Annotated in this window: 148 protein-coding genes, 3 tRNA genes and 1 pseudogene (1 of these 152 only partly in view); 110 read left to right on the top strand and 42 right to left on the bottom strand. The window is 61.1% G+C overall.

Annotation, left to right across the window (positions count from 1 at the left end; translation table 11 throughout):
- Positions 1-132: 132 nt before the first annotated feature.
- Together DW796_RS01005 and DW796_RS01000 are read right to left on the bottom strand one after the other, a co-directional pair.
- The gene (locus DW796_RS01005; RefSeq protein WP_118093991.1) at positions 133-1,644 is read right to left on the bottom strand and encodes a nucleoside hydrolase-like domain-containing protein; all 1,512 of its coding nucleotides are present in this window, start codon (positions 1,642-1,644) and stop codon (positions 133-135) included.
- A gap of 262 nt (positions 1,645-1,906) precedes the next feature.
- On the bottom strand, positions 1,907-3,244 hold the full coding sequence (locus DW796_RS01000; RefSeq protein WP_117766220.1) for a prolyl oligopeptidase family serine peptidase: 1,338 nt from the start codon (positions 3,242-3,244) through the stop codon (positions 1,907-1,909).
- A 490-nt stretch (positions 3,245-3,734) separates the two neighbouring features.
- On the opposite strand from DW796_RS01000, the gene DW796_RS00995 reads away from it, so the two are divergent.
- Together DW796_RS00995 and DW796_RS00990 are read left to right on the top strand one after the other, a co-directional pair.
- Positions 3,735-5,162: a PTS transporter subunit EIIC gene (locus DW796_RS00995; RefSeq protein WP_117797334.1), complete on the top strand. Its 1,428-nt coding sequence runs from the start codon at positions 3,735-3,737 to the stop codon at positions 5,160-5,162.
- 210 nt (positions 5,163-5,372) lie between these two features.
- Complete coding sequence (locus DW796_RS00990; protein ID WP_117797390.1) at positions 5,373-6,686, top strand: DUF4038 domain-containing protein; 1,314 nt, start codon at positions 5,373-5,375, stop codon at positions 6,684-6,686.
- Between the two features lie 189 nt (positions 6,687-6,875).
- Here the strand turns inward: DW796_RS00990 and mgtA are convergent, their stop codons facing one another.
- Positions 6,876-9,644 carry a magnesium-translocating P-type ATPase gene (gene mgtA / locus DW796_RS00985; protein ID WP_118093990.1) on the bottom strand — a complete coding sequence of 923 codons (2,769 nt, stop codon included), beginning with the start codon at positions 9,642-9,644 and terminating at the stop codon, positions 6,876-6,878.
- A 435-nt stretch (positions 9,645-10,079) separates the two neighbouring features.
- On the opposite strand from mgtA, the gene pyrE reads away from it, so the two are divergent.
- On the top strand, positions 10,080-10,760 hold the full coding sequence (gene pyrE, locus DW796_RS00980; RefSeq protein ID WP_117839940.1) for an orotate phosphoribosyltransferase: 681 nt from the start codon (positions 10,080-10,082) through the stop codon (positions 10,758-10,760).
- A 374-nt stretch (positions 10,761-11,134) separates the two neighbouring features.
- On the top strand, positions 11,135-11,755 hold the full coding sequence (locus DW796_RS00975) for a helix-turn-helix domain-containing protein (protein WP_117839941.1): 621 nt from the start codon (positions 11,135-11,137) through the stop codon (positions 11,753-11,755).
- Positions 11,756-11,899: 144 nt separating this feature from the next.
- On the opposite strand, the gene DW796_RS00970 is transcribed toward DW796_RS00975, so the two are convergent.
- Both DW796_RS00970 and DW796_RS00965 read right to left on the bottom strand, forming a co-directional pair.
- The gene (locus tag DW796_RS00970) at positions 11,900-12,754 is read right to left on the bottom strand and encodes a MurR/RpiR family transcriptional regulator (protein WP_117839942.1); all 855 of its coding nucleotides are present in this window, start codon (positions 12,752-12,754) and stop codon (positions 11,900-11,902) included.
- A gap of 166 nt (positions 12,755-12,920) precedes the next feature.
- A complete protein-coding gene (locus DW796_RS00965) occupies positions 12,921-15,512 on the bottom strand; it encodes a glycosyl hydrolase (RefSeq protein WP_118093989.1) in 2,592 nt (863 codons plus the stop codon).
- A 114-nt stretch (positions 15,513-15,626) separates the two neighbouring features.
- Here DW796_RS00965 and DW796_RS00960 point away from each other — a divergent pair, with 114 nt between their 5' ends.
- The 4 genes from DW796_RS00960 (at position 15,627) to DW796_RS00945 (ending at position 19,699) form a co-directional block, all read left to right on the top strand.
- Positions 15,627-16,619: a helix-turn-helix domain-containing protein gene (locus DW796_RS00960; protein ID WP_117817495.1), complete on the top strand. Its 993-nt coding sequence runs from the start codon at positions 15,627-15,629 to the stop codon at positions 16,617-16,619.
- A 170-nt stretch (positions 16,620-16,789) separates the two neighbouring features.
- Positions 16,790-18,229, top strand: a complete 1,440-nt coding sequence (locus DW796_RS00955) for a glycoside hydrolase family 1 protein (RefSeq protein ID WP_118093988.1) — start codon at positions 16,790-16,792, stop codon at positions 18,227-18,229.
- A 140-nt stretch (positions 18,230-18,369) separates the two neighbouring features.
- Positions 18,370-18,906 (top strand): PTS glucose transporter subunit IIA, encoded by a 537-nt coding sequence (locus DW796_RS00950; RefSeq protein ID WP_118093987.1) that lies wholly within the window; start codon positions 18,370-18,372, stop codon positions 18,904-18,906.
- A gap of 235 nt (positions 18,907-19,141) precedes the next feature.
- Entirely contained in the window at positions 19,142-19,699 is a 558-nt protein-coding gene (locus tag DW796_RS00945) for a hypothetical protein (RefSeq protein ID WP_117757704.1), read from the top strand.
- Between the two features lie 491 nt (positions 19,700-20,190).
- Here the strand turns inward: DW796_RS00945 and DW796_RS00940 are convergent, their stop codons facing one another.
- The 8 genes from DW796_RS00940 to trxA all read right to left on the bottom strand — a co-directional run bounded on the left by DW796_RS00940 (position 20,191) and on the right by trxA (position 27,516).
- Positions 20,191-20,859, bottom strand: coding sequence for an HAD family hydrolase (locus DW796_RS00940; protein ID WP_118093986.1), 669 nt, complete (start codon positions 20,857-20,859; stop codon positions 20,191-20,193).
- Positions 20,860-20,964: 105 nt separating this feature from the next.
- Positions 20,965-21,999: a hydrogenase expression/formation protein HypE gene (gene hypE / locus DW796_RS00935; protein WP_118093985.1), complete on the bottom strand. Its 1,035-nt coding sequence runs from the start codon at positions 21,997-21,999 to the stop codon at positions 20,965-20,967.
- Positions 22,000-22,210: 211 nt separating this feature from the next.
- Positions 22,211-23,326, bottom strand: a complete 1,116-nt coding sequence (gene hypD / locus DW796_RS00930) for a hydrogenase formation protein HypD (RefSeq protein WP_118093984.1) — start codon at positions 23,324-23,326, stop codon at positions 22,211-22,213.
- Entirely contained in the window at positions 23,326-23,586 is a 261-nt protein-coding gene (locus DW796_RS00925) for a HypC/HybG/HupF family hydrogenase formation chaperone (RefSeq protein WP_117757708.1), read from the bottom strand. The genes hypD and DW796_RS00925 overlap by 1 nt, the downstream gene beginning before the upstream one ends.
- 131 nt (positions 23,587-23,717) lie before the next feature.
- Entirely contained in the window at positions 23,718-26,171 is a 2,454-nt protein-coding gene (gene hypF / locus DW796_RS00920; RefSeq protein ID WP_118093983.1) for a carbamoyltransferase HypF, read from the bottom strand.
- A gap of 58 nt (positions 26,172-26,229) precedes the next feature.
- Complete coding sequence (gene nikR / locus DW796_RS00915) at positions 26,230-26,724, bottom strand: nickel-responsive transcriptional regulator NikR (protein ID WP_118093982.1); 495 nt, start codon at positions 26,722-26,724, stop codon at positions 26,230-26,232.
- Between the two features lies 1 nt (position 26,725).
- The gene (locus DW796_RS00910) at positions 26,726-26,974 is read right to left on the bottom strand and encodes a hypothetical protein (protein WP_006235225.1); all 249 of its coding nucleotides are present in this window, start codon (positions 26,972-26,974) and stop codon (positions 26,726-26,728) included.
- Positions 26,975-27,195: 221 nt separating this feature from the next.
- Positions 27,196-27,516 carry a thioredoxin gene (gene trxA / locus DW796_RS00905; protein WP_117776407.1) on the bottom strand — a complete coding sequence of 107 codons (321 nt, stop codon included), beginning with the start codon at positions 27,514-27,516 and terminating at the stop codon, positions 27,196-27,198.
- Positions 27,517-27,652: 136 nt separating this feature from the next.
- On the opposite strand from trxA, the gene DW796_RS00900 reads away from it, so the two are divergent.
- Positions 27,653-28,228 carry a hypothetical protein gene (locus tag DW796_RS00900; protein WP_117790318.1) on the top strand — a complete coding sequence of 192 codons (576 nt, stop codon included), beginning with the start codon at positions 27,653-27,655 and terminating at the stop codon, positions 28,226-28,228.
- A gap of 18 nt (positions 28,229-28,246) precedes the next feature.
- On the opposite strand, the gene DW796_RS00895 is transcribed toward DW796_RS00900, so the two are convergent.
- Positions 28,247-28,774 (bottom strand): GHKL domain-containing protein, encoded by a 528-nt coding sequence (locus tag DW796_RS00895; protein WP_117776393.1) that lies wholly within the window; start codon positions 28,772-28,774, stop codon positions 28,247-28,249.
- A 187-nt stretch (positions 28,775-28,961) separates the two neighbouring features.
- On the opposite strand from DW796_RS00895, the gene DW796_RS00890 reads away from it, so the two are divergent.
- The 7 genes and pseudogenes from DW796_RS00890 (at position 28,962) to DW796_RS00865 (ending at position 36,192) form a co-directional block, all read left to right on the top strand.
- Positions 28,962-30,068, top strand: a complete 1,107-nt coding sequence (locus tag DW796_RS00890; protein WP_233539627.1) for a hypothetical protein — start codon at positions 28,962-28,964, stop codon at positions 30,066-30,068.
- Positions 30,069-30,150: 82 nt separating this feature from the next.
- Positions 30,151-30,378, top strand: a pseudogene (locus tag DW796_RS10580) (transposase); the annotation flags it as partial.
- Positions 30,279-31,331 (top strand): IS3 family transposase, encoded by a 1,053-nt coding sequence (locus DW796_RS00885; protein WP_158567660.1) that lies wholly within the window; start codon positions 30,279-30,281, stop codon positions 31,329-31,331. The pseudogene DW796_RS10580 and the gene DW796_RS00885, both read left to right, overlap by 100 nt.
- A 994-nt stretch (positions 31,332-32,325) precedes the next feature.
- Complete coding sequence (gene nadA, locus DW796_RS00875; RefSeq protein WP_118093979.1) at positions 32,326-33,351, top strand: quinolinate synthase NadA; 1,026 nt, start codon at positions 32,326-32,328, stop codon at positions 33,349-33,351.
- A 28-nt stretch (positions 33,352-33,379) separates the two neighbouring features.
- Complete coding sequence (locus DW796_RS10510; protein ID WP_199579816.1) at positions 33,380-34,783, top strand: FAD-binding protein; 1,404 nt, start codon at positions 33,380-33,382, stop codon at positions 34,781-34,783.
- Positions 34,784-34,786: 3 nt separating this feature from the next.
- Positions 34,787-35,647 carry a carboxylating nicotinate-nucleotide diphosphorylase gene (nadC, locus tag DW796_RS10505; RefSeq protein ID WP_117839956.1) on the top strand — a complete coding sequence of 287 codons (861 nt, stop codon included), beginning with the start codon at positions 34,787-34,789 and terminating at the stop codon, positions 35,645-35,647.
- Positions 35,647-36,192, top strand: coding sequence for a transcription repressor NadR (locus DW796_RS00865; protein WP_117800607.1), 546 nt, complete (start codon positions 35,647-35,649; stop codon positions 36,190-36,192). The genes nadC and DW796_RS00865 overlap by 1 nt, the downstream gene beginning before the upstream one ends.
- Before the next feature lie 204 nt (positions 36,193-36,396).
- On the opposite strand, the gene DW796_RS00860 is transcribed toward DW796_RS00865, so the two are convergent.
- Positions 36,397-36,582 (bottom strand): DUF362 domain-containing protein, encoded by a 186-nt coding sequence (locus DW796_RS00860; RefSeq protein WP_006235216.1) that lies wholly within the window; start codon positions 36,580-36,582, stop codon positions 36,397-36,399.
- Between the two features lie 658 nt (positions 36,583-37,240).
- On the opposite strand from DW796_RS00860, the gene dnaK reads away from it, so the two are divergent.
- The 5 genes from dnaK (at position 37,241) to DW796_RS00835 (ending at position 44,286) form a co-directional block, all read left to right on the top strand.
- A complete protein-coding gene (gene dnaK, locus DW796_RS00855; protein WP_117770263.1) occupies positions 37,241-39,133 on the top strand; it encodes a molecular chaperone DnaK in 1,893 nt (630 codons plus the stop codon).
- 2 nt (positions 39,134-39,135) lie between these two features.
- Positions 39,136-39,978, top strand: coding sequence for a nucleotide exchange factor GrpE (locus DW796_RS00850; protein WP_118093978.1), 843 nt, complete (start codon positions 39,136-39,138; stop codon positions 39,976-39,978).
- Positions 39,979-40,085: 107 nt separating this feature from the next.
- Entirely contained in the window at positions 40,086-41,051 is a 966-nt protein-coding gene (locus DW796_RS00845) for a DnaJ C-terminal domain-containing protein (protein ID WP_118093977.1), read from the top strand.
- Between the two features lie 72 nt (positions 41,052-41,123).
- A complete protein-coding gene (locus DW796_RS00840; RefSeq protein ID WP_118093976.1) occupies positions 41,124-41,540 on the top strand; it encodes a heat shock protein transcriptional repressor HspR in 417 nt (138 codons plus the stop codon).
- A 445-nt stretch (positions 41,541-41,985) separates the two neighbouring features.
- Complete coding sequence (locus tag DW796_RS00835; RefSeq protein ID WP_118093975.1) at positions 41,986-44,286, top strand: hydratase; 2,301 nt, start codon at positions 41,986-41,988, stop codon at positions 44,284-44,286.
- A gap of 211 nt (positions 44,287-44,497) precedes the next feature.
- Here DW796_RS00835 and DW796_RS00830 read toward each other — a convergent pair whose 3' ends face one another.
- The gene (locus DW796_RS00830; RefSeq protein WP_118093974.1) at positions 44,498-45,145 is read right to left on the bottom strand and encodes a hypothetical protein; all 648 of its coding nucleotides are present in this window, start codon (positions 45,143-45,145) and stop codon (positions 44,498-44,500) included.
- An 846-nt stretch (positions 45,146-45,991) separates the two neighbouring features.
- On the opposite strand from DW796_RS00830, the gene clpB reads away from it, so the two are divergent.
- The 3 genes from clpB to DW796_RS00815 all read left to right on the top strand — a co-directional run bounded on the left by clpB (position 45,992) and on the right by DW796_RS00815 (position 50,499).
- Positions 45,992-48,619, top strand: a complete 2,628-nt coding sequence (clpB, locus tag DW796_RS00825; RefSeq protein WP_118093973.1) for an ATP-dependent chaperone ClpB — start codon at positions 45,992-45,994, stop codon at positions 48,617-48,619.
- Positions 48,620-48,753: 134 nt separating this feature from the next.
- Positions 48,754-48,939, top strand: coding sequence for a hypothetical protein (locus DW796_RS00820; RefSeq protein ID WP_229057829.1), 186 nt, complete (start codon positions 48,754-48,756; stop codon positions 48,937-48,939).
- A 207-nt stretch (positions 48,940-49,146) separates the two neighbouring features.
- Entirely contained in the window at positions 49,147-50,499 is a 1,353-nt protein-coding gene (locus DW796_RS00815; RefSeq protein WP_118093971.1) for an ATP-binding protein, read from the top strand.
- Between the two features lie 73 nt (positions 50,500-50,572).
- Here the strand turns inward: DW796_RS00815 and DW796_RS00810 are convergent, their stop codons facing one another.
- The 3 genes from DW796_RS00810 to DW796_RS00800 all read right to left on the bottom strand — a co-directional run bounded on the left by DW796_RS00810 (position 50,573) and on the right by DW796_RS00800 (position 54,020).
- Positions 50,573-52,054 carry a hypothetical protein gene (locus DW796_RS00810; RefSeq protein WP_117848330.1) on the bottom strand — a complete coding sequence of 494 codons (1,482 nt, stop codon included), beginning with the start codon at positions 52,052-52,054 and terminating at the stop codon, positions 50,573-50,575.
- 232 nt (positions 52,055-52,286) lie between these two features.
- Positions 52,287-53,294: a DUF5692 family protein gene (locus DW796_RS00805; RefSeq protein WP_118093970.1), complete on the bottom strand. Its 1,008-nt coding sequence runs from the start codon at positions 53,292-53,294 to the stop codon at positions 52,287-52,289.
- A gap of 63 nt (positions 53,295-53,357) precedes the next feature.
- Positions 53,358-54,020: a TetR/AcrR family transcriptional regulator gene (locus tag DW796_RS00800; RefSeq protein ID WP_118093969.1), complete on the bottom strand. Its 663-nt coding sequence runs from the start codon at positions 54,018-54,020 to the stop codon at positions 53,358-53,360.
- A gap of 190 nt (positions 54,021-54,210) precedes the next feature.
- Between DW796_RS00800 and DW796_RS00795 the strand changes: the two genes are divergently transcribed.
- From DW796_RS00795 to DW796_RS00765, 7 genes are all read left to right on the top strand, one after another.
- Positions 54,211-56,988, top strand: coding sequence for an FAD-dependent oxidoreductase (locus DW796_RS00795; RefSeq protein WP_187362342.1), 2,778 nt, complete (start codon positions 54,211-54,213; stop codon positions 56,986-56,988).
- Positions 56,989-57,178: 190 nt separating this feature from the next.
- Positions 57,179-57,607 carry a hydrogenase maturation nickel metallochaperone HypA gene (locus DW796_RS00790; protein ID WP_118093968.1) on the top strand — a complete coding sequence of 143 codons (429 nt, stop codon included), beginning with the start codon at positions 57,179-57,181 and terminating at the stop codon, positions 57,605-57,607.
- A gap of 374 nt (positions 57,608-57,981) precedes the next feature.
- The gene (locus DW796_RS00785) at positions 57,982-58,971 is read left to right on the top strand and encodes a PTS sugar transporter subunit IIB (protein ID WP_089573275.1); all 990 of its coding nucleotides are present in this window, start codon (positions 57,982-57,984) and stop codon (positions 58,969-58,971) included.
- 18 nt (positions 58,972-58,989) lie between these two features.
- Positions 58,990-59,808 (top strand): PTS mannose/fructose/sorbose transporter subunit IIC, encoded by an 819-nt coding sequence (locus DW796_RS00780; RefSeq protein ID WP_117564943.1) that lies wholly within the window; start codon positions 58,990-58,992, stop codon positions 59,806-59,808.
- Between the two features lie 16 nt (positions 59,809-59,824).
- Positions 59,825-60,745, top strand: a complete 921-nt coding sequence (locus DW796_RS00775; RefSeq protein WP_117564942.1) for a PTS system mannose/fructose/sorbose family transporter subunit IID — start codon at positions 59,825-59,827, stop codon at positions 60,743-60,745.
- A gap of 120 nt (positions 60,746-60,865) precedes the next feature.
- Positions 60,866-61,264 (top strand): DUF956 family protein, encoded by a 399-nt coding sequence (locus tag DW796_RS00770; RefSeq protein WP_117564941.1) that lies wholly within the window; start codon positions 60,866-60,868, stop codon positions 61,262-61,264.
- 304 nt (positions 61,265-61,568) lie between these two features.
- Positions 61,569-61,644 (top strand) — tRNA-Arg (locus DW796_RS00765).
- Positions 61,645-61,929: 285 nt separating this feature from the next.
- Here DW796_RS00765 and pknB read toward each other — a convergent pair.
- From pknB to DW796_RS00735, 6 genes are all read right to left on the bottom strand, one after another.
- Positions 61,930-63,891, bottom strand: a complete 1,962-nt coding sequence (pknB, locus tag DW796_RS00760; protein ID WP_118093967.1) for a Stk1 family PASTA domain-containing Ser/Thr kinase — start codon at positions 63,889-63,891, stop codon at positions 61,930-61,932.
- A 132-nt stretch (positions 63,892-64,023) separates the two neighbouring features.
- Positions 64,024-66,894: an FtsW/RodA/SpoVE family cell cycle protein gene (locus DW796_RS00755; RefSeq protein WP_117820982.1), complete on the bottom strand. Its 2,871-nt coding sequence runs from the start codon at positions 66,892-66,894 to the stop codon at positions 64,024-64,026.
- Between the two features lie 16 nt (positions 66,895-66,910).
- Positions 66,911-68,710, bottom strand: coding sequence for a Stp1/IreP family PP2C-type Ser/Thr phosphatase (locus DW796_RS00750; RefSeq protein WP_118093966.1), 1,800 nt, complete (start codon positions 68,708-68,710; stop codon positions 66,911-66,913).
- Entirely contained in the window at positions 68,707-69,123 is a 417-nt protein-coding gene (locus DW796_RS00745) for an FHA domain-containing protein (protein WP_006235180.1), read from the bottom strand. Before DW796_RS00745 ends, DW796_RS00750 begins: the two co-directional genes overlap by 4 nt.
- A gap of 6 nt (positions 69,124-69,129) precedes the next feature.
- Entirely contained in the window at positions 69,130-70,143 is a 1,014-nt protein-coding gene (locus DW796_RS00740; RefSeq protein ID WP_118093965.1) for an FhaA domain-containing protein, read from the bottom strand.
- Positions 70,140-71,993 (bottom strand): serine/threonine-protein kinase, encoded by a 1,854-nt coding sequence (locus tag DW796_RS00735; protein WP_118093964.1) that lies wholly within the window; start codon positions 71,991-71,993, stop codon positions 70,140-70,142. The genes DW796_RS00740 and DW796_RS00735 overlap by 4 nt, the downstream gene beginning before the upstream one ends.
- A 439-nt stretch (positions 71,994-72,432) precedes the next feature.
- On the opposite strand from DW796_RS00735, the gene DW796_RS00730 reads away from it, so the two are divergent.
- From DW796_RS00730 to DW796_RS00710, 6 genes are all read left to right on the top strand, one after another.
- A complete protein-coding gene (locus tag DW796_RS00730; RefSeq protein WP_158567659.1) occupies positions 72,433-74,568 on the top strand; it encodes a LuxR C-terminal-related transcriptional regulator in 2,136 nt (711 codons plus the stop codon).
- 109 nt (positions 74,569-74,677) lie between these two features.
- Positions 74,678-75,190, top strand: coding sequence for a hypothetical protein (locus DW796_RS10355; RefSeq protein WP_124785772.1), 513 nt, complete (start codon positions 74,678-74,680; stop codon positions 75,188-75,190).
- A 54-nt stretch (positions 75,191-75,244) separates the two neighbouring features.
- The gene (locus DW796_RS00725) at positions 75,245-76,126 is read left to right on the top strand and encodes a hypothetical protein (RefSeq protein WP_089573265.1); all 882 of its coding nucleotides are present in this window, start codon (positions 75,245-75,247) and stop codon (positions 76,124-76,126) included.
- A gap of 38 nt (positions 76,127-76,164) precedes the next feature.
- The gene (locus DW796_RS00720; protein WP_147326479.1) at positions 76,165-76,962 is read left to right on the top strand and encodes a hypothetical protein; all 798 of its coding nucleotides are present in this window, start codon (positions 76,165-76,167) and stop codon (positions 76,960-76,962) included.
- Positions 76,959-77,603, top strand: coding sequence for an ATP-binding cassette domain-containing protein (locus DW796_RS00715; protein WP_089573263.1), 645 nt, complete (start codon positions 76,959-76,961; stop codon positions 77,601-77,603). The genes DW796_RS00720 and DW796_RS00715 overlap by 4 nt, the downstream gene beginning before the upstream one ends.
- Before the next feature lie 5 nt (positions 77,604-77,608).
- Positions 77,609-78,268 carry a DUF5028 domain-containing protein gene (locus DW796_RS00710; RefSeq protein WP_117584193.1) on the top strand — a complete coding sequence of 220 codons (660 nt, stop codon included), beginning with the start codon at positions 77,609-77,611 and terminating at the stop codon, positions 78,266-78,268.
- Between the two features lie 105 nt (positions 78,269-78,373).
- On the opposite strand, the gene DW796_RS00705 is transcribed toward DW796_RS00710, so the two are convergent.
- The gene (locus DW796_RS00705; RefSeq protein WP_089573261.1) at positions 78,374-79,090 is read right to left on the bottom strand and encodes a hypothetical protein; all 717 of its coding nucleotides are present in this window, start codon (positions 79,088-79,090) and stop codon (positions 78,374-78,376) included.
- A 116-nt stretch (positions 79,091-79,206) separates the two neighbouring features.
- Between DW796_RS00705 and dnaX the strand changes: the two genes are divergently transcribed.
- Positions 79,207-81,630: a DNA polymerase III subunit gamma/tau gene (gene dnaX, locus DW796_RS00700; RefSeq protein ID WP_158567658.1), complete on the top strand. Its 2,424-nt coding sequence runs from the start codon at positions 79,207-79,209 to the stop codon at positions 81,628-81,630.
- Positions 81,631-81,651: 21 nt separating this feature from the next.
- Here the strand turns inward: dnaX and DW796_RS00695 are convergent, their stop codons facing one another.
- A complete protein-coding gene (locus DW796_RS00695) occupies positions 81,652-82,125 on the bottom strand; it encodes a hypothetical protein (protein ID WP_117648547.1) in 474 nt (157 codons plus the stop codon).
- Between the two features lie 349 nt (positions 82,126-82,474).
- Here DW796_RS00695 and DW796_RS00690 point away from each other — a divergent pair, with 349 nt between their 5' ends.
- The 6 genes from DW796_RS00690 to nifJ all read left to right on the top strand — a co-directional run bounded on the left by DW796_RS00690 (position 82,475) and on the right by nifJ (position 91,281).
- Positions 82,475-82,795, top strand: a complete 321-nt coding sequence (locus tag DW796_RS00690; RefSeq protein WP_006235174.1) for a YbaB/EbfC family nucleoid-associated protein — start codon at positions 82,475-82,477, stop codon at positions 82,793-82,795.
- A gap of 13 nt (positions 82,796-82,808) precedes the next feature.
- On the top strand, positions 82,809-83,405 hold the full coding sequence (recR, locus tag DW796_RS00685) for a recombination mediator RecR (protein ID WP_089573257.1): 597 nt from the start codon (positions 82,809-82,811) through the stop codon (positions 83,403-83,405).
- Positions 83,406-83,650: 245 nt separating this feature from the next.
- Entirely contained in the window at positions 83,651-84,556 is a 906-nt protein-coding gene (locus DW796_RS00680) for a hypothetical protein (RefSeq protein ID WP_117564927.1), read from the top strand.
- Positions 84,553-86,397, top strand: a complete 1,845-nt coding sequence (locus DW796_RS00675) for a hypothetical protein (protein ID WP_117736772.1) — start codon at positions 84,553-84,555, stop codon at positions 86,395-86,397. Before DW796_RS00680 ends, DW796_RS00675 begins: the two co-directional genes overlap by 4 nt.
- A gap of 3 nt (positions 86,398-86,400) precedes the next feature.
- The gene (locus tag DW796_RS00670; protein WP_117584186.1) at positions 86,401-87,339 is read left to right on the top strand and encodes an FHA domain-containing protein; all 939 of its coding nucleotides are present in this window, start codon (positions 86,401-86,403) and stop codon (positions 87,337-87,339) included.
- 402 nt (positions 87,340-87,741) lie between these two features.
- Positions 87,742-91,281, top strand: a complete 3,540-nt coding sequence (gene nifJ / locus DW796_RS00665) for a pyruvate:ferredoxin (flavodoxin) oxidoreductase (protein WP_118093961.1) — start codon at positions 87,742-87,744, stop codon at positions 91,279-91,281.
- Between the two features lie 435 nt (positions 91,282-91,716).
- Here the strand turns inward: nifJ and DW796_RS00660 are convergent, their stop codons facing one another.
- Both DW796_RS00660 and DW796_RS00655 read right to left on the bottom strand, forming a co-directional pair.
- The gene (locus DW796_RS00660) at positions 91,717-93,078 is read right to left on the bottom strand and encodes an ATP-binding protein (protein WP_118093960.1); all 1,362 of its coding nucleotides are present in this window, start codon (positions 93,076-93,078) and stop codon (positions 91,717-91,719) included.
- A gap of 107 nt (positions 93,079-93,185) precedes the next feature.
- On the bottom strand, positions 93,186-93,434 hold the full coding sequence (locus tag DW796_RS00655; protein ID WP_147349619.1) for a hypothetical protein: 249 nt from the start codon (positions 93,432-93,434) through the stop codon (positions 93,186-93,188).
- Positions 93,435-93,770: 336 nt separating this feature from the next.
- Here DW796_RS00655 and arcC point away from each other — a divergent pair, with 336 nt between their 5' ends.
- Positions 93,771-94,733: a carbamate kinase gene (arcC, locus tag DW796_RS00650; protein ID WP_006235166.1), complete on the top strand. Its 963-nt coding sequence runs from the start codon at positions 93,771-93,773 to the stop codon at positions 94,731-94,733.
- Positions 94,734-94,921: 188 nt separating this feature from the next.
- On the opposite strand, the gene DW796_RS00645 is transcribed toward arcC, so the two are convergent.
- Complete coding sequence (locus tag DW796_RS00645) at positions 94,922-95,596, bottom strand: C39 family peptidase (protein ID WP_233539625.1); 675 nt, start codon at positions 95,594-95,596, stop codon at positions 94,922-94,924.
- 680 nt (positions 95,597-96,276) lie between these two features.
- Here DW796_RS00645 and DW796_RS00640 point away from each other — a divergent pair.
- The 24 genes from DW796_RS00640 (at position 96,277) to DW796_RS00525 (ending at position 123,451) form a co-directional block, all read left to right on the top strand.
- Positions 96,277-97,728 carry an APC family permease gene (locus tag DW796_RS00640; RefSeq protein WP_118093959.1) on the top strand — a complete coding sequence of 484 codons (1,452 nt, stop codon included), beginning with the start codon at positions 96,277-96,279 and terminating at the stop codon, positions 97,726-97,728.
- Between the two features lie 131 nt (positions 97,729-97,859).
- A complete protein-coding gene (locus tag DW796_RS00635) occupies positions 97,860-99,137 on the top strand; it encodes an amidohydrolase family protein (protein WP_117634436.1) in 1,278 nt (425 codons plus the stop codon).
- Positions 99,138-99,254: 117 nt separating this feature from the next.
- Positions 99,255-100,640, top strand: a complete 1,386-nt coding sequence (locus tag DW796_RS00630) for a sensor histidine kinase (protein WP_233506749.1) — start codon at positions 99,255-99,257, stop codon at positions 100,638-100,640.
- Between the two features lie 41 nt (positions 100,641-100,681).
- A complete protein-coding gene (locus DW796_RS00625) occupies positions 100,682-101,416 on the top strand; it encodes a LytTR family DNA-binding domain-containing protein (RefSeq protein WP_118093958.1) in 735 nt (244 codons plus the stop codon).
- Positions 101,417-101,508: 92 nt separating this feature from the next.
- Complete coding sequence (locus DW796_RS00620) at positions 101,509-102,453, top strand: zinc dependent phospholipase C family protein (RefSeq protein ID WP_117584174.1); 945 nt, start codon at positions 101,509-101,511, stop codon at positions 102,451-102,453.
- Positions 102,454-102,554: 101 nt separating this feature from the next.
- A complete protein-coding gene (locus tag DW796_RS00615; protein WP_117584173.1) occupies positions 102,555-103,814 on the top strand; it encodes an MFS transporter in 1,260 nt (419 codons plus the stop codon).
- 171 nt (positions 103,815-103,985) lie between these two features.
- Positions 103,986-105,173: a glycosyltransferase gene (locus DW796_RS00610; RefSeq protein WP_055285281.1), complete on the top strand. Its 1,188-nt coding sequence runs from the start codon at positions 103,986-103,988 to the stop codon at positions 105,171-105,173.
- A complete protein-coding gene (locus DW796_RS00605) occupies positions 105,170-106,513 on the top strand; it encodes a histidine kinase (protein ID WP_118093957.1) in 1,344 nt (447 codons plus the stop codon). The genes DW796_RS00610 and DW796_RS00605 overlap by 4 nt, the downstream gene beginning before the upstream one ends.
- Before the next feature lie 72 nt (positions 106,514-106,585).
- Positions 106,586-107,302: a LytTR family DNA-binding domain-containing protein gene (locus DW796_RS00600; RefSeq protein ID WP_006235156.1), complete on the top strand. Its 717-nt coding sequence runs from the start codon at positions 106,586-106,588 to the stop codon at positions 107,300-107,302.
- A gap of 95 nt (positions 107,303-107,397) precedes the next feature.
- Positions 107,398-107,865 (top strand): YfcE family phosphodiesterase, encoded by a 468-nt coding sequence (locus DW796_RS00595; protein ID WP_118093956.1) that lies wholly within the window; start codon positions 107,398-107,400, stop codon positions 107,863-107,865.
- Positions 107,866-108,274: 409 nt separating this feature from the next.
- Positions 108,275-108,352, top strand: a tRNA-Asp gene (locus tag DW796_RS00590).
- A gap of 359 nt (positions 108,353-108,711) precedes the next feature.
- Positions 108,712-109,197: an Rrf2 family transcriptional regulator gene (locus DW796_RS00585; RefSeq protein ID WP_117564951.1), complete on the top strand. Its 486-nt coding sequence runs from the start codon at positions 108,712-108,714 to the stop codon at positions 109,195-109,197.
- A gap of 21 nt (positions 109,198-109,218) precedes the next feature.
- Entirely contained in the window at positions 109,219-110,124 is a 906-nt protein-coding gene (locus tag DW796_RS00580) for an adenine glycosylase (RefSeq protein WP_117564952.1), read from the top strand.
- 114 nt (positions 110,125-110,238) lie between these two features.
- The gene (gene rbr, locus DW796_RS00575) at positions 110,239-110,778 is read left to right on the top strand and encodes a rubrerythrin (protein WP_118093955.1); all 540 of its coding nucleotides are present in this window, start codon (positions 110,239-110,241) and stop codon (positions 110,776-110,778) included.
- A gap of 451 nt (positions 110,779-111,229) precedes the next feature.
- Positions 111,230-111,664 (top strand): hypothetical protein, encoded by a 435-nt coding sequence (locus tag DW796_RS00570; RefSeq protein ID WP_118093954.1) that lies wholly within the window; start codon positions 111,230-111,232, stop codon positions 111,662-111,664.
- Between the two features lie 123 nt (positions 111,665-111,787).
- Complete coding sequence (locus DW796_RS00565) at positions 111,788-112,318, top strand: DUF6036 family nucleotidyltransferase (RefSeq protein ID WP_118093953.1); 531 nt, start codon at positions 111,788-111,790, stop codon at positions 112,316-112,318.
- Positions 112,315-112,878: a transcriptional regulator gene (locus DW796_RS00560; protein WP_117629046.1), complete on the top strand. Its 564-nt coding sequence runs from the start codon at positions 112,315-112,317 to the stop codon at positions 112,876-112,878. The genes DW796_RS00565 and DW796_RS00560 overlap by 4 nt, the downstream gene beginning before the upstream one ends.
- Positions 112,879-112,929: 51 nt before the next feature.
- Positions 112,930-114,285, top strand: coding sequence for a DNA recombination protein RmuC (locus DW796_RS00555; protein WP_118093952.1), 1,356 nt, complete (start codon positions 112,930-112,932; stop codon positions 114,283-114,285).
- 125 nt (positions 114,286-114,410) lie between these two features.
- Positions 114,411-116,213, top strand: coding sequence for an ABC transporter ATP-binding protein (locus DW796_RS00550; protein ID WP_118093951.1), 1,803 nt, complete (start codon positions 114,411-114,413; stop codon positions 116,211-116,213).
- A gap of 63 nt (positions 116,214-116,276) precedes the next feature.
- On the top strand, positions 116,277-116,942 hold the full coding sequence (gene nth, locus DW796_RS00545) for an endonuclease III (protein WP_118093950.1): 666 nt from the start codon (positions 116,277-116,279) through the stop codon (positions 116,940-116,942).
- A gap of 120 nt (positions 116,943-117,062) precedes the next feature.
- Complete coding sequence (mfd, locus tag DW796_RS00540) at positions 117,063-120,695, top strand: transcription-repair coupling factor (protein ID WP_118093949.1); 3,633 nt, start codon at positions 117,063-117,065, stop codon at positions 120,693-120,695.
- A 153-nt stretch (positions 120,696-120,848) separates the two neighbouring features.
- A complete protein-coding gene (locus DW796_RS00535; protein WP_118093948.1) occupies positions 120,849-121,712 on the top strand; it encodes a phosphatase PAP2 family protein in 864 nt (287 codons plus the stop codon).
- A 45-nt stretch (positions 121,713-121,757) separates the two neighbouring features.
- Entirely contained in the window at positions 121,758-122,783 is a 1,026-nt protein-coding gene (locus tag DW796_RS00530) for a low specificity L-threonine aldolase (protein WP_118093947.1), read from the top strand.
- Between the two features lie 77 nt (positions 122,784-122,860).
- The gene (locus tag DW796_RS00525; protein ID WP_118093946.1) at positions 122,861-123,451 is read left to right on the top strand and encodes a GNAT family N-acetyltransferase; all 591 of its coding nucleotides are present in this window, start codon (positions 122,861-122,863) and stop codon (positions 123,449-123,451) included.
- A gap of 21 nt (positions 123,452-123,472) precedes the next feature.
- On the opposite strand, the gene DW796_RS00520 is transcribed toward DW796_RS00525, so the two are convergent.
- On the bottom strand, positions 123,473-124,195 hold the full coding sequence (locus DW796_RS00520; protein ID WP_117770296.1) for a GntR family transcriptional regulator: 723 nt from the start codon (positions 124,193-124,195) through the stop codon (positions 123,473-123,475).
- A 205-nt stretch (positions 124,196-124,400) separates the two neighbouring features.
- On the opposite strand from DW796_RS00520, the gene DW796_RS00515 reads away from it, so the two are divergent.
- The 12 genes from DW796_RS00515 to DW796_RS00460 all read left to right on the top strand — a co-directional run bounded on the left by DW796_RS00515 (position 124,401) and on the right by DW796_RS00460 (position 137,889).
- Positions 124,401-125,393 carry an SIS domain-containing protein gene (locus DW796_RS00515; protein ID WP_118093945.1) on the top strand — a complete coding sequence of 331 codons (993 nt, stop codon included), beginning with the start codon at positions 124,401-124,403 and terminating at the stop codon, positions 125,391-125,393.
- A 293-nt stretch (positions 125,394-125,686) separates the two neighbouring features.
- The gene (locus DW796_RS00510; protein ID WP_118093944.1) at positions 125,687-126,769 is read left to right on the top strand and encodes a DMT family transporter; all 1,083 of its coding nucleotides are present in this window, start codon (positions 125,687-125,689) and stop codon (positions 126,767-126,769) included.
- Positions 126,770-126,952: 183 nt separating this feature from the next.
- Positions 126,953-127,876: a PTS mannose/fructose/sorbose transporter subunit IIAB gene (locus DW796_RS00505; RefSeq protein WP_118093943.1), complete on the top strand. Its 924-nt coding sequence runs from the start codon at positions 126,953-126,955 to the stop codon at positions 127,874-127,876.
- Between the two features lie 36 nt (positions 127,877-127,912).
- Positions 127,913-128,707: a PTS sugar transporter subunit IIC gene (locus tag DW796_RS00500; RefSeq protein WP_006235136.1), complete on the top strand. Its 795-nt coding sequence runs from the start codon at positions 127,913-127,915 to the stop codon at positions 128,705-128,707.
- A 13-nt stretch (positions 128,708-128,720) separates the two neighbouring features.
- Positions 128,721-129,554 (top strand): PTS system mannose/fructose/sorbose family transporter subunit IID, encoded by an 834-nt coding sequence (locus DW796_RS00495; RefSeq protein WP_117855153.1) that lies wholly within the window; start codon positions 128,721-128,723, stop codon positions 129,552-129,554.
- 198 nt (positions 129,555-129,752) lie between these two features.
- Positions 129,753-130,736 carry an SIS domain-containing protein gene (locus DW796_RS00490; RefSeq protein WP_229077274.1) on the top strand — a complete coding sequence of 328 codons (984 nt, stop codon included), beginning with the start codon at positions 129,753-129,755 and terminating at the stop codon, positions 130,734-130,736.
- A gap of 161 nt (positions 130,737-130,897) precedes the next feature.
- Complete coding sequence (locus tag DW796_RS00485; RefSeq protein WP_158567657.1) at positions 130,898-131,527, top strand: HAD family phosphatase; 630 nt, start codon at positions 130,898-130,900, stop codon at positions 131,525-131,527.
- Between the two features lie 355 nt (positions 131,528-131,882).
- Entirely contained in the window at positions 131,883-132,890 is a 1,008-nt protein-coding gene (locus DW796_RS00480) for a YitT family protein (protein ID WP_118093941.1), read from the top strand.
- Positions 132,891-132,994: 104 nt separating this feature from the next.
- Complete coding sequence (locus tag DW796_RS00475; protein ID WP_117637428.1) at positions 132,995-133,714, top strand: GntR family transcriptional regulator; 720 nt, start codon at positions 132,995-132,997, stop codon at positions 133,712-133,714.
- A gap of 330 nt (positions 133,715-134,044) precedes the next feature.
- Positions 134,045-136,018 carry an ATP-dependent DNA helicase RecQ gene (locus tag DW796_RS00470; protein ID WP_118093940.1) on the top strand — a complete coding sequence of 658 codons (1,974 nt, stop codon included), beginning with the start codon at positions 134,045-134,047 and terminating at the stop codon, positions 136,016-136,018.
- A gap of 2 nt (positions 136,019-136,020) precedes the next feature.
- Positions 136,021-136,776, top strand: a complete 756-nt coding sequence (locus DW796_RS00465; protein WP_118093939.1) for a GntR family transcriptional regulator — start codon at positions 136,021-136,023, stop codon at positions 136,774-136,776.
- Positions 136,777-136,920: 144 nt separating this feature from the next.
- Complete coding sequence (locus DW796_RS00460; RefSeq protein WP_118093938.1) at positions 136,921-137,889, top strand: SIS domain-containing protein; 969 nt, start codon at positions 136,921-136,923, stop codon at positions 137,887-137,889.
- 133 nt (positions 137,890-138,022) lie between these two features.
- On the opposite strand, the gene DW796_RS00455 is transcribed toward DW796_RS00460, so the two are convergent.
- The gene (locus tag DW796_RS00455; RefSeq protein WP_118093937.1) at positions 138,023-139,000 is read right to left on the bottom strand and encodes an L-lactate dehydrogenase; all 978 of its coding nucleotides are present in this window, start codon (positions 138,998-139,000) and stop codon (positions 138,023-138,025) included.
- Positions 139,001-139,211: 211 nt separating this feature from the next.
- On the opposite strand from DW796_RS00455, the gene metA reads away from it, so the two are divergent.
- Both metA and DW796_RS00445 read left to right on the top strand, forming a co-directional pair.
- Positions 139,212-140,138 carry a homoserine O-succinyltransferase gene (metA, locus tag DW796_RS00450; RefSeq protein ID WP_118093936.1) on the top strand — a complete coding sequence of 309 codons (927 nt, stop codon included), beginning with the start codon at positions 139,212-139,214 and terminating at the stop codon, positions 140,136-140,138.
- A 455-nt stretch (positions 140,139-140,593) separates the two neighbouring features.
- Positions 140,594-141,556, top strand: a complete 963-nt coding sequence (locus DW796_RS00445) for a hypothetical protein (protein ID WP_147350999.1) — start codon at positions 140,594-140,596, stop codon at positions 141,554-141,556.
- A 220-nt stretch (positions 141,557-141,776) separates the two neighbouring features.
- Here the strand turns inward: DW796_RS00445 and DW796_RS00440 are convergent, their stop codons facing one another.
- From DW796_RS00440 to DW796_RS00425, 4 genes are all read right to left on the bottom strand, one after another.
- On the bottom strand, positions 141,777-142,373 hold the full coding sequence (locus DW796_RS00440; RefSeq protein WP_118093934.1) for a 5-formyltetrahydrofolate cyclo-ligase: 597 nt from the start codon (positions 142,371-142,373) through the stop codon (positions 141,777-141,779).
- Positions 142,374-142,494: 121 nt separating this feature from the next.
- The gene (locus DW796_RS00435; protein WP_022094981.1) at positions 142,495-142,824 is read right to left on the bottom strand and encodes a type II toxin-antitoxin system HicB family antitoxin; all 330 of its coding nucleotides are present in this window, start codon (positions 142,822-142,824) and stop codon (positions 142,495-142,497) included.
- On the bottom strand, positions 142,817-143,080 hold the full coding sequence (locus tag DW796_RS10775) for a type II toxin-antitoxin system HicA family toxin (RefSeq protein WP_118093933.1): 264 nt from the start codon (positions 143,078-143,080) through the stop codon (positions 142,817-142,819). Before DW796_RS10775 ends, DW796_RS00435 begins: the two co-directional genes overlap by 8 nt.
- 315 nt (positions 143,081-143,395) lie before the next feature.
- Positions 143,396-146,443 carry an insulinase family protein gene (locus DW796_RS00425; RefSeq protein WP_118093932.1) on the bottom strand — a complete coding sequence of 1,016 codons (3,048 nt, stop codon included), beginning with the start codon at positions 146,441-146,443 and terminating at the stop codon, positions 143,396-143,398.
- A 569-nt stretch (positions 146,444-147,012) separates the two neighbouring features.
- Here DW796_RS00425 and DW796_RS00420 point away from each other — a divergent pair.
- Positions 147,013-148,479, top strand: coding sequence for an ATP-binding protein (locus tag DW796_RS00420; RefSeq protein WP_117763549.1), 1,467 nt, complete (start codon positions 147,013-147,015; stop codon positions 148,477-148,479).
- A gap of 100 nt (positions 148,480-148,579) precedes the next feature.
- On the opposite strand, the gene DW796_RS00415 is transcribed toward DW796_RS00420, so the two are convergent.
- Complete coding sequence (locus DW796_RS00415; protein WP_117735452.1) at positions 148,580-149,002, bottom strand: hypothetical protein; 423 nt, start codon at positions 149,000-149,002, stop codon at positions 148,580-148,582.
- Positions 149,003-149,286: 284 nt separating this feature from the next.
- Between DW796_RS00415 and DW796_RS00410 the strand changes: the two genes are divergently transcribed.
- Entirely contained in the window at positions 149,287-150,369 is a 1,083-nt protein-coding gene (locus DW796_RS00410) for an HNH endonuclease (RefSeq protein ID WP_117763551.1), read from the top strand.
- Positions 150,370-150,814: 445 nt separating this feature from the next.
- Here the strand turns inward: DW796_RS00410 and DW796_RS00400 are convergent, their stop codons facing one another.
- Positions 150,815-151,501, bottom strand: a complete 687-nt coding sequence (locus DW796_RS00400; protein ID WP_118093930.1) for a DUF5710 domain-containing protein — start codon at positions 151,499-151,501, stop codon at positions 150,815-150,817.
- A 402-nt stretch (positions 151,502-151,903) separates the two neighbouring features.
- A tRNA-Val gene (locus DW796_RS00395) sits at positions 151,904-151,978 on the bottom strand.
- A gap of 259 nt (positions 151,979-152,237) precedes the next feature.
- Here DW796_RS00395 and DW796_RS00390 point away from each other — a divergent pair.
- The 7 genes from DW796_RS00390 to glmM all read left to right on the top strand — a co-directional run bounded on the left by DW796_RS00390 (position 152,238) and on the right by glmM (position 161,834).
- Entirely contained in the window at positions 152,238-152,972 is a 735-nt protein-coding gene (locus DW796_RS00390) for a response regulator transcription factor (protein ID WP_117799312.1), read from the top strand.
- Positions 152,957-154,756, top strand: a complete 1,800-nt coding sequence (locus DW796_RS00385) for a HAMP domain-containing sensor histidine kinase (protein ID WP_233539624.1) — start codon at positions 152,957-152,959, stop codon at positions 154,754-154,756. Before DW796_RS00390 ends, DW796_RS00385 begins: the two co-directional genes overlap by 16 nt.
- Positions 154,757-154,938: 182 nt before the next feature.
- Positions 154,939-155,844: a TVP38/TMEM64 family protein gene (locus DW796_RS00380; RefSeq protein WP_233539623.1), complete on the top strand. Its 906-nt coding sequence runs from the start codon at positions 154,939-154,941 to the stop codon at positions 155,842-155,844.
- Between the two features lie 384 nt (positions 155,845-156,228).
- Positions 156,229-156,501 carry a hypothetical protein gene (locus DW796_RS00375; protein WP_187362341.1) on the top strand — a complete coding sequence of 91 codons (273 nt, stop codon included), beginning with the start codon at positions 156,229-156,231 and terminating at the stop codon, positions 156,499-156,501.
- 433 nt (positions 156,502-156,934) lie between these two features.
- A complete protein-coding gene (locus DW796_RS00370; protein ID WP_187362340.1) occupies positions 156,935-157,957 on the top strand; it encodes a DMT family transporter in 1,023 nt (340 codons plus the stop codon).
- Between the two features lie 149 nt (positions 157,958-158,106).
- Entirely contained in the window at positions 158,107-160,419 is a 2,313-nt protein-coding gene (locus DW796_RS00365) for a DUF4012 domain-containing protein (protein WP_118093929.1), read from the top strand.
- Between the two features lie 83 nt (positions 160,420-160,502).
- Positions 160,503-161,834, top strand: coding sequence for a phosphoglucosamine mutase (glmM, locus tag DW796_RS00360; protein WP_117637400.1), 1,332 nt, complete (start codon positions 160,503-160,505; stop codon positions 161,832-161,834).
- 205 nt (positions 161,835-162,039) lie between these two features.
- Here the strand turns inward: glmM and DW796_RS00355 are convergent, their stop codons facing one another.
- A complete protein-coding gene (locus DW796_RS00355) occupies positions 162,040-163,614 on the bottom strand; it encodes a carboxypeptidase M32 (protein WP_118093928.1) in 1,575 nt (524 codons plus the stop codon).
- A 504-nt stretch (positions 163,615-164,118) separates the two neighbouring features.
- On the opposite strand from DW796_RS00355, the gene pheS reads away from it, so the two are divergent.
- The 6 genes from pheS (at position 164,119) to DW796_RS00325 (ending at position 171,778) form a co-directional block, all read left to right on the top strand.
- Positions 164,119-165,195: a phenylalanine--tRNA ligase subunit alpha gene (gene pheS, locus DW796_RS00350; RefSeq protein WP_055250566.1), complete on the top strand. Its 1,077-nt coding sequence runs from the start codon at positions 164,119-164,121 to the stop codon at positions 165,193-165,195.
- 162 nt (positions 165,196-165,357) lie between these two features.
- Entirely contained in the window at positions 165,358-167,811 is a 2,454-nt protein-coding gene (gene pheT / locus DW796_RS00345; protein WP_117716608.1) for a phenylalanine--tRNA ligase subunit beta, read from the top strand.
- A 325-nt stretch (positions 167,812-168,136) separates the two neighbouring features.
- The gene (gene cbiM / locus DW796_RS00340) at positions 168,137-169,222 is read left to right on the top strand and encodes a cobalt transporter CbiM (RefSeq protein WP_118093927.1); all 1,086 of its coding nucleotides are present in this window, start codon (positions 168,137-168,139) and stop codon (positions 169,220-169,222) included.
- Positions 169,200-170,036, top strand: a complete 837-nt coding sequence (locus tag DW796_RS00335) for an energy-coupling factor transporter transmembrane protein EcfT (protein WP_118093926.1) — start codon at positions 169,200-169,202, stop codon at positions 170,034-170,036. The genes cbiM and DW796_RS00335 overlap by 23 nt, the downstream gene beginning before the upstream one ends.
- Before the next feature lie 44 nt (positions 170,037-170,080).
- Positions 170,081-170,851: an energy-coupling factor ABC transporter ATP-binding protein gene (locus DW796_RS00330; RefSeq protein ID WP_233539622.1), complete on the top strand. Its 771-nt coding sequence runs from the start codon at positions 170,081-170,083 to the stop codon at positions 170,849-170,851.
- Between the two features lie 78 nt (positions 170,852-170,929).
- On the top strand, positions 170,930-171,778 hold the full coding sequence (locus DW796_RS00325; RefSeq protein WP_118093924.1) for a hypothetical protein: 849 nt from the start codon (positions 170,930-170,932) through the stop codon (positions 171,776-171,778).
- Here DW796_RS00325 and DW796_RS00320 read toward each other — a convergent pair.
- Both DW796_RS00320 and pyk read right to left on the bottom strand, forming a co-directional pair.
- Entirely contained in the window at positions 171,775-172,848 is a 1,074-nt protein-coding gene (locus tag DW796_RS00320; protein ID WP_147350998.1) for a hypothetical protein, read from the bottom strand. The two genes, DW796_RS00325 and DW796_RS00320, sit on opposite strands and share 4 nt — an antisense overlap.
- A 421-nt stretch (positions 172,849-173,269) precedes the next feature.
- Positions 173,270-174,730 (bottom strand): pyruvate kinase, encoded by a 1,461-nt coding sequence (gene pyk / locus DW796_RS00315; protein ID WP_089572705.1) that lies wholly within the window; start codon positions 174,728-174,730, stop codon positions 173,270-173,272.
- 441 nt (positions 174,731-175,171) lie between these two features.
- On the opposite strand from pyk, the gene DW796_RS00310 reads away from it, so the two are divergent.
- The 12 genes from DW796_RS00310 to DW796_RS00255 form a co-directional block, all read left to right on the top strand.
- Positions 175,172-177,853 (top strand): cation-translocating P-type ATPase, encoded by a 2,682-nt coding sequence (locus tag DW796_RS00310; RefSeq protein WP_118093922.1) that lies wholly within the window; start codon positions 175,172-175,174, stop codon positions 177,851-177,853.
- Between the two features lie 469 nt (positions 177,854-178,322).
- Positions 178,323-179,276, top strand: a complete 954-nt coding sequence (rsgA, locus tag DW796_RS00305; RefSeq protein WP_187361889.1) for a ribosome small subunit-dependent GTPase A — start codon at positions 178,323-178,325, stop codon at positions 179,274-179,276.
- Positions 179,277-179,527: 251 nt separating this feature from the next.
- Positions 179,528-180,187: a Flp pilus assembly protein CpaB gene (gene cpaB / locus DW796_RS00300; RefSeq protein ID WP_233539621.1), complete on the top strand. Its 660-nt coding sequence runs from the start codon at positions 179,528-179,530 to the stop codon at positions 180,185-180,187.
- Positions 180,187-181,836: a P-loop NTPase gene (locus DW796_RS00295; RefSeq protein WP_118093920.1), complete on the top strand. Its 1,650-nt coding sequence runs from the start codon at positions 180,187-180,189 to the stop codon at positions 181,834-181,836. Before cpaB ends, DW796_RS00295 begins: the two co-directional genes overlap by 1 nt.
- On the top strand, positions 181,833-183,161 hold the full coding sequence (locus DW796_RS00290) for a CpaF family protein (protein ID WP_118093919.1): 1,329 nt from the start codon (positions 181,833-181,835) through the stop codon (positions 183,159-183,161). The genes DW796_RS00295 and DW796_RS00290 overlap by 4 nt, the downstream gene beginning before the upstream one ends.
- Positions 183,134-184,060 (top strand): type II secretion system F family protein, encoded by a 927-nt coding sequence (locus DW796_RS00285; RefSeq protein ID WP_117563706.1) that lies wholly within the window; start codon positions 183,134-183,136, stop codon positions 184,058-184,060. Before DW796_RS00290 ends, DW796_RS00285 begins: the two co-directional genes overlap by 28 nt.
- Positions 184,057-184,698: a type II secretion system F family protein gene (locus DW796_RS00280; protein WP_055250542.1), complete on the top strand. Its 642-nt coding sequence runs from the start codon at positions 184,057-184,059 to the stop codon at positions 184,696-184,698. The genes DW796_RS00285 and DW796_RS00280 overlap by 4 nt, the downstream gene beginning before the upstream one ends.
- 10 nt (positions 184,699-184,708) lie before the next feature.
- Positions 184,709-184,942, top strand: a complete 234-nt coding sequence (locus tag DW796_RS00275; RefSeq protein WP_089572694.1) for a hypothetical protein — start codon at positions 184,709-184,711, stop codon at positions 184,940-184,942.
- Positions 184,906-185,469, top strand: a complete 564-nt coding sequence (locus tag DW796_RS00270) for a hypothetical protein (protein ID WP_147350997.1) — start codon at positions 184,906-184,908, stop codon at positions 185,467-185,469. Before DW796_RS00275 ends, DW796_RS00270 begins: the two co-directional genes overlap by 37 nt.
- A 1-nt stretch (position 185,470) precedes the next feature.
- A complete protein-coding gene (locus DW796_RS00265; protein WP_118093917.1) occupies positions 185,471-185,689 on the top strand; it encodes a hypothetical protein in 219 nt (72 codons plus the stop codon).
- Positions 185,625-186,161 (top strand): TadE/TadG family type IV pilus assembly protein, encoded by a 537-nt coding sequence (locus tag DW796_RS00260; RefSeq protein WP_118093916.1) that lies wholly within the window; start codon positions 185,625-185,627, stop codon positions 186,159-186,161. Before DW796_RS00265 ends, DW796_RS00260 begins: the two co-directional genes overlap by 65 nt.
- A 64-nt stretch (positions 186,162-186,225) precedes the next feature.
- Positions 186,226-187,736, top strand: partial view of a hypothetical protein gene (locus DW796_RS00255; RefSeq protein ID WP_118093915.1) — the 5' portion only. It continues 550 nt past the right edge of the window; the window shows 1,511 of its 2,061 coding nt (coding positions 1-1,511); it begins with the start codon at positions 186,226-186,228; its stop codon lies beyond the right edge, outside the window.

Genomic DNA, 187,736 nt, shown 5'->3' with positions numbered 1-187,736 from the left:
GGGCGGAGGCGGGGCATGCCCCGCCTCTTACACCACATCTCTGCACGCTACCTCTCGTCATTTGGGTGTCCAAAAATCCCCGCTCGTTTGGCGCCTGGGGACACTCTTTGTCGAATGTGGGCGTCGCCCTTGCTATGCCACAGTCACGGCGACCTGGGCGTAGCGGGTGCAGGGGCGCTCGGCGCGCGTCTGCACGGTAAGGGTGAGCACAAGGCGGTCGCCGGGCCGCGCGTCGGCGGGCACGATGAAAGCGGTGTCTACCGTGCATTCTTGCCACAGCGACAGATCCTGGGCGCCTGCATAGCTCGACGGGTCCACGGCGACATCCCAATGCACATCGAAGCCCTTGCCGTCGGGGTCGACGATGGTCGCTGTAAGGTCGACGCGCTCGCCGGCTGTGGCGCTGCGGTCGGCCGTGACCTCGACAACATGTGCCGGATGCGAGCAGGCTGCCGGATCATGGGCACACCATTGCGCGCGGGCGGCAAAGTCTTCCTGATAGGCACGCAGGTAGGGATTGAGATTGTCGTCTGCGGGCGTGCCGATGGAGGCAAAACCGGCGGGCGCGTTCGCATCGGGATGCCCATCAAAAAACATGCGGCCCAGCAGCGTATCGAAGTCGCGGTCGTCGATACCGCGCAGGCCAAACGGAAGCAGCGGAATATAGGTCATGCTGTCGCCTTCGGCCATAAAGTCGCCGCGCTCAAACTGCACCGCGGGCCTGCCTTCTAGGCCCCAATCCAGACGGGCATGCTTGCCAAACTGAAAGCGCTCGGGCTCGTTTTCGTAGACCTTACCATCGCCATAGAGCATATAGCGTGCCATGAGGGGTCCGTTGCCCTGCGTGAGATTCCGCTCAGGCCAAGGAGCCTTAAACAGCGGCAGCGTATCGGGCTGAGCTGTTTTGGCGTCGAAATAGTTGCCATACATATAGGGCGTACGCCAAAAGATGAGCTCGGGAAAGAGCTCGCGTCCATGGTCGAGCCACGAGTTGTCCTGCCCCACGCCATCGGCAACGCCCATCACGCGCACCTTCTGATAGACCCGCTGCCGTACGGCGGGCCACTCGGGCGTGGCGCGATAGCGCTCGGCAATACTCATGAGGGCGCGAACGATCGTATTCATACCACCCCAGCTGAGCAACCATAACGTACGCGGATCATCATCCAGAATCGCCTGCGCAATTACGCGAGACCCCTCAGTTTCCTCAGTCACATCACCCTCAAAGGCAACATTTCCCACAAAGGTGCGCTCGATCATCTGGGCGGGCGTGGGAAACGGCGGCTCACCGGCAGCGGCCGCATTTGCTTGCAACTGCGGCCAAGCCTGGGCATATTCATTACTCCAGAGACTCTCAATCCAATGCTCGGGAAACGGCCGATACTCACGAAGCTCGCCGGCTAGCGGATCGGGCTCATGAGGCACAACAGCCCACTCATAAGAGCGCCGCCCTTTGGTCCGCCAATGCGAATTCACCTCGCCGAGCGTATGAACCCCATCCCCAAGAAAGTGATACTGCGAAGCCGTATACACCACAGCCTGAACATCAAGCAAGTTGAGATACAGAGCCAAATGAACAAGCGAGTTCATATCATCGACTTCCATATCAGTGGTAACAATCACCCGAGTCAACTTCTGGGACATAGGAACAGCTCCAATCAAAATCAATTCAGCCAGTTACGCGCAAGGCAAGACGGGACCCATGCCCCCATCGCCACCGACCCGGCGGCCCGCTAGAAGCGGCCGGCCAGGGTCACAGCAACGTCAACGCAGCGGAGACCGGGGTTTAGTCTTGCAAACATTCCGCAGGGGGCATGGGCAGGCGCAGCGCGAAGCGCAAAGCGCCAGCCCATGCATGCCCGAGGACGTTTGCAAGACTAAACCCCGGTCCCCGCGATGGGAGGGCTTAGCGGTCGACCCTGGCCGACCACTCCCAGCAGCCCACCGGCTCGCCGTCGATGAGTACGTTGCCCCCGTCGAAGTCTTGATAACACAGGTCGTTGAATTGGTGGATCCACACGCCGTGGTTGAACGTCTTCTTGGCCGAGCCGTCGGCCTCGCGATACACGCCGGTCAGGTCCTCGACATGGCTAAAGTAGGTGAGATGCACGTTGGCGCCGGCATCGCGCAGGCGCGCGAACAGCGGCAGCACGGTCTGCTGCGGGCACACGAGCTCGTCGCCCTTGGAGTGCGTAAACCACAGCGGCGTCTTGGCGAGCGCGGCTACGTCCTCGTCCGTGGCGTTGTACCACGGGGCGCAGCAGGGAAGGCCCGCGGCGAAGAAATCGGGGTAGTCGGCGCACAGGCGCAGGGTCATAAAGCCGCCGTTGGAAAGACCGGCGACCACGATGCGGTCGGTGTCGATGCGGTCGGCATGCTCGGCGACAAACTCATCGATAAGTGCCTTGAGCACGGGGGAGTAGATGCTCTGGTTGGAGTGACCAAGCTGCTCGACGCCGTTGTCCATCCAAAACGTGGGCGACTGCGGCACGAGCACCCAGGCAAAGCCGCCAAAGTAGCGCTGGATCTGCGCCTGGCTGATGGCCGTCACGCGGTTGCCGATATAGGCGCGCGTGGCGCCTTCGCCCTGCGTGGCGCCCTTGCCCTCGCCGGCGCCGTGCAGATACACCACGAGCGGTGCCTTTTGGGGCACGGCCGTGGCCTCGGGCGCAAAGGGGTTGAAGCATGCCGAGTCCTCGGCCTTAAAGCTGGGCTCAAAGAAGCCGTATTCGAGCGCGATACCGTCGACGGCGGTCTTTTGCGTGTCGTTGCTCCAGCCTTTGAGCGCAGGGCAGATATCGCCACGGCAGGTGTCGAAGACCAGGCCGCAGGTGGGATCGTCGCCGTCGTTGCCGGGAAGAGCCGCGAGCTGCGTGATGCGCAGCTGGTCATCGAGCATGCGCGAGCCCATGACGCCGCCTTCGATGGTCTTGGTCAGGCGCTGCTCGGCGACCTCGAGCGCCACATGGGTGCCCACGGCGAGCTTACGTCCGTTTTCGTCGCACGGATATGCGGCGAGAACGTCGATGTAACCCACGGAGGGCGCGGCATGGTCGGCGCCGCGCTCCTTGCGCATCAGAACTTCGCCCGAGCGTTCGTGACGCTCTACATATATATGGAAGGTGTTCGCGTCGATGTCGTTGGCGCGCACGGTGCAGGGCAGGTCGAGTACGACCTTGCTGATCCAGGGGCCAAAGTCGCCCAAGGTGGTGACGGTTGCGTAGGTACACAATTTGAGTTCCATGAGCTGCCTCCCTTGCGCCGCTAGTGGGAAACAAAAGCGGCAATACAATCTAAACATGTTTAGTTTAATCCAGAATTGCAGAACAAGCTGATAAACTCGGTAAACGGCAAAATTTAACACGCCATGAACTACTAAACATATGTTTACTAGCTTCTAGCAGGGCTTCTGTTGATGAGTTAACAGGTCATAGAGGTGTTTATCAAAATAAAAGCCCACGTAAAGAGCCATTTATCAATAGACAGTCAAAGAGACTATCTCCCGCCATTGGAATACGTTCACCCCCGATTTCCTACCGTTCGCCGGACTCTGCACGGTAAAATTGCCACAAATGAGGCGCTCCGTGTAAACTAAAGCCCGTAAACGTTCAGTAAACACTTTGTTTACGACAGCGTATCCAAGGGTCCGGCAACCGTAAGGGGTTATAGTCGCCGGGCCAAAGGCGTGCCTAAGCCCAAGGGGGCTGGCACACGAAGATATGGGGAGGGGTCCCATGGCAGTAGATAACAAGCAGATTGCCACCGATGTCCTCGAGCTCGTGGGCGGCGCGGAGAATGTTTCCGTTGCCACCAACTGCATGACGCGCCTGCGTCTGACGCTCAAGGATAACAACAAGGTCGACGTGGAGAAGATCAAGAAGGTCAAGGGTGTTCTGGGTTGCCAGTTCGCCGGCGCCCAGCTCCAGGTCATCATCGGCCAGAACGTGCCCAAGGTGCTCGCCGAGTTCGTCGCCATCTCCGGCGTCAAACAGGGCGAGGCGGTCAACGAGAACCTCGACGCTCCCAAGGAGAAGTTCGAGCTCAAGAACCTGCCTAACATCATCCTCGACTATCTGTCGGGCTCCATGACCCAGCTCATCCCGCTGCTCATGGCCGGTGGTCTGTTCCGTACCATCGCGGCCGTCCTCGGCCCCACCATGCTCGGTGTGCTCTCGGCCGACGACCCGACCTATACGTTCCTCTACACCACGCTGTACGAGGCCACGTTCACCTTTATCCCCATCTACCTGGGTTATGCCGCCGCTAAGAAGCTCGGCGCCAGCCCGGTGCTCGGCATGCTGCTCGGTGGCGCCCTCATGGCTCCTTCCGTGGTGAGCGTCGCCACCCAGGAGGGCGGCGGAATCATCTCCGTCTACGGCATCCAGATCGCCGCTGCCAACTACCAGCAGTCCGTCCTGCCGATCATCCTTTCGGTGCCCGTCCTGTACTTCATCGAGAAGTTCTTTAAGAAGGTTATGCCCGACGTGCTGTCCACGGTCTTCACGCCGTTCTGCACCATGATCGTCACGATCCCCATTGCCTTCATCGTCCTCGCTCCGATCGGCAACGAGATCGGTACGCTGATCGCCAACGCCCTCTTCGGCCTTGCTGACCTTGGCGGCATCGGCATCCTGATCGTCATGGCCATCCTCGGCGCCTTCTGGCAGCTCTTCGTGGTCTGCGGCATGCACATGCCCGTCATCCTGCTCGCCCAGGTTCAGATCATCGCTGCCGGTTACGATCCCTTCGTCTTCGTTTCCACCAACTGCGCTATGGCCGCTGTCTGGGGCTGCGCCTTCGGTGCCTTCCTCAAGATGAAGAACCCCGACGAGAAGTCTCTCGCCATCGGTTACGTCATCTCCGCCATCGCCGGCGGCGTCACCGAGCCCGCGCTCTTCGGCATCCTCATGCGCTTCCGTCGCACCATGTTTGGCATGTTCATCGGCGGTGCTATCGGCGCTGTGTTCTCCGGCCTCATGGGTGTTACCTACTACCTCGCAGGCGGTGCCTCCAACTTCCTGGTCTTCACCAACTACCTGCAGGGTGGCCAGATGAACACCGTCTGGGCTATCGTTGGTATGGCAATCTCCTTTGTCATCGCCGCTGCCGTCGTCTTTGCCTGCGGCTTCTCCAAGGAGGAACTCGCCGAGATGGAGGCCTAAGGCCAAACCATTCGGTTGCATATGACCTCACCTACACGACAGGGCCCCGTCAGGCGCAAGCCCGGCGGGGCCCTTCTTGCAAGGTAGACTGATGGGGGGCGGGTGAGATTCGCCCGCGAGGGTTTGCCAAGCGGCGGGGGCTTTCGCGCGGGGTTACCGCGAAAGTTTCCGGCGGTTCGCAAATCCTTTATCGAACGAAAGGACATGCAGATGAGTTTGGGAACGCTGACCGTCAACGGTCGCCAGGATGGCTTTTTGTGCGAGGGCAAACCGTTCTTTTGGTTTGCCGATACGTGCTGGAGCGCGTTTACGAGCATTGCCGAGGCCGATTGGGACTACTATCTGACCCGTCGCGCCGAGCAGGGCATGAACGTGCTGCAGATCAACACGCTGCCGCAGTGGGATCGCTGCTGCCCCGATCTGGGCATTTGGCCCTATGCCAGCGAGGATGGCGTGCATTTTGATTGGTCCCGACCCAACCAAGCGTACTGGGATCGTGCCGCCGCCATGTGTCGCGCTGCCGTCGAGCACGGCATTCGTCCGGCACTCGTGCTTATGTGGTGCAACTACGTGCCCGGTACCTGGGGCGCCAAGATTGCCGAGCATTGCGGTGCCGAGGTTATGCCGCGCGAGGAGGTCCGTGCCCACGTTGCCCGCGTCGTCGAGAACCTGGGTGAGTTCGACCCCGTTTACGTGGTGACGGGCGATACCGACTTTACCAGCGACGAGGCGATCGCCTATTACGAGGATGCCCTCGACGAAGTCGTCAATCGCGCGCCCGAGGCGTTGCGCACCATGCATATCAACCGCGGCAACCGCACCATCCCGGCACGGTACCTGGACCGCTTGGACTTCTACATGTTCCAGCCCGGCCACAACTACGAGGGCCAGCCCGAGGCTTGGCACTTGCCGCAGGACTTTATCGCCAACTATCCCAAAAAGCCGATGGTCAACTCTGAGCCTTGTTACGAGCAGATGGGTGCGTCGCGCAATGTGTACTGGCGCTTCACCGCGCAGGACTGCCGCGCGAGTGTGTGGTCGTCGATCCTTGCCGGCGCCAGCGCGGGTGTGACCTATGGCGCGCACGGTGTTTGGAACTGGCAGACTAGCAAGAGCCAGGGCTCGGTGCTGGGCGAGGGCTTCGATATGCCGTTCCGCTGGCAGGAGTGTCTGCAGTTTGCGGGCGTTTGGGACTTTGGCGCGATCGAGCATGTGCTTGCCGGCCTGGGTGCTACGGCTGGCGACGACGCACTTGCCGTGGTTCCGGCGCAGGAGCTCCTCGATGACGCGCGCGAGGCCATTCGTGTGGCGCGCGTTGGCGATCGCGTCGTCACGTACCTGCCGCGCACCACGGCGCTCAAGTTTAAGCTCGACGGCGCGCGTGGCTGGACGGCGACGGTTCTCGACATGGAAGACAAGCGCGTCGCCAAGCTGCCCGTTCGCGACAACGGTGACGGCACCGTGCGCGTGGCTCAGCATCCCTTTGAGCACGACGCCCTGGTGATCCTGACCCCTGGGCGCTAACGGCTCTTCTCCAACATTTACAACCCAGTCCCTTTCATAAGGCTGCGACGGAATGGTTCCTGCATGACGGCTTTAAGCTGTCAAGGGGAGCCATTCCGCCGCACTCATTGGGGACGTACTTAAATGAGTGGTTTAACTTGAGACGGGACTTTTTGACCGCCTGATGGGTCGCGCGCCACAATTCGGGCGCTACAGTAGCTCGCCGTGGCGGGCAATGTGGCGGCGCTTTGCCAGCTGGGTGAGCGCGATGTAGGCGGTGACGATGCCGATGAGCAGCGCGAAGAAGCTCGGCGGCAGCGGCATGAGGCCCAGCGCATCGGCGACGGGGCTTGCCGGCAGCCAGGTGACGAGCGCCAGGCCCAGCACGGTGAGGGCGCACAGCGCGGGCGCGGCGTGGTCGCGCGCGCTCGGCAGGCGCGGGGAGCGCAGCATGTGGATTACGAGTGTCTGCGACCACATGGACTCGACAAACCAGCCGCTCTGGAAGAGTGCTGCAAAGGCCGTCATGCCTGCGACGTTGCCCGCGGCGGCAAGCTCGGACCAGCTTGCGCCCACGGCGGCGGGGCATACCACAAAGAAGAGGACGACGAAGGTCGCGATGTCAAACAGCGAGCTCACGGGACCCAACTCGAGCATGAAGCCCTTGATGGACGCGGCGTCCCAGGCGCGCGGGCGGGCGGTCCAGGCGTCGTCGACGGTGTCCCACGGCAGCGCGATGCACACGATCTCGTAGACCAGCGACAGCAGCACCAGCTGCAGCGCGCTCATGGGCAAAAACGGCAAGAACAGGCTCGCGACGGTCACGGATAGCACGTTGCCAAAGTTGGAGCTCACCGTGGTCTTGAGGTACTTGAGCAGGTTGCCGTAGGTGCGACGGCCTTCGATGGCGCCGCGCTCGAGCACGCCCAGATCCTTCTGGAGCAAGATGATATCGGCGGATTCCTTGGCGATGTCGACGGCGGAATCGACCGAGATACCGCAGTCGCTCGCGCGCATGGCGGCGGCGTCGTTGATGCCGTCGCCCATAAAGCCCACGGTGTGACCGAGCAGCTCGCGCATGACGCGCACCAGGCGCGCCTTCTGCAGCGGCGAGAGTTTGGCAAAGAGATGAGTTTTCTCAGCGCGCTCGGCAAGCTCGGCGTCGTCGAGCGCATCGATCTCGGAGCCCAGCAAGACGTTACTCGCGTCGATGCCGATCTGCTCGCAGACGGTGGCGGCCACGCGGTCGTTGTCGCCGGTTAAGACCTTGACCGCCACGCCCTTGGCCTCGAGGGTGGCGACGGCGCCGGCGGCACTTGCCTTGGGCGGATCGAGGAAGGCCAAAAAGCCCATCAGCACCATGTCGCACTCGTCGGCGATGCCAAACTCACCCACGCAGCGCGGATTGGTCTTTTGCGCCACGGCGATCACGCGCAGGCCCTCGGCATTGAGTTCGGCGACTTGCTTGCGAATCTGGGCGAGCTTATTTTCGCTGAGCGGCTGGGCGACACAGTCAACCTCGACAAAGGAGCAAATCTCGAGCATTTCCTCGGCAGCTCCCTTGGTAACCATCTGGGTTTTGCCCTGGGCGTCGGCGACGACTACGCTCAGGCGACGGCGTGAGAAATCGAAGGGCACCTCGTCGACCTTGGTATAGCGGTCGCGCAGGCTCTGGCCCAGCGTGGAGTCGGGCGCGACAGTCGAGGGCGTCACGTCGGCACGGTCGATGACGGCCAGGTCGATAAGGTTTTTGAGGCCGGTCTGGAAGAAGCTGTTCAAAAACGCATGGCGCAGCACGCGTGCGTCCTCGTTGCCGTCGGTGTTGAGGTAGCGCTCGAGCACGATGCGGTCTTCGGTGAGGGTGCCGGTCTTGTCACAGCACAGGACATCCATGGCACCGAGGTTTTGGATCGCCGGCAGCTCCTTGACGATAACCTGGCGGCGGGCGAGGTCCTTGGCGCCCTGCGACAGGCTCGTGGTCACGATGACGGGAAGCATCTGCGGCGTGATGCCCACGGCCACGCTCGTGGCGAACAGCAGCGCGTCGATGACGTTGCCCTTGGTGGCGGCGTTGATGGCAAAGACGGCCGGCGCCATAACGAGCATAAGGCGTACGAGCAGCATGGAGACGCTCGAGACGCCGCGGTCAAACGCGCTCTTCTCGCCGCGCCCGTTGAGCATCTTGGCGATGCCGCCCAGGTAGGTGTCCGAGCCGGTGGCAACGACAAGTGCTATAGCGGTGCCGTTTTGCACGGAGGTGCCGGTAAAGACGATGTTTTTGCAGGCAGAGAGCGGCATCGCGGAGCTGCCGGCACCCTCGGCGACGGTGATGGCAGCGGTCTTTTCGACGGCCTCGCTCTCGCCGGTGAGTGCGGACTCGATCACAAACAGGTCGCGCGCGGTGATGATGCGGGCATCGGCCGGCACCATATCGCCGGCAGAGAGACGGATTACATCGCCGGGGACGAGATCGTCAAAGGGAATCTCGATACGCTCGCCGTCGCGCAGGGCACAGCAGGTGTTGGAGACCAGGCCCTTGAGGGCCTCGGCCGCATTGCCGCTGCGAGCCTCCTGGATAAACTTCATGCTGCCCGATACCAGCAGCATGATGCCGATGACGATGACCGTGGAGGGATCGCGCTGGGGCTCGGGTACGGCGAGCACGTCGATGTAGAGCGAGACCAGCGCGAGCGCGGCGAGGATGCCGGCGAAGGGATCGATGAACGCGTCGGCGATGCGGCGCACAAGCGTCTTGGTCGGCGCCTCGATGGTGTTGGGGCCGACGGCGTTCAGGCGCTCGGCGGCATGCTCGGCAGTGAGTCCGTCGGCCGTGGCGTCGAGCAGCACGAGGGCGTCCTCGGCGCTATGGGTGGCGGCGAATATGATGTTCTTGGACATGCCGGCGCGAGCGGCGGGGCGCGCCGTGCGGCGGCGCTTGGAGATGGCTTCGAGTACCGTGGCGGTTTTGAGCATCAGCATAGGGTCCTCCTTGTTGAAGGGAGTTAGCGTACGTGTCGTATTTGCTTCAAAAAACCTAGATGTCGCTCACGTCATGCTTTCAAACCACCACAAAGGGACAGGCACCTTTGTGGTGGTTTTGACGATCGGTTAGTGGCGCTTATGCGTGCGCGGAATCCTCGCGGCGTGCCGAGGGCGACATGCAGGTTTTTCGACTATGGCTGCCTTCCATGGCACACCCCCTTAAGGCCGGGCGCGGCGCGCTTTGGGTATCTCGTACCCGTTTTAATCCGCCCGTATTTTTGATGAGGGGGTTTGCCGTGTCAACCCCTTTGTTTGGAAAACCATTGCCCCTGACAAAGCCTTTACAGAATGCTGAGGCCCCAAAGCGCGCCCGCAACGCGCCTTGCCTGCGCTAAACTGGAAGACACGTACGCGATTACGAGAGGAGCCCGCATGGAGGCTTACAAGCAAGAGTTCATCAAGTTTATGGTCGAGTCCGATGTTCTTAAGTTCGGCAGCTTTACGCTCAAGAGCGGCCGTCAGTCCCCGTTCTTTATGAACGCCGGCGCTTACGTGACGGGCTATCAGCTCAAGAAGCTGGGCGAGTATTACGCCCAGGCCATTCACGATAACTTTGGCGACGACTTCGACGTGCTGTTTGGACCGGCCTACAAGGGCATTCCGCTGGCCGTCGTGACCGCCATTGCCTACCACGAGCTGTACGGCAAGGAGGTCAAGTACTGCTGTGACCGCAAGGAGGCCAAGGACCACGGTGCCGACAAGGGCAACCTTTTGGGCTATGAGCCCCAGGACGGCGACCGCGTGATTATGGTCGAGGATGTCACCACCTCCGGCAAGTCCATCGACGAGACCTACCCCAAGGTCAAGGCTGCTGCCGATGTCGAGATCAAGGGCCTTATCGTTTCCCTCAACCGCATGGAGGTCGGCAAGGGTGGCGTGACCACCGCGCAGAAGGAGATCGAGGCCAAGTACGGTTTCCCCGTCGCGAGCATCGTCTCCATGGCCGAGGTCGTCGAGACCCTCTACAACCACGAGATCGACGGCAAGGTCGTCATCGATGACGAGCTCAAGGCCGCTATCGACGCCTACTACGAGCAGTACGGAGTTAAGTAGGTTACGGCGTTTTACCAAACGCCGTAACCGGCCGACGCTGCGCGGGCCGCATTTGGACAATCTGACGTTCAACTTCAAGGGCGCGACCAGAAGGTCAGCGCCCTTTCGTTTCACGTCACCTTGTCTCAAATGCGGCCCGCTCGCTGTCGTTGCCAAGACATCGGCACTCCCGTTGCTGGCGATGCGGCATCTGGGGACACTCCTGATGTAGTCATTGGGGACGTTCTTAAATGACTACTTAGGATGAGCGTCCAAAATCCGCGCTCGTTCGATTGGCGCATGTCTACGCAGCGTAGGTTGTCGAGCCTGGCCTTCAAATGGATACTGACTGTCGAACCGGTTCACTCCATTTCTTCAATTTGATTGGACAGCCCATGAACCAGACACGGCAAACCAATGCCTCCCATACTTTTTTGGCAGCGCATGCCATTAAGCAGCTGCGCGAAGAGCGCGGCCTCACCCAGCGCGCCCTGGCGGAAAGCCTTGGTGTGACCGATAAAGCCGTCAGCAAGTGGGAATCCGGCCGCGGCCTTCCCGACATTTCCCTCGTTGAGCCTTTGGCCCAGAGACTCGGCATAAGCGTGGCTGAGCTTTTGGCTGGTGACATTCGGGCCAACGCCAACCGTGCAGGCAATATGCTCAAAGGCGTCTTTTACGTTTGCCCTATCTGCGGAAACGTTGTGCACGCGCTCGGAGAAGGCAGCTTTAGCTGCTGTGGCTCCACGATGTTTCCCCAGGAGGCCGAAGAGCCGGACGCGGACCACGCCTTTTCCATCGAGCGCATCGAGGACGATTGGTACGTCACGCTCGATCATCCCATGACCAAGGATCACTACATTAGCTTTGTGGCATATGCGACTATGGACGGCGTCTGCTTTAAGAAGCTCTATCCAGAGCAATCGGTGCAGCCGCGCTTCCATATTACCGGGCGCGGCAGGATATATCTTTACTGCAACCAACACGGGCTCTTTACGTCGCTGACGCCTCGCAAATAACGGCTGTCTATCCGCCCTCCTTATGCGTTTCCCAGGGGACCCAAAATGAGCGTGGATAATCTCCCGGTTTTGGCCTGTGTGCGGGCTCAAAGTGGGAGATTATCCACGCTCGTTATCTGAGTGTCCAAAAATCCACGCTCGTCGTTACTTGAGCCCGGGCAGGCGGGTGTAGGGAAACGACCGCTCGAGGAACTCGGAACAGCGGGCGTAATCTTTGGCAAAGTAGCTGCTGTAGAGCGAATCGAGCACGTATTGCACGGCGATGTGGCTGGCGAACTGCGTGATGCGGTGCGTCATACTCTCGTGGTCGCTCACCATGAGATAGGCGGCAAAGCCGGGGTGAATGCGGGCGCAGTACGGTGTGCCGATGACGATGACCGGGACGCGTCGACTGCTGAGGATCGGCAAGATCTCCCTGAGGTTGGGGGCAAGGCCGCTGTAGGAGATGACAATCGCCACATGGTCGGGGCCCGAGGCGAGCGCCGTACGCACCTGCGCCTCGACGCTGCCGTAGCACGTCGCGCTTTTACCGGCGGAAAGCAAGCGATCGCGGAACATTCCCGCTGGATACAGGTTATGCGAGCCCGTGTAGATGTCCACGGTGTCGGCGCGCATGACGAGCTTGGCGGCGTAGTCGAGCTGTGCGGGGTCGAGCAGTTCCTGCGTTTCGGCCAAGGTGGTCTGGTAGAGCCCCTCCATGCGCTCCATTACCTGTGCGGGGGTGGAGGTGGCATCGAAGGGAAAGTTGATGTCCACGTCGCGCCGATTGCCCGCCTCGGTCGCCTGGCGGATGAGCTCGACCTTGAGGTCTTTGAATCCCTCGAGGCCGAGCTTTTTGCAAAAGCGGTGCACGCTCGCGACCGAAACGTTGGCGCACGCGGCAAATTCCTTAATGGAAAGCCCGCGCACATCCTCGCCCATGGCGAGGGCCGTTTGCCCAAGTTGTTGCTCGGTGGGGGTGAGGCTTTTGCCCTGCGTGATCTTTCGCCTGATATCCATATGGCTCCTATGCGTTTGCGTCGCGATAAACCAATCATAACGATAAATAAAACGTTCGGCTTGGCTGGGAGTTTTGGTCCGCCGGTCTATGAACGACGGACCGCTCGACGCCGTGCGGGCTCAACATGGGGGCACTGTCCTTGTTGGGCCGTTTGCGCCCGGGGCGTTACCCGAGCACACGTACGGGCCCCAAGAGGCCGCTGGGCTCGGAGGGCTCGGTCATGCCGAATATGTCGGGGACGGCGTGATCGAGGGTGTTGATGATGTCGATCGTAAGCGCGTGCTCACCGGCCAAAAGCGCGCCGACCTCAAAGCGGTAAGGCGGACAGATACGGGTGCCGAGGGATTTGCCGTCGAGGGCGACGGTTGCGGTCTCAAAGACCTCGCCAAGGTCGATGACGGTGCTGGTGACCGCTTCGCCCAGGACAAAGGAGGCCTGGTAGCGGAATGTGCCGGCCTTGCCGGGGAACTCGGCCGAGGAAAGGTCGTGCAGGTCTGCAAGCTCAACAGGCTCGCCAAAGGCATCGGTGCCAGGGGCAGAGAAGGCAACCGCCCAGGGCCCGTCGATGCATGCGGCTTCGTCTCCAACGGTTGCCGCGCCGGCGGAACCTGTAGCCCCAAGGACCACGATGCAGCTCTCGTAGGGAGCCAACTCGAGCGTGCCGTCAAAGGCGGCGGGCTCGGTGCCGTTGAGCAGGTCGAGGCGCGCGCCTGCAACGGGTGTGCCGTCGGCAAGCGCAACCTGAGTGGAGATACCCTGCTTGGGATGCTCGTTGACGAGCATCAGATAGCTCTCGCCCGCCCGCTCGTAGCGCAGTGCGCGCAGCCAGGGCTGGGGCTCGGCGCAAACCACGGTCTGCATGCCGGTATTGGCAAGTGTGCCTGCGAGCCCGGTGGTCGCCAGGAGTTTGATGCCGGCGAGCGCGGTTGCATCCAGGGAGGCAAAGCCCTCGCGACCTGCAGTGTCACCGTCGTAGCGCTTGTTCGGCAACTCATCCAGCGCGTACACGGCAACACCTGCGGCTGCGGCACGCGCGGCAAAGTCGAGCACGGCTTCGCCGACAAACTCGGCTCCGGGCATCACCAGGCAGCGGTATGCCTGGCCGTTCACGCTAAAGCCGCTACCGTCTGCGGCAATTTCAACGGCATAGCGCCCTGCGTCCTCAAATGCCTCTGCCGGCACGATGTCAAAGTCGACCTGCGCGCGCATAAGCTCGGAGGCGGCATGCTGCATAAAGTTCGCCTCGCCTGCCCACTCGGCGTCCGCATGGTAGAGAAGCGCCACCGGGGTCGTTGCGCGCCCGCCGCTCAGCAGGCTCGCCGTACGGTTCATGTAGCTCATAAGCTGCCCAAAGTGTGCAAACTGGGGGTTTTGGCCATGCGCATAGAAATGCGGCGGGCAGTCCCAGTCGGGGAAGGCGGCCATGCTAAAGGCATGCGGCACAAACCAATTGACGCCGCGCACCAAAAAATGATCGGCGATCCACTTCATCTCGCGTAGGCCTTCGTGCCATCCAAATGCGCCAAAGACCTCGGCCATGCAGCGCCCCTGCTTTTTGGGGTCGAGGTGTGCTGCCGAGGAGCCCAGCTTGGGCAGCACGTAGTTATAGAACTCGAGGTCCCACACGCCGCGTCCGTAGCTGTGAAGGCCGCGGTCCATGCCGGGTACCAGCTGGTTGATCACGATGTCGACGCCCGCCATGTCCTGACCGCCCACGGCGCGGAAGTAGTGCCCGGCGCCCACGCCCAGGCGCGCGTGGCAGTCCTTGTCCTCGATAACGTGGCCGATGTACTGCACGCCGCGCGCGCGGCACCAGTCTCCGAGCTGGTCGCAGAAGCACTCCTTATAGAGGGTGCTCGCGATGTCCATATAGACGTGGCGTACGTGCGCGCCGGCCGGCTCGCGGTCCCACAGGTGCGGGAGCTCGGCCAGGTAGCGCTCGCCCAGTGCCGCGCGCAGGCGACGCTCAAGCTCGGCCGACCAGGGTAGGGGCGCGGTGGCCTTGCCGATGAGCGTGTCCGAGATGCCATCGGGGCCCGTGGTGCCCTTCTCGTTGGCAAATCCGGGCTCATCGGAGAAAAAGCCCAAGATGGTCTTGCCAAACTCATCGCCCAGATGCTCAAAATGCGGCTCGTAGACAGCATCGATGAGCTGCGCCACCGAGGCGCGGTCGACCATATTGATGTAGTCCTCGTTGTAGGAGGTCTTGCCGCTCGTGAACATCACGCATGCCTGCGTGAGGCCCGCAGGTGCATCGAAGACCAGGCGGCTGGGGTTGCCGTCTGCATCGTCGATTACTCGGTAAGCGACGTCGACGGGGCTGCCGTCCTGCATAAATGTCACGCCGTAGAAGCGCTCCGTTTTGTCGAGCATGTTGGCGAGCGCGATGCTCGCGGCGGACGTGGGGCCCACGATGTCGAACGTGCGGTGCGTGAGCACGATCTTGCGGAGCTCGGGCACGGCCTCCTTGACGGCGCCGTTGGCAAAGCCCGTGGGGAAGTGCGCGTCGTCCAAGATCCAGAGCTTAAGGCCCAGCTGCCTGCACTCGTCAATGACAAAGCGCAAGTCGCGCCACCAGCCCTCGCCGCAAAAATCGGGGTGTGGGCGGCTTTCGAGACAGACCTCGTGGATGTCGGCGCCGGCGATCTTTTCCAGATACTCGGCAATGGTCTTATGGCTCTCGCCCTTCATCCACAAAAACGGAAGCACGTGGTTGTCGTATGTGCCCTCGAGCACCTGCTGATAGTACGCGGTCATGGATCCTCCTTGGCTCGATCGATCTGCTGCATAGCACAGATTATGGACGCGTCGGCGCGTTCTGCTAATATCTGAATCACGACGAACTATGACCAAATCAACGATTGGCAAGCCATGGAGATCGACGAGCTCGAGCGTAGGCTCAACGAACTGAGCGCCAGTGAGATCGCTTATAAAGACGGCATGGCATTTGATTGGTCGATTATGACCGAGCATGTCGAAATCGACGGATGCCCAGTGCGCAAGATTGGCCAGCCAGGGTTTGCCTATGCCCAGCCCGGCATGCCGCGTGGCCTGACGATAAGGAAAAACTCGCGCTTTAATGCAGTTCCCGAGCACGTGCATGATTACGTGGAGCTGAGCTATGTGTATCGCGGACGCTGCCCGCAGACGGTGGCGGGGGAGAGGCTCGAGCTGGGCCGCAACGAGGTGCTTTTGCTCGACGCCCTCTGCCCGCATGCCGTGGCGGCGCTTGGTGAGGACGACATCATGCTGAGCATGACCGTTTCACGCTCTTTTTTGCGCCGGAGTCTCGAGTCGAGCCTCTCGCGCGAGAGCGCGGTCTCGCGGTTTTTGTTCAACGCGCTCAACAGCGAGACGGACCATCGGGGCCATGTCCGTTTTCATTGCGGCGAGAGCCGTCGGATTCGGCGCTACATGCAGGAGATGCTCTGCGAGCTGTACGACCCGAGCCCCAACGGTCCCGAGATCGTCTTGCGTCTGTTTCAGCTGTTTTTGGCCGAGCTCATGGATTGCTACGAGCGCGAGCTGGTGCGCGGCGCGGCGGACGGCGCAGCGGGGCCCACTGCCCTGGTGACGGGAATGCTTGGCTATATCGATCGCGAATTCGCTGCATGCTCCCTCGAGGGGATGGCGGCGGAGTTTGGCTTGAGCCCTAATTATGCGACGGCGCTCCTCAAGCGGCATGTGGGCAAGACCTTTAGGCAGCTTGTGCAGGAGCGACGCCTGGTACGTGCGGCCGAGCTTCTGCGCGGCGGCGCCACGGCCGGGGCGGCTGCGCATGCGGTGGGCTATGAAAACATGAGCTTCTTCTACCGTAAGTTTCACGACAAGTATGGCTGCACCCCCGCGGCATACCGCCGGTAAGCGCGGGGCGGATTGTCTTCGCTCCTTCGGTGTCAAAAAGTTTCAGCTGCAGCGCTGTTGCAGCGCGCGTCTGCGAAAAGAAGTGTCCAAATCGGCGCCTTCGCCCTGGCCTGGAGCGACTCGGCGGCATACTCGTTTCATCAGCAACACGCATGAGCGAGGAGGCACTTATGGGATTCCCCGAGGGTTTCTTTTGGGGCGGCGCTACGGCCGCAAACCAGTTTGAGGGCGCATGGAACGTTGACGGCCGCGGCCCTTCCGTCGACGACCACTTCCTGGGCGGCAGCTACAAGGAGCCGCGTCAGATTACGATCGACATCGACCCCGACCGCTTCTATCCCAATCATGACGGTATCGACTTCTACCATCACTACGAGGAGGACATCGCGCTGTTCGCCGAGATGGGCTTTACCATGTTCCGCATGTCCATCTCTTGGAGCCGTATCTTCCCCAACGGCGACGACGCCGAGCCCAACGAGGCCGGCCTCGCCTTCTACGATCGCGTTTTCGACTGCCTGCGTGCTCACAATATCGAGCCGCTCGTGACCCTGTCGCACTACGAGATGCCCTATCATCTGGTCGAGAAATACAACGGCTGGGCGAGCCGCGAGCTCATCGGCTTCTTTGAGAAGTACTGCCAGACCGTCTTCGACCGTTACCAGGACAAGGTCAAGTTCTGGCTCACCTTCAACGAGATCAACTGCGGCACCCAGGACATGGGCAACCTCTTTGAGACCAGCATGATCCAGGGCTTTGAGGGTCCGGCTTCGGCGGTCCACGCCACGCCGCAGGCCCGTATGCAGGCCCTGCATCACCAGTTCGTGGCCAGCGGTCGCGTCGTGCGCTACGCCCACGAGCACTACCCGCAGTTCAAGATGGGCAACATGGACTGCTTCGTCCTCTCCTATGCCGCCACGTGCGATCCGGCCGACGTGTTCGCCACGCAGCAGGAGATGAATACCATGAACTGGTACTGCTCCGACGTGCAGGTGCGCGGCAAGTATCCGTTCTATGCCAAGCGTTTCTGGGCCGAGAATGACGTCGAGCTCGTGATGGAGGACGGCGATCTGCAGGATATCGCCGACGGCAAGGTCGATTTCTACACCTTTAGCTACTACATGTCCGGAACCGTGGGCACCCACAAGGACCACGAGATGACCGAGGGCAACATGACCTTTGGCGGCAAGAACCCCTATCTGGAGTCCACCGACTGGGGCTGGCAGATCGATCCGCTGGGCCTGCGCATCGCCCTCAACGAGATTTACGCCCGCTACGAGATTCCGCTGATGGTGGTCGAGAACGGCATGGGCGCCTACGATGAGGTCGAGGAGGACGGCTCCATCCACGATCCGTATCGTATCGCCTACTTGCGCAGCCACATCAAGGCCATGGGCGAGGCCATTGCCGACGGCGTCGACCTGATCGCCTATACCTGGTGGGGCCCCATCGACCTGGTTTCTGCCGGCACCGGCGAGATGCGCAAGCGCTACGGTTTCATTCACGTCGATAAGTACGACGACGGCACCGGTACCTACGAGCGCCGCCGCAAGGACAGCTTCTACGCCTACCAGAAGATCATCAAGTCCAACGGTGCCGAGGGCCTGGATTAATCGACAATATGAGTGCCACCGGGGAAAAGCGTTGGGATGGGCTCGCGATTCGAGTCCCCACCTTAGCATTTGAACCATTTGGCACTATAATCACCATAGGCATGCGCATAACGTTGCGCTTAATCAAGAGGAGAAAACGTATGGGTCTGTTTGACATGTTCAAGAAGAAGGCTGAGCCCGCGGCTGCCGCTGCTCCGTCCTCCATCTCTGCTTCTGCCGGCGCCGACGTGCTGTGCTCGCCCGTCAAGGGCAAGGTCATCAAGATGGCCGACGTGCCCGATCCCGTCTTTGGCGGCGAGGTTCTGGGCAAGGGCTGCGCCGTGTGGCCCGAGGACGATCTGGTCTACGCTCCCTGCGACGGCAAGGTGACCGTCACCATGGGTCACGCCGTGGGCCTGCAGTCCGATAGCGGCATCGAGGTTCTGGTGCACGTTGGCGTCGATACCGTCAACATGAACGGCGATGGCTTCGAGGGCTTCGTCAAGGCCGACGACGTCGTGAAGGCTGGCCAGCCCATGCTCAAGATTGACCGCGCCAAGATCGCTGCCGCCGGTTACAAGGACTGCGTCGTCGTGGCTGTGTCCAACACCGCCGAGTTCGCCGACGTCGAGCTCGCCGTCGAGGCTGACTCCGCTGTCTCCGCTGGCGATGCCATCGTCAAGGTCGTCCGCAAGTAGTCTGCGGCAACATAAGGGTGTTTTGGGGTGGTCGGGTTATCCGGCCGCCCTTTTTTATTGCAATGCGGCGGAACGTTTTATTGCGCGTTGGGCGGACCGGTAAACCGTTCGGACGTTAAATCGAGCCGACTGCGCCTTTGCTTTGCCGGGGGTGTTCGTTATCGGCTAGTATGGCCTTATTGTTACGACGCGCACCGCGTCGGGAAGCGCGGTGCCGCTTGTTGGGAGGAATGTCATGAAGAAGAAGCTGCTGCTTGCGCCCCTGATGGCTGTTCTGGTCGCGTGCGTGGTTGTGCTTTCCGGCTGCGGAGGTCCTTCGGTTGAGGAGCTCATCACCGAGGATCTTACGACGCAGTTTGACGAGGTCAAGAACGGCGGCGACGACTTCCTCGCCGGCCTGGAAGAGGCCTCGGGCGACGAGTTCGAGCAGCTGGGCATCGATCCCAAGGAGTACGCCAAGAGCTATCTCGAGGGTTTTGACTACAAGATCGGCGATGTGACGGTCGACGAGGACAAGGGCACCGCGACTGCCGATGTCACCATTACCTGCAAGTCCATGAACAAGATCGTTGAAGATTTCGCCACCCAGTATCAGGAGAAGATCGCGGCGCTCGATACGATGCCTTCCGAGGACGACCTGTACAAGATGGCCGGCCAGGTCATGGTCGACGTGACCAAGGCCGCTAAGACCAAGGACACCAAGGTTACCTTCAAGTACACCGCCAATGACGATGGCGAGTGGTCTGCTGACGATTCCGCAACCACCGAGATGATGAATGCGATGATGAGCTAGGGGAGTTACGCGGTAGTTCGTTACGGCGTTTTACCAAACGCCGTAACTGCCCGACGCTGCGCGGGCACCAGAGCGACAACTTGTCATTCAAAGAGGACGGCATGACCAGAAGGTCTATACCGTCCTCTTTTCATGCCAATTTGTTCGCACTGGTGCCCGCTCGCTGCCCGTCCTCTACCTGCGGCGTTGCCATGGTAGTCATTGAGGCGGCACTTGGGGACGTTCCTTTTCTGCCGGCAGTTGGGGACACTCCTTGCGCCAGCGTTGCATCGAATGCTCGGGAAAATACGAGCCGGTATTTGGCCGAATAGCGGGTCACGGTTTCCGGATGGCGTGGGTTGCGGAAAGTGCGACCCGGAATATTGCTCTGAAACGGGATGCCGTTTCCCCGACAAGGCTCAACCGGAAAGCGCATCCCATTCTGAGGCGGCAAAACGGGATGCGCTTTCCGCGCGACAGAATCTATCCAGCCGTGTTGAGCGACAGCCCCGCTACTCGCCCAGAATCAGCGCCGAGAGCTCGTCTTGGGTGTCCACCACGTAGTCGGCGCCGGCGGACTCCAGCTCTGCGCGGCCGCGGAAGCCCCAGCTGACACCGGCGCTCTTGAGGCCGGCATTGTGACCGGTCAGGACGTCGACATTGGAATCGCCCACATAGAGTGTGGTTGCCGGGTCGGCGCCTAGCTCTTTCATCACATGCAGCGTAACAGGCGCCTCGGGCTTGGGAGGAAGCGCATCGACGCGGCCCTGCACCAGCGCAAAGCGCTCGGAACCAAAGTATTTCTCGATAAGCGGAGCGGCCGAAACATGGTCCTTGTTGGTGAGCACGGCAAGCTGCACGCCCGCGGTGCGCAGGCGGTCGAGCATCTCGATCGTGCCGGCGTACGGTGCGGTGTGGTCCTCCTTGTGCTCGCCGTAGTAAGCCCTAAACTCGGCAAGCGTCTGCTCAAACATACGGCCGTCGCCCGCATACTCGGCAGGCATAAAGCGCTCGACCAGCTTGAGCATGCCGTTTCCCACCTTGTAGCGGTACTCGTCTACGGCAAACGTGGGCCAGCCGTGCGTCTCGCAGGTATGGTTGCCGGCGGCCGCCAGGTCCTCGAGCGTGTTGAGGATGGTGCCATCCAGATCAAAGATCACATGGGAAAAAGCTGCTGCCATGGGTGCTCCTGCCGCTTGAGTTGTAAAACGCACCCCATGATACTTGGCATGCGTGCCGGGCATGTTTGGAATCTGAATATCTTTAATAGCCCTGAGCCTTTGTCGTTAGCAAATCCTCGGCAGCTGCTCTCCTACGAGCATGTCGAGGATGCGGGTCGAGCCCCAGCCGGTGCGCACGCGCACGGCGGGGCGGGCGTCCTCGGCAAGCGGCAGCACGCGACCGATAATAGCGGCATTCTCGCCGTAGCGCGCGGCGCGCATGGCTGCCAGCGCGGCATCGGCCTGCTCGGCCGGCACCACGGCAACCATCTTGCCCTCGTTTGCTACCTGCAGCACGTCATAGCCGAGCATCTCGCAGGCTGCCTGCACGTCGGGGCGCACAGGCACGGCATCCTCGTCGACCTCCATGGCAACGCCGCTGGCCTGGGCAAACTCATTGAGCGTGGACGCCAGGCCGCCGCGCGTGGGGTCGCGGAAGCAGCGTGTTTCGGGTGCTGCGGCAAGCACATCGGCAATCAGGTGGTTGAGCGGCGCGGCATCGCTTTCGATGGTGCTCGAAAACGCCAAGCCCTCGCGTTGGCTCATGATGGCGATACCGTGGTCGCCCAGCGTACCCGATACCAGAATGACATCGCCGGGCTGGCAGTTGGCGCCGCTGAGCGCTACGCCCACGGGCACTTCGCCCACGCCGGCGGTATTGATGTAGACGCCGTCGGCCCCGCCGCGCTCGACCACTTTGGTGTCGCCGGTGATGATCGCCACGCCCGCCTCGTGCGCCGTCTCGGCCATCGTTTGCACAATCTGGCGGAGCTTATCCATGGGATAGCCCTCTTCGAGGATAAAGCCGCACGATAGGTAGCGTACGTTGGCGCCCGAGGTCGCGACGTCGTTGACGGTTCCGCATACAGCGAGGCGGCCGATGTTGCCCCCGGGGAAGAACTGCGGCGAGACTACAAAGCTGTCGGTCGACATGGCGATGCGCCCGCTCGTGGGCAGCGCGGCGACGCCGGCATCGTTGCCCTCGAGCAGCTCGGGCGACCCAAAGGCATCCAAAAAGACCTCATCGATGATGCGTTTCATCATCTGACCGCCAGAGCCGTGGCCCAACAGGACAGTGCTATCGGTGGCAGTACGGGACATATCGAAAACTCCAATCGTGGGGGGTCGGCAATAGCTGAGTGTGGCAGAATCGATGTTAAGTAAAAGTCAGCGAGCGCCATTCAGGCGAAGTGAGTTGCCTTGAAAGAGGAGGCTGCTGGGCTTTTGCCCGCAGCCGACGATTGAAAGGCAAATCGCTCGCCTGAATGGCGCGCAGCGTCGACCGGTCCGCCGTTCGTTAGAACGGCGGAACCTAACAGCCTCGGTAGCGGAAATATGCTGCACAGCTGCCCTCGGAACTCACCATGCAGGGGCCGATGGGATGCTCGGGTGTACAAGCGCGGCCGAACAGAGGGCAGTCGCTCGGCGTAATGGCCCCGCGCAGCACGTCGCCGCAGCGGCACCCACGCGGCTCGACCGTCGCCTCAACGGGCACGTCAAAGCGGGCGCCGGCATCAAAGCGCGCGAATTCGGGTCGGATGGAAAGACCCGAAGCCGCAATCGGCCCCAGCCCGCGCCACGTGGTGTCGCATGGCTCAAACACCTGCTCGACCAGCTGGCGCGCTACGGGATTGCCGTCTGCATTGACGCCACGGCGGTAGGCGTTGTCGATTGCGGGCCTGTGCTCGACAATCATCTGGACCAGCATGCAGATGCCCTGCAAGATATCGACCGGCTCAAACCCGGTGACTACGCCGGGGGTCTCGAACTCATCGACCAAAAACCCAAAGGGTGCCAGGCCTGTGATGGTAGCGACGTGACCAGGCAGGATAAAGCCGTCGATGGCGGTCTCGGGGTCGTTGGAGATCGCACGCAGAGCCGGCGGCGTGGTCTTGTGAGCACAGTAGACCGAGAAGTTCTGGAGCCCGCGCGCGTCGGCCTCCAGGATAGCGGCGGCAATGGTGGGCGTTGTGGTCTCAAAGCCGACGCCCATAAAGATGACCGGGCGTTCGGGATTTTGCTCGGCAATGTCGAGTGCGTCGAGCGGAGAGTAGACGATGCGGATGTCGCGCCCCGCCGCCTTTTGCGCGGCAAGCGAGGTGGACGATCCGGGCACGCGCATCATGTCGCCAAAGGTGGTGATGATGGCGCCGTCCATGTTGGAAAGCGCGATTGCGTGATCGATGTCGCGGTTGGCGGTGACGCAAACGGGGCACCCCGGGCCGCTTGGCAGTTTGAGCCCCGTCGGCATAATGGAGCGAAAGCCATAGCGGCCAATGCTCACGGTATGCGTACCGCAGACTTCCATAAGGTTGATGCTGCGGTTGCCGACAAGCTCATGAATACGATCGATGAGCTCGCGGGCCAGCTTGGGGTCGCGAAATGCCGAAAAGTCGATACCGGAGCGAACCGGCTGCGCCGCCGCCACTAGTATGCCTCGGCTGGGTTGGTGGCGAGTTGGTCCTCTTTGGCCAGCTCGGTCATGGTATTGACGAGCTCGAGTGTCTCTTGGGCTTCCTGCTCGTCGACAATCTGAATGCCAAAGCCGGCGTGCACGAGAATATAGTCGCCTACCTGTGCCGTCGGCACGAGGCGCAGCGAAACGGGGCGCTCGATGCCCATCATGTCGACGGTCGCCTTAAGGTCGTCGTCGCGTTTGACCACTTTACCGGGAACGGCAAGGCACATAATGTTCCCCTTTTATACGTTTTGCGCTGGATAGGCGCCTAATTACCCATCAGTTGATGGTAGCGCTCGCGGGAGTCACGAGCAAACGCGTTACACCTGTGAGACGGCGGCGCGCAGGCTGGCAAAACAGCCTATCGCAACGCCGTCTGCGCGAGGCGAGCGCGAGCGATGGCGGCCTGACCGTAGGCGATGCAGCCGTCGTTGGCGGGTACAGCGTGGGGGACCAAGACGGCAAGACCGGCGTCTTTGAGTTCGTGGGTAAGGAGCTGAAGCAAAAGCCGGTTCATGAACACACCGCCCGAGAGCGCGACGGTATCGAGGCCTTCGCGCGCGCAGATTTCGCGTGCGATTCGTGCCGAAGAGCGCACGATGGCGATATGGAAGTCGAGCGCGAGCCTGTCGGCCGGCGCGCCTGCCTCGATTCCATTCAGAAGAGCTTCGATGAGCGGTTGGGGGTCCAAGATGGGGGAGTCGTCGGCAGACGTGAATACGCCCGTATGATTGCCGTCGAGACGAACGGTCTTACCGTCGAGCGCGCGCCAGGCGGCGGCTTCGAGTTCTATGGCGGGTTCGCCTTCGTAGGTTGCCTTGTCGCAGATGCCCAGAATCGCTGCCGCGGCATCAAAGAGACGACCCATGCTGCTGGTACGCGGGCTGTTGATGCCGCGCTCGATCATGGTGGCTGTCACGCTGCGTGTTTGCTCGTCGAGGGTGCCCAATAGCCCCGCGGCACCCGGATGCTCGAGCAGGCCGAGCTCGCTCAGCAGGGCAAAGGCATTGCGCCGGGCATCGCGCACGGATGTGGCTCCGCCTGGCAGCGCCCAGGTGCGCAGGTGCGCGGCGCGTTCAAAATCGGCAAGGCCGGCGATAAGAAACTCACCGCCCCATATGGTGCCGTCGGTGCCGGCACCCGTACCATCGAAGGCAATACCGAGGACGCGTGCATCAGGCGCAATCCGGCCAGCGACAATCGCCTCTGCCATTACGCTCGCGATGTGCGCATGATGATGCTGGATTTCGATTAGCGGCAGGCTGTGCTCCCGTGCCCGCTCACGCGCCCACTGGCTCGATAGATAGTTGGGATGCATGTCGCATGCCAGGGCGGCAGGCGTCAGGTCAAAGAGGTTTTCTAGACGTGCGCGGGCGGCGCTCCAGGCATCGAAGGTCGCGCCGTTTTCGACATCGCCGATATGCTGCGACACAAAACAGGCCACATGGCCGTCGGCGTCCTCGCGCGTGAGCGCGATCGTGGCTTTTTGCTGCGGCCCGCAGGCGAGCACGCAGGGTGCAGTGCCGTCGAGCGCCGGCAGCGACAACGGTTGCGGCGCATATCCGCGTGCGCGACGCACAGGCATGACGGTGCCGTCGACCACACGTACCACGGAGTCGTCGTAGCGTGAGAGAATCGCACGGTCGTTGCCAAGTAGCGCGTCGGCGATGCCGGCGGCAACAAGATGTTCCCATGCAAGGGCATCGTCGGTCTCGATAGGTTCCTCGCTCAGGTTTCCGCTGGTCATGACCAGCGCGTGCATGCCATGCGACGAGGCAGCTGCAAGCAGCAGATGCTGAAGCGGTGTATAGGGGAGCATGACGCCGAGATCGGGTAGATCGTGCGCGACGGATGGCGCGAGTGTAAGGCCGTCGGGGGAATCTCCCTCGCCAACAACACGGCGGCGCAGCAGCACAATGGGGCGGATGCTGCCGGCCAGCAAGTCGCGCTCGGCATCATCGACATGGCACAGGCGTTCAGTATCGGCAAGGCTGCGCACCATAACGGCAAGCGGCTTGTTGCTGCGGCGCTTGCGACGGCGCAGCTCGACCACCGCCTGCTCATTGGCGGCGTTGCAGGCCAGATGGAATCCGCCCAGCCCCTTGATGGCGACAATACCGCCGCTGGCCAGCAGCTCGACACAGCGGTCAATAATGGCATCGCTGGTTTCGCGCGTGCTGCCGACGGCCGGCATCGCCCCCGAGCCCTCGAGCTCCATGTCGCCCGCCGCCTCGCGCCAGGTAATATGTGGCCCGCAGTCAAAGCAGGCATCGGGCTGCGCATGAAAGCGCCGGTCAAGCGGGTCGCCATACTCTGCAGCGCACTCGGGGCACATAGGAAAGCAATCCATCGACGTGGCCGCTCGGTCATAAGGCAGCGACCGGATGATGGTAAAGCGCGGCCCGCAGTTGGTGCAGTTGATAAAGGGGTAGTGATAGCGACGGTCGGCGGGGTCGAACAGTTCGCGCAGGCAGTCGTCACAGGTGGCGATATCGGGGGAGACGAGCGTCGTGTGCACGGTCTGATCCTGTGACGCTACAATACGAAAGACCTGCTCATCGTCGGCATCCCAAGCGTCGGGCTCCAGGTCTGCAACAGCGACATGCTCAACGCGGGCTGCGGCCGGCGCGTGCTCCGACAGCGCGGTGACAAATTCGTCGAGCGCCTCGCTCAAAGCATGCGCCTCGATGTGTACGCCATCGCCCGCGTTGAGCACCCAGCCGCAGATGCCATGCGCCATAGCCTCGCGATACACAAATGGCCGCATGCCAACGCCCTGCACAATGCCCGTCACATGAATATGCACATGCCGCATGCGATCCTCCTTCGTTGAAACCTGTCCCTTTATGGCAGGTGCGCTGCGGGAAATCCCGCTACAGCCCCAGGCTCTGCTTGGTGGCGGCGCAGGTGAGTTCGCCGTGCTTAACGCCGCGCAGGCCCAGCAGGCGGTCGGCCAGCTCGTAGACACGCTCGCCGCGACCCTTGAGCGCCAGAATCTCCAGGCAGTTGTGGTGGTCCAGATGCACGTGCATGGTCGAGACGATCTCGTCGGTGTAGTCGTGCTGCACCTCGTCCAGACGGCGCGTCAGATCGCCGGTATGGTGGTCATAGATCATGGTGAGCGAACCGATGACCTGCTCGTCGGGCGTGCGCATCTGCTCCTTGGCGATCGAGGCGCGAATCAGATCGCGTACGGCCTCGGATCGGTTAGCCACGTCACCGCGGCGCGCGATCTGCTCGTCAAAGCGGCGCAGCAGGTCGTCGGGCGCGGTGACCGAAAAGCGGACCAGCTCGGAGCTGGAGCCGCTGTAGCGGCAGCTTGCATCGTCGTCCGCACCGTGATTGTGCGCGTGCTCGTGCTCGGCCACGTTACACCAGTTTCACAGAGCCGACGGAGTTGTGGTCGGCCTCGATGGCCTCCTCGTAGCCCTCGAGCGCATCGTGCGCCTCGTGGAGTGCCGCCATGGCGGCCTCGAGCTTGGCGCCAATGCGCTCCATGTCAAAGTTCTCGGTCGCATGCAGCAGCTGATGGCTCCACTCGTGAGCGAGCTCAATGGTGTCGTCGACCTGCTTGACGCTCATGGCAAGCTGGCTCATGTTCATTCCGACGTCATGCATGGGGAGTCTCCTTTTGTACGGGGCGATATGGTGGTTCAGATTCTACTACGCCCGCCTTGAGCGCCGCCGCATAAGAAAACGGGTGCGAGTCCGTCTGACCCGCACCCGTTCACTGGGGGCTGTTTGTATCTACCATACTATCCGTGGTCGCATACCTTGCGTTTGGCACTCCGGCGAGCGGTGCGAAACCGCTCATGGACGGCAGATGGGTAACAAGCGTATTACAGATGTTTCTCCAGCAGTGCCTGAAGTCTTGCCTTGGGCAAGGCGCCGACCGAGCGGTCGACCTCCTCGCCGTTCTTAAAGACGATCAGCGTGGGGATGCTCATGACGCCAAACTTCATGGCCAGGTCCTGGTTGTCGTCGACGTTGCACTTGGCCACAGCCAACTTGCCGGCCAGCTCGTCGGCAACCTCGTCTACGATGGGCGAGAGCGAGCGGCAGGGGCCGCACCACGGGGCCCAAAAATCAACCAGTACGGGCAGGCTGTCGTTAACGATGGAATCGAAGTTCTCGGGGGTAATCTGCTTAATGTCAGCCATGGTGACCTCCATAATACGACGCGGCTCGGCCGCGTAAAACTCAGTACGACCGTGCTTATACCCAGCGGCCCGCAAAGCAACCACTCGCGGGCGGCTCTTTTATATAATGGTGGGCACGCAAACGATTGGAGAGCGCATGCCCACGTCACAAAGCCAGAAAAAAGAAGCCATCGCTCAGGCGACCGAGCAGGAGCTCGCGTCGCTTGCAGGTCGCGGTGTGCGTATCGCGGGCAACGCGTGCTCGCCGATTGTGCTGGTCAAAGGCGATTTGGATGAAGCCGAGTGCTCGGGCGGCGAGCTGGCTGCCGGCGCGGATGGCGCCGCGTTGCGCAAGGCGCTCGGCGCCATCGGATATGCCCCCGAGGACTTTTGCGTGCTGGCAAGCGTCGCCGGCGCGGGTGACGGAGCGGTCGCGGTGGGCGAGACTCTGCCGTGCGACCTGTTCCGCGAGGCGCTGGAGGCTCTGGACCCCGAGGCGGTGCTGCTGCTCGACAACAGTGCGGCCGATGTCATGCGCGAGACCTATGCCGATATGCTTGTGGCAATTGATGACTTTGACACCGCCATGCTCAAGCCCGGCCTGGTCGCCCATGTGCAGGGGCGCCGCGTGCTGGCGCTCGACGGTTTTGAGGCGGCGCTCACCGACAAGGCCGCCAAGCAGCGCATGTGGGCCTACATTAAGCAGCTGACCCCGGCGGCTGCACCGCTGTAGCGAGGTTGGCGGCAGCCCCTACATCACGGCGCGCAGCTCAAACCGGTCGCCGTTAATGCGGAGCTGGCAGTTGCCGTTCATGCGCTCGACGGCAAGCATAATGCTCTTGGTGCCAAAGCCGTGCCCAGTGTGCTGAGCCACGGGCATGCCGTCGACCATGTGCGGCGCACGGCCAAACGTGTTGGAAACCAGCAATAGAAGCTGACCGTCTTCGTAGCGAAGGTCCAGGTCGACAAACCGCTTGCCTTCGGGGGCGGCGCTCGCCGCGGCGATGGCATTGTCCAGGGCGTTCGATACCACACTGAATAGATCGACATCGCCCACGTGGACGGTTTCGGGCACGGCGGCGCGCAGATCGGCGGTGATGCCGCGCGCGTTGATGTCCGCGGAAAGCGACGAGAGCGCAATGTTGACCGTTTCGTTGGCGCAGTAGCGGCGCACGGCGGTGCGGTCGTTGGTCTCGCAGAGCGCGTCGATGCGCCCGAGTGCCTCATCGGTGTGACCCTCTTCGATCAGGGCCGCAAGACCGCGCAGGTAGTGGCGCATGTCGTATCACATTGAGACCAAGTCAAGAAGAATCGCTTCGGTCGAATCGCGTCTTTTGGGTGAGTTCTCAACGTCCGCTGCCGCTGGTTTCCACCGTATGCCGAAAACACCCGGACGATGCCGTGCAGATCGCTTCGCTCTGCTATAGTCTCCCAAATTCACGTTTTCTATTGGGATGGTGGTTAATATGGGCGACATACTCGAATCGTTCCTGCGCGTGGCGATGGTGGTGTTCATCGTCGGTCCGCTCACTGCATGGGTCGCCCGTCGCGGCGCGCGCGAGCGCAGTGAGGCGACGGACAGCCTCGATCGCTTCACGGTGCGCATGCCCGCTGCCATTCGCACGATCATCGCCTGCTGCGCCGTCGCGTTCGAACTGCTCATGCTGGGTGTCTACGTCTGGCAGGGCGTCTCGTTGGGCGAGTGGGACCACGAACTTGTGTGGTTCGGTCACGCCATGGCGCTCGCGGGCATGGCCATCTGGGCCCTGCTGAGCATCCCGCGCATCGACGTGGACGGTGAGCGAATTCTCTCGCGTAACGCCTTCGGCATCCGCAAGGAGACGACGTTTGGCCACATCACCCGTGCAACGCTTCACACGCAGATGATGAGGATCGACCTGTTCGAGGGCGACCGGAAGTTCTGCTCGATAAGCCTCGAGGGGGTGTGCTCGCTCAACCTCCTCGCCCGTCTGGAGGAAGAGGGCATCGAAGTCTCGGACGCCGTCGACGGCCCGATGACCAAGGCGGGTCTGTGTTGGTCTGCCATCAAGCCGTTGACGATTGTTTTCAACGGCATGGCGCTCGTCTTCTCGCTCGTGATCGCCTTCATGGCTGTTTTCACCGATGCTGGTGCTCGTCTGCTCTTGCTCGTCCCGTTCCTCTTCCTGTTCATAGGGGGACTCCTGCCCCTGCTCATGCTCAGCATGCCCGCCCGCGGCATCCTCGAGATCGGCAGGCAGGAGCGCGAACTCGGCTTCTCCTTCGCCGAGGAGATGGCAAGTCGAGGTACCACGGGCACTTCGCTTGTCGACGATGATTGGTTCATCGAGATCAGCAATGCCCGCGTCGTGGCGTTCCGTCGCGATTACCTCAAGAAGGTCACGGCGCACGAGAACAGCGAGAGCGGCGACCGTTGCACGGTGACCACGAAAGGCGGTCGCAAAATCAAGGTGTATGCAGCGGGCAGCACGCTCGAGGACCTGCGCTCGTGGTTCAAACAGGGTGCCAAGGCCAGAAGCACGCTCGACCGTGCAGAGGACGCGCTCGAGACGACGTCTGATTGGGTTGTCTGACCTGTATCGTCTTTTCGGACACGCATGCTAGAGGCCCAATCCTTTAGAATGCATTCATCGACGACCGAGAGGACGGTATGCTATGTCCAACCCAGCCGCCAAGTACACCGACGAGTTCAGGCGCGAGACCGCCGACTACATCATCTCGACGGGCAGGCCGATAACGGAATGCTGCGCAGAACTGGGCCTGAATTCCAAGACCGTGAACAAGTGGGTGCAGAATCGCCGGCGCGAGCTTGCCGGCGGGCCCGACCCCAAGGCCGAGGACCGCGAGCTTCGCGAGGCGAAAAGGCGCATACGCGAGCTCGAGATGGAGAACGCCTTCTTGAAAAAAGCCGCGGCCTTCTTCGCCAAAAGCCAGGCGTAGCCGCGTGCTACCGGATGATGTTGGCGGAGAAGGCCGAATTCCCGGTGAAAATGATGGCCCGCGTGCTCGGCGTGAGCCGATCGGGCTTCTACTCGTGGCTCTCCAACGGCTGCCCGCGAGAAGACTGGTCGGCCGAGCGCGAGGCGGTCCGGCGCGTGTGGCTGGAGTCGGACCGCAGGTTCGGCTTCCGGTTCGTGAAATGCTTCCTGCCCGGCGAGTTCTCCGGATTGACCCTGTACAGGGTGCGCAAGCTGATGCGCGAGCTGGGAATACGCGGCTGCACGCCCAACGCCAGGAAGCGCACCACCATCCCCGACCCGAAGGCCAGGCCCCGGCCCGACCTGGTGCGCCGCGACTTCACCAGTCCCGTTCCAACCTGCAAGCTCGTGGGCGACATCACCTACCTGCGCACCGGCGAGGGATGGCTGTACCTGTCGACGGTCATCGACCTCAACACCCGCATGGTGGTGGGCTGGTCGCTCTCCGAGCGCATGACCGCCGACATCGTGGTTTCGGCGCTGGCGTCGGCCAAATCGCGCGGCTACGTGGCCGGCAACGCGATATTCCACGCCGACCGCGGCGCCCAGTACACCAGCAGGCTTCTGGCCGAATGGGCGCGCGACAACGACGTGCGGCTGTCCTGCAGCCGCGCCGGCAACTGCCACGACAACGCGGTGGCCGAGTCGTTCCTCGCCACGCTGAAGAACGAGATGTACTACAGGCGCAGCTTCCCGACCAGGGATTCCGCCAAGCACGCGGTGGTCGAGTTCATCGAGGCGTACTACAACCGCCGAAGGCCCCGCTCGACGATCGGCTACAAGGTGCCGGCCGAGGCCATGGCGGCCTTCTTCGAGAGAACCGAGCCCAAGCTCGAGGCCATGCCTATGGCCGCTTGATTTCTCGAGCATGCGTGTCCGAAATCTTGACACAGGTCAGAAGGCCTCGATGCCAGCGCTGCGCCGATATGGGGCAGCGGCCCCCCGTTGGCCGCCATGGCCCTGACTTCCGAGCGTATGCTGGCGCCGCTCGTCTTAAGACGTTGACCTCCATCCGGAGCCTGCGGTTCTCGCGCTCGGGCTCCAGGATCCGGTTCTACTCGGGCGTGCGGTTGTCGGCGGCGCGCGGCGAGCCGGTCTCGTTTATCGACTTGACCCGCCTCTCCACGGTGCTCTTGTCGAGGTCGCACTCGTCCATGGCCTCGCGCCTGGGTTTTCCGGCGTTGTGGAGATCGACTATCTTCCTCTTGAACTCGTCGGTGAAATGCCTCGGTCTGGGGCCGGTCGAGGCCGAGCCCCCGGTCCGGCTGGGGTAGCATGTCGCTGCGGACCATTGTCTTTCCTCTCGTTGAATATCTAGGCGCTGACGATTCTAGGCGATGGCCCTCTCTTGCTTCTTACACCTCGATTGTGCTCGCTACCCCCAGCGGGCCCGGATCGAGCGATTCGGGCCCGCTTTTGGGGCCTGCCGGAAACCCGGTGGTCAAAAAGGGCCAAATATGAGTACTGTTACCAGTTTGGTGGCAGCCAAATGGCCTCAAAAATCGGTGCCAGAGGCCAAAAGTGCATCGATTTTCGTTCTTCAGAGTCGCGATCGGGCTCCAAACAAGGCGATTTTGCTGCTCTGGACCGGAAAATCGATGCTACTAATTTGGTGACAGTACTCATATTTGGCCCTTTTTGACCACTGCCCCTTGGTCCAGGACAAAACGGGCTGCCCGAATCATGGGGCGGGTCCATTTTCGGCTGTCCTCAGCTTGCCAGTTCGAAAATGGACCTGCCGCATGATTGAATCTTTATTTCAACTTTACACCTAGGTTTACAGCTGTCTTGTCAGCTGTAAACCTAGGTGTCATACTAAAGCCCCAAGATTCGCCAAAAGAGAGGGGCCTTGATGGCACAGAGCGCGAACATGGATGCGTCGGAGCTTGCACGCGACATTGCGGCCGGCCTGGCATCGGCAACGACGGCAACGGAGCGCGCGGCATTGGTGCCCGCAGAGCTCGTCGAGGCCATTCGGCAACTTAAAACCCAACGCGACGCGGTGATCCTGGCGCACTATTACGTGGCGCCCGAGGTCCAGGCTGTGGCCGATTACGTCGGCGACAGCTTCTACCTGGCAAAGCTTGCCAAGAGCCTGCCGCAGCAGACCATCGTGCTGTGCGGCGTGGAGTTTATGGGCGAGAGCGCCAAGCTGCTCAATCCCACCAAAACGGTGCTGTTGCCCGAGCCAGGCGCGGACTGTCCCATGGCGCACATGGTCAAGCGCGAGACGGTCGATGCGGCGCGCGCCGAGTATGGCGACGACCTGGCCGTGGTGTGCTACGTCAACTCGACGGTCGAGATCAAGAGCTGGAGTGACGTGTGCGTTACCAGCTCTAACGCCGTCAAGATCGTCTCCGAGCTGCCGCAGCAGCACGTCTTGTTCATTCCCGACCAGAACCTGGGCCGCTTTGTGGCCGAGCAGGTGCCCCAAAAGCACGTCATTCTCAACAACGGCTACTGCCCGCGTCATCACATCATCACGGTCGAGCAGATCGTCGACGCGCAGGAGGCGCACCCCGACGCGCTCGTGCTGGCGCACCCCGAGTGCAAGGCCGACGTCCTGGCCGAGGCCGACTACATCGGCTCCACTGCCGGCATCATCAAATATGCCGAGGAGTCGGACGCGAGCGAGTTCATCATCGTGACGGTCCGCGGCGTGCTCTACGAACTTGAGCGCCGCTGCCAGGGCACCGGCAAGATGTTCTACTTCCCTGCGGTGCAGCCCACCTGCGTCAACATGGACCTCATCACGCTCGAAAAGCTCGTGCGCTGCCTGGAGACGGGCGAGGGCGAGGTGCAGATCGGCGTCTCGGACGAGGCGGCAGACCAGGCCAAGCTCACGCTCGACCGCATGCTCGAGTACGCAGCACGCTAGAACAATGTGGCATGAGGGACGGTTCCTTATGTCACATTCAAGGGAGAGGATTCCTGTGGAAACCAAGCAATACCCCGATATGGAGTGCGACGTCGTCATTGCCGGCTGCGGCGTGGCGGGCCTGTACGCGGCGCTCAACCTGCCGACGAGTACGCGCGTGATCATGCTCTCCAAGGGCGCGGTCGACGAGTGCGATTCGATGCTCGCGCAGGGCGGCATCTGCGTGCTGCCCGAGGGCTCGGACTACGATGCCTTCTTTGAGGACACCATGCACGCCGGCCATTACGAGAACCGCCGCGAGAGCGTCGACATCATGATCCGCTCGAGCCGCTCGGTCATCAACGACCTGCTAGCGATGGGCGTGGATTTTGAGCGCAAGGCCGATGGCGGCCTCGACTTTACCCGCGAGGGCGCGCACAGCCGTCCGCGCATTGCCTTCCATGCCGACATTACGGGCAAGGAGATTACGACCAAGCTGCTTCAGGCCGTCCGCAAGCTGGACAACGTGCAGATTCTCGAACACGTTGCCATGACCGACATCCTGACGGCCGAGCGCGATGGGGCCACGGTGTGCACTGGTGTCGTCGCTGTTGCCGTGGACGAGGACGATTCAGCTCGCCCCGCCGACGAGCTGGCAAATGCCGCTGAGGGCGTGCATGTCGGTAAGCCGTTTAAGATCCATGCCCGCCATACGCTGTGGGCGACGGGCGGCATCGGTGGCGTATACGACCATTCGACCAACTACCCGCAGCTCACGGGCGACGCCTGCTACATCGCGCAGGAGCACGGCATTAAGATGGAGCACCTGGACTACGTGCAGATCCATCCCACGGGCCTGTTCTCGCCGCAGCCAGGCCGTACGTTCCTGATCAGCGAGAGCTGCCGCGGTGAGGGCGCGATTCTGCTCAATGCCGCCGGCGAGCGTTTTGCCGACGAGTTGCAGCCGCGCGACGTTGTCGCTGCCGCCATCCGCGAGCAGATGAAGCAGGACGGCACCGAGCACGAGTGGCTGAGCTTTGCCCCCGTCGAGCGCGACGTGGTGACTGGGCACTTTGCCAACATTCGCGCGCGCTGCCTTGAGGACGGCCGCGACATCTTGGACGAGCCCATCCCCGTTACGCCCACGCAGCACTACTTTATGGGCGGCGTATGGGTCGATAAGGACGGCCGCACTTCGATGCCCGAGCTCTACGCCGCGGGCGAGACGGCTTGCAACGGCGTTCACGGCAAGAATCGCCTTGCATCAAATAGTCTGCTCGAGGCGCTGGTCTGGGGTCGTCGCGCCGCGTGGTACATGCGCACCGGCGAGTCGCTGGCCGTGGAGCAGGCGGGCGAGCCCGCGCTCGATGGACGCCATCGCGCCCTGAGTTCCGATACCCTTGCAATCGATGATTTGGCCCGTGCCGCCGGCACGCAGGCCGCAGAGGAGTAGACCATGAATCCCATTACCATGAAGCTCGTCGTCGATGATCTGATTTTGCAGGCTCTGCGCGAGGACATTACGTTTGAGGACGTGAGCACGGCGAGCGTGTGCCCCACGGCGCGTCCCGCCACGGTGGAGCTTATCGCCAAGGCCGACGGCATCATCGCCGGCTTGGATGTGTTTGCCCGTACCTTTGAGCTGCTGGATTCGCAGAGCTCGGTGCTGCTCGACGTTGCCGATGGCGACGAGGTGCACGCCGGCGACCATGTGGGTCAGGTGCGCGGCGATGCGCGCGTGCTGCTTTCGGGTGAGCGCGTGGCGCTCAACTACCTGCAGCGCATGAGCGGCATCGCTACCTACACGCACAGCATGGCCGCGGCGCTCGAGGGAACCAAGACCGTGCTCGTCGACACGCGCAAGACCACGCCGGGCATGCGCGTGTTTGAGAAGGCGGCGGTTGAGATTGGCGGCGGCAGCAACCACCGCTACAACCTGTCGACGGCCGTCATGCTCAAGGACAACCATATCGATGCCGCCGGTGGCGTGACGCGCGCGATCGAGATGGCGCGCGCCCATGCGTCGTTTACCACGACAGTTGAGATTGAGTGCGAGAACCTGGACATGGTGCGCGAAGCCGTGGAGGCCGGTGCCGACATTATCATGCTCGACAACATGACCCATGACGACATGGCCGCCGCCATCGAGCTTATCGCCGGTCGCGCCAAGACCGAGTGCTCGGGCAACGTGGACGCCAGCAACATTCGCGCCCTGGCCGATCTGGGTGTCGACTATATTAGCTCGGGCGCCCTGACGCACTCTGCGCCGATCCTCGACCTCTCGCTTAAGCACCTGCGTCTGCTGGACGGTAAATAATGAACGCCCGCGAGCGTCGCCGTGCCATCATGGGCGTGCTCGAAGGAGCCAAGGAGCCCGTTTCGGGCAGCGCACTTGCCCGCGAGGTTGGCGTGAGCCGTCAGGTCGTGGTTCAGGATATTGCCCTGTTGCGTGCCGATGGGCACGATATCGTGGCGACCAACCGCGGCTACGTGCTGCAGGAGGCCCCCAGCAGCCCCGCCGTGCCCACGCGCTTGGTCAAGGTTCGCCACAGCGTGGAGCAGGCAGGCGATGAGCTCACGAGTATCGTCGACGCCGGTGGCGCCGTGCTCAACGTGATCGTCAATCACCGCGTGTACGGCAAGATCACGGCCGACCTGGACATCCGCAACCGCCGCGATGTCGAGCGCTACCTAGAGGGCATCGCCAGCGGCAAGAGCTTCCCGCTGCTGACGGTGACGAGCGGCTACCACTTCCATCGCATCGCGGCGGAAGACGAGCAGACCCTCGACGAGATCGAGGCCATGCTCAAGGAGAAAGGCTACCTTGCCGATTTAATGCCCTACGAGGATGATTTGTCCTAACCCGATACTGTCTTTATAAGTTGCGGTGAAATAGTTCCTACAATCGGCACCTAAGCAATGAGCCAGGAACTATTCCACCGCAACTGCCAAGGTAGCCCCGTCCCCAATTAGCTGCCTGTACAAACAAAAGGAGGCCTCCGCGGCGATGCGGAAGCCTCCTTTTTTGTGCACGGTGTACTTTTGAGTGTGCAAGTGGGGGAGTTGTTACTCCTCGACGATCTCGGTGATCGCGCCAGCGGGGCAAGCGTCCTGGCAAGCGCCACAGGCGACGCAGGAGTCCTCGTCGGCGACGGTAGCGACGTCCTGGAGCTCCAGAACGCCAGCGGGGCAGGAGTCGACGCAAACGCCACAAGCGATGCACTCGTCGGCATCAATTACGGGATGAGCCATGGTAGTTTCCTCTCTGTTGACCGACGCTACAGGCGATGCGCGTCGGTTTGATTCGGGCAAAAACATACCACGGGAGCGACCGTTTGCAATACCCTCTGGCCGGCATCTTCATACCGTTCGCCGAGTATGCCAAGGTTTACTAAAAAACGCGCAGGTGGGGCCGTTGAGCTGCGCAAATGTTAGCTATAGGTGACTTGTAATATTGACCTATTGAGCGCGCCTGCGGAAAGGGCATCCCGTTATTTGGCCGAAAACCGGGTCGCAGTTTCCGGTTGGGCCCGCTAGCGGAAACTGCGACCCGGTATCAGCTCTCAAAACGGGATACGGTTTCCGGTTGAGCCTTCAGACGGAAACTGCGACCCGGAATCCACGCTCAAACCGGGATGCGCTTGCCGCAAGACGGCCCCCAGGCACCCCCGGACGCAAACCTCAGTCAACTCTACATAGATCTCAATAGATCTGCCGAGAACTCAAACAGTGCATCTACCTGCACATTTGAGAACCTAAACTCTCAGAGATAAGAAATCTTATATGAATTGACTTAGATTTTGTATATTCCAGCCCATAAGGGGATACACTACATCCTGAAAGACAAGCCGAAGCGCCGCGCGACAGACCGTCGAGGCGGCGCGAACGCAAAAGAGAGAGGGAATTTCTAATGAGTAAGATTCTTGGTATCGACCTTGGTACTACTAACTCCGCAATGGCCGTTCTCGAGGGCGGTTCTCCGACCATTATCGTGAACGCCGAGGGCGACCGCACCACCCCGTCCGTCGTGGGCTTCCGCGCCGACGGCGACCGCGTTGTGGGTAAGGCCGCTAAGAACCAGGCCGTCACCAACCCCAAGAACACCGTGTTCTCCATCAAGCGCTTCATGGGCCGCAAGTACTCCGAGTGCACCTCCGAGATCAAGACCGTGCCGTATGAGGTCAAGGAGGGCCAGGGTGGCCGTGCCGTCGTCGATATCGAGGGCAAGGACTACACCGCCGAGCAGGTGAGCGCCATGACGCTCGCCAAGATGAAGGCTGACGCCGAGAAGTATCTGGGCGAGACCGTCACCGACGCCGTCATCACCGTCCCGGCCTACTTCAACGACGCCCAGCGTCAGGCCACCAAGGACGCCGGTAAGATCGCCGGCCTCAACGTCAAGCGTATCGTCAACGAGCCGACTGCTGCTGCTCTTGCCTATGGCCTGGACAAGCAGGGCACCGACCAGCGCATCCTGGTCTTCGACCTGGGCGGCGGTACCTTCGACGTCTCCATCCTCGACCTCGCCGACGGCGTGTTTGAGGTTCTGTCCACCTCGGGCGACAACCACCTGGGCGGCGACGACTGGGATCAGCGCGTCATCGATTGGATGGCCGATAAGTTCCAGCAGGAGAACGGTGTCGACCTGCGTCAGGACCCCATGGCCCTGCAGCGTCTGAAGGAGGCCGCCGAGAACGCCAAGAAGGAGCTCTCCGCAGCCCAGCAGTCCACCATCAACCTGCCGTTCATCACCATGAACCAGTCTGGCCCGCTGCACCTCAACTACACGCTGACCCGCGCCGAGTTCGAGAAGATCACCCGTGACCTGCTCGAGCGCTGCAAGCAGCCTGTCACCAACGCCCTGCGCGATGCTAAGCTCAAGCTCTCCGATCTGACCGAGGTCATCCTCGTCGGCGGCTCCACTCGTATGCCCGCCGTCCAGGAGCTCGTCAAGACCATGACCGGCAAGCAGCCCAACATGTCCGTGAACCCCGACGAGGTCGTTGCCGACGGCGCTGCCGTCCAGGGCGGCGTGCTCACCGGCGACGTCGAGGGCATCCTGCTGCTCGACGTTACCCCGCTGTCGCTGGGTGTCGAGACCATGGGCGGCATCATGACCAAGATGATCGACCGCAACACCACGATCCCGACCTCCAAGACCGAGGTCTACTCCACCGCTGCCGACAACCAGACCAGCGTCGAGATCAACGTGCTCCAGGGCGAGCGCGAGCTTGCCCGCGACAACAAGTCGCTCGGTAAGTTCCAGCTGACCGGTATCCCGGCTGCCCGTCGCGGCGTGCCGCAGATCGAGGTCACCTTCGACATCGACGCCAACGGCATCGTCAAGGTCTCCGCTAAGGACAAGGGCACCGGCAAGGAGCAGCAGATCACCATCTCCGGCTCCACCGCCCTGTCCGACGACGAAGTCGATCGTATGGTCAAGGACGCCGAGGCTCATGCCGAGGAGGACAAGAAGCAGAAGGAAGAGGTCGAGGTCCGTAACCAGACCGATAGCCTGTGCTACTCCACCGAGCAGACCCTCAACGAGCTGGGCGACAAGGTTTCCGCCGACGTGAAGTCCAAGGCCGAGGCCGCTATCGCCGACGCCAAGAAGGCGCTCGAGGGCTCTGACGTCGAGGCTATCAAGGCCGCCGGCGAGTCCCTGCAGTCCGTGGCCTACGAGCTGGCCCAGGTTGTCTACGCCGACGCTCAGCAGCAGACCGACGGCGCCGCTGGTGCCCAGCCTGCCGACGATGACGTGGTCGACGCCGACTACGAGGTTGTGGACGACGAGGACAAGTAATCATGTCCGCCCGTAAAGCTCGCACGGAGGCGGCCGCCGCTGGCGCCGCCCCCGTTGACTCTGAGGAGAAGGACGTGAAGATTCCCGTAGAGGCCGTCGACGATACCGAGGCCAACGAGGCCGAGGCCGCCGAGGCTGCCGAGAACCAGGTAGAGGATTCTAACAAGGAGGCGACGATGACCGAGGACGAGATGGTGGAAGCCGCTATCCGCGCCGGTGAGGAAGCCGCCGACAACGACTTTAAGCTCAAGTTCGAGCAGGCCCAAAAGGAGCTTGCCGACGTGCGCAATGAGCTCGATGCTGCGGCAGAGGCTCAGAAGGCCGCCGAGGACAAGGCGAAGGACGCCACTGAGCGCACCGCCCGTTTGCAGGCCGACTGGGAGAACTTCCGTCGCCGCACCGCCAACGAGCGCATCGCCGAGCGCGAGCGCGCGACCGAGAAGCTTGTCACCGCGCTGTTGCCGGTGATTGACGATATCGAGCGCGCGATCGACCATGCCCGCAGTCAAGAGCTTTCCGACGACTTTAAGCAGTTCGTCGATGGCGTTGACGCGGTGCATGCCAAGTTGCTCGACGTGTTTGCGCACGAGGGTGTTGAGCCCATCGACCCCAAGGGCGAGGCGTTCGACCCGCTCGAGCATCAGGCCGTGGGTCGTGTGGAGGACGCATCGCAGTACGACGAGACCGTCAACGACGTGTACCAGAAGGGCTACCGCATGGCGGATCGCATCCTGCGCTCCGCGATGGTGACGGTGACTTACGGCGGCGAGAAGCGCCCCGCACCGGAGCCCGAAGCGGCGCCCGAGGATGCTGCGGCCGATACGGCCGAGAGCACCGAGGAGTAATTGAGAAGGGCCCCGGGGCAACACCCGGGGCCCTTTCTGGCCTAGTGCCATATGACAGCATGAGCCGCCGCCCGTTGGGCGGTGGATGAAACAGGAGAGGAGCTACGATGGCTGCAGGCAAAACCTTCTATGACATCCTGGGCGTATCCAAGAGCGCCTCCGACAAAGAGATCAAGAGCGCGTTTCGCAAGCTCGCGCAAAAATATCACCCCGATGCCGGCGGCGACGAGGCCAAGTTCAAGGAGATCAGCGAGGCCTACGAGACGCTTTCGGACGAGAAGAAGCGCAAAGAGTACGACCAGATGCTCATGTTTGGCGGCATGCCGGGCGCGGGCGGCGCGTATGGCGGCGGCTACGGTGCCGGCGCTGGTGCGAGCGGCTGGGGCGATATCTTCGACAGCATCTTTAGCGGCAACGGCGCCTGGGGCAGCGATTGGGGCTCGGGCTTTGCCGGGGCTGCGGGCGCTGCCGGTGCCGGCGCGGGTCGCAGCCGCGCTCGCAAGGGCGGCGACCTATCGCTGACCGTCGATGTGACGGCCGAGGACGCGTTTCACGGCGTGACGCACAAGGTCACCTATCGCATTCCCTCGACAGGCGAGCAGCAGACCATCACGGTCTCGGTGCCCGCGGGCGCGGTCGACGGCGGCAAGCTACGCTACAAGCGTCGCGGCGAGTATGGCGTTGCGGGTGGCGAGCGCGGCGACCTGGTCGTGACCACGCATGTGGAGGAGCACCCGCTGTTTAAGCGCAAAGGCGCCGACGTGACCATGGAGGTACCGGTCTCGGTCTACGAGGCGGCGCTCGGCTGCACGGTGGACGTGCCTACGCCCGGCGGTGCGACGGTCCGTTTGAAAGTGCCCGCGGGTACCCAGACGGGCAAGAAGTTCCGCTTTAAGGAGATGGGCGCGCCCGATGTTAAGCACCGTGGCCGCACAGGCGCGCTGCTCGTCGAGATTAAGGTGCAGGTTCCCACGAACCTGTCCGATGACGAGCGCGATGCCATGGCCAAGCTGCGCGAGGCCGACACGCGCGACTACCGCGAGAAGGTCAACCGTTACAAGGCGACGTACTAGTTTGGTTGTGGCGCCCGCGCCTGTCCACGGGCTTATGATGGACGATAACGAGACGGAAAGGGGTCAGGTAGCATGGCCGAGGACAATAGGAACAAACCGCTGTACATGATCAGCGTGGCGGCCGAGCTGACCGGCATGCACCCGCAGACTCTGCGCGTCTACGAGTCCAAAGGCTTGGTGAATCCCCAGCGCTCGGGCGGTAACACGCGTCTGTATTCGCGTGCCGATATCGAGCGCCTGGAGCTCATCAACCAACTGACCGACGAGGGCATCAACCTTGCCGGCGTGGTGCGCATCCTCGATATGAAGGAGCGTGCCGAGGAGCGCGAGCGCGAGAACGAAAAGCTCCGCGCCCACGTGCGCCAGCTCGAGGACGAACTGCACGAGTACAAGATGCAGAAGAAGATCACCGCCCTTGCCCCGCGCGACGGTTCGGTCAACCCCGAGCAAGTCATGCGCAAGCTGCTAGGTACGGGTAGCGACCTATAGCTCCGCCGACGCTGCCGGGCACTCATTGGGGACAGACTTAAATGAGTAGTAGTTCCGCCGTTCTACCGAACGGCGGACCAGTTGACGCTGCGCGCCGCCCAGAGCGACAATTTGTCATTCAAAGGGCAAGGCATGACCAGAAGGTCTATGCCTTGCCCTTTTCATGCCAACTTGTTCGCTCTGGACGTCGCTCGCTGTCCGTCCTCTACCTGCGGCGCTGCCTTGCTCCGGATGCGGTAGGGTAGTCATTGGGGACGTTCTTAAATGACTAGTCGCAAGGGACACTCTTGCACCAAATCTGCCGGCCTATACCGGGCTCGTCCTATGCTTTACTGAGATAAAGTGAACGTGCAGATTCGTAACCCACTCGCAACCGTTCTATGGCACGATATTGAACGAATGTATGCTATGCGCCCAAATCGTTTTGGGCAGAGTGGGAGACAGTATGGTCAAGCTGTACGAGGACGGCATCTACCTGCGCGGCGGCAGCGAGGTTGTGCCTGCGGCCGAGGCTGCCGAGCGCGGTATTACGCAGACGCCCGAGGATGCCAAGCGCGGCACCATCGCGTATTCGATCCTCCAGGCACACAATACGTCCGGAGATCCCGAGGCACTCAAGATTCGCTTCGACGCCATGGCGAGCCACGACATCACCTTTGTCGGCATCATCCAGACGGCGCGCGCCTCGGGCATGGAGCAGTTCCCGCTGCCTTACGTGCTCACCAACTGCCATAATTCGCTGTGCGCCGTGGGCGGCACCATCAACGAGGACGACCACGTCTTTGGCCTCTCGGCCGCCAAGAAGTACGGTGGCATCTTCGTTCCGCCGCATATCGCCGTTATCCACTCCTTTATGCGTGAGAACTTCGCGGGCTGCGGCAAGATGATCCTGGGTTCCGACTCGCACACCCGCTATGGCGCTCTGGGCACTATGGCCGTGGGCGAGGGCGGCGGCGAGCTGGCAAAGCAACTGCTGCGCGACACCTACGACGTCGCCTATCCCGGCGTCGTCGCCATCTACCTCACGGGTGCCCCGCGCCCCGGCGTCGGCCCGCACGATGTGGCGCTCGCCATCATCCGCGCTGTCTTTGCCAAGGGCTACGTCAAGAACAAGGTCATGGAGTTTGTGGGCCCCGGCATCGCGAGCATGACGACCGACTACCGCAACGGCGTCGACGTCATGACCACCGAGACCACCTGTCTGTCGAGCATCTGGGCCACCGACGAGGACACGCACGCATTCCTGGCCATGCACGGCCGCGGCGACGACTACCGCGAGCTCAAGCCTGCCGATGTTGCCTACTACGACGGCTGCGTCGAGGTCGATCTGTCGAGCATCAAGCCCATGATTGCGCTGCCGTTCCATCCTTCCAACGGCTTTGAGATTGACGAGCTCAACGAGAACCTCGAGGACATCCTTCACGAGGTGGAGCTCGAGGCCGCTAAGATCGGCGAGGGCAAGACGCACTTTAGCCTGCTCGACAAGATCGTCGACGGCAAGCTGCACGTGCAGCAGGGCGTTATCGCCGGCTGCTCGGGCGGCAACTACGACTCCGTGGTCCAGGCTGCCCGCGTGCTCAAGGGCGCCAACACCGGCTGCGGCGAGTTCTCGCTGTCGGTCTATCCCACGAGCCAGCCCGTGGCGCTCGAACTTACACGCCGCGGCTACATCTACGACCTCATGGAGGCCGGCGCAATCGTGCGCACGGCATTCTGCGGCCCGTGCTTCGGCGCCGGCGACACGCCCGCCAACAACGGCCTTTCGATCCGTCACACCACGCGCAACTTCCCCAACCGCGAGGGTTCCAAGCCGGGTAATGGCCAGCTGAGCGCCGTGGCCCTGATGGACGCCCGCTCCATTGCGGCAACGGCTGCCAACGGCGGCGTCCTGACGCCGGCGACCGACCTGCCCGAGGACACTTGGGACGAGGCCTGCGAGTACACCTTTGACGACGCGCCGTACAAGAAGCGCGTGTACTGGGGCTTTGGCAAGGCGGAGCCTGCCGACGAGCTGGTCGAAGGCCCCAACATCAAGCCGTGGCCCGCGATGGAGCCGCTCGGCGACGACATCCTGCTCAAGGTTTGCTCCAAGATCATGGACCCGGTCACCACGACCGACGAGCTCATTCCCTCGGGCGAGACGAGCTCCTTCCGCTCCAACCCGCTGGGCCTGGCTGAGTTTACGCTGAGCCGCCGCGACCCGGCCTACGTGGGTCGCTCCAAGGAGGTCGACGCTGTGGAGAAGCGTCGCGTTGCCGGCGAGTCCGCGGGCGACCTGGCGGCGTTCGATGCCGAGCTTGCCGGTGTGTTTGAGGCGCTGGCCGGCGCGGGTGTCGCGGCCGATGCCAAGGCGACCGAGTTCGGTTCCATGATTTACGCCAAGAAGCCTGGCGACGGCAGCGCCCGCGAGCAGGCCGCGAGCTGCCAGCGCGTAATTGGCGGCCTGGCCAACATCGTCCACGAGTACGCCACCAAGCGCTATCGCTCCAACGTGATGAACTGGGGCATGGTGCCCTTCCAGATGGAGGCCGAGCCCAACTTTGAGGTGGGCGATTACGTCTTTGTGCCGGGTATCCGTGCCGCGCTCGATGGCGACCTGAAGGACATCGCCGCCTACGTGGTGCGCGCCGATGGTGCGGTCGAGCAGATTGAGCTCTACATTGCCGATATGACGGCAGAGGAGCGTGCCATCGTCAAGGCCGGCTGCCTGATCAACTACAACAAGTTCAAGGCCGCTGCCGAGTAGCGCACTTAATTGTCCGCCCGGGGCTTACCCTTTCCCGCCCGCTCACGCGCTTCACGAGGGCCGCGTTCGGGAAAGGGTAAGCCCCGGGCTACATTTCTGCGTTCTCGTTGGGTCTTGAGGGACGCTAATAAATAGACTTGCTTGATGCCGCCTCTTTTTATTGGGGCGGCTTCTTTTTGGACCACCACAAAGGTGCCTGTCCGGCGGGTTCTTATTTCGATGGGGTCCAGGTTATCTCATCGTCAAATAGCCAAGTGCGTGCTGAGCCGCTGTCGCGCGCTGTCTGCGGATCGGGCTCGCAGGTTTGTTCGTAGGCATCCTCGGTACACCGATCCATAAAATCGACGACTGCCGTCTGGTCGCCTTCCATGACGTAGATCACGTTGCCATCCGAGATATAGACTCCCGGCCCTTCGTTGTCCACGTAGCCGGGGTCGTATGAGACGTTGCACAGTCTGCTCCCGTTTGCCGCATCGAGTTCAAGGGTCGAATAATACCCGCCATTCATTTGGCTGTTCTTGGCTCGATATATTACGGCGCCGTACCACCGCTTAAACGTCTTGCCTTTGAGCAGCTTGGCTGCCTTACCGATAAGCTGCTCATCTTGGGTATAGCGCGTGGCCCCAAGTTCGATTCGGGGATAGTTGCTGACCCCAAGCGCTGCGGGCGTACCGTCAAAATCGACGGTGATCGAATCGGGTTTGACGATATCGGTGAGGATTTCGATGGGATAGCTTACGGTCTCAATCGCTGCCTGCGTTGCAGAGGCGGGGAGAAATGCGAGATAGATAATTCCTACGCCGACTGCGGTAATCGCAAACGCTAAGACGAGCAGGCCGATATAGGTGGAGCGTTTCACGGTGGGAACCTCGCAAACAGTATGCATTCATTAAGATAAGTGATACCAGCTTACGACAATATTCAAAAGAAAGCGACCGCCCGGAATGAGGGGGCTGAAAGGCCCCATTGGGCTTCGATTCGATCTCTAATAGGAATATTTGCCTCCCCTCATTCTGGGCGAGGGGTCAAAAATTGAGTTCACGAGTTTTGCGCAATACTATTCTCACTAAACCCGCTATTTTCACTATAAGCACTATAAAAACGACGGGGACGATGACGAGAGTATTGTGGCGTACGATAACCAAGCCGTTTAAGCCGGGACCCTTGTCTTGAATCTCCATCTATATCTGCGCGAACGGGCTATCGGTGGCTCTCGATTTCGTCGCTGTGTTCTCGTTGGATCTTGTGGGACGCTAAAAATAGACTGGGACCACCACAAAGGGGACAGGCACCTTTGTGGTGGTTCCGTTTGTCTCGATCTGTAACATCTGGGCTGTTGGAAGTAAGCCTGCTGTTACAGATTTAGATTTTCAGATGAGCCTTCGTGGCTTGTCTCGATCTGTAACAGTTAGACCCTAATTTGCCGAGTAGATGTTACAGATTGAGACAAACGGTTGCCGCTGGTCATTTCATCTCGATCTGTAACATCTAGGATCAAAAATGGCTGCTAGATGTTATAGATCGAGATGGTAGTGCGCCTGGGCAGCGACGGGCTGACATCTCAGTACCCTATCCATCAATCACTCAGAAAATCTTATATATAGAGACTTAGATTTATGTATATAATCGCGCAAAGCTGGCAACAATACTTCTCGAACAACGTGAAGCCGCCCCGTAGGGCGGCCGCCCCAAGAGAGGTGATTCCATGAGAATCGATAAGCTAGCAATGACGTCGCGCGAGGCGTTGCAGACCGCCATGAGCACGGCTGCTGACGCGCAGGCCGGCGCGGTGGAGCCGATTCACCTGCTGTCCGCCCTGCTCGGTGCCGGCGAGCGCAATATCTCCGTGATCATCGAGCGTATCGGCGCCGACCCGGCCCAGCTCGCACGCTCCACGCAGGATGCCATCGACCGCGCGCCCAAGGTTTCGGGCGAGGGTCAGCAGATGGGCCTGTCTAACGAGCTCGTCCGCGTCATCGAGAAGGCCGAGAAGAAGGCCACCAAGATGGGCGACAGCTTTGTGGTGACCGAGCATCTGCTGATGGCGCTTGCCGAGGACAAGGGCGAGGCGGGCCGCGTTCTGCGCGACGCAGGCGTTACCAAGGAGCGCATCGAGCAAGTCTACGAGGAGCTGCGCGGCGATGACCGCGTGACGTCTGCCGAGGACAAGACGCAGTTTGAGGCGCTGGAGCAGTACGGTCGCAACATCTGCGACCTCGCCCGCGCCGGCAAGCTCGACCCGGTCATCGGCCGTACTGACGAGATCCGCCGTACCATCCAGGTCCTGTCCCGCCGCACCAAGAACAACCCCGTGCTCATCGGCGAGCCGGGCGTCGGCAAGACGGCCATCGTCGAGGGCATCGCCCAGCGTATCGTGGCCGGCGACGTGCCGAGCACCCTGCGCGACCGCGACCTCATCGAGCTCGACATGAGCGCGCTGGTCGCCGGCGCCAAGTACCGCGGCGAGTTCGAGGACCGCTTGAAGGCCGTGCTCAAGGAGGTACAGAAGTCCGAAGGTAAGGTCATCCTGTTCATCGATGAGCTCCACACCATCGTGGGCGCGGGTGCCACCGAGGGCTCCATGGACGCCGGCAACATCCTGAAGCCGGCGCTTGCCCGTGGCGACTTGCACGCGATCGGCGCGACCACGCTCGACGAATACCGCAAGTACATCGAGAAGGACGCGGCGCTCGCCCGTCGTTTCCAGACCGTTATGGTCTCCGAGCCCACCGTCGAGGACACCATCTCGATCCTGCGCGGCCTCAAGGAGAAGTACGAGATCTTCCACGGCGTCCACATTACCGATAGCGCGCTCGTGGCCGCCGCCGACCTCTCCGATCGCTACATCGCCGACCGTTTCCTGCCCGACAAGGCCATCGACCTGGTCGATGAGGCGGCAAGCCGTCTGCGCATGGAGCTCGACAGCATGCCGGTCGAGATCGACGCCACCACGCGTCAACTCACCCAGCTGCAGATCGAGGAGCAGGCACTCATGAAGGAGACCGACGACGCCTCCAAGGAGCGTCTGGAGGCCCTGCGCCAGGAGATTGCCGAGGTCCAGGAAAAGCTCAATGTGCAAAAGGCCGGCTGGCTCAACCAAAAGAACGCCATCGACCACGTGCAGGAGCTCAAGGGGCAGCTCGACGAGGCCAAGAGCGAAGAGGAGCGCGCGACGCGCAACGGCGACCTGGGCCGTGCGTCCGAGCTGCGCTTCTCCGTGATTCCGGGCCTGCAGCAGCAGATTCAGGAGTCCGAGGCTGCACTCGAGGCGCAAAAGCAGCAGGATGGCGAGGGCCTCAACGAACAGGTGACCTCCGATGAGATCGCCGAGGTCGTGAGCGCCTGGACCGGCGTGCCCGTGTCCAAGATGATGCAGGGCGAGCTCGACAAGCTCAAGGGCCTGGAGGGCGAGCTGCATAAGCGCGTCATCGGTCAGGATGAGGCGGTCTCCGCTGTGGCCGCGGCCGTGCGCCGCAGCCGTGCGGGCCTCTCCGATCCGGACAAGCCCATCGGCAGCTTCTTCTTCCTGGGTCCCACCGGCGTGGGCAAGACCGAGCTCGCCAAGGCGCTGGCCGAGTGCCTGTTCGATGACGAGCGCGCGCTCGTGCGTATCGACATGTCCGAGTATATGGAGAAGTTCAGCGTCCAGCGTCTGATCGGTGCGCCTCCGGGATACGTGGGCTACGACGAGGGCGGCCAGCTCACCGAGGCCGTGCGCCGTCGTCCGTACTCCGTAATCTTGCTCGACGAGATGGAGAAGGCTCATCCGGATGTCTTCAACGTGCTGTTGCAGGTGCTTGATGACGGCCGTCTGACCGATGGCCAGGGTCGCCAGGTGTCCTTCAAGAACACGATTATCATCATGACGTCCAACGTGGGCTCCAAGGCCATCGCCGAGCTTTCCGGCAAGGACGAGGAGGAGATGCGCCATCAGGTCGACGCCGCCATGTCTCAGACCTTCCGCCCCGAGTTCCTCAACCGTATCGACGATATCGTGGTGTTCCATCCGCTCGGCATGGCGCAAATCGAAAAGATCGTCGACATCCAGCTTGCCGACGTTCGCGCACGCCTGGCCAAGGAGCGCATGACGCTTGCCATCACCCCGGCGGCCAAGCAGATGCTCGCCGTGGGTGGCCTGGACCCCGTGTTCGGTGCCCGTCCGCTCAAGCGCCTGGTCCAGCGCGAGGTCGTGGACGCCATCGCCGCCGCCATCATCGACGGCACGGTGCGCGAGGGCGATCAGGTGACGGTCGATGCCGACAAGGACGGCGGCTTTACCGTCGTGTGCGACAACACGCCGGCGGCCACCTACGAGGTCCCCGACGCCGAGTAGATTTATGGGACATGCCTTAAAATCTGCCAGCCGTCTCTAAACGCCAAGGGCGGCGGATCCAATGGGGTCCGCCGCCCTTTTTCGTGCGACAATCGATGATGTTGAACACGATTGCACGGCAAGGAGATATGCAGATGATAGACAAGAACAAGACGAACACGTCGACGACCGATGCCGCACCCAAGCCTGCGCCTAAGCCGGCACCCAAGCCGCGCGATCCCTACATCCGCGCCGAGAACGAGGACGACGACGGCTACGATCCCTATAGCGATCGTCGCCCCGAGCGCGAGCCCCTCTTCGAAGCCGACCCCTGGCGTTAAGTAGCTCATTTGGGACGGGGCTTTTTAGCTACTTTGTTTTCGGCTAGAGGCGTTCATGCCTGCCCCCCTCGGCCGCTCGATATCCTCCGGGAGGGGCCACTAATAGAAAACTTGCTTATCCATTAATCAAGATACGCATAATCTTGCTCTCCTGCTAATCAAGAATCGTTATAATCTTGATTAGCATGAGAGCAAGATTGGAGAATTATGGCATTCAACGACTTGGTGGCTCAAAAAATAAAGGACTTTGAGCAACAGGGGATTCCGCAGGTCTTTGAGCGAGACCTTGATCTGGGAAACCCACAGGAGCCAAAGCGCGACAACATCGTAAATGTGGTTGTGGGGGCCCGCCGTTGTGGAAAGACGTATCGCCTGTATCAGGAGATGCGGCGGCTTCAGGGCCAAGGCGTCGAGCTTGACCGGATGCTATATTTCAATTTTGAGGATGAGCGCTTGCGTCCGTATGAGCCATCGCTACTAGCGGACGTGCTCGATACATTCTATGCACTATATCCTGCTGCTCGAGGCGAGGGCGCCTACCTTTTCTTTGACGAGATCCAGGAAATACCCGAATGGGGTGCGTTTCTGCGGCGTGTAGTCGATACGGAGAAAGCGACCGTCTATGTGACGGGATCTTCTTCTAAGATGCTGTCCTCAGAACTTAAGAGCGAGTTCAGGGGTCGTTCTCTTATACGAGAGCTTTTTCCGTTGAGTTTTTCGGAATACGTTCGATATAAGACGGGGAGCGTTTTCGAGCCAGATGCGACCTTTTCCCCAAGCGATGCAGCGCTGCTTCGACATCATCTGATCGGATATCTTGAACGAGGGGGATTCATCGCGACGCTTGAGCAGACGCCCGCAGACGCGATTCAGCTGCTACAGGAATATGCTTCGCGAACGGTCGCTATGGACGTCGTTGAGCGTTACGACGTCAAGAACCCTCGCCTGGCATCGCTGTTCCTAACGCGGTGTATGGCATCTTCGGGACGAGAGCTGTCGGTGAACAAAGTGTACAACGAGTTCAAGAGCAGGCAGATACCCGTCAGTCGTAATTCGCTCAGCGACTTACTTGAGTATTATGAGGATGCCTACCTGCTGTTCTCCGTGCCGGAGTTCACGCGTTCACTGGCAAATAACATGCGGTCTGCGTCTAAGGTCTACGCTGTCGATCCCGCGATGTTTGGAGCATTCTCTCCCGCATCGGCATTGGACCAGGGCCAGAGGCTCGAGACCGCAGTGTTCAACGCGCTAAGAAGAAGGACCCCCGCCGTGCGGCCCGGTTCGGTTTGCCGCCTGCTGATTAAAGATAAGAATAAAAGCCATGAGGTGGACTTTGTGGCTGGGGATGCACTGCTCATGCAGGCTTACGGCCTGATTCAGGTAAGTGTGGATATGACAAGCGAGAAAACGCGCGAGCGCGAAATCGCCGCGCTCGATGCCGCGATGGCCCAGTTTGATCTTGGCGAGTCGGCAATCGTTACCATGGATGAGCAGGCCGATATTCCATGCAAACACGGCGTGGTACATGCTGTGCCCGCATGGAAGTGGCTCCTTTCCTAATCGTCTATGGATTTGCGAGGCCAGGACCTCCTGGCCCCTTCATCACGGTTGGGGAGCACCATGATGCGCCCGGCTAGTCCTGGGCCTTGATGCTCGGCAGGAGAATCTGGGCGAGGTAGTCGGTCTCGAGTTTGGTCGCGGCGTCGGCCTTGCCGTCTTTGCCGACCAGTACGTTCTTGATCTGGCTATAGGTGTAGCGGTTGCCGGTCGTGAGCTCGACAAGCTCAATGGCCGAGTCCATGGGGTAGGTCGACACGGGATTCTGCGTCCGTCCGTTGATGGTCTGGGGCACCACGTACGGATAGACGGGGCCGCTGGCGTAGACGGTATAACCGTTGCCTAGATTGGCCGCACCCAAAACCGTATCGCCCTCATCGGGCGTAAAGCTCTCGCCCTCGCGCACCGCGACGAGCGTCACAATCGGCGTATCGCTGTCGCCGGCAAGATAGATGCATAGCGTGCTGCCATTTTGCCAAGTCTCGACCTTGCCGTACCACTCGACGGGGATATCGAGCTGGTAGAGGTCGGTTGCCTTGTGGCGAGCGTCAGCATCGCGGGCTGCCTGTGCCTTTTGCGCGCTCACGGCATTGACGGCGGCGTCGCGCCGCGCGGTTGCCGCCTGCTGGAGCACCTTGGCGGTGGCGGCGGAGCTCGCGCCTCCCTCCTCGGCATATTTGGCGGCGGCATCGATCTGGTCGTCGGTTACCGTGTCGGCCGAAGGCACCTTGAGCTTAAAGGCGGCCTGGCTGCTTAGGTCCTGTCCGTCGCTCTTGATCGTGACCTGCGCCTTGGTGGTCGGCACGGTATAGACGGTGCCGTCGGACGCGATGGGGGAGGCAGCGATGGAGAGCGTGTAGTCACCGGGTAGCAGTTTGATGCCACGGCCGTGCTCGTCAACATAGAGTGTTTCGCTCACGGAGGATCCGTCAGAATCCTGGCCACTCACTTGTACGGGAATCTTGGAGCCGGCGGAACAGTCGAGGCCCGCGGCATGCACGCCAATCTGCACCGACATCATCGTGTGGGCATTGGCGGCGACAGCGGCAGCCTGCTCTTGCTGATATCCGTTCCAGGCAGCATAGCCTGCACCGCCGGCGACGAGCGCGACGGCCACGACACCGGCGACCATCAGATTGCGGCGCTTGGGCGACATCTTGCGATGGCGGACCTCGGCTTCGTGTGCCGAGGGAACGGACGGCAGGGGAATATCGCCCATGGCGATGGTCTCATCCACGGCTGGTGCGGAACCCAGGCCAGGAAGCTCGCGAGTCAGCGAATCTTCGGCCGGTAAGCTGTCGAGCAAGACGGTTTCCTCGCCCGTGTCGGATTCGGGCTGGTCGTCGGCCTCGCTATCGTCCTCTTCGGCTTCGTCAGGAGCGTCTTTGGCGTCGCCGCCTTCGTCCTCAGTGTCTTCGTGCACCTCGTCTTGCGCGTCGACGACCGAATCGCTAAACGAGAGCTCGTCTAGCGCGATCCGGTCAAGGCTCTCCAGGGCTTCGGCACATGCTTCCGCATCCTGGGCCGCATCCTCGCGGCCATACGTCTCATCGCTCATATATCCCCCAATGCAATATCGGCTCAACACTGTACCCAAAAATGGAGCCATATAAAGCGCATACGAAATATAAGATCCGATTTAACCTGAGCGCATCGTTCGGCCGCATCCTCGCGGCAGCAAAAGGCCCCCGGAACGCGGACGAATCACATTCCGGGGGCTCTGCAATGCGTTGAGTTGCGCGGAGCCGGCTATGCTGCTTCACATTCAAGCGGCGTTTGCGCCGGGCATGTTACTCGGCGTGCGCGTAATCAACCTTGGCGCGGCGAGCGGTAGCCTTCTCCCAATCGCTGGTGCCCTCAAAGACGTCCTGCTTGTAGGGATTGCGGCCGAGCTTCTTGGCGCGGTAGGCGATGTAGATGATCGCGGCGACGTTGGCGACCAGTGCGGCGATCGAGACCGCGGTAGCGGCGCCGGGGTCGAGCGTGGAGTGGGTCACAAAGATGGACTCCTCCTGGAAGTACGGGAACACCTGGGCAAACATGCACCAAATAGCAAGCGTAAAGGCGCGGTTCTGGATCCAGCCGCCCTTGTTCCAGATAAAGGCGGCGACGGTGGGCGCCAGCAGCAGCGCAAAGCCGCAGAACCAGGAGTGGGTGGGCAGGCAGTTGTAGGTGTAGCAGAAGTTCCAGATATCGTAGGCGATGATGTAGACCCAGGTCATGTCGGGCCACAGCATGTCGGTCTTGTCCTCGGAGGCGTAGACGCTCCACCAACCGGTCATGCAGAAGATGTTGATGATACCGGCGATGCCGTTGAACACGTTGTTCCAGCCGGCCAGCTGCGTAGCACCTTCGGAGGTGACCCAGGTGGACTCGCCCAGGACAAAGAAGTGATAGGCGCTCTCGAAGTCGGACACGACGGCGATCATGATGTTGATGGCGACGATCACAAACGGCCACGCGCGGAACCAATGCGCCTTGCCGATCTTGCCCCACTGGTACTTAATGGCAATGAAGCCCCAGCAACCGGCCAGCGCCGCGTACACCTTGGCGTAGTGGAACCAGCTGTTCTGGTACACATGGGTGGGGTTGGTGAGCGCCCACTCGGCACCTTGCGAGACGCCGATGGCGATGGCGACGCAGTAGATGGTCATGGCCAGCGGAGCCACGCCAAAGATGATGGCCGCGCCCAGCTTGGTGCGGCGGCCGACCTCGTTGAGCACGATCAGGCCAATAAAGACCATGGCCCAGCCGGCCCAGTGGATAAGGGTATCGCTACCCCAAACATCGAGCAGCATGCTGCTCTCCTTTCACACGCCCGCGGCCCCTCTTCCGATCGCGGGCAGTTTGGCCAAATGTCGTCAGTTCTGGGGCTTGCGCTCCGGATACTTGGCGGTATAGCCCTCGATGTGGAGTGTCGAGGCGATGATTTCCTTGACCGTCTCGTCGGGCACATCGGGGTGCGTGCGGATATACATCAACAGTCCCATGATGAGGGTGTAGAACGTCTCGTAGACATGGTCGATGCGCAGCTCATGATGGGCGACAAAATCCACCACGGTGGTGTCGCAGATGTACTGAGCCACGCGCTGAACCACGTTGTGCAAAAAGCCGCCGTAGAGCGCGCCACTGCTTGAGGTGAGCGTACTCGGCAGTTCGTGGCCGCTGGCGACCAGACGCTTAAAGAGCGGGGCGACGGTGTCGAGCGCGCCCTCGATATCGCCGACGGTGCGGCCGGCGTTCCACTGCTCGAGCTCGGAGATGAAGCCGTCGATCGCCTCGTCCATAACAGCGGTGACGGCGGCGTCCATATCGGCAAAGTAGTGGTAGAACAATGAACGCGTGCAGCCGGCTCGCTTGGTCACGGCCGATACCGATAGGTGGGACACGCCCAGCTCGGAGCTTACGGTGCGCACGGCATCGAGGATCTCGCGACGGCGTTCGTCGCCCGTCAGGCGCTTTGCCGCACTATCGGATGCGGGGACGGCATCGACCACAGAGGTATCTGCTGTTTTGCCGCCCATGTTTTGCCGCCTTCCATCCTCTTTTGCCTGACCGTTCGCCTAACAGTCTTGAATATTGTTGACGGTTCGTCAATACTATTTTTGACACAATGTCAACTAATGGCGGGTGAACGGCATGGGGGCATGTCCGGCCTGCAAAAAAAGAGGGGCGCTGCGGCCTCGTCGGGCTGCGGCAAGAGAAGGGACAACCATGATTCTCAACGGACCGGGAATTAGCTACACCGAGCCTGACATCGGTTCGGAGTTCGTGCCGCCGCTGCCGGAGCATCCGCGCGAGGCAATCGTCAAGCTGTGCGAGCACTGCACCAACCGTCTGCTGCATCGCGACGAGCTGCTGGGCTACGAGTACTGGTCGTTTGCCGAGGCCGCAACCGACGAGCAGGCCGAAGTGCTCTGCAAGATGAAGATGCGCCGTCCCTATACGCTGCCCGAGATGGTCAAGCTCACCGGCATGCCCGAGGCCGATATCGAGAAGATGCTCGACGACATGAGCTACACGGGTCTGCTCGAGTACAACTGGGAAAACCCCGAGCGCGCCAAGCAGTGGGTGCTGCCCATGCTGGTGCCGGGTTCCGCCGAGTTCCTCAACATGCGCGTGAGCCAGCTCGAGGAGCACCCGGTCTATGCCAAGTTCTTTGAACAGGCATCCAAGGGCCCGCTGTCCCGCGCCACGCCGATGGTGCCGCCCGGAGGCGCCGGTATCGGCATGCACGTCATTCCGGTCGAGAAGGCCATTGACGCCGCGAGCACCTCGGTGCCTATTGAGCATATCGAGCACTGGCTCGACAAATACGAGGGTAAGTATGCCGCCAGCACCTGCAGCTGCCGCGTGAGCCGTCGCGTGATGGGTGAGGGCTGCGCCGACGACCCGGCCGATTGGTGCATCGCCGTGGGCGATATGGCCGACTACGTGGTCGAGACCGACCGCGGTCATTACGTGACCCGCGACGAGGTTTACGACATCTTGCACCAGGCCGAGGACAACGGCTTTGTACACCAGATCACCAACATTGACGGCGAGAACAAGATCTTCGCCATCTGCAACTGCAACGTCAACGTGTGCTACGCCCTGCGCACCTCGCAGCTGTTCAACACGCCCAACCTGTCGCGCTCGGCCTATGTCGCCAAGGTCGAGAAGGACAAGTGCGTGGCCTGCGGTCGCTGCGTTGAGGTGTGTCCGGCCGGCGCCGTCAAGCTGGGCCAGAAGCTCTGCAGCAAAAAGGCCGGCGGACAGGTGCCTGAGTATCCGCGCCAGGAGCTGCCCGATGCCACCAAGTGGGACCACACCAAGTGGTCGCCTAACTACCGCAACGACAACCGCATCGAGACGCATGAGTCCGGCACCGCTCCCTGCAAGACGGCCTGCCCCGCGCACGTTGCCGTTCAGGGCTATCTGAAGCTCGCGGCGCAGGGCCGCTATGACGAGGCACTGGCGCTCATTAAGCGCGAGAACCCGCTGCCCGCTATCTGCGGCCGTGTGTGCAACCGCCGCTGCGAGGATGCCTGTACCCGTGGTCGCGTGGACGAGGCCGTGCCCATCGACGAGGTCAAGAAGTTTATCGCCCAGCGCGATCTGGACGCTGCGACCCGCTACGTCCCGCCCGTGGTGACGCCGACGCGCGCTGGCGGCTTCGACCAGAAGATTGCCATCATCGGTGCCGGCCCGGCCGGTCTGTCCTGCGCTTTTTATCTTGCCGAGAAGGGCTACAAGCCCGTCGTGTTCGAGAAAAACGAGCGCCCGGGTGGCATGCTCACCTATGGCATTCCTAGCTTTAAGCTGCAGAAGGACGTTATCGAGGCCGAGGTCGAGATCATTCGCCTGATGGGTGCCGAGTTCCGCTATGGCGTGGAAGTCGGTCGTGATGTGACGCTCGACGAGCTGCGCGAGCAGGGCTTTAAGGCCTTTTATGTTGCCATCGGCTGCCAGGGTGGCCGCCTTGCCGGTATTCCGGGCGAGGACGCCGAGGGTGTGACCGTGGCCGTCGACTTTTTGCGCGAGGTCAACAGCGGCAAGATTGACGCGCTGCCCGGCCGCACCATCGTGGTGGGCGGCGGCAACGTGGCCATCGACGTTGCCCGCAACGCCTGCCGTCTGGGTTCCGAGCACGTTGAGATGTTTTGCCTGGAGAGCGAGGCACAGATGCCCGCCAGCGAGGAAGAGCGTCGCGAGGCCATCGAGGACGGCGCGCACATCAGCTGCGGTTGGGGCCCCAAGGAGGTCCACCTGGACGAGGCCGGTCGTGTGTGCGGTATCACCTTCAAGCGCTGCACGCGTGTCTTTGACGACGAAGGCCGTTTTGCGCCCGAGTACGACGAGAACGATCTACGCCGTGTCGATGCTTACCGTGTCGTCATGTCCATCGGCCAGTCCATCGTGTGGGGCGACCTGCTGGCTGGCTCCAAGGTGGAGCTTGGCCGTGGTCAGGGTGCCCTTGCCGATCCCCAGACCTACCAGACCGCCGAGCCCGACATCTTTGTGGGCGGCGACGTCTATACCGGTCCGAGCTTTGCCATCGATGCCATCGCCGCCGGTCACGAGGCTGCGGTGTCCATCCACCGCTTTGTGCAGCCGGGCTCCACGCTCACCATCGGCCGCAACCAGCGCCGCTACACCGCGCTCGACCGCGACGATGTCGTGATCGAGAGCTATGACAACGCGAGCCGCGAGGTTGCCCACATGGACCGCGAGCGCGAGAAGGCCGCGCCCTTCAGCGAGTACGTCGAGACCTTTACCGAAGAGCAGGTGCGCGCCGAGACCGCCCGTTGCCTTGGCTGCGGTGCCTCAATCGTCGACCCCAACAAGTGCATCGGCTGCGGCCTGTGCACCACCAAGTGCGCGTTTGACGCTATCCACCTGGATCGCGACCGCCCCGAGTGCTCCACGATGGTCAAGTACGAGCAAAAGCTGCCGAGCCTGGGCAAGTACGCACTCAAGCGCGCGATCAAGATCAAGTTCGGCAAGAAGTAAGAGACCTAACAAGTAAGTGAACGGCGCAGAGGGCGGTTGGACAGCGAGCGGGTCCCAGGCGTGGCGAGGTGCCTTGAAAGAGGAGGGCATAGGGCTTTTGCCCATGCCCGACGATTGAAAGGCAGATCGCCCGTCTGGGGCTCGCGCAGCGTCAAGCCGACCGCCGTTCGGTAGAACGGCGGAGGAAAAAGTGCATGAATTAGGAATCGTGTATCACATCATTCGCGATGTCGAGAACGTGGCGCGCGCCAATGGCGTGCGCCACGTTTCGAGCGTGACGTTGCTGCTGGGCGAGGTCTCGGGCGTCGTTCCCGATCTACTACTCGACGCTTGGCACTGGGCGGCAGATAAAAAGCCTATCGCGCAGGGCGCGGAGCTTATCGTGGAGCCCGTCGAGGCCGTGACGCATTGCGAGGCGTGCGGCCGCGACTATGCGACAGTCGAGCACGGCAAGACCTGCCCCCATTGCGGTAGCGGCGATACCTATCTGCTCCAGGGCCAAGAGGTCATGATCAAGCAGATCGAGACCCCCGACGAGGACCCGACAGACGCTGCCCCCGACGGCCTATCCGATGCCCCCGATGCCGTCGACGCCGCCAACCCCCTCCACATCGCCTAACTTAGTCGTTGGGGACGTTCTTAAACGACTAGTCATTAAAGAACGTCCCTAACGACTACTTTGCTAGATCATATTTCTTACCATTAGTCAAGCACCATCTGTTTAAACGAAATAGCCTCAACGCGAGCACATTTGTGTCTGTTTAAAACCGGCAATAATGAACAGCGTGCTCAATTCGGTCATGTAAATAGATCAGCTATCAATCCTCAGCAGCAAATCAGCCAAAATACTGGAATGTAATCAGCTTGTAACAAAACAAGACGTTTAAACAAATAATGCTACCTTTTGCAGTTTTTCAAACAATTCTGCTGTATTTGCAGCTATACTCCATAACTGTCGTGTAGGAAATACGTAGACAAAAAGGAGGTTATGTGATGGTAAGTATTGTTCTTGCTAGCCATGGTGACTTGGCGGCTGGAATCAAGCAGACGGGCTCGATGGTCTTTGGCGATCAGCCGTCTGTTGCCGTGGTCTCGCTCGAGCCGAGCATGGGCCCCGACGACTTCCGTGCCAAGGTCGAGGAAGCAATCGCTTCCTTCGAGGACCAGGAGCAGGTGCTCTTCCTCGTTGATCTGTGGGGCGGCACGCCGTTCAACCAGATCAGCGGGCTCATCGAGGGCCACGATTCCTGGGCTATCGTCACCGGTGTCAACCTGCCTATGCTCATCGAGGCATATTCGCAGCGCTTTGACGCAAAGAACACTGCACATGCGATCGCAAAACATCTCGTGACTGAGGCTAAGGCTGGCGTGCGCGTCAAGCCCGAGTCTCTGGAGCCCGAGGAGAAGAAGCCGGCTGCGGCCGCCGCTGCTCCTGCGGGTGCCATTCCTCCGGGAACGGTGATCGGCGACGGGCACATCAAGATCGCCCACGTCCGTATCGACACGCGCCTGCTGCATGGTCAGGTGGCCACCACGTGGACCAAGCAGATCAACCCCAACCGCATCATCGTGGTCTCCGACGGCGTTGCTCACGACGAGCTCCGCAAGACCATGATCGAGCAGGCTGCCCCTCCGGGAGTCCACGCCAACGTCGTGCCTATCAAGAAGATGGCCGAGGTCGTCAAGGACACGCGCTTTGGCGACACCAAGGCGATGCTGCTGTTCGAGAACCCGCAGGATCTGCTCAGGGCCATCGAGGCCGGCGTCGACATCAAGGAAGCCAACATCGGTTCCATGGCCCACTCCAAGGGCAAGGTCGTCGTCACTAACGCTGTCGCTATGGGCGATGACGATGTCAAGACCATCGAGGCTCTCAAGGCCAAGGGCGTCAAGTTCGAGGTCCGCAAGGTTCCTTCGGATTCCTCCGAGGATCTCGACGCCATGTTGAAGAAAGCTAAGGCCGAACTGGCCGCTCAAGCATAGTAAAGGAGGGTCCGATACATGTCTGCAATCACTATTCTGCTTGTTGCGATTGTCGCGTTGCTTGCCGGTATGGAAGGCATTCTGGATGAGTTCCAGTTCCATCAGCCGCTCGTGGCATGCACGCTTATCGGTCTCGTAACCGGTCACCTTCAGGAGGGCATCCTCCTGGGCGGTTCGCTCCAGATGATGGCCCTTGGCTGGGCTAACGTCGGCGCCGCCGTCGCGCCTGACGCCGCTCTGGCCTCGGTCGCTTCTTCGATCATCATGGTGCTCGCCCTCAACGGTGGCGCCACCGATTCGGCCAAGGCCGTTACCGCCGCCATCGCCGTCGCCGTCCCGCTGTCGGTCGCTGGTCTGTTCCTGACCATGATCTGCCGTACCCTGGCTACCGCTATGGTTCACGCCATGGACGCCTGCGCCGAGAAGGGCGACTTCGCCGGCATCGAGCGTTGGCAGTACGCCGGCATCCTCATGCAGGGTGTTCGTATCGCCATCCCGGCAGTACTTCTGTGCATCATCCCGGCCGAGGCCGTTACCAACGCGCTTAACGCTATGCCCGATTGGCTGTCCGGCGGCATGGCTGTCGGCGGCGGCATGGTCGCTTCCGTCGGTTACGCCATGGTCATCAACATGATGGCCACCAAGGAGACCTGGCCGTTCTTCATCCTCGGCTTTGTCCTTGCTGCCATCCCTCAGCTCACGCTGATCGCCCTTGGCCTCATCGGCATCTCCCTTGCCCTCATCTACCTTGGCCTTAAGGATCTGGCCAAGCAGGGTGGCGGCATGGGCGGTGGCTCCGGTGACCCGCTCGGCGACATTCTGAACGATTACGAGTAGGAGGGGAGTGATACATATGGCAGAGAACAAGATTCAGCTCACCAAGGCTGACCGTAAGAAGGTTTGCTTCCGTCATCAGTTCCTTCAGGGCTCGTGGAACTACGAGCGTATGCAGAACGGCGGCTGGTGCTTCGCAATGATCCCTGCGATCAAGAAGCTCTACACCAGCAAGGATGACCAGATTGCCGCTCTTAAGCGCCACCTGGAGTTCTATAACACCCACCCCTATGTTTCCGCCCCCGTCATTGGCGTTACCCTCGCCCTCGAGGAGGAGCGCGCCAACGGTGCTCCGATTGACGACGTCGCCATTCAGGGCGTCAAGGTCGGTATGATGGGCCCGCTCGCCGGCGTCGGCGACCCCGCCTTCTGGTTCACCCTTCGCCCGATTCTGGGTGCACTGGGCGCTTCCCTGGCCCTGTCCGGCAGCATCGCCGGTCCGCTGCTGTTCTTCTTCGCGTGGAACATCATCCGTTACGCCTTCCTGTGGTACACGCAGGAGTTTGGCTATAAGGTCGGCTCCTCCATCGCCAAGGACCTCTCCGGCGGTCTGATGGGCAAGGTCACCGAGGGTGCTTCCATCCTGGGTATGTTCATCATCGGCGCCCTGGTCGAGCGCTGGGTGTCCATCTCCTTCACCCCGGTCGTCTCCAAGGTCACGCAGTCCGCTGGCGCCTATATCGACTGGGCCAACCTGCCCGCCGGTTCTGAGGGCATCAAGCAGGCATTGACGATGTACAGCTCTGTCGGTGCCAACGCACTCGACCCGGTGAAGGTCACCACGCTTCAGGCCAACCTCGATCAGCTCATCCCCGGCCTTGCCGCCGTGTGCCTGACCCTTCTGGTCTGCAAGCTCCTCAAGAAGAAGGTCAGCCCGATCGTCATCATCCTGGCTCTCTTCGCCGTCGGCATCATCGGTCGCGTCTGCGGCTTCATGTAAGCACGCTTCGGCTTAAGACCGAGAGTTGCTAGGCAAGGGCTTTTGAGCCATTGAAACGGACCGCACCCGGTGGGTACACTGGATGCGGTCCGATTGTTTTATTTGGAGGGCGAGGCGCGTATGGCGCAATCTCAGAACAGCACGGTCGATCTGGCAACGCCGGCAACCTGCCTGATGGGGCTTACCAGTCACGGTAACGTGATGGTGGGCAATAAGGCGTTTGAGTACTATAACGAGCGCAATCCCGAGGATTATATCCAAATCCCGTGGGACGAGGTCGACTATATTGCCGCCGAGGTTTTGCGCGGCACCAAGAAGATTACGCGTTTTGCCATCTTTACCAAAGAGAATGGCCACTTTACGTTTTCGACGCGCAATGACAAGGAAACGCTTCGCGCGGTGCGTAAGTACATTGACGAGGACAAGCTCGTTCGTTCGCCCGACTTTATCGATGTGACGGCCAAGGGCGCCAAGAGCATCCCCTCCGTCATCAAGAACCTTTTCCACAAAGGCAACTAGCCATTAAAGAGCGCCCCCCTAAAGTGGGACGCGGTTTCCCATGAGGCTCGATCGGGAAAGTGCATCCCGGTTCGAGTGCCGATTGCGGGATGTAGTTTCCGGAACGGGCCCGTTTGGGAAACCGTGTCCCGTTTCGAGTCGAAATTCTGGGACACAGTTTCCCAGCGAGGTCCCATGGGGAAAGTCTGACCCAGAATTTGCCTGGATAGTGGGACGCACTTTCCGGAGGGCTGTTCCACCGCAACTTCGAAGAGTGGCTACACGCTGCATCACAACGTGTAAATCTGCTACACTAGTACAACATGCCTCCGTAGCTCAGGGGATAGAGCACCGCTCTCCTAAAGCGGGTGTCGACGGTTCGAATCCGCCCGGGGGCACCAGAAGATTATAACGGCGTCGCGAGAGCGGCGCCGTTTCTGGTTTGTGGGAGCTGCCGACGGATTAGGACCGTCGACACCCGCGTCACCAATTTCCCCGCGGGGGGGGAGTTTTCGAATCAGCCCGGGGACACCAGAGATTGATCGAGCCCGGTACACCGTCACGGTACCGGGCTCTTCTGGTTCATGCCATGTCAAAAACGAAGCGCCCGCTTGCTGGGGGAGCAAGCGGGCGCCTGTGAGCGAATATGTTTGCGGCGAGAGCCGTAATGAGCGGTTGGGTTGCGACTAGTTGGTCGTACCGGAATCGTCGCCCGTGCTCGTGCCTGAACCCGAACCCGAGCCAGAAAGTGCAACCGTCAGCGTAATCGTGCTGTCGGTGGACTGTTTGCCGGTGGGGGAGACGCCCGTAACGGTGGCGTTTTCATTGCCGCTCACGGGGTTGCCGTTCTGATCGCAGAATGCGATGTTGTAGAACCCGGCGTTGTTGAGCGCGGTGACGGCCGCGGAGATGCTCTTGCCGTACAGGTTGCCCGGAACGCTGGCCTTGCCGGACTTCTTGGCAATGACGACGGTAATCGTGTCGCCAGGCTTCTGCTTGCCGCTGGGGTTCCAGCTAATCACGGTGCCCTCGGTAACCGAATCGTTCTCCTGGTAGCTCACGTCGACGCCAAAGCCTGCCATATCGAGGGCGTTGCGCGCCTGGGCCTCGGTCATGTCGGTCAGATCGGGGACGGAGGTGGTGTCAGGACCGCTGGAGACCTTGTACGAGATGGTCGTGCCCTTCTCGACTTCCTTACCGGGTTCGGTGCCCTGCTCAAAGACCTGGCCCTCATCGGCCTCGTTGGCCTCCTCGGAGGCGTTGCCCTTCAGGCCAACGCTTGCCAGCGCGGCTTCTGCCTGGTCCTTGGTCAGGCCGACAAGCCGGGGAACCTCAACCTTCTCGGAGGGCTTGGGGCCCTTGGAGATTACCAGGTTCACCTTGGTGCCCTTGGCCTTCTTGGTTTTGCCGTTGGGCGTCTGCTCGGCGACCTTGCCCTCGTCGATATCGTCGTTGTAGCTTTGGTCGATGGTGCCGACCTCGAGGCCGGCTTCCTTGATCTGCTCGACGGCAGTCTGCTGGTCCTTGCCCAGCACATCGGGCACGGTGACCTGCTCGCCGCCAAAGAGTCCTGTGGCAAAGGCCACCACGATACCGATGACGGCAACGGCTGCCACCACGGCGGCGATGATCTTGTTCTTGTTGGATTTGGGCTTTTCGACCTCGTAGGAGCCGGTGGAGCCCGAAACCGAGCTACGGGCGGTATTCTGGCCGCTCACGCCCGAGACGGGACGTACCATGGCGCGCGTCTGATCGGAAAGCTCGCGAGTCTTGGTGGCGCCCAGTTCACCGGGTGCACCGATGATGCGCGTGGGCTCCGAGATGTTGACGGCACGGCCCGACAGGTAGCTGTTGAGCACCTGACGCAGCTCGTCGGCGGTCTGGAAGCGGTTTGCCGGGTCCTTCTCCATGCACTTGAGGATGATACGCTCAAGGTCGGCGTCGACACCGGAGTTGATCTGGCTCGGCGGAATAGGCAGCTCGTTGACCTGCTTGAGTGCGACTGAGATGGCGTCATCACCGTCAAAGGGCACGCGGCCGGTGGCGCACTCGTACATCACGACGCCCAGCGAGTAGATATCCGAGGTGGGGCCGAGGTCCTGACCACGGGTCTGCTCGGGACTGACGTAGTGGGCGGTTCCCAGCACGTTGTTGTCTTGCGTGAGGTGGCTGTTCTTGGCGCGCGCGATGCCAAAGTCCATCACCTTGATGTTGCCGTCGGGCAGCACCATGATGTTCTGCGGCTTGATGTCGCGGTGGATGATCTCGTGCTTGTGGGCGACCGAAAGCGCGGAGCTGATCTGCGAGCCGATCTGGGCGACCTTCTTGGGGTCGAGGGCGCCGTGGCTCTTGATGCCGCTCTTAAGGTCGGTGCCGCGCAGGTACTCCATGACGATGTAATAGGTGTCGCCGTCCTTGCCCCAATCGTAGACGCCCACGATATAGGGGGAGGAGAGACCGGCTGCTGCCTGGGCCTCCTGCTTAAAGCGTGCGGCGAAGGTTGCGTCGCCAGCATACTGCGGCAGCATGATCTTGACGGCTACCGTGCGGTCGAGGACCTGGTCCTGCGCACGGAAGACGGTCGCCATGCCGCCTGTCCCCACCTTATCCTTGAGGAGGTATCTTCCCCCGAGGACCCTCTGTTCCATTCCTGCTCCTAACATAACTATTCGCTCAACGATGTGTGTAGTACCTACGATGTGGCCGCTGGGGCCGTGTGGCGCGTTGCCGCTAACTCTTCGGCCGCGGCGCGCCTCGGGTGACCGATTCGATCATGGGCATCACGCTCCCTGTGCGGCGAGCGCTGCGGTCAGGACGATGCCGGCAATCTTGGCCGCCTTGACGTCGTGTTTGTCGTAATCCTCCAAGGCCACCGAGATGGCGACCGTGGGTGAATCGTAAGGTGCAAAGCCAACGAACATCGAGTTGACGTTGGTGCCGCCGGTCTCGGCCGAGCCGGTCTTGCCGGCGACCTTGACGCCGGGGACCTGGGCATCGGTGCCGGTACCGGACTGGACGACGGCGAGCATGGCCTGCTTGACCTGGTCGGCCGTGGCGGAGCTGACGGCCTGACCCAGCGAGCGGGACTGCGTGGTCTTGACCACAGTTCCGTCCGGGGCGAGTACCTGGGCTACAAAGTACGGGTCCATGACCACGCCACTGTTAGCGATGGCGGCGGCAATCACGGCGTTTTGCATGACGGTGGTCTGCGGGCCGGGCGTGTGGTCCATGCCGACAGGCTGGCCGGCGCCGGCCCAAGCGGTCTCCCACTCGGTCATGAGCGACGGGTCTGCCATGATGGAGGCCGCGGAGGTCAGGTCCTGGCCGAGCTTTTGGCCGTAGCCAAAGGCGTTGGCAAACTGCACGAGCGTGTTTGCGCCAACTTCGTTTGCCACCTGGCCAAAGACGACGTTGGAGGACACGGCAAAGGCCTGCTGCAGGCTGATGGTGCCGTAGCTCTCGTTGGCATAGTTGGTGACCGGTGCGTTGCCGATGTCCATGGAGCCGGGCGCTTGGTAGGTGCTGGTAAGGCTGGCGGTACCGGTCTCGAGTGCCGCGGAAAGCGTAACGACCTTAAACGTGGAGCCCGGCGTGTACAGCGCGTCCATGGCGCGATTGTACATAGAGCCGTCCTCGCCGCCGCCCGCCTGCAGCAGGGCGTCGATGTTGGTGTTGTCATAGGTGGGCGAGCTGGCGCATGCGAGCACCGCACCGGTACGCGGGTCGATGACCACTACAGCGCCCTTAAAGCCCTTGAGCGCCTGCTCGGCCGCCGTCTGGATACGCGAGTCGATGGTGAGCTTGGCGGTGTTGCCCGGCTGGGTCTGGCCCGCGAGCGACGCGATGGCGTTGTTCCAGCTGGAGTAATCCTTAGAGCCGGTGAGCGTGTCGTTCATGACACTCTCGATGGCGGTGGTGCCATACTGCTGGCTCACGTAGCCAACCACGTGCGCTGCCAGGTTGCCGTTGGGGTAGGAGCGTACGTAGGTGCCGTCCTCCTGCTGCAGCGACTCGGCCAGCGTCACGCCGTCGGACGTGATGATGGAACCGCGCTGGATGTACTTGGAGCGGGCAATAGTGTGGTTGTTGGTCGGCATATCCTGATAGTCCTTGGCCTTGATGACCTGGACATAGGTGAGGTTGCCGATAAGGATGGCGAACAGCGCCGTAAAGGCGAGCACCGCACGGGTTAGACGGTTGGCGAGCGCCACGCGGCCGAGCACACCGGATTCAGGCGTGTCGAGCAGGCGACGGCGCATGCGCGAGCCGACGGAATGGCTGCCGCTGCCGTAGGAAGACGAGGTGGCAAAGCGCGTGCCCGTCGGGGCGGCGGCGGATGCGACCTGATCATCGGTGATGGCGGTCATGGTGCCGGTGCCGGTAAGCTCGGCCTCGCGTCCGGTCGCTTCGTCACCGGCGCGCAGCAGGAGCGCGACGATGATAAAGCTTGCCAGCAGCGAGGAACCGCCCTGGCTCATAAAGGGCAGGGTGACGCCGGTCAGCGGTATCAGGCGGGTAACGCCGCCCACGATCAAAAAGGCCTGGAAGCTGATGGCGGCCGTAAGGCCCGTGGCGCTAAAGGCGGCGAGGTCGGATTTAGCGCGGGCAGCCGTGGTGAGGCCACGCACGGCAAAAAGCATAAACAGGATGAGCACGGCGCCGCCGCCCAAAAGGCCCATCTCCTCGCCGATAGCCGAGAAGATAAAGTCGGACTCGACGACGGGGATGTTGTTGGCCATGCCGTTGCCGATGCCAACACCGACCAGGCCGCCATCGGCAAGCGAGAAGAGCGACTGGACGATCTGGTAGCCCTGGCCCTGGGCGTCCTTAAACGGATCGACCCAAACCTGGAAACGCACCTGAACGTGAGACAGGAACTTGTAGGCGCCCACAGCTCCAACGGCTAAGAGCGCAAGGCCGATAACGACATACGAAAAGCGCCCCGTGGCAACGTAGAGCATCAGCAAGAAGATGGTGTAGAACAGCACGGCCGAACCCAGGTCGCGTTCGAAGACGACGACGAGCAGGCACACACCCCACACGGCAAACAGCGGCAGCAGCAGTCGCAGGCGAGGGATCTTAAAGCCCAGGATCTTGCGGTTGGAGATGGAGAGTAGCTCGCGGTTCTCGGCCAGGTACCCGGCCAGGAACAGGACGATAAAGACCTTGGCGAACTCGCCGGGCTGGATGGTAAAGCCCGCGATGCGAATCCACAGCTTGGAGCCCGAGATCGTGGTGCCGATAAAGATGGGCAGCATCAGCAGAATGATGCCGATGATGCCAAAGGTGTACTTGTAGCGCATAACCACGTCGAGGTTTTTGACCAGTGCAAGCGTTCCCACCATGAGCGCCACCGAGACAAACAGGATGATGAGCTGTGAGATGGCGAGAGCGGGGGCGAGGCGTGTCACGAACGTGATACCGATGCCCGAAAGTATAAATACGATGGGTAGGATGGCGGGGTCGGCGCCGGGCGCCAAGATGCGCACGGCGATATGTGCCGCGGCGAAGGCGGCAAAGAGGCCGATCGGCACGGCGAGCGTCTCAAAGGAGATGGCGGCGCCCGCGGTGAGCACGTACATCGCATACAGCAGGATGACGGGGAACGCCGAGGCGATGAGCAAGAGCAGCTCGGTGTTGCGGCGACTCATAAGCGGCACTCCCTTTCTAGTTCTTTTCGGAGGCTTCGGCCTCGGCGGACTGTTCGGCGGTTTTCTCGGAATCTGATTCGGAGGTCGATCCCTGGTCGGTGTTGTCGCGAATCGTTTGCGCGTCGATCACCTGGCGGGTCTGCTCCTCGTCGATCTGGTGGCGGTACTTGGATATCGTGTCCTGCGCATCGTCGACACTTGTTTGCGGAATGCCCGCCTTGAGGCGGTTTTGCGTGTCTTCGGGCAGGTCGGACAGCTTGATACTGGTTTCGCTTTCGAGCCAGTGGAGCTTGAGTCCGAGCGGCTTGCCGGGCAGGCCGCGCCAGACGGCGACATTGCCCTGGTAGGTACCCAGGTAGTACGAGCCGGTGACACCCGTGTAGGCCCAGATGGCAGCCGCCAGCACCAAGACGAGACCTAAGACGACGCCGATGGTGACGTTGCGGCGACGCACGCGTTGCGCCTCGCGCATAACGCCATCGTCAACCAGGTCAACGACTACTACGGTCACGTTGTCGTGGCCGCCGGCGGCAAGCGCCGCGTCCACTAGGTTGTCGACGCAGATTTGCGCGGTTGAGGACTGCGTGGCGATGTTCTCGATATCGCTATCGGGAATCATGCTCGAAAGGCCGTCGGAGCACAGGATCAGGCGGTCGCCTTCCTCGATATGCAGAGTGAAGTGGTCGGCATACATGGCGGGGTCCGAGCCCAGCGCACGGGTGATGACCGAGCGGTTTGGGTGGACGCGAGCCTCGTCTGCCGTAATCTCACCGGCGTCCACGAGCTCCTCCACGTAGGAGTGGTCGCGGGTCACGCGGATGAGCGTGCCCTCGTGGAGCAGGTAGGCGCGAGAGTCACCCACGTGGGCGATGGCGAGCGTGTCGTTTTCGATATAGGCGCAAGTGGCTGTGCAGCCCATGCCGGGCTTGCCCAGGCCGTTCAGGGCCGCCTCGATTACGGCGGCGTTGGCTGCCTCGACGGCTGCGGCCAGGCGTGCTGCGTCGGCGGACTGCGGGGCCGTCTTGGCAATAGTCTCGACGGCAATGGAAGAGGCTACCTCGCCGGCGGCGTGACCGCCCATGCCGTCGCATACGCAAAAGAGCGGCGACTGCACCAGGTAGGAATCCTCATTGTGCGGGCGTACGCAGCCAACGTCAGAGCGGGCGCCCCACATGAGTTGCGTGGTGGTGCCGGCATCATAGGTCGAGTCGGTCTCGATGCGCTCCTCGGTCAGGGGCTCAAAGCTCATGGTCGACCCGGGGTCTTTGAGCTTGGCCTCAACGGCGGCAACGTCGATCTCGGCTGTGTCACCGGGAGAGACGGTGTCGGTCTCGGCGTTTGATTCGGAATCGCCGGTGTCCGGGGAGTCGGGCTCCTCGGAAACGCGGGCGGTCGGCTCGTCATCTTGCGGGCTGACGTCTATAGGCTCGGGCGCCGGCGTAGACGCGGGCGCAACCTCGGATGCCGGGGCTATGGGAAACGCCGGCGCGGCGGGCTCGGGTGCCGCAAACACCGCAGCGCTCTCGTTGATTGCCGCGGCGACGGGCTCTGCAAAGTGAGCCGGCGCCGGGGTTGCTTCGGGCGCTGTGGGCTGTTCCGCAGCATGTGCGCCGATGGGCGCCGCTACGGCATCCTCTTCGTCCTCGTTATCGGCGAGATCCGAAATATCATGCGTTACTTGCGAAAGAGGCAGGGAGAACACGGTGTCCTCGGGCTCCACGGGTGCGGAGCCCGCCGGAGCGGCGTGGGCCGGCGCAGCTGTGGCGGCGGCCGGTGCCTCGGTCATAGTTGCGGACTTGTTCTCCTCGTCGATCATCGACGGTTCACCTTCATGACCACGTCGCCAATCTGGACTTCGTCGCCCTCACGCAGCGTCGCGGGCTCCACGAGCTGGCGGCCGTTGACGAGCGTGCCGTTAAGCGAGTTGAGGTCCTCGATGATGAGCGCCGGGCCCTGCAGCGAAAAGCGCGCATGCGAGGCCGAGACGAACGGTTCGTTGATGCAGATGTCCGAAGACGGAGAGCGACCGACGATGACGGGGCCGAGCATGTCTACGTGGATGCCGCGGATACCGCGCGGGCCCTTGTCCACATCGATCGTCCAGATAGCCGAGTCGCGGCGCTGCCCGCGCACGAGTCCCACGCCGGTCTTCATGACGGCGAACAGGAAGATATAGAGCAGGGCGACCAGGACGATGCGGCCTGCAAAAAGGACGATATCGATGTTCATAAGCGACTATCCCCTAAATTCAAAGGTACTCAGGCCAAACGTCAGCAGATCGCCGTTGCGCAGCGGGCAGCGCGTAATGCGGCGGTTGTTGACGAGCGTGCCGTTGGTGGAATTGAGGTCCTCGATCGACCAATCCGAGCCCGTAAAGGTGAGCTGGGCGTGGCGGCGCGACACGTTGGGGTCGCGCAGGGCAATGTCGGAAACTGAGCGCTCGCGACCGATGGTCACCTGTGCGGAGGTGATGCTATGGCTCTCGCCGCTCACGACGTCGACGAGCTGGGCGAGCGGGCGCTGCGGGGCGCGAGTGCTCGCCATGTTGGAGGCGATACCGGCTGCGGCGCCTAGGCCCACGGCGGCACCGGTCGCGGCGGCTCCGCCCATGCCGGCAAGCGCGTCGCGCGAGACGGTCTGCGGCACCGGGATGGGTGCTGCGGCGGGGTCGGGGGCGCTAGGCGCGAAGGGATCTGCTACGGCAAGCGGGTCGGGAGCGGCGGCACGAGGCGTCGGCTGCTGCTGGGGCATGGCGGCGGGGCGCTGCTGCTGCGGGGCAGCAAACTGCTGCTGGCCGGCGCGCGGGGCGCTGGCGGCACGGCTTGCCGCGGAGTTGTTTTGGCCCAGACCGTTTTGATAGGCGCGCTCTTCTTCGTACAGGCGGCCGAGCGTGGGGGCATCGACGTTCTCGGCAAAGACCGAGAACTTGCCGGCACGCAGCTGCGGATCGATCATAAAGCGCACGAGGGGCTCGCCGACAAAGACATAACGGCGCTTTTCGGCCTGCGCCTTCACGAACTCGCGGACCTCGCGCGAAAGCTCGGGGTAGAACGGGGCGAGCATGGGGTCGTCGTCGGCGGCGATCAGGATGGTATAGAGTGCCGGCGCCGTGTTGACGCCATTGATCACCAGAGTCTGATCCTCCATGTCGCGAGCGGCCTGCTTGGCAAGCTTCTTAAAGGAGAACGGGGCACGGGTGGCACCGAAGATGCCGGCCACGTGGTCCTCGAAGATGTTCAGGAAGTTCACGAAAGATCACTCTCCGTATAGGTTCTTTGGTATCCGAGCAAATATAGGCATATCCCAACGATTATAGAGGATAGGATTCCCGCAACCGCCGCCTTGGCGATGACCGCGGCTGCAAGGCTGGCAATTTCCATATGGTGTGCAAGACAGGACGCCGCTGCGCAGCCGATGCCGGTGACGGCGATGGCGGCGATTGCGGCAAGGTTTGATCCCTGATCGGCACGCTTGGCATGGGCATTGAGCAACGCGGATGATGCTGCGGCAGTTGCCGCGACCAGCACAAAGGCAGCCCAAAGGAGCGGGTCTCCCAGCGCTGCGGCAACGTTACCGAGCCCCAGCACGCCTTCGGCTGAAAGCGCGATCGTGGCCAGACGGGCAAAAAGCGCGCCCATGCCCGTTGCCGCGGCGGCGCTTGCCGGGCCGAGCCAAAATGACGCGACGCCGGCGGCGACCCCAGCTGCCAGGAAGGTATTGCCGGTCAGACAGCCAAGCGCGAGTGCACAGGTGAGCGCGGCGCTCGCGGCAGCCTCGGTGCGACCCCAGGCGATCCACCAACCGGACATGGCGGCAGCAAAGATCACCGCGACGGGCAGCATCGACAGGATGCCCTGTGCCTGCATGGTGGCGTTGGCCATGAGCACCAAAAAGCCCACAGCCGAGATGGCCGAGCCAATCTGGGGGGCCAGGCCAGCCGCCGCTCCGATCGCGATGGCCGCAATGACCAGGCCGGGAAGCGCCGCGACCCCGGCCGTTTGCATCAGCAAAAAGCTAAAGGTGCCGCACGTTAGCGCCGAGATAGCGCGCATGGTGTAGTCGCGCGCATGGCTCCAGCGCGTGCCCGCCCAGCCGAGTGCGGGGTCGACCTCGATGACGTCGTCCTCGTAGTGCGACGGCTCGATATCGTCGAGCTCCTGCTCGTCATCCGAAAGTTCGCCAACCATTTGCTCCAGGCTGCGACGGCCTTCGCGCACGCTGCCCAGACCGGCAAGGAGCTGGTCGCAAAATGCCTCGATGCTGTTGGGGCGGTCCTGCGGCATGGGGGAGAGCGCGCTCATGAGCGCGGCCTCGGCTCCCGAGGGAAAGTGTGGTATCAGCTCGCTGGGATAGGTGGCGCCGCCGATGATGCGGCCGAGCGAGTCGGCGGGCGTGGCCGCCATAAAAGGAGCGCTGCCGCACAGGCCCTCGTAGATCACACAGGCGAGGGCAAAGACATCGGCGCGCTCGTCGACCGTGCCGGTCTCGATATCGAGCTGCTCGGGCGGCATGTAGCCGATGGTGCCGCCGCGTGAGCCGCCAAAGCCGCCAGCAGACGACAGCCGCGCCATGCCAAAGTCGGTGAGCTTTACATTGCCCGAGTGGTCGATGAGCACGTTGGCGGGCTTGATGTCCAGGTGGAGCACGCCATTACTGTGGGCGAAGGTGAGCGCCTGGCCCAGGGCATCGGCAATGGCCGCGGCCTCGTCAAAGGTGAGCGAATGGCCGTCCGCGCGGTGCAAAAACTCGGCCAGCGACATGCCATCGACATATTCCATAACCAGGTAGGCATAGGCTGTGTCGTGCGTAAAGTCGATAACCTGCACGATGTTGGGATGTTGAAGCATGGCGGCAGTGTGCGCCTCGCGCAGGACATCCATGATGTCGCTAGCGGGCATGCCGGCACCGTTGATAAGGGGGATGCGTTTAATGGCGACGCGGCGGCGCAGGTGCGTGTCGCGGCAGATCTCGATGGAGCCAAAACCGCCGGTCGCAAGTGTCTCGAGCGGCTGGTACCGCTTGAGCAGCTCGCGAGAGCTGGTGCCCTCCAAAGGAACGTCCGGCGAGAACCGGGCGGTATGTTGCGAGAAAAGCGGCATGGCCAACCCTCGTGCGTTTAAAGTTCGTTTGCGAGCGGCGGGCGCGGGGCCGAGCCGTTCGCGGTGGCATAGATGCTGCTAGTGTAGCACGCTCGGGCAGATGGCGAGGATAGCGGGATGCGAGGTGGCCCGATCGATTCGGCCCGTTTCGGCTCGTTTGGAAAGCGCATCTCAGTTTTCAGCCAAATTATGGGATGCGCTTTCCAAATGGGGTGGGCTGCGGAAACTGCATCCCAGAATATTGCCCTGGAACGGGATGCGCTTTCCGAACCGGCGTCCAAAAGGAAACCGCATCCCGCTTTGATGTGGGGACTGCGAACAAAAGCCGGACCGTGATCTGGCGCGGATTGGAGTTCGCCTGAATCATTGATGCTGGCTGGTGTGAGAACAGAGATAAACGAGCGGCTCGAGCGATATAATGACACGCTATGGAGGCCGTATGCTCTTTTCCCGCCGTTCTGCTACATTTGCCTGCGCCATTGCGCTTGTCGTAATGGCGGTCACCCCTTATCACCGGTTTTCATCTTCAATCGGCCTAGCGTCAGGTGCAATGACCTGGCTCGTTATCCTGGGCGCATGCCTCGCGGCGTTTGTTCATGGTGCTGCGCTATGCAAGGGGGGAATGAGAAGGCCGAGGCATCTCGGTGCCATCGGTGTTTTCCTTGGTGTTATTGCAACGGTTCCCGAATGGGCCGACCTGGCTTTCTATGCTCGCGGAGACTCTATTCCAATCGTGTTTGCACCGATTTGGTTGTTACATGGCGTTTCGTGTGTCTCGTGCTTTGTTGGGTCGCTGCTTCTCTCATATGTTATTTGGGGCACGGCGGACTCTCCTTTGACGCAGAGGTCGACACGGACTGACGAAAGGGAAACTCGTCACCCGCAGGACGCGATTTTTACAGAAACAATAGCCGTCATGTCTTGCCTGCTGTTTTGCTGTCGAGTTTCATGGAGAGTCGTTCCCGAGCCATGGGGGATGCCCCCTGTAACGGCCGCGTCAATTGGCCTTGCGCTTTTAATTCCGTTGGTCTATCTCGCATTGACTGTGGCCCCGCCGTTTTGCCGCCCTCGTGCCTTTGGCCATGGGCGGCGCGACGTGTTTGCCTGTTCTGTGCTCGTAGCAGTTCCTATTGGTCTTATTCCGGCTGTTGAGGCGGCATACTTCGCAAGCGATGCCGTGGTCATTGCATTGCTGGCGATGGGGTCCGTTATCGCTGCTGCCTTCGTATGCATGTTGCTAAGGGGGAAACGGGACAACAATTCGGATATCGCCTGTGCGTCCGACACATTCGATGCGGGGGTGTTTTCCCCTGCCCTGTCGCCTAGAGAAGAGCAGTTTGTTCGACTGCTGCTCAAAGGGAAAACGCCGGCGGAAATTGCCAAGGAGACGGATACGAAGCCATCGACGGTGCGGACCACGCTTCACCGAGCATACGGGAAGGCGTCGGTTGCGGGCTCACGCGAGCTCGTGGCGCTGTTTGCGGGTGAGGGCGATACTGTAGGGCATGAGCTACCGCAGCGGCATGCTGACGATATAGTGGCATCAGCTCGAACGCGCCGGCTGTTTCGATACCTGCTCACATTATTCTTTATCCTCCTTGCGGCGGGGCCCTTGGTAATGGCGGATAGCGATTGGGGGTCCGGTGTTTCGCGGGCTGTCGCCTTTTCCCTCTTAAGCTACGCATTGGGTCTCGGACTGCTTCTGTCGCTATGCTACGCGGGTGGAAAAGCGAATCGTGGCGCTGCGCTGGATAGAGCGGGTGAAGCGATTTGGCTCGGAAGCCCGTACGTATGGGCGGTGCTATCTGCTGTGGAATGGTCTTTTATCTATATCGCGGCATTGATGTGCATACGCGTTCCGTTGATGGCTGTGCCGGTCCTGTTTTGCGGCGTGGCGTCTACGGCTTCGCTCGCTGTTGGGCTGCGTCCGTTTAAGGTGCATGCCCATGCTCGGGCTATCGTGCCGTTGGTGTCAATGGGCATGGTTGCCTTAATCTATGCGGTCGCTAGGGGGCGAATCCATGGACTTGCGGTGCTGACGGGGGTGCTGCTCACATATATAGTGATGCGAAGCTGTCCGCAGCGCAAAATGCTTGGGATATGGATGCTTTGCTTCGGGGCGACGGCTCCTGTTTGGGCTGTCTTGCTCAATATGGTGCAGGATCTGACGGTTTTCGAGCCGTTGTTCCTCGCGTCGTTGTTGGGGCAAAGTTCGGCTGTCAATGTCGTCGTGGCAACGGTGATTGTTTGCTGGTCTGTGCCCATGTTCGTTACGCACATCGCGCTCGCCCGCTCGGTTGAGGACGAGAAGGCCGTCTTGGAGTACCGGGCGAACGGGTCCACCGAAACGGCCCGCGTGCGCCAGCTGGCCCTGCTTACGTCGCGCTCCCTTTCTGATGTTCAGTCGCAAATTTTGCTGATGACGGCAGAGGGGGCAACGACAAAGGCCATTGCGGAGGATGTCGGTTACGCTGCATCTACGGTGCAAGCGCTGCGGTCTGCATCTTACCGCCAGTTGAAGATCAAGAATAAGGCGGAGCTAATTTTATTGTTATCGCAGGTAAATAACGTGTAAACGCCTGAGCAATCAACTCAATAGCGGGTGTTTACAGACATCTTTCTCTATTCATGCGAAGGTTGCCGTGCGTCGACGCATTGTTAACCGCTTTTGATTGGAGAAGGCCATGATTAAGCCAAGGAGCGCTATTGCTCGAATCGGAGTCGGCTTGGTGATTGCAGCTGGTCTGTCCCTAGGGGTTCCCGCTGCATCGTTTGCACAAGAGGAGTTTGACACCTCTCAGGTTTCCAGCATTACTCAAAACGCCGATACGGGAATTACGACCTGTACGAACAATGCCGATAAGGCATTTAGTTTTCAATGTGCCGGGACGAGTGCAACTGGCTACCGTCAAAAGGATGATTCCTCATCGCTCTATCTGGATATCCAGGGCCATACGGGAAATCCGCTTCGGTTATATACAGACGGTGCGTATAACACAAGCGGTAGCGGCAGCATGAATTGTACTCAGGGAACGTATCGTTCGAATCACAAGGGACAGTGGGAAATGTATAACCTCGTCCGTGAGAACGGGCGATCTGCGGCGCGACTGACTGCATGGGCGGAGTCTGGCTACGGCACTGTTATTGGCGTATGGAGCCCCGACTGCGTCGGGCATTTCCACAAGCTTCCCGCATAGTTGTTTGAAATGGCTCCCTTCCGGCTTTCTGGGTCGGAAGGGGGAGGAGGACGTATGAACCAAAAGCTCGCAAGATACGAACTGTCGAAAACGATTAGACGTCCAGCTTTTATCCTTGCTCTCTTGATTGCGGTCGCAGTTGCAATAGCTGCCGCGCTGGAGCCGTGGGCAAATTTGGAAAAAGAGCGCCACAACCTTCTTTCTTTTGGTTACGGCGTTGGCGTGCAAGCCGAAAATTATCTCGGTCAAACACGTGAAAGCAGCTTCGGTAACTGGATTGTTGTGAGCGCGAACGCGCCACTGTCTGCGTCGGTGTTTTTCTATGCACTGCCCCTGCTTGCAATGTTGGCTGGATCTTGGTCGTGTCTCTTTGAGCGTTTGAGTGGTTATGACATGCAGATATGCACGCGCGTTTCCAGAAAGGCGTACGTGAACGTAAAGATGCTGTCTGCTTTCCTCTCCGCGTTTACAGTGACTGCCATTCCTCTGCTCGTCAATTTCCTGATCGTCTCGATGCTTTTTCCTGCGTATCTTCCTCGGGTCGATGAGTCGACTTACGTAGGACTTTACCTGCATAGCTACTTCTCCGGTCTATTTTATTCGCATCCTTTGTCATATGTGCTCGCATACACGCTGTTCGATGCTGTCACGCTCGGGACTTTATCCATGGCTGTAACTGGCTTCTCAATTTTGTTTCGTAGCAGAATCAAAGCGATAATTGTCCCGTATCTGCTAATGGTTGCGTGGCATTTTGCAAATGGCTGGATCTTCGGCGTAATGGCTTGTGTGGGGTTTAACTGCAATATCCTCAACAGCATCAGGTCGGAATCGCTGAATAACTGGCCAGACATTCGAGCCGGTTTTGCGGAAATCATATTATTGACCCTTGCTTCGTTGGCTTTTTCTGGGGCGTGGAAAAGACGCGAGGTGGTCTGATGCTGTTTAGGCTGGTCGCCGCGGACCTGAGGACCGTTTTGAAGAAGAACATCATCACTTTTATTGCAATTGCGGCAGTGACCGTTGCGAACTTGGTGTACGCCTACGGATTGTCTTCTGTGTATGGGGTTAGAACGGATACCTTGGGGTTTGCGGATAATCTTGCGCTCGTGTTTGCCGGATCTGCTCCGTTTGAGCCTAGGCCCGGGGTCATGTTTGTGCCTCCGCTAGGATGGCTATTTCTCATTCTGCTTATTCTCTATACAACACTCGACTATCCGACCGAATCGTTGCACGGGTTTGGTTTGCAAGCGCTTGTTCGATGCCGGGCAAGAACCCTTTGGTGGGTCTCGCGTTTTATCTTGGTGGCGGCAGTAACGGCATTTTCACTGCTCGTGGTGGTTTGCTCTGTTGTGATTTGGAGCTTGGTGGTGAGCTCCTCGTTCAGCGCGGTCATTCATGGTGAGTCGCTTCAACTGGCTAATTTGGCGCCGTGGTTTCTCAAAGCTGCCGAGGCAGATGCGCTGCCGTTTTTCATAGGTCTCTTATTTGCTTTTGAGGCGCTTGCGTTTGCGCAGGCAGCGGTTGGGTTTGTGCTTGGGTCGTCAGTCTCGTTTGTGGTTTTAATGAGCTACCTGATCTGCTCGGCATATGCACGACATTGGGCGCTATTGGGTAACGCCTTGATGCTGTTGCGCTGGGGTGGAATTGTCAAAGAGGGAATCGCGGCGGGCTCGAGTGTCTTGTCATCAATTGGGCTTATGTCGTTATGCCTATCGTTGGGTGGACTGTGGTTTCGAAGGGCCGACCTTATAGAAAAGGGGGACAAGATATGAGTGTGATCGTAAGGGGCGTATCGAAGCGCATGGGTAAAAACGATGTCCTGCGCAACGTGTCCATCGAGGTTGACCCTGGGACTGTGGTCGGGCTTCAGGGGATAAACGGTTCGGGTAAGACCATGCTCATGCGAGCGGTTTGCGGGTTGATCAAGCCTACCGAAGGCGAAATCTCTATCGATGGCCAAAGGCTTGGGGCGGACATCTCGTTCCCGCCGAGTCTGGGGATGTTGATCGAGGCGCCTTCCTTTTTGGGATATCTGTCTGGCTACGACAATCTGAAGCTCATCGCTCAGATCAAGGGCGTTGCCACCCCCGAGGACATTCGCTCTGCCCTGCGGCTCGTGGGGCTCGATGCAGACGAAAAAAAGAAGTTCCGAGCATACTCGCTTGGGATGAAGCAGCGTCTGGGGATAGCTGCGGCAATTATGGAGAAGCCGAAGCTGCTTGTTCTCGATGAGCCAACGAATGCCCTCGACGAAGCGGGCGTTGAAATGCTCAAGCGCGTTGTGGCGATGGCGGCATCAACGGGTCGTGAGGTCCTTCTGTCCAGCCATGACGGAGAGGTGCTCGAGGAACTGGCCGATCGGGTTTACTGCATGCGCGACGGTGCCGTTGTGAAAGTTCGGGAAAGGTCGTGAGCGCGATGAAGAAGACCCTGTGGACGAGAAGATCGGCGCTCGCGCTTTTTTGCTGTGCTGCTGCCGGCCTTGCGGGCATGAGGGTGAGCGTCGTTAACGGGAACCGGACGGTCATTCCTGAGAAATATTACGCGGAGGGCGAATGGCTCTCGATGGATGGAGCGTTTCTGGGGTCGAAGGATGTGGTGACTGATGGGTATTCGTTTTGCATAGACGGGGCAGAGTTGCTCACGCCGCGCGAGTATCTCAAACGAGCACATGACGATTATTCAAAATATGGCACCGTGGATACGAAAACGAGACTGAAGGATGCCGACATCACGTGCGTTATCGCCGTAAAGATGCGTGTCAGAAATAGGGATAATATCGACGGTGGAATCAAAGCGTATGTTTGGCATCTGGTTCCGGAGTCTGCGCCAAACTATGATTTTGTAGTCAATACCGATCTGATAACGCAAGCCATGCCGGTCCTTGGCGGCTCTGCTGCGTTTGCCGTGGAGGTTGGGGCAGAAAACGAGTTGCTCGTCCCATTTATGATGCAGAACACCAACGACTATTTCGAAGGTTACGAGACCGTCCGTTTTGAGAAAGCATTTCCCGGGACTTACACGATGAAGATGACCGATCTGCCGGAGCGGAGGCTCTTAAGGTTTGAAGTGAAATAGCTCGAGAGCAAGGCAAAACGGGTCCATTGGCGGTACGCGCGCCCGATTCCAGGCGCCCCGGCCCGGAATCGGGCGCGGGACGAGGCGCCTTCGGTGTCGGCCGGCCTACCGCTTCTTCTTGCTCTTCTTCTGCTTGCGCTGCTTGCCCTTGGTCTCCTGGGGCTTGTCGCCCTGTTTTGCTTCGGCAGCGGCCTTTTCTGCCTTCATCTTCTTGCGTTTGGTCTCGATGCGGAGTTTTTTGTTGATGCGCGCCTTAAGGAAGGGACCGAACTGCTCGGCATCGCCGCGGACAAAGGTGTCCTTAGGGATCGTCACGCCCTGGTCGGCGAACATGGCCACAAAGATGCGCTCGCCGTCGAGCACGTGGTCGAGCTTTTCAAACGGGAAGAACTGCGACTTGCCGCTCGTGCCCCAAACCATCAGGCCGTCCTCGTTGGCGGCGACGCGGCGATAGCGGCCACCCATGGACTCGTCGGCCTCAACGGCGTCGATAAAGTCGCGGGCGAGGGTGTGGTGCAGGTTTTTGCTCCACCAGGCCAAAAAGGCGCCGAATACGATCAAGACGACGCCAAACTTGATCCAGTTGCCGCCGGCCACCAGCATGCCGATGCCGATGAGCGCGGCAATTGCCGCGGCGACATACAGCGAGCCGCGACGCCTGGGCGAGGCGACCAGGCGGGCGAAGTCGGTGACGAGGTCGTTTTCGTATTGGTACTCGTTGAGGTACAGGATGCCGTCGTCGGCTGCGGCCTGCTCCTCGAGCGCGACCTCGACCTGGTCGGCTGCTTCGGAGGGAACGAGGTTGCTCTCTGCGTCTGCCATGCTCTTTGGACTCCTATCGCGGCGGGCTCGCCGTACGGGTTATTATGGAATGCAGTATGCCGTGCGACCGCATGGCCGCCGCGGCAACAAGACTCAGTATACCCGGGGGAGCACCCATGGAATCGTTGTACCGAAAGTATCGCCCGCTCACCTTTGACTCCGTGGTGGGCCAGCAGCATATCGTCTCGACGCTCGAGCACGCCATCACCGAGGGGCGCCTGTCCCACGCCTACCTGTTCTGCGGACCGCGCGGCACGGGCAAGACCACCATGGCGCGCATTCTGGCCAAGGCGCTGCTGTGCCGCAATGCCGAGGCGGCGCGCGCCGAGGGTGCAAGCGGCTGCATGCCCGACGGTACTTGCGAGGAGTGCGAGCTCATTGCCGAGGGTAACCACCCCGATGTCTACGAGCTCGATGCCGCCTCCCGCACGGGCGTGGACAATGTGCGCGAGGAAATCATCAACTCCGTCAACTTTGCCCCGGTGCGCGGCAAGTACAAGATCTATATCATCGACGAGGTCCACATGCTCACGACGGCGGCGTTCAACGCGCTGCTCAAGACGCTCGAGGAGCCGCCGGCACACGTGATCTTTGTGCTGTGCACCACCGACCCGCAAAAGATTCTGGAGACCATCCTCTCGCGCTGCCAGCGTTTCGATTTCCATCGCATCGGCAACGAGGATATCGAGCGTCGCCTGGCATACGTGTGCGAGCAGGAGGGCTTCGATTACGACGATGAGGCGCTGGCTATCGTGGCGCGCCATGCCAAGGGCGGTATGCGCGACGCGTTGTCCACGCTGGAGCAGCTGAGCGTCTTTGGCAACGGTTCTGTGCATGCGGACGACGCCCGCTCGCTTTTAGGCGAGGTTTCGGACCAGATTCTGGGCGAGTTTTCCCGCGCCATTGCCGATCGCGATGTTGCCGAGCTCTATGGACTGATCCGTGCGCAGGTCGAGGAAGGAAACGACCTGCTGGAGCTGACGCGCGACCTGGTGGCGCATGTGCGTGACGTGTACGTTGCCTGCGTTGCCGGTGCCCGTGCCGAGCTGTTTGAGGGCGGCTCCGAGCAGGCCGAGGCGCTTGCTGCCGAGGCCGCTGCCTTTGGCGAGCATCCTGCCGACCGCCTGGCCCGTGTGCTGACGGTGCTCGACGATGCCGCACTGGAGATGAGGGGCGCGAGCGACGTGCGCCTGGTGCTCGAGATCGCCTGCACGCGCCTGGCACGTCCCGAGGCCGATTTAACGATTGAGGCATTGGCCGAGCGCGTGGCCCGCTTGGAGGCCATGGTTGCCAACGGCGCCGTGCCGGCGAGCGTGGCTGCTGCTCAGGCCGCCGCGCCTGCAGCATCCGTACCCGCTGCTGCCCAACAGCCGACGCTAATTTCGGGCGCTCGTGCTGCCGCTCCGGCGGCATCCGCTGCCCCCGCTGCTACGTCCGCGCGCCAGGGCGGTATGCCTTGGGACCGTGGTGCTGCTGTTCCGGCTGCTCAGCCTGCGCCGACTCCGACGCCTCAGCCCGTTGCGGCCCCCGCGCCTGCCACCGCTCCGGCACCTAAGCCCCAGTCCAACAACGCCGCCCAGGTTGCCGCCGCCGGTGCTGCCGAGACCTCCGCGGTCGAGGACGCCGGAGAGCTGCAGCGCAAATGGGCCGAGGTTGTCGAGCGTGTCAAGGCGCGTCAGGCTTCCTACGCGGGGCTTTTGCTCAATGCCCGCGCCACGGCTGACGACGGCTCCAGGCTCACGGTCTCGTTCCCCGCGGGCTCGACCTTTGCCATCAAGATGCTTGGACGCGCCGACACGCAGTCGGTGGTCCTGCCGACAGTCAGTGCGGTCTTCGGTCGTCGTACCGTCGACTATGTCCTGGATGGGGGTGGCACGCCGGCTCCTCAACATGAGGAGCATTCTCCATCTGCACGGGCTGCGGTATCTGCGGACCCGCAACCCGTGTCCTCGGCGGCCCCTGCATCCTCGAGCGCCAGCGCGACGCAGCCAAAAGCAGCACCGATAGCGGCGCCGACCCCGTCGGCGCCTAAGCCCGTCATGGCCAAACCGGCTGCTCCGACACCCGCGCCCAAGCCTGCCTCGCCCGCGCCCAAGTCGTCTGACCTGGGCAAAGCCCCCTGGCTGCGCTCCGACAACCCCGCCGGCGCTCCTGCCACGGGCAAGCTCCCGACCGAGCCCGCGCCCCGAGCGCCCGAGCGCGCGTCCGCTCCCAAGGCTCAGCCCGCCGCGCCGTCTGCGCCATGGGAATCCGAGCAGGTTCCCTACGACGATGCCATGGTTGGCGGTTTTGTTGCCGATGCTGGTGGGGACGATCTGCCTCCGTTCGACGTGCCGGGTGCGGCGTCCGCGCCCAAGTCCGCTGCAACTGCCCCCAAAGAGGAGGACGCTCCTGCAGCTCCCTGGGAGTCCAACTCCGGTGCGGGCGGCCCCTTCGGCCATCAGGGTGCAGCCCCGAGCATCCCGCAGACCGAGGACGAGGCCAAAGCCCTCATCCGCAGCGTCTTCGGCCAGTCCACCATCTTCAAGCCGGTGGAGTAGCTGCGCAGGCGGGTATACTGCTCAAGAAGAGAACCCCTTGCCCGGGCGCATCTGTATTTCGGACATGTGCAACGTGGTGCCGCGTATATCGCATTCGAGCAGACAGGCGCGTGACGGTCGGCCTAGGATGCTGAGGTCGATACGATACGTCGCATGGCTGTCCGTGTACTCGACTTGCTCGGCGTTGACGGTTGCTCCGATTGTAAATAAAGAGCCCAGTTCGGCATCGACAATCTTGGAGTCCTTTATCTTGACCTTGAACTCTTGGTAGAGGGACGGGCTGTTGTAGTAAATGGTTCGGGTTCCGTCGGTGCATTCATCGGTCGTCTCCCATTTGACGACGGGCTGGTCCGAGCTGGCTATCAGCAGTTCTGCTCCAAAAGCTATGGCATGGGTGATGATAACCAGTAATACCCAGACGACAAAGAGATAGAGAACCACATATGCAACGGGGTGTTTTGAGCGGATGTTTTGGAGTACGGCTGGGACATTCACGAGGGCACCTCCAAATCGTCATCTATGACAATCAAATTATACCCAGCCGCCATGCGTGCCGCCTCGAGCAGCGGCTCGGCATTTTGCCATGTAGCCTTGTAGCCCTACGCATAAACTGCCTGGTTCCAGCTCTGCTAGATGTAGCTTGAGATAATTATGCAACCTTGCATAATTCGACCTTGCATAATCTTGGGCGTGCGTCACGCTCAAGGACATGTATATCGACTGAGGTAGCGTGTCCGCCCCGCTTGCTTGCCCCGCGCCGTGGTACGATTTTTGAGTTTGAAAGTCCCGTCGCGCTCCGGCTGCCCTTGCAGCTTGTCGCGCGGCCGCACGTAAAGGAGCCATCATGGCCGGTATGAACATGCAGCAAATGATGAAGCAGGCTCGCAAGATGCAGGAGCAGCTTGCCGCCGCGCAGGAAAACCTTAAGTCCCAGACCGTCGACGCCTCTGCCGGCGGCGGCATGGTCAAGGTGACCGTTAACGGCGAGATGGAGCTCGTCAACCTCACCATCGACCCCGATGCCCTCGATCCCGAGGACGTCGATATGCTGCAGGACATGATCATGGCTGCCGTCAACGAGGCCGTCCGCGGTGTCAACGAGCTCGCCAACAAGCAGATGGGCGCCATCACCGGCGGCCTCAACATCCCGGGCATGCCGTTCTAAGACACGCATATATATGAGTGCGAATCACAGTCTGCAAAAACTGCTCGATGAGCTGGGCCGTCTGCCGGGCATTGGTCCCAAGTCGGCCCAGCGCATCGCCTATTACCTGCTCGAGGCCGATGCCGAGGAGGCGCGCCGCCTGGCCGAGGCTATCCTGGAGGTTAAGCAGGAGGTTCACTTTTGCAGCCGCTGCTTTAACTACGCCACGGCCGACGAGTGCTCCATCTGCCAGGATTCGATGCGCGATACCACTCGCATTTGCGTGGTGGGCGAGCCGCGCGATGTCCAGGCGATTGAGCGCACGGGCAGCTACCACGGTCTCTACCACGTATTGGGCGGCGTGATCAGTCCCATGGACAAGATTGGTCCCGAGCAGTTGCACATTCGTGAGCTGCTGGCACGCTTGGGCCACGAGGACATCCACGAGGTCATCATCGCCACCAACCCCAATATCGAGGGCGAGACCACGGCGAGCTACCTGGCCCGCACTATCAAGCCGCTGGGCGTTGAGGTATCGCGTCTGGCGAGCGGCCTTCCCGTGGGCGGCGACCTGGAGTATGCCGACGAGCTTACGCTTGGGCGCGCCATCGAGGCCCGTCGCACGATTTAGGTGGCGAGCCTGCTCCTGCCGTATGTCTTCATCGCGACGCACGGGGTAGCCATAATTTCCCCGTGCGACTGTAAGTTTGTTGTGCAACAAAGATGCTTTGTATCCGCTTATCGCATGGATGCTTCCACTCGCATCCTTAATTTGCCCATTCGTTGCGCAACCTTTTGGGTTCGCTGATACACTCAAATATGGATTCGAATGAATGCGCCGCTCCCGAGCGGCGTGTTTTTGTTGGAGGAGAACGCATGCGGCCCGGTGGCACTCAGACAAAGCGCGGCGCCGCGGTGCGCATGCGACGCCGACTGGGCTTGGCGCCGCGGGCGTACGCACTGCTGTCTTGCTCGCTGGTGCTGGTCATAGCTGGCGTTTCTGCCTATGGCATGACCGTGCCGTCCATGATGCAGGCACATGCCGCACGCGAACCGCGCGTGGGGCATGAGGTCAAAAGTGACCTGGGGACCACGACTGGATATGCTTGGGCAAGTGTGGTCGCGCATATTGTGTTTGGCACCGGCGACGCGGACGGCGCCGAGGCCCCGGACAACGAAGTCACGCTTGCCAATGGCAAAACCATCGTGCTCACCAACACCAAGATCATCGATCGGTTGTCCAACAATAGCGTGGCGGCAACGGTGAATAAGGTCGAGCAGCAGAAGGAGCAGGACGCCCAGCAGTCCGGAAAGCCCGGTAGCTCGGATACTTCTGGCTCCGGCTCGGATTCGTCGAGTTCGGGCGGTGGCTCTGGGTCGGGTTCCTCTGCCGGAGGGTCTGGAAACGGCGGCTCGACGGGCGGCAACACTGACAACGATGCAAACTCCGGTGGCCTTTCCGCTGCTGAGGAAGAGAGCATTCACAGCTGGCTTGTGACCAAGTACAACATGCTCGACGGCTATGTTTCTCGTGCCAATGACGTGGTCTCGACCTATAACTCTACGGGAGATCCCAGGCCGTGCGACAGCCTGGTCGGGGAGATGTTTGTCATTCGAGCCGAGTTCGGTCGTCAGACATTCTCGCCCCGGTCAAAGTGGTATCAGCAGTATGCCAATCTGTGGGGCTGTTACACCAACCTATGTCAATGGGTCGGCCATTACGGCGATGATGACGTCGCGCTCGGTAACTTCAACAATAACGTGGCGGCGCTTGCCCTATGATGACCGATCTTGCATCCACCACACCACAATCGCTCGGTCGCGATCCCATGGTCGGCCTGCGCCTGGCGCGTGTCGACGGGTTTGAGCCGGCCATTGCGCTCGGTCAGGACGAACTGCCTGCCTATCTGCGTCGTTTTACGATACTGTTTGCCGACGATGCCACCATGCGCCGTGGCGGTATCGGCCGCGTGACGCGTGCCGTCAACGCCCAAGGCGAGGCCGTGGCACTCAAGCAGCTCATCTTGCCAACGTGCGATGAGTTTGACGATGCCGCCGCCCATGAGGCGCTGGTCGCCAAGTTCAAAGCGGCGTTTCGCGAGGAATACGAATGCCATCGCGCCCTTTCGGGCCTTAAGGGCTTTCCCCGCCTCTATGGCTGGGGCGAGGTCGACGGTGTGCCTGCAATTGTCATGGAATGGGTCGAGGGCGAGACGCTCGCCCGCTTGCGCTCGCGCTTTGCCGTGGACGATGCCGGCCGCCTATCGCCGCTTGTGGCGGCGCGTCTGGGTCGCGACCTGTTCGATCTGCTCTGCCGTATGAGCCTGGTGGGCGAGGGCTTTGTCCATCGCGATATCTCGCCCGCTAATATTATGGTGCGTACGGCGCGTCTACCGCTTGACCGGCAGCTTGCCGAGGGCACCTTTGACCTGTGCCTGATCGACTTTGGCTCGTCGCTGGCGCTTGAGCCTGCGTCGGCCGTGGCCGGTACCGGCGGCAAGGCGTCGTTTACGGAGCGCTATGCCACGCTGCGTCGCGCGACGGTTGCCTATGCCCCGCCCGAGATGCTCACCGACGATATTCCCGACCTGCGCGCTTTGCGTATGTCGCCGGCGATCGACGTCTATGCCGCAGCAAGCACGGTTTACGAGCTCATTGCCGGCGCCGCGCCATACGAAGCCGCGCCGAGCACTTCGGGCACCTCGGGTTCGCGCAAAAAGACGCGCGACATCGCCAGCCCCTACCGTCTCAAGATGGACACGCTGCCCGACTATCCCATTGGTGCCCATGCGCCCGGTTGCGATTTGACTCAGCTGCTTCGTCGTGAGCCCGATGTGGCGCTCGCTGCGGCCGAGCAGGCCCAGCAGCTGGGGCTTGAGCCGGATTCCGAGGAGCTACGCGATGCGCTGGCGTTTGTCGATGCCCAGCTGTTCGACGTGGTGATGGCCTGTCTGTCCAGCCATCAAAAAGATCGTCCCGAGCCGGCGGCGGTCGAGGCGGCGCTCTCGGCGTTTTGTGACCACTATGCGCAAAATGTCGGTCGTTCGCTCCGCGGCGAGCCGCTCACGCCGTGCCCCATGGATGCGTCTGGCCGCGCGGTTCGTCGCGCGCTGATGGTCGGCGCGACGGTCGTCTGTGGCGTGGTTTGGGCTGTGGTCGTGGTTTCGGCCGCGCTGCTGGCGTCGGGCGCTCGCGTGACGGCGACTTTGGGATCGCTCGTGTGGTCTGGGTCGCTACCGGGTATTATTGCCGCACTGGCGTTGGCGCTGCCAGGCATAGCCGGCGTTGCCGCGGGGGCACTTGCGCGCGATCGGCGCTCGGGCTTCCTGCAGGGTGTGCTTGCGCTTTCTGCCTGCGAGGTTCCGGTGCTGGTTGTGGCTGCATGTAGCGTATTTTCCCAACGCGCCGTGATGGGCGGCCTTGTTGCCGCTCTGGTTGCAACCTATACGCTTACGTGGTTTTTGCTTGCGATGGGCTTTGCCTTTGAACTTCCCGTTTCGGCACCGCGACGCACAAAAGCCCAGATGGCGACTCCGCTTGCCGGTGGAGCCGCAGCTGTCCGTACTTTTGGCGGACCTGTCGAAGTATCGTCCGATTCTATTTCTACGACCAAGGAGGCCTAGGTCATGGCATCTCAAGTTGAGCTCACCCCATGCGGGGCCATGTTTGACATCTTTAAGCGCGCAGCGCATCTGAGCCATATCGAGCTGTGCGGCTTGGTGCTTTCGTCCCGTCCGCTCGCCGACGGCCGCAGCCCGCAGAGCCGAGCCGCCGATCGCTCTTGGGTTTCCCGCTTTATCGTTCGCGCGCCGGTCGGCACGCTTCAGCAGCGCTACTTTGCCGAATACGGTACCTCGGCTGCGCGTATTATGTCGCAACTGGCCCTGCGCCAGCGCAATCCCATGGACTCCACGGCTGTAATCAATATGGTGTGCGGTCCTGCAGGTGAACCGATGGTACGCGCGCTCGAAGAGTGCCACCAGGACACGAATCTCTATCGCAACGCGCTCGATCGCCTGTCCCAGGCGGCGGAACTCATGCCCGCCGAGCGCGCCGAGGTCGTGCTGGTGCTGTTTGTCGCCGTCGGTTGTTCGGCGGATGTGCGGTCCTCGGTGAACTATGCCATCGACTACGCGAACGCGACCTGCGGCGGAGGCACATCCACGCCGCGTTCGCTTGGCATGTCGCTGACTGCGGGCGAACGCGAACCCGCCCCGGCGCACCCTTTGGGCTTGCTGCGCGTGCAAAACAGTTTTGTCGTGAGCGCCCCGCGCTGGATTCAGCCGAGTGAGCAGGGTGTTGAGATTGGCGCGCTGGCCACTGGTGAGGGCGATATTACCGACGTCGGCGACGATGTCTCGGCCCGCCATGCCCATATCTGGTGCGATGCTCAAAATATCTGGCACGTCGAGGACTTGTCGTCCACCAACGGAACCGTGGTGGTAAACGGGGCCACGCGCGTTTGCATTCAGGTCGAGCCCGGCCGTTCCGCCCAGCTCAATCCCGGCGACGAGCTCAAGCTCGGCGAATCCACTACCTACGCCATCCTCTTCGGTGCCCTCTAGCCAGTCCCGCCAAATGGTCCCTCCGTCCCCAAGGGATCATTTTGCTCCCGGCAGTCACCCGAGGTAAACCTTTACCGCCCGCCTATATTTGCCGAAATTACACTTGACGGCGGGGTACAATAAGCCCGCATGCGGATTTCCGTTGCGGGCGCTTCCCATCGCCGGGGCGTGCCCGGGAGCATCCGGCATGCGGCCTTTGCGGCGCTCGGTCATGTGCAAGACGGGCGGTCGGGTCTGTGGGGCGCATCAGTTGCCCCTCGCCTCGGCATGTCTTCTCTCCACGCCACGTACCTGCTGCTGAGCCTGCCTGCCAGATGATTGGAAGCAACAGCGTAAATCCCATCACGCCAACATCCCGGCGATCGCCGGGGCCTGTATACCTATATGAGAGGAGAGGGGTATATGGCGCGTAAGTTTAAGTCTATGGACGGCAACGAGGCGGCCGCATATGTTTCGTATGCGTACACCGAGGTAGCGGGAATCTATCCCATTACGCCGTCCAGCCCGATGGCCGACCATGTCGACCAGTGGGCGGCCCAGGGTCGCAAGAACATCTTCGGCACCCCGGTCAAGGTCGTCGAGATGGAGTCCGAGGCAGGTGCAGCCGGTACCGTTCACGGTTCGCTGGGCGCCGGTGCTCTGACCACCACCTACACGGCTTCTCAGGGTCTGCTCCTGATGATCCCGAACATGTACAAGATCGCGGGCGAGCAGCTCCCGGGCGTCTTCCACGTCTCCGCGCGTTGCGTCGCTTCCCACGCCCTGAACATTTTTGGCGATCACTCCGACGTCATGGCCTGTCGTCAGACCGGCTTCGCCATGCTCGCCGAGGGCAACGTCCAGGAGGTCATGGACCTCTCGCCGGTGGCTCACCTTGCCGCCATCGAGGGCAAGACCCCGTTCCTTAACTTCTTCGACGGCTTCCGCACCAGCCACGAGATCCAGAAGGTCGCCATGTGGGACTACAAGGATCTGGCCGAGATGTGCGACATGGACGCCGTCCAGGCTTTCCGCGACCACGCGCTCAACCCTGAGCACCCGCACGCCCGCGGCAGCCACGAGAACGGCGATATCTTCTTCCAGAACCGTGAGGCCTGCAACAAGGTCTACGACGAGCTTCCCGCCGTCGTCGAGGGCTACATGAAGAAGATCAACGAGAAGCTCGGCACCGATTACGGCCTGTTCAACTACTACGGCGCTCCCGATGCTGATCGCGTCGTCGTGTGCATGGGCTCCTTCTGCGACGTGCTCGAGGAAGTCATCGACTACCTCAACGCTCACGGCGAGAAGGTCGGCCTGGTCAAGGTTCGCCTGTTCCGCCCGTTCTCCATCAAGCACTTTGTGGACGTTCTCCCCGAGACCGTCCAGAAGATCGCCGTCATGGACCGTACCAAGGAGCCGGGTTCCATCGGCGAGCCGCTCTACCAGGACGTCGTCTCCGCTCTCTACGAGGCCGGCAAGACGGGCATCAAGGTCGTCGGCGGCCGTTATGGCCTGGGCAGCAAGGACACGCCTCCCGCGTCCGCGTTCGCTGTCTTCGAGGAGCTCAAGAAGGACGAGCCCAAGCGCGAGTTCACCATCGGCATTGTCGATGACGTGACCAACCTGAGCCTGCCCGAGGCCGAGGATGCGCCCAACACCGCAGCCCCCGGCACCATCGAGTGCAAGTTCTGGGGTCTGGGTGGCGACGGTACCGTCGGCGCCAACAAGAACTCGATCAAGATCATCGGCGACCACACCGACAAGTACGTCCAGGCCTACTTCCAGTACGACTCCAAGAAGACCGGCGGCGTCACTGTCTCGCACCTGCGCTTTGGTGATTCCCCGATCCGCTCGCCGTACTACGTGACCAAGGCCGACTTTGTCGCTTGCCACAACCCCAGCTACATCGTTAAGGGCTTCAAGATGGTCCGCGACGTCAAGCCGGGCGGCACCTTCCTGGTCAACTGCCAGTGGAGCGACGAGGAGTTCGCCGAGCACATGCCCGCCGTGGCCAAGCGCTACATCGCGAACAACAACGTCAACGTCTACCTGATCGACGCTATCGACCTGGCCGCTAAGGTCGGCATGGGCAAGCGCACCAACACGGTGCTCCAGTCCGCCTTCTTCGCGCTGGCCAAGGTCCTGCCCGCCGAGGACGCCCTGCAGTACATGAAGGACGCGGCTACCAAGTCCTACATGAAGAAGGGCCAGGCTATCGTCGACGCCAACCACAAGGCCATCGATGCCGGCGCTACCGCCTTCCGTAAGTTCGAGGTTCCGGCCGACTGGGCCACCGCCGAGGATGCCGCTCCCGTCGAGCTCTCCGAGGAGACCAAGTCCGCTATCGCCCAGCAGGTCAAGAACCTGCTCGAGCCCATCGATCGCATGGACGGCGACAGCCTGCCTGTTTCCGCCTTCGTCGATTGCGCCGACGGCCAGTTTGAGCTGGGCGCCTCCGCATACGAGAAGCGCGGCGTCGCCGTGGTCGTTCCCCACTGGGACGAGACCAAGTGCATCCAGTGCAACCAGTGCGCCTACGTGTGCCCGCATGCCACCATCCGTCCGTTTGCGATGACCGAGGACGAGGCTGCCGCCGCGCCCGAGGCTACCCGCACGCTCGACGCCATGGGCCCCAAGGCCAAGGGCATGAAGTTCACCATGGCTGTGTCCCCGCTCGACTGCATGGGTTGCACCAACTGCGTCAAGGTTTGCCCCAAGGGCGCCCTCGAGATGGTTCCCACCGAGCAGGAGATGGACCAGCAGCCCGTTTGGGACTACATGGTCGAGAACGTCTCCGAGAAGAAGGAGCTCATCGCGGCCAACGTCAAGGGCAGCCAGTTTAAGCAGCCCTACCTGGAGTTCTCCGGCTCCTGCGCCGGCTGCGCCGAGACCGCCTATGCACGTCTGGTGACCCAGGTCGCCGGCGACCGCATGTTCATTTCCAACGCCACCGGCTGCTCCTCCATTTGGGGCAACCCCGCTGCCACCGCTCCTTACTGCAAGGACAAGGACGGTCACGGCCCGGCGTGGAACAACTCCCTGTTCGAGGACAATGCCGAGCACGGCCTGGGCATGGCCGTTGGCTATGAGGCCGTTCAGCACAAGCTGATCGCCGCTACCCAGGACATCATCGCTGCCGATGGTCCGTCCGATGAGCTCAAGGCCGCCGGCCAGGCTTGGATCGACTCCGTCAACGACGCCGAGGCCTCCAAGACCGCTGCCGCTGCCTACGTTGCCGAGCTCGAGAAGTGCGGCTGCGACGCTTCCAAGGCGATCCTCGCCGACAAGGCTTACCTCACCAAGAAGTCCTTCTGGATCTTCGGCGGCGACGGCTGGGCCTACGACATCGGCTTCGGTGGCCTGGACCACGTCCTGGCTTCCGGCCACAACGTCAACGTCTTCGTCTTCGACACCGAGGTTTACTCCAACACCGGTGGTCAGGCCTCCAAGGCCTCGAACTTGGGCCAGGTCGCTCAGTTCGCCGCCGCCGGTAAGGTGACCAAGAAGAAGTCTCTGGCCGAGATTGCCATGAGCTACGGCTACGTCTACGTGGCACAGGTTGCCATGGGCGCCAACCCGGCTCAGACCCTCAAGGCCATCCACGAGGCCGAGGCCTACGACGGCCCGTCCCTCATCATCGGCTACAGCCCCTGCGAGATGCACTCCATCAAGAAGGGCGGCATGCAGAACTGCCAGGCCGAGATGAAGAAGGCTGTCGAGTGCGGTTACTGGAACCTCTTCCGCTTCAACCCCGAGGCTGCTGCCGGCAAGAAGTTCTCACTCGATTCCAAGGAGCCCGCGGGCGGTTATCAGGAGTTCCTGATGAACGAGGCCCGTTACGCTTCGCTGACGCGTTCCTTCCCCGAGCGCGCCGAGGAGCTCTTCAAGGAGAACGAGCAGGCCGCTATGGACCGCTACGCTCACCTGTTGAAGCTCAAGACGGTGTACAACGAGGCCTAGGTCTCCCACCGCAGGATCTGAGGGCTAACCTTCGCGGACGTCCTCGGACATGAAAGAACCCCCGCTGCGCACTACGTGCGGCGGGGGTTCTTTCGTCCTGCGGAGTGTCCGCGAAGGTTAGCCCTCAGATCCTGCTACGACTACGTCCTCGGATTGTGGGGCTGAATGAAGGACGTGGCTGTGGGGGTGCCTTGTCCCGGTCGCTGTTTCGCGGCGTGGCCGCGAAACCACGCGCCACTTTGGGCATGGAGGGCTAGCTGATTGTGGCCTTCTGCTGCCCCAGTGCTGTTTCGCGCTTTGCGCGAAACATCGCAGCACTTTGGGCATAGTGGGGGAGTTGGTTGTCGCTGCCTTCTATCCCCTTGCTGTTTCGCGCCTTTGGCGCGAAAGGCGCAGTACTTTGGGCGTGGGGGCTGGCTTGCGGACTCAGATGACCTAGAGAGATATGGGTGCAAACGAGAAATCGTTGTTGGGGTCGTCCTTTTCCATAAACTCATCGAGACAGAATGTCATATAGATTGGAACGTAAAGGATCTTGCCCTCTTTGCAAAGGTTTTCGTGGCTCAGCACAACGGCCTCGGGAATTTTGTACTCGCCCACACTCATCAAACGGTCGAGGGCTGCATGTGCTCGAACTTTCTTGCCCGATTTGACTTCGATTGGGACAACATGCCCGCGGGCACCTTCGATTACAAAGTCGACTTCACCGACCTCACGCGTTTGGTAGTACCACGTATCTGCTCCGAGGGCAACGAGTTCCTGTGCGACCACGTTCTCATAGAGGCCGCCGAGGTTGGGGGTTTTCATGTCAAGGTAGACGGCGCGTGCCGTGCTGCCGGGATACCGCGATGCGAGCATACCTGTATCGGACTCGTATAGTTTAAAGGCCGTCGTTTTCTCCGTCCTCTTGAGAGGGCTTCGTGCCTCCGTCACCTGGGGGACCATCAATCCAACGCCTGCGTTCACCAGCCATAGGAAATCCTGCTCGTATTTTTGAAGACGAGCTCCCTCGCCTAGAGACGAGACGATAAAGCGATGGGACTCCGCCTCAAGCTGAACGGGAATTTGCTCGAAAATGGAGCGAACGTTAAACGCTCGAGTCGATGCATATTTAGAGATATCGCTTTTGTACTGATCGACTAGCTGAATTTGAAGCTCACGCGTTCTCACGAGCGAATAGCCCGAATCGATATAGTTCTGAACGACCTCCGGCATGCCGCCGCAAACGATATAGGCTCTAAAGTTTTTGAGCATCGCCTCATGAATATAGTTTTCGACGGGACGTCTCTCGACAAGGCGGCTGCGAATATCTGCAAGCACATTTTCGCTGACGCTGTTTGCCCAACAAAACTCTTCAAAATCCATCGGCCGCATAACAATGTGCTCGACATACCCTACCGGAAAAGAAGAGATCCCCTTAAACTCAGTCCCAAGCATAGACCCCGAGAAGACATAGCTAAAGCGTCCGTCCTCGACCAGCGCCTTCATAAGTGTAACGATCTGCGGATACTCCTGAATCTCATCGACGAAGATAAGCGTGTCTCCTTCAACAAGCGGTGCATCCGCAAGAAGGGCCACACGGTTGATGAAGTCAATGGAGTTCTTAGCGCCAACAAGTACGTCTCTTGCCTCGGCATCAAGTAGCAGATTGACCTCATAATACGAAGCGTAGTTGCTCTTTCCAAACGCGCGAATCGCATAGCTCTTGCCAATCTGACGCGCACCGGTAACAAGCAGGGCCTTATGGGAGTTATTCTTCCAGCTCAAAAGCCTATCAGTGGCCTTGCGGCGTAGCATTAAAACACCTCATTGACAAAAATTGGCAAATAGATTTGCCCCTAATCATACAAAAATTGACAAATAGATTTGACCCAAATCATACAAAAATTGGCAAATAGCAAAGCTCACTTAGGCCTCAAAGCCAGCGAGCCAGCACGGTACTTTGCGAAAAGGCTGGCGGCGCCGTTGTTGAGGGTGGCCAGGTTGACAGTGGCGCCGTTAGCGTTCTCGGCTGCTTGGGCGCGCAGGAGCGAAAGGGCGTCGGCAGCGTTCATGCAGAAGCCGACGGTAAAGTTCCATACTGCGAACTCGCAGTCGCTTGCCGCGGGGTGAAGCGCGATCGGGTATCCCTTATGTTGGATGAAAAGCCCCATGTTTTTGCAGGGGTGCATACTCGTCAAATTAATGTATAGAATCGCGTATAGTGCGAGTAAGATATTGCGCTGTCCGTTTTGTGTTTAGCAAAGATATAGTTTGCATAATCTGGTCTAATCCCTGCTCTATTTAAATAAAGTTGCACGTAAATGGCGTAGATATGCCTGAACTGGGCTTCTTTACGCTGAGCGGGTAAAATCGACCGTTCGCCGCTTAGGTATTTTCAAAATGAATAAAATGAGCGATAAAGAGAATATAAACCTTAATAAACTCGCGTATCGCACGGACGCGGGTTATTAATGGGTTGTAGGCCTTTTACAGAAAGGATTCCAGCAATGTCTAAGCCTCTTGGCAAGCCCGATCGTATTGTCGTCGCCCTTGGCGGCAACGCCCTCGGCAACAACCCCGTCGAGCAGATCGAGGCCGTGAGCAACACCGCCCACGCTCTCCTCGGCCTCATCGAGCAGGGCAATGAGATCATCATCACCCACGGCAACGGCCCGCAGGTCGGCATGATCCAGAACGCCTTCGCCGCTGCCCACGATGCCATCGGTACCCCCGAGATGCCGCTGCCCGAGTGCGGCGCCATGTCCCAGGGCTACATTGGTTATCACCTGCAGCAGGGCATCGGCCGCGAGATGCACAAGCGCTATAAGCGTTGGCACGCCGCCACCGTCGTCACCCAGATCGAGTGCGATCCCGACGATCCCGCGTTCAAGAATCCGACCAAGCCGATCGGCCCCTTCTACACCGAGGAGCAGGCCAAGGAGTTCATGGCCGAGGATCCCTCCAAGGTCTTCGTCGAGGATTCCGGCCGCGGCTGGCGTCGCGTCGTCGCTTCCCCCGATCCCAAGAAGATCGTCGAGGCTGACTCCATCCTCAACCTGCTCGACAACGAGTTCATCGTCATCGCCTGCGGTGGCGGCGGCATCCCCGTCGTCCGCGACTACGAGAACAAGGGCTGCTACAAGGGCGTTCCCGCCGTCATCGACAAGGACCTGGGCGGCGAGCTGCTGGCCGAGGACTGCGACGCCGACGTTCTGTTCCTGCTGACCGCCGTTGAGCATGTCGCCATCAACTTTGGCAAGCCCAACCAGGAGGAGCTCGAGGACCTCACCGCCGACGAGGCCGAGCGCCTGGCCGACGAGGGCCAGTTCGGCAAGGGTTCCATGGAGCCCAAGGTTCGCGCTGCCATCAAGTTCGCGCGTTCCCGCAAGGGGCGCACCTGCATCATCGGTGCTCTGGACAAGGCCGCCGAGACCATGGCCGGCCTCTCCGGTACCCGCATCCACGAGTAGTCTCTACTCTGTTGCATCTCTCGTGGGCGCCAGGCAAAGCGCCCACAAACTAGCCTCTCTTCATGAGCCCCGCAGTCCGCTCCGACTGCGGGGCTTTTGCTATTCACCTAGTCATTGGGGACGTTCTTAAACGACTAGTCAAACAAGAGCGTCCCCAATGACCACTCATTTAAGTCTGTCCCCAATGACTAGTAGTAGGCCCACATGGCTTCGACTTCGTTGAGGACCTCTACGACGCCCCAGCGACGGGCGCTGCGGCTGGCCGAGTTGGGGTCGTAGACGCCAATCTGGTTGGCATCGTCGATGCCGTAGAGCACGATATAGTGTCCAACGCTGGTAAAGGTGCCGGGGCGAACCGATGCGATGATGGGCGCACCCGAGCGCAGCGCCTGGGTGATGGAGCTGCGATCGATATGGAGCTCCGTTCCGTTAAGGCCCAGCTGCCATGCGCCGCGCGTCATAAATGACCATTCGGTGGCGCCGGTGGGGGCATAGTTGCCCGCCTCGGAAAGGGCGCACATATCGACCGGCGTCATATCGGCGTGGCCAGTCTTAAAGATATAGACCATGGTGAGGCAAGTGGGACCGCAAGCGTTTTCGCGAATAGTGCCACCGGCATAGGGTAGCTCCGACCATGCGGGGTCAATTTGGTAGATGTGGGGCATGGTGCCGGCACTCCACTGCGAGCGCGGGGTCGAAAAAGCAAATGAGTAGCCGGGTGCGACGGGAGCTTTAAGCAGCTTGTCCTCGGCAGTGGGCTCAAGACCGGCTGATCCGTGGGAGATACAGGATCCCAAAAACACAAAGACGAGGCAGGCGGCAATGGAGCAAAGCGCAAGGCGTAGGCGGCGGGCCGGAAGCACGTGCTTGTGGTATGCGACGCGGGGTGAGGGGCGGAATTGCCGCGATCGCGTTGAGGTCGCGAAAAGGAGCGTTTAACGTAGTAGTCGGTCTTACGGCGATCGTAGCGGCGCGGCTGCGATATGTCGGTCTGACGTTGGCGTGTGCTCGTACTCACGCGGTCTGACTGTTGCACGGTACGGCTTTGTTGCCGAGAAGAAGCCCCGGGCTGCTCTTGGGGGCGCTGCTGGTTGCCGTTGTCGGAGGTGCTTCTGGGCGTTGGCGTGGTGCGGCCGGCAAGGCGCACGCTTTGTGGCCGTTGGTCGCCGTCATTGTATCCGTATGCCATTCGAATCACCTTGCCTCGTGTGTAACTTGTCTATCCTACATAAAAAGATGCGCGACACATGGGTATGTGCGCCAAAAGCCTGACAAATGGTATGAACGTTGCCGCGCCGCGCGCCACGCGTCACGGCAACAGGTATTCAAAAGCAGACAAGATGAAAGCGTCCAAGACGAATGACGTCTCCCGCCGTTCGTCCCAAAAACGGCGCCGCTCGTTTTGCAGTTCTGCCTTCGGTCGAGCCTTGGACGGCGCTGCTGTGCCAAGGCCGTATCTTAAAGCCACGAAATAAAAGCGCGCGGTCAGACAGGTCGCGCAAGGGGTGACGCCGGGGGCGTCAAAAAGGAAAGGAGGGGAACAATGGCGGACAAGAACGCAGAAGTTGCAGTCGAGGACAACGGCGGCATGAAGAAAACGCTTTCGCTCTGGAACTTCTTCACCATCGGTTTCGGTGCCATCATCGGTACCGGTTGGGTTCTGCAGGTCGGCGACTGGATGGTCGTGGGCGGCGGTCCCGTTCCCGCTATGATTGCATTCCTCTTGGGCGCAATCTTCCTCGTGCCTGTCGGAGCTGTTTTCGGTGAGCTCACGGCTGCTATCCCCATTTCGGGCGGCATCGTCGAGTATGTCGATCGTAGCTTTGGCCGTACGATGAGCTACATCACCGGCTGGCTCCTGGCCCTGGGCAACGGCATCCTGTGCCCGTGGGAGGCCATCGCCATTTCGACCCTCGTGTCCGAGATGTTCGGCAGCCTGCCAGGCCTTGAGTGGCTGCGCGCCGTCAAGCTCTACACCATCCTGGGCGCCGACGTTTACCTGTTCCCGACGCTGATCGCGCTCGGCTTTGCAACCTACGTCATCTTCCTCAACTTCCGCGGTGCCAGCTCGGCCGCCAAGCTGCAGGCCTTCCTGACCAAGGCCCTGCTCTGCGGCATGCTGCTCGCCATGGGCGTCTCGCTGTTCACCGGTTCGCCGGACAACGCCATGCCCGTGTTCTCCCAGGTCACCGGTGCTGGCGGCGGCAAGCCCGCTACCGAGGGCGCCAGCCTGTTCGCCGGTATCGTGTCGGTCCTGGTTCTGACCCCGTTCTTCTACGCCGGCTTCGACACCATTCCTCAGCAGGCTGAGGAAGCAGCCGAGGGCCTCAACTGGAACAAGTTCGGTAAGATCATCTCCCTGGCCCTGCTGGCCGCCGGCGGCTTCTACATGGTCTGCATCTACTCGTTCGGCACCATCCTCGACTGGCATGAGTTTGTTAAGAGCCCGGTTCCCGCGCTTGCCTGCCTCAAGGGCATCAACATGCTCCTGTACCTGGCCATGCTCGTCATCGCCACGCTTGGACCCATGGGCCCGATGAACTCCTTCTACGGCGCCACGAGCCGCATCATGCTCGCCATGGGCCGAAAGGGCCAGCTGCCCGAGAAGTTCGCCGAGGTCGATCCCAAGTCCGGCGCTCCCAAGCTCGCCTGCGTCGTTCTGGGCGTCATCACCGTCGTCGGTCCGTTCCTGGGCAAGAACATGCTCATCCCTCTGACCAACGTGTCGGCTCTCGCCTTCATCTTCTCCTGCGGCATGGTCGCCCTCGCTTGCCTGCGCATGCGCTTTACCGAGCCCGACCTGCCTCGTCCCTACGAGGTGCCCGGCGGCAAGTTTGGCATCAGTCTCGCTGTTGCTGCCTGCGCCGTCATCATCGGCCTGCTCGTGATCCCGTTCTCTCCCGCCTCCCTCAACATGGTGGAGTGGAGCATCGTGATCGGCTGGTTGGCTATTGGCCTGGCCCTCATGGCTTTCACCAATTCCCGCAAAAAGTAACGCCTAGCCGGGGCGGATCGGGTGCGCGGAATCCTCTCTTCTGCGCACCGAACCCGGCACCACTTGGGTAGCTTTGTGAGGCCTTAACCCAACATGGCCTCGCCCACTATATGGATCCATAAGGAGGAACCATGTCCACTAAGTATGCAATCGTTGGCGGTAAGCTCATCGACGGTACCGGTGCCGAGCCGGTCGAGAACTCCCTCGTTCTCGTCGACGACAACGGCAAGATCGAGTACGCCGGTGTCATGCAGGACCTTCCCGAGGGCGTTGAGGTTATCGACGCCGCCGGCAAGACCGTCCTTCCCGGCCTGATCGACACCCACCTGCACTTCTCGGGCAACCTGACCGACGATGACACCGACTGGGTCATGCAGCCGCTCCTCGAGAAGCAGGCTGTCGCCGTCAAGCAGGCCTACGACTGCCTCACCCACGGCCTCACCACCGTCTGCGAGATCGGCCGCTTTGGTATCCAGATCCGTGACTGCATCGACAAGGGCGTCTTTAAGGGCCCGCGCGTTCTGGCAACCGGCCTTGGCTTCTGCCGCGTTGCCGGCCACGGCGACTCCCACCACTGCAGCCAGGAGCTCAACAAGGAATCGCACCCCTGGGGCGATCAGGTCGACGGTCCTTGGGATCTGCGTAAGGCCGTCCGTCGTCGCCTGCGCGAGAACCCCGATGCCATCAAGATCTGGGCTACCGGTGGCGGCATCTGGCGCTGGGACTCCGGCCGCGACCAGCACTACTGCTCCGAGGAGATCCAGGCCGTGGTCGAAGAGGCAAAGATGGTCGGCATCCCCGTGTGGAGCCACTGCTACAACAACCACGCCGCTGCCTACGATTCCGTTCGCTTTGGCTGCGAGCAGTTGATTCACGGCTTCGATATCGATGAGCGCACCATGGACCTCATGGCCGAGCAGGGCACCTTCTTCACCCCGACGATCGCCTTCCTGCCCACCTGGTACGCCACCTATCCGCCCGTCTACGTCCCCGAGCTGCACGACAAGTACGAGGGCACCCTGGTCGAGAAGGAGCTGCAGCGCAACTACGACTGCCTGCGCGAGGCCAAGAAGCGCGGCGTCGTCATGACGATCGGCTCCGACTCCTTCTCCTTCGTCACCCCGTACGGCACCTGCTCCATCGAGGAGATGTACGAGTTCGTCGACAAGATCGGCTTCACCCCGGTCGAGACCATCACCTGCGCCACCCTCAACGGTGCCAAGATGTGCCACATCGAGGACGAGACCGGTTCCATCGAGGCCGGCAAGTGCGCCGACCTGCTGGTCGTCAACGGTGACGTCGCCGCTGACATTCACGTGCTCAACACCGACAACATGGACGTCATCATGAAGGACGGCTGGATCGTCGAGGCTGGCACCTTTGGCGAGGCCAACAAATACAGCGCCTAAGATACCGTTTGTCGATGGCTGGATGTAAAACACAGTTTTTGATTGCATAATGCAATGGAGAGGGTCGCTTGCGGCCCTCTTTATTGCTATGGGTGCGGTAGATAAAAGGGGATGACGGTGGATTTAAACAGGCTGATTCTGGGCAAGAGCTACAACTCTACCAAGGTCTTTCGTACGGCCCAGCATGTGGTCCAGGCCATCCTGCTCGGTGTTGTCGTTCCGGCGCTTATCCTGTTGCTTATCTGGGATTTGACCGATAATCCCAACCCCGTCCCGGGCGTTGTCGTCATTGCCGGCTTGGTCATGCTGTGCTTTTTCTTCTCGTATGTCTTTGTGGTTCCCGATGACCTCACGTCGAGCGCAACCGACCGCACGCTCGCCATCGCATCAAAAATATTCGCCTATACGTCGCGTGGCCTTACGCCCGAAGCTGCCCTGGGCGCCTCCAAAATCATTCTGTCCGAAACTATCGCCTCGGCCATCTGCTTTACCGACGGCAAGCAGGTGCTGGCGAGCTGGGGCGAGGACTCGGCAAAATGCCCCGCGGGCACTCCGGTTGTGCTGCGGACTACGCTCAACGTGATCAACAGCGGTGAGCAAAGCGTATTTTCGCGCGATGCCTCGACTGAGACGGGCGGCTACTTTCCGCGCCTGCGCGCCGGTATCGTCGCACCGCTCACCGTGCGCGGGCATTGCGTGGGCACGCTCGAGCTGTATTATCCCCGTCTGAGCAGCATCGATATGCGCCAGACGGCGCTTGCCTCGGGCTTTGCCGACCTCATTTCCACGCAGCTTGCGAGCTTTGAGCTCGAGCGCCAGGACGAGCTTACAGCTCGCGTGGAGCTGCGCGCCTTGCAATCGCAGGTCGATCCTCATTTTCTGTTTAACACCATCAGCACCATCGTGTCGCTCGTGCGTACCGAGCCGGACAAGGCCAGGTCGCTGCTCATCGACTTTTCCAATTACTACCGTCAGACACTGTCCGATTCCGATACCCTCACAACGCTCGAGCACGAGGTGGAACAGGGCACTCGTTACATCAACCTTATGCAGGCCCGGTATGGCGACGGCCGTCTGCGCGTCTCGGTCGATATCGACTTTGAGGTGCGCGACAGCATGGTGCCGCCGTTTATCTTGCAGCCGCTGCTCGAAAACTGCATCAAGCATGCGCAGCGCGAGACCGAGCCGCTTTCTATTCGTGTTAGGGCTTTTGAGACCGATGACGGTCTGGAGATCATCGTCGAAGATGACGGCATCGGTATGAGCGAAGAAGTCTGCGCGCACCTGTTTGAGCAGCATCGCCGAGAGGAGCCCGAGAGCATTACCGCCGACGGCTCCATCAAGCGAGGCTGCGGCCTGGCGCTCTTCAACGTGCTTCAGCGCATCCATTTCTTTTACGGGGAAGATTCTGGCATGCGCGTGAAGTCCCAGGAGGGCGTGGGAACGCAGGTCATCGTCGAGCTGAACGGCGAGCCGCATGAGCCGGCGCCGATGAAGGTGTAGCGCGCGGTTGGATTGAGAGAGAAAAAAGAGGGGAAGCGCATATGTCCGAGGGATGGAACATCTTGGTGGTTGATGACGAGCCTCCTATTAGGGCTGAGCTACGTTATCTGCTGGAAAAGGATGCACGTGTGGGACAGATTGCCGAGGCGGGCAATGTCACCGAGGCCGTGGAGTCGATTCTGTCGAACAAGCCCGACGTGCTGTTTTTGGATATCACGATGCCCGGTCGCTCGGGAATCGAGCTTGCCGAGACGCTGCAGAACCTAAAAACGCCGCCGGTCGTGGTGTTTGTGACGGCATTTGCCGAGTATGCGGCCGATGCCTATAACCTCGATGCCATTGATTACGTCGTCAAGCCGGTCGAGGATGCCCGCCTGTCAAAGGCGCTCGATAAGATCGAGGCCGCCCTGGGCGTTCGTCGTGTCGTCCATGCTCCGCGCCAGCCTTTGCGTCTGACGGTGGACCGCGGGGGCAAAAAGGTGTTCATTCCCGCCGCAGACATCTGCTACTTTGAGGCGCGCGCCGATTTTTGCAACGCCATCTGCGCCGAGGGAACGTACCTGATCAATGAGTCGATCTCTTCGCTCGAGCGTCGCTTGGACTCCGAGGGCTTTATTCGCGTTCATCGCAGCTACCTAGTCAATTTGGAAGACGTGCACAATGTTGAGATTGGCTCCACGGGGTTGATGGAGCTCAGGCTCGACCGCGTGAGCTCGACGGTGCCCGTGTCCCGCCGTCGCGCTGCCGAGGTTAAAGCACACTTGGGGCTTGCGTAGACGGTCTGCGTGCTGTCGTTTACCATCGCAGGTTTGGCATGGGCGCGCGGTGGGCATAATGGGTGGCATCGAATGAAATCGAAAGGATCATTATGCCCGCGCTTATCACCCATCATCTGTTTGGCGAGGAAAGCATCGACCGTCTTCCGCAGGGCGTCATAACGTCCGATGAAGAGCGCATTGCCTTTATCTTGGGCAACCAAGGCCCCGACCCGTTTTTCTTTCACATTCTGACACCGCGTGTTTCCGACTGCACGCTGCTGGCGCAGGTCATGCATCGGTCGCGCATGTCTCGCCAGTTCGCGTGCCTGCGCGACGGCGTGTCGCATCTGCTGCCGCGCGACGCCAGCTTGGGTCGTGCCTTTGCGCTGGGCCTGCTGTCTCATTACGTGCTCGACCGCAACGCCCACCCCTTTGTCTATGAGCAGCAGTTTGGCATCGTGGAGTCCGATTCAGAGCTTGAGGATTCGAGCAGTCAGGTCCATGCCGTGATCGAGAGCGACCTGGATGTACTGATGCTGCAGCTTAAGCGCGATGGCGCTACGGTCGACGATTACCCGCCGGCGGGCGAGATCGTCACCACCGATCGCATCAGTCGCGTGGCCGGCGTGCTGATGAGCTATGTTGCCGGACGCGTGTACGGCATTGACATTCCGGCGGGGGAGTACGGTGCTGCCGTTGCCAATATGCAGCGACTTTACCGTGCGATTGAGCCGGCCGGCTCCGTAAAGACGCGCGCGATCTCGCTGGTTGAGGGGTTGGTGCACGACTACTCGCTGCTCGACGGCCTTGCCCATCGCGTGACGACGGAGCTGCCCGAGCGCACCGGTAACCTGGGCCATCTGACATGGAAGAATCCCTTTACCGACGAGGTCTCGAACGAGAGTTTCCCCGAGGTCTTTGATCGCGCGCTGGTCGATTACGAGTGCACGGTCGCGCGTTTTATCGAGACCGGTGACATGGAGGCCGTGACCGGTCACGTCAACTACAGCGGCCGCGTGCTCGGCACCGACGAGGAGTTCGACCGCGAGGAGTAGGGTCCGCTCCTGTCTCTTTGCCGAATCCTTACCGGCGCCTCCGTGCAATTGGGGTACGATGAACTAGCTGCATATCGGGCGAATACGAAGGGTCCCTGTCCATGAAATACACCAAGCTCGAGCGTAACTGGGTCATGTACGATGTGGGAAACTCGGCCCTCGTGCTGCTCAATACCTCGGTGGTGCCCATCTACTTTAACGCCATCAATACCGGTGCTTCCTCGGCAGACCTGGTGGTCGCTTGGGGCAACGCGCAGACGATTGCCTCGCTGGTCATTGCCATGCTCATGCCCATTCTGGGCGCGCTTGCCGATTACGCCGGCAACAAGATCAAGTTCTTCTTGGGCTTCTTCCTCACGGGCCTGGTTCTTTGCCTGGCGCAGGCTATCCCAATGTCCGCCATGGCATTTTTGACTGTGTACGTGCTGTGCACCATCGGCCTCAACTCTTCTATGACGTTCTACGACGCCATGCTGCCCGACATTACCACCGACGAGCGCATGGACGTCGTGTCCAGCTCGGGCTATGCCTGGGGCTACATCGGTTCCACCGTGCCGTTCATCATCTGCCTGGCGCTTATCATGGGTGGTCCCGCTCTTGGTGTCCCCACCATGCTGGCAACGCGTCTGTCGTTTATCATCACTGGTGCCTGGTGGCTCATCTTTACCCTGCCGCTCATTCGCACCTATAAGCAAAAGTACGGTCGCGAGCGTGGTCCCGAGGACACCATCGGCCACATCGTGGGCGGTGTGTTCTCCGAGGTCGGACACACCATGCGCGAGATCGCCCACAACAAGACCGTGCTGGTCTACATGATCGCGTTCTTCTTCTATATCGACGGTGTGCACACGGTCATTTCTATGGCCACCAGTTACGGATCGGCCTTGGGCATCGATTCGACGCAGCTGGTCCTGGCGCTGCTCGTCACGCAGTTTGTTGCTTTTCCGTCTGCCATCATTTACGGCAAGCTCGCCGGACGCGTGGGCACGCTCAACATGATCCTGGTGGCGGTCGCCGCCTACATGGGGATTGTGCTGTTCGCCGCGTTCTTCCTAAAGACCGCCTTTGAATTCTGGGTGCTTGCCATTATGGTCGGCCTGTTCCAGGGCGGTGTGCAGGCGCTCAGCCGTAGCTACTTTGGCCGCATTATCCCCAAGGAAAAGTCCAACGAGTACTACGGCTTCTTTGACATCTTTGGTCGTTATGCAAGCGTTATGGGCACCTTCCTGGTGTCGGTCGTCACCTCGCTGACCGGCAACCCCTCGCTGGGCGTCCTGTCTATCGGCGTGCTGCTGGTGGTGGGCTTTATGCTGCTGGTCCGCTTGTCCCGCATGACTCGGGCGGCAGGGCATGCCGCATAGGAGCGAGCGGCTATTGTGCCTGTCCACGGTACTCTTTTGGGGTTATCCGCAATAAACATTGCGACTTGCGAGCAATGATTTGCCCAAGTGGGTATGATGGAATCAGCTAGGTCGCGGGGCGTCGCCTGTGTTTGGCGGCGTCCCGTTTTTGTGTTGCAGGGAGGGTAAGGCATGAACGCCACGGTCGTGATTCCAACGTATTGGGCGGGCGATGACGCTTGCGCAAACGCCCCTGGCACCTATGACCATTCGACGCGACTCAACGCCGACAATCCCGAACTCGACCGCTGCCTGGCCTCGCTTGAGCAGGTACGTGACATCCCGCGCATCATCCTTTTGGTGGTCTGTCCCGTTTCTGCCACAGCCGATGTGTCGCTGCGCGTGCACGAGATTGTCGACGCGCATCCCACGCTCAAGGTCACCGTTGTCACCAACACCCAGGCCTCGCGCATCGCAGACCGGGTTGCTCAGATCGCGCCTAAGGGTTCGGGCGAGTGCGTGAGCCTGCGAGGCTACGGTGCCATCCGCAACATGGGGCTAGCTTGTGCCGCTGTGCTGGGGCATGACGCGGTTATCTTTTTGGATGACGATGAGACTGTCATCGACGCCGACTTTATGAAGCGCGCGACCTATGCGTTGGGGCAGCAGACGCGTCAGGGCTTGCCGATCTTGGTCAAGAGCGGCTATTTCTACGATCGCGACGGATCGCCGCTTGCTCCCACGGACAAGGCGGGCATCTGCCATCGTTGGTGGACCAAGCGCATCGAGTTCAACCGTTGGATGAAAAAGGCGCTCTCGGGCACCCGCATCTCGCGCTCCAACTACGTGTGCGGCGGCCTGATGGCCCTGCACGCCCGCGCCTTTACGCGTGTGGCCTTTGACCCGTTTATCACCCGCGGCGAGGACTTAGATTACCTCTTTAACATGCGTATGTTTGGCTACGACGTGTGGTTTGATAACGAGTGGACCGTGCGCCATCTGCCTCCGGAGTCCGAAAAGCGCTCACCGCGCTTTATGCAGGATGTATACCGTTGGTACTACGAACGGGCCAAGTTGACGTTCGCCGCGCATCAAAAGGAGCTCATCCCCGTTACGGCGGCATCGCTCATGCCCTACCCGGGCCCGTGGATTTCGCGCGAGCTCGACGACCGCGTGCGCAAGACCGCTATGGTCCGCAGCGTGTTTACCCGCGAGCATGAGGGTTACCTGCGCATCTGGCGCCATGGTATCGACGAGGCAAAGGCCTATGCGCGCCAAAACGCCGCAAGCTATCTGCGTTTCCAGAGCTTTTGGCCCAAGATCATGGACGGGCTTTGGCGTGACGCACAACTGATCAGTATCCTGGAGGGGGCCGAATGATCGACCGCCGCGCCCAGCGCGATAGTTCAATATCAATCTTTCGCATCATTGCCGTTGCCTGCGCCATTTGCGTGCTGGTGTACTTTATTTTTGCCTTGGTGACCGGTATCGAGCCGATCGCCACGGTGATTGCCTGCGCGCTGCTGTGCATCTTTCTGTGCATCTTTATCTTTTTGACGCTCAATCCCGATTCGGTGCGCTCCCAGTACACCGAGGAGACGCTCTCGGTGGCCTCGGCCATGCTCGAGGACATTAAGGGCGGTCTGACGCAGGAGTCGGCGCGTTTGGTGTGCCGGCGTATTTTGCCCGAGACGCGCGCCATGACGGTGGCCATCACCGACGAGGAGAACGTGCTTGCCTGCGCGGGCGAGTTTGAGGAAAAACTGCTGCCCGATACTCCCATCCACACGCTTGCCACACGCTACGTTATCGAACATGGCATCGTGCAGTCGTTCAACCGTATGGTGGATGTCGTGGGCTCGGACGGCTCGCACAACCAAGTCCCCGCCGGCATTATCGCCCCCATCAAGGTGGGCGATCGTACCGTCGGTACGCTCAAGTTCTACTACAAGACCCCGCGCGCCGTCGACCGTACCCAGTACGCGCTTGCCTCGGGCTTTGCCGAGATCTTGTCCACACAGCTCGCCATCCACGAGCTCGAGGTGCAAAAGGAGCTCACGGCGCGCGCCGAGGTGCGTGCGCTGCAGGCGCAGATTAACCCGCACTTCCTGTTCAACACGCTGAACACCATTGCATCGTTTACGCGCACCGACCCGCTGCGGGCCCGCGAACTGCTTCGTGAGTTCTCATCGTTCTATCGTGCCACGCTCGACAACTCGGGATCGCTTATTCCGGTCTCGCGCGAGGTCGCACAGACCAAGCGCTACCTTACCTTTGAGAAGGCCCGCTTTGGCGAGGACCGCGTGCTTGCGACGTTCGATGTGTCCGAGGACGTGGAAGATACGCTGGTGCCGGCGTTCGTGATCCAGCCGATTGTCGAGAACGCCGTACGTCATGGTATGGGCGATGACGACGCCCTGAGGATCGACGTGACCGTTCACCAAGACGGCGAGGATGCAATCTTGATTGCCGTGGCCGATAATGGCGTGGGCATGGATGAGGGTACCGCCGCCAGACTGTTTGACGAGCGCTCTGCCCGTCCCGACGCCAGCTCTCCCCAGGGTGGCGGCGCCGGTGTGGCCATGCACAATATTTCGGAGCGCATCCATCGCTTTTATGGGCCGCACTCCTATACGCGTGTCGAATCGGCGCCGGGCAAGGGCACCAAAGTGCTCCTTCATCTTGATTTGTCAGAGAGCATCTTTGACATTCAAGAGTAAAATAAAAGGCTACGGGCTCAACGTCATGCGACGGATGCCCGGCGTAGTTAGTTGACGAAAGGTTTTATCCCTATGCTGCGTGCGATGATTGTGGATGATGAGGCGCCGGCTCGCTCGGAGCTTCGCTTCCTGCTCGAGCAAACGGGCAAGATCGGCACGATCACGGAGGCGTCGAGCGTCCGCTCCGCCATCGAGATGCTTATGGAAAGTCGCGTGGATGTCGTGTTTCTCGATATCTCGATGCCCGGTGCCTCGGGCCTGCAACTTGCCGAGGCGCTGCATAAGCTCAAAAATCCGCCGGCGATCGTGTTTGTGACTGCGTATAGCGACCATGCGGTCGAGGCATTCGACGTGGATGCCGTCGATTATCTGATGAAGCCGGTCGAGGAAGCTCGCTTGGATCGCGCGATCGAGAAGGTCATGCAACGCGCCAAGCCGGTTACGGACAGCAAGGTGACCATCGAGCGTATCCCGGTGGAAAAGGGTGGCCGCAAGGTGCTCATTCCCGTGGACGACATTCGCTTTATCATGGCCAAGGACGATTACTCCTGCATCTATACCGTCGATGATCGCTTTTTGTCGACGACCTCGCTGGCGCAGTTTGAGGCCAAGCTCTGCGACTTTGGCTTCTTCCGTGTTCACCGCCGCTATATCGTCAACTTGGCGTGCGTTACGGACGTCGAGACGGTGCCCTCGGGCGCCATCCAGCTGGGCATTACGGGCGTCGACGAACGCGTGCCGGTTTCGCGCCGCCGCGTCGTGCCGCTCAAGAAGGCTCTGAGTCTCTAGCACACTGGCCCCGCAGCCCTGTAGACCCATCGTCTGCGGAGCCGTGGGGCCTTTTTTGTATGTATCTGCCGAATCGTTTTTGCGGAAGGGATCCCATGAACAGTGCAAGCGCCAAGCGTATCGACATCATCTCGGACACCCACGGCTATCTTTCGCCTGCGCTCCTGGATGAGCTTGAAGGCGCAGACCTGATTATCCACGCCGGCGACCTCACGTCAGAGATGGACTACGAGCACCTATGCACCATCGCCCCCGTGCGGGCCGTACTGGGCAACAACGATTATTACCGCGACTACGGCCCCGATGTAGACCGTCTTGCTCTCTTTACCTACGAAGGCCTCAAATTCGCCGTAGCCCACTACCGCGAAGACCTTCCGGTGGGATCCGTAGACGTAGCCATCAACGGCCATACCCACGTAACCAAAGAAGTCCAAGTGGGCCGTTGCTTAGTCCTCAACCCAGGCAGCGCCAGCTACCCCAGAGGCACCCGAGGCCCCACCATGGCCAGAATGCTAGTAAAAGACGGCAAGATTATAAGCACCAAGTTTATTGACCTAGACTAACCGCAACAAAAACGGGGGATGCACAAATGCATCTCCCGTTTTTTATGAGCCAAAGGTCAAAGTTCAACAAAATCCATCAGACCAATCCCGCCGAGGAGCACGCGGGCTAGCCGCGCAGCGGCGCACGCCCGCAAAACTGGTTGAATAATGTTACGGCAGGGAGGGTCTCCGGGGCTGGGGGCGGGGGTTAAGTTTGTCGCGAGTTCCGCACGCAAAGGAAAGCACTTAATGTGCTTTCCGTCTTGCGCAGGACTGTAGAGCAGCAAACTTAACCCCCGCCCCCAGCCCCGGAGACCCTCCCGGAGGGACCGAAAAATTTTTTCAAAAAAGTTGTTGCGCGCCGGACAGACTTCTGTGTATACTAATCCCCGCAGCGCACGCGAGCGGAAACAAACGCGAACGCCTGCCTGGGGAGTTAGCTCAGTTTGGTTAGAGCGCCGGCCTGTCACGTCGGAGGTCGCGGGTTCGAGCCCCGTACTTCCCGCCAACGCAATTAAAGCCACGTCTTCGGACGTGGCTTTTTGCGTTTGATGCACTTTGTTTCGATAGAACGATCGCCCTGATGCATCTTTGCCCAGAATCCCCGCGCCTTCGGGAACGCAAGTAAAATCCAATAAGCATATCTGTCTAAACAACAGCTTTGTTGCGCAACACCTGTTCAACGAGACAGGGGGTTAGGTTATACTAAATTGCACTGTAGGCCGCATCTGATGCATTTCGCTCCAAGCGCGGCACTCAGTGGATATCCGATTTACCATTTGGATGTCCTAGCGGTCATTTAGCGTCTCGACACAAGCTCGGCCCCGGAGCTCGTTCGAGCTGTTCGTATTCCTTGAAAGGGGAAAAATGGACATATCGAGGAAGACTGATTACGCCCTTCGTATGCTGGCGATGCTTGCCGAGGATCCGGAGCGTTTGCTTTCTGTTCGCACCGCTGCCGAAGAGGTCAATGTCCCGTATTCGTTTGCCCGTTCGATTCAGCACGGTTTGGTCCAGGCCGGTATTGTGGAGAGCCTGCGTGGCGTCCACGGTGGCATGCGTCTCAAGGTCAGTCCGGACGACGTTACCATTCGTCAGGTCGTCGAGGCCGTTCAGGGCCCTATGGTTATGAATGATTGCACCGCACCCGATGGCGACTGTGCGCGCATGGGCACGTGCTGCTATCATCCCCTGTGGGCCGGAGCTCAAGCATTGATGCGCGACTACCTCGATTCCGTTTCGCTCGGCGACATCGTCGCTCACCGCCAGTTCCCGGCCGTCGATCCCAAGTTCGCCGACCGCGAAGCGTTTCCCGAGTACGCCACCTGTGCGTATACATGCCGGGAGGAATAGCGCCGCATAAGGAGCATAGATATGATTCAGGACCCCTTTCGTTCGATGATTCGTTCGGAAGGGGTCCTGCGTTATCGCGACCTTCCGTGGCGCCGCACGCGCGATCCGTACATCATTTGGCTTTCCGAGGTCATGTTGCAGCAAACACAGGTGCCGCGCGTGGAGACGCGTATGCCGGCGTGGCTCGATCGCTTTCCGACCGTGCAGGCGCTTGCCCAAGCCGCGCCTTCCGATGTTTTGGACGCTTGGCAGGGCATGGGCTACAACCGACGCGCTCTGGCGCTCCACAAGGCCGCTCAGCGCGTTGTGGAGGACTGGGACGGTGAGTTTCCGCGTGAGACGCGTGACTTGGTCGCTCTGCCTGGTATTGGCCCGGCAACGGCGCAAGGTATCCGGTCGTTTGCGTTTGACCTTCCAGGCGTGTATCTGGAGACCAACGTGCGCACGGTCTTTCTGCATCACTTCTTTCCCGATGTACCGGCTGTTCCCGACCGCGAGCTGGTGCCGCTGATTCAGGCGGCCTGTCCGGCGGTCCCCGGTGCGGCGACCGACGAGATCGCTCCCTTTGCCGTGCCGCTCGATGATGCCGACACGCCGCGCGCGTGGTATTACGCGTTGCTGGACTACGGCGCATATCTAAAAAAGACGTTGCCCAATCCGTCCAGGCGCTCGGCGGGCTATAGCCGTCAATCAAAGTTTGAGGGCTCACGTCGCCAAAAGCGCGCGCATATCGTGCGCATGTTGCTGGCGGCGCGCGATGGCCAACCGGCGGGGATTACGCTTGCTGATGCCGTGGTGGGCGTTAACGATATGGAAGCGGCGGCTGGGCGCGGGCCGGTCGAGCGCGAGCTTGTCGCGGGCATTCTGGCCGACCTGGAGCGTGAGGGCTTTTGCCGAGCCGAGGGCGATCGCTGGCTGAGCATTTAGCCCGTGGAAATCTGAAGAACAGGATTGTAAGGTTTAGATTTCCGACATGAGGGCATCCTAAAGACGAGGCCGCTCGAAGCCTACGGGCGGCATGCGTTGAAGGGAAGTACACCTATGGATTTTGAGAATTCCCAAACCAAGAAGAACCTCGAGACCGCTTTTGCCGGTGAGTCCCAGGCACACACCAAGTATCGCTACTATGCCTCCAAGGCAAAGAAGGACGGCTACGTTCAGATCTCGAACATCTTTGCCGAGACGGCTGGCAACGAGTCCGAGCACGCCAAACTGTGGTTTAAGTATCTGCACGATGGCGCCGTCCCCGATACCCTGGACAATCTGCGCGATGCCGCCGCGGGTGAGAACTACGAGTGGACCACGATGTACGACGAGTTTGCCAAGACCGCCGAGGAAGAGGGCTTTGCCGAGATTGCCGCAAAGTTCCATGGTGTCGCCGCCGTCGAGAAGGCCCACGAGGAGCGCTACAACAAGCTCGTCGAGCGCATTGAGTCGGGTGAGGTGTTTGAGCGCGAGGGCGTAAAGGTGTGGAAGTGCCTGAACTGCGGGCACCTGCACGTTGGTGCCGAGGCGCCTGAGGTGTGCCCGGTGTGTAACCACCCGAAGGCGTACTTTGAGGAGCAGGTGGTGAACTACTAGCGCTTGGTGCCGGCTGCTGCGGAGCGCAGGGCGGGAGGCCGGATCGCCTTCCCTCCCCGCTCACGGCTCCGCAGGGTCGCGTTGAGGGAAGACGATCCGGCCTCCCGCCCTGCGCTCCGGCTTCGGGTCGTTGCGTGCTCGCTACAGAAAAGCTGATATTAAAGGTTGTGTGCCGCCCCTTTTTGGGACGGCACGTTTTTGTGGGGTCCCGGTCTCCACAATTTTCGTCAAGCTATTGGTTAGATTTTGGTCAGTTGGCGTAAGGGCGGAAGGCCAAAAGATTGTTGGCGAAAAAAGCTCAGAGAAAGTGCTGGTAGGGGAGTTGTTGAGCTTTTCGACAGCTTTTGAGCAAAAGAAACTTTGTGGCTATTGCCGGCGATTGCGTTGTCGCGGTCATGGCGGTGCGGGATGCTGGTCGTAAGCGTCGAATGCTCCGATTTTGGAGGCCAGCATGGATCTGTTTCTTGAGACTCCGCAGCAACAAGCTGAGCGTATGCTGCGTCAGCAGCAACGACTCATGGAGATACAAATGCAAGGGGCGGCAGTCCAGCCCTTTGCGCAAAATGTCGTGCCCGCTGCTGTACCTGCAGCTGTGCCCGGGTGCGAATCGGCACCAGAGGCCTATTCCGTACAGCAAGATTCATATGCGCAGGAGCTCGCGTTCGACAAGCGTCGTGCGCGTCGTCGCCGCGTGGGCCAGCGCCTGCGCACCTTGGCGATGATCGTGCTCGTCCCGTTGGGGCTTGCGGCCATCTTTCTGGCGTCGTATGCCCTCACGTGCATCCTCAACGGTGCATCGCCCAACGAGGTGCTCCAACATCTAGCGGCCCTGGGCCAGCGCCTGGGTGACGTCATAACAACCATCCGCGCCGGCTGGGAGAGCTAGCGTTTGTCACATTAGGACTTCTAGGGTGTAGGGATTCTCGCCACGAGTAGGATTCTTGCATCCTGTGGGTCCTGTCGTGCGACTGAATAGTATTATTGAAGATGAATAATAATAGGATTTGCTATGTATAAGCAGGATTTAGAGCAGACTCTTTTGGATATTGACGAAGAGGCGGAGCTGGAAATGGGTCCAAGAGACGATAGACCGAGCGTTGTATTGGTGGGAGGAAGCGCCTTCATGCTAAACGATGTGACGAATCGGTCGGTTACACATGACATTGATGTGTTTGAGGCAGACAGGTGCCTCCGCGAGATCATAGCTCGATACCCCGAGGTGAATGGCATGGCAGTGGCATATTGCAACCAGATGCCATTCAATTACGAAGATCGACTGATCCCATTGGAGATTGGGGCGCATTTTATCAGGTACTTTACGCCATCTTTGGAGGATCTGGCGGTGATGAAGCTTTATGCCTATCGTCCGAACGACATCGTCGACCTCCATAGTCGAACATTTATCGACCGACTTGATTGGGATCTGCTCGAGCGGCTTATATTCGATGAAGGAGAGGCGTTGGCCTCGTCGCCTTCAGAGCGGAGTTATCAAGAGATGGTCTGCGCATACAGGCAATACAAAAAGGAGGTGCTCGGTTGAATCTGACTTTTGAGGGATTTTTGAAAGGCTATTGCCGAGAGCTGTCCGGACAGCAGTCGCTGAGTTTTAGGAAGCTTGTAAAGCAGGCAACAACGGTTGAGCCGCGTGTGGCGGAGCCTCTGTTTTTGCTCGCTTTGGCGCAGGGTAAGGCCGAATACGTTCTGGGTTTATCCGAGGGCTCGTGGATGGAAGAGGGCTATCGAGGTGTTTTGTCTCTGTATGGCCAAGCGAGTAGCCTGGCATCTCTATGCTCCGAGGATAAGCTCCCCAATCGTTACGCCAACGTTTGGCGTGCGTATAGAGGGGTGAAAGAAAAGCCAGCGGCCGACAGAAGGGTGAACGCCCTGATGAGAAAGAGAACACTTAAAGCATTGGAGGAATCGGGTGTAACGCGCTACGGTCTCTGCCGCGATTTGAATCTGAATAAGGGAAACGTGTACGCATACTTAGCCGGTGATGACTCGAAGGTGAGCAGGAAGACAGCGCGTCGCATTATGGAATATGCGGAGGAGAGAAGCACCCAAGAAGGGGCCGGGCGCCCGGTGCGTGTGGCAGGGTAAGATTGATCGCGGTTTTGATTGATAATCGATTGGGTTTGTTGGGCGGAGTCTATGTCTGCTATTGATATTGCGCTTGTTGTGATTGCCTTGGTGGCGGTGGGAGTTGCTGCGGTCTGCGCCCTGCAGCTTAAGGGCCTTCGTGCCGAGTTGCGAGAGCGTGGCGGCAACGAAGCGGAGACGCTCGCGGCGCTCGAGCAGGCCAACAGCGCGCTCGATGCCCTCAACGTCGCGCTGACAGAAACCCGCCGCACGGCAAACGCCATCGCGCAGCAGCAGACGACCGATGCGGCCGTGGAGCAGCAACGCTACCTGACCATCGCGCGAGAGTTCTCGCAGGCCGGCGACCGTATGGATGACCTGCGCCGCGAGACGGCCCAACAGCTCGGTGCCAACCGCGAGGGCATCGAGCACCGCCTGGACAAGGTGCGCGAGACGGTCGATGCCCAGCTGGGCGCCATCCGCAAAGACAACAACGTGCAGCTCGACCAAATGCGTGCGACGGTGGACGAGAAGCTCTCTCGCACGCTCAACGACCGTCTGTCTGCATCGTTTAAGCAGGTGAGCGACCAGCTCGAGGCCGTGTACAAGGGCCTGGGCGACATGCAGTCTATCGCCACCGGCGTGGGCGACCTTAAGCGCGTGCTAGGCAACGTCAAGGCGCGTGGCATTTTGGGCGAGGTGCAGCTGGGTGCAATCCTGGCGGACATTCTTACGTCCGACCAGTATCTGGAAAACGTTGCCACCAAGCCCGGCGCCTCGGAGCGCGTTGAGTTTGCCGTCAAGCTGCCGGTAGACGAGGGCGATCCCGTGCTGCTGCCGATTGACTCCAAATTCCCGGGCGACGCGTACGAGCATCTGCTCGACGCCCAGGAGTCGGGTGACGCTGAGGCCGTCGCCGCAGCGCGCAAGACGCTCGATGCGATGGTCAAGCGTGAGGCAAAGGACATCTGCGAAAAGTACCTGAGCGTGCCCGCGACCACCAATTTTGGCATTCTGTTCGTTCCGTTTGAGGGCCTGTACGCCGAGGTCGTCAGCCGCCCCGGGCTTATCGAGACCCTGGGTCGCGACTATCACGTCAACGTTGCCGGCCCCAGCACCATGGCGGCCATCCTCAACAGCCTGCAGATGAGCTACCAGACGTTTAGGCTGCAAAAGCGCACCGACGACGTGCTGCGCGTGCTTTCTGCCGTCAAGGCCGAGCTGCCGCGCTATCAGGCGGCGCTGCGCCGCGCCCAGCAGCAGATCGAGACCGCGGGCAAAACGGTCGAGGGCATCATCACCACGCGCACCAACGTTATGGAGCGCAAGCTCAAGGATATCGACGCGCTGGAAGACGCGCGGGAGGCCGACGAGATTTTGGGACTCACATCCGCGGAGCTGCTCGCAGACCAAAAAGACGAGGACTAGCTGCATCTGATGACGGGGCGCCGGCGTAAACGCGGGGCGCGGGCGCTTTTCGCATCGTGCTTGCCTGAAGTGCGCTTCAGTGTGCAACAATGGCGTTTCGCCCTATCAGACGCGAAAGGAAGTCCATGTCTCAGAGAAGCACCAGTCCGCTCAAACGTTCCACCGTGCGCCGCACGCTCCAGCGTTTTTGGGACGTCACGCGCACACAGCCGCTGATCGTCTTTCTCTCGGTGTTCTCGTCGGCCGGCTACATCTTTTTGCTCACGTTTGCCAACACCTACGTGATGGCCCTTATCGTCGACCGCGTCCAAGTCGGTCCCGTGGCGGGCGACCAGGTGTTTGAGGTCTTTGGTCCCTACATTCTGGCGCTCGTGCTCGTTAACCTGGTAGGCCAGATTCTCTCCAAGCTGCAGGATTACACCGTCTACAAGCTCGAGATTGCGGGCAACTATCACCTGGCGCGCCTGTGCTTTGACACACTCTCCAATCAATCCATGACATTCCACACCAGCCGCTTTGGCGGATCGCTTGTGAGCCAGACGAGCCGTTTTATGAGCGGCTACACGGGCCTGGTGGACGTGACGGTGTATTCGCTCATTCCCACCATCACCTCGGTTGTCTGCACGGTGGCGGCGCTCGCTCCGGTGGTGCCGACGTTTACCGTGATCCTGGTGGGCATTATGGTCGTCTACATCGCGTTTGTCTGGCTTATGTATAAGCGCATCATGCCGCTTTCGGCCGCGACGTCCGCCGCGCAGAACAAGCTGGCGGGCGTGCTGTCCGACGCGGTCACGAATATCCTGGCCGTCAAGACCTGTGGGCGCGAGGACTTTGAGCGCGACCTGTTCGATGCCGCCGACCGCGCCGCGCGTGACGCCGAGACGGTTTCGATGCACGCCATGATGCAGCGCAACTTTACGACCTCGGGCCTTATCGTCATCACCATGGCCGTGGTGAGCGTGTTCGTCGCGGGCGGCAACGCGTGGTTTGGCATCTCGGCCGGCGCGCTCGTCATGATCTTTACCTATACGTACAACCTCACCATGCGTCTGAACTACGTAAGCTCCATGATGCAGCGCATCAACCGCGCGCTGGGCGATGCGGCCGAGATGACGCGTGTACTGGACGAACCGCGCCTGGTAGCGGACGACGAGAACGCCCCCGAGCTCAAGGTGGGCGAGGGCGCGATTGATTTTGAGCACCTGAGCTTTGCATACCGTGACGCCGCAGCGGGCGAGAGCGTGTTCGACGACCTGACGCTTCATGTGGCAGCGGGCCAGCGCGTGGGCCTGGTAGGCAAATCGGGCTCGGGCAAGACGACGCTCACCAAGTTGTTGCTGCGCCTGGACGACGTACAGGGCGGCCGCGTGCTCGTGGACGGCCAGGACGTCTCGCGCTGTACGCAGCAGAGTCTGCGCCGTCAGGTTGCCTACGTGCCGCAGGAGGCGCTGCTGTTCCACCGCTCCATTCGCGAGAATATCGCCTATGGACGCCCCGACGCCACCGACGAGCAGATCCGCGAGGCGGCTCGCTTGGCTAATGCGACCGAGTTTATCGACCGCCTGCCCCGTGGCTTTGACACCATGGTGGGCGAGCGCGGCGTTAAGCTTTCGGGCGGCCAACGCCAACGCGTGGCCATCGCCCGCGCTATCCTGACTGACGCGCCGATTCTGGTGCTCGACGAGGCGACGTCTGCCTTGGACAGCGAGTCCGAGGCGCTGGTGCAGGAGGCGCTCGAGAACCTCATGCGCGGTCGCACCTCCATTGTGGTGGCACATCGCCTGTCCACCGTGGCGGCGCTCGACCGCATCGTGGTGCTGGCGGACGGCGAGATTGTCGAAGACGGTACGCATGCGCAGCTTGTCGAGGCGGGCGGCGAGTATGCGAGCCTGTGGGGTCGCCAGACCGGCGCATTTTTGGAGGCGTAAAGACCCCATACGTGGGACAATCGTGCCCATAGGTTTGTTACGCCGCCGAGCCGAGGAGTCGTTATGCCACGCGAGACCAATGCCGCCAAACGCGAGCGCGCCGTTGAGGTGTGCGAGCGCCTCAACCGTCGCTATGGCCCGGTCGAGTGCTTTTTGGACCACGAGAATCCCTTTAGGCTGCTCATCGCGGTGCTACTCTCGGCGCAGACGACCGACGCGCAGGTCAACAAAGTGACGCCGAAGCTGTTTGCCCAGTGGCCCACGCCCGAGGCTATGGCGGGGGCGAGCGTGGCCGATGTGGCCTATACCATTAAGTCACTCGGCTTTTATAAGAGCAAGGCCAAGCACGCCGTGGAGGCCGCGCAGATGATCGTTGCCGATTACGGCGGCGAGGTACCTGCCGATATGAAGGAGCTCGTTAAGCTGCCGGGTGTTGGCCGCAAAACGGCGAACATCGTGCTCAACGTGGGGTTTGGCATTGTCGAGGGCATCGCGGTCGATACGCACGTCAACCGCATCGCGCACCGCCTGATGCTGAGTCCTAAGACGCATGCCAAAGAGCCGCTCAAGACCGAGCAAGATCTGCTCAAGATTTTGCCGCACGAGTATTGGGAGTCGGTCAACCACCAGTGGATCACCTTTGGTCGCGAGATCTGCGACGCCCGCAAACCCAAGTGCGACGAGTGTCCGCTGGCGGATTTGTGCCCCAGCGTGCGCGTTTTGGGGTAGCTGTTTGGCGTGCGCTGGCGTGCCTACCTCATGCGCTACCATGACAGGCAATGAAATCCGCCGCATACCCGCCGAGCTTGCCCCGGCGGGCTTTTGGCGTTGCAATGCCGGAGGAACAGCATGCTCATTCATCGTATAGCCGCGCAGCTCTACACTGCCGAGGCCTTGCAGACCGTTGAGACCGGACTCGATGCCGGCGAGGACGTGACGCTGGCCGTGTCGCAGTCGGGCCGCACGCTTATGGCGGCCGCCCAGTTTGCGCGCCGTCCGCGCCCGACGGTCTACATTGTGAGCGGCGAGGACGCGGCCGATCGCGCTGCACGCAGCCTTGCCGCCTACGTGGGCCTGGCGCATGTGTGCCGTTTTCCCGAGCGCAAGGACTATCCGTGGCGCGAGCAGGCGCCCGACGACGCTGTGGTGGCGCAGCGCTGCGAGGCTCTGGGGCGCATCGTGCGCGGGGACAACTGCATCATGGTTGCTTCGGCCCGTGCGCTGCTGCGCTGCGTGCCGCCGGTCGAGAGTCGCTATTGGGAGTCCACGACCTTTACGGTGGGCGAGGAGATTCCTTTTGACGAGGTGCCGCAGCGCCTGGTGGGCATGGGCTACACCAATGCCGGCGCCGCCGACGCGCCCGGCCTGTTCCGCGTGCACGGCGACACCGTCGAGGTGTTTCCCGCGCAGGAGAAGGCGCCCGTGCGCATCGAGTTTTTTGGCGACGAGATCGACCGCATCCGCCGTATGGTGAGCTCTACGGGCCAAACCATCGGCAATGAGGACAGCATCGAGATCTTCCCGTGCCGCGAGTTGGCACTTACCGATGAAGCCGTCCACAACATGCACGTGGCGCTCTACCGCGCCAGCCAGGACGATAGCAAGCTGGCGGCACTGCTCGAGATGGTGGATGCACGCATCGTCACGCCCGAGCTCGACCGCTTTTTGCCGGTGATGTACGGCCAGACCGTGAGCCCGCTGGCACACGTGAGCGGCAAGGCGCTCGTGGTCCTGTCCGAGCCGCGCTCGCTGTTCGACGACTGCCTGCGCGCCTACGAGGATATCGAGGCGCGTGCCGGCGAGGCGGGGATTGACCGACTGGACGGTCTGTATGTGCGCGCCCAGCAGCTCGACTTTGGTGCCCAGCAGCGCTTGAACTACGTAAGCCTCATCCGTGCCGGCGGCGCGGTTACGGCCGAGCTCAAGATTGAGCAGCCTGCTATCGCAGGCTCGGACAACCGTTTTATGACGCGCATTCAGGAAGTCGTGGGCAAGCGCTACGCCTGCGTGTTTGCCATTCCCGATCGCGGTGCGCGCGAGTCGATGGAGCTCACTTTTGGTGACGAGGGCATTACCTTTGAGGAGTCGCTGACGGCAGCGCCCGAAAATGCCGGCGCTATCGGCGACCGCGTGCGCGTGGCAGCGGCGGATTCTGCCGACCGTGCTGCCCGCCAGGATGCCCATGCTGCAATCCGCGAGCGCCGCGCCGACGCACTCAACGCCCGCTCGCTCGAGGCGGGCGCGGTCCAGGCTGCCGCCGGTGCCGCCGTGCCCACCATCTCACGCGGACGCGTGACCTTTGTCGATGCCGCCCTGCCGCAGGGCGTGGTAGTGCCCGATGCCAACCTGGCCGTGTTCTCGATCGCCGACCTCAACGCCCGCATGGACGCCAACCGCGCGCGCAGCCGCCGCAAGGTGGACATTACGCAGATCACGTTCCCGTTTAAGCCGGGCGACTACGTGGTGCACGCCACTCACGGCATCGCGCTCTTTAGCGAGATCGCGCGCCAAGAAGTGGGCGGCAAGGAGCGCGATTACTTTTTGCTGGAATATGCCGACGGCGACAAGCTCTACGTGCCGCTCGAGCAGGTCGACCGCATCACGCGCTATGTTGGCCCCGACGGCGACAAGCCGCGCCTGACCAGGCTCAACACTGCCGACTGGACGCGTGCCACCAATAAGGCGCGCAAGAACGCTAAAAAGCTGGCGTTTGACCTGGTCGATTTGTATACGCGCCGCTCGTCGATTACCGGTATCGCCTGCCCGCCCGACACGCCCGAGCAGATCGAGATGGAGGAGAGCTTTCCTTACGACGAGACGCGCGACCAGTTGGAGGCCATCGCCGACATTAAGGCCGATATGGAGGCGCCCAAGCCCATGGATCGCCTGCTGTGCGGCGACGTGGGCTTTGGCAAGACCGAGGTCGCCCTGCGCGCAGCGTTTAAGTGCGTGGACTCCGGCCGCCAGGTCATGGTGCTCTGCCCCACGACTATTCTTGCCCAACAGCACTATGAGACGTTCTTTGAACGCTTTGCCCCGTTTGGCCTTGAGGTCGAGGTGCTCAGCCGCTTCCGCACGCCGGCGCAGCAAAAGCGCGCGCTCAAGGCGTTTGCCGAGGGCACGATCGATGTGCTCATCGGCACGCATCGTCTGCTTTCGGCCGATGTGAACCCTAAGAACCTAGGCCTGGTGATCATCGACGAGGAGCAGCGCTTTGGCGTGCAGCACAAGGAGCAGCTCAAGAACCTGCGCGAGCAGATTGACGTGCTTACGCTTTCGGCCACGCCTATTCCGCGAACCATGCAGATGGCCACGAGCGGCGTGCGCGACATGAGCCTGATCACCACGCCGCCGACCGGGCGTCGCCCCGTGATCGTGCATGTGGGGGAGTACGACCCCGATGTGGTGAGCGCGGCGATTCGCCTGGAGGTGGGCCGCGGCGGCCAGGTGTACTACGTATCCAACCGCGTCAAGACCATCGACGACGCCGTGGCGCGCGTGCACGAGGCCGCGCCCGAGGCGCGCGTGGGCGTGGCGCACGGCAAGATGAGCCCGCGCGAGGTCGAGGACGTGATGATCGAGTTCGCGACCAAGAAGATCGATGTGCTCATCGCCACGACCATCGTGGAGAGCGGCATCGACAACGCGACCGCCAACACGCTGATCATCGAGGATTCGCAGCGTCTGGGCCTGGCGCAGCTCTATCAGCTCAAGGGCCGTGTGGGCCGCTCTGCCACGCAGGCCTACGCGTACTTTATGTTCCCGGGCGAGCTGCCGCTCACCGAGGAGGCGACGGCGCGCCTGACCGCACTGTCCGAGTTCCAAGACCTGGGCAGTGGCATGCGCATTGCCATGCGCGACCTGGAGATTCGCGGCGCCGGCTCGCTTATGGGCGCCGAACAGCACGGTAACCTGTCGAGTGTGGGCTTTGACCTGTTTACGCAGATGCTGGGACAGGCCGTGGCCGAGGCGCGCGGCGATGACGATGCCGGCGTTGAGGCGGCGAGCGTGGGCATTAACCTGCCGGCCGATTACTTCTTGTCCGAGGAGTACCTGCCGGCGGTGGACCAGCGCGTGCTCGTGTACCGTAAGCTCGCGGCGGCCGAGGACCTGGAGAGCATCGATGAGGTGCAGGAAGAGACCGAGGCCGCGCATGGCGAGCTGCCGTTGGCGGGACTCAACCTGTTCAATCGCGCGCGCATCCGCATTCGCGGCGAGCGCCTGGGGCTCGAGAGCGTCACGCTCAGCGGCGGGCGCATCACGTTTTTGGGCGTCGACGTGCCCAAGAAGGTGGCCTTTGAGCTCAAGACCCGCTACGGTGCGGTGAACTTCCCCAAGAGCCGCAAGCTGTCGGTGCCCTACAAGGCGGGTGCCGGTGCGGGCAGCGGCCTGGGCCGAGGTCTCGACGCCAACGACGGCACCGGCCCCGTGGCGGCCACACTCATGCTGCTGCAGCAGCTGGGCGCTACTGACGATGACTAACAAGTAAGTCGGTGGGACAAAGTTATCAGTAGTTTTTGTCCCAGGTGCGATAGTCGCATCGAGCCTGTCAACGCAAGCGACCCTGGGACAAAACTACTGATAACTTTGTCCCACCACGTTGCGGGTCGACCTTTGCCCGATGGAAAGGAAAGCATGTTCGGGTACATTTATAAGAAAGACGCCGCTGCCATTGCGGTTGTCCTGTGCCTTTGTCTGGGCGTGGGCAGCTTCTTTGATTATCAGATCTCGAGCGCGCTGTTCAATATCGGCAGCATGTACGGTCGCTTTATCGAGGCCGCTGGCGAGCTGCCGTTTGAGCTGACGGCGAGCGTCGCGGGCGTTATGCTCGTGCGTTCGGCACGCCCCGATTCCAAGACGAGCAAGTGGCTTGCCGCGCTGGGCGTTCTGGTCAACGTGGGCCTGACCGGCTACGAGATCGTTTCGTCCCTGAGGGTTGGCGGCAAACTCATCGCGGCTCAGTTGGTGCTGACGTTTGTGCTGGTCATCGTCGCCAACCTTATCGTCTATCGCCTCACGCGCGCGACCGACCCCGACGAGCTCACACGCTGGGCGTTGATGGTGCTGGCCGTGTGGGTCGCTCAGGCCATCATCCTCAACGTGGTTGTCAAGCCGCTGTGGTCGCGCCCGCGCATGCGCGTGATCGAGGTCACGCCGGGGCTCAATTTTCAGCCGTGGTGGGTGATTGGCAACCCCGACAAGTGGAGCTATATTGCGGCCGGCGTAATCAAGGACAGCTTTAAGTCGTTTGCGAGCGGACACACGGCGCACGCGGCGATCGGTCTTATGCTTGCCGGGCTTCCTGCGGCGTCTTTTAAGGAAAAGCCGTCGCGCCGTCGCGTGGTCTTTTGGACGGCGGCTGCGGTTGCGGCGCTCGTCGCCTTTGGCCGCATTGTGATCGGTGCGCACTTTTTGACTGACGTGAGCTGCGGCTTTGCCCTGGTGCTGGCACTTGAGTGCCTTGCCGCGCGCATTGCCTATCCGGGCGGCGTACAATAGCGGCGTTTAAATCATCGGGCCCATGCCCGGCTAGAGAGGATTGCCATGCTCGCGTTCAACAACGACTATTCCCACGGTGCTCATCCGGCAGTGCTGCAGGCGCTCGTCGATACCAACATGGAGCCGCAGCCCGGCTACGGTACCGATGCGCACACCGAGCGTGCCAAGCGGCTGATTCGCGAGGCCTGTCAGGCTCCCGATGCCGACGTGTTCTTGCTGGTGGGCGGCACGCAGGCCAACGCGACGGTGATTGACATGCTGCTCGCGCCCTACGAGGGCGTCGTTGCCGCCGAGACCGGCCATGTCGCTTGCCACGAGGCGGGCGCTATCGAGTTTGGCGGCCACAAGGTGCTCACCATCCCCGGCTACGAGGGCAAGATGCACGCCGAGGATCTCGAGAACTATATCCAGGTGTTCTACGAAAACGAGAGCTACGAGCACACGGTGTTCCCGGGCGCCGTGTACGTGAGTCTATCGACCGAGTACGGCACGCTGTACTCCAAGGCCGAGCTCGCGGCGATTCACGCGGTGTGCCAGAAGCGCGAGATTCCGCTGTTTGTGGACGGTGCTCGTCTGGCCTATGCACTGGCGGCCGATGAGTGCGACATTACCCTGCCCGAGCTGGCGCAGCTGTGCGACGTGTTCTACATCGGCGGCACCAAGTGCGGCGCGCTTTGCGGCGAGGCTGTGGTGTTCTGCGGCATGCACGCTCCGGCGCATCCCATTCCGCGCATTAAGCAGCACGGCGCGCTGCTGGCCAAGGGCCGCCTGACGGGCGTGCAGTTTGAGGCACTCTTTACCGACGGCCTGTATTTTGAGATTGGCCGCCAGGCGATTGAGACGGCGCAGGCGCTTCGTCGCGTGCTGCACGAGCGCGGCTACCAGTTCTTCTTGGAGACGCCCACCAACCAGCAGTTTGTCATTTTGCCCAACGAGGACATGGCTCGCATTCGCGAGCATGCTTCGATTGAGTACTGGGAAAAGTACGACGAGACCCACACTGTGGTGCGTTTTTGCACCAGCTGGGCCACGACGCAGGAGGACATCGACGCGCTGGCGGCTGTCCTGTAGCCTGATGTAATGACGAGGGGCCGCCTTGCGCTGGGTTTGGCGCAAGGCGGCCTTTGTTTTTGAGAGAGAAGGGTTGTATGACCGAGATGTCCGAGCCGGCGATTCGCCTGGCGACGCCCGAAGACGCGCCGGCGTTGCTTGCCATCTATGAGCCGTATGTGCGCCAGACGGCGATTACCTGCGAATACGAGGTGCCGAGCGTTGAGGAGTTCGCCGGGCGCATCGAGCGTACGCTCAAGCGCTATCCGTATCTGGTGATGGAGCTGGACGGGCGTCCGGTAGGCTATGCCTATGCGAGTCCGCTCAACAGCCGCGAGGCATACGACTGGTCGGTCGAGACGTCGATTTACCTGGCACGCGACGTGCGCCACGGCGGGCTGGGCCGCAAGCTGCACGATGCGCTCAAGCAGTGCCTGATCGCGATGGGCATCACCAACATGTGCGCGCTCATCGCCGTGCCGCACGACAAGGACGACGAGTATCTAACGCACAACAGCCAGGACTTCCATGCCCATATGGGATATCGCTTGGTGGGTGCTTTCGACCGCTGTGCCCAAAAGTTCGGCCGCTGGTACGACATGTGTTGGATGGAGCTGCTTCTAGCCGAGCGCGTCCCCAACCAACCCAAACCAACCTGGTTCCCCGACCTCCCCAAACCTACCATTTAGGGACAGGTTTATTTTGGCAGGTTAGCCGATGGGTTCGGTGTATTTGGCGCGGTCGGTGCGTTGGATGCGCTTGGAGACATGGAGCGGGCGGCCGTCGGTGTCGTAGACGTAGTCGGTGATCAGGATCAGCGCCTGCCCGCGCTCAACGTTGAGCAAAAATGCCTCGTTTTGCGAGGCATAGCACACCTCAAAGGTCTTGTGCCCCTGTGCCGGCGCGCGATGGAATTCCTGGCGCAGCGTGGCGTAGAGCGAACCGTTGATATCGCGATCGATGAGCGACCCAAAGCTTGGCGGCAAATAGGTGGTCTCCAGACACAGCGGCGCATCGTCCAGGTAGCGCAGGCGGACAAGTTTGACGAGCTTGCTGCCCGCGGCGGCGTCAAAGAACTTGGCTATGCTGCCGGCCGCCTTGGCAAAGCCCGAGTCCACGGTGCGCGTGGTGGGCTTCATGCCCTGACCCTGGACCTGTGCCGTATAGCTCGAAAACACCAGGTTGTTCTCGTGGAGCGCGGGCGTGTCGGCCACAAAGGTGCCACGTCCGCGCTCGGTGCGCACCAGGCCCTCGTCAACTAACACCTTAAGCGCGTGGCGCACGGTACTGCGCGACAGCCCCGATTCGTCCATGAGCTCCATCTCGGAGGGCAGCTTGTCTCCGCGTGCGTAGGTGCCGGCGGCGATGCGGTCACGCAGCGTACCCGCCAGACGCTCGTATTGGGCCAAGTTCTTTTTTGACGAAGTGCTCATGCGAACAACCTGTATCTAACTTGTATGCTTACTGAACCAAGCATGTATCCAACATGACAACAAAATCGCTGGTAATGGATTGCCGAAAACTTTACCAGCAATATTTCTAAGACAAATATAGCATACAACTAGTCGACATAACCAAAACGTGTATGTAACTTGTATGCCATCGAGAGCATCAAACGAGAAGAAAGGCTGATGCACGATGACTACTCAGGAACAGGTTAAGGACGTCGTCTCCCAGGTTTTGGCTGACAAGGCAGACAAGGGCGGCATCAAGCGCGTCGTGTGGATCGGCGCCGGCGGATCCAACGGCGGCAACTATCCTGCCCAGTACTTTATGGAGCACGAGGCCACGCAGGTCGTGAGCTCCAGCTACACCAGCAACGAGTTCGTGCACGCCACCCCGGCCTACGTCAACGAGAACGCCCTGGCCGTCGTCGTGTCCATGCGCGGCACCAAGGAGACCATCGTCGCCGCCCAGGTCGCCAAGGACCACGGCGCCAGCACCATCGCCATCTATGTTGACGAGTCCGGCCTCACCGAGGTCTGCGACTACAAGATCCAGTACGACAGCCTGGCCATCGACGAGTCCTGCATGGGCCGCACCAACTCCGCCGTCGTGACCATGATTGCTATGGAGCTTACGCAGCAGACCGAGGGCTATGCCGAGTACGAGACCGCTATGGCCGCCTTCGACTTGGTCGACCCCATCTATCGCAAGGCTGTCGAGTACACCCATCCGCTCGCTGCCAAGTGGGCCGAGCAGAACGCCGACAAGCCCTGCATCAACGTTATGGCTCAGGGCCCGCTCTTTGGTGCCGCCTACGTCTTTAGCATCTGCAACGTGCAGGAGATGCTGCAGATCGACTCTTGCACCATCAACACCTGCGACTTCTTCCACGGTCCCTTCGAGATCCTGGACAAGCGTACCTCGCTGTTCCAGCTCATCAGCGTCGGCCGCAGCCGCTGCAACGACGAGCGCGGCATTCGCTTTGTCAACCAGTACGGTGGCGAGCGCGTCTACCAGCTCGACGCTAAGGAGCTCGGCCTCAACGACATCAAGGACAGCGTGAGCGAGTACTTCAACCACCTGATCTTTGCCCCGATCCTCAACAACGTCTACATGCGTGCGCTCTCCGCCGTCACCCACAAGGACTACATGACGCGCCGTTACATGTGGAAGCTTGAGTATTAGTTACGGCGTTTTACCAAACGCCGTAACCGCTCGACGCTGCAAACCCGCCAGAGCGGCAATCTGCCTTTCAGCTTCGGCGGCATGACCAGAAGGTCAATGCCGCCTCGTTTCAAGGCACCTTGCTCGCTCTGGCGGGTTTTCGCTGACATTGCCAAAACATCGACGATACCGTGGCTGGCGGGACACTCCCTTTGTCTAGAGATTTCCCGTTTGCCGATTTGTGCCTTGAAAAATGTATATAACGACTATAACGTAGTGTGAAACATATTGGAAACAATACCGAGGAGGCTGCGTTGAAGAAAAGCAATCTGGGCTATGTGCTGGTGCTGATCGCCGCGCTTATGTGGGGCAGCATCGGAATCTTTGTAAACGGCATCTCGGCCATGGGCGTTACGTCCCAGAGTATGGCTGCCTTTCGCTTGTTGGTCGGAGCGCTTATCTTGGCGCCGGTCCTGATGTTTATGGGCTGCCGTCCGGGTGAGGGGTCTACCGTGGCTCAGGGTCCGCTGGCCCTGTTCAAGGCAAGCCCTAAAGAGCTTGTTCCCTGCGCGCTTGTCGGTATCGTCGGTTTGGCCGCCGCCAACACTTGCTATTACGAGTGTATGGGCGAGGTGGGCATGTCCACGGCCTCGGTGCTGCTCTATACCTCGCCGGTGTTTGGCGTCGTGCTCGGCCGCGTGCTTTATCGCGAGGATGTGACCCCCAACAAGCTCGTTGCCATCGCTTTTAACATAGGGGGCTGTGTACTTGCAGTAACTAATGGCGACCTTTCCGGTTTCCATTTTTCGGTTTGGGGCGTCACGTCGGGCGTGATTGCAGGCTTTTGTGGGGCGTCGCTCGCGGTGTTTAGCCGGATAGCAACCAAGACGGTCCACCCGCTGGCTGTCACGTTTTGGGGCCTTGTTTTTGGCGGTGCGGTTATGGCGGCTATCGCGGCTCCGTGGCCGGATGTCGCCGCGGCAATGTCGCCACAGCTGCTGCTGCTGTTCCTTGGCTTTGGACTCATCCCCACAGCCGTGGCTTACATCTTATATATGCAGGGTCTGTCCATGGGGCTCGAGACATCGAAAGTTCCCGTCGTAATGTCTTTCGAGACGGTCGTCACCGTACTGGTGGGCATTGGTGTCTATGCCGAGTCCGCCGGCGCGATCAAGGTCCTGGGTATTGTGCTGGTGCTCATGTCCATCCTGATTATGAACACCGACTTCTCCAAGCTGCGCAACAGTGTATTTGTCGGTCATGTCGCTGAGAGCATGACCTTTAAGCCCAACGCGTGGTGGACGGAGAAAACGCAGGACATGGATCTGTTTAAGGAGCGCACCGGCATCGCGCTGGAACCCACCGTGCAGGAAAGCCCCTGGTACTTCGTGCGATAGGGGATTGCGCGCAGGGTCCGACTTGGGGTTATCCCGCCAGTGCCGGCCTCCCCAGCCCCAACGTTTCAAGTGCGTTAAACCCGCCAACGGTCGTTTTTCACCCGCGAACGGTTTATATACTAATTATCAATATAAGCAACGTATAAGACGTTATAATGACCATAACGAAAAGGAGGAGGCAAGATGAATCAGATCATTCTCGCATCTCATGGCGGCCTGGCCGCAGGCGCCAAAGACACGCTCGAGATGGTTCTCGGCGACGTGTCGAACGTCCACGTCGTGTCGCTTGCTCGTGACGACAAGGAGCCCATCACCAATAAGGTTGAGGCTATGATCGCCACGTTCAACGCGGACGACACCGTGTATGTGCTAACCGATATGCTCGGTAGCTCGGTCAACAACAACATGGTCGAGCTTTCCAAGAACGGCACGAAGTTCACGGTTGTCAGCGGTTTCAATATCCCGCTGGCGCTCACGCTCGCTATGAGCCCCGTCCCCGTCAAGGGTGCCGAGCTCGCGGCCCTCATCAACGAGGCCCGCACCGGTCTGACCAACCCCAACGCACCGGTCGAGGTGGCCGCGGCTCCCGCCAAGAAGGCCAAGGCGTCCCGTCACAGCTCCGGTCCCGCCAAGATCGTCCTCGCGCGTCTTGACTACCGTCTGCTGCACGGCCAGGTCGTCTTTACCTGGACCACTAAGGTCCAGGCTGAGCGCATCATCGTCGTCGACAACGCTGCCGCCAACGATGACATCAAGAAGGGCGCCCTTAAGCTGGCCAAGCCCCAGGGCGTGCGCCTGAACGTCTTCACCGTCGAGCGTGCCCTCGCCAAGATGGACAAGCTCAACACCCTCGGCGAGCGCGTCATGTTCGTCTTTGGCAACACGGCCGAGATGCTGCAGTTCTGCCAGGGCTACAAGCTCGACGCCATCAACCTGGGCGCCACCGCCAACCACGACGGTGCCGATCAGATTGGCGGCAAGGACAGCTCCGTCTTCCTCGACGCCACCCAGAAGGCCGACGTCAACCAGCTGCTCGACATGGGCATCAAGCTCTACGTCCAGCAGACCCCTACGTATCAGAGCGTCGACATCGACGCCAAGCTGTAATCAACCAGGCTTTTGCCTGACTGAAAGGAGAAGGGTATGAATACGTTCATCAGTGCGGTGCTCGTCGGCCTCGTCGGCGTGTTCTGCATGTGGGACTCCCGCCTGCTCGGTCGTCTTAACTTCGAGCAGCCCCTCGTTGGCGCTACGCTCGTCGGTCTGCTGCTGGGCGATGTACCCACCGGCCTTGCCGTCGGTGCCGCCGTCGAGCTCGTGTCCATGGGCCTGGTGCAGGTCGGCGCCGCCGTTCCGCCCGATATGGTCCTGGGCGGCATCGTGGCCGCTGCCTTTGCGTGCCTGACCGATGCTTCCGCCGAGACCGCCATGACGATTGCCATCCCGGTCGCCGTCCTGGGTCAGCTCCTCGGCATCGTGTTCCGTTCCATCATCGCCGCCCTCACCCATGTGGCAGATAGCGCGATCGATAACGGAAAGTTCAAGACCGCTTACCGTATGCACATCTGCGCCGGCTCCGGTCTGTACGCCGTCATGTACTTCCTGCCGATCTTCCTCGCCGTCTTTGTTGGCACCGACTTGGTTCAGGCCATCGTCAACATGGTTCCCGAGTGGCTGTCCACTGGTCTTAACGTTTCGACCAAGATCATGACCGCCTACGGCTTGGCCCTGCTGCTCACCATGATGATCAAGAAGGGTATGACTCCGTTCCTGTTCATCGGTTTCCTGCTCGCCGCTTACCTCAACCTGTCCGTCATCGCGGTCGCTCTGATCGGTGTGTGCCTGGCTGTCGTCTTCATGGGCTTCAAGTTCAACGGTTCCCATGCAGCCGCCGGTGTCGATTCCGACTACGATCCGCTCGAAGACGACGAAGACTAAGGAGGAACACACTATGGCAACCGCAACCAAGGACGTGTCCCTGAACAAGAAGGTCAGCCAGTTCTTCTGGCGCTCCTGGGCCATCCAGGCCTCTTGGAACTACGAGCGTCAGATGAACATGGGCTTCCTCTACGGCATGGTTCCCACGCTCGATCGCCTCTATCCGGATGAGTCCGACCCCAAGCAGCTCGCTGCTAAGAAAGAGGCTTACCACCGTCACATGGCGTTCTACAACTGCACCCCGCAGACGAGCGCTTTTGTCCTGGGCCTCGCCGCCTCCATGGAGGAGGAGTACGCCAAGGATCCCGAGAACTTCGATCCCGATTCGATCAACGCGGTCAAGACATCCCTCATGGGTCCGCTTTCCGGCATCGGTGACTCCTTCTTCCAGGGCACCATCCGCGTTATCGCCTTTGGCCTGGGCGTTCAGCTGGCTCAGCAGGGCTCCATCATGGGCCCGATCCTGGCCATGCTCATCTCCATCGTCCCCTCTGTGCTGATCACTTGGTTCGCAGCCAAGATGGGCTATCAGGGCGGCCACGAGTACCTGAGCAAGCTTCAGGGCGGCGACCTCATGGAGAAGCTCATGTATGTCTGCGGCATCGTGGGTCTTATGTCCGTGGGCGGCATGATCGCTACGCTGATCGGCGCCACCACCCCGCTGCAGTTCGCTGACGGCACCGTCGTGATCCAGGACATCCTGGACGGCATGATGCCTCAGATGATCTCCCTTGGCCTCACCGGCCTTATGTACTGGCTCATCAAGAAGAACGTCAACACCGGTTGGCTTCTCGTGATCGCCATCGTGGGCGGCATCGCCCTCTCCGCGGCCGGCATCCTGGCCTAGTCGCGACTAAGCGCCTAACCGCTTTCCCCCGGGAGCCTGCCTGGCATCCCATACCCCAGACAGGCTTCCATCCCTAAATGTGTCAAAGGGACAGTCCCTTTGACACATCCTCAACGGGCCGGCGACTCGGTCCAAATCACGGTAACCCTGCGTGCGTCCGGCAATGTGGCGTCGCAAAAATCGAAAGGAATGTGTCAGATGTACGAGATCGACCTTAACCTCCCTAAGCAGATCGTCGCTGACGTCCTGTCCAACCACGAGATTCACAGCGTTGCCTTCGTCGGCTGCGGCGCTTCCATGTCCGACCTTTACCCCGCCAAGTACTTCCTGGCCAACAACACGGACAAGCTGAACGTTCAGATCTTCACCGCTAACGAGTTCAACTACGACACGCCTTCCTGGGTCAACGAGCACACCTTCGTGATCACCTGCTCCCTCGGTGGCTCCACGCCCGAGACCGTCGAGGCCAACAAGACCGCCAAGAAGCACAACTGCCCGGTCGTCTCCCTCACCAACAAGGCTGGCTCCGCTCTGACTGTCGACGCCGACCACGTCATCGTCCACGGCTTCCACGCCAACTACGCTGCCAAGTGCGAGAAGCCCGGCTATGCCATCGCTCTTGCTCTCGAGATCCTTCAGCAGACCGAGGGCTATGACCACTACGAGGACATGATCACCGGCCTCACCAACGTTTTCGATCTCTGCGAGAACGCCGCTCAGCACTGCAAGAAGCTCGCCAAGAAGTTCGCCGAGGACTTCAAGGACGACAAGATGATCTACTTCATGGCTTCCGGTGCCTCCGAGAAGATGGCTTATTCTCACGCCGCCTTCCTGTTCACCGAGATGCAGTGGATCGACGCCGCCGCCTACAACACCGGCGAGTACTTCCACGGCCCGTTCGAGGTTTCCACCGAGGGTAAGCCCTACGTCTTCTTCATGTCCGATGGTGCTACCCGTCCGATGGACGCCCGCGCCCTCACCTTCCTTGAGCGCATGGGCGCCAAGGTCGCTCTGATCGACTCCAAGGACTACGGCCTGGCTGACGCCGTGCCCGCGAGCGTCATCACCTACTTCAACCCGCTGCTGCACCTCGCCGTTATGCGCGAGTACGGCAACCAGATCGCCGAGGCCCGTCAGCACCCGCTGACCATGCGTCGCTACATGTGGAAGCTTTCCTACTAATCACAAGTAAGTAGACCTTACGGGTTGATTGAGAGGGGATGGGGTTTGCGCCCCGTCTCCTTTTTTCCTTTGGGGGGGGGCGTGTTCGTCGCGCCGCAAAACCCCAGATAATACCTACCAAAATGAACCTGTCCCTTTTTGGCAGGTGGGAGGAGATGCGTATGATCAAGGCAGTGCTGTTTGACATGGACGGCGTGCTGGTCGATACCGAGTGGTTCTACAACCGTCGCCGCGTGGCATTTATGGAAGAGAAGGGCTTCCACTTTGACGAGATCCCCGATCTTTCGGGGTCTAACGAGCCTGCCATTTGGGAGGCGCTGGTGCCTGACGATATTGAGCTGCGCGAGCGCCTGCGCGTGGAGTACAAGCAGGTCTACAGCCCGGACCACCCCGTTCCGTATGCCGAGCTGCTCAACGAGCAGACGGAGCCGGTGATGCGTGAGCTGCACGAGCGCGGCGTGAAGTGCGCCATCGCAAGCTCATCCTATCGCGAGCTCATTGACGAGCTGGTGGAGATTGCCGGTATCGCCGACGTGCTGGACTACACCATCAGCGGGCACGAGTGCAGTGCGTTTAAGCCCGACCCCGAGATCTACCTGCGTGCCATGAAGGCGCTGGGAGTTGACCCCGCCGAGTGCCTGGTTATCGAGGACTCGCCTTTGGGTATCGAGGCCGGCAAGCGCTCCGGCGCCCGCGTCCTGGCACTGCGTCCGCATGAGGGCGTCAACCTGGACCAGTCCGCCGCCGACGTCGTCATCGACAACCTGAGCGACATTTTGGCCGCTCTGTAGTGTCAATCCACCGCGAGAAGCACTGGTTCACGCGTCATTTGCTGCAGATTGGCTTAATTTGGCATCAATTTAGATCCGTTTGGCTTCGATTCGGGCTAAGTGAGTAGACTTTTTGGCGCAGGCCGAGCACAAAGCGTTTCTGACTTAGTAAAACCGCAGGTCACAGAGGTGGCTGTTATTGGCTGTGCTCGGGAGGTCGCGAAAAGTCTACTCACTTAGAATTTGGGCCTTTGGTTGTGGGGTCACCGGTCCCGTTTTGGTTGTCGAGAGAGGGTGAATTGAGGCGCCCTCTGTCGCTCCATGCTACAATCGCCGACATGCCCCACAACTACATCTGCCTTCGAAGGGAGCCTACGTGGCGAACGCCATCGATCAGCTCACGGACCGCGTGCTCGTGCTCGGCCGCCTTACCATCGTCCGCCGCGCTATTACCGCTGTGGCGGTCACCATTTCTGCCGTTCTCCAGACATTTCTGATCCAGGCGTTCATTCGGCCCGCCGACTTGCTTCCGAGCGGCCTTACCGGCGTCGCGGTCCTGCTCGATCGCGTTACCTCGCTCGGTGGCGTTCACATCGACATCTCGCTCGGTATGCTTGCGCTCAACATTCCCGTGGCGCTCCTATGCTGGAGCGGCATTAGCAAGCGCTTCGTCATCTTCTCGATGATGCAGGTCGTGCTCTCGTCGCTGTTCCTCAACGTCTTTCACTTCGCGCCGTTTTTGGGCGACAAGATCATGCTCATCATTTTTGGCGGCGTGGTCTCGGGTCTGGGCGCTGCCATTGCGCTAAAGTCTGGCGCATCCACCGGCGGCACCGACTTTATCGCGCTGTGGGTTTCCAACCACACGGGCAAGACCATCTGGGGCGTCATCTTTGGTTTCAACTGCTTTATCCTGGCGATCTTCGGTTTCATGTTTGGCTGGGACAAAGCGGCGTATTCCATCGTGTTCCAGTTTATTTCGACCAAGACCATCGACAGTTTCTATCGTCGCTACGACCGCGTGACGCTGCAGATCACGACGCGCAAGGCAGACGAGGTCATGACCGCCTATGTTGACCATTTTCAGCACGGCATTAGTTGCGCCGAGGTCATCGGCGGATATAGCCGCGAAAAGATGTACCTGCTGCACGCCGTTGTCTCGACCTACGAGAGCCAGGACATTATCAAGCTGGTGTGCGACATTGATCCCGGTGCCGTGATCAACGTGTTCCACACGCTCAGCTTTGTGGGCGGCTGGTGGGGTGGTCATGTCGACGAGCCCATGCCCACGGCCGTTCCCGATCCCGACAAGCCCGCACGCATGGCCAGCAGGCAGGCGCGCCTCAGCGAGCAGGACAGTCTGCAACAGGACGACGGCAAGTAAGGTTTTGCTGTATGTGGTGTATCGTTTTATCCAACTGAGGTAACATATAAAAAGACGTTATATACGTATTAGTTATTTTGATATTTCGATAAGAGTGATTAGATATGCCTGCGCCCAAAAATGCACCGCTTTACCAGCAGATTTACGACGAAATCAAGGATGCGATCGAGAAAGGTGTTTATGCACCCAAGGAGCGTATTCCGTCCGAGCTCGAGCTAGCCGAGCAGTACGAGGTGAGCCGAATTACGGTGCGCCGCGCCGTCGAGGAGTTGTGCTCCGATGGCTACCTGGTTAAGCAGCAGGGCCGCGGCACCTTTGTTTCCACGCCGCACATCAATCGCCAGTTTCACGCCTCGACGCTGCAGACGTTTACCGCGCTGTGTGCCGACAACGGCATGAAGGCGGGCGCACATGTGATCGATCGTCAGATTGTTCCGGCGCGCCAAAACGAGATGGAGTTCTTTGGCCTGCAGAAGGATGCGCTGCTGCTGCATATCAAGCGCGTGCGTACGGCCGACGGCGAGCCCATCTTTGAGGAGAACATTTTTGTGCCGTTTGACGCTTACCGTGAGCTGTTGACGGCCGATCTTGAGGACAAGTCGATTTTTGCCGAGGTCGAGCGTGTTGGCGGAACGCCGATTGTCTCGGTTGGCTACCGCACGGTCGAGGCCGTTCGCGCCAACGCCGAGCAGGCCGCCGAGCTGGGCATTGCCCCGCACGACCCGCTGCTCAACCTGCGTGCCGGCTTTATCGGCCCCAATGGCGAGCCGGTTTTGATGGGTAAGCAGTACTACGTGGGATCGCGCTACGTTATGGTCATGTAAGTTACGCGGTTTTACCAAACCGCGTAACTAGTCGACGCTGCATACGCCCCTAAGCGGCAATCTGACGTTCAATCGTCGGTCGCGTACCGAAGTACGCTTCCCTCCTCTTTCACGTCACCTTGCTCGCTTAGGGGCGTTTTCGCTGACTTATGCTCAACCAGCGACGTTTCCGCGCCTGTCAGGGTAGTCATTGGGGACGTTCTTAAACGACTAGTCATTCAAGAACGTCCCCAATGACTACCCGCAGAATGAGCGTGGCTGGCAGCAGCCCGGCATCGGTCCGCGTGGCGGCGTATAATCGGCGGCAGATGACTTGGACGTTAGGAAACCATGATCGATAGCATGCAGCAGATGGCGCTCGACACGCTCGGCGCCTATTTTGGCTACACCTCGTTTCGCCCGGGGCAGGACCGCATGGTCGATGCGATCCTTGGCGGCCGCGACGCGCTGGGCGTTATGCCCACGGGCGCCGGCAAGTCCATTTGCTACCAGGTGCCCGCGCTCATGCTGCCTGGCATCACCTTTGTGGTGAGCCCGCTGCTGTCGCTTATGGAGGACCAGACCCGCGCGCTGCTCGCGGCGGGTGCACGCCCCAGCTATCTCAACTCCAGCCTTACTCCGGCCCAGCAAAACACCGTGCTCAAGCGGGCGCGCGAGGGTCGCTACCAGCTTATGTACGTGGCGCCCGAGCGCCTGCTCGAGCCGCGCTTTTTAGCCTTTGTGCAGGAGGCCGCGGCGGACGGCGGCATCGGCGTGCCGCTCGTGGCCATTGACGAGGCCCACTGCGTAAGCCAATGGGGCCAGGATTTCCGCCCCGCCTACCTGCAGATTCGCGAGTTCATCGATTCCCTGCCGCAGCGCCCCATCGTGGCGGCCTTTACCGCTACGGCGACCGAGCGCGTGCGTGCTGACATTCAGCAGATGCTCGGCCTGCAAAACCCCGCGTGCGTGGTGACGGGCTTCGATCGCAAGAACCTCTACTTTGGCTGCGAGGAGATGGGCGACAAGGCTAAGGCCGCCTGGGTGCGCGACTATGTGATCGCGCATTCGAGCGAGAGCGGTATCGTGTATTGCTCGACCCGCAAGACCGTCGATGCGCTCGCGAGCGAGCTTGCCGAGGCGCTGGGCCCCAGCGGCATTCGCGTTGGTCGCTACCATGCCGGCATGGGCAACGACGCCCGTCGCCAAAGCCAGCGCGCTTTTATCGACGACGATATTCAGGTGATGGTCGCCACCAACGCCTTTGGCATGGGCATTGACAAGCCCAACGTGCGCTACGTCATCCATAACAACGTGCCCGAGAGCATCGAGGCCTACTATCAGGAGGCAGGTCGCGCCGGCCGCGATGGCGATCCTGCCAGCTGTCACCTGCTGTGGAATGGCAACGATTTTCGCATGCGGCGATTTTTGATCGACCGCGGCGATGCGGCCGACGAGGCGCTCGACGATGAGCAGCGCGCGTGGGCGCTCCAGAATCGATACCGCCTGCTCAGCCAGATGGAAGGCTACTGCAATACCACCGGCTGCCTGCGCGAATACATGCTGCGCTACTTTGGCGACGAGGCCGCGGCCGAGCATGCGGCCGTAGGCGGCGCTGTCACGGACGACGCCGAGGGCTGCGACAACTGCAGCAACTGCCTCACGCAGTTCGAGGTCGAGGACGTCACCGATATGGCCCGCGCCACCGTGCGCTATGTGGCCACGCGGCCCATGCGCTTTGGCAAGTCGCTCATCGCCGATGTGCTTCACGGCGGCAACACCGAGCGCATTCGCCAGATGCATCTGGACGAGGGCCGCGGCTACGGTGAACTGTCGAGCGAATCGGTCGGGCGCATCAAGGACATCATCGGCCAGCTGTGCGGCCGCGGTTATTTGGCAACCTCGCAGGGGCAGTACCCGGTCGTGGGCCTGGGTCCGCGTGCCGGCGAGGTCGAAGAGGAGGCGTTTGCCTTTACCGTTAAGCGCCGTGCGTCCAAGCGCAAGGCCTCGGCCCGCGCTCGCCGTGCGGTGGATCTGCTGCGCGAGGAGGCCGAGCTGGATCAGCGCCCGCGCGTGGGCGACGATGCCGAGCTATTTGAGCGCCTGCGTGCCCTGCGCAAGGAAATCTCGACCGAGCTCGAGATGGCGCCGTACATGGTCTTTTCCGACAAGGCCCTGCGCGGTCTGTGTCGCCTGCGCCCGCAGACACGCGACGAGCTTATCCAGGTCAACGGCATCGGCGAGAAAAAGGCAGACGCCTTTGGCGAGCAGTTTATGGCGGCGATTGAAGAGTTTGAGTCCGAGCATGCGCGAGATGGAGCGTAACGATGGCAACTGACGATAAAACCGAGCGCGCTGGCGTATCCGCCGTACCGCTGTACCAGCAGGTCATGGACGACCTGAAGGGCGAGATCGCGCGCGGCGTGTATGCGGCCGGCTCGCGCATTCCTTCCGAGATGGAGCTCGCGAAGTCTTACGGCGTGGGGCGCATTACCGTGCGCCGCGCCATCGAGGAGCTGTCGCGCGCGGGATATCTCAACCGACAGCAGGGGAGGGGCACCTTTGTGTGCGCTCCCAAGCTCAAGCGCAAGATTGTCCAGAAAGGCGACGTCCAGAGCTTTACTGAGGGCTGTGCCGCCAACGACATGGTGGCCGGAGCACGCTTGGTGTCGCGCACGGTGGTCGAGGCGACGCGCGAGGACGCGGCTTTTTTTGGCGTGGAGCCCGGCTGCGAGCTTATCGTGGTCGAGCGCGTGCGCACGGCAGATGGCGTGCCCGTCATGCTCGAGAACAACGCCTTTGTGCTGGCCGATCATCCCTACCTGCAGACGCTGGCCGATAAGGACCTCGCCGATAACTCGATCTTTGCGTTCGTTGCCGAGCATTCGGGCCGCGCACCGCTCAAGTCCGACCCCTGCACCGTGGAGATTGCGCTTGCCGATGCTCAGGCGGCCCCGCTGCTGGAGGTGCCGGTTGGCGAGCCGCTCTTCTATATGGAGGCGTACTTTACCGATGCGGACGGGCGGCCCCTGCTGCTCGGGCGCCAAAAGATCGTGGGCTCGCGCTACTTGTTTGACATCTAACGCCCATAGACAGAACAACATAGAACAAATTTGCTGAAACGACTTCACCTGTGACAGTTCGCATGTTATAAATAGGACAACATAGAACGATCGCAGGTACGAGCTGTCGTCGTTCAAAGCCGCCACACAAGGAGGAGCGTCACGGTGAACGCACACGATCTGATTCAGGAAATTATCGAGCGCAAGGGTAAGATCGAGAACGTCTTTTGGATCGCCTGTGGCGGTTCGATGATCGACCTGATGCCGGCCAACGAGCTGCTCAAGCGCGAGGCCACCACGTTTGCCTCGACGGTCTACACCGCGCGCGAGTTTTGCCTGATGGCCCCCAAGAGCCTGGGGCCGAAGTCGCTCGTCGTCGCCTGCAGCCACAGCGGCAACACGCAGGAGGTCGTCGACGGTTGCGAGATAGCGCTGGCTGCCGGTGCCGAGGTCGTGGCTATGACCGACTATGCGGGCTCCAAGATCGACAACGGCAAGTGGACCACCTGGGTCTATCCGTGGGGCAAGGGCGAGTCGCAGGCCGAGGTCCCGCAGGGCATCGGCGTTCTGATGGCTGCCGAGCTGCTCGACCAGCAGGAAGGCTACGAGGCGCTCGCCGACATGTATGCCGGCCTTAAGCAGATGGACGCGCTGCTGCCCGCCGCCCGCGAGAAGGTCAACGCGGAGCTGGGCGACCGCTTTGCCGAGCTCTGCCAGCAGCACAAGTTCTTCTACATCCTGGGCTCCGGCCCCAACTTTAGCCAGACCTACGCTATGGCCATCTGCTCGCTCATGGAGATGCAGTGGCAGCACTGCTGCTACATCCACTCCGGCGAGTACTTCCACGGCCCCTTCGAGGCCACCGAGCCCGGCGTGTTCTACTTTGTGCAGCTCGGATCGGGCGAGTGCCGTCCCATGGAGGAGCGCGCGCTCGCATTCCTCAACACGCATACCGATACGGTCATGGTGCTCGATGCGCTCGAGTACGGCGTGGGCGAGGTGCCGGCCAGCGTGCGTTCGTTCCTGGAGCCGATCTTCTTCTACGCGATGAGCTGCGAGCTGCGCGCCGCCCGCGGCAAGGTGTTCGACCACAGCCCCAAGGTTCGTCGCTATATGGGTGTCGAGCAGTACTAGGTACCGGGAAAAGTATTCACCTTCGATTCGCAAGGGCGCAGCGCGAGTCAAAAAAGCGGGCCGCGCCGGGGATTTCCGGCGCGGCCCGCTTGGTATCGCGCTTAGATTCGCGAGGTGTCGCGGCAACCGACGCTTACTTGGCGTCGTAAGCCTCGGCATCCCACCAGTCGAGCTGGGCGATGTTGTCGCGGATGTGCTGGCAGCTCTTGTGGAAGCCCTCGAGCTCGTACTCGGACAGGTCGAGCGTGTAGACCTCCTCGACGCCCTCGGCGCCGATCACGCACGGCAGGGAGGTGAAGATGCCCTCCTCGCCATACTGGCCGGTCATGAGCGTGGAGGCGGAAAGCACGGCGTGCTCGTTGTGCAGAACGGCAGCACAGACGCGCGCGGCGGAGTTGGCGACGGCGTACTCGGTGCACTGCTTGCCCCGGTAGGTTACGTAGCCGCCCTTGCGCGCGAGCTCCTCGACCTCCATGTGGTCAAAGGCGTACTTGTCGGGGTTCTCGGCCTGAAGCTCGGTGAGGCTCTTGCCGGCGATGGTTGCGGCCTTAAAGGCAGCCAGCTGGCTAAAGCCGTGCTCGCCGATCATGTAGGCGTCGATGGACTTGGGGCTCACGCCGACCTTCTTGGAGATCTCGGTGCGCAGGCGGGCGGAATCCAGGCCGCAGCCCGAGCCGATGATCTTCTTGGGATCGTAGCCGGTCAGGTGCCACAGCTCGGTGCATACGACGTCGCAGGGGTTGGAGATGCTTACGAAGATGCCGTCGAAGCCGGCGTCGACAATGCGCTTGGCAAAGGTGCGCGCTGCATCGGTGGTATAGAAAAGCTCGCCGTCGCGGCTGCCGGCGGCCAGCGCAACCTTGCCGGCGGCGTTGACGATGACGTCGCAGCAGGCCAGCTCCTCGTAGTGGTCGTAGCAGTTGACGATCTTGGTGTTATACGGGACAAACGAAAGGGAGTCGCGCAGGTCCTGGACCTCAGACGTCACCTTGGCCTCGTTGATATCGCACTGGTACAGCTCGTCGGCAATGCCCTGCATAAGCAGGCTGTTGGCGACATGTGCTCCTACGTGGCCCTGGCCGACCACACCGATCTTACGCGTCTGGTACATATATGTATCCTTTCGGCCGAGTTTTTCGCGTCGAACCATTGTAGCGTCCTGCTGCCACTTTGCTAGGCTAAAGCGTCGTAGATTTTTGGGACATGCGTTAATCTCTACTTTTGGAGTGATTTGGGCCGCCGGCGACATCGCCGGGCGATGTGCTCGCGCGGATGGGGCCGGTCGTTGTACCATAGCTGCAACTGACTCGTAAGGAGCATCCATGCCCATTCGCATCCCCGACGCCCTCCCTGCCGCCGCGCAGCTCGAGAGCGAGAACATCTTTGTCATGACCGAGTACCGCGCACTGCACCAGGACATTCGTCCGCTGCGCGTGCTCATCCTCAACCTCATGCCCACCAAGATTGCCACCGAGACGCAGATCATGCGCAAGCTCTCCAACACGCCGCTGCAGGTGGAGGTGGACCTGCTGCGTACCAAGACGCACGAGGCCACGCACGTGAGCGCCGGCCACCTGGAGACGTTCTATCGCACCTTCGACGACATCCGCGACATCCACTACGACGGCCTGATCATCACGGGCGCGCCGGTGGAGCAGATGCCGTTCGAGGAGGTCGACTACTGGCCCGAGCTCTGCCAGATCATGGATTGGTCCACCACGCACGTGCACTCCACGCTGCACATTTGTTGGGGCGCGCAGGCGGGGCTCTACCATCATTACGGTATCCAGAAGTACGACCTGCCGGCAAAGGCGAGCGGCGTATTTGAGCATTATCTGGTGAAGCCGCAAAGCCCGCTGGTCCGCGGCTTTGACGACCGCTTCTATGCCGTGCATTCGCGCAACACCGATGTGCGCCGCGAGGACGTGGAGGCTGAGCCGCAGCTTGAGGTCGTGGCCGTGTCCGACGAGGTAGGCCTGTATATCGTCAAGTCGACGGACAGTCGTCGCTTCTTTGTCTTTGGCCATCCCGAGTACGATACCGACACGCTGCGCCTGGAGTACGAGCGCGACGTGAAGCGCGGACTCAACCCGGAGGTGCCGGCGCATTACTTCCCAAACGACGACCCCTCGGCCGAGCCGCTCAACATCTGGCGCAGCCAGGCTCAGCTGCTCTACACCAACTGGCTCAACTACTACGTCTACCAGACCACACCCTACGACCTGGCCCGCGCCGGCGAGGAGCACTAGGTCGCGGCCGTGGCCGTGACTGCCGCCGTGGCCGCCGCGTGACGAGCGTGGAAATCCGGACACACGAGCGTGGATAATCGGACGTTTGCAACGTGAGCGTGGATAATCTCCCGTTTTTGGCTCACAAGGGGTCTCAAAGCGGGAGATTTTCCACGCTCATTTTTTCTGCAGCTGCCGTACCGTCGGCATCATCACACGTTGAGTACATGCGGACTACATCGCAAACTAGGTAGTTTCGAGCCACAGCATATTTTCTTTCAATGAAGTCGGTGGCTTTTGAGGCTCAAAATGTGGAGACAGGGACCTCTCGACAACCGTTCTACCTGCAGATATAAGCCATTGGCCTAAAACATCCAAAACCGTCAGGCATTTGGTCAGCATCTGGACAGCATTTGGTCAGACTTCGCATGAAACCGTCTGGTACGTTTGCGCCGTTCCAAGAGTTTGGGGGCGACATGGCAAACATGACGGCGAATCAAAGACTCACAAGTCACATTGAAGCATGCGAGCAGCAGATGAGCTGCGTGTACGCGCGCACGACGGCGGAGGCAAAGCAGATTGAACGGCGGGTGGCGGCGGGAAGTCTCAAGGTGGTCATGCCGGGACTGTATGCGCGTCCGGAATACTGGTCCGAGCTCAAGTTTCGGCAGCGTTATCTGCATCGGGTGCGGGCGCTTGCGCAAAAGCACCCCGACTGGACGTTTTGCTCCTATACGGCGGCCGTTGTCTATGGCCTTTCGGTTTCGCATGCCAATTTGACGCACATCCATATCGCCGCGATGCCGGCGCAATCGACGACGCCAGGCTCTCAAGTCGTTCGCCATCGGTATGCTTATCGGACACGGGCCAGCGAGATGGATATTGCCGTGACCGATATCGATCAAACGATTGCGGATTGCCTGGTCGATGCATCGTTTGTCGAAGGGCTGATCATTGCGGACTCGGCGCTCCATGAGCAGCTTTTGTCGAAGGAGCATCTTGTTGAGACGGTCGACAGGCTTGGCTTGAATCGTCGCGGTGTTGTGACGGCGCGCAGGGTCGCGCGGTGTGCCGACGGCTTGTCGGAAAACGGCGGCGAGTCCAAGGCGCGTGCGCTGATGATCGAGCGCGGCTGGCAGGTTCCGGAGCTGCAAGTTGAGCTGTTCGATCCGGTTGAGCCGGGAAGGCCGTATCGCGTTGACTATTTGTGGCGCGTGGGTGACCGGTTGATTATTGGGGAGTTCGACGGATTCGTTAAAAGCGAGAAGGCGGCGGAGGAGGGCAAGCTCGCAAAGGCGCAATTTGACGAGCGCCAGCGCGAGTCGAGGCTTTCGATGCTCGATAACTGCAAGATTGTGCGCTTGTGCTGGGATGACCTAAGGGATCCGACAAAGCTCGATCGCAAGCTCAAGGTTGCCGGCGTGCCGCGTGCCTGCTGAGACGGTTACAGGGTGTTAGGCTGCACGAGCGTGGAAATCCGGACGGATGAGCGTGGGAATTTAGACGTGATTTGGTTGAGCGTGGATTTTCGGACACACGAGCGTGGATTATCGGACGTTTGAATAATGAGCGTGGATAATCTCCCGTTTTTTGCCCCCGAACAGGCCCAAAGTGGGAAATTTTCCACGCTCATTTTTGTGGGGTGCAGCGTGCCAGCCGTTAGGCGCTGATGATGTGGGGTAGCGGCAGGTCGTGGGCGTCGGTGGGGATGTGGTCGACGCGCTGTTCGTCAAAGGCGATGCCGACGATTTGACATACGGGCGAGAGCATGGGCAGGTAGCGGTCATAGCAGCCGCCGCCGTAGCCTAGGCGCGTGCCGGTGCGGTCGAATGCTACGAGCGGCACGACGATCATGTCGAGAGCTTCGGCAGGCACGATAGGGAAGCGGCTGCTGTCGATGTCCGTGGCCGCAAAGGCCCGCGTGGGGTGGGCGATAAACGGAGCCGCGTCCGCGTCGCCGGCAGCAACTGCCCGCATACACATGCGCTGGCCACAAGCTGCGGCGTCTGTTGCCGAGAGCATGCACGGATAGGCCACGCGCCAGCCACGTTTGGCGGCAGCTGCGGCAAACGCGGCTGAGTCGACTTCGGAACCCATCGCGGCATAGATGGCAACGGTGTGCGGCACCGCGGCATCCGAGCGATCCAACAGCTCAGCCAGCCGCGTACAGATAACGGCGGACTTTGCCGCACGCACATCCAAATCAAGAGCATCGCGCCGGGAAATCACCGCCCGTCGCAACTCAGCCTTATCCATCCCAGCTCCCTCTCCCAAACCTACCAAAAAGGGACAGGTTTATTTTGGCAGGTTTTATCTGGGCAAACGTCGAAGCCGCCGCAAAGGCGCCCTTTGTGGCGGCTTCGACTCGACGTTGGCTTCACAGCGCCGCAGCGATCGCTTCAGTCACAAACTTATTGAGTGACTCACCCTTCTTTGCCGCCGCCAGCGCTGCTTGCTTGTGGAGCTCAGAGCCCGTTCTTACGTTGAACGAGCCCTTAAAAGCCCGCTCGGGTTCCTTGCCCTTCTCGGCGCAAAACTCAAGGTAATCGTCGACGGCGTCGTGGAAGCATTGCTCCACTTCTTCAGCCGTGGAGCCTTCAAATACGATTGCGTCCCTAATGCCGGCGACCATACCTGTTAGCACATGCTGTTCGGCATCGAACTCGACCGGGGCGAAATAACCCTTGTATGCCAAAACGTTACTCATGACTACCTCCGACATCTTGCAGAAAGCGAACGATGTTTCGAATGGTCCCCGCTGTCAATTCGTCAGATGGATGAGGCGTGTGCATTACGAACATCCTGCCATCTGATGGCCTGTAGAAGCGAACGCGCGATCCGGATGTCCTGCCTTTGCTGCCCATTTCAAAGCCATATGAAGCCATAACTTTAAGAAAGTCAGCGAATCTATACGTTGAAGGACAGCTAAGCAGCTGGGCGATGAGTTTATCGGATCGAGTCATCCCGCCTCACATTCTGCAACTATATTCTAGTTGCAATTTCAGTTTGATGCAAGCACCTCTACTATAGAACATGTGTGCGTATAGAACAAGTGTTCGAATCACAACTGAGGAAGGAGACAGGCACCTTTGTGGTGGTCTGTGCTGTGGAGTGGGCGTCTGCGGCGGTTTGTCTCAATCTGTAACAGTAACTCGGCATAATTGGACCTAGATGTTACAGATTGAGACAAACCGCCGCGGTGGGCTGCGCCGCCCCGCTCAAACCGCAGAAAAAAGTAGATTTTCAGACATGTCCCAAAAATCTACCTTTGCCGTGCGTTAGCCCATCAGGTCGACGACGTTAAAGTCGGCGTTGCTCTTGGCGATGACGTCTCGGCAGCCAAAGACGCAGGTCGGCGACTCGGCTGCGATGCGCGTCACATCGGCGCCGAGCGAGCGCAGTTCACCGGGCGTGGCGGCGAGCATCTGGGCGCGGCGCTTCTCGCGCGCGTCGGGATCGAGGCCGGCCAGGTAAGTCGTGTTGCGGCGCTTGGTGAGCGCGTAGGGCTTCACCGGCGCGTCCATGCCGCTCACGCAGCTCACGATAAAGCCCTCAAAGGCGGCTTCGTCGGGTTCAAAGCTGCCGAGCCATTCGCCCGCGCGCGCCACGCGCTCAATCGAGGGATCGATTGCCGGGTCGCGGTAGGTATAGAACGCCGCCTGGCGCTCGCCGGCCGCGCGGAATCCGCAGCCGTACGCGCCGCCCTTTACGCGGATCTCGTTCCACAGGTAATCGTAGGAGAGCGCGTTGGCGGCAACCGCCCAGGCGCCCGTCACGTCGATGCCCAGACGGCGCGGGTCGCATGCGCTTGCCGCAAAGCAGATGTCGCTGGGGATGACAAAGGCCTCGTGGCGGTCGCGCGGCACCGGCACCACGAGCGCGTCGCGGCCGGCAGCGCCGTCGCCAGCGTCCGCGCTCAACCCCAGGTCGCCCGCGGCGGCCCAGTACGCGTTAAAGTCTTCATCGCTGCCGGTAAAGCTCGCCAGGCAGCCATCGGCCACAAAGATGCGGCCCGCCAGCTCGGCAAGCTTGGCGCGCAGGCTATCCAAGCGCTCGTCAAAGTGTTCGAGCAGATCACGCAAGAACAGGTAGAAGTCCACGCCCGAGAGCTGTTCGCGCACCACGGCCGAAGGCGAGCTGTAACTCATCGCGCGACCGAGTGCTGCCGAGTGGCCGTTGTTGATAAAGCCCTGCTCAAGCCCAATGCGAATCTGCGTGAGCACGTCGCGCACGCGATCGGCGTCGGCATCGAGCAGCAGCGTGCTCGACCACACCTCGCGCGGCAGGTTTGCCAGCGCATCGATCTTCTCGGACAGGGCGCCGGCGCTCACCAGCAGGTAGGGGCGCACGCCGTCCACGTCGGGCTGCGTCATGACCTCGGTCGTAAAGCTCAAAAAGCCCAGCTTGCCGGCGATGAGATTATCGAGCTCCTTGGCCGAGTGCTCGCTCGTGGGCAGCTGCTTGAGCAGGCGGCAGAGCAGGGTCACGTAGGGCAGGTCCTCAAACGCGACGCATCCCAGGTCGAAATACTGCATGGCGTAGGCCAGGCGGTTGGTGGGGATGTCGTGGCGCAAGCAGGGGATGGGTGCGGTCGTGTCCACGACCAGCGGCGGCTCGGGGCGTGCCTCGCCAATGTCGGACACGCGCAGGCGCGGCAGCGTGGCCTTGGCTTCGGGCGTGTCCTCGGCCTCCTGCGCGGCACGCAGCGCGGCCGTGCGCTCGACCACGTCGGCCAGCTCGGTATCGGTCATGGCATCGCGCTTGGCTGCCAGCCCAGCGCCCTCGGCGCTCTCCGAACCGGAGCCGGCGTCCACCGGCACCAGCTCGACGAGCGCCATGTGGTCGTTTTCCAGCACCAGCTCGCGCAGCAGGTCCTCAAAGTAGTTACCGTCCAGCTCGCCGCGCAGCTCCTCGTACACCGGACCGTACTTGAGCGCCAGCGTCGCGGCGTTGTCATCGTAGAGCCAGGTGCTCAGCGCGTCGCACGCAATGGCCACGCCGTCGGCGATGCCGTAATCACGCTGGCGCAGGTCGTATTCGTTGCTGCTGATGATGGCTTCCAGGCGCTCGCGCGGAACGCCGTGCTTGCACAGGTCGCGGCAGGCGTCTTGGAACACGCGGCACAGCTCGCGCGCCACACCAGGCTGCGCGTTTTGCAGCATGATGAGCTCGTAGGGCTGCAGGCTTTCGGCCGCGGTGTAGCTCACCACGTTGCCGCCCACGCCGGCGGCCAGAATGGCCTTCTTAACCGGCGCTTCGTTGGAACCCAGCAGCGCCTCGAACAAGATATCCGCAGCGATCGTGCGCTTGCGATCGAGCGCGCTACCCAGCACAAAGCCCAAGCCCACCAGGGCGTTCTCGGGCGTGGTTGCCATCTCGACGCACTTATACTCGCAGGTCACGGGCGCCTGCACGCCCAGCGGATTGGGCGCCAGCGTGGACGGGTCCTCGCCGGCGGCGACGGCTGCGTCCATGCGGCGGCTCGCAGCGCTCGACTGCGACAAATAGCGCTCGTCCAAAAAGGCCAGCGCGCGGTCCACGTCCAGGTCGCCGTAGAGCGTGATGTAGGAGTTGGAAGGGTTGTAGTGGCGCGCGTGCGTGTCCAGGAACTGCTCGTAGGTGAGCGCCGGAATCGCGCGCGGGTCGCCGCCGCTCTCGTGCGCATAGGCGGTGTCGGGATAGAGCGCGGCGTTGACGGCGTCGTCCAGCACACTCATGGGGTCGGACAGTGCGCCCTTCATCTCGTTGAACACCACGCCGTTATAGCACAGCGTGCCCTCGCGCAGGCTGGCGGAGCTGTCGCCGTCCTCGCCCTCGACGCCCTCCGGCAGGTCCAGCTCGTAGTGCCAGCCCTCCTGCTCAAAAATGGTGGGCTTGGTATAGATAGCCGGGTTGAACACTGCGTCCAGGTACACGTCCATCAGGTTGTACAGGTCCTGCTCGTTGGTGGTGGCAACAGGGTAGATGGTCTTGTCGGGGTAGGTCATGGCGTTGAGGAACGTCTGCATGGAGCTCTTGATCAGATCGACAAACGGCTCCTTGACGGGGAACTTGGCCGATCCGCACAGCACCGAGTGCTCAAGAATATGGAACACACCGGTGGAATCGGCCGGCGGCGTCTTAAAGCCAATGGCAAAAGCCTTGTTTTCGTCGTCGCACGCCAGGTACAGCAGGCGAGCGCCCGAGGCGGTGTGGCGAAGCACGTAGGCATCCGAGTCGAGCTCGGGCACGGTCTCGCAGCGCTCGACGGCAAAACCGTGGCAGGTGGTACCGGGTGCCAGCAGCGCGGCGGCAGCGGCGCGCGAGTCGGTTGAGGTGGTGGGCATATGCAGCCTCCTTTGACGCCCCAGCGGGGGCGAATCGAGTCGAATCCTCGAGAGTATACCCATATGGGGCCGCGGTTCTGCAGCGAACTGAAGGCGATACCGGCGGATTGGGTAAAGGCCCCGCGTGACCGCCGCGCGAGCGTGGAAATTTGGACGCCTATCGAATGAGAGTGGATTTTCGGACGGAATCAGCCTCAAAACGCCCAAAAACCGTCCAAATACCCACCCTCATTTCCCGATCGTCCAAAATCCACGCTCATCCGCCGCCCACACATCTCTCATATCTCATTCGTCTCTAATACGAGAGATAACAGAAAGGTGAGAGATAAATATGAGAGATAACTGAGCAGCAAAGAGACAGGCAATCATGGTATTGTCTCAATACCGATTGTTCTACCAGCAAAAATATGTATAAATGAAGCAAATGGTAGACATTTCATCTCTATCTATCTCTTATCTCTAAGCCGAGAGATAGAGAGATAAATGAGAGATAATTACGAGAGATAACTGAGAGACGAGGGAAATCTATCCGCGGCATTCTCCGCAGGACCGAGCGAAAGGACGTGCAGATGAACGAAAACGAGCTGACCGGTCTGCTTGAGTCTTTAAGGCGTATGGGCTCGGATGATCTTAACGTCGAAGTGAAGGAGAGCGCCACGACGCTTTCCCGCGACGTGTGGGAAACGGTGAGCGCATTCGCGAACACTGCCGGCGGAATCATCGTGCTCGGAGTGAGTGAGCGCGCAGGTTTTGTCCCGGTTGAGAACTTCGAGACCGAGAAAGTGCTCAACCAATTTGTGTCAGGCATGGGTGATGCGGGCGGTCGAGGAAAGCTGGCCAATCCGCCCAAATACACGATCGAGCGAGTGGAGCTTCAGGGCGTCATCGTTCTCGTCATTACGATTGAGGAGCTCGATCCGTCGAGCAAGCCCTGCTATGTCATAGAGCGGGGCGCCCAGGGCGGCAGCTACAAGCGCATCGATGACAAAGATGTGCCGCTTTCATCGACCGAGGTGCTCGCATTGGCGTCATACGGTCGAGCGACTCCGAGCGATCGCGACGCGGTGGCGGGTGCGGGCGCGGACGATCTCGACGAGACGCTGGTCGACCGTACGATAGATCGGGCTTTCTCGTTGACGCCCCGGGCAATGCGCGGCGCGCCGGACAAACAAACGAAGCTGGAGCGCCTAAATATCCTTGATTCCCAGGGCAATGTCACCAAGGCTGGACTCCTAGTTGTGGGCACCTACCCTCAGCAGTTCTATCCCAAGCTCTTCGTTGACGTGGCTGTCCATGCGGGAACTCAGAAGGGCATGGCGGGGTCGCTGAGGTTCATGGACCGCACAATCTGTGAGGGAACGTTGGGCGAGATGATCTCGGATGCCGTCGCAGCCGTCGCCAAGAATTTGCGGCGAACCTCGACCGTCCAAGGCGTCTCGCGTGTCGACTCGCTTGAGATTCCCGAGGAGGTTCTGCGCGAGGCAATCGCCAACGCCGTAATCCATCGAGAATACGGGGATCGGTTCTGTGGACAATCGATTGCCGTCGACGTCTTTGATGATCGTGTCGAGGTGACGAATCCTGGCGGCCTTTACGGGGGAAAGACTCGCGAGAACTTGTTTGACGGCAGCTCCCGATGCCGTAACGCGACGCTTGTGAAGCTCATGTCGATTGTCCCGCTGCCGGATGGCGCAGGTTCGCCGGCTGAGGGCAATGGCTCGGGCATCCCGATGATGATCGATGCCATGCGCGCGCATGGTCTGGCCGAGCCCCTGTTCTGCCCGGGATTCGATCGGTTCAAGGTCGTACTTTACCGTTCAAAGATCGAGCCGGTCGATCATGGCGGGGGCTTAATTGTGACGGCACTCAAACACTACGGCGAGCTGGGGACGCGCGAGCTGGCAGAGCACACAGGGCTCACAATTTCCCAGGTTAGGTCGCGCGTCAACGCGCTCATTGCTCAAGGCGAGCTTGAGCCCACGGCGCCGGCGACGAGCCGCAACCGCAAGTATCGACTGTCGGAGCGCGTGGGATAGATGCGTTAGTGGACGAGGCGACCCAATAATCGACTCTCGATTGGCGTCCATTAAGGTAAAGCGGTTGTTGCCCAGTCGACGGTGATGCTAAAGACTCGGCTTACGCCGGCATGGCCCCGAACCCGTCCATCAAGAACAGCCTAAGAACCAGCTTGATGACATATCCCGGTTTGACTTCAGCCGTGCCAAAGACGCTGCGCTCGGCGAGCTCGCTGCAGTATGCATAGATGTCGCGGATAAGGTCCGCGCCCGAAAGCGTAAACATGTAGCCTGCGTCCGAAAGCGCATTGGGTGCGGCGGGCAATTTGGTCATGCGACAAAAGGTCAACAGGTCGGGCGCCATAGCGTCCTGGTAGCCAAGATGGCTGCCGTCTTCTTGTGCGACGAGTTCCAGCTGGCGTACTCGATCCAGCGCCGCTGCCAGCACAAAGCTCGGTGTGGGAGCATTGACGTCCTCCGTGCTCGCCACGAGTCTGCCTGCTGCCTGCGTGACAAGCCAGGCGACCTCGCGCTGGCAGCGCACGGCCTTGCGTGTAACCGGCTTGATGGACGAAGAAGAAACGCTCCCCTTAGGCGGATTCGAAGCAGCTATAAGGCCCTCCCATGAACGACCCGGTCCAACAAGCCCGGATGAAACACGTGCTACATCAGTATACAGGGAAGTGGGACAGCGGGGTACAAGCGCGCCAGCGGCAAACCGAGAGCATCAACGACGTGCCGATCGCGGAATGAGACCTCGTAATAATTGACTCTCGGCCATATTATTGAGGGGCATGATTCGCGTTCGTATGGTTGTAGGTGCTGGCGATGAACGACATTGACCTTGCTGTTCCGTTGATGGATGGACCAAGCTATGACCGCGCCTGCAGTCTCGTGCCTTCCGAATACGTTGAGGCATGGGAGTGGTTTCTGGGTGAGGAACAGCGCGGCGGCGTTTGGACCAGCCTTCCGCACCACACCAAGGAAGATAGCCCTCAGTATCAGTATCGTTTGAGAATTGGCTCGGACTTCTTTCCCGTAACGCGGGATTCAGGGATCTTCTGGCCGGGCCAGGATCGGGTGAAGCAAGATCCCGATAAGATCTTTGCGCTCTCGGTTCATAACTCTAAAAAGAGTTTCTATACCGATGTTCCTCCGCTCTATTTGGATGACGGCACGTGGGTCATTAAGTATTCGGTTCAAGCGCCGGGCACCGTTGGTTCTCGAGACCAAGACTATAACCGGAAAATGCTCAACTGCATGGAATGTGGCGTTCCAGTTGGAGTCATATTTGCAACTGAGGTGGGCTATAAGGTGCTTGGCCTTGCGTTTGTTGAACGGTTCGAGCCCGAAAACGGCTGGTTTGTTCTGCATGGTCCCGTTCATAAAGGCGGGCCTGACCCTCGTTTTGCGTCCGACATGAGCTATCTGAAGCACATGCCAGTCGACATTGAGTTTGCCGGACGGGATGCGACCGATGACGAAAAAGTTCGCTATGCGTTAAGGCGCGAGCGACTGGGGCAACAATGGTTCCGCAAGCAGCTCGTTGCCGCCTATGACGGCCGTTGCGCGGTGTCGGACTGCGGCGTCAGCGAAGCTCTGGAGGCTGCACATATCGAGAATTACTCGGGCCCTAAATCGCAAGTTGCCAGCAATGGCATTCTGCTTCGGCGCGACTTACATTCCCTATTTGATGCTCATCTGATTTCGTTTGAGCCTGTTTGCGGTGAATATCGGCTGTGCGGATCGTACCTGCTGGATAAGACCGACTACGCTTCCTTTGCAGGTGCGACGCTAAGGCAGCCGAATGAGCGTCAGTGGCGACCCAATACGGCGTTTCTTGAGGCCCATCGCATTGAGTTCGATCGCTCGGAAAAGAAGCGTGAAAAGGCGGGGATTCTGCCGTATTAGCGTATTTGGCTTTGGTGGTCTTTTAAGATCGTGTTGTTTGATCGGATCGCGTGGCGATGCAATTTCGCGCGCACTTGCTGGTGCATGCTCTTCCTGGTTTCAATTACGGGAAGGGAGCGAGCGTGAGCTGGCGAGGCGATGTCGTGATGGGGAAGTACGGAAAACTGCCGCGTGCCCTTATCGACAACAGTATGTTTCCGAGCGTAGAAGTTGATTGCGGGTCGTTTGTCGTCGCCTGTCCTTGTTGCGGCTCGCAAATACCGTGTCTCGACATTCGGTTCATCGATGCGCGCGACAGACTCAGCGACGAAGTGAGAAAACGGACAGGCGTTCATATGCCGGTGTACCCGGAGAAATGCCCTGTTTGTGGCCTCGATATCGTGTACGACGCCGGCGACGAGGGATAGGTGATGCGGAGGAGCTGGCTGTGAAGGCCTCTCCGTCCCTACAAATAAATCCCCTCACCGAGTTGCTTGTGGAACTCGGCGTGATGGTCACGTGCCCAGGTAAAGAGCGCCTGGTCAAAGTCAGTGCGCGTAGCCGGGACGCCAAAGACGCCGGCAACTTCGACGCGCACAAACTCCAGTGCCGGCAGCTTGTTGATGGCAGTGAGGGCAAACGGGGATGAGGGCTCCTCGAACAGATAGCGGCTGCCTTGCAGCGCATCGCAACTGGTGCACGTGTTGCCGAGCGACGGGGCTTTGGAGGCTCGCGCGCCCACGGGCTTGTAGCCGCAGCGCTTATGAAGGTAGTCGCGGATCTCGCCCGGCGCGCAGCCAAGAGCGGGCACGATGGCGAGTGCGTTGGCGTTGGCCGTGTCGATGGCAATGTGCCCGGCTTCGTTGGGTGCGTGCGCGATGGCGATGCTCTCGTCGTTATCGGTTCGATAGGGAATGCCGAAGGCCGCGACCGAGGTCTCTTTGTGACACTTCCAGCACTCGCGCTTGCCCAGTACTAGATATATATACGGCGCCGAGAGGTCGGATCGGTCAACACCGGGCAGCCACTCGGCAAAGGGTTCGGGGTTGACGCCGCTAGGTACATACCAGATCTTCTTGGTTCGGTCCCATTTGGCGCCCAGCGCCTTGGCTTCTTCTTTGTGCGAAAAGGGAACATCGAGCTCGGTGCGCATGGCGGCTCCTTGGTGCTGCAGGTGCAAGTGGCTCAAGGATACCGCAGAGCGCAGACATCGCGGCGTTTTGCTGAGAAGTTGCGGTTCGGATGGGTTCGAGACGCGTTGGTCTCGGCCTCGGTGGCTATTGGGGCGGTTTTGATTGACTGCGGAGTCAGCCGGGATAGGCACTTGGGTTGCTGACGCGGTTTTGTGCATGGGCAGGGTGGTTGTTTGAGCGGTTGGAGCAGTTTGCGGCGCAGTTTTGTGCCTAGCTATTGTTGATGTTGGGGTATTGAATTTATTTGGCAGCCATTCGTCAGGTGAATTGATGCTACGTTGCGATGATGGTTGGAGCTGCCAGCGGATTTGGCGACATAAAACAAAACAGCCCAGAGACATAGCCTCTGAGCTGTGAACATTTGGTGGGCGTTAGAAGATTTGAACTTCTGACCTCTTCCGTGTCAGGGAAGCGCTCTCCCCCTGAGCTAAACGCCCTATCAAGGGTGCGCAAGTGCGCAAGGGATAATATAACGGAGCCTGAATTCGGTGGCAAGAACATTTTTAAAAATCGCTTGCATTGTGGTCTGGTGAGAAAAAGCCGCTCGCCGCCTGCAGGTGACCGTTTACGGTCAAATTATCGACAAAGCGTAGACAGGTTTGTGGCAAGGTTTCAGGGAAGTATGTGCTGGCTTCGCCGTCTTGCGCACGATTGCACGAGGCGTGTGCCGTTGTTTGAGTAGTATGGGGGCCGACCATGAACATGCTGGTCGTAGATGATGAGGCTGATATCGCAAATATGCTCGCGGAGTTTTTCCGCATGGAGGGTTACGAGGTTTCGGTTGCCCATGACGGGCCGTCGGCCCTGGCGGCGGCTTCTTCTGGCCCCACCCCCGATATCATGCTGCTCGATGTAAACATGCCGGGGATGGACGGCTTCGAGGTCTGTCGCCGCGTGCGGAAGCATGTGAGCTGCCCGATCATCTTTCTAACGGCGCGCGTTGAGGATATGGACCAGCTTGATGGTTTTGCGGCGGGTGCCGACGACTACGTGCTCAAGCCTTTTTCTCTCGAGGTCCTGGGTCGTCGCGTGGCGGCGCACATGGCGCGCGAGGGAAGGACTCGCGATCGGCAAAGCGACGGCGCCGTCCGCTTTTTTGGCGAGATGACCATCGATTACGCTCAACGCATCGTTGAGGTTCACGGTGCGGGTGGTAATCGGGATTCGTCCGCCGGGGGCGATTCGAACGCGGTGACCGTCGACTTGACCAAGCTCGAGTTCGACATCATCGCCCTGTTGAGCAAGCGCCCTGGCCAGGTGTTTGACCGCGATGTGATTTACGAGCGCGTGTGGGGATGGGACGCCGCGGGTGACCCGTCGCAGGTGCGCGAGCACATTCGCCGCATTCGCAACAAGTTTACGTCGGCGGGGATCGCGGACGATCCGATCGCAACGGTATGGGGCGTGGGCTACAAGTGGGTGGCAAAGTGACGGGTTTTGGTAAGGGCCCACGCGGGCGCCATGCGCCTCACGAAGACGGCCGAGTTGTCGCTTGCGAGGACGGTTGTCGGGACAATGGCGGTTCTGTCCGCAGGCGCGACCGCCGCGCAGCTCGCCGCGCCGAGCGACGCGCGGCCCGCGAGCTTGAGCGCGAGCGGCTGAAACGCCTGCCGCGAAAAGAGCGCCTGCGTGCCTGGTGGAGCCTGCGGCCGTTGGGCGTGATCTTCACGGCGTATCTGGTCGCCTATCTTGTTGTCGCCACGGTGCTTGCGCTGAGCGCCATTGAGGTACTCGCGGCTTGGAATAATGGATATTACGAACTCGAGGTGACGCTCGACAACGGTTTGACCGAGCACGGCGTGATCGATTCGGGCCCATACATCTACGACCCCACCTCTCAGCAGCTGCTTCCCGCATCCGAGCTCAACTTGCCAGGCGATGGGCCGTACGCGGTCTTCATTGCGACGGGCGATTGGGGGACCGGTAGCGATTACGTGCCGGAGGGCGGGCGCACCATCAGCACGCTGTACGCGACCGTCGACATGGTTCGTAGCGGCCAGGTGCAGCTCTACGACTGGGGGCTCAATTACAACGAGGGCTATCCGCAGGAGGAGATCCTCGAGGTGAACAGCACGATTCCGGCGGAGAACCTCGCCCGCTATGACGCGTTGAGCCGCGCGGGCCGCGCGCAGAGCGTGGAGCTGTTTGAAAACATGACGGGAGCCGATCTTGAGGAGACGTTTGGCGAAGGGCTCGTCTCGAACACTGCCTATTATGCGGCTTCACCGCCTCCCGATGGTCCGATGCCTTGGGTCCTCACGCTTGCGACGGGGCTTGTGCCCGTTTTGGCGTACGGCGGCCTGGGTTGGCTCACGTTCAAGCACTTCTACCGCGTTCACATCGCCGGGCCCTTGGGGGAGCTGGCGAGCGCCGCGGGGCGCATCGCCGGTCAGGATTTGGATTTCTCGATCGAGCGCGTGCGGGGCAAAGAACTTGGTCGCCTGTCCGAGACGCTGGAGAATATGAGGGCGTCGCTGCTCGATGCCCAGCGCGAGCTGTGGCGCACCGCCGAAGGGCGGCGTCAGCTCAATGCGGCGTTTGCGCACGACCTCCGAACGCCGATCACGGTGCTCAAGGGGACGGTCGAGATGGCGCAGATGCGCCTGCGTCGCGGCGATGAGCTCGATGTTGGTTCGTTGGATGCCCTGTCGGCCCAGGTGGTGCGTTTGGAGCGGTACGCAACGGAGATGGGAGGGCTGAGCAAGCTCGAAGATCGACCTGTAGACCGCAAGCCGCTGACGCCGCGGTCCCTTGTGGATGAGCTCGAGTCGCATGCGAACGAGGTTGTTGCGGCGCGCGGGGAAGGGCTCGCGTTGAGGGTTGCAATCGACGAGGGTGAAGATGGCGCCCGCGCCGACATGACCCACATCGATCTACCCCTGGTCGAAGAGGTTCTCGACAACCTCTTGAGCAATGCGTGCGGCCATGCGAAGGGCGTCATCGAGGTTGAGATTTCTGTTCGCGAGGGCAGGTTGGCTCTGAGCGTTGCCGATGATGGTCCGGGCTTTACGCCCGAAGCCCTGCGGCGCGGGTGCGATCCGTTCTTTAGCGAGAACAAATCTGCCGAGCATTTTGGGCTGGGCTTGAATGTGTCGAGCATTTTGTGCGGTTTACACGGGGGAGCGCTTGAGTTAGGGAATGGTTCGACCGGCGGGGCACGTGTGACGGCGACGTTTAGCACGGGCGGCGATGGGGACGAAACGGGGGAGTTGTGACGAGGGCGCGCGCTGCGCGGGCGTCGCCGGGCTCATCGAGCCGTCGGCGAACCAGTTACCTGCTATTACCTTAAGAATGGCTTACCTTAACGTAAGGCTTACTGAATTGTCATTGCTGGTAGACAAAACATAGACACCAAGTTGCGAAACTGTCCTTGTCAGGTACACAAGGAGGTAACGCGATGATGAGGATGCAGCCCGAAGCCGAAGGGTATTCCGATCAGGTTTCTTGCGGGGGCGCCGCTCGCCGTCTTGACGTAAGCGCTTTGAGCGAGCTTCGCAATCGAGTCGCGGGCGCTCATGACGCGCTGGACGACGCCTCTTCTGCCGGCGCGCGGACCGCAAACGCCCCCTCATTCGCGACCGCTGCGGCAATGTCGGCCGAGGCCGTCGCAGAGGACGATGGCCTCGATGCCCGCCGTCGAATCCTGCGCCGTCGCGTGCTTTTGGCGCTTGCGGCCTCGGCCGCAATCCTCGCGACTGCATGCTGGGAATACCTTCCGGGGATCTTGGCATGGCTTGCAGACCCTCAGGCGGTTCGGTCGTTCGTCGCCGACCACAGCGTGATAAGTCGTCTCGTCATGCTTGGAATCAACGTCACCCAGATCTTCTTGGCCTTTTTGCCCGGCGAGCCTGTGGAGCTGGCGAGTGGTTACGCGTTTGGCTTCTGGGAGGGGACGGCGCTGTGTCTCGTCGCCTCGGGGCTGGCGACGTCGGCGATTTATTGGGCGACGCGTCGATGGGGCTGGAGCCTGGTTGGCCTCTTCTTCGACCGCAGCCTTCTCGACCGGTTTTCGTGGCTCAATAATGCGAAGCGACTCGAGCTGGTCATGCTGGTGATTTTCTTGATCCCGGGAACCCCGAAGGACTTCTTGACGTATTTCGCCGGCCTCACCAAGATGCGCTTCGCCCCCGTGGTGCTCATCGCAACGTTTGGGCGCATTCCCTCCATTGTGACTTCGACGGCCGCGGCATCCGCTGCGGGCAGCGGAAACTGGCTGGTGGTTGGTGTCGTCGTTGCCGTGTCACTGCTGTGCGTGGCGTTGGGCGGCTTGCTGTATCGTCGCCTGCGTGCCAAGGCGAGCTGAGGCGGCCGGCGAGGATGTACGGCGGCTGATGGGCCTTTTGCGGCTACATCGGACCGCCGGTCGCCACAGCAATCCAAAACCTCCCCAACATGTGCATTCTGAAATCGAAATCTTGCGGAAACGCGAGCAAAATGCACTGCTGGGGGAGGTTTCGAGGGTTTACGCGCTTGCGACTCCGCTATACGCTCCGATTGATGAAGAAATCGGCCATGGAGCAGAGCAGGTCAGCGGCGTTGTGCGAAATGACGCCGTTCTCGGCGAGCGCACGGCTGGTGTCTTGCGCCTCTTGCGCGAGCTTGAGTGCGAGATCACGACACGCGTCGATGCCCCCGCCGATCTCGATGAGCTCGACGGCGCGCGCGAGGTCCGTGGGATCGTTCGTTTTTGCTTCGAGCAGCCCCCAAGGGCCGCGGCCTCAGGTTCGACCGGCTGGCCCCGGCGGACCTGTCGCTGGCGATGTCGCACGTGAACTCCGAGCCGCGCGGCGCGCTCGGCTTCGCGACGCCCGCCCGCGCCTTCCGGGCGATGCTCGGCGCCGACGCGGAGGCGCTGCTGGACGCGTACGGCGTGGAGGACGTGCCCATCGGCGAGCTCGACCTGACGCCGGGGCTCATCGCGCGGGCGCGCGCGGAAAGGGGCGATGCCCCGCCGTCCTAGCCTAAGGGAAAACGGAATAGACGGAACCGACCGTTCGGCTGAGTCTGGGAAGAGGCGCCGGGCGGCGGGCGGGCCTTCGGACCCATCGAAACACATCTCCACCGTTCCTTCAACTGGGAAAACGGTGCCCCCGGGCCCCGGGAGGGGCCACGGGGGCGTTCGGCTAGGTGCGGGAACGGCCTATTTGCTCAATGTGTTCGGCTGAGATCGGAAATCAACCCTTGCATTGTGGAATTCGGGGGCTTTGTCATATCCATTTCAAAAGAGCCTGCTGCCGCGATTTGACTGTCGCATAATGCAAGGCCATTGCGGTACCGAGCTATGGAAAGACGCCTGCGGAATTGTCCTACCGATAAGCGGACAAGCCTCCGGCTGGTGCCTTCGCCGTGGTAAGGTAAGCCGAATTGTTTCCAGGCTGTTTCGGGGGAGTGGAATGAGCAAAGAGTGCGTCGAGCAGGTCGAAGGCGCAGGAGCTTCGGTGCCGATGACCGATATATCGAACATTGATGTGCCCGAGGGCACCGACGAGCTCAGCCGCAACACCCGCCGTGCATGGCGCGACCGCCTGAACAGCGCTTCGACGCGCAAGTTGATCATGGGCGTCTTGGCTACGCTGGTGGGCGGTTCGTTTTGGGGCTTCTCGGGCACCAGCGCGAGCTTTCTGTTCGATACCTACCACGTCGATACCTTGTGGCTTATGAGCGTGCGTCAGATTCTCGCCGGTCTACTCTTTATGGCCGTGGTTGTTACGTGCGACCGCGAGCGCCTGATTAAGCTCTGGACCACAGCCGCCGATCGCAAGCAGCTGCTGCTCTTTACCGCCTTTGGCCTGCTGTTCAATCAGTTTTGCTATCTTTCGGCCGTGCGTCTGACGAACGCCGGAACCGCGACGGTGCTCCAGTGCCTGCAGCTCGTTATCATCATGGGCTACACCTGCGTGACCGATCGCCGCATGCCGCGTACTCGCGAAGTCATCGGCATCGGTCTGGCTCTGGGTGGCACCTTTTTAATCGCCACCGGTGGCGACCCCACCAGCCTGAATATCTCGCCGCTCGGCCTGATCGCGGGTCTCATGTGTGCGGTCAGCGCTACATGCATGGCGGTGATTCCCGCCAAGATCCTGCCCGAATACGGCAGCCCCATCGTCACGGGCTCGGCAATGCTCACGGCGGGCGTGGTCTCGTGTGTCTTCGTGCAGCCTTGGGCGCATATGCCGGCGCTCGACGCTGCCGGCGTCGAGGCGCTCGCGGTGTTCGTGGTTATCGGCTCGTTTTTTGCTTACATGCTCTATATGCAGGGCGTTAAGGACATCGGCTCGGTACGTGCGAGCCTCATCGGAACTGTGGAGCCGGTTTCGGCGACCATCACCAGCGCCGTTATGCTGGGCACGGTGTTTTTGCCGACCGACCTTATCGGCTTTGCCATGATCATCGTGATGATGTTCCTCACGGTGTAGCTGGCGCCGCCGCCAAGACAGAAAAGGTGTTGTGCCACATTTTCGCCAATTGATGTCCGTGTCTGGAGTTTAGCTGTCGATGCCCAAAATGCCATAAACTAGCAACGTTATGGACTTTTTCATTGCGACTCAATTGCGAGGATTTCTTTATGGCTGGTAATCACTTTAAGGGCAGCGATAGCGGCCGTCCTGCAGTTCCGCCGCGTCCGAACGGGGCTGGTAAGGCCGGCACGCCGGGCGGCGCTGGACAGGGCGGTTCTGGTAAGCGCGTGTCCCCGGGCGAGACGGCGATGTTTACCGCTCTGTACGAGCAGTCTCAAAAGGCAAAAAAGATCGGCCGTGCAAGAGGGAATGTCTTTGCGGGCGGTGCAACCTCCACGTCGCAGCCGAGCGGGGCTCCTTCGGCACCTGCGAACAACGCAGGTGCTGTCAACGCCGCGAATACCGACGGCAACGTTAATGCCGGCAGGGCCGCCAACAATACTCCCTCTTCCGGTGGCGTGGGGCTTACGGGTAACCTTGGCACGATTTACACCGGCGCCTCCGAGACTGGCACGTTCGCCCGCCTGGATGATAGCGGTGTCGAGTTTGCGGGCTCGGGTTCCAAGGAAGATTATTACGATTTTGGCTTGAACTACGGTGGCGACGCTTCGTCGAGTTCGACCTCTGACGGTCTGGTCCGTCATCGCCATCGCAAGGGCGAGCGCAAAAAGCGTCACACTGGCGCCATTATTGCCGCTGTAGTCGCGGTGCTTCTCGTTGCGCTTGGCGCAAGCGGCTTTATGCTGCTTAACTCGGCAAAGACCGTAAAGAGCGAAGCGAAGGAGGCTGTCGAGATCGTCGGTGGCCTTAAGGACAAGGTCACGTCGGGCGATTTTTCGACGCTGCCTGACGACGCGAAGAAGATCGATGAGCTCTGCGACAGCATGAAGGCGGAGACCTCGAGCCCGCTGTGGACGGCGGCTTCATTTATCCCGGTGTATGGCAGCGATATCAATGCGGCCCGCACCATGATCGACGCCCTGTCCGATGTCTCGAGCAACGCGCTGGTTCCCATGGCCGATAACCTTTCGCAGGCCACGCCCGGCAAGCTGTTCCAGGATGGGACCATCAACGTGTCCGCACTGCAGGCGGTCGCCGATTCGCTCTCCGATAGCTCGAAGGTGTTCAAGAGCGTCAACGAGAAGATCCAGGGCATTGGCGATACTCATATTTCCCAGGTGACCGAGTTGGTCGATAAGGCCAAGGACGGCTTTGCCACCCTCAACGGCGCGGTTGACGCGGCGGAGAAGGTCGCCCCCGTCCTTCCCCAGATGCTCGGCGCCAACGGCCAGACGCGCAACTACCTTGTGTACGCCATGAACAACGTCGAGATTCGTGCCTGCGGCGGCTTTGGCGGTTCGCAAGGTTTGATTTCGGTCACCGACGGCCAGATGTCGATTGGCGAGTTTGTTCCCCGCATTGGACTCAGCGAGGATGAGGCAGTCGAGAGCGTCGACGAAGAGGATGAGGCGCTGTTCGGCAACCACAGTAACCTGTACAACTCGGGCAATACCTATTCGCCTGATTGGCCCCGCAACTCGCAACGTGTCGCAGCCCTGTGGAAATCTCAATATGGCCAGGACGTTGACGGTGTCGTGGGTATTGACCCGGTGTTCTTGCAGTACCTGCTGGGCCTTGTCGGTAATGTCTCGCTGCCCGATGGTACGGTCGTCGACGGTACCAACGCGGCGAAGGTTCTCATGCACGATGTGTATTGGAACTATCCGGTCGAGGAATCGGATGGCATCTTTGCGGCTGTTGCCAGCGCCGCCTTCGACAAGATTCTCGGTGGCATCGGTGATGTCGACGTTACAAAGCTTGTCGGTGCATTCGAGCGCGGTGCCGAAGAGGGCCGCCTGATCGCGTGGATGAAAAACGATGACGAGCAGAACGCTATCAAGGAGATGAACATCGACGCCTCACTGCCCGATCCGGATGATCCGAGTGCCGATCCCGTTGCCGGCGTTTACTTTAACAACCTGAGCTTCTCCAAGCTCGACTGGTATCTGAACGCCGACACGCAGATTGGCCAGGGCGTCAAGAACGGCGACGGCACATGCTCGTATCGCATCACCGTTACCCTGACGAACATCATGACGCAGGAGGAGGCCGGTAAGCTGCCCGACTACGTTGCGGCGAGCGCGCCCGATGCCGCGCGCGACGACGAGCGTCTGCATGTCTCGTTGTTTGCCCCGACGGGCGGCAACATTACTGATCTGACCGTCGAGGGCACCCAGTTTGGTCTTGGTGCCGCTACGTGGCATGGAATCCCCTTCTATTCGGGCACCGTCGACCTGCATGCTGGCGAGACGACAACGATCACGTATACGCTGACCACGTCGGCCGAGGCGGGGGACAAGCCGCTTGCGCTGCGTCAGACTCCTACATGCCAGGCGGCTCGCGACAGCGCGTCGGCGTAGGGTTTTTCTGGTAGCGCAGATAATCGAGTACCATTTTGGGGCGGACAGGCAATCTGTTCGCCCCTATTTTGTAAGGAGAGCGCATGAAGTACTTTGGCACCGACGGCTTTCGCGGTGAGGCTAACGTTGGGCTGACGGTAGAGCACGCTTATAAGATTGGCCGTTTTGTGGGCTGGTATTACGGCGCCAACCGCGAGCGCAAGGCGCGCGTCATCGTGGGTAAGGACACGCGTCGCTCGAGTTATATGTTCGAGGCGGCGCTGGTGAGTGGCCTGGTCGCGAGCGGTGCGGACGCCTATATGCTGCACGTGATCCCCACGCCGGGCGTAGCACATCAGACCGTGGAAGGCTGCTTCGATTGCGGCATCATGATCAGCGCGAGCCACAACCCGTTTTGCGATAACGGCATTAAGCTCGTCAATAGCGACGGTTTTAAGATGGACGAGGACGTACTGGAGCTCATCGAGGACTACGTCGATGGCAAGAGCGAGGTGCCGCTGGCCACGGGCAACCACATCGGCGCCACGGTGGACTACATGCAGGGCCGCAACCGCTACATTGCCTCGCTCATCGCCAGCGCGAACTTTTCGTTACAGGGCGTCAAGATCGGCATCGACTGCGCCAACGGCTCGGCGTCCTCGGTGGCCAAGCCGGTGTTCGACGCGCTGGGCGCCGACGTGCGCGTGATCAATGCCGCGCCTGATGGTTTTAACATCAACGTCGACTGCGGCTCCACGCATATGGAGCGTCTGCAGCGCCACGTGGTGGAGCAGGGCCTGGACGTGGGTTTTGCCTACGACGGCGATGCCGACCGCTGCCTGGCCGTGGACGAGCGCGGCCGCGTGGTCGATGGCGACCAGATCCTGTACGTGTGCGGCGTGTACCTGAACAAGCACGGTCGCCTTTCGGGCGGTACCGTGGTTCCGACGATTGCCAGCAACTTTGGCCTGATCAAGTCGTTGGAGCTTGCCGGCCTAAGTGCCGTGACCAGCGGTGTGGGCGACCGTCACGTGTATGCCAAGATGCGCGAGGGCGGTTACAGCCTGGGCGGCGAGCAGACGGGCCATACGATCTTTGGCGATATCGAGCGCACGGGCGACGGCATTATGACCTCGCTGCGCGTGATGGAAGTGATCCGCGCCGAGCGCGAGACGCTCTCGCAGCTCACGGCTCCGTGCAAGCTGCTGCCGCAGGCGCAGGTGGCCGTGCGCGTGGCGGACAAGGACGCCGCGCTCGAGAACATGGGCGTGCAGAACGCCATCGCCGAGGCCGAGGCTGCGCTGGCAGGCGAGGGCCGCGTGCTCGTACGCAAGAGCGGAACCGAGTCGGTTATCCGCGTGCTGGCCGAGGCGCCCGACCAAGCATCCGCCGATGCCGCCATGAAGCGCATCGCCAACGCACTCGAGGCTCTGTAGTTACGCGGTTTTACCAAACCGCGTAACTGCTCGACGCTGCAAACGCCCCTAAGCGGCAATCTGACGTTCAATTTCAAGGGCGCGACCAGAAGGTCAGCGCCCTTTCATTTCACGTCACCTTGCTCGCTTGGGGCCGTTTTCGCTGTCGTTGCCAAGACATCGGCGTCAACATGGTTGGCGTTGGCGATGGCGTGCTGGTCAATCCTTACAGCTCGTACAGCGTGGTGAACTTGTCCTGCAGGTAGCTGCAGTAGTAGCGGGCATCGAACGCCATGCCGCATGCGCCCTTGATGAGCTCCGGCGCGTCCTTGGCGCGGCCCCACTGCCAAATGTGCTCGCCCAGCCACGCGCGGACGGGTGCCAAGTCGCCGCTCGCACAGGCGCCGTTGAGGTCGACACCGTCGCGGCACATGGCCGGCACAAACATGGCGTCGTAGGCGCTACCCAGTGCATACGTGGGGAAGTAGCCAAACGAGCCGCCGCTCCAGTGCGTATCCTGCAGACAGCCGCGCGTGTCGTCGGGAACGGGAATGCCCAGATACTCGTCCATAAAACGATTCCAAAGCGCGGGGATGTCCTTGGCCGTGGCCTCGCCGGCAAACAGCATGCGCTCGATCTGGTAGCGCACCATAATATGCAGTGGGTAGGTGAGCTCGTCCGCCTCGGTGCGGATCAGCGACGGCTGCGCGATGTTCACGGCGCGGTAGAGCGTATCCTCGTCCACGCTACCGTAGACCTCGGGCACGTGGCGGCGCAGCACTTCGAGCAGCGGTCCCATAAAGGCGCGGCTGCGGCCCACGGTGTTCTCAAAGAAGCGGCTCTGGCTCTCGTGGATGCCCATGGAGGTGCCGCCCTCCAGGCAGGTGCGCGCGTAGGCGGGGTTCACGCCCAGCTCGTACATGGTGTGACCGGCCTCGTGGATGATGCTGTAGACGTTGGAGATGCAGTCGTCCTCGTAGATGTGCGTCGCGATGCGCGCGTCACCCACGGAAAAGCCCTCGCTAAACGGGTGCTCGGTAAAGGCAAGCGTGGTGTCGTCCAGGTCCAGGCCGACAAGCTTCATAAGGTCGAAGCTCATGGCACGCTGGGCGGCCTCTGGCACGTGGGCGTGCAAAAAGTCGGCAGCCGGCTGCTGGCCGCGCTCGCCGATGGCGTGCACGAGCGGCACGACCGTCGCCTTGACCTCATCGCAAAACGCGTCGAAGCTCTTGGCGGAAAGGCCGCGCTCGTACTGGTCGAGCCAAACATCGTATGGGTCGCGCTTGGGGTCCATGAGCTCGGCCTGATGCTTAAGTTGGGCGACGATTCTATCCACATAGGGCTCAAAGCTCGCCCAGTCATTGGCCGTCTTGGCCTTGTGCCACACGGCGTCGGCCTCGCAGGTGAGCCTGGTCCAGGCCTCGGCTTCCTCGGTGGGGATGACGCTTGCCTCGCGCTGGTCGCGGCCGAGTACGCGAATCTCGTTGAGCAGCTGCGGGTCGTCGATCTTGCCGCCCGTGACGGTCTCTCGTGCCAGCGAGCGCACAAGTTCGACAGACTTTTTGCTGGTCAGCAGCTTGTGATGCTCGCCAGCAAGGGTGCCCATAGCATCGGCGCGGGCCGCGGCGCCGTTGGCGGGAGCAATGGTCGCGCCGTCAAACTCGGCAATCTTGAGCAGGTACTCGCGAGTCCACAGCTTGCCCTCGAGCTTACGGAATTTTTTGACAGCCTTATCGACCTTCATGCCTTTGGGCGTCTTATCCGCTGCGGGCTTGGCCATCTTATCCTTGTTCTTTCCCATACCTATATCCTTGATCTCGCAGACCGGACGCCACGGGTGGGCGTACGGCCAGTTTGCACAGCTACCTACCTTGTACCCAGTGCGAACAAAACGGAACGCGGCGATATGCTCGCAGAATGTGTTATCCTATAGCCCAATGCGTTGACGGAGAGGGTTTTGCCCGCCGCGTCGCCGGCAAGAGAGGGAAGGTCATGGGCTGCAAGCCTTCCTGCGGTGGCAAGGGCCAAGCGTTCACTCCCGAGCAGCGACCTCAACGGGCGCGCGGCTAGCGGCGGCGAAGCCCCAGTAGGGAAGCCGTGAGCCTCGCGATAAGGGGTGCAGAGTGGGCACGGCGGGCCAGACATCCGCTGGGTCAAACAAGGTGGTACCGCGGAATTCAACCGTCCTTGGGCAATGCACATGCCCGAGGACGGTTTTTTGTTACCGAACCGGGCCGCGCATCCGCAGCATCGGGCGGCGTCAGCCGTCCCGGAGCGCGGATGCGCGAGAGACGAAAGGGAAGACATGAGTCTGATTGATGATCTGGTCAAACTCGAGGAAGAGGCCAAGGAGCTCGTCGCAGGCGCCGACGACGCAGCCAAGCTCGAGGCTGCGCGCGTTGAGCTGCTCGGCCGCAAGGGCCGCATCACCGGCCTGATGCGCATGATGGGCAAGCTCGCCCCCGAGGATCGTCCCGTGATGGGCAAGCGAGCCAACGAGATGCGCCAGCTGATTGAGGGCATGCTCGACGAGCGCAACACCGAGATGAAGGCCGCCGCCCTCAAGCGCGCACTGGAGCACGACGCCGTCGACATCACGCTGCCGGGCATCCGTCCGCAGATCGGCCACCAGCACCTGATCAAGCAGATTATCGAGGAGGCCGAGGACATCTTCTGCGGCATCGGCTACACCGTCGAGTCCGGCCCCATGGTCGACACCTCCTACTACAACTTCACCGCGCTCAACGCCCCCATGGATCACCCGAGCCGCTCGGCCCGCGATACCTTCTACGTGGTCGACAACAACCCCGGCAGCGTCGCGCACCCCGAGGCTCACGCCCACGGCGAGTCCGACGTGCTGCTGCGCACCCAGACTTCGGGCGTGCAGATCCACACTATGGAGTCGCAGAAGCCGCCCATCTACATGATCTGCCCGGGCACCGTCTACCGTCCCGACACGGCCGACGCCTGCCACCTGCCGCAGTTCAACCAGATCGAGGGCCTGGTCGTCGACGAGGGTATCACCTTTGGCGACCTGAAGGGCACGCTCGACTACTTTGTTAAGTGCATGTTTGGCGAGGATCGCAAGACGCGTTACCGCCCGCACTTCTTCCCCTTCACCGAGCCCAGCTGCGAGGTGGACGTGAGCTGCCACGTGTGCGGCGGCAAGGGCTGCAACTTCTGCAAGCACAGCGGCTGGATCGAGATCCTGGGCTGCGGCATGGTCGACCCCAACGTCCTGATCAACTGTGGCATCGATCCCGAGAAGTACACCGGCTTCGCCTTTGGTATTGGCGCCGAGCGCGTCGCGGCCCTGCGCTACGACCTGCCGGACCTCAGAACTCTCATGACTGGCGATATGCGTTTCCTGAATCAATTTTAGGCTTGCCCAGGCACCCCATCTTGGCGTTCAAACCGTCGCTCGCGTACCTTTAGTACGCGTCGCTCCTCTTTCACGCCAACCTGGGGCACCTGGACAACCCTAAGGCGAACGTCTTCATTTGATATTCCTCCCTATGCGGAGATTAAGAACTAGGAGAGCTACATGCGCGTTTCTTACGACTGGCTCAAGACCATGATCGATATTCCGGAAGATCCTAAGACCCTTTCGGACGAGTATATCCGCACCGGCACCGAGGTCGAGGCGATCGACACCGTGGGCGAGTCCTTCGACCACGTGGTGACTGCCAAGGTACTCACCAAGACCCCGCACCCCGATAGCGACCACATGTATGTGTGCTCGGTCGACGTGGGCGACAAGAACCTCGACGCCGATGGCAACCCCGCTCCGCTGCAGATCGTCTGCGGCGCGCAGAACTTCGAGGCCGGCGACCACATCGTCACGGCCATGATCGGCGCAGTTCTGCCCGGCGACGTCAAGATCAAGAAGAGCAAGCTTCGCGGCGTCGTGTCCATGGGCATGAACTGCTCCGCACGCGAGCTCGGCCTGGGCGGCGACCACTCTGGCATTATGATCCTGCCCGAGGATACGCCCTGCGGCATGCCGTTTGCCGAGTATGTGGGCTCGAGTGATACTGTGCTCGACTGCGAGATCACGCCCAACCGCCCCGACTGCCTGTCCATGATCGGCATGGCCCGCGAGACCGGCGCCATTTTCGATCGCGATTTCCACGTTGAGCTGCCCGCCATCAAGGCGGAGACTGGCCGCGCGACCGACGACGAGCTTTCCGTCGAGATTGCCGACGAGGGCCTGTGCGACCGCTATGTCGTCCGCATCGTGCGCAACGTGAAGGTCGGCCCGTCGCCCGACTGGATGGTCAAGCGCCTTAACGCCCTGGGCGTGCGTCCGCACAACAACATCGTCGACATCACCAACTACGTGATGATGCTCACCGGTCAGCCGCTGCACGCCTTTGACCTGGACACCTTTGCCGAGCGCGATGGCCACCGCCGCGTGGTGGTTCGCGCCGCCCAGCAGGATGAGAAATTCACGACGCTCGATGGCGAGGAGCGCGTGCTCGACGCCGGCATGGGCCTTATCACCGACGGCGAGCGCCCCGTGGCGTTGGCCGGCGTTATGGGCGGCATGGATTCCGAGATCGAGGACGATACCGTTGACGTGATGGTCGAGAGCGCCTGCTTCAACGCCGGCCGCACCTCGCACACCAGCCGTGACCTGTCGCTGATCTCCGACGCCTCCATCCGCTTTGAGCGCCAGGTCGACGAGACCGGCTGCGTGGACGTCGCCAATGTGACGTGCGCGCTTATCGAGGAGATTGCCGGCGGCGAGGTCGCCCCCGGCTATGTGGACGTGTTCCCCGCGCCCAAGACCATCGACAGCATTAGGCTGCGCCTGGCCCGCGTGCATGCCATCTGCGGTGCCGACATCGAGCCCGACTTTATCGAGCGTTCGCTCACCCGTCTGGGCTGCACCGTCGAGCGCGACGGCGAGGACTTTATGGTCACGCCGCCGAGCTTCCGTCCCGACCTGCCGCGTGAGATCGACCTGATCGAGGAGGTCCTGCGCCTGTGGGGCATGGGCCGCGTGACGGCGACCATCCCGGCTGCCAAGAACCACATCGGCGGCCTGACCCGCGAGCAGAAGCTCACCCGCAAGGTCGGCGAGATCCTGCGCGCCTGTGGCCTCAACGAGACCACGACCTTTGGCTTTGCCGCCCCGGGCGACCTGGAGAAGATCGGTATGTCCACCGAGGGCCGCGGCTGCCCCGTGGTTCTCATGAACCCGCTGGTGGCCGAGCAGACCGAGATGCGCCGCTCGCTGCTGCCGGGTCTGCTGCAGTCTGTGGCCTACAACGAGGCCCACGGCACGCCTAACGTGCATCTGTACGAGGTCGGCAGCCTGTTCCACGGTCGCGAGAACGCCAGCCTGCCCAAGGAGACCAAGTCCGTGGCGGGTGTGCTCTCGGGCCAGTGGAGCGAGCAGTCCTGGAACATGAAGTACCGCAAGCTGCGCTTCTTCTTTGGCAAGGGCATTGTCGAGGAGCTGCTCGCCCAGCTGCGCATCGAGAAGGTTCGCTTCCGTCCCGTCGAGGGCGAGGGCTACGCTTTCTTGCAGCCGGGTCGTGCGGCCGAGGTTCTGTCCGGCGGAACCGTGCTGGGCTGGGTCGGCGAGATTCACCCCGAGGCGCGCGAGGCGATGGGCATCGATGAGGTCGTCGTTGCCTTTGAGCTCGATTTGGACAAGCTGATCAAGGGCGCCCGCAACCAGGAGAACTATCGCGAGTTCTCGCAGTACCCGGCTGTTGAGCATGACCTTGCCATTGTGGTCGACAACACTGTGACCTGCGAGGATCTTGAGCGTCGCATTACCAGTGCCGGCGGCAAGCTGCTCGAGGGCGTGCGCCTGTTCGATGTCTACCGCGATCCGGTCCGCATCGGTGCGGGCAAGAAGTCCATGGCCTTTGCGCTTACGTATCGCTCCGACGACCACACGCTTACCAGCGAAGAGGTCGAGAAGGCGCACCAGAAGATCATCACCAAGGTGTGCAAGGGCGTAAACGGCGAGGTCCGCTCGTAATCTTTGCCGTTCGGAACCCGCCCCCTGCGGGGTTTTCACGGCAACGACCTCGCCGCTTTGCGGCTGCGGGATGTTGCCTTAGAAAACCCCTCTCGGGGGCGGGTTCCTGCGTTAACCTTGTTGCGAGCGGACTGCACCTTCTTCCGGGTGACCGGAAAGTTGGGAGTGCATGGGCCTTTATTGGGCGGTGCGTGGACCTGGGTTAATAACGTACGTATTGCAAGGGCGTGCTGCGTTGTGGGCGGTGCGCCTTTTTGTTAGTATGCAGAGTCGGTGTTACGGATTGTTGGAAACGTAACACGCAACGTTCTGATTGAGAGGGCTCATGCATATTCCCGATAATTATCTGTCCCCGCAGACCGATGCCGTTATGGCGGTGGCGATGGTGCCCGTATGGGTTCACTGCATCAAGAAAGTGCGCGTCACGCTCGATCGCGAGCATATGGCCTTTCTGGGTATTTGCGCCGCATTCTCCTTCTTGCTCATGATGTTTAACGTTCCGCTGCCCGGTGGCACCACGGGTCACGCCGTTGGTGGTGCGCTCATCGCACTGCTGTTGGGTCCCGAGGCCGCTGCCATCGCGGTTTCGGTCGCGCTGGCGCTGCAGGCGCTGCTGTTTGGCGACGGCGGCATCCTGTCCTTTGGCGCCAACTGCTTTAACATGGCCTTTGTGCTGCCGTTTGCCGCTGCTATCGTGTTCCGTGCGCTCAACAGCCGTTTGCACGACAAGAGCTGGGGCACCTCGGTTTCGGCCATCGTAAGCGGCTGGGTCGGCCTGTGCCTGGCGGCCCTGTGCGCGGCGGTCGAGTTTGGTATTCAGCCCATGCTCTTTACTAACGCTTCGGGCGCGCCGCTGTACTGCCCCTTCCCGCTGTCCATTGCCATTCCGGCCATGATGATTCCGCATATGTTGGTTGCCGGCGTGGTCGAGGGCGTGGCGACTGCCGCGATCTACGGCTTTATCAAGAAGACGGCGCCGAGCGTTATCGTCGGGCACGAGGCCGTCGATGGCCAGCTTGCTGCCGAGGGTACAACCGCCAAGAAGACCTCGCTGGTCCCCACGCTCATCCTGGTCTCCGTGCTTGTTGTGGCCACGCCGCTGGGCCTGCTGGCCACGGGTGACGCCTGGGGTGAGTGGGACGCAGAGGGCGCCGCGACTGCCGTTCAGGAGGCTGGTGACGACAGTCTGCAGGCTTCAGTCGGCCTCGACACCCCGACCTTTGCCGATGCCCTGCCCACGGGCGATTATCTGCAGGCCTATTCCGAGGAACAGGGCCTTGGCTTTGCCGGCCAGGCTGCGATGTATATTCTTTCGGGCGTGATTGGCGTGGCGGTGCTCACCATCGCATTCCGCCTGGTCTCGCTGACGGTCAAGGAAAGCGGTGCTCATGGCAATAGCCGAGCTGCCTAGTTGGCTTGCGGCCGAGGAGCGTTACGAGCCCGCGGGGGCTCGGCATCGTGTGATGCAAAAGAATGTCCTGCACCTGGCGAGCCTGCTTGAGCGGGTTCGCCTGGGTGGAGGCGCGCACGAGGGCGGGTCGATGGTCGACCGCGCCCTTTCTTGCGTTTCGGCTCCGGTGCGCCTGGTGGGGATGTTCGTTTGCGTCCTGTGCGTGTGTCTGACGCAGAGCCCGCTGTACCTCATGTTGATGGCGGCCATCGCGCTGGTGCTCGTTGCCGTGCGCCCCGTACGCGGGCTGCGTGCGACCTTTGTACCGGCGCTCGGCGCCACGGGGCTTGCGGTGGTTCTGGCACTGCCTGCCCTGCTGCTAGGCGCGTCTGCCACGGGCGCCATGCTCAAGATCGCGCTCAAGACGTTCATTAATGTGTCGCTTGTGCTGGGCGTTTCATGGACGCTTACCTGGAGCCGCATGTCGGCGGCGCTCAAGATGCTGCATCTACCCGACGAAGTTATCTTTACGTTTGATATGGCGCTCAAACACATCGAGGTGCTGGGACGCACGGCGCACGATCTGTGCGAATCGGTCATGCTGCGCAGCGTCGGTTCCGCGCCTGCGGGTTTTTCGCGCACCGACTCGCTGGCGGGTATCATGGGCATGACGTTTATCAAGGCGATGGAATGCAGCCGCGCGATGGACGAGGCTATGCTTTGCCGCGGCTTTGCCGGTGCGTATCCGGCACCCGCGCGCGCCGGGTTTGGCTGGCGTGATGCGGTCTATGCGGCCGTCGTGGTGCTGCTCGCCGTGTTGTGCGCGGTGCGCTAGCGCGGGCGGCCGAGCCGTCGATGTGGATAGGGAAGGGCGACGTTTTGGCAAACGATACGAATGGCGTGATGGGCGCGAGCGGTGCTACTGGCGCCAAGAGCGTGCCGCTCATCGAGTTTCGCGACGTGGTGTTCTCCTATGCGGGGCATACGGTTGTCGATGGTGTGTCGCTGCAGGTCGATCGTGGTGAACTCGTTGCCCTACTCGGTCCCAACGGCTGCGGTAAGACGACGATTATGCGCCTTATCAACGGTCTTGAACTAGCGGACGCGGGTGCGTACCTGTTTGACGGGCACGTGATCGATGCGGCATATCTCAAGGATTCCGCAGCCGCTCAGCGTTTTCATCAGCGCGTGGGCTTTGTGTTCCAGAATGCCGATGCGCAGCTCTTTTGCGCTACGGTGGGCGAGGAGGTCGCGTTTGGTCCCGCGCAGATGGGGCTGCCGGCAGACGAGCTCGAGCGCCGCGTGCGCGATGCCATGGAGCTGTTCCAGGTTGCCGATCTGGTCGATGCCTCGCCCTATCAGCTTTCGGGCGGGCAAAAGAAGCGCGTTGCGCTGGCTGCGGTGGTGTCGATGAACCCCGATATCCTAGTGCTCGATGAGCCCACCAACGGGCTCGATGAGGACTCGTGCCACATCGTAGTCAACTTTTTGCTGGCCTACGTTGCTGCCGGTAAGACGGTTTTGATGAGTACGCACCATCAAGATTTGGTGCGCCGCCTGGGGGCCCGTGCCATCTATATCGATCGATATTACCATGTGGTCGAGGCGCCCGTGCCGTCGTATGGAACCGAAAGCGGTGCTGCGGAATAGTTGCTGCGTAGGGTATGTATGGCCGCCTGTGCGACTCTGCCGTGATGGTATAGTTAACCAGGTTTTATGGGGGTGGCTATGCCAAGTTGGAACATTCATATCGCTCAAACGGAGCGCTTGCTGGCACGTGCTAGCGTGCTTGCCGATAGCGTGCGCGACCGCAATGCCTTTTTGTTTGGCTGCGTGGTTCCGGATATCTTCGTGGGCTATATGGTTCCTGGCATCGCCGATCCCATCCCGTACCGCATTACGCACTTTGCAAAGCCCGAGCCTATCCCTAAGCCGCGCGAGCACGAGTTCTGGGATACCTATGTGGCGCCGCTGCTTAAAGGCGCATCCGCGGGCGAACCTGCTGAGGCTACCTCGATTGTCGAGGAGCGCGAGCGACTGAACCGCGTGCACTATCCTCAGCGCTACAGGGATGCCGAGCCGGTTGTCGGTCCCGGCGCCTGTGAGTTCTCGCTTGCGTCCGAAGATGTGGCGCAGTCGCTGCTCGATTTAACGCTGGGCGTCTGGTCGCATCTGGTGGCCGACACGGTATGGAACACGCGTGTGAACCAGTATCTGGAAGCACACGGCGGCAAGCCGTGCGAGGAATTCCGCATTAAAAAGCAGGGCGATTTTGACTGGTTTGGCAAGACGCTGGGCATCTTTTCCATTCCGCGTGCGACCGATCGCCTCTATACCGCTGCGACGCGTTTTGGGCAGTATCCCATCCATAAAGAATATGTGCTCAAGACTATCGGCGTCATGCACGAGATTGTACGCGAAAACCCCGGCGAGCCCGATCATCCGCCGTATCGCCTGCTAACCGAGGAGTTTTTCGATGCAACGTTTACCGAGGTCATCGAGCTAACCGAGGCGGGATTTGCGGCTCGCGTTGCTGCTTCTGACGTTCCCGCAGTCCCCCTGATCGCTAGCTGCTAGCTGGCCGGCTTAACGGCGAACAGCTCATCCCAATCGACCAATAGCTCCCGCCGCAGGGCATCTTCGGTGGTGCGTTTCTGATCGGTCTTTGGGATGTAGGGGAGCCCTGCCTTTTTATGGATGAGTTCGGCGATGTTGTTAAAGCTCTTCGTGTCTTTGATTTGCTCATAGGTTATCTGGATAACGTCATAGCCCATGCTTGTGAGGGCGGTGGTGCGCTCGGCATCGGAGAGACTTGCGGCTTCGCCATCGTGGGCGGAGCGGCCTTGGCATTCCAAGATGACGCCCATGCTGTCGGTGTTGCTCTCTATGAGGATATCGGCGTAGCAGCAGGTTTTGTCATACAGTGAGCGCGCGGCGTCGCTGAGTGGGATGCGCACGTTGTTTGCGATGTTGATGCCCATGCCGCCCTCGTTGCGGGGGAGCGAGACAAGCATAGAGGCCTGTACTTCGAAGGGCGAGGCGGTCTGCCCCGTCATGTGCTCGGCCGCCCAGCGCAGTTGTTTAACGCCGCGCAGGCCTGCAGCCTGCTTGGCGAACGCGGCGATATCCGCCGCGCTGAGGAGCGGCGGGCGCTTCCACAAATTGGTGTCATTGCCCTTGGTGTCGACAACACGCTCCCAGCAGCAGTTGGGTGGAATGAGCTTAAGCGAAATAGCTTCATCAAGATGTTGTTGCGTTCGCTCGCAGGGCTTAAACACTGCAAAGGAGCCGCACATCTCGTAGCAAGCCATGAGTAGCTGGTTGCGTGAGACCTGCGTAGCAAGGCTGAGCAGCGTAAACTCGGGCGACGTGACATCAAATCCATGTTCAGTTTGCCTAAACGACCCGGGAGGCGGCTCTTGGGTCAGGAGGTGCGATTTAAACAGGCTTCGCGACCCGGATTGTGCTCGAGTGAATACAAACCTGTGAAGCGGTGCGTGAAGTAGGTCTTTTACAACTGCATGACTTCCGAGGCCGCAACATCTGCGATCCATATTGCCAAGGCTAATGGCGGGGTAAAGCCCTAATACCTGCGGCGGGATACAGTGATAGTAAAAAGCGGATTGACCGCATAGCGTCAGGTCCATGATATCCTCCTGGTCGAAATGTGCTTTTGGACCGTGCGATGCCAGCGTCAATTCGGAAGTATGCGGCAAAATCTGAACCCTGTGAGCAGACCTGGCTTTTGAGGCCAGTTTATCAGGCATTTTGTTGCGAAAAAACGGGGTGTGCTCGGAGGTCTCAGAATTTGCCGCATACTTCCGAAAACGCGGTCGATCTGGCTCTTGCTAAAACGATTTAGCAGCGTCGGGTAAGGTGTGGTTTCGCCATCGGGCGAACACTTTTAGCGCTTGGGACTTTATTTTTGGGCCTCGAAAGGTGGATTTCGCGCTTTTGGTAAAGAAATGGGTGCGTGTTTTGCCGTGTGCCGGCATTGACACAGAAAAAGGGCCCGGAAGGCGAAGCCTTCCGGGCCCTTTGCAATGCAAACATGCTTGCAAGTACGACTTAACGCACCTGAGCGACGTAAGCGACGTTGGTCGAGGAGACCTTGTCCTCGAGCTGGACGCTCATGCGGGGATCGCCGGCGGTAGCGACGGTCAAATCGCCAGCCTCGACGTAGCCGAGCTCCTTAGCGGTCTCGATCGCCTTGACGATCGTGCCGTTGACGGTGCCCTGGGTAATCTCGGCCTGGTGCGGGATAACGCCCCAGTACATGATCATCTGCTGGACGGCCCACTCGTGGCGGGAGAACGCGCAGATCGGCATGTTGGGACGGAAGTGCGAGATCAGGCGAGCGGTACGACCGGTGGTCGTCGGCACGGTGATGCACTTGGCGCCAACGGTGGTAGCCATGTTCACAGCGGACATACCCACAACGTTGTTGACGACGCGGGTGCCGTGAGCATCGGCCGGAACCTCGAGCGGAGCGTGGGCCGGGAGGTACTTCTCGGTCTCGAGAGCAATGCTGGCCTGCATCTTAACGGCCTCGACCGGGTACTTACCGGCAGCGGACTCGCCAGAGAGCATAACGGCGTCGGTGCCGTCGTAGATGGCGTTAGCAACGTCGGCAACCTCGGCGCGCGTCGGGCGCGGGTTCTGCTGCATGGAGTCGAGCATCTGCGTAGCAGTGATGACGGGCTTGTAGGCCGCGTTGCACTTGGCGATGATTTCCTTCTGGATGTGGGGAACGAGCTCGGGCTTGATCTCGATGCCCAGGTCGCCACGGGCGACCATGATGCCGTCGGAAGCCTCGAGGATCTCGTCGAAGTTCTCGACGCCCAGGGCGCACTCGATCTTCGGGAAGATCGTCACGTGCTCGCCGCCGTTCTCGCGGCAAAGCTTGCGGATGCCACGGACGGACTCGCCGTCACGGATGAAGGAAGCGGCGATGTAGTCGATGTTCTCGGTCAGGCCAAAGAGGATGTCCTGACGATCGCGCTCGGTGATGGCGGGCAGCGAGATGTTGACGTTGGGCATGTTGACGCCCTTGCGCTCGCCGATCAGGCCGTCATTCTTGACGACGCAGGTCATGTCCTGGCCGTCGACGGACTCGACCTCGAGGGCAACCAGGCCGTCATCGATCAGGATGAGGGAGCCCTTCTCGACCTCGGAGGGCAGAGCCAGGTAGTCGAGGGAGATGTGCTCAGCGGTGCCGTGGAAATCCTCGGACGTGGGCTGAGCGGTGACGACGATCTTGTCGCCGGTCTTGACGGCAACCTTCTTGCCGTCGACCAGAAGGCCGGTGCGGACCTCGGGGCCCTTGGTGTCGAGCAGGATGCCGACGGGCAGACCGAGCTCCTTGGAAATACGGCGGACGCGCTCGATGCGACCGTGGTGCTCGTCGTAGGAGCCGTGCGAGAAGTTAAAACGGGCGACGTTCATGCCCGCCTTGATCATCTCGCGGATGGTCTCGTCGCTATCGCAGGCGGGACCCATGGTGCATACAATCTTAGTGCGCTTGTACATTCAGACCTCCATCTGACATCGTCTTGCGCTGATAGATAAACCATAAGAAATAAAACCGTGTTGATTATAACGAAATGCTGACCGAATACCCCATAAAATCGACCGTATGCCGAATTAGAAGTTCATTTTTTGCGGGATAAACGGTATATGAAAAAATTTACCAACCGCTCTAACCGCTGCTATCTGGGCGATATGTCAGTTTGGCGATGTGCCGAAGAAAAAACGTTTTACCAATGTTGAGCATCACACGGTCTGCACCGTTGCGTGCGGACCATATTTCCAAACCGATTGTTTTGGCTAGACGCGTCGCTTTGGGGTACCATAGCTCCACTATCAACTGCCGCTCAGCACGGCAGCCTTGATGAGCCCTTGCCCTTCTCCTGGGAATTATGATCGGGCATCAATCTGCTGAGTGGCCCGAATCCCAGGAGGGGACTCTATATGCAAAAGGAATACCTGTCCGCCGCGGCGGAGGTGCTCAGCGACCAAGGTGTCGATGAGAACCTCGGCCTGAGCAACGACGAGGCGTCTTCGCGCCTCGCCAAGACAGGCCCTAACAAGCTCGAGGAAGCTGAGAAGACGCCGCTGTGGAGGCGTTTCTTTGAACAGATGGCTGACCCTATGGTCATCATGCTGATCGTTGCCGCCGTCATCAGTGCGCTCACGGGCATGGTCAAGGGCGAGCCCGACTTTGCCGATGTTGCCATCATCATGTTCGTCGTTATCGTCAACTCGGTGCTGGGCGTGGTCCAGGAAGCCAAGAGCGAGGAGGCCCTCGAGGCCCTGCAGGAGATGAGTGCGGCGCAGTCCAAGGTGCTACGCGACGGCAAGCTCGTGCACCTGCCGAGCGCCGAGCTCGTGCCCGGCGACGTGATCATGCTCGAGGCGGGCGACTCCGTCCCGGCCGACTGCCGCGTGCTCGAGAGCGCCACGATGAAGATCGAAGAGGCCGCGCTCACCGGCGAGTCCGTGCCCGTCGAGAAGCATGCCAACGTGATCGAGCTCGCCGCCGGCACCGACGACGTGCCGCTCGGCGACCGTAAGAACATGTGCTATATGGGCTCCACCGTCGTGTACGGCCGTGGTCGCGCCGTCGTGGTCGGCACCGGCATGAACACCGAGATGGGCAAGATCGCCGGCGCCCTGGCCGAGGCCAAGGAAGAGCTCACGCCGCTGCAGGTGAAGCTCGCCGAGCTCAGCCGCATCCTCACCATCATGGTGATCGTCATCTGCGTCGTCATCTTTGGCGTTGACATCCTCCGCCACGGCGTGGGCAACGTCCTTACCGATCCGACTGCCCTGCTCGACACCTTTATGGTTGCCGTCTCGCTCGCCGTCGCCGCCATCCCCGAGGGCCTTGTTGCCGTCGTGACCATCGTCCTTTCGCTTGGCGTGACCAAGATGGCCAAGCGCCAGGCGATTATCCGCAAGCTCTCTGCTGTCGAGACCCTTGGCTGCACACAGACCATCTGCTCCGACAAGACCGGTACCCTTACCCAGAACAAGATGACCGTCGTCAAGCACGAGCTCGCTGCGCCCAAGGAGAAGTTCCTGGCCGGCATGGCGCTGTGCTCCGATGCTCAGTGGGACGAGGAGCTGGGCGAGGCCGTGGGCGAGCCGACCGAGTGCGCGCTCGTCAACGACGCCGGCAAGGCTGGCCTCACCGGCCTGACTGCCGAGCATCCGCGCGTGTGCGAGGCCCCGTTCGACTCGGGCCGCAAGATGATGTCCGTGATCGTCGAGACCTTGGATGGCGAGTACGAGCAGTACACCAAGGGCGCGCCCGACGTGGTGATCGGCCTGTGCACCCATATCTACGAGGGCGAAAAGGTCGTCCCGCTGACCGAGGAGCGTCGCGCCGAGCTCGTGGCCGCCAACAAGGCCATGGCCGACGAGGCTCTGCGCGTGCTGGCGCTGGCAAGCCGCACCTACACCGAGGTCCCGAGCGACTGCAGCCCCGCTGCGCTCGAGCACGACTTGGTCTTCTGCGGCCTGTCCGGCATGATCGACCCGGTCCGCCCCGAGGTCGCCGAAGCCATCCGCGAGGCCCACGACGCTGGCATTCGCACCGTCATGATCACGGGCGACCACATCGACACCGCCGTGGCCATCGCCAAGCAGCTGGGCATCGTCACCGATCGCAGCCATGCCATCACCGGTGCCGACCTCGATCGCATGAGCGACGAGGAGCTCGACGCGCACATCGAGGACTACGGCGTGTACGCCCGCGTCCAGCCCGAGCACAAGACACGCATCGTCGAGGCTTGGAAGTCGCGCGACCAGATCGTGGCCATGACGGGCGATGGCGTCAACGACGCCCCGTCCATCAAGCGCGCCGACATTGGCGTTGGTATGGGCATCACCGGTACCGACGTCACCAAGAACGTCGCCGACATGGTGCTTGCCGATGACAACTTCGCTACCATCATCGGCGCCTGCGAAGAGGGTCGTCGCATCTACGACAACATCCGCAAGGTCATCCAGTTCCTGCTTTCGGCCAACCTTGCCGAGGTGTTCTCGGTGTTTATCGCCACGCTCATCGGCTTTACCATCTTCCAGCCGGTGCAGCTGCTGTGGGTGAACCTGGTCACCGACTGCTTCCCCGCGCTTGCGCTGGGCATGGAGGATGCCGAGGGCGACATCATGAAGCGCAAGCCGCGCAACGCCAAGGACGGTGTCTTTGCCGGACATATGGGTCTGGACTGCGTGGTCCAGGGCCTAATCATCACCGCGCTGGTGCTGGCGAGCTTCTTTGTGGGCGTGTACTTTGACATGGGCTACATCCACATCGCCGATATGATCGCCGGCAATGCCGACGAGGAAGGCGTGATGATGGCGTTCATCACGCTCAACATGGTCGAGATTTTCCACTGCTTCAATATGCGCAGCCGTCGTGCGTCGCTGTTCACCATGAAGAAGCAGAACAAGTGGCTGTGGGCTTCCGCCGCGCTGGCACTGGTGCTGACGGTGATCGTGACCGTGCAGCCGACGCTTGCCGAGATGTTCTTTGGCCCCGTGACGCTTGAGCTCAAGGGCGTTGTCGCTGCCCTGGGCCTGGCCTTCCTGATCATCCCGCTGATGGAGATCTACAAGGCGATCATGCGCGCGGTCGAGAAGGAGTAGGTCGAAAGTCCATCCTTCCCACCGGCCCGACCGCCTGCGGGGTTTCTTCCTCGCTGGTCCTCGCGCTTCGCGCTGCGGGATCGCTCGGAAGAAACCCCTCCCGGCGGGCGGGCCTTCGGATAACCTCTCGGGACCATTGGCTGAGGGAAAGTTTGTGAGCTGGTCGGGCTTTGCCCGGCCAGCTCTTTTTGATTTAAAATACCTGCTCAGTTGTGTGGTTTTGTGCTGGGAGGCATCTGTGGGCAAGGCTAAGGCTAAGGCGAAGAAAAAGACGACGGGGGCGCGGGCTAAGCGTGATCGTCGTCGGAAGCTCGCGACCGAACCCCCTGCATCTGCTGAGGAGTTGCTGGCGAGTGTACCGGGGCTTGACGCGCTGCAGGATGTTCCGGCGTTTGATGACCTGCCGGTCGATGAAGCTCAGCAGGCTGCCTTTGATGATTTCTGCGCACATGCCGAGGAGCCCGAGCAGATGCAGCTTGGCGCCGTGGTGCGCTTGGATCGTGGGTTTCCGCTGGTGGCGACTGCCGACGATACCTTCCGCGCCGAGCATGCCGTGGGATTTGCCAAGTCGCGCGGTGGGGACGAGGTCCTGCTGCCTGCCGTGGGCGATCGTGTGGCGGTGCGCCGCGCTCCCGGGCACGATATGGGCGTGATTGAATGCGTGCTGCCGCGCCGTACGAGCTTTGAGCGTTGGCGCGGCCGTGCCCGCGGAGAGCGCCAGGTGCTCTGCTCCAACGTGGATAGCGTGCTAATCGTGCAGGCGCTCGGTGCCGGCGAGGTGCTGCTCGACCGTGTGGCGCGTTCGCTGGTATTGGCGCTCGACTGCGATGCCGAGCCGGTGGTGGTACTCACCAAAGCTGACCGCTGCGATGCCGAGGAACTCGAGCGCGATCTGGACCGCGTGCGCCGCCTGGTGGGTCCGGACGTGCGCGTGATCGTGACGTCCTCTGCCGAGGGCCGCGGCCTGGACGAGGTCCGTGCCTGCGTGCCTGCCGGGAGCTGCGCCATGATTCTGGGCGAGTCGGGTGCCGGCAAGTCGACGCTGCTCAATGCGCTGCTGGGCCACGATACGTTGGCGACCGGCGGTGTGCGCGAACGCGACGACCAGGGCCGTCACACTACCGTCGCGCGCGTGATGGTGACGCTGCCGGGCGACGCCGGCGTGATCGCCGATGCCCCGGGCCTGCGCAGCCTACCGCTCGTGGGTCACGAGCGGGGACTGGCCCGCGCCTTCCCCGAGATTGTCGAGGCATCGCGCGCGTGCCGGTTTGGCGATTGCACGCATACCCATGAGCCGGGTTGCGCCGTTCGCGAGGCCGAGGACGCCGGGCAGATCGATAGCCTGCGTCTGGAAACGTTCCAAAACCTGGCGTTATCCATGCGCGTGAGTGCTCAAATGCTCGATCCCGATGTCCATCTGTAATTGATTTTTCCTATGACAGCCGTTTCCCAACTGTTCGGGAGACGGCTTTTTGCTGCGGAAAAGCCTCGAAACATGCAGTTTGCTGACGTGCTGACCAAAACCTTGCCACGAGCTTGACGGGCTGGTCAGCTTTTGGTCAGCGATTGGTTTGACATCGAAAACCAAGATTGCGATTGCGCCGCTTTGCACTCTGACCGCCCAGACAATGGTGGTACGGGCATTCGCCCGGCACTGCCATGAGAGGAGCGGCCGTGAACAAGAGCAAGCGCATCGCCATCAGTCTGGTCGCGGGCGTGCTCGCTGCTCTGCTCTGCATGGTTTACGGCTCATCGATCCGCTCACAAGCCGAACAGGTCCAGGCTGAGACCTTGGCCAAGTACGGTGGCGATCGCGTCGAGGTATGCGTCGCGGCGCGCGATATCGATGTGGGCGAGACCCTCGATGAGACCAATGTCATAACCCAGGAGTGGCTGACGAGTCTGCTGCCGCGTGACGCGGCGACCGAGCTGCGCCAGGTGCGCGGCGACGTGACGACTTCGCGTATTCCCAAAAACGCCGTGATCTGCAATGTCTACACCAAGGTCGAGAGCCACAAGCTCGAGGTGCCTAAGGGCAAGGTCGCCGTTTCGGTGGCGGTCGATGCCGAGCACTCGGTCGGCGGTGCTACGGGCGTGGGCAGCTACGTGGATGTGTATGTGCAAAAAGACGGCGTGACCGATCGGCTGTGCGGCGCGTACGTGATCGATACCAGTGAGGATTCCGGTGCCACGCGCGAGGGCAAGATCGAATGGGTGACGCTGGCGGCTGACCCCGAAGACGTCAAGGAACTGCTGGGAGCCTCGGGCAAGGGAACGGTCAGCTTGACGATTCCCGCCACGGCGCGCGGCAAAAAGAGCGGAGGCGACGAGTGATGAAGGCGATCTGGCTTGCGTGCTGCGCGTGCGGCGATTACGGGCTGTTGCAGCGGGAAGTCGAGGGCCGTGATGCGGGTGCACAGGTGCTTCGCGTGGGTGACCTGGACGGGCTGGTTTCCATGGCGCGGGCGTTTCCGTCGCGCCGCGGGGCTGCCATCATCGCGGCGTCTCTGTTTGATACCGAAGATGTGCGCAAGACTGTTGCGCGCCTGACGGCCGAAGGCCGCGTGAGTCGCGTGGTCGTGTTGATAGAAGCGCTCGATCCGTCGGATATCGAGGGGCTGTTTCGCGCGGGGGCGACCGAGGTCATCGCTGCACACAGTATATGCGGCAACGGGCGCGCGGGCGAGGGAGCGGTTGATTCCGATCGGCGCATGACGATTGAGCCCGATGCTTTTGTTGATAGGGAACCCGGGGCGCCTCGCGCTACAAGAGGCCCGCGTGTTGATGATTATGGAAAAGCGGAAGCCGAGCATGGTCGGCGCCCCCGGAACCCCCTTGTATACGATGACGCTGGAGGGCCGGCGCAGCATGCTGGCGACTCCCCGGCAGTAGATATGGGATACGTGCACGGCGTGAATCTGGCGGATGAACTCGACGAAGTTGAGGGCCTTGCCGGGTGCGGCGAGTTGTCGCTGATGCAGCATGAGCAGATTGCGCAGAACGAGCCTGCCTCGCAGACCGAACAAGCAGCCATGCTGGCTTGGACGCAGCACGTGGTTGCGGCGGGGGAGACGGGGACGCTGTCACCGACGCCCGCCCCGCCGCCTCCGATGCCGCCGGCAGACGCTACCGCTCCGCCGCATCGAGCTCCAGTCATCTGCGCTATTTCGGGTTCGGGCGGTTGCGGCAAGTCGACGATCGTTGCCACCATGGCACACACATCGTCGCTGTTGGGCTTGCGTGCCGCCGTGCTCGACCTGGACCTGATGTTTGGAAACCTTTACGACTTGTTAGGCGTCGATGCTCCGCGCGATATGGCGGCACTTATCGAGCCGTCGGCGGCGGGCATGCTCACCGAGCCGGATATCGTAGCCGCTTCGATGCGCGTGGCGCCGGGCGTTACGCTCTGGGGTCCCGTCGCGGCGCCCGAGCAAGCCGAGCACATGGCACGTCCGGTGGAGCTACTGCTTGATGTTCTGCGTCGCGAATCCGACGTGGTCTTTATCGATACCTCGGTCTTTTGGGGCGACGCCGTGGCGGCTGCGGTGGCGGCGAGCGACCGTTGCCTGGTCGTTGGCGATGCGGCGGTGTCGTCCGCGGCATCGGCATCGCGCGTCATTGAACTGGCAGGTCGAGTAGGTGTGCCGCGCACGCGCATGAGCGCCGTGTTCAACCGGTTCGGTGCGCGCGGGGCAGACGAGGACGTCGCCATGCGCTTTGAGATTGCCTGTGCGTTAAGCTCCAAGATTCGTATCGCCGATGGCGGGCAGGATCTCGCCGCGCTCATGGCGTTTGGGCGCGCTGACGAGGCAGTGGGGCAGACCAGCGCTTTTGCGACTAGCGTGCGCGAGGCCACGCGCGAGATGCTCGTGGAACTGGGGTGCGCCGTCGGCCCTTGGAGCGATATGGTCGCCGACCGTGCAACGCGCACCGAACGCCCGCGTATCCGCCTTCCCTGGTCGCGCGAGGGTGATCAGCGATGAGCCTGCAAACGAGGATTAAGGCTGCCGGCGCTGCGGCGGCGGCAGCGCCTGTAGATGTGGGGCGTCGCCGCGCCGTGAAACGACGCACCAAGCGCGCCGTGATGGACCGCATGGGTTACGACGAAGTGGCGCGTATCAGCGCCTATATCGACCCGGCGCTTGCCCGCTCGGAATTGCGTCCTGCGGTGGAGGCGGCGCTCAATGTTGAGGAGCCGACCGATCTCGCGACGCCCGAGCGCGAGACCATCATCGACGAGATTTTGGATGACGTGGTGGGCTTGGGGCCGTTGCAGCCGCTCATCGAGGACGACACCGTTACCGAGATCATGATCAACGGCTGCCGCTCGGCTTTCTTTGAACGCGGCGGCGTCTTGTACCCCATCGAGCATGCGTTTGAGGATGATGAGCAGATCCGTGTGCTTATCGACCGCATTATCTCGCCACTTGGCCGCCGTATCGACGAGCGCAGCCCCATCGTCAACGCCCGCCTCAAAACGGGCTATCGCGTCAACGCGGTGATTCCGCCTGTGGCGATTGACGGACCGATTCTCACCATCCGAAAGTTCTCGGACCGTATCTGCTCGCTGGACGAGCTCGTGGGGTTGGGATCGCTGCCGCTTTGGTATGCGCAGCTGCTGTCGTGTGCGGTGTCGCTGCGACAGGACCTGGCGGTTGCGGGAGGCACGGGATCTGGTAAGACCACCCTGCTCAACGCGTTGTCATGTGAGATTTCCACCGGCGAGCGCATCGTGACGATCGAGGACTCTGCCGAGCTCAAGTTTGCGCATCATCCGCACGTGGTGCGCCTAGAGGCGCGCGAGGCTTCAATTGAGGGCGAGGGCGCGGTGACGATCCGCGACCTGGTGACTAATGCCCTGCGCATGCGCCCCGACTGCATCGTGGTGGGCGAGGTGCGCGGTGCCGAGTGCTGCGACATGTTGCAGGCCATGAACACGGGCCACGACGGGTCGCTCACCACGCTTCATGCGGGTTCAGAACAGGAGACCGTGGTGCGTCTGACGTTGCTTGCACGTTATGGCATCGATCTGCCGAGCGAGCTCATCGAGGAGCAGATTGCCATGGCACTCGACGGTATCGTGATGTCCGAGCGCCACGCCGATGGCAGGCGCTTCGTCTCCTCGTATTCGGGGGTGCGACGCGCCGCATCGGGCGGCGTAGAGCTCGAGCGCTATGTGACGTTCGATGCCGCCGAGCGCACCTGGACGCTTGACCGCGAGCCGCCGTTTATCGCAGAAGGCCTGCGGTCGGGGACGCTCACACAAGAGGAGGTGGACGAATGGAGATCACTGTGCCCCTCGTCGTAGGGGGCTTGGCAGGGCTTTCTGTCGCGACGGCGTGCGGGGCGGAACCTCGTGTGCCGCAGGTACCGCCGGCGGAGCTGGCACGTCAGGCGCTCGAGACGGTGGCAGAGAAGCTGCCGCGTGAGCTGGTGGAAAACGATCTGCTGAAAAAGATCGCCCGTTCGTGGGCATCGCTGGCTCCGGCGCATCGCCTTGGCCTCGTGATCGAAGATGCTTCGGGACGTTTGGCGTTTCTGCTGCTATCGAGCGGTGTCTGCTGCGTTTTACTAACGATGGTGTCGTTATCGCCCCTCGGATTTGCCTTGGGACTTGTTGCTCCGTTTGCCGTTGGTGCCGCTCGGGATGGCTTTGAGAGCCGGCGCGAGCAACACGATGCAGAAGAGGCAATGCCCGAGGCGTTTACCGCACTTTCCATGTCGCTTGCCTCGGGACATTCGCTGGCCCAGGGCATGCGCTTTGTGGGCGCTCATGCGCAAGAGCCAGTGCATACCGAGTTTTTGCGGGTGGCGGCGGCGATCGATTGCGGCATCTCGGCGACCGACGCGCTCGATGACTTGCTCGTGCGTATCGACGCCCCCGGTCTTTCGCTTGTGACCTTGGCGCTTAAGGTGTCTCAGCGCACCGGCGCTCCGCTTGCCGACTTACTGTCCGAGGCGTCGAGCATGGTGGGGGAGCGCATTGAGCTCAAGCGCCGCCTGGATGTTAAGACGTCGCAGGCTCGCATGTCTGCGCATATGGTCGCGGCGATGCCGGCGGGCATGTGCGCGGTGTTGGCGCTGCTTTCGGCAGATTTTCGTCGCGGTCTTGCGACGCCTGCCGGCGCGGGCGCTGTGGTGCTGGGTCTTGCCCTCAACGCCGTTGCCCTGGTGGTTATCCGGCGCATTATGCGGGTGGAGCTATGAGCGCCCCGGTTGCAGTTGCGGCTTGCCTGTGCGCCCTGAGTGTATTTGTCGCGACGGGTTTGGATCGGGCGGATGCACGCAAGATCGCAGGGGCCTGCAAGCGCGAGGCGGTGCTGGTCGCTGCCGCGGGTCGCTCGGTGGTCGATGCTCTGACCGCGCGAGTGAAGGGCGCGGTTGGAGCGGGCGGCCCGGCGCGAGTGTCGCTCGGCGAAGTGTCCGAGATGATCGATGTTGTGCGCTTGGGTCTTTCGGCCGGTCTTTCGTTTGATGCGGCGCTTGAGATTTTCTGCGCCAACCGCCGGTCAGTGCTGGCTCTTCGCCTTGAGCGCGCCTGCATGGCGTGGCAGGTGGGCGTGGGCACGCGTGAGGACGAGTTGTTGGCCGCCGCGCGCGACCTGGACGTGCGAGCGCTCGAGACCTTTGCCATCACGGTGGGGCAGGCGCTCGCCCTGGGTGCCCCACTTGCCGAGACGCTGGCCGCTCAAAGTCGCGAGATCCGTGCGGCTCATCGCGCCGCGGTCGAGCGCGAGATCGAGCGTGCACCCGTCAAGCTGCTGATTCCCACCGGCACGCTCATCTTGCCGGCGTTGCTTCTGTCCATATTGGGCCCGCTGCTGGGAGCAGGCGGGATGATGTAGGGAGGAATACATGAACACGATGACTGACGCTGCTGGCAAGGTCCAGGGCTGGGCGTTTTGCCGGGCGGCACATGTTCGTCAGCGCGCCAAGGAACTATTGCAGGAGGAGAGTGCACAGGGTACCACCGAGTATGCCATCTTGGTCGGCGTGCTCGTGGTGATCGCGATTATCGCCATCGTCGCATTTAAGGGCAAGGTCCAAGATCTATGGAACGCTATCAGCGAGGGCATCAACAGCCTGTAGAGGGCGAGCGCCCCATCGGGGTGCTGCTGGTGTTTGCTTGCCTGACCGTGGCGATAGCGGCGGTGCTTTGGGGGCTTAACGCCGCGCGGCAGCAGCGTCCTGGGACCGCCTCCGATTTGGGCTCAGATTCGGCGGTGGCGTCTCAAAAAGATGAGATGCGAGATGCAGACGATTCGGATGTCGCTGTCACGGCGCAAACTTTTCTGCGGACGCTCGACAAGCGGTCTGGCACTGCGACGGATTCGCCTGAGGGCAACGCGATTGCGGTCCGGCTTGCATGGTCCGAGGACCGACCGATGACCGAAGCGGCGGCGGATATGCTGCGTGCCTATCGCGAGGTACCCACGGCGCAACTTGCTCTGAGCGGCTATCTCGACATCAAGGGAAACGTGTGGGGCGCCATCGTGCGCGACGGACGCGGCTGGGTCGATATGGTGACAATTGCCGCGGATGCTGGCGATGCTTCGTGTCGTCTGCGCGCCGTGCGCCTGAGCCCGCAAACAATAAGCTCAAAGGAGGGATCGTGAAATGCATGATGTCCTGCGTGAGGAATCTGCCCAGGCGACGGTCGAATACGCCATCGTCACAATGGCGCTGTTATCGATCGTGCTGGCGATCGCGGGGCTTTGGCGTGCCGGCACCGATGGGCGCTTGGCGGCGCTGGTTGAGCGGGCGGCATCCCATGGCGTTGCCTCGACGTCGGTTATCGACGCCGCTGCGGCCGCTAAGGACATCGCGTTGTATTGATGCCGCGCGCGAGGACCGGGCGCAGTCTACGGTCGAGGCCGCTTTTTTGCTGCCGACGTTTCTGACACTCATCCTTCTCGCGCTGCAACCGGTGTGCCTGCTCTATACGCGCGCGGTCATGGAGTCTGCCGCCGCCGAGACCGCGCGGCTCATGACCACGACGACGGCGGAGGACGACGATCTTAAGGAGTTCACCCGCCGCCGGCTTGCCGCAGTGCCCAACGTCTCGATCTTTCATGCCGGCGGGCCGTTGTCGTGGGATATCGAGCTTGGCCGGGCCGGTGCGGGTGGCGTCTCGTCCGTGTCCGTTTCCGGCGAGGTCAAGCCGTTGCCTGTGATCGGTGCGTTTGTGCAGGCTATGGGTGGTACCGCCGAGGGCGGCTACGTTGAGCTCAAGGTCGATGTCTCGTATCAATCGCGTCCCGAATGGCTGGAGGGAGATTATGATTCGTGGATTGCTGCATGGGATTAAGCGTTTCTGGTCTAGACGCGTTTTGACGCACCGTCCGAGCTGCCATCGCAAGCGAGGCGGCTTTATGGGTCGAGCCGGTGTCGATCTGTTTATCGAAGACGGCGCCTATACCACGCTTTCTTCTGCCGTGGTCATCCTAGTGGTGCTCACATTGTTGTTTTCGTCGACCGCGGCGATATGGAGCATGTCGCGTGCCGGGGACGCCCAGGTGGCGGCCGATAGCGGCGCGCTGGCGGGTGCCAACGTAGTGTCGTCCTATCACACGGCTGCCACGGTGGTTGATGCGAGTATCTTGAGTCTGGGGCTGGCGGGGTTTGCCACGATCGGGACGGGCCTGGTCGCCATCCTCATCCCGGGTGCCGAGCCGGTTGCCGGCAATATGGTCGACACCGGGATCGAGATCATTAAAACGCGCAACAAGTTTGCCAAAAGCGCATCGGAAGGCTTACAGAAAATCGAGACGGCTCTGCCGTATCTGATCGCCGCGCGTGCCACGCAGGCGGTGTCGGCGCAGGATACCGATAGTGTGACCTATACCGGTACGGCGCTTGCCGTGCCCAGGACATCCGAGTCGGACTTTGCTGCGCTCAAAGGGTCAGAGATCTCGACCGATACCATTAAAGACACATCAGATGATTTAGAGCGTGCGGCCGAGGAGCTGCGGAAGGCTTCTGAGGACACGGCGAAGGCTAAAGAGCGTGCTTGGCTGGCGGATTGTGGTGGGTCTGACAAGGGCTCGGTCGGCAGCTGTTCTTGCATGTGGGAGCGCGCGAAAAGCCTAACGGATCTCTCCGGTGTTCAAAATCCGCATTACTCATCGAGCGTTACGTGGGAGCCTCAAGTTGCCCTTGATCGCGCGAAGGACTACTACCATTGGCGTCTGACAAATGAGAAGCCCCAGGGCTCGAGTGTCGAGATGAAGGCAGAGTCTGCGGCGCGTAAGGCGTTTTATACCTATGCGAACGCGGAGGTCGATCGGGCATATATAACCGAGAACGGAGACAGGGTTTCCTCCTATATTCCGCTGCTGCCGCGCAACTCTGATGAGGTTCGGGCGACGGAACTCTATACCGATGCGGTGTGGCCGACTAGCGTGAACGATGACAAGGCGTATCTGCATTACGGGACGACCTGCCCTAACTATAAGAAAGGGACGCCGAGCGGATTTGCTTCGGTTGCCGATTACGATGGACAGGATAAATGCAGCAAATGCCATTTTGGCGTTTTGTCGCTTGGTGCTGTTGCGGCGCCTTCAACCTCTATCGAAAACGGCTTCGAGTATCACTTTGACAAGTTTAAAGACGCCCTGGAGGACTACGTCGACTGTCGCAACAAGGAGCTCGAGCTCGAGCGTCAGACCGAGGACGAAGCCGACCGTGCGGGCAATGCGTTCGATACCGCCATCAAAGAACTTTCCGGTGAGCGCCCGCGTATCGCTCCGCCCGGTCGCAACGGCGTGGTTGCCTTTGCGGTTTCGGGTGCCATCTCGAGCTCCGATGAACTCAACTCTTCGTTTAACACGGCAGTCAGACTTGGCGATCGCGGTGCCATCTCTGCCGCGGTGCTGGCGCCCGA

This window comes from Collinsella sp. AM31-2AC (assembly GCF_003469285.1).
Taxonomy (GTDB): Bacteria; Actinomycetota; Coriobacteriia; order Coriobacteriales; family Coriobacteriaceae; genus Collinsella; species Collinsella aerofaciens_AT.
The sequence above is the reverse complement of the archived record's forward strand: the minus strand, read 5'-3'. Positions and strand labels throughout refer to the sequence as shown.

Bases quoted from the DNA above. Each gene is read 5' to 3' on its own strand.
- DW796_RS01005 (WP_118093991.1), bottom strand. From the start codon at position 1,644: ATGTCCCAGAAGTTGACTCGGGTGATTGTTACCACTGATATGGAAGTC.
- DW796_RS01000 (WP_117766220.1), bottom strand. From the start codon at position 3,244: ATGGAACTCAAATTGTGTACCTACGCAACCGTCACCACCTTGGGCGAC.
- DW796_RS00995 (WP_117797334.1), top strand. From the start codon at position 3,735: ATGGCAGTAGATAACAAGCAGATTGCCACCGATGTCCTCGAGCTCGTG.
- DW796_RS00990 (WP_117797390.1), top strand. From the start codon at position 5,373: ATGAGTTTGGGAACGCTGACCGTCAACGGTCGCCAGGATGGCTTTTTG.
- mgtA (WP_118093990.1), bottom strand. From the start codon at position 9,644: ATGCTGATGCTCAAAACCGCCACGGTACTCGAAGCCATCTCCAAGCGC.
- pyrE (WP_117839940.1), top strand. From the start codon at position 10,080: ATGGAGGCTTACAAGCAAGAGTTCATCAAGTTTATGGTCGAGTCCGAT.
- DW796_RS00975 (WP_117839941.1), top strand. From the start codon at position 11,135: ATGAACCAGACACGGCAAACCAATGCCTCCCATACTTTTTTGGCAGCG.
- DW796_RS00970 (WP_117839942.1), bottom strand. From the start codon at position 12,754: ATGGATATCAGGCGAAAGATCACGCAGGGCAAAAGCCTCACCCCCACC.
- DW796_RS00965 (WP_118093989.1), bottom strand. From the start codon at position 15,512: ATGACCGCGTACTATCAGCAGGTGCTCGAGGGCACATACGACAACCAC.
- DW796_RS00960 (WP_117817495.1), top strand. From the start codon at position 15,627: ATGGAGATCGACGAGCTCGAGCGTAGGCTCAACGAACTGAGCGCCAGT.
- DW796_RS00955 (WP_118093988.1), top strand. From the start codon at position 16,790: ATGGGATTCCCCGAGGGTTTCTTTTGGGGCGGCGCTACGGCCGCAAAC.
- DW796_RS00950 (WP_118093987.1), top strand. From the start codon at position 18,370: ATGGGTCTGTTTGACATGTTCAAGAAGAAGGCTGAGCCCGCGGCTGCC.
- DW796_RS00945 (WP_117757704.1), top strand. From the start codon at position 19,142: ATGAAGAAGAAGCTGCTGCTTGCGCCCCTGATGGCTGTTCTGGTCGCG.
- DW796_RS00940 (WP_118093986.1), bottom strand. From the start codon at position 20,859: ATGGCAGCAGCTTTTTCCCATGTGATCTTTGATCTGGATGGCACCATC.
- hypE (WP_118093985.1), bottom strand. From the start codon at position 21,999: ATGTCCCGTACTGCCACCGATAGCACTGTCCTGTTGGGCCACGGCTCT.
- DW796_RS00925 (WP_117757708.1), bottom strand. From the start codon at position 23,586: ATGTGCCTTGCCGTTCCCGGTAAAGTGGTCAAACGCGACGACGACCTT.
- hypF (WP_118093983.1), bottom strand. From the start codon at position 26,171: ATGCGGCATGTGCATATTCATGTGACGGGCATTGTGCAGGGCGTTGGC.
- DW796_RS00910 (WP_006235225.1), bottom strand. From the start codon at position 26,974: ATGCATGACGTCGGAATGAACATGAGCCAGCTTGCCATGAGCGTCAAG.
- trxA (WP_117776407.1), bottom strand. From the start codon at position 27,516: ATGGCTGACATTAAGCAGATTACCCCCGAGAACTTCGATTCCATCGTT.
- DW796_RS00900 (WP_117790318.1), top strand. From the start codon at position 27,653: ATGCCCACGTCACAAAGCCAGAAAAAAGAAGCCATCGCTCAGGCGACC.
- DW796_RS00895 (WP_117776393.1), bottom strand. From the start codon at position 28,774: ATGCGCCACTACCTGCGCGGTCTTGCGGCCCTGATCGAAGAGGGTCAC.
- DW796_RS00890 (WP_233539627.1), top strand. From the start codon at position 28,962: ATGGGCGACATACTCGAATCGTTCCTGCGCGTGGCGATGGTGGTGTTC.
- nadA (WP_118093979.1), top strand. From the start codon at position 32,326: ATGGCACAGAGCGCGAACATGGATGCGTCGGAGCTTGCACGCGACATT.
- DW796_RS10510 (WP_199579816.1), top strand. From the start codon at position 33,380: ATGTCACATTCAAGGGAGAGGATTCCTGTGGAAACCAAGCAATACCCC.
- nadC (WP_117839956.1), top strand. From the start codon at position 34,787: ATGAATCCCATTACCATGAAGCTCGTCGTCGATGATCTGATTTTGCAG.
- DW796_RS00865 (WP_117800607.1), top strand. From the start codon at position 35,647: ATGAACGCCCGCGAGCGTCGCCGTGCCATCATGGGCGTGCTCGAAGGA.
- DW796_RS00860 (WP_006235216.1), bottom strand. From the start codon at position 36,582: ATGGCTCATCCCGTAATTGATGCCGACGAGTGCATCGCTTGTGGCGTT.
- dnaK (WP_117770263.1), top strand. From the start codon at position 37,241: ATGAGTAAGATTCTTGGTATCGACCTTGGTACTACTAACTCCGCAATG.
- DW796_RS00850 (WP_118093978.1), top strand. From the start codon at position 39,136: ATGTCCGCCCGTAAAGCTCGCACGGAGGCGGCCGCCGCTGGCGCCGCC.
- DW796_RS00845 (WP_118093977.1), top strand. From the start codon at position 40,086: ATGGCTGCAGGCAAAACCTTCTATGACATCCTGGGCGTATCCAAGAGC.
- DW796_RS00840 (WP_118093976.1), top strand. From the start codon at position 41,124: ATGGCCGAGGACAATAGGAACAAACCGCTGTACATGATCAGCGTGGCG.
- DW796_RS00835 (WP_118093975.1), top strand. From the start codon at position 41,986: ATGGTCAAGCTGTACGAGGACGGCATCTACCTGCGCGGCGGCAGCGAG.
- clpB (WP_118093973.1), top strand. From the start codon at position 45,992: ATGAGAATCGATAAGCTAGCAATGACGTCGCGCGAGGCGTTGCAGACC.
- DW796_RS00820 (WP_229057829.1), top strand. From the start codon at position 48,754: ATGATAGACAAGAACAAGACGAACACGTCGACGACCGATGCCGCACCC.
- DW796_RS00815 (WP_118093971.1), top strand. From the start codon at position 49,147: ATGGCATTCAACGACTTGGTGGCTCAAAAAATAAAGGACTTTGAGCAA.
- DW796_RS00810 (WP_117848330.1), bottom strand. From the start codon at position 52,054: ATGAGCGATGAGACGTATGGCCGCGAGGATGCGGCCCAGGATGCGGAA.
- DW796_RS00805 (WP_118093970.1), bottom strand. From the start codon at position 53,294: ATGCTGCTCGATGTTTGGGGTAGCGATACCCTTATCCACTGGGCCGGC.
- DW796_RS00800 (WP_118093969.1), bottom strand. From the start codon at position 54,020: ATGGGCGGCAAAACAGCAGATACCTCTGTGGTCGATGCCGTCCCCGCA.
- DW796_RS00795 (WP_187362342.1), top strand. From the start codon at position 54,211: ATGATTCTCAACGGACCGGGAATTAGCTACACCGAGCCTGACATCGGT.
- DW796_RS00785 (WP_089573275.1), top strand. From the start codon at position 57,982: ATGGTAAGTATTGTTCTTGCTAGCCATGGTGACTTGGCGGCTGGAATC.
- DW796_RS00780 (WP_117564943.1), top strand. From the start codon at position 58,990: ATGTCTGCAATCACTATTCTGCTTGTTGCGATTGTCGCGTTGCTTGCC.
- DW796_RS00775 (WP_117564942.1), top strand. From the start codon at position 59,825: ATGGCAGAGAACAAGATTCAGCTCACCAAGGCTGACCGTAAGAAGGTT.
- DW796_RS00770 (WP_117564941.1), top strand. From the start codon at position 60,866: ATGGCGCAATCTCAGAACAGCACGGTCGATCTGGCAACGCCGGCAACC.
- pknB (WP_118093967.1), bottom strand. From the start codon at position 63,891: ATGGAACAGAGGGTCCTCGGGGGAAGATACCTCCTCAAGGATAAGGTG.
- DW796_RS00755 (WP_117820982.1), bottom strand. From the start codon at position 66,894: ATGAGTCGCCGCAACACCGAGCTGCTCTTGCTCATCGCCTCGGCGTTC.
- DW796_RS00750 (WP_118093966.1), bottom strand. From the start codon at position 68,710: ATGATCGACGAGGAGAACAAGTCCGCAACTATGACCGAGGCACCGGCC.
- DW796_RS00745 (WP_006235180.1), bottom strand. From the start codon at position 69,123: ATGAACATCGATATCGTCCTTTTTGCAGGCCGCATCGTCCTGGTCGCC.
- DW796_RS00735 (WP_118093964.1), bottom strand. From the start codon at position 71,993: ATGCCGCTTTTCTCGCAACATACCGCCCGGTTCTCGCCGGACGTTCCT.
- DW796_RS00730 (WP_158567659.1), top strand. From the start codon at position 72,433: ATGCTCTTTTCCCGCCGTTCTGCTACATTTGCCTGCGCCATTGCGCTT.
- DW796_RS10355 (WP_124785772.1), top strand. From the start codon at position 74,678: ATGATTAAGCCAAGGAGCGCTATTGCTCGAATCGGAGTCGGCTTGGTG.
- DW796_RS00725 (WP_089573265.1), top strand. From the start codon at position 75,245: ATGAACCAAAAGCTCGCAAGATACGAACTGTCGAAAACGATTAGACGT.
- DW796_RS00715 (WP_089573263.1), top strand. From the start codon at position 76,959: ATGAGTGTGATCGTAAGGGGCGTATCGAAGCGCATGGGTAAAAACGAT.
- DW796_RS00710 (WP_117584193.1), top strand. From the start codon at position 77,609: ATGAAGAAGACCCTGTGGACGAGAAGATCGGCGCTCGCGCTTTTTTGC.
- DW796_RS00705 (WP_089573261.1), bottom strand. From the start codon at position 79,090: ATGGCAGACGCAGAGAGCAACCTCGTTCCCTCCGAAGCAGCCGACCAG.
- dnaX (WP_158567658.1), top strand. From the start codon at position 79,207: ATGGAATCGTTGTACCGAAAGTATCGCCCGCTCACCTTTGACTCCGTG.
- DW796_RS00690 (WP_006235174.1), top strand. From the start codon at position 82,475: ATGGCCGGTATGAACATGCAGCAAATGATGAAGCAGGCTCGCAAGATG.
- recR (WP_089573257.1), top strand. From the start codon at position 82,809: ATGAGTGCGAATCACAGTCTGCAAAAACTGCTCGATGAGCTGGGCCGT.
- DW796_RS00680 (WP_117564927.1), top strand. From the start codon at position 83,651: ATGCGGCCCGGTGGCACTCAGACAAAGCGCGGCGCCGCGGTGCGCATG.
- DW796_RS00675 (WP_117736772.1), top strand. From the start codon at position 84,553: ATGATGACCGATCTTGCATCCACCACACCACAATCGCTCGGTCGCGAT.
- DW796_RS00670 (WP_117584186.1), top strand. From the start codon at position 86,401: ATGGCATCTCAAGTTGAGCTCACCCCATGCGGGGCCATGTTTGACATC.
- nifJ (WP_118093961.1), top strand. From the start codon at position 87,742: ATGGCGCGTAAGTTTAAGTCTATGGACGGCAACGAGGCGGCCGCATAT.
- DW796_RS00660 (WP_118093960.1), bottom strand. From the start codon at position 93,078: ATGCTACGCCGCAAGGCCACTGATAGGCTTTTGAGCTGGAAGAATAAC.
- DW796_RS00655 (WP_147349619.1), bottom strand. From the start codon at position 93,434: ATGGGGCTTTTCATCCAACATAAGGGATACCCGATCGCGCTTCACCCC.
- arcC (WP_006235166.1), top strand. From the start codon at position 93,771: ATGTCTAAGCCTCTTGGCAAGCCCGATCGTATTGTCGTCGCCCTTGGC.
- DW796_RS00640 (WP_118093959.1), top strand. From the start codon at position 96,277: ATGGCGGACAAGAACGCAGAAGTTGCAGTCGAGGACAACGGCGGCATG.
- DW796_RS00635 (WP_117634436.1), top strand. From the start codon at position 97,860: ATGTCCACTAAGTATGCAATCGTTGGCGGTAAGCTCATCGACGGTACC.
- DW796_RS00625 (WP_118093958.1), top strand. From the start codon at position 100,682: ATGTCCGAGGGATGGAACATCTTGGTGGTTGATGACGAGCCTCCTATT.
- DW796_RS00620 (WP_117584174.1), top strand. From the start codon at position 101,509: ATGCCCGCGCTTATCACCCATCATCTGTTTGGCGAGGAAAGCATCGAC.
- DW796_RS00615 (WP_117584173.1), top strand. From the start codon at position 102,555: ATGAAATACACCAAGCTCGAGCGTAACTGGGTCATGTACGATGTGGGA.
- DW796_RS00610 (WP_055285281.1), top strand. From the start codon at position 103,986: ATGAACGCCACGGTCGTGATTCCAACGTATTGGGCGGGCGATGACGCT.
- DW796_RS00605 (WP_118093957.1), top strand. From the start codon at position 105,170: ATGATCGACCGCCGCGCCCAGCGCGATAGTTCAATATCAATCTTTCGC.
- DW796_RS00600 (WP_006235156.1), top strand. From the start codon at position 106,586: ATGCTGCGTGCGATGATTGTGGATGATGAGGCGCCGGCTCGCTCGGAG.
- DW796_RS00595 (WP_118093956.1), top strand. From the start codon at position 107,398: ATGAACAGTGCAAGCGCCAAGCGTATCGACATCATCTCGGACACCCAC.
- DW796_RS00585 (WP_117564951.1), top strand. From the start codon at position 108,712: ATGGACATATCGAGGAAGACTGATTACGCCCTTCGTATGCTGGCGATG.
- DW796_RS00580 (WP_117564952.1), top strand. From the start codon at position 109,219: ATGATTCAGGACCCCTTTCGTTCGATGATTCGTTCGGAAGGGGTCCTG.
- rbr (WP_118093955.1), top strand. From the start codon at position 110,239: ATGGATTTTGAGAATTCCCAAACCAAGAAGAACCTCGAGACCGCTTTT.
- DW796_RS00570 (WP_118093954.1), top strand. From the start codon at position 111,230: ATGGATCTGTTTCTTGAGACTCCGCAGCAACAAGCTGAGCGTATGCTG.
- DW796_RS00565 (WP_118093953.1), top strand. From the start codon at position 111,788: ATGTATAAGCAGGATTTAGAGCAGACTCTTTTGGATATTGACGAAGAG.
- DW796_RS00555 (WP_118093952.1), top strand. From the start codon at position 112,930: ATGTCTGCTATTGATATTGCGCTTGTTGTGATTGCCTTGGTGGCGGTG.
- DW796_RS00550 (WP_118093951.1), top strand. From the start codon at position 114,411: ATGTCTCAGAGAAGCACCAGTCCGCTCAAACGTTCCACCGTGCGCCGC.
- nth (WP_118093950.1), top strand. From the start codon at position 116,277: ATGCCACGCGAGACCAATGCCGCCAAACGCGAGCGCGCCGTTGAGGTG.
- mfd (WP_118093949.1), top strand. From the start codon at position 117,063: ATGCTCATTCATCGTATAGCCGCGCAGCTCTACACTGCCGAGGCCTTG.
- DW796_RS00535 (WP_118093948.1), top strand. From the start codon at position 120,849: ATGTTCGGGTACATTTATAAGAAAGACGCCGCTGCCATTGCGGTTGTC.
- DW796_RS00530 (WP_118093947.1), top strand. From the start codon at position 121,758: ATGCTCGCGTTCAACAACGACTATTCCCACGGTGCTCATCCGGCAGTG.
- DW796_RS00525 (WP_118093946.1), top strand. From the start codon at position 122,861: ATGACCGAGATGTCCGAGCCGGCGATTCGCCTGGCGACGCCCGAAGAC.
- DW796_RS00520 (WP_117770296.1), bottom strand. From the start codon at position 124,195: ATGAGCACTTCGTCAAAAAAGAACTTGGCCCAATACGAGCGTCTGGCG.
- DW796_RS00515 (WP_118093945.1), top strand. From the start codon at position 124,401: ATGACTACTCAGGAACAGGTTAAGGACGTCGTCTCCCAGGTTTTGGCT.
- DW796_RS00505 (WP_118093943.1), top strand. From the start codon at position 126,953: ATGAATCAGATCATTCTCGCATCTCATGGCGGCCTGGCCGCAGGCGCC.
- DW796_RS00500 (WP_006235136.1), top strand. From the start codon at position 127,913: ATGAATACGTTCATCAGTGCGGTGCTCGTCGGCCTCGTCGGCGTGTTC.
- DW796_RS00495 (WP_117855153.1), top strand. From the start codon at position 128,721: ATGGCAACCGCAACCAAGGACGTGTCCCTGAACAAGAAGGTCAGCCAG.
- DW796_RS00490 (WP_229077274.1), top strand. From the start codon at position 129,753: ATGTACGAGATCGACCTTAACCTCCCTAAGCAGATCGTCGCTGACGTC.
- DW796_RS00485 (WP_158567657.1), top strand. From the start codon at position 130,898: ATGATCAAGGCAGTGCTGTTTGACATGGACGGCGTGCTGGTCGATACC.
- DW796_RS00475 (WP_117637428.1), top strand. From the start codon at position 132,995: ATGCCTGCGCCCAAAAATGCACCGCTTTACCAGCAGATTTACGACGAA.
- DW796_RS00470 (WP_118093940.1), top strand. From the start codon at position 134,045: ATGATCGATAGCATGCAGCAGATGGCGCTCGACACGCTCGGCGCCTAT.
- DW796_RS00465 (WP_118093939.1), top strand. From the start codon at position 136,021: ATGGCAACTGACGATAAAACCGAGCGCGCTGGCGTATCCGCCGTACCG.
- DW796_RS00455 (WP_118093937.1), bottom strand. From the start codon at position 139,000: ATGTACCAGACGCGTAAGATCGGTGTGGTCGGCCAGGGCCACGTAGGA.
- metA (WP_118093936.1), top strand. From the start codon at position 139,212: ATGCCCATTCGCATCCCCGACGCCCTCCCTGCCGCCGCGCAGCTCGAG.
- DW796_RS00445 (WP_147350999.1), top strand. From the start codon at position 140,594: ATGGCAAACATGACGGCGAATCAAAGACTCACAAGTCACATTGAAGCA.
- DW796_RS00440 (WP_118093934.1), bottom strand. From the start codon at position 142,373: ATGGATAAGGCTGAGTTGCGACGGGCGGTGATTTCCCGGCGCGATGCT.
- DW796_RS00435 (WP_022094981.1), bottom strand. From the start codon at position 142,824: ATGAGTAACGTTTTGGCATACAAGGGTTATTTCGCCCCGGTCGAGTTC.
- DW796_RS10775 (WP_118093933.1), bottom strand. From the start codon at position 143,080: ATGACTCGATCCGATAAACTCATCGCCCAGCTGCTTAGCTGTCCTTCA.
- DW796_RS00425 (WP_118093932.1), bottom strand. From the start codon at position 146,443: ATGCCCACCACCTCAACCGACTCGCGCGCCGCTGCCGCCGCGCTGCTG.
- DW796_RS00420 (WP_117763549.1), top strand. From the start codon at position 147,013: ATGAACGAAAACGAGCTGACCGGTCTGCTTGAGTCTTTAAGGCGTATG.
- DW796_RS00410 (WP_117763551.1), top strand. From the start codon at position 149,287: ATGAACGACATTGACCTTGCTGTTCCGTTGATGGATGGACCAAGCTAT.
- DW796_RS00400 (WP_118093930.1), bottom strand. From the start codon at position 151,501: ATGCGCACCGAGCTCGATGTTCCCTTTTCGCACAAAGAAGAAGCCAAG.
- DW796_RS00390 (WP_117799312.1), top strand. From the start codon at position 152,238: ATGAACATGCTGGTCGTAGATGATGAGGCTGATATCGCAAATATGCTC.
- DW796_RS00380 (WP_233539623.1), top strand. From the start codon at position 154,939: ATGATGAGGATGCAGCCCGAAGCCGAAGGGTATTCCGATCAGGTTTCT.
- DW796_RS00370 (WP_187362340.1), top strand. From the start codon at position 156,935: ATGAGCAAAGAGTGCGTCGAGCAGGTCGAAGGCGCAGGAGCTTCGGTG.
- DW796_RS00365 (WP_118093929.1), top strand. From the start codon at position 158,107: ATGGCTGGTAATCACTTTAAGGGCAGCGATAGCGGCCGTCCTGCAGTT.
- glmM (WP_117637400.1), top strand. From the start codon at position 160,503: ATGAAGTACTTTGGCACCGACGGCTTTCGCGGTGAGGCTAACGTTGGG.
- DW796_RS00355 (WP_118093928.1), bottom strand. From the start codon at position 163,614: ATGGGAAAGAACAAGGATAAGATGGCCAAGCCCGCAGCGGATAAGACG.
- pheS (WP_055250566.1), top strand. From the start codon at position 164,119: ATGAGTCTGATTGATGATCTGGTCAAACTCGAGGAAGAGGCCAAGGAG.
- pheT (WP_117716608.1), top strand. From the start codon at position 165,358: ATGCGCGTTTCTTACGACTGGCTCAAGACCATGATCGATATTCCGGAA.
- cbiM (WP_118093927.1), top strand. From the start codon at position 168,137: ATGCATATTCCCGATAATTATCTGTCCCCGCAGACCGATGCCGTTATG.
- DW796_RS00335 (WP_118093926.1), top strand. From the start codon at position 169,200: ATGGCAATAGCCGAGCTGCCTAGTTGGCTTGCGGCCGAGGAGCGTTAC.
- DW796_RS00325 (WP_118093924.1), top strand. From the start codon at position 170,930: ATGCCAAGTTGGAACATTCATATCGCTCAAACGGAGCGCTTGCTGGCA.
- DW796_RS00320 (WP_147350998.1), bottom strand. From the start codon at position 172,848: ATGGACCTGACGCTATGCGGTCAATCCGCTTTTTACTATCACTGTATC.
- pyk (WP_089572705.1), bottom strand. From the start codon at position 174,730: ATGTACAAGCGCACTAAGATTGTATGCACCATGGGTCCCGCCTGCGAT.
- DW796_RS00310 (WP_118093922.1), top strand. From the start codon at position 175,172: ATGCAAAAGGAATACCTGTCCGCCGCGGCGGAGGTGCTCAGCGACCAA.
- rsgA (WP_187361889.1), top strand. From the start codon at position 178,323: ATGCAGCTTGGCGCCGTGGTGCGCTTGGATCGTGGGTTTCCGCTGGTG.
- DW796_RS00295 (WP_118093920.1), top strand. From the start codon at position 180,187: ATGAAGGCGATCTGGCTTGCGTGCTGCGCGTGCGGCGATTACGGGCTG.
- DW796_RS00290 (WP_118093919.1), top strand. From the start codon at position 181,833: ATGAGCCTGCAAACGAGGATTAAGGCTGCCGGCGCTGCGGCGGCGGCA.
- DW796_RS00285 (WP_117563706.1), top strand. From the start codon at position 183,134: ATGGAGATCACTGTGCCCCTCGTCGTAGGGGGCTTGGCAGGGCTTTCT.
- DW796_RS00280 (WP_055250542.1), top strand. From the start codon at position 184,057: ATGAGCGCCCCGGTTGCAGTTGCGGCTTGCCTGTGCGCCCTGAGTGTA.
- DW796_RS00275 (WP_089572694.1), top strand. From the start codon at position 184,709: ATGAACACGATGACTGACGCTGCTGGCAAGGTCCAGGGCTGGGCGTTT.
- DW796_RS00270 (WP_147350997.1), top strand. From the start codon at position 184,906: ATGGAACGCTATCAGCGAGGGCATCAACAGCCTGTAGAGGGCGAGCGC.
- DW796_RS00265 (WP_118093917.1), top strand. From the start codon at position 185,471: ATGCATGATGTCCTGCGTGAGGAATCTGCCCAGGCGACGGTCGAATAC.
- DW796_RS00260 (WP_118093916.1), top strand. From the start codon at position 185,625: ATGGCGTTGCCTCGACGTCGGTTATCGACGCCGCTGCGGCCGCTAAGG.